Raw genomic sequence first — 222,868 nt, forward strand, 5'->3', positions numbered from 1 at the left:
CGATGGCGCGCAATTCCTTGGCGGTGTGCTGGGTGGGCTTGGTCTTGAGTTCGCCGGCGGCGGCGATCCAGGGCACGTAGCTCAGGTGCACGAAGGCCGAGTTGTTGGGGCCCATGCGCAGGCTCATCTGGCGCACCGCTTCGAGGAAGGGCAGCGATTCGATGTCGCCGACGGTGCCGCCGATCTCGACGATCGCCACGTCCACCTCGTGCGGCGTGCCGAGGCCGGCGCCGCGCTTGATGTATTCCTGGATCTCGTTGGTGATGTGCGGAATCACCTGCACCGTCTTGCCGAGATAGTCGCCGCGGCGCTCCTTCTCGAGCACCGACTTGTAGATCTGGCCGGTGGTGAAGTTGTTGGCCTTGCGCATGCGCGTGGTGACGAAGCGCTCGTAGTGGCCGAGATCGAGGTCGGTTTCGGCGCCGTCGTCGGTGACGAAGACCTCGCCGTGCTGGAAGGGCGACATCGTGCCGGGGTCGACGTTGATGTAGGGGTCCAGCTTGATGAGGGTGACTTTGAGGCCGCGCGATTCGAGGATCGCGGCGAGCGAGGCGGAGGCGATTCCCTTGCCCAGGGAAGACACCACACCACCGGTGACGAAGACGAATTTGGTCATGCCAGTTCCGAACTTGCAGGTCCGGGCAGTGGGAAATGGGGATTATAGGTGGGGCCTCTTGCCCTGGCCGCCGTAGGGCCGCCACAGATACACTGCCGGCCATGCAAGACCTCGCAGGAAAACACATCGTTCTGGGCCTGACCGGTGGCATCGCCTGCTACAAGTCGGCCGAACTTTGCAGGCTGCTCGTCAAGGCCGGCGCCACCGTGCAGGTGGTGATGACCGAGGCTGCCACGCAGTTCATCACCCCGGTGACCATGCAGGCGCTGTCCGGCCGGCCGGTCTACACCTCGCAGTGGGACGGGCGCGAGGCCAACAACATGCCGCACATCAACCTGAGCCGCGAGGCCGATGCGATCGTGCTGGCGCCTGCGAGTGCCGATTTCATTGCCCGCCTGGTGCAGGGCCGTTCCGACGAACTGCTGAGCCTGCTCTGCCTCGCGCGTCCGGCCGAGCGCGTGCCGCTCCTGATCGCGCCGGCCATGAATCGCGAGATGTGGGTTCATCCGGCCACGCAGCGCAACTTGCGCCAGGTCGACGCCGACGGCGCTCGGGTGCTGGGTGTCGGCAACGGCTGGCAGGCCTGCGGCGAGACCGGCGACGGCCGCATGCTCGAGGCCGAGCAACTCCTCGAGGAGATCGTGGCGCAGTTCCAGCCCAAGGTGCTGGCCGGCCGGCGCGTGGTCGTCACGGCCGGCCCGACCTTCGAGGCGCTCGATCCGATCCGCGGCATCACCAACCACTCGTCGGGCAAGATGGGCTTTGCCATCGCGCGCGCGGCGCGCGAGGCGGGCGCCGAAGTCACCCTGGTGGCCGGCCCGGTGCACCTGCCCACGCCGCGCGGCGTCGGCCGCGTCGACGTGATCTCGGCCAAGGAGATGCTCGACGCGACCCTGCGTGCCACGCAGGATGCGGCGGTCTTCGTCGCAACGGCCGCGGTGGCCGATTGGCGGCCGGCATCCCACAGCAAGCACAAGATCAAGAAAGACGGCAGCGGCCAGCCGCCGGCGCTCCATTTCGTCGAGAACGACGACATCCTGCTCACCGTCGCGCAAGGCGAGCGCGCCAAGGCCGGCCGGCTGTTCTGCGTGGGTTTCGCGGCCGAAAGCGAAAACCTGGCCGAGCACGCGAAGGCCAAGCGCGAACGCAAGGGTATTCCGCTCCTGGTCGGCAATATCGGCCCGCTGACCTTCGGGCAGGACCACAACAGCCTGCTGCTGGTCGACGCCAAGGGCGTGCGCGAGTTGCCGCGTGCGCCCAAGCTCGCGCTGGCGCGCGAACTGGTGGCCGAAATCGCGGCACGCCTGCCGGCAAGGAGCTAGCGATGAATCCCCAATGGAACACGCCGCCTGATGGCGACTTCGCGAGCTACGTGGAGCGGCTGACCGCGCAGGCGGCATTGCCCAGAAGCGAGAACCAGAACGGCGAGCACGGTCTGGACGTCGGCATGACGCCGTCCTCCGAGCCGCACAACGCGATCGCGGATGCAGCCTCTGCCGCGCGGCGCAGCGCCCAGTCGAATGGCGAGGTGCGCCCGGCGGCGGGCAGCGGCGACGTGGTGCGCAAGATGATCAAGGTGCTGGGCATCGTCTGGGTCCTGATCCTGCTCGTGCTGTTGTCGCTCGACGTGCCCTTGGGCGTGGTCGCGGTGGTGTTTGCGATTGGCCTCTGGCTGGCGCACAAGCTGCGGCGCTTGGCGCTCCCTCCCGGCATGGAGAACTGGAAGCAATGGGTCGAGGCAGCGGCCAGGAAACAGCAAGAACATCAGCAGCAAAAAAGGCGTGGCAAGTAAGTGAAAGTCGACCTTCGAATCCTCGATCCCCGCATGCAGGACCAGTTGCCTGCCTATGCAACCTCCGGCAGCGCCGGGCTGGACCTGCGCGCCTGCCTCGACGCGCCCATCACGCTGGAACCGAACGCCTGGCAACTGGTGGGCACCGGCATTGCGGTCCACCTGGCCGATCCCGGCTACGCCGCGCTGATCCTGCCGCGCTCGGGCCTGGGCCACAAGCATGGCATCGTGCTCGGCAATCTCGTCGGGCTGATCGACAGCGACTACCAAGGCGAGCTGAAGGTCAGCGCCTGGAACCGCAGCGACACCGCCTTCGTGCTGCAGCCGATGGAACGGCTGGCCCAACTGGTGATCGTGCCGGTGGTGCAGGCGCGGTTCCGGGTGGTGTCGGAATTCCCGCCCAGCGAGCGCGGCGAAGGCGGCTACGGCTCGACCGGCAAGCATTGAGGCGAGGGGCTGTAGGCTCGCTCCCACAGGTAAAGAATGGAACCGGCGATGCGGTTTTGGCATCGAAGGTTTCAACATGTGTGCACGGTCATCGCGCAAGAGCGCGATGCGTTAGGACACATGCGGAGCGCGCATCGCGCCAGACCTGTTTCGAGGAGCACTACACCATGAAGATTTCAATCCGCCTTGTTTCCGTCACTGCATCCGTTCTTGCGCTCGCAACCCTGACCGCCTGCGTGGCGCCGGCGCCGGTCTATCAGACCTCGCGCTATCCGTACCAGCCGGTTCAGCCGGTGGCCCAGTCGCCCTATGTGGAATATGGCCATGTGGCCAATATCGAGGTGCTGCGCAGCCAGACCGCAGGCACCGGCACCACCGGCGGCGGTGCGGTGGCCGGCGGCGTCCTCGGCGGCGTGGTCGGCAATCAGTTCGGTCATGGCAGCGGCCGCGCGGCGGCGACTGCGCTGGGCGTGGTCGGCGGTGCGCTGCTGGGCAACAGCATCGAAGCCAACCGCAACGCGCCGCGCGTCTACGAAAGCTACCGCGTCTCGATCCAGACCGACAACGGTGCCTACCGTTCCTTCGATGTGCCGAGCCCGGGCGACCTGCGCGTCGGCGACCGCGTGCGCATCGACGGCGGCCAGATCTCGCGCTTCTGAGCGCGCAGTGCACAAAAGAAAAAGCCGGGCATGCCCGGCTTTTTTTGTCCTTGTGTCCCTTGTTGTTAGTGCAGCAGGTCGTTGCCCGGCGCCATCGGCGGCACCTTGAAGAAACCTGTGCCCGCCGTGCCCCGGCCGATTTCTTCTTCGGTGGCTTCGCGCACCGACTTCACCGTGATGTCGAGCCGGATCGCGATGCCTGCGAGCGGATGGTTGCCGTCGAGCACCAGGTGCTCGGGGTAGATCTCGCTCACGGTGTAGATTGCGTTCTTGGGCATGTCGTGATTCACGCCCGCGGGCAAGGCGGCGCCGTCGAAGGTCATGCCTTCTTCCGTGCCTTCAGGAAAGAGGGCGCGCGGCTCGAGGAAGAGCAGCTGGTCGTTGAAGTCGCCGAAGGCCTGTTCAGGTTCGAGCTGGAGCAGCACCCGAGCGCCGGGCCCGTGGCCGAGCAGGGCGGCCTCGATCGCATCGAAAAGATCGTCGCCACCGACCAGGAATTCGACCGGATCGTCGAGCACGTCGAGCACCTCGCCCAGGGTGTCTTTCAGCGTCCAGGTCAGGCCGACCACGCATTGTTCAGAGATTTCCATTGCAGAATTCTCCCATGGAGATTCATCGATCCTTGCCTTTGCTCGGCGGCCTCAGCGCTTCGCAATTCATGCGCCGTCACTGGCAGAAGAAACCGCTGCTCGTGCGCCAGGCCGTGCCCGCCATGGTGCCACCGATCGAGCGCCAGGCGCTGTTCGCGCTGGCCGAACGCGAGGAGGTCGAGACGCGGCTCATTCGCCACGGCAAGGCCGGCTGGACCCTGCGGCATGGCCCCTTGCCGCGCAGGGCGCTGCCATCGCTGAAGCAGCCTGACTGGACCCTGCTGGTGCAGGGCGTCGATCTGCATCACCAGGGCGTTCATGCATTGTTGCAGCAGTTCCGTTTCGTTCCCGACGCGCGGCTCGACGACCTGATGATCAGCTATGCGAGCGACGGTGGCGGCGTCGGCGCGCATTTCGACAGCTACGACGTGTTCTTGCTGCAGGCCCAGGGACAGCGCCGCTGGTCCATCGGCAAGCAGCGCGATCTGCGCCTGCAGCCCGAGGTGCCGCTCAAGATCCTGGCGCAGTTCGAGCCCGAGCAGAGCTTCGTGCTCGAAGCCGGCGACATGCTCTATCTGCCGCCGCGCTACGCGCACGAGGGTGTCGCGGTCGGCGGCGACTGCATGACCTATTCGATCGGACTGCGCGCGCCGGCCGCCGCCCCGCTCGGCGTCGACCTGCTCGCGCGCATCGCGGAGGCGCAGGCCGAGGCGCTGGAGGATGCGCCGACGAAGACGGCGCTTCATTACCGCGATCCCGCGCAGCCTGCGGTGGAGGCGCCGGCGGCGATACCGCCCGCCCTGCAAGCCTTTGCGCGCGATGCGGTGTTAGCCGCCTTGCGCAACCCCGACGCGATCGATCGTGCGCTGGGCGAATCGATGACCGAGCCCAAGCCCACAGTCTGGTTCGACCAGGGCGAGTTGCCGTCGGCGCTCGCCGGCGTTGCGCTCGACCGCCGCACGCGTATGCTCTACGACGCGCGGCATCTCTACATCAACGGCGAAAGCTTTCGCGCCTCGGGCCGCGATGCGAAGTTGATGCGCCTTTTGGCCGATCAGCGCGCGCTCGGTCCGCGCGATCTCCGAGGCGCGAGCGAAGGTGCGCTGGCGCTCCTGGGCGACTGGTGCGAAGCGGGGTGGCTGCATGCCGAATGAAGAAGTCGACACCACGTCCTTGCCCGAGGGGCCCTTCGATGGCCGTCATGCCTTTCAGGCCTATCTGCATGCGGCGCTCGCTGCTGCCGTGCAACAGAACTGGCGCGAGATCATTCTCTCCGACCCCGGCTTCGGCGATTGGCCGCTGGGCGAGCGCGCCATCGCCGATGCGCTGCAGGCCTGGTCGGCCAACGGGCGCAGCTTCGTGCTGCTGGCGCAGCGCTTCGACGTGTTCGAGCGCGAGCATGCACGCTTCGTGCACTGGCGCCGCATGTGGAGCCACATTGTCGACTGCCGGGCCTGCGAGGGGCCGGGCCTGCCGCAGGTGCCGAGCGGCATCTGGACGCCGTCCTGGTTTCTGAACCGCATCGATGTCGAGCGCAGCCGCGGTGTCTGCGGCCGCGAGCCCGCGGGCCGGCGCGCCTTGCGCGAAAGAATCGACGAGTGCCTGCGGCATGCGCGACCGGCCTTTCCGGCTTCCACGCTGGGCTTGTAAGCCAATGCCGCGAATCGCGGCGCCAGACATCTTCCTGCGAAGGTGCAGGTCTAGAATTTTTCTTTCGAGACCTTCATCCAAAGGAGTCATGTAATGAGAAAGTCCGTCCTGCTCGCCTCGCTGATCGCCGCTGCTGCATTGACTGCTTGCGGCAAGAAGGAGGAATCCGCGCCGGCCGTCGTCACCCCGCCGCCTGCCTCCGTCACGCCGGCACCCGCACCTCCGCCTCCACCGGCAGCAGCACCTGCTGCGCCCGATACGTCGGCCACGACGCCTGCACCGTCGCCCGGCTCGCAGTCGGCACTCGATGCGGCCAATGCCGCCACCGAAGCGGCCAAGAAGAAAGAGGAAGCACCCAAGCAGTAAGGCTGCAGCACATGCTCAAAGGCCGCCTTCGGGCGGCCTTTTTCATTGCCTAGAGATCGAGCCAGGGCGAGCCCTCTACGGCGTTCGCCGTCAGCATCTCGTCCTCGCCGGCGCCGAGTGCCTCGGCCATCGCGCGCCGCACGATCTCGGGCCGGTTGTTCTGTTCGCTGAGGTGGGCTGCCAGCACGTGGCGCAGTCCGCCGTGATGCACGGCACGCGCAATGGCTGCCGCGGCGGCGTTGGACAAGTGGCCGTAGTTGCCGCCGACGCGCAGCTTCAGGAAGGGCGGATAGGCCGAGCCGGCCAGCATGTCGCTGTCGTGATTGAACTCGATCAGCAGCGCGTCGAGCCCCATCAAGCGGGCCAGCACGTGCGGTGTCGCGTGCCCGAGGTCGGTCAGCACGCCGAGGCTGCGTGCGCCATCGGTGCAGCGCAGCTGCAGCGGCTCACGGGCATCGTGCGGAACGGTGAAGGGCTGGACCACGATGTCGCCGACTTCGATGTCAGCGCCGTCGCGCGCCAGACCCAGGCGGCCTTCGAAATCGCGCCCGCCGGTGGCGAGCCAGGTGCCCTCGCTCATCCAGACCTGCAGCCGCTCGCGGCGCGACAGCGCGTGTGCGCAGCCGATGTGGTCGCCATGCTCGTGCGTGACGAAGACCGCGTCGATGTCGCAGGCCGCGAGGCCTGCGCGTGCCAGCCGCGCGTCGAGCTGCCGCAGCCCGAAGCCGCAGTCGATCAGGAGCCTCGATGTGCGGCCGCCGCTCGTCGCCTCGACCAGCGTGGCATTGCCCGTGCTGCCGCTGCCCAGACTGCGGAAGCGCAGCATTCGAGAAGACCTACTTCAGGTCGTCCGCGATGACCTGCACGATGCGTTGTGCATTCGCCGAGGTTTCGGGCGCGCCGCTTTCGTTGAGTACCGCCACCGTGCTGGCATCGCCCTGGCCCTTGACCATGATGCGGTACTTGAGCGGCGCCTCGGCCTTGCCCGAGCTGCTGAACAGCTTGCCGAAGAAGCCGGGTTCCTTCTTGTCCGGGTTGGGCGCCACGTAGCGCACGAAGTAGGTGCCGGCGCTGCGGTCGCGGTCTTCGACCGTGAAGCCGGTGCGGTCCAGCGCGAGGCCGACGCGGCGCCATGCCCGCTCGAAGTTCTCGTTGATCTGCACCACCGGCTGGCCACCGACGTTGGCGACGCTGGCGGTGCGCGCGGGTGCGCTGGTCGCGGCGAGCAGCTTCGACTGCTCCTGCGAAACGCCCAGCTTCACCATCAGGCGGCGCAGGAATTCGGTTTCGAGCTCGGGGTCGGTGGCGCGCGGCTGCCAGACCGTCTGGTCCTTGCGCGCGGTGTTGTAGACCTCTTCCATGCCGCGGTGGCTCACGAAGATCTCGGTGCCGTTGGGCGTGCGCTCGAGGCGGGTGCGGAAGCGATCGAGTTCGCCGGTGGAATAGACCGAATCGACCAGCTTGCCGAGCGTGCCGCGGATGACGTCCTGCGGCAGCTTGGCACGGTTCTCGGCCCAGTCGGTCTCCATGATGCCGAGGTTGCGCTGATCAGTGGTGAGCAGGAAGCCGTTCTCCTGCCAGAAGTCGCGCACCGGCTCCCAGAGCTGGTCGGGCGAGCGGTTGACGACGATCCAGCGCTGCGAACCCGAGCGCTCCATGCGAACGTCGCCGATGTTGCCGACGGCCGTCGGGATGCTGGGCGCGTTGGCAATGCCGGCCTGGTAGCCGCTGGCCGTCACCGCGCCGCCGGGCACCGCGTAGCGGTTTTCGCGCGAGAGCTGCGTGAGATCGGGCGGCACTTCGAGCGTGGGTGCCTTGCCGGCGCTCTTGTAATCGATCTTGTCGCTCTCGAGGACCGAGCAGGCGGCGAGGCTGGCGATCAGGGCCAGCAGTGCGAATCGCGAAATGGTTTTCAACGTCGTCTTCCTTGTGGAATGTTTAGCTCAATCGATGGGCAGCAGCGTCCCGCTGTGTCAGAGCGCCGGCTGCGCAAAAGGTTGCCGGCGTTCGCGAAGGGCGGTGCGGATGGAATCAGTCCTTGAGCAAGCCGCTGGCGCGCAGCGCGGACTCGACCACCGGACGGCTCGCTTCGGCGAGCTCGGTGAGCGGCAGGCGCAGTGCACCGCCGCACAGGCCGAGCCGGGCCATGGCCCACTTGACCGGGATCGGATTCGGTTCGACGAACAGATGGCGATGCAGCGGCATCAGCTCGAACTGGATCTGCATCGCGCGCCGGGTGTCGCCGGCGATCGCGGCCATGCAAAGCTCATGCATCTTGCGCGGCGCCACGTTGGCCGTGACGCTGATGTTGCCCTGGCCGCCGCACAGCATCAGCGCGACGGCGGTCGGATCGTCGCCCGAATAGACCGCGAAATTCTTCGGCAGATCGCGGATCAGCCACTGCGCGCGTTCGATGTTGCCGGTGGCTTCCTTGATGCCGACGATGCCGGGCACCTGCGCCAGGCGCAGCACGGTGTCGTGCGCCATATCGGCCACCGTGCGGCCGGGCACGTTGTAGAGCACGATGGGCAGATCGCCCACGGCCTCGGCGATCGCCTTGAAGTGCAGGTACTGGCCTTCCTGCGTCGGCTTGTTGTAGTAGGGCACCACCTGCAATTGCGAGTCGGCGCCCACGCCCTTGGCGAACCTGGCGAGTTCGATCGCTTCCTTGGTGGAATTGGCGCCGCAGCCGGCCATCACGGGAACGCGGCCCTTGGCCTGTTCGACCGCGATGCGGATGATCTCGCAATGCTCCTCGACGTCGACCGTCGGCGACTCGCCGGTGGTGCCGACCACGCCGAGGCAATCGGTGCCTTCGTCGATGTGCCAGTCGATCAGCCGGCGCAGGGCGGGATAGTCGACACTGCCGTCGTCATGCATCGGCGTGACGAGCGCGACGATGCTGCCTGTCAGTTGCTCCAAGGGGGTCTCTTTTGTCGGTGGACGAAAAGCAGACATTCTACTAACTGGCGGCGGGCCCTCGGAGCGGGTAGCGCGGCGGCGTTCCGGGCGAGTGGATGGCGGGCCGGACGGCCGCGATCCGCTGCATGAAGCGCTCCGGCTGTGCCAGGAAGCCATCCTCGTAAGCCACGACCCGCAGGCCCGCGCAGGCGCCGAGCAGTTCGCCCGGCTGCAGCAGGAAATCGGGCCGCGAGGGCTTGCCCACGGTCTCGTTGCTCGCGGCGAAGGTTTCGTAGAGCAGCACGCCGCCGGGCGCGACCGCGGCGACGATGTCGGGCAGGCGCGGCCGCCAGAGGTAGTTGGTGACGATCACCGCCCCGAATACCCGGCCGCCAAGGGGCCAGGGCCCGGACTCGATGTCGGCCAGCACAGCCTGCCCGAACTCGGCCGCCGAAGCGATGGCTTCCGGCGACCGGTCCACGCCCGTCACCGGATGCCCGCGCTCGGCGAACCAGCGCATGTGCCGCCCCGCACCGCAGGCCACGTCGAGCACGGCGGCGCCGGGCGCCAGCAGGTGCGACCAGCGCACGATCCAGGGGGAGGGCGGGAGGTCGTGGCTCAGAAGCAGGCCCAGATCTGGTCTACCAGCGTCACGAGGAAGCCGGGGCGCGTGTAAAGCGCGAACACGCCCAGCAGCGCCAGCACCGCCGCGCCCAGCCAGCCGGCTTGCACGAGGTGATGGAGTGTGTTGGGGCGCATGGCGAAGGATCTCAGGCCGGCTGAGGAACCGGGCGCGCGATCGCGCCTTCCTTGACCGGCAGGTTGACCAGCGCTGCGAACACGCCGAGCGCGATTGCGAGGTACCAGACGATGTCGTAGCTGCCGGTGCTGTCGTAGAGATAGCCGCCGAGCCAGACGCCGAGGAAGGAGCCGACCTGGTGGCTCAGGAACACGAAGCCGCCCAGCATCGACAGGTGCGCCACGCCGAAGATCTGGGCCACGATGCCGCTGGTCAGCGGCACGGTCGACAACCACAGGAAGCCCATCGCGCTCGCGAACACGTACACCGTGAGCGGCGTGATCGGCGTCAGCAGGAAGATCGCGATCGCCGCCGCACGGCTGAAGTAGATGGCGGCCAGCAGCTTGCGCTTGGCCAGCCGGGCCCCGAGCGAGCCTGCGACGTAGGTGCCGAAGACATTGAACAGCCCGACCAGCGCCAGCGCATAGCTCGCCACCTCGGGCGACAGCCCCTTGTCGCGCAGGTAGCTCGGCATGTGCACGCCGACGAACGCCAACTGGAAGCCGCAGACGAAATAGCCCGCCATCAGCAGCACGAAGCTCGGGTACTTGAACGCCTCGTGCACCGCCTGCAGGATGGTCTGGTCGCGGTGCGCGACGGCTGCGTGGCCGACACGCGGCTCGCGCAGGCCGAAAGCGAGCGGCACGATCAGGAGCACCATGAGCGCCAGCACCAGCAGGGCCGTGTGCCAGCCGAAGCCCGCGATCAGGTGGCCCTCGACCGGCACCATGAGGAACTGCCCGAAGGAGCCGGCCGCGGCGGCCACCCCCATGGCCCAGGAGCGCCGCTCCACCGGAATCTGGCGGCCGATCACGCCGTAGATCACGGCGTAGGTGGTGCCGGCCTGCGCGGCGCCGATCAGCACGCCGGCCGTCAGCGCGAAGAGCAGCGGCGTGGGCGAGAGCGCCATGCCCGCGAGGCCCAGGGCGTAGAACACCGCGCCCATCACCAGCACGCGAAAGGCGCCCAGCTTGTCGGCCAGCATGCCGGCGAAGACGCCGATGACGCCCCAGGACAGGTTCTGGATCGCGATCGCGAGCGAGAAGCCTTGGCGCGACCAGCCCTGTTCCTGCGTGATCGGCTGCAGCCAGAGGCCGAAGCCGTGGCGGATGCCCATGGAGAGGGTGACGATCATGGCGCCGCAAAACAGGACTTGCTTGAGCGACAGCGGCTTGAGGGTGGAATTCATTCCAGGCAATGTATCCAAAGCCGGAGCAGCCGCATGGCACGGCGGCGACGGGGATTGTTGATATTTTCGGGCCGCGCTGATGCGGCGGCGGCATCAGAGGGCTTCTGTATGTCCATACAGGGTTTTCGCCGGGCCACGCATACAATCCGCCCCCATGGCGACCCTCAGCAAGACTCCCCCGGCCTATTCGGAAGGCTCGATCCGCGTTCTCAAGGGCCTCGAGCCCGTCAAGCAGCGACCGGGCATGTACACCCGCACGGACAACCCGCTGCACATCATCCAGGAAGTGCTGGACAACGCCGCCGACGAGGCGCTCGCGGGCTACGGCAAGAAGATCAAGGTCACGCTGCACGCGGACGGCTCGGTCAGCGTCGAGGACGATGGCCGCGGCATCCCCTTCGGCCTGCATCCTGAAGAAAAGGCGCCGGTGGTCGAACTGGTGTTCACCCGGCTGCACGCGGGCGGCAAGTTCGACAAGGGCTCGGGCGGTGCCTACAGCTTCTCGGGCGGCCTGCACGGCGTGGGCGTGTCGGTGACCAATGCGCTGTCGAAGCGGCTCGAGGTCCAGTCCTTTCGCGAAGGCAAGGCAGCGCAGCTCGCGTTCTCCGGCGGCGACGTGATCGAGCCGCTGGTGGTGCGCGCCAACGACGGCGGCGACCGCAAGCAGGGCACCACGGTGCGCGCCTGGCCGGACGCCAAGTACTTCGAATCGCCCCAGCTTCCGATCCACGAGCTGACCCATCTGCTGCGCAGCAAGGCCGTGCTGATGCCGGGCGTCACCGTCACGCTGGTGGTCGAGAAGACCAAGGAAACGCAGCAGTGGCTCTACAAGGGCGGTCTGCGCGACTACCTGATGCAGGAGCTCAACGGCGACCCGGTGATCCCGCTGTTCGAAGGCGCGGGCCATGCCGACAAGAACGCCGACAACTTCGCCGAGGGCGAGGGCGCCGAGTGGTGCGTCGCCTTCACCGAGGAAGGCCAGCCGGTGCGTGAGAGCTACGTCAACCTCATTCCCACCAGCGCCGGTGGCACGCATGAGAGCGGTCTGCGCGACGGCCTGTTTAACGCGGTCAAGAGCTTCATCGAACTGCATTCGCTGCTGCCCAAGGGCGTGAAGCTGCTGCCGGAGGACGTGTTCGCGCGCGCCTCGTACGTGCTCTCGGCCAAGGTGCTCGATCCGCAGTTCCAGGGCCAGATCAAGGAGCGGCTCAATTCGCGCGACGCCGTGCGGCTGGTGTCCAGCTTCGTGCGGCCGGCGCTGGAGCTGTGGCTCAACCAGCACGTCGATTACGGCAGGAGGCTCGCCGAGCTGGCCATCAAGGCCGCGCAGACACGCCAGAAGGCCGGCCAGAAGGTCGAGAAGCGCAAGGGTTCGGGCGTGGCCGTGCTGCCCGGCAAGCTGACCGACTGCGAGAGCAAGGACATCGCCCACAACGAGGTGTTCCTGGTCGAGGGCGATTCGGCCGGCGGCAGCGCCAAGATGGGCCGCGACAAGGAAAGCCAGGCCATCCTGCCGCTGCGCGGCAAGGTGCTCAACACCTGGGAAGTGGAGCGCGACCGCCTCTTCGCCAACACCGAAATCCATGACATCTCGGTCGCGATCGGCATCGATCCGCACGGCCCCGAGGACACGCCCGACATGTCGGGCCTGCGCTACGGCAAGGTCTGCATCCTGAGCGATGCCGACGTCGACGGCTCGCACATCCAGGTGCTGCTCCTGACGCTGTTCTTCCGCCATTTCCCGAAACTGATCGAAACCGGTCACGTGTATGTCGCCAAGCCGCCGCTCTTCCGCGTCGACGCGCCGGCGCGCGGCAAGAAGCCGGCCTCGAAGGTCTACGCGCTCGACGAGGGCGAACTGGTCGCCATCCTCGACAAGCTGCGCAAGGACGGCGTGCGCGAAGGCGCCTGGAGCATCAGCCGCTTCAAGGGCCTGGGCGAAATGAGCGCCGAGCAGCTGTGGGAGACGACCCTCAACCCCGACACGCGGCGACTGCTGCAGGTGCGCCTGGGCCGCTTCGACGTCTCGGGCACGCAGGGCGAGATCACCAAGCTGATGGGCAAGGGCGAGGCCGCGGCGCGACGCGAGTTGATGGAGCTGCGGGCCGACGATGTCGAGGTCGATGTTTGAGCGCGTGACGCAGTAGGCGTTCGCGCCGAAAATGCGTCTCTGACCCCCATGCGCACCCTTGGCCGTTTCCTCCCATTGCTGCTGGCCCTGCTGCTGTCGATGACGCAGCCGCTCGCGCACGCGGCCGACATCTTTGGCTACGTCGACGAGCGGGGCGTCGCGCATTTCGCGCCCGAAAAGCTCGACGAGCGCTACCAGCTGTTCTTCCGCGGCGGACAGAGCTTCGACACGGCGGACGGCATCGGTCCGCTTTTGCGCGGACGCACCGGCAGGATCGACGGCAAGGTGCCGCGCGCCTCGCAGACCCTGCTCGCGCTGTTCGAGGCCTCGCCCAGCTACAAGCCCGCGCAGGGAGCGTTGCGCGAAGCCGCCAGGCGCCATGCGATCGACTACGAACTGCTGCAGGCCTTGATCGCCACCGAGTCGGGCTTCGATGCGCAGGCCGTGTCGCCCAAGGGCGCGCTCGGCCTCATGCAATTGATGCCGGCCACCGCGCAGCGCTACGGCGTGCAGGCCGACAAGCGCGGCTCGCTCGAGAAGAAGCTGTTCGACCCGCGCATCAACATCGCTGCCGGCTCGCGCTACCTGAGCGACCTGATCGAGATGTTCCCCGGCGACATCGAGCTCGCGCTTGCGGCCTACAACGCGGGCGAGGGCGCGGTGCAGCGCGCCGGCAACAAGATACCGAACTACCGCGAGACGCAGAACTACGTGAAGACGGTGCTGCAGCTCTACGCCTATCTCAAGCCTTCGGCGGCCGCAGGCCGCGGCGGCAAGGCGCCGGGGCGCGTGCGCATGGAACTTGCGCCGCCGCGCGGCGGTGCGCTGGGCCGCGGCAACATGCCGCCGGATTCGCGGGGCGTGCCCGCGGTGCCTTCGCTGCCCGAGCCGCCGCAGGGGCTGAGGCTCGATCCCGCCCTGTCCTGAAGCTCGATGCAGCGCCGAAACTTCGTTCTCGCCACCGCGCTGGCCGCCACGACCGGTGCGGCGCGCGCGCAGCACCATCTGCCCGTGGCCCCGTCCTCGGCCGAACCCTACGCCAGGCTGCAGGGCGGCGTGCCGCACCACATGACGCCGGAGCAGGAGGCACAGCGCGTCACCGACAGCCCGGCGCCGGCCGGCGCGCCGGGCCGCTGGGTGCCGCGCGCGGCCCTGCCGATCCCGCGCAGCGAGATGGCCTGGGCCACGGCCGCGCAAGGCCGCATGCACGTGGTCGGCGGCTACGGCGAAGGCGCGGTCAACCGCGACTACCACCACATCTACGATCCGGCCGCCGACCGCTGGCTCGACGGCGCGCCGCTGCCGCGCGGCGCCAACCACGTCGCGGTGGCGGCCGAGGGCGGGCGCGTCTATGCCCTCGGCGGCTTCGTCGAGCAGAACCGGCGCTCGGACACCAACGCCTACGTCTATGAGATCGCGGCCAACCGCTGGACCGCCATCGCGCCGCTGCCGCGCCCGCGAGGCGCCGCGGCCGCTGTGGTGCAGGGTGGCGCCATCCACCTGATCGGCGGCGCGTCCGAGCCCGCGGCCGAACGCGCCAGCGTGGGCTGGCACGAGGTCTACGACCCCCAGGCCGACCGCTGGTCCTCGCGCAAACCGCTGCCCGGCGCGCGCGACCATGTGGGCTGCATTGCGCACAACGGCCAGATTCACGTGATCGGCGGGCGCTTCAACACCTTCGAATACAACACCGAACTGCACCACGTCTACCTGCCGGCGCGCGACACCTGGGAGTTGCGCGCGCCGCTGCCCACCGCGCGCTCGGGCCATGGCCTGGTGGTCTATCGCGGCCGCCTCTATGCCATGGGCGGCGAGGGCGGCTTCCTGGCCGGCGGCGTGCCGCGCCTGGCCAAGGTCTTCGGCCAGATGGAAAGCTACGATCCGGTGGCCGACAGCTGGCAGCGCCATGCGCCCATGCCCACGCCGCGCCATGCAGTGGGCGCGGCCGTGATCGGCGACTGGATCTACGTCGCGGGCGGCGGCGCGGTGCTGGGCGGCAGCGTGCAATCGGCGGTGCACGAGGCATTCACACTGGGCTGAGCGCGCTCGCGCGCGACCGCCTGCAACTCTTTTTTTCTTCTCTCTTTTCTTCATGGACTCCCAACCCCCGCTCGATCTCCTAGGCCCTGCCGACGAAGGCGACAACGCCCTCACGCTGGCCGACTACGCGCAGACCGCCTACCTCGAATACGCGCTCAGCGTGGTCAAGGGCCGCGCGCTGCCCGACGTCAGCGACGGCCAGAAGCCGGTGCAGCGGCGCATTCTTTATTCGATGTCGCGCATGGGCCTGGGCTTCGGCGGCGCCAACGGCACTGTCGGTGCCAAGCCGGTCAAGAGCGCGCGCGTGGTCGGCGACGTGCTGGGCCGCTTCCATCCGCACAGCGACCAGGCCGCCTACGACGCGCTGGTGCGCATGGCGCAGGATTTCTCGCAGCGCTATCCGCTGGTCGACGGCCAGGGCAACTTCGGCAGCCGCGACGGCGACGGCGCCGCGGCGATGCGCTACACGGAGGCGCGGCTGGCGCGCATCACCAGCCTGCTGCTCGACGAGATCGACGAGGGCACGGTCGATTTCATCCCCAACTACGACGGCTCGACCGAGGAGCCGCGCCTGCTGCCCGCGCGGCTGCCCTTCACGCTGCTCAACGGCGCGAGCGGCATCGCGGTCGGCCTGGCCACCGAGATCCCGAGCCACAACCTGCGCGAGATCGCAGACGCCTGCGTGGCGCTGATCAAGTCGAACGGCAAGCTCAGCGAGGAAGAGCTGTTCGCGCTGGTGCCCGGCCCCGACTATCCGGGCGGCGCGCAGATCATCAGCGGTGCGGCCGACATCGCCGAGGCCTATCGCACCGGCCGCGGCTCGCTCAAGGTGCGCGCGCGCTGGAAGATCGAGGAGCTCGCACGCGGCCAGTGGCAGCTGGTGGTCAACGAGTTGCCGCCGGGCGTGAGTACGCAGAAGGTGCTGGAAGAGATCGAGGAGCTCACCAATCCCAAGATCCGTGCCGGCAAGAAGGCGCTCACGGCCGAGCAGACGCAGCTGAAGGCGGCCGTGCTCTCGGTGCTCGACGTGGTGCGCGACGAGTCGAGCAAGGATGCGGCCGTGCGCCTGGTGTTCGAGCCCAAGACCTCGCGCATCAGCCAGGAGGAGTTCATCACCACGCTGCTGGCGCAGACCTCGCTCGAAAGCTCCTCGCCGATCAATCTCACGATGGTCGGCATCGACGGCAAGCCGACGCAGAAGTCGCTGCGCCAGATGCTCAACGAGTGGATCGCCTTCCGCGAGATCACGGTCGAGAAGCGCTCGCGCCATCGCCTGGGCAAGGTGCAGGACCGCATCCACATCCTCGAAGGCCGGCAGCTGGTGCTGCTCAACATCGACGAGGTGATCGCGATCATCCGTGCGGCCGAGGATCCGAAAGCGGCGCTGATCGCGCGCTTCGATTTGAGCGAGCGGCAGGCCGAGGACATCCTCGAGATCCGCCTGCGCCAATTGGCGCGGCTGGAGGCCATCAAGATCGAGCAGGAGCTCAAGGGCCTGCGCGAGGAGCAGAAGAAGCTCGAGGACATCCTCGCGAGCCCGGCGGCGCTGCGCCGCCTGCTGGTGAAGGAGATCGAGCAGGACGCGAAGAGCTTCGAGGACCCGCGCCGCACGCTGATCCAGGCCGAGAAGCGCGCCGTCGCCGAAGTGCGCGTGGTCGACGAGCCGGTGACGGTGATCGTCTCTCAGAAGGGCTGGGTCCGCACGCAGAAGGGCTGGGCCAGCGAGCGCGCCGCGGGTGCGGCCGCACCCGAGTACAGCTTCAAGTCCGGCGATGCGCTCTACGGCGCCTTCGAGTGCCGTTCGGTCGACACCTTGCTGGTCTTCGGCACCGCCAAGGACAAGACCGTGCGCGTCTACACCGTGCCCGTGGCCTCGCTGCCGGGCGGGCGCGGCGACGGCCAGCCGGTCACGACGCTGATCGATCTCGACAGCGGCACGCACGTGGCGCACTACTTCGCGGGACCGCCCGGGGCGGCGCTGCTGCTCGCCAACACGGGCGGCTACGGCTTCATCGCCTCGGTCGAGAACATGATGTCGCGCCAGCGCGGCGGCAAGGCCTTCGTCGACGTGGGCGAGGGCGAGCAGCTCACCCGGCCCTCGCTGGTCGGCGGCGCGAGCGGTGCCGAGCCGATGCCGCCGGCGACGCACGTGGCCTGCGCCTCGACGGGCGGACGCATCCTGACCTTCGAGATCCTCGAGATGAAGGCGCTGCCCAAGGGCGGCCGCGGGCTCATGCTGATCGACCTCGACGCAAAGGACACGCTCGCCGGCGCCGCGGCCTACACGCGCAGCGTGAAGATCGAAGGTATCGGCCGCGGCGGCAAGGAACGCGAGGAGACGCTGGAGATCCGCACGCTCAACAACGCTCGCGCCAGCCGCGCGCGCAAGGGCAAGGCGGCCGATCTCGGCTTCAAGCCGACGAGCATCGTGCGGGTGCTCTGAGCATGGAATTCGGCGCCCTCGGCATCTTCGTTCTCGTCATCAGCTGCGCCTGCAGCTTCCTGCTCGCGCGCTGGCTCGGCAAGCGCCGGCGCGATGCACGCCGGGAGCGGGAGCGGCGCGCGGCGGAGGCGGGCCAGAGCCGGCAGGTGCGGCGCGCGAGAGAGCGGGCCAACAACCGTTCGGGCTGAGCTTGTCGATGCCTGGTACCGGCTTCGACCTTCGATCGGCTCAGGACAGGCCGAGCTCAGCACGAACGGTTTGGGATGGGGCCTACCTCAGGCTTTCCCACCAGCGCACGTTCGTGCGCGGCCGTCCCACCGTCAGCACCTCGCCGATCTCCGGCGTCGCAAGCTCGATCTTCTTCGCCTGCGAGAGGTCGGCAATGCGGTCCAGCGGGTCGCGCCAGGTGTGGAAGGCCAGGTCGAAGGTGCTGTTGTGCACCACGTAGAGCATCTTGCCGCGCAGGTCCTGGAAGGCCTGCACGCTCTGTTCGGGCGTCATGTGCACCGAAGGCCAGTAGCTGTCGTAGGCGCCGTTTTCCATCAAGGCCAGGTCGAAGCCGCCGAAGCGCTCGCCGATCTGCCTGAAGCCGGGGAAGTAGCCCGAGTCGCCGCTGTAGAAGATGCGCTCGCCGCCGCTCTGGATGACCCAGGAGGCCCACAGCGTCTTGTTGCGGTCGTTCAGCGTGCGGCCCGAGAAATGCTGCGCCGGCGTCGCCGTGAGGCCGACGCCGTCGTGCTCCGCGGCCTGCCACCAGTCGAACTCGGCCACGCGCTCGGCCGGCACGCCCATCTCGATCACGCGAGCGCGCACGCCCAGCGGCACGAAATAGCGCTGCACGCGCTGCGCCAGGTACTCGATGGTCGCCACGTCGAGGTGGTCGTAGTGGTCGTGCGAGAGGATCAGCCCCTCGATCGGTGGCAGCTGCTCGAGCGTGAGCGGCGGCTGGTGGAAGCGCCGGGGCCCGATCCACTGGAAGGGCGAACTGCGCTCGCTGAACACCGGGTCGATCAGCCAGTACTTGCCGCGCAGCTTGAGCAGGTGGGAGGAGTGGCCGAGGCGGATCACATGGGTGCTCTGCGGATCCAGGGCGTCGAGTTGCGCGGTGGTGACGGCGCGCACGGGAATCGGGTCGACCGGCACGGTGCCGTTCTTGGTGCCCGCGATGAAGCGCGACCAGATCTTCCACGGGCTCGCGGAGGGCAGGGCCTGCGGATTCGGCGGATTCTGAAAGCTGCAGCCATTGAACTGCGGCGATGCCGCATAGGGCGTTTCGCAGGCGCCGGTGGAGGTGCTGGCGCAAGCGGCCATGAGGCCGCAGGCCGCGGCCAGGAGAAGGCTTCTGCAGAGGGTGTCGGCTGTCATCGCCGCGAGCTTAACCAAATGACTTGCATTCCGGCATAGACCATTTGCGGCATTGATACCCCTCGCCAAGCGTGAAATATTCCACGCGGAACGACGAGGAGCCGCATGGACGACACCATCCAAGAGCTGGTGGCAACGCGCCGCAAGGCGCTGGCGGGCGTCGACGACGGCCGCAGGCCCTGGGGCCTGGCCCTGTCGGGCGGCGGCATCCGCAGCGCCACCTTCTGCCTCGGACTGATGAAGGCGCTGGCCGCGCGCCGGCAACTGCTCAAGTTCGACCTGGTCTCGACCGTCTCGGGCGGCGGCTACATCGGCGCCACCCTGGGCCGGCTCTGTACCGAAGCGAAATCGGCCGACGAGGTGCGCGACATCGAGCGCGCGCTCGGCGACGTCGATCGCGCGCGCTTCGGCTGGTGGCTGCGCAGCAACGGCCGCTACCTCATTCCGGGCGGGCTGCGCGACACGCTGTTCGCCAGCGCGCTCTACCTGCGCAACCTGCTGGGCACGCATATCGAGATCGCGATCGCCGCGGGCCTGATCGGCATGGTGCTGGCCGCCATCAACCTGCTGCTGTGGGACACGGTGTTCCGTGCCGTGGACCTCAACAGCCTGCCCTCGGACGCGCAGGCCGGCGTGACCGATCTCGCAAGCGTGCAGTCGGTGCGCCTGCTGGTGCAATGGTCGACGCAGTGGCCCACGCTGTGGTTCACGCTGGTCGGTCCCTTCATCGCATCGGTGGTGCTGGCCTGCGCCTACTGGTCGGTGCGCGACAAGCCGTCCACCTCGTCGATGCTGCTGCAGGTGGCGATGTGGTGCGCGCTCGGCGCCGGCGCCTGCTGGATCGGGCCGCGGCTGGTGCGGCACTACAGCGGGCCGCTCTGGCTCGCGCCCACCTTCGTGGCCTTCGCGCTGTGCTGGGTGGTCGCGCTGCTGTGGGTGCTGTGGCGCAGCAGCAAGCGCACGCCGGCGCAGCTGCGCAACGAGCTGACGGAGGGGCTCGCCGCGGTGATCAACTCGGCATTGCTGATCGTGATGCTGGGCCTGCTCGACCGCAGCGCCTGGTGGCTCGCGGCCGAAACCCAGCGGGAGCGTGCTTCCTACGGCGCGGCGCTGCTGATCGTGGCAGCGGCGCTGCGCGGCGTGCTGCCGATGCTGTTGTCGCAGAAGCGCCAGGCGCCCGGCATCGGCAAGACGCTGATGCTGACGCTCGCCAGCCTGTTCGGCCTGCTGCTGGCCTTCTGCCTCGCGGCCTGGTGGGTCGGCGTGGTCTATTCGGTGGTGCTGCTGCCGGTGTTCACGCCCGAGGGGCTGGACTTCTCGCGCGGCTGGGTCTGGCTCGGCACCATCGCCGTGATCGTCGGCAGCTATGCGCTGGTCACCGGACGCAACTTCGGCTTTCTCAACGTCTCCTCGCTGCACATGTTCTACAAGGCGCGCATCGTGCGCGGCTACCTCGGTGCCGCCAACGCCAAGCGCCTGGGCGCCAGCCCGACGGACGCGGTCTCGGGCCTCGAGCCGCCGCGGGTGCCGGTCGGCGAGGTCGATGCGCGCGACGACATCTCGCAGCTTCGCTATGCGCCGCACCTGCATGGCGGACCCGTGCACCTGGCCAACGTCTGCATCAACCAGACGCACGACCCCAAGCAGCGCCTGTTCAACCGCGACCGCAAGAGCCAGCCGCTCACGATCGGCCCGCTGGGCTGGATGCAGGCCGGCGGCGCCAACTGGGCGCAGGCGCATGGCGACGGCGCGCTCACGCTTGGCGCATGGACGGCGATCTCGGGCGCGGCCTTCGCGCCCGGGCTCGGCCGGCTCACCAAGCGCGGCATCGCGGCGCTGTCGGTGTTCGCGGGCCTCAGGCTCGGCTACTGGTGGAACAGCGCCGAAGCCGGCATCGTGCAGCGCGGCGCCGCCGTGCATGCCAGCCCGCTCCTGATGAAGACGCGCTTCATGCTGCTCGAATGCTTCGGTGCCTTTCCCGGCAGCAGCTCGGCCAACTGGTACCTGAGCGACGGCGGCCATTTCGAGAACACTGGCGCCTATGCGCTGCTGCGGCAGCAGGCCTCGCTGATCGTGATCGCGGATTGCGGCGCCGATCCGGAGTACCGCTTCTGCGACCTCGAGATCCTGATCCGGCGCGCCCGCATCGACCTCAACGCCGAGATCACCTTCATGAAGCCGCGGCCCGGCGCCGACTGGGCGCACCTGGGCGCCTTCGGCTCGCTCAACGATCTTGCCTCGCCCCACAGCCAGGCCTGCCTGGCGCTGGCGCAGGTGCGCTATGCGAGCGGCGCGACGGGGCAGATCGTGCTGGTCAAGCCCAACGTCTCGGCGGCGCTGCCGGTCGACCTGGTGAATTTCAAGGCTGCCAATCCGCTCTTTCCGCAGCAGCCGACCACCGACCAGTTCTTCGACGAGGCCCAATGGGAGAGCTACTTCCGGCTCGGCGCCGAGATCGGCTCGCGCCTCGAAGGCGAGATGCTCGACCAGGTGGCGATGGGCGCGCCCGGGCTCTTCGTGCCCGACGACGGCCAGGCGCAGCCGGCGGCGCGTGCGGCTGACGCCGACAGCGACGACAACCACGGCGCCGCCGCACCCACGGCCGGCGCGATGAGCCGGCTGCAGGCCCGCGTGATGAAGGCCGGCGCCGTGACCGCATCGGTCGGGCTCGGCACGGCCGCCACCTTCGGCGTCGCGGCCTGGCAGGGCATCGACAGCTGGCGCGTGCAGCGTGCCGAGACGCAGAAGGCCGAGAACAGCGCGTTCAAGGACCTCACCGAACTCTGGGCCCGCCTGCGCGCCGGCGCCGCCACGACCAGCGAAGCGCCGGCGCTGCTGGCCGCCGAGCTGCTGCGCACCGGCGATCTGCTGTGCCGCGACGGCAGCGAGAACTTCATGGCGAAGTTCCGGCTCTCGGTGCGCATCGTCGACGATGCCAAACAGGCCTGCACCAACGAAGCGCCCGAGCAGCGCACGCCGGCCTGCGCGCGTCTGCTCGACCCCGGCAACGGCATCGACTGCCTGCAGCCGACGCAGGCGCCGGCGTGCGCGCCGCGCTACTGGGCGCGCGACTACTCCGGGCAGACGGGTTCCAAGCAGAACTGCAGCGGCACCTTGCCTGAGCCCTGGCCGGTGGTGGTGTGGCTGCGCGATCGGCTCACCGGGCCGCCCGACGTGCAGGTCGCCGCCGCGCCGCCGCCAGTCGTGCAGGGGGCGCAGCCGCCCTACATGCCGCGGCCAGCCCAGAACGGCGAAGCGTCGGCGAACGGCACGCCTCCCGCGCCCGCCGCAGTCGCGCCGCCGCCGGCCGGCGTGTGCAACGACACCGTGGTCTACATCCAGACCTACGGCTCCTCGCTGCGCGACAAGGCCCGCGCGTGGCGCGGACCCTGGCGCGCGCTGGGCGCTTCGGTGCCGCCGATGGAGGACGTGCTCAGCACCTCGCGCCGGGCCGGACGCTCGCCGCCCACCGGTCATCCCGAGCCCAGCGTGATCATCCGCGACGAGACGGCGCGCGCCTGCGCGCAGGCCCTGGTCCAGACCGCCGCCTCGCCGACCGGCCAGCCCTGGGTCATCAAGCTGCTGCCGCGCTCGATCAAGGCGGCGCCCGGCGCGATCGAGGTGTGGCTGCCGCGGAGCAAGGACGCGTCGGCGGGCTGATGAAACCCGTCGTGCAGCGGAACATTCGCTCCGAGCTTAGGGCCTGTTAACAGGCCCTAGTCCGACCCCGGCCGCCAGACCCGCATCAGCACCGCCAGCTTGGTGCGGAAGGTATGGCGCTCGTCCGAGAGCGCATCCAGAAAGTCCGACAGCCGCTTCGACTTGACCATGGTGTAGACCGTGAGGCAGGTGGTCAGCACGCCCACCACGGCAAACCACACCAGCTTGCGCGCCAGCGGCGCCTCGGCCTCGGCCAGCAGGTTCATGCCGAGGAAGCCGGTGGTGATGGTGCCGATCAGGCCGAACAGCGTGACCACCGTGAGCCGCACCACCGTGTTGGCCTGGCGGCGCAGGCTGTCGGCGTCGAGATACGTGTTCATGTCGGCGATGCGCACCTTGACCTCCTCGTAGAGCGGATCGAGCCCGAGGTGCGTGGTGCACAGGTGCGACAGCGCGCGCACCTGCGCCTGTTCCGAGATCTCGTGGAACCAGTAGCGGTGCGTGAAGCGAAGAAAACCCTCGAAGCTTGTGCGGATCGCGCGCTTGAAACGCTTGACGCTGGCCACGTCGTGTATGTTGAGCATGCGCAGCGCCTCGACCAGGCGATCGGAGAACATCAGCAGCGCGGCCTTCTGGAAATGCGCGATCAGGAACAGCAGGAAGTGCTGGTGCCGGAACTGCGCCAGCACGCCGCGGTCGCGGCAGCAGAAGAATTCGGAGTGCGCGTCGCCGACCACGATGAGCGCGCGGCCGTTGCACATGTAGCGCGTGTAGGGCGCGGCGCCGGCATCGACCCAGAAGCGGTCGTAGCAGTATTTCTGCTCGAAGTCGGCCACGTGCTCTTCGGCATAAGGCAGGGGGCCGGCGCCGCCGACCGCAGGCTCGGCCGCGCCCGTGACCAGGGCCAGGCGGACGAAGTCGTTGCGCGAGAGCCGGCGCGGGTCGTCGAGCGAGAGGTAGGCCATCACCGGCATGCGGTAGTACTCGAGCTGGCGGAAGCGCAGCTCGCCCGGCTGCTCCGAATGGTCGCTCACCAGCGGCTGCATCAGCCAGGCCCAGTGCGCGGCAATGCGCGGCGCGCGGTGCTCGGCCACATGCGAGAGAAAGGCCTCGCGGTTCTGCACGTCGGAACTCGAAAGCACGCTGCCGTCGCTGCCCAGCCACTCGACGCTGTGCATGCAATGCAGCGCAGCGCCCTGGGCATCCCAGCCTCCGGGATAGGCGCGGCCGAAGCGGTAAAGGATTTCCTGCGCCAGCGGCAGGCTCAGGTGGTCGGCGCCGACCTCCATGTTGAGCAGCACCACGTCGACGTCGTAGAAGAAGTACAGGTCGACATGCACCACCTGCAGCACGACGGGCGAATCGCCGGGCCGGGCCACCACGCGCACGGCGGCGATGTCGCGCCGGCGGAAGATGCGCATCGGCGAGTCGCCGCCGTCGGGGCCCCCGGACTGGCGCCGCGCGCGGCCTTCGCCGTAGAGGAAGCGCTGCACGTAGGGCAGGAAGCTCACGAACTCGTTGTAGTGGCGCTCGTGGAAGCGCTCGCTGTCGCCCGTGTACTCGTCGATCTCCTCGCGCCAGGGAGAAGCGTCGCCGAGCTCGTGCAGCACGTCCCAGGGGCTGCGGTGCGCGTGGCGGGGCTGCGTCGTCGGCATCAGCCGCAGGGGCCACAACAGGGCCTGGCGCAGATGGCGCACGGTGGGCGCGGCGCCCGCACTTTCGCCCCGTGTCGCGGTGTCCGGCAGGGTGGTGGTCAGCATCGTGCGAGTGTAGGCAGAAGGCCGACTAGGGGAAATCCCTGATGTGGTGCTGAAACCGGTTTCATACACTTCGTTCCCTCGCATCGAAGTCTTGTCTCCAGAGCGGGATGCACCATCCCGAACTTGTCTCCCCCGTGAACTACCAATTCCAGTTCGACGCTGTCTTTGCCGCGTGGCCGCTGCTCTTGAAAGGCACCTGGATCACCATCCAGCTCTCGCTCGTCGCCACGCTGCTGGGCCTGGTGGTGGCCATCTTCTGCGCCTGGGGCAAGACCTCGGGGCCGGGCTGGCTGCGCTTCATCGTGAACGCGTACATCGAGGTGATCCGCAACACGCCCTTCCTGGTGCAGCTGTTCTTCTTTTTCTTCGCGCTGCCGGCCATCGGGCTGCGCTGGTCGCCCTACACGGCGGCGCTCACCGCGATGGTGGTGAACCTCGGCGCCTATGCGGCCGAGATCGTCCGCGCCGGCATCGAGTCGATTCCCAAGGGCCAGATCGAGGCGGGCAGGGCGCTCAACCTCAAGCCCTGGGAAATCTTCCGCTTCGTCATCATCAAGCCGGCGCTCAAGGCCATCTACCCCGCGCTCACCAGCCAGTTCATTTTGCTGATGCTGAGCTCGGCGGTGGTGTCGGTGATCTCGGCCGACGACCTGACCTCGGTCGCCGCCAACCTGCAGTCGCAGACCTTCCGCAGCTTCGAGATCTACATCGTGGTCGCCGCCATCTACCTGGCGCTGGCGCTCGCGTTCTCGGCGCTGTTCAAGCTGATTTACCGGCGCACCCTCAACTATCCGGATCGGCGCTGACCACCATGCGTACCTTCGGTTATCCAGAGTTCCTGTTCATCCTTGAAGCGGCCAAGTGGACGCTGGCGCTGTCGCTGATCGCCTTCGTAGGCGGCGCCATCCTCGGGCTCGTGATCGCGCTGGCCCGCACCTCGGACAGCAAGACCGCGCGTCTTCTTTCCACCGGCTTCATCCAGATCTTCCAGGGCACGCCGCTGTTGCTGCAGCTCTTCCTGATCTTCTTCGGCGCGCCGGTGCTCGGCTTCGATATCAACCCGTGGATCGCGGCCGGCGTGGCGCTCGTCCTCAACAGCGCGGCCTTCCTCGGCGAGATCTGGCGCGGCTGCATCGAGGCCATTCCGCGCGGCCAGTGGGAGGCAGCACAGGCGCTCAACCTCGGCTACGCGAGCCGCATGCGCGACGTGGTGCTGCCGCAGGCCTTCAAGATCGCGTTGCCGCCGACCGTGGGCTACGTGGTGCAGATCATCAAGGGCACTTCGCTGGCCGCGATCATCGGCTTCACCGAGATCACGCGCGCCGGCCAGATCATCAACAACGCGACCTTCCAGCCGCTCTACGTGTTCACGACAGTGGCGGCGATCTACTTCGTCATCTGCTGGCCGCTGTCGCTGGCGGCCGCGCGCATGGAACGCCGGCGCGCCCGGGCGCTCGCGCGCTGAGCTTGTTTCTCTTTTCGTTTCTGTCCTCAACCCAGGAGACTTCGACATGACCTTCTTCACCACCCGCCGTGCGGCCGTCGCAGCGCTCGGCCTCGGCGCCGCACTGACCGCCTTCGCACCCTTCGCATCGGCCCAGACCATGGCCGACATCAAGAAGAAGGGCGAGATCACGATCGGCATGCTGGTCGACTTCCCGCCCTACGGCACGACCAATGCCAAGAACGAACCCGACGGCTACGACGCCGACGTCGCCAAGCTGCTGGCCAAAGACTGGGGCGTGAAAGCCAACATCGTGCCGGTCACCGGCCCGAACCGCATTCCCTTCCTGCTCACCAACAAGGTCGACCTGCTGGTCGCCTCGCTGGCCGTGACGCCCGAACGTGCCAAGCAGGTGCAGTTCTCGCAGCCCTACGCGGCCGCGACCATCGTGCTCTACGGCAAGACCGGCACCAACATCAAGAGCGCGGCCGACCTGAAGGGCCAGCGTGTGGGCGTGGCCCGCGCCAGCACGCAGGACGTGGCGGTGACCAAGGCCGCGCCCGAAGGCACCGAGATCCGCCGCTTCGACGACGACGCCTCGGCCATGCAGGCGCTGATGTCGGGCCAGGTCGATGCGATCGGCTGCTCCGTCACGGTGGCGGCGCAGATCGCCAAGCGGGTGCCGCCCAAGACCTTCGAAAACAAGTTCACGCTGGTGCAGCAGGCCATGGCGGTGGCGATGCGCCCGGGCCAGGACGACCTGCTGAAGAACGTGAACGAGTTCGTGCAGAAGAACACGGCCAACGGCGAGCTCAACAAGCTTTACAACAAGTGGCTCCAGACCGATCTGCCGAAATTGAACTAAGCCCCATGACGGACGCAGTCACGACCCACGCCGGCACGGAATCGATCATCCGGCTCGAGGCGGTGAACAAGTGGTACGGCACTTTCCAGGTGCTGACCGACATCGATCTCTCGGTGCGCACCGGCGAACGCATCGTGATCTGCGGGCCCTCGGGTTCGGGCAAGTCGACGTTGATCCGCTGCATCAACCGGCTAGAGACGGTGCAGAAGGGCAAGATCGTGGTCGACGGCATCGAGCTCACCGCCGGCGGCAAGAACGTCGACGCGGTGCGCGCCGAGGTCGGCATGGTGTTCCAGCAGTTCAACCTGTTCCCGCACCTCACGATCCTGCAGAACTGCACGCTGGCGCCGATGCGCTCGCGCGGCATGAGCAAGGAAGAGGCCGAGGAGGTGGCGATGAAGTACCTCACGCGCGTGCGCATTCCCGAGCAGGCGCACAAGTACCCGAGCCAGCTGTCCGGCGGCCAGCAGCAGCGCGTGGCGATCGCGCGTGCGCTGTGCATGTCGCCCAAGATCATGCTGTTCGACGAGCCCACTTCGGCGCTGGATCCCGAGATGGTCAAGGAGGTGCTCGACACCATGATCGGCCTGGCCGAGGACGGCATGACCATGCTGTGCGTCACGCACGAGATGGGCTTTGCGCGCAGCGTGGCCGACCGCGTGATCTTCATGGCCGACGGCAAGATCGTCGAACAGGCGCCGCCGGGCGAGTTCTTCGGCAGCCCGAAGCACGAGAAGACGCGCCAATTCCTCGGCCAAATTCTCAGCTCGCATCAAGCACACTGAGCGATGCCTCAAGTACTGATCTCTCTGTCGTCCTTCGGCGCGGCCGAGGTGGGGCGGCACGGCCAGCTGTGGTGTGCGCAACTGGCCATGGCGGCCGGCGCCGACAGCGTCGAGGTGCGCGGCGAATTGCTGCGCGATCCTGCGGCCGAACTGCCTGCGCTCGCGGGCCTTGCTTCGGTCTACTCCAGTCCCGAAGGTCTCTGGGCCGAGGGTGGCTTGCTCGACAGCGCTGCACTCGCGCGCGGCCTCGCCGCCGCGACCATGCTGGGCGCGCGCCGGCTCAAGATGGCCATCGGCGACTTTCGCGCGTCCTCGCACGGCGCGCTGGCCGGCCTGCGCTCGCGGCTTGCCGAGACGCCGATCGAACTCGTGATCGAGAACGACCAGACCGTGTCGGCCGGCACGCTGCCCGCGCTGCAAAGCTTCTTCGATGCGGCCGACCATGCCGGGCTCGATCTCGGCATGACCTTCGACATGGGCAACTGGCACTGGATCGGCGAATGCCCGCTGCAGGCGGCCCAGGCGCTGGCCCCGCGCGTGCGCTACGTGCATTGCAAGGGGGTTCAGCGCCTGCCGGCCAAATGGGTCGCAGTGCCGCTGGCCGAATCCGCCGCGCCCTGGCGCGCCGTGCTGCGCGCCTTGCCGGCCGAGGTGCCGCACGCAATCGAATACCCTCTGATCGGCGACGATTTGCTCGCCATCACGCGCGACCAGGTTGCGCATATCCGAGCATTGCGAACATGACAAACCCTGCCTTCGACGCCGCGCTCTTCGGCGAGGCCATGCTCTTGCTGGTGGCCGACCAGCCTGGCCCGATCGAGAACGCCACCGCCTTCCACAAGCGCACGGCCGGTGCCGAAACCAATGTCGCGATCGGCCTCGCGCGCTTGGGCCTCAAGGTCGGCTGGGCCAGCCGGCTCGGCACCGATTCGATGGGCCGCGCGCTGCTCGCCACCATGCAGGGCGAAGGCATCGATTGCTCGCACGTGATCAGCGACCCGACGCAGCGCACCGGCTTCCAGTTCAAGGGCCGCGTGACCGACGGCAGCGACCCGCCGGTGGAATACCACCGCAAGGGTTCGGCCGCGAGCCACATGGGCCCGGCCGATGTTGACGAGGCCTGGCTGCGCTCCGCGCGGCACCTGCATGCGACCGGCGTGTTCGCGGCCATCTCCGACACCAGCCTGCAGGCCGCGATCAAGAGCATGGAGGTGATGCGCGCGGCCGGCCGCACGATCTCCTTCGATCCCAACCTGCGGCCCACGCTGTGGGCGTCGACCGAGGTGATGCGGCGTTCGATCAACGACCTCGCGGCCCGCGCCGACTGGGTGCTGCCCGGCATGGAAGAGGGCCTGCTGCTCACCGGCGAGACGACGCCCGAGGGCGTGGCGCATTTCTATCGCGGGCTCGGCGCGAAGCTGGTGGTGGTCAAGCTCGGCGCCGAGGGAGCCTACTATGACGGCGATGTGGCCGGCACCGGGCGTATCGACGGCTTCCCGGTGGCGCAGGTGATCGATACCGTGGGCGCCGGCGACGGCTTCGCGGTCGGCGTGGTCAGCGCGCTGCTGGAAGGCAGGACGGTGCCCGAGGCGGTGCGCCGCGCTGCCTGGATCGGCGCCCGCGCCGTGCAGGTGCTGGGCGATACCGAAGGCCTGCCGACGCGGGCGCAATTGAACGAAGCGAGGCTGTGATGCGCAAGAAGGTGTTGGTCTTTCGCGAACTGCCTGACGACCAGCTCGCCCGCCTGCAGGCGGTGCACGAGGTCACGGTCGCCAATCCGCGCATCGCGGCCGAGCGCGAGGCCTTCGAGGCCGTGCTGCCGCTGGCCCAGGGGCTGATCGGTTCGAGCTATCCGGTGGACGATGCGCTGCTCGAACGCGCGCCCAAGCTCGAAGTGATCTCCAGCGTTTCGGTCGGCGTCGACAACTACGCGCTGGCTGCCCTGCATGCGCGCGGCATCATGCTGTGCCACACGCCCCGCGTGCTCGACGAGACGGTGGCCGACACCGTGTTCGCTCTGCTGATGGCAACCAGCCGCCGCGTGGTCGAGCTCTCCAACCTCGTGCGCGAGGGCCGCTGGACCGGGAACATCGGCGAGGATCTGTTCGGCTTCGACGTGCACGGCAAGACGCTGGGCCTGCTGGGCTTCGGCCGCATCGGGCAGGCCATCGCGCGCCGTGCCGCTTTGGGCTTCGGCATGCCGGTGCTCTACCACGCGAGGCGCCCGGTCGATCTGGCTGCTCAGTCGCCGGAGCTGCTGGGGCGCGCGATGCACACGCCGCTCGACGATCTGCTGGCGCGCGCCGACTTCGTGGTCGCGATGCTGCCGCTGTCGGACAGCACGCGCGGCATGATCGACGAGCGCGTGTTCGCTCTCATGAAGCCGGGCGCCATCTTCATCAACGGCGGCCGCGGCGCCACCGTGCAGGAACACGCGCTGCTCGCCGCGCTCGACCAGGGCAGCTTGCGCGCCGCCGGCCTCGACGTGTTCGCGACCGAGCCGCTGCCCGTGGATTCGCCGCTCGCCACCCATCCGCGCGTGACACCGCTGCCGCACATCGGCTCCGCCACGCACGAGACGCGGCATGCGATGGCCGAACTGGCCACCACCAACCTGCTGCAAGCGCTCGCGGGCGAGCGGCCGGCGGCGGTCTACGACACGGCCTTCGCTTGAACGCGCGACCGCCCATGCAGCGCCCGGCCAAAGCAACGATTGCAGACGTCGCCAAGGCGGCGGGCGTCTCCAAGGCCACCGTCTCGCGCTTTCTCAACCACCGCGAGCGCCTGCTGAGCCCCGACATCGCGGCACGCGTCGAGGCCGCGGTCGCCCAGCTGGCTTACACGCCGAGCCCGATGGCGCAGGCCCTGAGCCACGGCCGCTCGCGCCTGATCGGCCTGATCGTGGCTGACATCACCAACCCCTACTCGGTCGCGGTGCTGCGCGGCGCCGAGAAGGCCTGCCAGGACGCCGGCTACCTGGTCATGCTGTTCAACCTCGGCAACGACATCGACCGCGAGCGCGAGGCCATCGATGCGCTCGCGGGCTACCAGGTGGACGGCTTCATCCTCAACACGCTGGGCCGCGGCGCAGGGCTGATCGATGCCGACGCGCTGCATGGCAAGCCCGCGGTGCTGGTGGATCGCCGCCATACCGGCATGCACACCGACTTCGTGTCGCTGGACAACCCCGCGGCAATGCAGGCCGCCTGCGGCCACCTCGTCGAGGGCGGGTACCGCGAGCTGCTCTACATCACCGAGCCGCTGAAGGGCGTGAGCTCGCGGCGCGAGCGCACCGCCGCTTTTGGCGACTGCATCGCGGCCCACGAGCCGCGCGTCGCGGGCCAGGTGTTCGAGAGCACCGGCGACGACGGCGATGCGCTCGATGCCGCGCTGCGCGCCCTGCACAAGCGAGCCAAGCGCGGGCGGCGTGCGGCGGTGCTGGCCGGCAATGCGGTCGTGACCTTGCGTGTGGCCTCGGCCATGGCGCGCCTGGGCTGGCGCTTCGGCGAGGAACTCGGCTTCGTGGGCTTCGACGATCCAGAATGGGCGCCCTTGATCGGACCGGGCCTCAGCGCCATCGCGCAACCCACCGACGCCATCGGCCGCGCCGCGGCGACCTGCCTGATCGAACGCCTGCGCGGCCTCGAAGGGCCACCGCGGCAGCTGCTGCTGCCTGGCGAGCTGGTTGTGCGAGGTTCGTCGGGTTCGGCCTGACGTTTTCGATTGTTGGCAAAGGGGAAACGGAGAACTTCCCCTGGGGGCCTTTGACGCCGTCGATGCGGCTTCAAACTCACCACCTCGCACTGCAACAAGCCTCGACGCACCGCGCCGCGGCTCCTTCCAAGGCTTCCCCATCCATGAATGCACCCTGCACCTCATGCGCCGATGCGCTGCCCTCCGTCTCTGAAACCACCGAAACCCCCCGTTCCGCCTGGCTCGCGGTCGGCTCCATCGCCGTCGGCACCTTCTCGATGGTCACGACGGAATTCCTGCCGATCGGCTTGCTGACGGACATCGCCGCCGGCATGAACGTCACCGACGGCACGGCCGGCCTTATGGTCACGATGCCGGGCGTGCTGGCCGCCTTCGCCGGGCCGGCGCTGATCGTCGCCTCGGGCCGTGTCGACCGGCGGACCGTGATGATCGCGCTCTCCGCGCTGCTGGTTGCATCCAACCTGCTGGCCGCCTTCGCGCCGAACTTCGCGACCATGCTGGTCGCGCGTTTCCTGCTCGGCCTTTGCATCGGCGGCTTCTGGACCTTTGCGCCGGGCGCCGCCACGCAGTTGGTGCCGGATGTTTCGAAGGCGCGCGCCATGTCGCTCGTGCTGGCAGGCGTTTCGGCGGCCACCGTGTTCGGCGTGCCGGCCGGCGCCTTCATCAGCAACTTCGCTGGCTGGCGTGCGGCCTTCGCGGTGACGGGGCTGCTCGCGGCGGTCGTGCTGGCAGCGCAGATCTGGCTGCTGCCGGCGATGCCGCCGGCGCGCGCCATTCGCCCGCGCGACCTGCTGACGCCGCTCACGCGCCGCATGGCGCAGGTCGGATTGCTGGCGGTGCTGTTCCTGATCGCCGGGCATTTCGCGGCCTACACCTACCTCACGCCGCTGCTGCAGCAGACCTTCGGGCTGGCGCCGGGCGCGGTGACGGCGCTGCTGCTGGTCTATGGCGCGACCGGCTTCATCGGCACCTTCGTCGGCGGCAGCCTGGTGGCGCGCAGCGTGCGCGGCACCACGCTGCTGGCGACGGTGCTGCTCGCCGCGGCGCTGCTGCTGTCGACGGTGGCCGGCAGCGGGATCGTGGCCGGCGCAGCCGTGGTGGTCGTCTGGGGTGTGGCCTTCGGTCTGATCCCGGTCTCGCTGACTGCCTGGATGATGGAAGCCGTGCCCGACGCGCAGGAGACCGGGCAGGCGCTGCTGGTGAGCGGATTCCAGGTCGCCATCGCGTCGGGCGCGCTGATCGGTGGCGTGACGGTCGACGGCTACGGCATCTCGAGCACCATGCTCCTGAGCGCCGCGCTGGTGCTGGTGGCCACGGCCGTGGTCGCCATGCTGGGCCGCGGGCCGCGGCCGGAGGTACGGTCAGCGGCTTGACGGCGAGGGCGCCGCCTCCCGCGGCGTCACTCGACTTCCGCGATCAGCTCGATTTCGACGCAGGCACCCATCGGGATCTGCGCCACGCCGAAGGCGCTGCGCGCATGCGCGCCTTTCTCGGGGCCGAAGACCTCGGCGAAGAATTCGCTGGCGCCATTGGTCACCAGGTGCTGCTCGGTGAAAGTGCCGACCGAGTTGACCAGGCTCATCACCTTGACGATGCGCTTGACCTTGTTCAGGTCGCCGATGGCGGCCTGCAGCGTGCCGAGCAGGTCGATCGCGATCGCGCGCGCAGCCTGCTTGCCTTCTTCGGTGCCGAGCGTCGCGCCGAGTTGGCCGACCCAGGGCTTGCCGTCCTTCTTGGCGATATGGCCGGAGAGGAACACCAGCTTGCCGGTCTGCACATAGGGCACATAGGCGGCGGCGGGGGCCGAGACCGGTGGCAGCGTGATGCCGAGGCTGGAAAGTTTGTCGTAAACACTCATGAAGGATCCTCGTCTTGTTGGGATTGCGATTGAGATTGCGATTGTGATTGCGTCTGTGTCTGCGCTTGCGACAGCGCCGCTTGCTGCGCCTCGGCCCGCAGCTCTTCGAGTGGCTGCACCGTGACGCCGACGTCGAGCGTGTGGCGCGCGCCGCCGTGCAGCACGCCGCGCATCGGCGAAACGTCGGAATAGTCGCGGCCGATGGCCAGCGCCACGTAGTCCTCGCCGGGTTGGCGGCCGTTGGTCGGATCGAATTCGGCCCAGTCGCCGGGTCCGTCGGCGCCGGGCAGGTAGACCGAGACCCAGGCATGCGAGGCATCGGCGCCGACCAGCCGCGGGCGGCCGGGCGGCGGCTGCGTCAACAGGTAGCCGCTCACGTAGCGCGCCGGCAGGCCCAGCGTGCGGAAGCAGGCGATCATGATGTGGGCGAAGTCCTGGCACACGCCATGGCGCTGCGCCAGCGCCTCGATCGCCGGCGTGCTGATCTCGGTGCTCTCGGTGTCGTAGACGAAGTCGCGGTACATGCGCAGCGTGAGGTCCATGGCCGCGTCGAACACCGGACGGCCGGGCGCGAAGCTGGGCCGCGCGTAGGCGGCGAAGTCGTCGTGCCGCGGCACGTAGCGCGAAGCGAAGACGAATTCGGAGGCCGGATCGAAGGGCAGATCCTTGGCGTAGCGGAAGCGCTCGCGCACCTCTTCCCAGGGCAGCTCGAGCGAGGCCGCCGGCGACAGCACCGGCGGGCCGGTCTCGACCACGCTCTCGGCCGTGACCACCAGTTCCTCGTGCGTCGAATCGAGCGCGAAGAAAGCGCGCGTGTTGCCGTAGACGTCGGGCGACTCGCCGCGCTGCGCGGGCTCGGGGCTGATCGCCAGCGCATGGCTCACCAGGCGCTGCGAGCCGGTGGCCAACGGCTTCAGGTGCGCGAGATGCTGCGCGGTCTCGACCGGCGGCGTGTACGCATAACGCGTTTCGTGGGTGACGTGGAGCAACATGATCAGGCACCGACCGAACGCAGCGACTCGGACGTGAGGGTGAAGTAGCGGATGCCGATGGCGTCCGACACATGGTAGGCCGCGGTCTCGCAGTTTTCGAGCACATCCTCGAGCGCGAGATGGCGTCCGTCGAGTCCGGCTTCGCAGAGATGTTCGAGTGTCCACGTGGCCGGATCGGGCAGCTCGTGCGAGAGGGCGGTGAGCTTGCCCGGCGCGCTGCCCGCCAGCCGCGCGATGCGGCCGCGCAGCGTTTGCGTGACCCAGGCCAGCGAACGCGGGTTGTCGCCGTCCTGCACCAGCAGGTCGACCAGGGTCGCGACATCGCGCCGCTGCTGATAGCGCGCGTGGAAGGTGATGGTGCTGTCGAACAGCGCAACCATGGCCTCGAAGCCGCTCATCTCGTGCACCGAACCGATCTCGAGACCGGCCGCCAGCGAACTGGAGAGAAAGGCGAGCCGCTCGATGTGGCGGCCGATCGAGAGCAGCCGCCAGGCGTCGTCGCGCGTCATGCGATCGGTCTGGGCGCCGGTCATTGCGGCGAGCGCGGCGCTGGTCGATTCGAGCATGCGCAGCGCCCCGGCGCTCGCGTAGCTGCCTTCGCCCTTTTCGCCGGCCTGCTCGGCGGAGCGGCGCAGGAATTCGGCTTCGGCGCGCACGATCTGGTTCCAGTTGTCCTGCGACAGCCGCTCGCGCACCGCGGCCGCGGCCTCGCGCACGCAGCGCAGGCTGTAGCCGACGCTGCCGCCCTTTTCGACGTCGCCCAGCTCCGCGATCAATGCGCGTTCGAACACGCGGCGCGACTTCGGGATGGTCGGCACATCGCGCGGCACCAGCGCATTGCGCAGCGCCAAGCGATGCAGCCAGGCCAGGAGCGCCGGCGAGGACTGGTCTTCGCCGCCGAGCAGGTCGAGCGTGAGCCGCGCGAGGCGCACCGCGTTCTCGGCACGCTCGGTGTAGCGGCCGAGCCAGAACATGTTCTCTGCCGCGCGGCTGGTGACCGGCGCACGGTGTCGCGCGAGCGATGCCGGCGTCGCATGCGACTGCAGCAGCGTGGTGCGGTCGACCTCACCGTGGGTCTGCACCCAGACGTCGGCGCTGCTGCCGCCGCGCTGCATCGAGGCGATCTGCGCATCGGCGCCCGCGAGCCGCGCCAGGCCGCCGGGCAGCACCCGCCACGACTTTGCGCCGTCGCTCACCGCGAACACCCGCAGCAGCACCGAGCGCGGCGCGATGTGGCCGGGGCCGAGGTCCTGGGTCCAGGTCGGCATCTGCGACAGCGGCAGGTAGCTCTGCACCGTGTGCTCGTCGCCCTGGCGCACGATGCGCCCGGCCCATTCGTCGAGCGCGCGGCGTCCCATGCGGCTGCCGAGCACGGCGTCGAAGCTGGTGTGGGAATCGTCGCCGGGGTAGGTGGACTTGATCGCGCAGCTGTCGAGCTGCGGCAGCACCGCTTCCATGGCGACGCGTTCGCCGCACCACCAGGTGGGCAGGGCCGGCAGCCGCAGCTTCTCGCCGATCAGGCGGCGCGCCAGCGCCGGCAGGAAGCCGAGCAGGGCGGGCGACTCCAGGAAAGCCGAGCCCGGCATGTTGGCCACCAGCACGTTGCCGGCGCGGATCGCCTGCAGCAGGCCCGGCACGCCGAGCGTGGAGTCGGGCCGCAGTTCGAGCGGGTCGAGGTACTGGTCGTCGAGCCGCTTGATCAGCCCGTGCACCGGCCGCAGGCCCTGCAGCGTCTTGAGGTAGAGGCGCTGGTCGCGCACCGTGAGGTCGCTGCCTTCGACCAGCGTGACGCCGAGGTAGCGCGAGAGGTAGGCGTGCTCGAAATAGGTTTCGTTGTAGGGCCCGGGCGTGAGCAGCGCGATGTGCGGCGGCTGGCCGGCGGGGCACATGTGCTGCAGGCCTTCCATCATCGCGTGGTAGGTCGCGGCCAGGCGCTGCACGTGCAGCGCTTCGAAGGCCTGCGGAAACTGGCGCGCGATCGCGAGCCGGTTCTCGAGCAGGTAGCCCAGGCCCGAGGGTGCCTGTGTGCGCTGCGACACCACCCACCAGTTGCCGTCGGGTCCGCGCGCCAGGTCGAAGGCGGCGATGTGCAGCCAGGTGTCGCGGGGCGGCTTGACGCCGTGCATCGCGCGCAGGTAGCCCGGATGGCCGTGCACCAGCGCGGGCGGCAAGAGGCCCTCGGCCAGCAGCTGCTGCGGCCCGTAGACGTCGGCCATCACGCGGTCGAGCAGGCGCGTGCGCTGCAGCACGCCGGCCTCGATCTGGGCCCAGCTCTCGGGCGAGACGATCAGCGGGAAGAGGTCGAGCGACCAAGGGCGCTGCGGGCCGTCGGCATCGGCGTACACGTTGTAGGTGACGCCGTTGTCGCGGATCTGCCGCTCGAGGCTGACCGCGCGCCGCGGCAGGTCGTTGAAGCCGGCGGCGCCCAGCTGCTCGAAGAAATCGGCCCAGGCGGGCGCCAGCGGCGGGCGCTCGCGCGCAGAGGCCTCTTCAGCATGCACCGCGGGTGGCGCGGACGAAGCCTCGTACAGCGGCGCCGGCTGGGAGGGCCCGCCAACGCGCGGGGCCGCGATCGGCGTCGCGGCCCCGCGCAGCTCGTCGAAGTGGCCCGGCGCTGCCGGCGGGGCGAGCGCCGAGGCCAGCTCGGCGGGCGCTTCCAGCGCCTGGGCGTCGAAAAGGGATTCGTTCAGTGGGTCCAAGATGTGCCGATTGTCACATCGGCGTCATCGCGATGGGGCGGTGGGCGATGATTCCAGGAACTCCGCGGAACCGGCTTTGCCGGGCCGCTGGTGTTGCCCCCTGCAAGGGGGTTGGCGAGAGCGACACGAAGTGCGCGAAGCCTGGGGGTGGGCTCATCCTCGTCTCAAATCCAACGTGAACGGGAACTCGCGGCTTGCAGCAAGTTCGATCGTCGCCGGTGGCGTGCGCAGCAGGCCGGGGGTATGGCCCATGCGCGAGAAGCGCGAATGGCGCCGGCTTTCGGCCTCGTTGGCGTTGACCGGGAAGCTCTCGTAGCTGAGCCCGCCCGGATGCGCGACGAAGTACTGGCAACCGCCGAGCGAGCGCTTCATCCAGGTGTCGACCAGGTCGAAGGTGAGCGGCGCATGGACGCCGATGCTGGGATGCAGCGCCGAGGGTGGATTCCAGGCCTTGTAGCGGATGCCGGCCACGAATTCGCCGACCGTGCCGGTGGGCTGCAGCGGCAGCACCTGGCCGTTGACGGTGACGACGTGGCGGCTTTCGTTGAGGCCGGTCACGCGCACCTCGATGCGTTCGAGCGAGGAGTCGACATAGCGCACCGTGCCGCCGGCCGAGCCTTCCTCGCCCATCACGTGCCAGGGCTCGAGGGCGTTGCGCAGCGACAGCTCCACGCCCATGGCCTGGACCTGGCCCACCAGCGGGAAGCGGAACTCGAAATGCGGCGCGAACCAGTCCGGATCGAAGGCGAAGCCGGCCTGCCGCATCTCGCTGATGACGTCCTCGAAATCCATCTTGACGAAGGTCGGCAAGAGAAAGCGGTCGTGCAGCTCGGTGCCCCAGCGCGTGGCGGGTGCCTTGTAGGGCTCGTCCCAGAAGCGGGCGATGAAGGCGCGCAGGAGCAGCTGCTGCGCGATGCTCATGCGCGCGTGCGGTGGCATCTCGAAGGCGCGCAGCTCCAGCAGGCCGAGGCGGCCGGTGGCGGAGTCGGGCGAGTAGAGCTTGTCGATGCAGAACTCGCTGCGATGCGTGTTGCCGGTGACGTCGACCAGGATGTTGCGCAGCGTGCGATCCACCATCCAGGCCGGCATGTTCTGGCCGTGGATCTCGCGGTTGCGCGCGATTTCCCTGAGCGCGATCTCGAGCTCGTAGAGCTGGTCGTTGCGCGCCTCGTCGACGCGCGGCGCCTGGCTGGTCGGGCCGATGAACATGCCCGAGAACAGATAGCTCAGCGACGGGTGGTTGTGCCAGTAGAGCAAGAGGCTCGCGAGCAGCTCGGGCCGGCGCAGGAAGGGGCTGTCGGCCGGCGTGGCGCCGCCCAGCACGAAGTGGTTGCCGCCGCCGGTGCCGGTGTGGCGGCCGTCGGTCATGAACTTCTCGGCCGACAGGCGCGTCTCGAAGGCCGCGTTGTAGAGGAACTCGGTGTGATCGACCAGCTCGCGCCAGTTGTGCGCGGGATGGATGTTGACCTCGATCACGCCGGGGTCGGGCGTGACCTGCAGCATCTTGAGGCGCGGATCGCGCGGCGGCGGGTAGCCTTCGATCACGATCTGCACGCCCAGCTGCTCGGCCGTGGCTTCGACCGCGGCGACGAGATCGAGGTAATCCTCCAGCCGCGCCAGCGGCGGCATGAACACGTAGAGCACGCCCGAGGCGCTCCCCACCTTCTCGGCCGCCGGCCCGTTGGCGCGGCGCGGGTCGCGCACCTCCACGCACAGCGCGCTGCGCGTGATCCAGTGGGCCGATTCGCCGCGCCGCGGCTCGCGGGTCGTGGTCGGATCGGAGGAGGCCGCGGCAGCGCGTGCCGCCGCCGGGTTGCCGTGCGCGGCCTGGAAGCGCAGCGCGGACGGCGCCTGCTGCGGTACGCCGAAGTCGTAGGGCACGGCGCCCAGATCGACCGGCGCGCCGGCGAGCCCGCCTTCATAGCGCGCACGGAAGAGGGTGGAGGCGGGCAGCGGCGCGCGCGGCGCGGTGGGGTCGCGCTCCACCAGGTAGGGATAGTCGCCCTTGCTGACCCAGGGTTGCGAATCGAGCGGCAGGCGGTAGCCCATCGGCGAATCGCCGGGGACCAGGTACATGCGGTCGTCGCGCAGGAACCAGGGGCCGGTCTTCCAGCCCGGCCCGGCGAGCGCGGGCGCATCGGTGTCGGCGTTCGCGGCCTCGATCGGCAGCATGTAGCCGATCACCGCATCGAGCTTCTGCGTGAACACGCGGCGCAGGCGCACGCGTTCCAGCTCGTCGTCGAGCTTCGAATCGAAGGGGTCGACGTTCACCGGCAGCCGGCGCTCGCGCCAGAGGTAGTAGTAGACGTCTTCGTAGCCGGGCTGCACGAAGCGGTCGGTGAGGCCGAGCTTGTGCGCGAGCGCGCTGGTGAAGCGGCGCGCGTCTTCGCTCGTGTAGTGGGTGGGCGTGCGTTCGTCGGCGAAGAGCTCGGGCTTGTGCCACAGCGGCTGGCCGTCGGCGCGCCAGAAGATCGACAGCGCCCAGCGCGGCAGCTGTTCGCCCGGGTACCACTTGCCCTGGCCGAAATGAAGGAAGCCGCCCTGGCCGTATTCGGCGCGCAGCTTGTGCACGAGCTCGGTCGCGTAGCCGCGCTTGGTCGGGCCGAGCGCATCGGTGTTCCATTCGGGCGCGTCGCGGTCGCTGGTGGCGACGTAGGTCGGCTCGCCGCCCATCGTGAGGCGCACGTCGCCGGCATTCAGGCGCGCGTCGACTGCCTCGCCGAGCGCCAGCACCTCGGCCCATTGATCGTCGGTATAGGGCTTGGTCACGCGCGGCGATTCGTGGATGCGCGTGACCTTCATCTCGTGGGCGAATTCGACCTCGGCCTCGTCGACCGCGCCTTCGATCGGCGCCGCACTCGAAGGTGTGGGCGTGCAGGCCAGCGGGATGTGGCCTTCGCCGGCCATCAGGCCCGAGGTGGCGTCGAGCCCGATCCAGCCGGCGCCGGGCAGATAGACCTCGCACCAGGCGTGCAGGTCGGTGAAGTCGACCGTGGTGCCGCTGGGGCCGTCGAGCGCCTTCACGTCGGGCGTGAGCTGGATCAGGTAGCCCGAAACGAAGCGCGCCGCCAGGCCGCAATGGCGCAACAGCTGCACCAGCAGCCAGCCCGAATCGCGGCAGGAACCGGAGGCATTGGCCAGCGTCTGCTCGGGCGTCTGCACGCCGGGCTCCATGCGGATCAGGTAGCCGACGTCCTTCTGCACCTGCTGGTTGAGGCCGACGAGGAAGTCGATGGTGCGCTTCGTCTTGCGGTCGATCTTCTCGAGGTAGGCCGCGACCAGCGGCGTGGCAGGGTCGGCCACGAGGTAGGGCGCGAGTTCCTGCGCCTGCGATTCGGTGTACTTGAAAGGGAAGTTCTCGGCCTGCGGCTCGAGGAAGAAGTCGAAGGGGTTGTAGACCGCCATCTCGACCACGAGGTCGACCGTGACCTTGAACCCGCGCGTCTTCTCGGGGAACACCAGCCGCGCCTGGTAGTTCGCGAACGGGTCCTGCTGCCAGTTGATGAAGTGCTGCTCGGGCTCGACGCGCAACGAATACGAGATCACGTTGCTGCGGCAATGCGGCGCGGGGCGCAGGCGGATCACCTGCGGTCCCAATTGCACCGGGCGGTCGTACTTGTAGTGGGTGACGTGGTGGAGAGCGGCGTGGATGGACATTTTTTCTCGGAACGTCGAGGTTGCCTCGGAGTGAGACGCATACTAGCCCACACGGTTAGCAATTAGCGCGCCACAGAGAGCGTGTAAGGGAGCGATTGCAGCATGTCATCAGGGATCGTTGCGTGACGCCGGGCGGGGAGCCGCGCGGCCTGGCTTTCTTTGCCGCCATGGCCGGCTTGGTGCTGGGCGCTGCGCTGCAGTTGCAGCAGGCGGCGCTGTGGCATGGTGGTGTTTACGCCGGGGTGCTGTTGGCCGCGGTCGCCGGCGGGCTGTTGCTGCGGGGATTGCGACGTTCGGCCCTGGCCATGCTGCTGCTCGGCGCGATGGCCGGCGCCGGCCTCGCGGGCTGGCGCGCGACCGCCTATACGGGTGATGCGCTGGCGCCCGCGCTCGAGGGGCGCGACCTGCAGGTGGTGGGCATCGTTTCGCAGATGCCGCAGCGCGGCGATGGCGCCGTGCGCTTTCTCTTCGACCTCGAATCGGCGCGCTGGGCCGGCGGTAACGACCGCGGCATGCCGCGCGTGCCCCCGCGAATGCCAGCGCCGGACCGCGAAACGCTACTGGCACCACGTTGTTCCCTAGAAGCACTGGCCCTGAACTTGCTAAGCTACGCCCAAGGAGATTGGTCGTCCCATGCACAAATTCGACGAGATGTACGAGCAGCTGCCCTACCATGGCGCAGCGGTCCGAAACCACTACAAGCGCTACGACCAATGGCTCGCGAAGCAGCCCGGCGAGGTGATGCGATCGCGGCGCGAGGAGGCGGAAATGATCTTCCGCCGGGTCGGCATCACCTTTGCCGTGTACGGAGCGAAGGACGAGGACGGTTCGGGCACCGAGCGCCTGATCCCCTTCGACCTGCTGCCGCGCATCATTCCCGCGCACGAGTGGGAAAGCATGGAGAAGGGGCTGGTGCAGCGCGTGACCGCGCTCAACCGCTTCATCCACGACGTCTACCACGGGCAGGAGATCGTCAAGGCCGGCGTGGTCCCCTCAGAGCAGATCTTCAACAACGCGCAGTACCGCCCCGAGATGGTGGGCGTGAAGGTGCCCAACGACATTTACTCGCACATCTCCGGCATCGACATCGTGCGCGCGCCGGACGCGGCCGGCAACGGCGAGTACTACGTGCTCGAAGACAACCTGCGGGTTCCCAGCGGCGTGAGCTACATGCTGGAGAACCGCAAGATGATGATGCGGCTCTTCCCCGAGCTGTTCAGCCAGAACCGCGTCGCGCCGGTGGCGCACTATCCCGACCTGCTGCTCGAAACCCTGCGCGCCTCCGCGCCGCCCGCGACCGCCGAGCCCACCGTGGTGGTGCTCACACCCGGCATGTACAACAGCGCCTACTTCGAGCATGCCTTCCTCGCGCAGCAGATGGGCGTGGAGCTGGTCGAAGGGCAGGACCTCTTCGTCAAGGACGACTTCGTCTACATGCGCACCACGCGCGGCCCGCGGCGCGTCGACGTGATCTACCGCCGCGTCGACGACGACTTCCTCGACCCCGAGGTGTTCCGCCCCACGTCGACGCTCGGTTGCGCCGGCCTCATGCGCGCCTACCGCGAGGGCAACGTCGTGATCTGCAATGCGGTCGGCACCGGCGTGGCGGACGACAAGTCGATCTACCCCTACGTGCCGAAGATGATCGAGTTCTACCTCGGCGAGAAGCCGATCCTCAAGAACGTGCCCACCTACATGTGCCGCAACAAGGAGGAACTCGACTACACGCTGGCCAACATGAAGGACCTGGTGGTCAAGGAAGTGCACGGCGCCGGCGGCTACGGCATGCTGATCGGCCCGGCGGCGACGCATGCCGAGATCGAGGACTTCAAGAAAGCCGTGCTCGCCAAGCCCGACGGCTACATCGCGCAGCCCACCTTGAGCCTGTCGACCTCGCCCACCTTCGTGGAGGCCGGCATCGCGCCGCGCCACATCGACCTGCGCCCCTTCGTGCTCTCGGGCAAGGAAGTGCAGATGGTGCCCGGCGGCCTCACGCGCGTCGCGCTCAAGGAGGGCTCGCTGGTCGTCAATTCGTCGCAGGGCGGCGGCACCAAGGACACCTGGATTCTCGAAGGGGACCGCCGCACCAAGTCGCGCTCGGAATCGCAGTCGCAATCGCAATCGCAAACCCAAGTGGGTTGATCAGGGGAGCACCACAGCATGTTGTCACGCACTGCCGATCACCTCTACTGGATGTCGCGCTACACCGAGCGGGCCGAAAACACCGCGCGCATGCTCGACGTCAACTACCAGACCTCGCTCTTGCCGCAATCGGCCGAGGTTGCCAAGTACGGCTGGCAGGGCCTGCTCTCCATCAGCGAGCTGCTGCCCTTGTTCAACGAAAAGCACGAGTACATCGTGCCCGACGAGGTGATGGAGTTCATGGTCAAGGACGAGTCCAATCCCTCGTCGATCCTTTCGTGCCTCCGAGCCGCGCGCGAGAACGCGCGGGCCGTGCGCGGCGCGCTCACCACCGAAGCCTGGGAGACGCAGAACACGACCTGGCTCGAGGTCAACCGCATGCTGCGCGCCGGCGAATTCGAGCGCGATCCGGGCCAGTTCTTCGAATGGGTCAAGTTCCGCTCGCACCTCTCGCGCGGCGTGACCCTGGGCACCATGCTGCAGGACGAGGCCTTCCACTTCTCGCGCCTGGGCACCTTCCTGGAGCGCGCGGACAACACGGCACGCCTGGTCGACGTGAAGTTCCATGCGCTCAACAGCGAGTTCTTCGGCACCGCCACCGAGGAAGACCAGGAGTACGACTTCTATCACTGGAGCGCGATCCTGCGCAGCGTCTCGGCCTTCGAGGTCTACCGCAAGGTGTACCGCGACGTGATCAAGCCTGAACGCGTGGCCGAGCTCCTGATCCTGCGCGCCGACATGCCGCGTTCGCTGCATGCGAGCCTGGTCGAAGTGGTGAGCAATCTTGCGAAGGTGCAGAACGACCAGAGCGCGGAGACGCAGCGGCGTGCGGGGAAGCTTCTGGCCGATTTGCAGTACGCGCGGGTCGATGAGATTCTGGCGACGGGACTGCATGCCTATCTGACGCAGTTTCTCGATCGGGTGAATGAGTTGGGGTGGCGGATCAGTCAGGACTTTTTGGTGCCTGGGCACTGAGCATTTTTCGACTGCGAGTCGGCGACTACGGCGCGCTGTGGGCGCAAGTTCATCGACCTGTAGGACCGACTCTGAACACCGATGGGCGATTCAAAGCAGACTTTCCGGTCCGCCACGGATTCGATGGTGATTCATTGTCGGGTGCATCGTGCCGTTCCCTATGAAACACATAGCGCGAGCGGAACATGATGTCCAGCGCATAGGCCGCCATGCGCCTTGACTCTACCTTCGAGCGGCCAAAGCGGCCCTGATAGTACGCGGCCATCGTCGGCTCGGCCAAACGGTACTGCTTGCGAATTTGACCGAGCAGTTCGTGGTTATAGGGTTCCTTTCGCGCCCAGTCGGCGAGCGACGCATCGGGCGAATCGTGTTCTGGTTTCGCGGGTCATTGTCGCTCACCTGCGCGATGAAATCGTCGGACTTCGTTGCTTCCGGAACCGCGAAGATCGCGTACTGATCGCCTCTCCATCCGTATGGAGTTTCATCAACGACCAGGCGATAGCCGGCTTGGCTGACTTTCTGCCAGTACACGCTTCGGTGCGAGAAGTTGCCGGTCTTCGGCTGCTTGTCGAATGCCGACGGATCCGCTGTGGTGAGCGCATCGCCGCCGGAGATGTCGAGATCCGAGGGCCCAAGGACCAGTTCACTGGTCACGCCGGTCGGGATCACGGGTGGGGAATATAGGTAGGGGATGTCCTTGCGTGGCGAGGGGTTGAGGCTCGCCCGCCAACGGGTCGAAAATGCAATCTTCGCATCGCGTGGCAATTGCAGGGATGACGGACTAGGCTGGCACCGGCCCAAGCGCCTATTTGGCCGGCGATGTGCGGGCTAGCCATGGAGGCAATGCGCGATGAAAAACGATGTCAACACGAAGGCGCGACTTGCGTTCGTGGCGTTCCTGCTTGTGTCGATTCTCGCTGGGGCAATCTGGTATTTTGTTTCCGTAAGCGATTATGTGAACTATCAGATTTCTACCGAGGAGTCCGTCTCCGGCCTCATTGCCGATGCTCCTGTCGAATTCCACGGCGTTGATGTGGGAAGGGTGAAAAGCGTCAAGCTGGTCCGGTCGAATTCAGTGAGCATTTTGTTGAGTATCGACAAGACCGCTCCGATTACCTCGGCCAGCGTCGCCACGATCACCTCGCGTGGACTCGCTTCGCGAGGATTCACCGGCTACGTTTACATTGCTATCGAAGACGCCGGCATCGATTCGCGGCCGCTGGCAGCACGGCCGGGCGAACTTTATCCGACAATACCGACGGCGCCGTCGAAATCAATGACGCTCGATGGGACGCTGACTCAGATGAACGAGAATGTCCAAGCCGTCACTGAGCTGCTGCAATCGACATTCGACGAGAAGACCATCGCATCGCTGAAGCAATCGGTCGACAGCTTGCAGCAAGTAACCAAGGTACTGGCAGAAAATACCAGGAAGCTGAACTCGATCGTTGCCAATACCGAGCGCGCGAGTCATCGTCTGGAGCCTCTGCTGGAATCGAGTCATGACACAGTGAGAGCGCTTCAGACGCAAATCCTGCCTGAGGCTCACAAGACCCTGTCCAATCTCGATGCGCTGTCCAGTTCCCTCTCCGGCGTGGCGACCAGGATCAATCGAGACCCGTCGATCTTGATTCGCGGCACCAGGCCTCCACCGCTTGGGCCCGGGGAAGAAAAATGAAGGGAAGTATGGCGAGGGCGGCGCTGGTTGCGCTATGTGCCATCCTGCTTTCGGGCTGTGCCCTGTTGTCGCCGGTCGATACTGCCGCCAAGAAACATGTGCTGAGCAGCATCCCACTCGACCTGCCCAACGAACGGACTCGCTCCGCGACCCTGTTGGTTCTGGTCCCCGAGACCCATCCGGTCTATGGCACGACGCAAATGGCCTATACCACCCAGGCCCATCAAATCGCGTATTTCAGTCGGAATGAATGGGCGGAAACACCAGCGCAGATGATGCTGCCTCTGATCGTCAAGACAATTTCGAATACGCACTATTTCAGCGAGGTCCGGTCGCCTCCTCATTTTGGTCGCCACACTTTCGCTCTTCGCACCGAAATCCTGGAGCTCAAGCAGGACTTCACTTCAGACTCGGCGATACTGCAGCTCACGATACGCTTCTATCTAAGTCGCGAGGCAATGAATCGGGTTATCGCGACAAAGGAAGTGTCGGTGCGCGAACCCTTGCGGGAGAGAAATCCCTCCGCCGGGGTCGCGGCGGCCAATGAGGCTGCGGTAAAAGTATTGCGGGAACTCGCCAGGTTCGTGGTCGAGAAAGCGGGTTAGGGCAGCATTTTGCGCAAAGTATCGTCCTTGAATACGAAATGATGCCTCAGTGCCGCGCCCACATGGACGAATATGACAAGCACGAGCACATAAGCGAGCCACTTGTGGACATCGATGAGTCGCTGAAACAGATGGTCGTCGCGAGGAAGGAAATCAGGCAGCGTGAACAAGCCAAAGAACGATACCGGGATGCCAGCGGCGGAAGACATGAGCCAACCAGTCATCGGCAAGACGAACATCAGTGCGTAAAAGGAGAGATGGACGAATCGGGCGGCGATTTTTTGCCAATCAGGCAGGTGTGCAACCAGTTGCGGGAGCACATTCGTCAAACGCCAGCCCAAGCGCACCGCGAGCAAGACGAGTACCAGCAAGCCAAGCTCCTTGTGGTAGAGAATCAGCGTGATCTTTTTTGTATTGAAGCCGACATCTGGAAGCGTGACCATGTAGATGCCCAATGCCAAAAGTCCGATGACAAGAAAAGCCATCAACCAGTGGAGCAGGATCGCAACAGCGCCATAGCGGTCCTCGGTGTTCTCGATCGGGGTCATGGCATCAAACCAGCGTCGCCCTCCGCACCGCCAGCTCCCACCGCTCCATCTTCTCCTCAGCCTTCACCCGGCTCAGGGTAGGCATGAAGCGCCGTTCGACGCGCCACTGCTTCGACAACTCACCCAGGTCGCGGTACACGCCGGTCGAGAGTCCTGCCAGGTAAGCCGCACCGAGCGCCGTGGTCTCGATGACCTCCGGCCGTACCACCGGAATCCCCAGCAGATCCGCCTGGAACTGCATCAGCAGATCGTTGACGGCCGCGCCGCCGTCGACGCGCAACTCCGCCACCGGCGTGCCGCCCGCGGCCACCGCATCGCGGCTCATGGCCTGCAGCAGCGCGGCGCTCTGATAAGCAATGCTCTCCAGCGCCGCGCGCGCGATGTGCGCGACGGTGGTGCCGCGCGTGAGGCCGGTGATGGTGCCGCGCGCGTCGGCGTTCCAGTAGGGCGCGCCGAGGCCAGTAAAGGCCGGCACCATCATCACGCCGCCCGCATCGGGCACGCTCTCGGCCAGCGCCTGCACCTGTGCGCTGCCCTGGATGGCCTTCAAGCCGTCGCGCAGCCACTGCACTACCGCGCCGCCGACGAACACGCTGCCTTCCATCGCGTACTGCGGCAGGGCGCTGGTCTGCGCCGCGCTGGTCACGAGCAGGCCGTTCTGCGAAGGCTGGAAGGCGCCGCCGGTGTGCATCAACAGGAAGCAGCCGGTGCCATAGGTGTTCTTGGCCATGCCGGCCTCGAAGCAGGCCTGGCCGAAGAGGGCGCTTTGCTGGTCGCCCGCCACGCCGCCGACGGGCAGGCTGCGCTCGAACAGGCCCGCGTCGGTGTCGGCAAAGTGCGCGCTCGAAGGCTTCGCCTCGGGCATCAGCGAGGCGGGGATGTCCAGCGCCTTCAGCAGATCGGCATCCCACTGGTTGCTGCGGACATTGAAGAGCATGGTGCGCGAGGCGTTGCTCACGTCGGTCACGTGCACCTTGCCGCCGGTCAGTTGCCAGATCAGCCAGCTGTCGACGGTGCCGAAGGCCAGTTCGCCGCGCTCGGCCGCGGCGCGTGCGCCGGGCACGTTGTCGAGCAGCCAGCGCAGCTTGGTGCCGGAGAAGTAGGCGTCGATCACGAGACCGGTCTTGTCGCGGATGGTGTCGGTCATGCCGTCTTCGCGCAGCCGTGCGCACAGCGGCTCGGCGCGCCGGTCCTGCCAAACGATGGCGTGGTGCACCGGCTGGCCGGTCTTGCGGTTCCACAGCACGGTGGTTTCGCGCTGGTTGGTGATGCCCAGCGCGTGGATGTCGCTCGCTGTGAGCTTCGCTTTAGCGAGCACCTCGCGCGCGGTCGCGAGCTGGCTGGTCCAGATCTCCACCGGGTCGTGCTCGACCCAGCCGGGCTGCGGGTAGATCTGCGTGAGCTCTTGCTGGGCGATGGCGACGATGCGGCCTTCGCGATCGAAGACGATGCTGCGGGAGCTCGACGTGCCCTGGTCGAGGGCGAGCAGGTAGGTCATCTCAATGGTCCTTTGATGCGATCTCGCAGCGCACCTGTGCGCGCTCGAGCAGCTCCGGAAAAGGCGGCGGCGGCTCGGCGTCGGTAAAAAGGCAATCGATCTGCGACAGCTTCGCCAGCTCGATCATGGCAGGGCGGTTGAACTTGCTCGCGTCGGCCGCGAGCCAGACCTCGCGCGCCTGCGCAATGATGGTCTGCGCCACCTTCACCTCGCGCAGGTCGAAGTCGCGCAGCGTGCCATCGTCCTCGATGCTGGAAACGCCGATCAGCGCGATGTCGACCTTGAACTGGCGGATGAAATCGACCGTCGCCTCGCCCACGATCGCGCGGTCGCGCAGCCGCACCGAGCCGCCCGCGACGATCACCTCGCAGTTCGGGTTGTCGCTCAGGATGGTCGCGACATTGAGGTTGTTGGTGATCACGCGCAGCCCGGTGTGGCGCAGCAGCGCCTTCGCGATCGCCTCGGTGGTGGTGCCGATGTTGAGGATCAGCGAACAGTCGTTCGGCACCCGCGCGGCCACGGCGCGCGCGATGCGCGCCTTGCCTTCGGCATTGAGCGTTTCGCGCTGCTGGTAGCCGATGTTCTCGGTGGTCGAGCTCGGCACCCGCACACCGCCATGGAAGCGCGTCAGCAGGCCTTCGTCGGCCAGTCGCTGCACGTCGCGGCGCACGGTCTGCAGCGTCACTTCGAGCATTTCGGCCAGCTGTTCGACCGTGATCGAGCCGCGGGCGCGGACGGTGTTGAGCAGCTTGAGTTGGCGGGGGTTGGAGTTCACTGACATGGAAGAGAGCGCGGGGCGCGTTACTTTAAAGCGAAAGAAAACGAATGGACTTAAGGGTTAACGCCAAGGAAAATCGCGCATTAAGGAATCAAAATGAAAGAATACGAAAACGCCTCAGGCGAAATAAGTGAACAAATTCACGGGTCCATCCCTCCGTCCGTTGTGAGCGCCATCCCCCCGTCCACCTCCGCCGCCATCACCGACTGCGACGTGCTCATCGTCGGCGGCGGCATCAATGGCTGCGGCATCGCGCGCGATCTGGCGGGCCGCGGCTTTCGCGTGCTGCTGTGCGAGAAGGACGATCTCGCGGCGCACACCTCCTCGTCGTCCACCAAGCTGATCCACGGCGGTCTGCGCTACCTCGAGTACTACGAGTTCTCGCTGGTGCGCAAGGCCTTGCAGGAACGCGAGGTGCTGCTCAAGAGCGCGCCGCACATCATGTGGCCGCTGCGTTTCGTGATGCCGCACGATCCCTCCATGCGGCCGGCCTGGATGGTGCGCATCGGCCTCTTCATGTACGACCACCTGGCCAAGCGCGAGGTGCTGCCGGGCTCGCGCGCTATCGACCTGCGCAGCCACGCGGCCGGCGAGCCGCTCAAGCCGCAGTTCAAACGCGGCTTCGTCTACTCCGACGGCTGGGTCGATGACGCGCGGCTGGTGGTGCTCAATGCGCTCGATGCGCGCGCCAAGGGGGCCGAGGTGCTGACCCGCACGCGCTGCGTGAGCGCGCGCCGCGATGTCGATGGCTGGACCGCTCTGCTCGAATCCGCGGGCGGCGCCCAGCGCACGGTGCGCGCGCGCGCCGTGGTCAATGCGGCGGGGCCCTGGGCCGAATCCTTCTTGCGCGGCGTGGCCCACGCGGCCAAGGGCGAGGCGTTGGCCACGCGGCACCTGCGGCTGGTCAAGGGCAGCCACATCGTGGTGCCACGCCTCTTCAAGCACGACCACGCCTACATCTTCCAGAACCCCGACAAGCGGATCATCTTCGCGATTCCCTACCAGGACGATTTCACGCTGATCGGCACCACCGACATCGAGCTGAACGGCGACGACCCCGGCGCGGCGCGCATCGGCGCGGACGAGATCGACTACCTCTGCACCCAGGCCAGCCGCTACTTCGAGAAGCCCATCGTGCCGGCCGACGTGGTCTGGACCTACTCGGGCGTGCGGCCGCTGCTCGACGACGACTCGGGCGACCCCTCGGCCGTCACGCGCGACTACCTGCTCGAAAGCAACACCGGTGCCGCACCGCTGCTGTCTGTGTGGGGCGGCAAGATCACGACCTTTCGCAAGCTCGCCGAAGACGCGGCCGACGAGGTGGGCCGGATGCTCGGCGATGCGCGGCCGGCATGGACCGAAGGCGCCTTTCTCGCGGGCGGCGACCTGTCGGGCTGGATCGGTACCGCCGCGCGGCCCGATGACGATTTCGAACGCTTCGTGGCAGCGGTTGGCTCGAAGTACCCGTGGCTCGATGCCGCGCTGGCGCGCCGGCTCGCGCGCGCCTACGGCGCCCGCATCTCGAACGTGATCGGCGATGCGCAATCGATGGCCGACCTCGGCGCCGCCGTGGCACCCTGCCTGCACGAGCGCGAGCTGCGCTATCTGCACAACGAGGAGTGGGCCTGCAGCGGCGACGACGTGCTCTGGCGCCGCTCCAAGCTGGGCCTGCACCTCACGCGCCAGGAGCGCGAGCAGGTCGGTACCTGGATGGAGATCAACACGAGTTCGCAAGAAGGAATTGCTGCATGCAACTGACACTCGAGCGCGTCACCAAGAAGGTGGGCGCCCAGACCTGGCTCTACCCGCAGAGCATCGCGCCGAAGCATGGTGCGGTGACCGTGCTGCTGGGCGCCACGCAGGCCGGCAAGACCAGCCTGATGCGGCTGATGGCCGGCCTCGACACGCCGACCGAAGGCAAGGTGCAGGTCGACGGCAAGGACGTGACCGGCGTGCCGGTGCGCGAGCGCAACGTGGCGATGGTCTACCAGCAGTTCATCAACTACCCCTCGCTCAAGGTGGGCGAGAACATCGGCTCGCCGCTCAAGCTGCGCGGCGAGAAGAACGTCGATGCGAAGGTGCGCGAGCTGGCCGACAAGCTGCACATCGGCATGTTCCTCGACCGCTATCCGGCCGAACTCTCGGGCGGCCAGCAGCAGCGCGTGGCGCTGGCGCGCGCGCTGGCCAAGAACGCGCCGCTGATGCTGCTCGACGAGCCGCTGGTCAACCTCGACTACAAGCTGCGCGAAGGCCTGCGCGAAGAACTCACGCAGCTCTTCGCCACCGGCGACTCGACCGTGATCTACGCCACCACCGAACCTGGGGAGGCCCTGCTGCTGGGCGGCTACACCGCGGTGATGGATGCCGGCGAGCTGCTGCAGTACGGGCCGACCGCCGAGGTGTTCCATGCGCCGCAGTCGCTGCGCGTGGCGCGCGCCTTCAGCGACCCGCCGATGAACCTGCTGGCCGGCCGCGTGGTCGCCGGCGGCGTGCAACTCGAAGGCGGGCCGCTGCTGCCGATCGCGCTGCCGGCGGGTGTCGAAGGCGCCGTGACCATCGGCCTGCGCGCGAGTGCGCTGAACGTGAACGCGGGGGAGGGCGACATCGCCCTGCCCGGCAAGGTCGAACTGGCCGAGATCTCTGGCTCCGACACCTTCGTTCACGCCGAGACGCTGGTGGGCGAACTGGTGGCGCAACTGACCGGGGTGCACCGCTTCGAACTCGGCACGGCGATCACCTTGTACTTCGCGGCCTCGCAGGCCTACGTGTTCGACGCCGGCGAGCGGCTCGCGGTGGCGCCGGCCTGGCGCCGGAAGGGAGACTGACATGGCCCGCATCGACCTCGACCTGGCCCATGCCTATCGCCCCAACCCGAGGGAGGACAGCGACTATGCGCTGCTGCCGCTCAAGATGAGCTTTCGCGACGGCGGCGCCTACGCCTTGCTCGGCCCCTCGGGCTGCGGCAAGACCACCATGCTCAACATCATCTCGGGCCTGCTCGCGCCCTCGCAGGGCAGCGTGCGCTTCAACGGCCGCGACGTGACGCTGGAGACGCCGCAGCAGCGCAACATCGCGCAGGTGTTCCAGTTCCCGGTGATCTACGACACCATGACCGTGGCCGAGAACCTCGCCTTCCCGCTGCGCAACCGGCAGCTGCCAGCCGAGCAGATCAAGAGGCGGGTGGGCGAGATCGCCGAGATGCTCGACATGAGCGGTCAGCTCAACCAGCGCGCCGCCAACCTCGCGGCCGATGCCAAGCAGAAGATCTCGCTCGGCCGCGGGCTGGTGCGCAGCGACGTGTCGGCGGTGCTCTTCGACGAGCCGCTGACCGTGATCGATCCGCACCTCAAGTGGCAGCTGCGGCGCAAGCTCAAGCAGATCCACCGCGAGCTCAAGCTCACGCTGATCTACGTCACGCACGACCAGGTCGAGGCGCTGACCTTCGCCGAAGAGGTGGTCGTCATGACGCGCGGCAAGGCGGTGCAGGTGGGCAGCGCCGAGGCGCTGTTCGAGCGGCCGGCCCACACCTTCGTCGGCCACTTCATCGGTTCGCCGGGCATGAACTTCCTGCCGGCGCAGTGCGCGGGCGGCGTGCTGGAGATCGCGGGCAACCGGCTCGCGCTGCCGCGGGCGCTGCCCGACGGCGCGCTCAAGCTCGGCATCCGGCCCGAATACCTCACGCTGGCCGAACTCCAGTCGCCCGGCGCATTGAGGGCCACGGTCACGCAGTTGCAGGACGTCGGGACGCACCAGATGCTCAGCGCGCAGATCGGCGAGAGCGTGCTCAAGGCCCGGCTGCATTCCGATGCGCAGGTGCCGTCGGTCGGCGAGCCGGTCTGGCTCAAGGTGGTGGACAAGCACACCTGCTATTACCGCGATGAGGAGCTGGTCGCATGAACGGAACCGTGAAACCCATCAACCAGAAGGCCTGGTGGCTGGTGCTGCCGGTGCTGCTGTGCGTGGCCTTCTCGGCCATCGTGCCGCTGATGACGGTGGTCAACTACTCGGTGCAGGACATCATCTCGCCCGAGCGGCGCGTGTTCGTCGGCACCGAATGGTTCGCCGCGGTGATGCGCGACGACGAGCTGCATGCAGCCCTGTGGCGCCAGCTCGGCTTCTCGCTCGCCGTGCTCGTCGTCGAGATCCCGCTGGGCATCTGCCTGGCGCTGTCGATGCCATCGACCGGCTGGAAGTCATCGGCCGTGCTGGTGGTGGTCGCGCTCTCGCTGTTGATTCCGTGGAACGTGGTCGGCACCATCTGGCAGATCTTCGGGCGTGCCGACATCGGGCTCTTCGGTTGGGCGCTGCAGAAGCTGGGCATCGACTACAGCTACACCGGCAACGCGCGCGATGCCTGGCTCACGGTGCTGGTGATGGACGTCTGGCACTGGACGCCGCTGGTCGCGCTGCTGTGCTACGCCGGGCTGCGCTCGATTCCCGATGCCTACTACCAGGCCGCGCGCATCGACGGCGCAAGCAAGTTCGCGGTGTTCCGCTACATCCAGCTGCCCAAGATGCGCGGCGTGCTGGTGATCGCGGTGCTGCTGCGCTTCATGGACAGCTTCATGATCTACACCGAACCCTTCGTGCTGACGGGCGGCGGTCCGGGCAATGCGACCACCTTCCTGAGCCAGTACCTCACGCAGAAGGCCGTCGGCCAGTTCGACCTCGGTCCGGCGGCCGCCTTCTCGCTGATCTATTTCCTGATCATTCTGCTGCTGTGTTTCGTGCTCTACAACTGGATGCAGCGGGTCGGCACGCAGGAAGTGGAGGAAACGAAATGAACGAACGCCGCTTCCGCAAGCGCAGCGTCTTCCTGCTGCTCTACATCCTGTTCGCGCTCCTGCCCATCTACTGGATGGTCAACATGAGCTTCAAGACCAACGAGGAGATTCTTTCGAGCTTCTCTTTCTTCCCCCAGCAGTTCACCTGGGCCAACTACGCGCGCATCTTCACCGACGAATCGTGGTACTCGGGCTACATCAACAGCCTGATCTACGTCGGCATCAACACGGTGATCTCGCTCACGGTCGCGTTGCCGGCGGCCTATGCCTTCTCGCGCTATTCCTTCCTCGGCGACAAGCACGTGTTCTTCTGGCTGCTCACCAACCGCATGACGCCGCCGGCCGTGTTCCTCTTGCCCTTCTTCCAGCTCTACACCACGGTCGGGCTGATGGACACGCATCTGGGCGTGGCGCTGGCGCACCTGCTCTTCAACGTGCCGCTGGCGGTGTGGATCCTGGAAGGCTTCATGAGCGGCATTCCGCGCGAGATCGACGAGACGGCCTACATCGACGGCTATTCCTTCCCGCGCTTCTTCCTCACCATCTTCCTGCCGCTGATCAAGGCCGGCGTCGGCGTCGCGGCCTTCTTCTGCTTCATGTTCAGCTGGGTCGAGCTGCTGCTGGCCCGCACGCTGACCAGCGTGAACGCCAAGCCGATCGTGGCCACGATGACGCGCACGGTGAGCGCCTCGGGCATGGACTGGGCCACCTTGGCGGCCGCGGGCGTGCTGACCATCGTGCCGGGCGCGATCGTGATCTGGTTCGTGCGCCACTACATCGCCAAGGGCTTCGCGATGGGACGCGTCTAAGGAGACTGAAAAATGTTCGAGTGGATGGTCTGGACCACGCCGGTGGCCGTTTTCTTCAGCTGCATCGCACTGATGCTGGTCGGCATGACCGTGTGGGAATTCAAGTCGCCGACCACCCTGCGCCGCGGTTGGCTGCCGATGGAAACCACGCGCGGCGACCGGCTCTTCATCGGGCTGCTCATCGCGGCCTACATCAATCTGGCCTTCATCGGCCTGGCCGGCCTGTTCCAGGAGTGGTTCAGCCTGGAGGTCGAACCGTCGATCTGGATCAGCTTCGTGCTGTCGATGCTCGCGCTGGCGCTGATCATGCGCAAGGGCTGACGGCAATCGCTTTCTTCAGCTGTCCGGCTCTTCGCTTTCCCGGGGCCGGGATCTGCACAACACCGGGAAGCACCATGAGGAGACATCCATGAAGATTCGCTACACAGCGTTGGCACTGGCAGCGGCGACTTTTGCCTTGCAGAGCGCCTGGGCCGGAGAACCGGAGGCCAAGAAATGGATCGACAGCGAATTCCAGCCGTCGACCCTGAGCAAAGACCAGCAGACCGCCGAGATGAAATGGTTCATCGACGCCGCCAAGAAGTTGCAGGCCAAGGGCGTCAGGGAGATCTCGGTGGTGTCCGAAACCATCACCACGCACGAGTACGAATCGAAGACGATGGCCAAGGCCTTCGAGGAAATCACCGGCATCAAGGTCAAGCACGACCTGATCCAGGAAGGCGACGTGGTCGAGAAACTGCAGACCTCGATGCAGTCGGGCAAGTCGATCTACGACGGCTGGGTCTCCGACTCCGACCTGATCGGTACCCATTACCGCTACGGCAAGATCATGAACCTGACCGACTACATGGCCGGCAAGGGCAAGGAATACACCAACCCGGGCCTCGACCTCAAGGACTTCATCGGCACCAAGTTCACCACCGGTCCAGACGGCAAGCTCTACCAGTTGCCCGACCAGCAGTTCGCCAACCTCTACTGGTTCCGCGCCGACCTGTTCGCGCGCCCCGACCTGAAGGACAAGTTCAAGGCCAAGTACGGCTACGACCTGGGCGTGCCGCTCAACTGGAGCGCCTACGAGGACATCGCCGAGTTCTTCAGCGTCGACGTGAAGACCATCGACGGCAAGCCGATCTACGGCCACATGGACTACGGCAAGAAAGACCCGTCGCTCGGCTGGCGCTTCACCGATGCCTGGCTCTCGATGGCCGGCACCGCCGACATCGGAACGCCCAACGGCCTGCCGATCGACGAGTGGGGCATTCGCGTCGGCGACGACAAGTGCACGCCGGTGGGCGCCAGCGTGTCGCGCGGCGGTGCGACCAATTCGCCCGCGGCCGTCTATGCGCTGACCAAGTACATCGACTGGATGAAGAAGTACGCGCCCAAGGAAGCCACCGGCATGACCTTCGGCGAAGCCGGCCCGGTGCCCGCGCAGGGCCAGATCGCGCAGCAGATCTTCTGGTACACGGCCTTCACCGCCGACATGACCAAGGCCGGCCTGCCGGTGGTCAACGCGGACGGCACGCCCAAGTGGCGCATGGCGCCCGGCCCGAACGGACCGTACTGGAAGCAGGGCATGCAGAACGGCTACCAGGACGTCGGCTCGTGGACCTTCTTCTCTGCGCACGACGAGAACCGCACGGCCGCCGCCTGGCTCTATGCGCAGTTCATCACTTCCAAGACCACCTCGCTCAAGAAGACCATCGTGGGCCTGACGCCGATCCGCGAGTCCGACATCCAGTCGAAGGCGATGACCGACATGGCGCCCAAGCTGGGCGGCCTGGTCGAGTTCTACCGCAGCCCGGCGCGCGTGGCCTGGTCGCCGACCGGCACCAACGTGCCTGACTATCCGAAGCTGGCGCAGCTCTGGTGGAAGAACGTGGCCGAGGCGGTGACGGGCGAGAAGACGCCGCAGAAGGCCATGGACAACCTGGCCGACGAGATGGACAACGTGATGGGCCGCCTGGAGCGCGCCGGCATGGCCAAGTGCGCGCCCAAGCTCAATGCCAAGGGCGATCCCAACAAGTACCTGAGCGACCAGCATGCGCCGTGGAAGAAGCTGGCGAACGAGAAGCCGAAGGGCGAGACCATCGACTACAACAAGCTGCTGAGCGCCTGGAAGGAAGGCAAGGCACGCTGAGCGCCTGAAGCGCAAGGCTTCGAGGGCTGCTGTGCGAAGGCGCAGCAGCCCTTTTTGCTTTGGGGTCGACCGCGCTTTGCTAGCCTCGCGCGATGCCTGGAAGACGCGAATTCATCCTGCTTGCAGCGGCACTTCTGGGCCGTGCCCATGCCCAGACGGGTGCCGATGCGATGGCCGAGCGCCTGCGTGCCGGCCGGTGCGCGCTGCTGTGGCGCCACGCGCAGACGACGCAGGGCGTCGGCGATCCGCCCGGCTTCAGGCTGGACCAGTGCAGCACGCAGCGCAACCTGAGCGAGGCGGGCCGTACGCAGGCCCGCGCGGCGGGCGAGTGGTTCCGTGCCCGCGGCCTCGCACCGGGCGCCGTGCGTTCCAGCGCGTGGTGCCGCTGCAAGGACACGGCGGACCTGGCCTTCGGTGCCCATTCCCTGTGGGCGCCTCTCAACTCGACCTTCGGCAGCACTGAGATCTCGGCCAACAACCGGCAACTCCTGCTCGACGGACTGGCGCGCATTCCGGCCGGTACTTTCGAGGTCTGGGTTACGCACCAGGTCAACATCACGGCCTTCACCGGCGAGTCGGTGGCGATGGGCGAAGCGGTGGTCGTCGATCGCGCGGCCAAGGTCGTGGCACGCGGCGGCTTTGGCGGCTGATCAGCCGATCGCTTGCTGCAGATTGATGCGCGCCTGGACTTCCAGCTTCGCCCGGATCGATGCGCTGAGATAGAGCGGATCGCGCGCCAGGAAGCGGCCGAGAATTTCACGCCGTCGCAGCTCGAAGACTTCGGGCGGCACATGTGCGTACTCGGCGCGGATCTGCCGCTCGTACTCGGCAAAGCGCGCGGCAGGCGCGCCGAGGATCGAGAGGTCGATGTCGACCAGCAACTGTGCATCGGCATCTTCGGGCTGTGCGTGGTGGCGCGTGGCCATCACCAGCGCATGGACGCGCCGGGCCGCATCGCCCGCGACGCCGGCGGCCAGCAGCGCGGCTTGCGCCCAGTCGGCGCTTCGCGCCTCGTTGTCGCGCCGGTGCACGTCATAGATCGCGTCGTGGAACCACAGCGCGAGCGCGATCTCGGCCGGGCGCTCTGCATGGCTGCGTTCGCGCGCGAGACCCGCCAGGCATTCGTCCAGGTGCTGCAGCGTGTGGTAGGCGCGATGCGGCTCGCTGTAGTGCGCCAGCAGCTTGGCCAGCAGCACCTCGTCGGGCGCAGCGACGCCGAGGTCGCGCCAAGCATCGATCCACGAGGCGCGCCGCACGCCGGCGTCCATGGCTACTGCCCCATCGCGGTGCGGACTTCGCGGCCGAGATCGATCACCGACATCGCGTAGTAACTGCTCCAGTTGTAGCGCGTGATCACGTAGAAGTTCTGCGTGCCGGCCACGTAGTTCGGCGCGTCGGCACCGTTCTGCAGCTCGATCAGCGCGAGCAGGCCCTTGTGCGTGAGCGCCTCGCCCTCGAGCACGGCGCCGCCGGCCACGAACGCGTCGGCGCTGAAGCTGGGCAGGATGTCGGGCGCCATCAGCACGTCCTTTTTGAGCCGCGCCTCGTCGAAGCCGACCGGGTAGATCGGCGGCATGCCCGGCTGCCAGCCGAAGGCCCTGAAATAGCTGGCCACCGAACCGATCACGTCGGCCGGGTTGTTGACCAAGTCGATGCGGCCGTCGCCGTCGAAGTCGATCGCGTACTTGGCGATGCTGCTCGGCATGAACTGCGGCATGCCCATCGCGCCCGCATAGCTGCCGACCGGCATCATCGGATCTTCCGCGGTGCGGCTTTCGGTGCTGAGAAAGCTTTCGAGCTCGCCGCGGAAGAAGGCCTGGCGCTCGGCCGCGCGCGGATGGCCTTGGGGGAAATCGAAAGCCAGCGTGGCCAGCGCATCGATGACTCGGAAGTTGCCCATGTTGCGGCCGTAGATGGTCTCGACGCCGACGATGCCGACGATGATCTCGGGCGGCACGCCGTACTCGGCTTCGGCGCGCGCCAGCGTGTCGGCATTGGCGCGCCAGAAGCGCACGCCGGCCGCGATGCGGATCGGGTCGATGAAGCGGCTGCGGTAGACGCGCCAGTTCTTCGCCGTGCCCCTGGGTGCCGGCAGCATCAGGCGCGGCACGTTGGGCAGCAGCCGTGCGTTGCCGATGGTCGCGCGCACCCATTTGCGATCGAGGTTGCGCCGTTCGGCCACGTCGTCGGCGAACTGCATCGCGTCGTCGCGCGTGGCATAGGGCGTCTCGCCGCGCACGGTTTTCTGAGCCGATGCGGGGGTCGGGGCGGTCAGCAGGAGGAGGGCCAGCGGAAGAGCGGTCGAAAGAAGGAGGCGCATGGCCTTGATTGTGCCGCCCGTGCCCGGCGCGCTCGTGCGGGACACATGTGGTTTCAGCGCGGCCAGGCCAGGCGGCGGAACTCGGCCTTGAGCGCGGCCAGCGCCGGCCCGGGCGTTCTGGCGTAGCGCTGCGCCTCGAGCTTGAGCAGCCAGTCCGCAGCCGCCTGCGCGCCGGCACCGAAGCGTTCGGCCAGCCGGGCCGCCATCTGGCGCGGCGGCATCGCGTCGGGCACCTCGATGCCTGCCTTCTTCATGCGTGCACGGGCCTGGCCGAGCAGGCGCAGCCACGGGTCGTGCTGGCTGCGTTCCCACAGCGTCCAGCCGGCGCCCGCCAGGCTGGCCACGACCAGCAGCACGAGCAGCACGGTCGCCAGGTCCTGCAGGCTCGGCGCTTCGAAGCCCAGGTTCTTGAGCAGGTCGAGCTGCCGGCTCTGCGTGTAGTTGAGCACCCACTGGTTCCAGCCGTTGTTGACCGCTTCCCAGGCGGCGCGCAGGTTCTGCGCCAGCGTGGGGCTCATCCCGTTGATCGCGCCGGCGAAGAGGCCCGGCTGCGGCGCGAGGCGCTGGAACTGGCCGACGCGGTCCGGCGAGATGGCGCCGGTCGGATCGACGCGTATCCAGCCCGCGCCTTCCTGCCACACCTCGGCCCAGGCGTGCGCATCGCTGTGGCGCAGCGTCCAGAAGTTGTCGACGCCGTTGATCTCGCCGCCCTGGTAGCCGGTGACGATGCGCGCGGGGATGTCGAGCGCGCGCATCAGCACCACGAAGGCCGAGGCGATGTGTTCGCAGAAGCCGGCTTTCCTGTCGAACCAGAACTCGTCGGCGGTGTCGTTGCCGTAGACACCGGGTTCGAGCGTGTAGCTGTAGCCCCCCGTGCGCAGCCGTTGCAGAGCGGCCTGCACGAAGGCTGGCGTGGCCGCGCCGGCGAGGGCCGGGTCGCGCTTCATCTGCGCGGCCAGTTCGGCCGTGCGCGGGTTCGAGCCCGGAGGCAGCGCCACGTAGGGTTGCAACGCGGCTGTGCGGCGCTGCGGGCCGCTCTGGAACTGCGTGAAGCTCTGGGCGCGGTAGCGCACCAGGTCGCCGATCGGCCGGTTCGCGACCCATTGCAGCTCGGGCGTGCCGAACAGTTCGTAGCCCGGCAACTCCGGCTTGGCCGGCGCGGCATCGAGCGTCAGCAGCCAGGGGCGGTTGCTGGGCTCCAGCGTGACTTCGTAGCCGATGGCGTCCCCGCGCACGCGCAGGTTCTGCGGCAGGAAGCCGCGCGAGAAGAGCGGCGGCGATGTCCATTCGCGGCCGTCGAACTGCGACAGCACCGGGCCGCGGAAGTACAGGTCGCGCTGCGCCGGGATGCGGTTGCCGTCGAACCTGATGCGCGCCGCGATGCCGTCGTCGAGCGCGAGCTGCGCGATGCTGCCCACGCGCATCGTGTTCGAGAGGCCGGTGCGGCCGGTCATCGCGTCGTTGGGCGTGCCCCAGAGCGGCGCCATGCGCGGGAATAGCAGGAACAGCACCAGCATGATCGGTGCGCCGAGCAGCGCCATCCAGCCCGCGGTGCGCGCCGCCTGCATGAGCGGCGGCTTGCCGACCGGCATGTGGGCGTTGACCAGCGCGGTCAGGAGGCCCAGCAGTGCCAGCAGCATCGCGAAGGCGGTGGGCAGCGACTGCGAGTAGAAGAAGTTCGTGAGCATCGTGAAGAAGCCCAGAAAGAAGATCACGAAGGCGTCGCGCCGGGCGCGCAGCTCCAGCGTCTTGAGCGCAAGGAGGATCACGATCAGCGTGACGCCGGCGTCGCGGCCAAGCAGCGTGCGATGCGTGGCGTAGGTGGCGACCAGCGTGACCGCGAGCAGGCCGGCGCGCCACCATCTGCTGGGCAGCGGCTTGGCCTGCACGGCCAGGACGCCGCGCCAGAACAGGACGATGGCGGTGAGGGTGCTGCACCACCAGGGCAGATTCGGGACCTGGGGCAGCAGGATGAGCGCGATCACGCCGAGCAGGAAGAGGGTGTCTCTGGCTTCCCGGGGCAGCGATTGGAGCCTGGTCAACATAAGGCCAGCACCTCCAGACACCGCCGCTTGTGCGCCTCCCCCTGAGAAGGAGCAACCACCTTGCCGCCCACCCGCAACCCGTAATCCACGCCCAACCGGTCCGCCATCAGCACCCACGCGCAAAGCCGCGACAGCCGCGCTTCCCAACCGGGCAGGCCGGCAGATTGCGCGTCCAGCCACAGCTCCTGCCGCTGCGCCTGCTGCGTGTCGCGGCTCACGAGTTCTTCCGAGCCCGTGGCCTGCGCCCGCGCCGCGCGCTTCCACACCACGAGCTTCAGCGGGTCCCCGCGCCGATATGCGCGCACCCCGTCGTACTCGCCGGCCACGTTCGCGCGCAGCATCGACGCCGCCGCCTGCCCGGCCAGGGGTTCGCCGGGCGGCAGCGGCGGCGGGTTCGGCTCGGGGGCCGGGTAGACCAGCACCTGCGAGGCCGGCCGCCACACCGTCCAGACGCGAAAGGTGCCCAGCGGAAAACGGGTTTCGGCCGTGAGCGTCGGCACCGGATGCAGACCGCGGCGTTCGGGCTTGAAGGCGACCTCGACCGTTGCGCTGCCCTCGGCCGGCACGTCGCTCCACGACCATTGCCCGCTGTGACGCACGGCCAGTCCGATGCCGTAGCGCGTGCTGCGCCGGGCGTTGTGCAGCACCACGCGGAACACGGCGGCCGCACCCGCATAGCGCGGATCGGGCGTCATCAGGCGCAGCGCGAGCCCGCGCAGGGTGGCATGGCACACATACATGCCGACCGCCACGCTGCCGGCCAGCAGGAAGGTCAGCAGATAGCCGAGGTTGAGCTGGTAGTTGATCGACGCGATCAGCAGCAGCAGCAGCGTGGCGCCCAGCATCCAGCCCGCGGGCGTCGGCACGATATAGACGTTGCGCTGCGTGAGCTCGAGCGTGTCCGAAGGCGGCCGGCGCGAGAGAAACCAGCCGTCGATGCGCGAGCGAAGCGGCGCCAGCAGTTTCACGGCAAGGGGACTGCGGCGGTCATGGCGCGCACCTGCTCGACCGCGCCGCGGCCCGCATCGCCGAGCGGCGTGAGCCGGTGCGCGATGGTTTGCGGCAGCACGGCCTGCACGTCGTCGGGCGCCACGTAGTCGCGGTTGGCCAAGAGCGCCTGCGCCTTGGCCGCGCGCAGCACGGCGATGCCGGCGCGCGGCGAGAGGCCCTGCAGGAACCAGCGGCCCGAGCGCGTCGCGGCGATCAGGTCCTGCACGTAGTTCAGGAGCGGCTCGGCCGCATGCACCTGCAGCACGCGCTGCTGCAGCGCCGTGAGTTCACCCGCTGTCAACAAGGCCGGCAGACCCGCGAGCATTTCACGCCGGTCGGCGCCGGCCAGCAGTTCGCGCTCGGCGGCGCGGTCGGGGTAACCCAGCGAGATGCGCATCAGGAAACGGTCGAGCTGCGACTCGGGCAGCGCGAAGGTGCCGAGCTGATCGTGCGGGTTCTGCGTCGCGATCACGAAGAAGGGCGTGGGAAGAGGGCGGGTTTCGCCTTCCACCGTGACCTGCTTCTCCTCCATCGCTTCCAAGAGCGCGCTCTGGGTCTTGGGGCTCGCACGGTTGATCTCGTCGGCCAAGAGCACCTGGGCAAAGATGGGTCCGGGGTGGAACACGAAAGCCTGCTGCCCGCGGTCGTAGATCGCCACGCCCGAGAGGTCGCCCGGCATCAGGTCGGCGGTGAACTGAACCCGCGAGAACTGCAGGCCGAAAGTGTGCGAAAGCGCGTGGGCGAGGGTGGTCTTGCCGACGCCCGGCACATCCTCGATCAGCAGGTGACCGCCGGCCAGGAGGCAGGCCACGCAGTCGCGCACCTGTGCCTCTTTGCCCACGATCACCGTGTTAAGCTGGCCGAGCAAACTGGCGAGCTTCGCGGCAACGTCCATTTTTGTATCCATATGCAAACAATACCGTAAAGCCCTGCGGCCCTACGCTGCATGAGGCTACGACGTGATCGATCCATGGGCAAAACCGGCTATTTCACCCACCGCGACTGCTGGAAACACGAGATGGGCGCGGGGCATCCCGAATGCCCGGAGCGGCTCGATGCGATCGAGGACCGGCTGCTTGCAACCGGCGTCGCCGACGCGCTCGAACGCGCAGAGGTGCCGCTGGCCACGCTGGAGCAGATCACGCGGGCGCACAGCGTCGAACACCTGGAACTCCTCGAGGCGCTGAGCCAGCGGCTGATCGCCGACGCCCCGGCCGGCGGCCCGCGCTACGCGCAGCTCGATCCCGACACCGCGCTCAACCGCTTCAGCGTGCTCGCTGCCCGCCGCGCCGCCGGCGCCGCCATCGCCGCGACCGACGCGGTGATCACCGGCGAGCTGGACAACGCCTTCTGCGCCGTGCGCCCGCCCGGCCACCATGCCTGCCGCGACAAGGCGATGGGCTTCTGCTTCCTCAACAACGTCGCGATCGCGGCGCGCCATGCGATCGAAGAACATGGCCTGGAACGCGTCGCGATCGTCGATTTCGACGTCCACCACGGCAACGGCACCGAAGACATCCTGAGCAACGACCCGCGCGTGCTGATGGTGGGCTTCTTCCAGCATCCCTTCTATCCGTACAGCGGCACCGACCATCCGGCGCCGAACATGCTCAACCTGCCGGTGCCGGCCTATACCAAGGGCATGGACGTGCGCGAGCTGATCGAGGCCTGCTGGATGCCGCGGCTCGACGAATTCAAGCCGCAGATGATCTTCGTGAGCGCGGGTTTCGACGCCCATCGCGACGACGACCTGGGCCAGCTCCGGCTCAACGAGAACGACTTCGCATGGATCACCGAGCGTGTCCGCGACGTGGCGCGACGCCATTCCCAGGGCCGCATCGTGTCGATGCTGGAAGGCGGCTACAACCTCGATGCGCTCGCGCGCAGCGTCGAAACGCACCTGCGCGTGCTGGCTGATCTCTAGGGCAGCCCCTAGGATGGATCTCAGCGCCTTCACCTTCACTCAGCGCCTCGGCCAGATCGACGCGCGCAGCCTGTGGATCGAACTTGCGGCTCTGGTCGGCTGCGTGGCGCTGGCCTGGGCGGTCTGCCGCTGGTTCGGCCGCGACCAGCCCAAGGATTCGATCTGGTTCGGCGAGCGCACCTTCGACGGCCTGCTGTTCCCGCTGCTCGCACTGCTCTTGACCGATCTGGCGCGCCGCTTCGTGCTCGAGTTCCAGCCGGTGCTGGTGCTGCGCATGGCAGTGCCGGTGTTCCTTTCGCTCGCGGCCATCCGCCTGTTCGCGCGGGTGCTCAGGGCGGTGTTCCCGACCTCGGCGCTGATCCGCCTGGTCGAGCGCACGATCTCGTGGATCGCATGGATTGCGGCGGTGCTCTGGATCGTCGGCCTGCTGCCCGCGGTGCTGGCCGAGCTCGAGAACATCACACTGGCCTTCGGCAAGACCCGCGTCAGCCTGCGCACCATCCTGGAAGGCATCCTGTCGGCCGGCCTCGTGCTCGTGATCGCGCTGTGGATCGCCTCGACGATCGAGAAGCGCATCTTGCGCACCTCGGTGACCGACCTGTCGATGCGCAAGGTGGCGTCGAACGCGATCCGCGCCTTCCTGCTCCTGATCGGCCTGCTGTTCGCCTTGTCGGCGGTGGGGGTCGACCTGACGGCGCTCTCGGTGCTGGGCGGCGCGCTGGGCGTGGGCCTCGGCTTCGGCCTGCAGAAGCTGGCCGCCAATTACGTGAGCGGTTTCGTGATCCTGCTGGAGCGCTCGATCCGCATCGGCGACAACGTCAAGGTCGACGGCTTCGAGGGCCGCATCACCGACATCAAGACACGCTACACGCTGGTGCGGCAGGGCAACGGGCGCGAGTCGATCGTGCCGAACGAATCGCTGATCACGAGCCGGGTCGAGAACCTTTCCGTGTCCGACCTCAAGTTCAACATCACGACCAGCATCGTGGTCGGCTACGACAGCGACGTGGCGCAGGTGCAGGCCATCTTGTGCGATGCGGCCGCCGCGCAGGCGCGCGTGCTGAGCGATCCCGCGCCGGTCGCATTCCTCGTCAACTTCGCGCCCGACGGGCTGGAGTTCAGCCTCAACTTCTGGATCGCCGATCCCGACAAGGGCAAGGACAACGTCCGCTCGCCCATCAACATCGCGATCCTCGAGGGCCTTCGTGCCGCCGGCATCGACATTCCGTACCCCCAGCGCGTGCTGCGCGTCGAGTCGCTGCCGCCCGGCGTTTCGGCGCCCGAGGCGGCTCGCCTATAATCGCAAAAAAGCACGATCGTTCTTTTTCTTCGCGCCCCGCGCCAGGTGATTGAAATGAACAGCTCGCGCAGAGGCCGGCGCCTAAAATCTCCGGTTCCCCTGCACCCCCGGTTTCGCAATTCAATGGAGTCAAGCCAATGAAGGTCCTGGTCCCCGTCAAGCGGGTCGTCGATTTCAACGTGAAGGTGCGCGTCAAGTCCGACGGCACCGGTGTGGACATCGCCAACGTCAAGATGAGCATGAACCCCTTCGACGAGATCGCCGTCGAAGAGGCGGTCCGCCTGAAGGAAAAGGGCGTGGTCACCGAAGTCATCGCCGTCTCCTGCGGCGATGCCAAGTGCCAGGAAACCCTGCGCACCGCCATGGCCATCGGCGCCGACCGCGGCATCCTGGTCGAGACCTCCGAAGAACTGCAGCCGCTCGCCGTGGCCAAGCTGCTCAAGGCCCTGGTCGACAAGGAACAGCCCCAACTGGTCATCCTCGGCAAGCAGGCGATCGACGACGACGCCAACCAGACCGGCCAGATGCTGGCGGCCTTGGCTGATCTTCCGCAAGCTACTTTCGCTTCGAAGGTCGAGGTCGAGGGCGACAAGGTCAAGGTCACGCGCGAAGTCGACGGCGGCCTGGAAACCATCCAGCTCACGCTGCCCGCGGTCATCACCACCGACCTGCGCCTGAACGAGCCGCGCTACGTCACCTTGCCCAACATCATGAAGGCCAAGAAGAAGCAGCTCGACACCTTCAAGCCCGAAGACCTGGGCGTGGACGTCAAGCCGCGCCTGAAGACCCTGAAGGTCAGCGAGCCGCCCAAGCGCGGCGCCGGCATCAAGGTGCCCGATGTCGCCACGCTGGTGGACAAGCTCAAGAACGAAGCCAAGGTGATCTGAGGAAGACCGACATGACCGTACTCGTTATCGCAGAACACGACCACGCCACCGTCAAGCCGGCGACCCTCAACACCGTGACCGCGGGCCTCGCCTGCCAGAGCGGCGATGTGCATGTGCTGGTGGCCGGTGCCAATGCCGCCGAAGCCGCTGCCGCCGCCGCCAAGATCGCCGGCGTCGCCAAGGTCATCGCCGCCGACAGCCCGTCTCTCGCCGAGAACCTGGCCGAGAACGTCGCCGCGCAAGTCCTGGCCATCGCCAAGAACTACAGCCACATCCTGTTCCCGGCCACGGCCAACGGCAAGAACGTGGCGCCGCGCGTCGCAGCCAAGCTCGACGTGGCGCAGATCAGCGACGTCACCAAGGTCGACAGCCCCGACACCTTCGAGCGCCCGATCTATGCGGGCAATGCGATTGCCATCGTGCAGAGCAGCGATGCGATCAAGGTGATCACGGTGCGCACCACCGGCTTCGACCCGGCGGCCGCCACCGGTGGCAGCGCCGCGGTCGAGAGCGCCGAGGGCGTGGCCGACAGCGGCAAGTCGAGCTTCGTCGGACGCGAAATCACCAAGAGCGAGCGTCCCGAACTCACGGCCGCCAAGATCATCGTCTCGGGCGGCCGGGCACTCGGCAGCGCCGAGAAGTTCACCGAAGTGATGGCGCCGCTGGCCGACAAGCTCAACGCCGGCCTGGGCGCCAGCCGCGCCGCAGTGGACGCGGGCTACGCGCCCAACGACTGGCAGGTCGGACAGACCGGCAAGATCGTGGCGCCGCAGCTCTACATCGCCTGCGGCATCTCGGGCGCGATCCAGCATCTGGCGGGCATGAAGGATTCGAAGGTGATCGTGGCGATCAACAAGGACCCGGAAGCGCCGATCTTCTCGGTGGCCGACTATGGGCTGGAAGCCGACCTGTTCACGGCCGTGCCGGAACTGGTGAAAGCGCTCTGATCCGCTTTCATCGAACAGAGAAAGACAGGTGAAGGGCATCGTTCGCGATGCCCTTTTCGTATCTGCTGCATTGGAGACAACCATGAGCTACACCGCCCCCATCAAGGACATGCTGTTCGACATCGAGCACCTCGCGAACATCGCGCAGGTCTCGCAGATGCCGGGCCTCGAAGACGCCGGGCTCGAAACCGCCCAGGCCGTGCTCGAGGAATGCGCGCGCTTCAACCGCGACGTGGTCGCGCCGCTGAACGTCGCGGGAGACCGGCATCCGTCCTCGTTCAAGGACGGCCGGGTCGCGACCACGCCGGGCTTCAAGGAAGCTTTTGCGCAGTACGTGGCGGGCGGCTGGCAGGGCCTGCAGCATCCGGCCGAGTTCGGCGGCCAGGGCCTGCCCAAGACCATCGGCGCGGCCTGCGGCGAGATGCTCAACTCGGCCAACATGAGCTTCGCGCTGTGTCCGCTCCTGAGCGACGGCGCCATCGAAGCGCTGCTCACGGCCGGCTCCGACGAGCTCAAGGCCACCTACCTCGAGAAGCTGGTGAGCGGGCAATGGACCGGCACCATGAACCTGACCGAGCCGCAGGCCGGCAGCGATCTCGCAATGGTGCGCAGCCGCGCCGAGCCGCAACCCGACGGCAGCTACAAGATCTTCGGCACCAAGATCTTCATCACCTACGGCGAGCACGACATGGCCGAGAACATCGTGCACCTCGTGCTCGCGCGCGTGGCCGGCGCGCCCGAAGGCGTGAAGGGCATCAGCCTGTTCGTTTGCCCCAAGTTCCTCGTGAACAAGGATGGTTCGCTGGGCGTTCGCAACGACGTGCACTGCGTGAGCATCGAGCACAAGCTGGGCATCAAGGCCAGTCCGACCGCCGTGCTGCAGTACGGCGACCACGGTGGTGCCGTGGGGTACCTCGTGGGCCAGGAAAACCGCGGCCTCGAATACATGTTCATCATGATGAACGCAGCCCGCTACGCCGTCGGCATGCAGGGCATCGCGATCGCCGAGCGCGCCTACCAGCAGGCGGTGGCCTATGCCAGGGACCGCGTGCAGAGCCGTCCGGTCGACGGCTCGATCAACGCCAGCGCGCCGATCATCCATCACCCCGACGTGAAGCGCATGCTGATGACGATGCGTGCCTACACCGAGGGCTGCCGCGCCATGGCCGCGGTGGCCGCGGCCGCCTACGACGCGGCGCATCACCACGCGGACGCAGACACGCGCCGGCAGAACCAGGCCTTCTACGAATTCATGGTGCCGCTGGTCAAGGGCTATAGCACCGAGATGAGCCTGGAGGTCGCCTCGCTCGGCGTGCAGGTGCACGGCGGCATGGGCTTCATCGAGGAGACCGGCGCGGCGCAGTACCTGCGCGATGCCAAGATCCTCACCATCTACGAAGGCACGACGGCGATCCAGGCCAACGACCTGGTGGGCCGCAAGACCGCGCGCGACGGCGGCCAGACCGCGAAGGCCATTGCCGCGCAGATCGAGCAGACCGAGGCCGAACTCGCGAAGCAGGGCAGCGACGCCGCGCGTGCCGTGGGCAAGCGCCTCACGGCAGCGCGCCAGGCCTTCGTCGACGTGGTCGACTTCGTCGCCGGCCAGACCAAGGCCGGACCGAAATCAGCCAATGCCGTGTTCGCGGGCAGCGTGCCCTACCTGATGCTGGCGGGCAACCTGGTGGCCGGCTGGCAGCTCGCGCGCTCGCTGCTGGTGGCCGAAGCGCTCGCCAACGCCGGCACCGACACCGCCTTCATGAACGCCAAGATCGCCACCGCGCGCTTCTATGCCGAGCACATCCTCAACAAGGCGCCCGGCCTGCGCGACAGCATCGTCGATGGCGCCGAGAGCGTGACGGCGCTGGCGCTCGACGCTTTCTGAATCCAGTCAGTCAACATCCGGAGACCCCATGTCCAAGCTGCCTTCCGTACTCGCCAATCTCCCGCTGCCGATCATCGGCTCGCCGCTGTTCATCATCAGCAACCCCAAGCTCGTGATCGCGCAGTGCAAGGCCGGCGTCGTCGGCGCGATGCCTGCGCTCAACGCGCGGCCCGCGTCGCAGCTCGAAGACTGGCTGGCTGAGATCACCGAAGAGCTCGCGGCGTACAACAAGGCGAATCCGGACAAGCCGGCCGCGCCCTTCGCCATCAACCAGATCGTGCACAAGAGCAACGACCGCCTCGAGCATGACATGGCGATGGTCGTGAAGTACAAGGTGCCGATCGTCATCACCTCGCTCGGCGCGCGCACCGACGTCAACGATGCGGTCCACAGCTACGGCGGCGTGACGCTGCACGACATCATCAACAACGCCTTCGCGAGGAAGGCGATCGAGAAGGGCGCCGACGGCATCATCGCCGTGGCGGCCGGCGCCGGCGGCCATGCGGGCATCAAGAGCCCCTTCGCCCTGGTGCAGGAAATCCGCCAGTGGTTCGATGGCCCGATCGCCTTGTCGGGCTCGATCGCGACGGGCGGCGCGGTGCTCGCGGCGCAGGCCATGGGAGCCGACTTCGCCTACATCGGCACCGCCTTCATCGCCACCGAGGAGGCGCGCGCCAGCGCCGAGTACAAGCAGGCCATCGTCGACGGCACCTCCGACGACATCGTCTATTCGAACCTGTTCACCGGCGTGCACGGCAACTACCTCGCGCCCAGCATCGTGGCCGCCGGCATGGACCCGGCCAACCTGCCGCAGGGCGAGCTCAAGACCATGAATTTCGGCGGCGGCGACGGCAGCAAGGCCAAGGCCTGGAAGGACATCTGGGGTTCGGGCCAGGGCATCGGCGCCGTGACCGAGGTCGCGAGCGCCGCCGCTTTCATCGACAAGCTCAAGCGCGAGTACGACGAAGCGCGTCGCCGCCTTGCGCTCTGACACCGCGGCCACCGCGGCGCGCCTGCCGCTGCTCGATGCGGCGAAAGGCCTGGCCTGCGCCGTGATCGTCGGGCACCACCTCGCGCGCTACGGGCCCTTGCCGGCAGGCGCGTCCTCCCTCGCGCCGGGGCTGTTCGAATGGCTGGCGCAGGATGGCCGGCTGGCGGTGCAGGTGTTCCTGGTGCTGGCCGGTTTTCTGGCGGCGGGCAGCCTGGCGCCCGACGGCGTGCTGCGGGTCGACCGGCCGCTGGTCCGCGTGTTCCAGCGCTACGGCCGGCTTGCGATGCCCTACCTGGCGGCACTGAGCTTCAGCGTGCTGGTCGCCGCGCTGGTGCGGCCCTGGCTCGACGACGAGGCGGTGCCCGCGGCGCCGGGCATTGCGCAGCTGCTGGCGCACGGGCTGCTGCTGCAGGATCTGCTCGGCTACGACGCCTTGTCCACCGGCGTCTGGTACGTGGCGATCGACTTCCAGCTCTTCGTGCTGGCGCTCGCGGCGATCAGCTTTTCCGAACTGCTGCAGCGGCGCTGGTCCCTGCGGCCGGAGCGGTCGCGCTGGCTCGCCGTGGCGCTGGTGCTGGTGCTGGCCGTCGCCTCTCTCGCGGTGTTCAACCGCAACGAAGAGCTCGACGACACGGCGCTCTATTTCTTCGGCGCCTATGGCCTGGGCATGGGCGTGTTCTGGATCGGCCGCGCGACGCGGCTACGCACCTGGCAGTTCGGCATCGCGCTGCTGCTCCTGGTCGGCGCCGCGGCCCTGGCGCTCGACTGGCGCAGCCGCATCGCCACGGCGCTGGTCACGGCGCTGCTGCTGGCTGTGGTCCAGCGCCGCGCCGGGCCCGAGCCGGCCGCATGGCCGCTGCTCGCGCAGCCGCTGCTGCGGCTAGGGCGCATCTCGTACTCACTGTTCCTGATCCACTTTCCGGTGCTGCTGCTGGTGAGCGCGGCGTTCGACCGGCTCGCGCCCGACGGGCCCTGGGTCGACCTGATCGGCCTCCTGGCCACCTTCGCGCTGTCGATCGTCGCGGCGATGCTGCTCTACCGGTGGGTGGAGTCGCGACCCGCCACCTGGCGCGCGGTGCTGGCCTTGTTTGCGGGCCTGCTGGTCTGCGGCGCGGTGGCCTCTTCGTAGCTTCCTGGCTTCTTAGCGGCCTGCCGCGAGCGCCTCTGCGTAATGCGCCGAGAAGGTCTCGGCGACGACCTCCCAGTCGTAGCGCTTGGCCCGCTGCTGCGCGGCCATCGACATCGCGGTGCAGCGCTCGCCGTCGAGGCCCGCGACCTCGCGCACCACGGCCAGATCCTTGGCGCCGATGTCGAAATCGAGGAAGAGCCCGTTGACTGCGCGCTCGACGAAGCCGTTGATCGGCGCCATGTCGCGGCACAGCACGATCTTGCCGGCGGCCATCGCCTCCAGGATGCCGATGCCGAAGCCCTCATACTCGCTGCCCGTGACGAAGACCGTGCGCTGCTGCAGCTCCTGCAGCAGGGCGGCGTCTTCGATGTAAGGATGCAGCCTGACCGAGTCATCGAGCTGGAGGGCGCCGATCTGCGCCTGCAGCGATTCGCCCAGGTTGTCGAAATCGGGCCCGGCGATCAGCAGGTCGATCTTGATCCCCTGGTGCCTTGCCATGGCGACGGTGTCGATGACCGCGTCGATGCGCTTGTTGCGCGACCAGCGACCCCAGTAGATCCACTTGGTGGGGTCGGGCGCGCCGGTGAGGCGCCCGCCCTGGAACTTCGAGTACGCGATGCCGTTCTCGCATTTCTCGACCCTGTTCGAGAAATGGCTGAAGTAGGCCTTGTCGGATTCGCTGCTCGCGAGGATCTTCCGGTAGCGGCGCAGCAGGCGGCGCATCAGCACGCGCTCGTGCAGCCACTTGATCGCGCCGTGTTTGGCCGTGTGGCGAAAGCCGCCGTGCGTACTCAGGACGGCGGGGATGTCGCGGCATTGAAGCAGCACGTTGCCGGTGAGCATCATCAGTTGCGGATCGTGCACGTGCAGCAGGTCGTAGCCGGCGGCAAGCCGGCCGAGCTCGCGCGCATAGCCGGCCAGGCGGTTGCCCAGCACCGGCACCCGGAACACCTTGATGCCGTCCAGCTCGCCGACCGAAAACCCCGTGTGCTTGGCGGACACGTGCGCGATGTCGACCTGGCTGCCCTGGCTCGAGTTGCGCACCGCGAGTTCCCGCACGACGGACTCGATGCCTCCGATCTCGGGGAAATAGGTCGGCGTGATGGAAAGAATCTTCATGGCGTCGTAGCTTAGCGGGTGCACCATGCCGCTTCGGGCGATTGCCCGTGCCGTGTCACATCCGCTATCATTGTGGAACGTTCAGTAAATACTGAAATTACACGAATTCAACAAAATGCAGCCTCACGCACCCTCGCTCGCCGGCTTGCGATCCCTGGACCCGCCAAGGCTCGCCGCCTTCGTTCAGGGTGCTGCCGCGCTGCTGTGGCTGCCGCAGGCGGCCTTGCTGGCCTGGGCCGTCGAGGGCCTGGCGGCGGGCACGGGCTTGGCGGCGGTGCTGTGGCCCGCAGGCGGGATCGTGCTGCTCGGGCTGCTGCGCGTTGTCTGCGAGGCCTGGGGGGCGCGCCGCGTCTTTACCGGCGCGCGAGCGGCGCTGTCGGAACTGCGCGCACGGGTCGCTGTCGCACTGGCGGCACGTTCGCCGCTGGACCGTGCGCGTCCGGCCTCGGGGCTCGCGGCCAGCGTGATCGCGGAGCAGGCGGAGGCGGTGGTGCCGTACCTGGTGCGCTACGGCCCGGCGCGCTGGCGCGCGATGGTCGTGCCGCTCGCGATCCTGCCGGTGGTGGCCGGCTTCTCGTGGGTGGCGGCATTGGTGCTGCTGGTCGCGGCGCCGCTGATCCCATTCTTCATGGCCATCGTGGGCTGGCGCGCGCGGGCCGCGAGCGAGGCGCAGCTGGTGGAAACGGGAGGCATGAATGCCTTCCTGCTCGACCGGCTGCGCGGCCTTCCCACCTTGCGTGCGCTCGGTGCGATAGCCGCCACTGCGCTCAGGCTCGGCGAAGCGGCCGAGGCGCTGCGACGGCGCACCATGGCGGTGTTGCGCATCGCCTTCCTGTCGTCGGCCGTGCTGGAGCTGTTCTCGGCGCTGGGCGTGGCGATGGTCGCGGCCTATGTCGGTTTCCATCTGCTCGGCACCTTCGAGTTCGGCACCTGGGGCCGGCGCCTGAGCCTGGGCGAGGGTATGTTTGTGCTGCTGCTGGCGCCGGCTTTCTTCGAGCCGCTGCGCGAGCTGTCGGCGGTCTGGCACGACCGCGCAGCCGGCGAGGCGGCGCTCGATGCGCTCGACCGGCTCGCGCGCACCGATGTGGCGCTGCCCGGCGCGCAGAGCGAATTGTCGGCCGGCGACGAGGCCACGGCCGGCGCGCCCTCGGTGCATGCGCATGGCCTGCATTTCTCCCATGCCGGCGAAGACGCCTTCTTCGAGGACTATGACCTGCGCATCGTCGCCGGCGAGCATGTCGCGCTGATGGGGCCCAGCGGCTCGGGCAAGACGGCCTTGCTCTGCCTGATCGCCGGGCTGGTGCCGGCGCGGCAGGGCGAGATCGCGATCGGCGGCGTCCCGCTCTCGGACCGGACCGTGGCCGCACTGCGCCGGCGCATGGCCTGGATGGGCCAGAAGCCCCACGTGTTCGCGGGCTCGGTGCAGGCTAACGTGACGCTGGGGCGCGCCGGCGCGGACTCGGAACAGGTCGAGGCCGCGATGCATTTCGCGCAGTTGGACCGCGTGGCCCAGGCCCACCCGAGCGTGGCGCTGGGCGAGGGCGGCAGCGGGTTGTCGGGCGGCGAGGCGGCGCGCCTCGCGCTGGCGCGGTTGGCCGTGCACCCCGAGGCCGACCTGCTGCTGGTCGACGAGCCCACGGCGCACCTCGACACCGAGACCGCGGAGCGCGTGGCCGATGCGCTGATCGAACTCGCGCGCGGCAAGACCCTGATCGCCGCGACGCACGATCCCGTGCTGGCCGCGCGCTTGCACCGCGTGATCCGGCTCGACGCCGTGCCCGCGAAGGAAGCGGCATGAAGCTGTGGCGCGATCTTCGTCCAGTCGCGGGACTCTTTGTCGCCGCGGAGCCGCGCAGGCTCGTGCTCGGCGCAGCCCTCGCGGCGCTCACCGTCCTGATGGGCATGGCGCTGCTCGGCCTCTCGGGCTGGTTCATCACCGCCACCGCGCTCGCAGGCCTGCATGCCGCGACCGCGATCGTCTTCGACGTCTTCATGCCCTCGGCCGGCATCCGCCTGCTGGCACTGGGCCGCACCGCATCGCGCTATGGCGAGCGGTTGATCACGCACGACGCGAGCTTTGCCGTTCTGGCCGCGCTGCGCGTGCGCCTGTTCCGCGGCTGGGCCCGGCCCGATGCCGCACGCCAGTTGCTGGCGCGGCCGGCACGGCTCTTGTTCCGATTGACCGCGGACATCGATGCGCTCGAATCCTTCTACCTGCGCCTCCTGGTGCCCGCCGCTGCGGCGCTCGGCGCGGCGCTGCTGGCGGGCCTGGTGCTCGGCGTCATGAATCCCTGGATGGGCGGGTTGCTCGCGCTCTGGTTGCTGGCCGCGGGCTGGGGCATCGCGCTGGTGGTGGCGCAGCGTGCGCGGCCGGCCGCAGTGCGGCGGGCCCAGGCGATGGAAAGCCTGCGCGCACGCGCCGTGGACCTGGTCGCCGGCCAGACCGAACTGGTCATGGCGGGCCGCATCGACGCGCAGCGCGAGGCGCTGGCCGCGGCCGACCGCCACCTGGCCAAGGCCGACCTGGTGCTGAACCGGCTCGAAGCCGGCGCCGGCATGGCCTATGGCATGGCCGGCGCGCTGACCCTGGCGGCGGTGCTGCTGGCGGTGGGCCTGCTGGCGGACGAGGGCGCGATCGGCGCGCCGGCCGCGGCACTGGCGCTGCTGGTGGCACTGACGGCCATTGAACCCTTCGCTGCCTTGCGCCGCGGCGCGCTCGATGCCGGGCGCAGCTGGCTCGCGGCGCGGCGGCTGGCACCGCGCATGGCGGCCGAGCCGAAGGCCCTGCATGGCCCCGCCGCGCCCGATGAGGGCCTGGCGCTGCAACTGAAGGATGTCGTCGTGGCGCACCCCGGCAGCCGCGTGCCTGCGCTGCAGCTCGGCGCGCTGGCACTGGCCGCGGGCGAGCGTGTCGCGCTGATCGGTGCGAGCGGTGCAGGCAAGTCGACGCTGCTCGCGGCGATCGCGGGCGAACTGAAGCCGCAGCAGGGTGAACTCCGCGCGCAAGACCATTGCCTGTTGACGCAGCGCACCGAACTCTTCCACGACAGCCTGCGCGACAACCTGCGGCTCGCCGACCCGGCGGCCGACGAGGCGCGGCTATGGGCGGTGCTGCGCGCCGCAGGGCTGGCCGACGAAGTCCGCGCCATGGCCCGGGGCCTCGATACCCTGCTCGGCGAAGGCGGCCTGGGCCTTTCCGGCGGCCAGTCGCGACGCCTCGCGTTGGCGCGCCTGCTGCTGCGGAACGTACCATTTTGGCTGCTCGACGAGCCCACTGAAGCGCTGGACACTGCGACCGCACACGATGTGCTGCAGCGCCTGCGCGTTCAGGCCGCGGGACGAAGCCTGTTGATCGCGACCCATCTGCGGCGCGAGGCCGCGCTGGCGGACCGGCTGCTGTGCATGCGGGCCGGCCGCATCACGGCCGACCTGCGGCGCGGCACGGCGGCCTTCGATGCTGCCTTGAGCGAACTGCGGCCCGACTGAGATCGCACGCCGACCACAAGAAAACGAAAGGAACCCCATGGACCTCGACATCGTTGCACTTTCACGCTTGCAGTTCGCGCTCACGGCGCTCTACCACTTCCTGTTCGTGCCGCTGACCATCGGCCTCGCGGTGATCGTCGCGATCATGGAGACGGTCTACGTCATGACCGGCCGCACCATCTGGCGCGACATGACGAAGTTCTGGGGCCTCTTGTTCGGCATCAACTTCGCGATGGGCGTGGCCACCGGCATCGTGATGGAGTTCCAGTTCGGCATGAACTGGAGCTACTACAGCCATTACGTGGGCGACGTCTTCGGCGCGCCGCTGGCCATCGAGGGGCTGATGGCCTTCTTCCTCGAGGCGACTTTCGTCGGCCTGTTCTTCTTCGGCTGGGACAAGCTCTCCAAGGTCGGCCACCTGGTCACCACCTGGGCGGTGGCCATCGGCTCCAACTTCTCGGCGCTGTGGATCCTGATCGCCAACGGCTGGATGCAGAACCCGGTGGGCGCGGCCTTCAACCCGCAGACCATGCGCATGGAAGTGACCGATTTCTTCGCCGTGCTGACCAACCCGGTGGCGCAGGCCAAGTTCGTGCACACGGTGTCGGCAGGCTACACGGTCGCTTCCATCTTCGTGCTCGGCGTGTCGGCCTGGTACCTGCTGCGCGGGCGGCACCTGCAGCTGGCCAAGCGCTCGATGACGGTGGCCGCCTCCTTCGGCCTCGCGGCCTCGCTCTCGGTCGTGGTGCTGGGCGACGAGAGCGGCTACCTCTCGACCGAGCACCAGAAGATGAAGCTCGCCGCCATCGAAGCGATGTGGAAGACCGAGCCGGCGCCGGCCGCCTTCACCGCCTTCGGCTTCCCCGACCAGGAAACGCGCGAGACGCACTACGCGATCCACATCCCCGCGGTGATGGGGCTGATCGGCACGCGCTCGCTCACCACCGAGATCCCGGGCATCGACGACCTCGTGCACCGCGCCGAGCTCAACATCCGCGTCGGCATCTCGGCCTACGATGCCTTGCAGAAGATCCGCGCGGCCGGCAGCGAGACCGAAGTTCCGGAGTCGGCGCGCAAGATCTTCGAGGCCAACGGCCATGCGATGGGCTATGCGCTGCTGCTCAAGCGCTACGTCGACGACCCGCGGCAAGCCACGCCGGAGCAGATCGCCAAGGCCGCGCTGGACACCGTGCCGGCCGTGGCGCCCCTGTACTGGTCCTTCCGCATCATGGTCGGGCTCGGCATGTTCTTCATCCTGCTGACCGCCATCTTCTTCGTGCTCTCGGCGCGGCGCAGGCTCGACGCGCATCCGTGGCTGCTCAAGCTCGCGGTGTTCGCGATCCCGCTGCCGTGGATCGCCGCCGAGTGCGGCTGGATCGTGGCCGAGGTCGGCCGCCAGCCCTGGGTGATCGAGGGCGTGCTGCCGACCGCGGTGGCGGTGTCGAACCTCGGCGTCACCACGCTGCTGATCACCATCGCGGGCTTCGCGCTGATCTACACCGTGCTGTTCCTGATCGAGATGAAGCTGATGCTGAAGGCGATCCGCACGGGGCCGGAGGAACATCCGGTGCCGCCGCCCGCGGCCTATCGCGCCGAGGCCGACCCCGAGCTGGCCGCCACGCTGCCCCGCACACCTCTCGCCGCCGCAGATTGACCTCACGGAGCACGACATGATCCTGCACGAACTCATTTCCTACGAAACCCTGCGCCTGGTCTGGTGGCTGCTGCTCGGCGTGCTCCTGATCGGCTTTGCCGTGACCGACGGCTTCGACCTCGGCGCCAACATGCTGCTGCCCTTCGCCGGCCGCAACGATCTCGAACGCCGCGTCATCATCAACAGCGTCGGCCCGGTCTGGGAAGGCAACCAGGTGTGGCTGATCCTCGGCGGCGGCGCGATCTTCGCGGCCTGGCCGCAGCTCTACGCGGTGTCCTTCTCTGGCTTCTACCTCGCGATGTTCGCGATCCTCGTGCCATTGATCTTGCGGCCCGTGGCATTCAAGTTCCGCAGCAAGAATGACGATGCGCGCTGGCGCACGCGCTGGGACTGGACGCTGTTCGTCACCGGCCTGGTGCCCGCGCTGATCTTCGGCGTGGCCATGGGCAACGTGCTGCAGGGCGTGCCCTTCCGGCTGGCGCCCGACATGCGCATCTTCTACGAGGGTTCTTTCTTCGGCCTGTTGAATCCCTTCGCCTTGCTGTGCGGCCTAGTGTCGGTCGCGATGCTGGTGATGCACGGCAGCGCGTGGCTGCAGTTGAAGACCCAGGGACCGATCGCCGATCGTGCGCGCGCCTTCGGCAGCGTCGCGGCGCTGCTCACGCTGGTGCTCTATGCGCTGGCCGGCTATGTGCTGTGGAGCTGGGTCGACGGCTACCGGGTAACGAGCGCGCTGCCGACGGACGGGCCGTCCAACCCGCTGCTCAAGATGGTCGAAGTGCAGCCGGGCGCATGGTTCGCCAACTATGCGGCGCGGCCGTGGATGTGGGCGGCACCGGGCCTGGGATTGGCCGGCGCGCTGCTGGCCTTCGTGGGGCTGCGCCTGCGGCGCGAAGTGTTCACGCTGCTCGCCAGCGCGCTCGGCATCGTGGGCATCATCCTCAGCGTCGGCGCCTCGATGTTCCCCTTCATCCTGCCGTCGTCGATCGACCCGCGCGCCAGTCTCACGGTGTGGGATTCGTCATCGAGCCACCTGACGCTGTTCATCATGCTGGTGGTCACCGCCATCTTCATCCCGCTCATCGTGGCCTACACCAGCTGGGTCTACAAGGTGCTGTGGGGCAAGGTCGATGCGGACGCGATCAAGAACGAACGCGGTCACGCCTACTGAATCAAGAAAAGGAATCGAACCATGTGGTACTTCGCCTGGCTGCTGGGCCTCCCTCTCGCCGCGACCTTCGCGGTGCTCAATGCGATGTGGTACGAGCTGATGGACGACGAGGCGATCCGGCGCGACAAGCTCGAGAAGCCCTAGCTTGCTGACTGGCTCGCCCGTTTGGGCGCACGCCCGGCCGCAAGCCATTGTTCGACGAGCCGGCCTGAACCCTAGGCCCCCGCCTTCTTGCCCTTTGCCCCGGTGATGCGGTCCTTGAGCGTGAGCACCTTGCTCACCGTCGCGCCCATGCCCATCAGCTGCATTGCGGTCTCGGGCGCCAGGCGCTGCACATCGTCGAACCATTTCATGAGCCGGTCGATCAGGTCGTGCATCTCGCGCATGCGCTGCTGGGCGTGGCGCTCCTCGTCGCTCGTGGGTTCTTCGAGCAGTGCCATGCGCAGCATCGAGAGCGTCGGCTCGACCTCGCGGCGGCGCCGTTCCTCGGCCAGCACGCGGAAGATCTCCCAGACGTCGGCCGGCGCCTCGAAGTACTCGCGACGGTCGCCCGGCTGGTGGCGCAGCTGCACCAGCCGCCAGGCCTGCAGCTCCTTCAGGCCCATGCTCACGTTCGAACGCGAGAACTCCAGCATCTCGGCGATCTCGTCCGCGTTGAGCGCGCGCTGCGAGATGAAGATCAGCGCATAGATCTGGCCGACGGTGCGGTTGATGCCCCACTTGCTGCCCATCTCTCCGAAGTGGGCGACGAACTGGCGGTTGAGCGGGGGCAGGGGGTGAGAAGGCATCGGCGCATTTTCGCGCCGAATTGCTGTAGCTTCAAGAAAGACTGAAAACTCGTGCCGCTACTTCCATGGCGTCGGCGCGGGAACCTCGCAGGCCGGCTCGACATCGATGCTCTTGAAATCGGCCGGCGAGACGATCTCGAGGTACTCCATGTCGGGCGAGTAGTCGAAGAGGTAGTGCCGGATGCCGGGGCGCTGGTGCACCACGTCGCCGGCCTCGACCAGCGTCTCCTGGTCTTCGTACATGAACCTGGCCCAGCCCTTCACCATGATGACGATCTGGAACTCCGCCTCGTGCCGGTGCCAGCCGGTGCCCGCTTCCGGTGCCATGTTGGCCTTGACGAGGTGCGCAATGACCTTGCCGTGCGTGGCCTCGGCGATGCCCAGGTCGCGGTACAGGAAGAAGTCGCGCAATCCGCCCGAGACGTACTCGGTGTCGCCGGGCTTCACGTGGGAGAACTTCGTGTCGGTGCGGTCCAGCATGGGAACTCCTTGTGGCGGTGGGATGCTGCGTCGCAATATGCATAAAGCGTTCCCGCGTCGGGCTTGACAGCGGTGCCGCTCGCTTCGAAACTCAACCACATGGTTCACTCTGATGCAGACACCCTCGATGCCGTCTTCGCGGCGCTGTCCGATTCGACGCGCCGCGCGGTGCTCGAAACGCTGGGGGAGGGCGGCGGCCTCACCGTCACGGAACTCGCGCAGCCGCACGGCATGTCGCTCACCGGCTTCATGAAGCATCTGCGCGTGCTCGAGAACGCAGGGCTCGTCTCCCGCACGAAGGAGGGCCGCATCGTGCGCTGCGAGCTCTCGCCTCAGCCCATGCAGGAGGCCGCCGTGTGGTTGTCCCGCTATGAAAAATTCTGGGCCGAGCGCCTCGACGCCCTGGCCCGCTTCCTGTACCACCAAGAGGAGACCGCATGGCGAGCCCTGCCACCCGAGACGAAGAACGCCCCTCGCTCACCCTCCGCCGGCACTACGAAGTCGCGCCCGACAAAGTCTGGCGGGCGTGGACCGACCCGCAAGCGCTAAAGCTGTGGTTCGGCCCGGCCGAGATCGTCTCGGTGCCGGTCTCCGAGATCGACCTGCGCGTGGGCGGCCGCTTCCGCGTGGTGATGCTGGAAGCGAACGGCGAGCGGCACGAGGTCGGCGGCGTCTACCGCGAGATCGTTCCGAATCGCAAGCTGGTCTTCAGCTGGGCCTGGCACAGCACGCCCGAGCGCGAGTCGCGCGTGACGGTGCTGATCGAGCCCTCGGGCCGCGGCGCCGATCTCGAATTGCGCCACGACCAGTTCTTCGACGAGGCCGCGCGCGAAGGCCACGAACACGGCTGGACCGGCTCGCTGGTGAAGCTGGAGGCCTTGCTCGGCAGCGCGGAAGCGCCCTGATGGCGACAGCGCCGGCCGCAGTGCGCGAGGCGGTGGATGCGGTCTACCGCAGCGAGTCCCGCCGCATCTTCGCGACGCTGGTGCGCCTCCTGGGCGACTTCGACCTGGCCGAGGAGGCGCTGCACGACGGCTTTCGCGCGGCGCTCGAGCAATGGCCTGCGAGCGGCATCCCGGCCAGCCCGCGCGCCTGGCTGGTGTCGGCCGGGCGCTTCAAGGCCATCGACGGCCTCCGCCGCCGCGCACGCTTCGATGCCTGGGACGACGCAGGCGATGCGGCCGAGGCCATCGCCGACCCTGCGCTGGCCTGGGATGAGCGCGACGCCGATGCCGAGACGCTGGAGGACGACCGCCTGCGCCTCGTCTTCACCTGCTGCCACCCGGCGCTGGCGCCCGACGCGCAGGTCGCGCTGACGCTGCGCGAGGTCTGCGGCCTCGCGACCGAAGACATCGCCAATGCCTTCCTGGTGCCCGCGCCGACGATTGCGCAACGCATCGTGCGCGCGAAGGCCAGGATCCGCGAGGCCCGCATCCCCTACCAGGTGCCGCCCGTGGCCGAGCTGGCCGAACGGCTCGATGCCGTGCTGCGCGTGGTCTACCTGGTGTTCAACGAGGGCTATGCGGCCTCGTCCGGCGAGACGCTGACGCGTCCCGACCTGTCGGCCGAGGCGATCCGGCTCGGCCGGCTGCTGGTCAACCTGCTGCCAGAGCCCGAGGCCGTGGGCCTCTTGGCGCTGATGCTGCTGCACGAGTCGCGGCGTGCCGCACGAACCTCGGCATCGGGCGAGATGGTGCTGCTCGACGAGCAGGATCGCAGCCTGTGGAATCGGGCATCGATCGAGGAGGGCGCTGCCCTCGCGATGCGCGCGCTCTCGTCGCGCCGCTTCGGGCCCTACACGCTGCAGGCCGCCATCGCGGCGGTGCATGCCGAAGCCGCGGATGCGCAATCCACCGACTGGGCCCAGATCGCCGGGCTCTACGAGGTGCTGCTGCGCGCCGAGCCTTCGCCGGTGGTGGCGCTCAACCGCGCGGTCGCGATCGCGATGCGCGACGGGCCGGCGGCCGGCTTGGCGCTCATCGATGAAATCCTCGTGCGCGGCGAGCTCGCGGACTACCACCTGGCCCACGCGGCGCGCGCCGATCTGTGCCGGCGGCTCGGCCGCACGGCGGAAGCGAAGGCATCGTACGAGCGTGCGCTGGCGCTCGCGCGGCAGGCCCCCGAGCGGCAGTTTCTCGAGCGGCGGCTGGCTGAGCTTGCATCCTGAAACAAATTCGAGCGGGCGCGAATGTCGATCGGCGGCCTTTGCGTTCGACCAGTGGGTGTCAGTCACCCAATCCTTTTCTGGAGATGCACATGAAATACCTCTGCATGGTCTATTTCGACCCCAAGCTGCTCGCGACGATGACGCCGAGCGAGCGCGCCACGCTGGACGCCGATTCGATGGACTACGACAAGGAGCTCGATGCGCGCGGCCAACTGGTCGTCGCGGAAGCCCTGCAGTCGGTGAAGACGGCCAAGGTCGTGCAGGTGCGCAAGGGCACGATGTCGCGGACCGACGGCCCCTTCGCCGAAACCAAGGAGCAGCTCGGCGGCTTCATCCTGATCGACGTCCAGGACCTCAACGCCGCGATCCAGGTGGCCGCCAGGATCCCGCTCGCGAAGTACGGCAGCATCGAGGTGCGCCCCATCGCGAAGGTCGAGAGGATTGCGTCATGAGATACCTCTGCATGATCTTCGCCACCGACGAGCAGATGAGCGTGCTCTCGCCCGGCGAGATGCGCGACTTCGTCAACGCGCACCTGGACTACGACGACCAGTTGCGCGCGAGCGGGCATTTCGTCGAATCGGAAGGCCTGGAGGCGGCCCGCACTGCCGCCGTCGTGCGCGTGCGCAACGGCAAGCTGTCGGTGACCGACGGCCCCTTCGTCGAAACCAACGAACAGCTCGGCGGCTTCTACCTGGTCGAGGCCGCGAGCGACGAAGAGGCGGTGCGCATCGCCGCCGGCATTCCGTCCTCGCGCGTGGGCAGCATCGAGGTGCGCCCCGTGGTGGTCTGGGAGCACACGCCATGAGCCGCCGGGCCGTTCCCAAGGCGAATACCGCAGCGCGCAGCGCGGAGGTGATTCAATGAACGCCCCGGCCGCCGGCGCCAGGGCCAGCGCGCGCGAATGGATCGGCCTGGCCGTCATCGCGCTGCCCTGCATGATCTATTCGATGGACCTCACGGTCCTCAACCTGGCGGTGCCGCACCTGAGCGCCGCGCTGCATCCCAGCAGCGCCCAGATGCTGTGGATCGTCGACATTTATGGCTTCATGCTCGCGGGTTCGCTGATCACCATGGGCACGCTGGGCGACCGCATCGGCCGGCGCCGGCTGCTGCTGATCGGCGCGGCCTGCTTCGGCATCGCCTCGGTGCTGGCCGCCTTCTCGAGCAGCGCCGCGATGCTGATCGCCACGCGCGCGCTGCTTGGCATCGCAGGCGCAACGCTCGCGCCCTCGACGCTCTCGCTGATCCGCAACATGTTCCTCGACGCCCACGAGCGCAGCGTGGCCATCGGCATCTGGGTGGCGAGCTTCTCGGTCGGCGGCACCATCGGCCCGCTGATCGGCGGGGCGCTGCTCGAGCACTTCTGGTGGGGCTCGGTGTTCCTGATCGGCGTGCCGGTCATGGTGCTGCTGCTCGCGCTCGGGCCCTGGTTGCTGCCCGAGTACCGCGACACGCAGGCCGGGCGGCTCGACCTGCTGAGTGCGGCGCAGTCGCTGTTGTCCGTGCTCGCCGTCATCTATGGCCTCAAGCGCATCGCCGAAGCAGGCATGGGCGTGCTGCCGCTGGCGGCCATTGTGGTGGGCGTGGCGATCGGCATCGCCTTCATCCGCCGGCAGGGGCGGCTGGCCGATCCGCTGATCGAGCTGCGGCTGTTCCGCGTGCCGGCCTTCAACGCCGCGCTCGCGATCAACACGCTGGCTTTCTTCATCGCCTTCGGCGGGTTCCTCTTCATCGCGCAGTACCTGCAGCTCGTGCTCGGCCTGTCGGCCTTGCAGGCGGGCCTGTGGAGCGTGCCTTCGGGCGTGGCCTTTGCGCTTGGCTCCACGATCGCGCCGCGGCTGGTACGGCTGGTGCGTCCCGGCTTCGTGGTGGCCGGCGGCCTGCTCGTGGCCGCGGCCGGCTTCGCCTTGCTGAGCACGGTGGACCGCATCGACGGCCTGGTCAGGCTGGTCGTCGCCTACGGGGTTCTGTCGCTGGGGCTTTCGTTCGCCTTCACGCTGGCGGTCGATTTGATGGTCGGCACGGCGCCGCCCGAGCGTGCCGGTGCGGCATCGGCGATCTCGGAAACGAGCTCGGAGTTCGGCGGCGCGCTGGGCATTGCGGTGCTCGGCAGCGTGATCGTCGCCATCTACCGCCACGCCATGGGCGAGGCCCGGATCGACGGCGTACCAAAGGCCGCGCTCGAAGCCGCACGCGCCAATCTGGGTGTTGCTGCGGACACCGCGGCCGCGCTCCCGGGGCCTGCAGGCGCGGCCCTGTTCGATGCCGGGCGCGAGGCGTTCGCGCAGGCCTTCGAGACGACGGCCACCATCAGCGCAGCGGTGGCGCTGGCGGCCGCGGTGCTGGCCGCCATCATGCTGCGGCGTGTGGGATCGCCACCGGGCCAGCCGTCCGGCAATGTCGAAGTGACTTTGTTGGGATAATCCGCCGCATGAGCGGCAATACCTTCGGCACCCTTTTCGCGGTCACCAACTTCGGCGAGTCCCATGGTCCCGCGATCGGGTGCGTCATCGACGGCTGCCCGCCCGGCATGGCGCTCAGCGAGGCCGACATCCAGGGCGACCTCGACCGCCGCCGCCCCGGCACCAGCCGCCACGTGACCCAGCGCAACGAACCCGATGCGGTGCGGATCCTCTCCGGCGTGTACGAGGGCAAGACCACCGGCACGCCGATCGCGCTGCTGATCCAGAACACCGACCAGCGCAGCAAGGACTACGGCCAGATCGCGCAGCAGTTCCGCCCCGGCCATGCCGACTTCGCCTACTGGAAGAAATACGGCATCCGCGATCCGCGCGGCGGTGGCCGCTCCTCGGCACGGCTCACGGCGCCGATGGTCGCGGCCGGCGCGGTGGCCAAGAAGTGGCTCAACGAGAAGTACGGCACGGTGTTCCGCGGCTGCATGGCGCAGATCGGCGACATCGCGATCCCCTTCGAGAGCTGGGAGCACGTGCCGAACAATCCCTTCTTCGCGCCCATTGCCGACGTTTCCAAGCTCGAGGCCTACATGGACGCTTTGCGCAAGGCCGGCGACTCCTGCGGCGCGCGCATTCGCGTGACCGCATCGAAGGTGCCGGTAGGCCTCGGCGAGCCGCTGTTCGACAAGATGGATGCCGACATCGCCTGGGCCATGATGGGCATCAACGCCGTCAAGGGCGTGGAGATCGGCGCCGGCTTCGCGAGCGTCACGCAGCGCGGCACCGTGCACGGCGACTCGATCACGCCCGAGGGCTTCGAGAGCAACAACGCGGGCGGCACGCTCGGCGGCATCACCACCGGGCAGGATCTTGAGGTCAGCATCGCGATCAAGCCGACCAGCTCGATCATCAGCCCACGCCGGTCGGTCGATGTCAACAACCAGCCGGTCGAGGTTGTCACCAAGGGCCGGCACGACCCCTGCGTCGGCATCCGCGCGACGCCGATCGCCGAGGCGATGCTGGCGCTGGTCGTGATGGAGCATGCGCTTCGCAACCGCGCGCAATGCGGCGACGTGCAGGGAGAGCAGGAACAGGGGCAAGCCGACGCCGACGCGCGGCCGTCGCCACAGGCGTCTTTCCTCTAGTGCCGGCCCCGGCCCCGGCCCCTGCTGCGGGCGGCCGCGGCCACCTGCTGGCCTTCGCGGCACTCTCGGCCAGCTACTTCGCGCACATCGGCTTCTTCAATCCCTACCTGCCGCTGTGGCTGAAGGATCTGGGGCTGCCGATCTTCACCATCAGCCTCTTGACCTCGGTGCAGTCGATCACGCGGGTCTTCGCGCCTTATGCATGGGGCGCGCTGAGCGACCACACGGGGCATCGCGTGCTGCTGCTGCGCATCAGCGCGGCCGTGGCGCTGGTGTCCTCGTTCGGGCTGTGGTGGCACGGCGGCGCCTGGTGGCTGGGCCTGGTGCTGCTGGTGATGTTCACGCACACCAGTTCGATGATGTCGCTCACCGAAGCGGCCATGGCGCACCTGGTGGCCGGCGACTGGGGGCGCTACGGCCGCATCCGGCTCTGGGGCTCGGCGGGATTCCTGGTCACGGTCTTCTTTGCCGGCGAATGGTTCGAGCATTTCGGCATGGGGCACTTTCCAGCCTGGGCGGGCGGCACGCTCGCCATCGTGCTGATCGCGACCTTGCGCCTGCCCGACGTGCGCGAACCGGCGGCGGCCCACTCGATGGTGAAGGATCCGGTCGGGCCGGTGCTGCGCATTCCGGCGGTGCGCTGGTTCTTCATGTCGCTGTTCTTCCACGTGATGGCGCACTTCGCGGTCTACGGCTTTCTCTCGCTGTACCTCGATTCGCTCGGCTACGGCAAGGGGACCATCGGCTTGCTGTGGGCGCTGTCGGTGGTGGCCGAGATCGCCTGGTTCTACCTGCAGGGCCGGCTGCTGGGCTTGTTCGCGATGCCGCGCTGGCTCCTGATCTGCGGCGTCGCCGCCGTGCTGCGCATGGGGATCACCGCGGGATGCGGCCCCTGGGTCTGGGCGCTGGTGGCGGCGCAGGCCCTGCATGCGCTCTCGTTCGCAGCGCATCACACGGCCTGCATCGCGATGGTGTCGCGCCATTTCCCGGGGCGGCTGCGCGGACGCGGGCAGGCGCTCTTCACCGTGATCGGCTATGGCTTCGGCGGCGTGTTCGGCGTGCTGGCCGGTGGCGCGATCGCGCAGCAATTCGGCTATGTCGCGATGTTCGGCGTGGCGACCCTGCTTGCCGTGGTGGGCAGCATTTGCGCGTGGCGGGCGCAGCGGCTGGAAGCGGGCGGTTGACCTCCCGGCGACAGCTGGCTAAAGTAAGGATTCCTTACTTTAGGAATATTCCATGCTTGCCAAGATGACCTCCAAGAACCAGCTCACGCTGCCGCGCAGCGTGACGGACCAGGTCGGCGCCACGGAGTACTTCGACGTCGCGGTGCACGACGGCCAGATCGTGCTGACGCCGGTGCGCATCCAGCGCGGCGATGCGGTGCGCGCCAAGCTCGCGGCGCTGGGTCTGACCGATGCGGATGTTCGCAATGCCGTCGATTGGGCACGGCAGGGGGCCGAACCGGCTGCGCTGATGGCTGCCGAGCCGCCGCCTGCCTATCGCGTCAAGCGTGCGCGCTCGGCTGGCAGCGCTCCCACCAAGACCGGGCGCAAGGCCTGAGCGCGTGGCCGCCCGGCGGGTGGTGTTCGACACCAATGTGGTTCTTTCGGCCTTGCTGTTCGGCGGACCGGCGACACGGCGGCTGCGCGAGCTGTGGCAGCAGGGCGCGTGCACGCCGCTGGTCAGCACGGCGACCGCAGGCGAACTGGTGCGCGTGCTGGGCTATCCGAAGTTCAGGCTTTCACCACAGGAGCGCGAGGAGCTGTTGGCCGACTATCTTCCCTTTGCGCAGGTCGTGACGCTGCCCGATCCGCCGCCCGTCGTACCAGCGTGCCGTGACCCCTTCGACGTGCCCTTCCTGCAACTCGCGGTCACGGGCAAGGCGACGCTGGTGACGGGCGACCGCGATCTCCTGGTGCTGTCAGGGGCAACCAAGTTCCCCATCCTCGCCATCGAGCCGTTCATCGAGGGATTCGCTTCCCTCTGAAGGCCTCAGTTCAGCTTGTCGCGCCGCGGCATGTCGGCGCCGCGCCGCGAACAGGTGATCGCGGCGGCCCGGGCGGCAAAGCGCAGCAGATCGACGAGCGATGCATGGCCGAGCGCCGACAGCGCCTCGGGTGTGAGTGCATCGTGCTCGTCCAGCCAGGTCAGGAGGGCCGCCTGGAAGGTATCGCCCGCGCCCACCGTGTCCACCACCTCGGTCTCCGGCGCCGGCACGTCGGCCTGCGCCGCCCCGGTCCACGCGCTCGCCCCATGGCGGCCGCGAGTCACCGCGACCAGGTTCACGCCCCGCTCGAGCCAGCGTGCCGCCACGTGCTCCGGCTTTTCGGCCGGATAGAGCAGGCCCAGGTCTTCGTCGCTGACCTTGACCAAGTGCGCGATCGACACCATCTGCTCGACCACCGCGCGCCAGTGCGCGAGGTCGGGCTCGACGTTGAGGCGCACGTTGGGGTCGTAGGCGATCAGGCGCCGTTCGCGCTCGCGCGCCGCCAGGGCGCGCAGCGCGCTTCCGACCGGCTCCACCGCGAGCGCGTAGGAGCCGAACTGCAGCACGCGCGCCGCTGTAGGCAGCGCCGGCAGCGTGTCGTGCGTGATCTGCCGGTCCGCCGCGCCCGTGCCGTGGAAGGCGTAGCGCGGCACGCCTACAGCGTCGACGCTGATCACACTGAGCGTGCTCGGTGCGTCGCTGCGCAGCACCAGCGAGGTGTCGACGCCTTCGGCGCGCAGCGAGGCCAGCAGGCGCTCGCCGCAGGCATCGGTCGACAGTCCCGCCAGGAAGGCCACCGGCCGTTCTAGCCGGGCCAGCCCCTGCGCCACGTTGAGCGGCGAGCCGCCGATGCGCGCATCGAGCGTCATGCCGGTGGCCGTCCATTCGCCCGTGTAGACATCCATCAGGGCTTCGCCGCAGACGACAAACATCTCATCCTCCAGAAAGTGCCAGGTTAGATAGCGACAAACATTCGTGAAACACCGCGGAACCGGCTTTGCCGGGCCGCTGGTGTTGCCCCCGGAAGGGGGTTGGCGGACCACACGAAGTGGGGGAGCCTGGGGGAGAGCTTTATCTCGGCGCCTGCCAGCCCTTGTAGTCCTTGACGTTCGTGCGCGTGATCAAGGTCGAGGGCAGCAGTGTCATCGGATTGGCGGGCTTCTTGCCGTTCATGATGTCCTGCCCGATCTCGACCGCCTTCTGCGCAATCATGTACGGGTCCTGGCTGGCCGAGGCCTGTACCTGCGTGTCGCTCTTGAGCGCCGTCTCGATGTCGGGCGCGCCGTCGACCGAGGTGATGACGATGTTCTTGCGGTTGAGCTGCCTGGCCGCGAGATCGGTGCCGATGGCCTGCGGATCGTTGATCGCGAACACGGCGTCGATCTTCGGGAAGCGCGTCAGGTGGTTCTGCATCACGTTGAGGCCGCCTTCGCGCGAGCCCTTGGCGTCCTGGTCGTCCGACAGGATCTTGATGTCGGGGCTCTTCTTCAGCACCGTCTTGCAGCCGTTGACGCGGTCGATCACGGCCGATACCTGCGGGCCGTTCTGGATGATCACATTGCCCTTGCCGCCGAGCTTCTCGACGATGTACTGGCAGGCGAGCTCGCCGGCCTGCACGTTGTTGGTCTGCACGGTCGCATCGGCGCCGTTGGCCGCCACGTCGACGCCCACCACGACGATGCCGGCCTTCTTCGCCTTCTGCAGCGCGGGCTCGATGGCCTTGGCGTCGACCGCGTTGACGAGGATCATGTCCGCGCCCGAGGCGATGAAGCCGTCGATCTGCGAGAACTGCTTGTTGAGGTCGTAGTCGGCCGACAGTGCATTGACCTTGGCATTCGGGCTGTACTGCTTGACCTTGGCTTCGGCGCCCTTGGCGAGCGAGACGAAGAAGGGGTTGCCGAGCGAGCCGAGCGTGATGCCGACGCTCTTGATCTGCTTGTTCTGGGCCTGCGCCGCCGGGGCAGCGAGGGCCGCGGCGATCACGGCGAGTGCGAACAATGACTTGCGCATGGAATAGTCTCCTGGTCGTGGTTGGGGAAATGAAAGGGGTTCAGGTACGAGCCGAGTCCTTGCGGCGGTAGCGGTCCAATGCGACGGCGCCGATGATCACCAGGCCCTTGACGATGTACTGCCAGATGTCCGAGACACCCATCAGGATCAGGCCGTTGGTCAGCACCGCGATGATCAGCGCGCCGATCAGCGTGCCGAGGATCGAGCCGGTGCCGCCGACGAAGCTGGTGCCGCCGAGGATCACCGCCGCGATGGCGTCGAGTTCGTACGAGGCGCCGAGCTGCAGGCCATTGGCCGCATAGAGCCGTGCCGAGGCCATGACCCCGCCCAGGCCCGAGAGCAGCCCCGAGGTGCAGTAGACGAACAGCAGCACCGCCCAGACCTTGATGCCCGCCAGGCGCGCGGCTTCGGGATTGCCGCCGACCGAGTAGATGTTCAGGCCCAGCACGGTGCGGCGCAGGATGAACCACGACAGCGCCACCACTGCGAAGGCGATGATCACCAGCCAGGGCACGCCCAGCACCTCGCCGTTGCCGATGAAGGCGAAGGGCAGCTGCGGGTTGAACACGGTGGTGTCGTTGCCGAGCAGCCGCGCGATGCCGCGCACCGCGGTCAGCGAGCCCAGCGTCACGATGAAGGGCGGCAGTTTGACGAAGGCGATCAGCACCCCGTTGATCAGGCCGAACAGCAGCCCGCAGGCCAGGCCGGCGGCAATGCCGAGCATGCCGAACTCCGGCACGTTCGACACCAGCATTGCCACCACTGCGGAGGCCGCGAGGATCGAGCCCACCGACAGATCGATGCCGCCGGTGAGGATCACGAAGGTCATGCCGGCGGCCAGCACGATATTGATCGAGGCCTGCTGCGTCATGATCGACAGGTTCTGCAGGCTGAAGAAGTTGTCGCTCGCGAAGCTGAAGCCGATGCACAGAAGCACCAGCACCGGCAGCATGCCGAGCGCACGCATGATTTCGCGGCCGGAAGCGCCGCTAAGCGCGCGGGGCAGGGCGGGGTTGGCCGGCGCCGGGAAGGCGGGGGAGGTCTGCTTGCTCATGGGGATGTCTCCTGTTGCGCCGTCTGTCTCAGTGCAGCACGGGCGCGTGGGTGGCGGCCGCGCCGGTGGCGAGCGCGACGATGTTTTCCTGGGTGATGGGCAGGCCGCTCGCGCCGCCCACCTCGCCGACGAGATGGCCTTCGCGCATCACGATCACGCGGTCGCAGATACCCACCACCTCGGCCAGTTCGCTCGAGATGACGAGCACCGCGACGCCGCGCCGCGCCAGCTCGTCGATCAGGCGGTAGATCTCGCTCTTGGCGCCGATGTCGACGCCGCGCGTCGGCTCGTCGAGGATCAGCACCTTCGGCGCGAGTTCGAGCAATCGGGCGAGCAGCACCTTCTGTTGGTTGCCGCCGGACAGCGAGCCGACGTTGACCCGCGCCGAGGGCACGCGGATCGACAGCTGCGCGATCGCGTCGCGCGCGCGCTGGGCGGCGCGCTTGCCGTCCATCACGCCGCCGGCGTTCGCGTCGCGCGGGCACACCATCACGTTGATGTTGTCGCGCACCGATTGGTCGAGAAACAGGCCCTGGCCCTTGCGGTCCTCGGTCAGGTAGAGGATGCCGGAGCGGATCGCGTCGATGGGCCTGGCGATCTTCAGCAGCGCGCCGCTGCCGTTGAGGGAGACTTCGCCGCCGGTGCTCGGATCGGCGCCGAAGATCAGGCGTGCCAGCTCGGTGCGGCCGGCGCCGACCAGGCCGGCCAGGCCGAGCACTTCTCCCGCATGCAGCTCGAAGCTGCAGTCGTGCACGCGCCGGCCGTCGCTGAGGCCGCGCACCGTGAGCGCCTTGTCGCCGGTGTGCTGGCCGTGGTGTTCCTTGCGGTAGAAGCCCGAGAGATCGCGGCCCACCATCATCTTCACCAGCTTGTCGCGCGAGAGCTCGGCGCGGGTCAGCGTGCCGACGTAGGCGCCGTCGCGCAGCACGGTGACCTCGTCGGCGAGCTCGTCGATCTCGTCCATGCGGTGGCTGATGTAGAGGATCGCCAGGCCTTCGTCGCGCAGGCGCTTGATCAGCGCGAACAGGCGGTCGGTCTCGTGGGTCGATAGCGGTGTGGTCGGTTCGTCCATCACCAGGATGCGGCAGTCGAAGTGCACCGCGCGCGCGATCTCGACCAGCTGCCGCTGCGCGATCGAGAGCGTCGCGACGCGGGTCGCCGGGCCGAAGTCGGCGCCCAGGCGCTGCAGCGTCGCCTCGCAAGCGCTGGCCATGCCGGCGCGGTCGACCAGGCCGCCGCGTCGCAGCGCCCGACCCATGTAGATATTCTCGGCCACGCTGAGGTTGGCCGCGAGGCTCAGTTCCTGGTAGATCACCGACACGCCGAGGTGCTTGGCCGCGAGCGGGCCGTCGATGTGGACCTGCTTGCCGTCGATCAGGATCTCGGCGCCGGGGTCGGGCATGTAGGCGCCCGACAGCACCTTCATCAGCGTCGACTTGCCGGCGCCGTTCTCGCCCATCAGCGCATGCACGTGGCCGGCGCTGGCGCGCAGCCGCACGTCCTGCAGCGCCTTGACGCCGGGGAAGGTCTTGGAAATCTTGCGCAGCTCCAGCAGCGCGGGGGGTGCTTCATGCATTCGCTGTCTCCGGGTGGCGGGGGCGTGAACGTCCGCGCAGCACGTCCGCGCGCGGCGAGAAGTTGAAGAACATCGGCAGGCTGGCCGCGCCGATCGCGCCGGCGTCGGCGCGGAAGCTGCCGCGCAGGATCCGCGGGGTCTGGCGCGCCTCGGGCGCGATCGCGCGCAGGCCTTCGTCGAGGCGCTTCATGAGCTCGTCGATCAGGCCGCTGTCGATGTCGCAGTCGATCACCACCACCGGCAGGTCCAGCACGGCCAGCGATGCGCGCGTCGAAGGCACCAGCGCATCGACGCAGTCGTCGAGCCATTCGCGCACCTCGGGCCGGCCGGACTTGACGCAGGCCTCGAGCTCGGCATGGCCGCGCACCGCGATGCCGTGGTGGCGCAGGTGGCGCGCCAGCGCGTTGAGCGAGGCGCGCGAGAGCAGGATGTCCCAGCGCCGGTCCGACACCGGGGCCGAGGCCAGGCGGCTGGGCGGCACCGGCATCAGGCCGAGGTCGGCCGCGTTGCCGGTGGGGCCGCGCAGGCTTTCGCCGCCGATCACCGCACCTGCGCCGAGTGCCGCGCCGATGAAGATGTAGAGGAAGTCGTTCTCCTCGCGGCCGATGCCGAAGAACAGCTCCGCGATCGCGGCCGCGTTGCCGTCGTTTTCCTTGAAGACGGGCTGGTCCACGGCGCGCGCGAGCATCGCGCCGAAGTCGACCTCGTCCCAGATGCGGAAGTCCGCCTTCAGGTCGAGTTCGCGCAGCCAGCTGCCGAGGTTGTAGGGCTGGGCCAGGCCGACGCCCATGAGCCGGCGGTGCTGCGCCGCGTCGAGCGTGGCCATCATGCGGCTCACGTCCTTGTGCACCAGCGCCAGCGCACGGTCGGGGTGGGGCAGCAGCAGGTCGTGCGCCGCACGGGCCAGGATCTTGCCGCCGAGGTCGATCATCACCGTCTCGATGCTGGTGCGGTCCAGCCGCACGCCGATGCCGTAGGCGCCTTCGGGATTGACGCGGTAGAGCCCGGCGGGCTGGCCGCGCTGGCCTTCCTGCCGGCGGCCCGCGGGTTCGATCAGCCGCGATTCCTCGAGCGACTGCACGATGCTGCCGACCGCCGTGTTCGTGAGCTGGGCCCAACGTGCCAGATCCGCCTTCGACGCCTCGCCGGCCCGGCGCAGCCGCTGCAGCAGGCTGCGCTCGTTGTAGAGGCGCAGGTTGACCGAGTTGGTGCCCCGACCGGGACCGGCTGTCGTCACTGGCTGTCTCCTGGCCCCGATGCCGAGGCGCAATTAATTAATTCAAGTTGAATAAATAGTAGAAGCAAGCGCCGGCGAGCCATCCAGGGTTAACCCGGAAAAATGCAAGAAAGTATGTGTTGGGGCCCGTTGCGCACGTCGTGAAGGGGTGCGAAAGCAAGACCGTATCGGTCAGGGCATCCTGTCCCGTGAACCCGGGGACAAACCCCGATTCCGCGCGAAAGTCGCACGAGATTGATCGATGATCGATCGAACCCCCTGTCCGCGACATTGCCGGCGCTCCGGGGGCGCACCTACAGTCGCCTCGCCCCTTCCCAACGGAGACACACATGAGCAAACCCCAGGAGCACGAGCCGCAAGGCCGGCACCAGTCGAAGAAGGCCGCCGCCAGCGGCTGGATCGGCTCGGCCCTCGAGTACTACGACTTCTTCATTTACGCCACCGCAGCAGCGCTGATCTTTCCGCAGATCTTCTTTCCCAAGGGCGATCCGAATATCGCCATCGTCGCCTCGCTCGCGACCTATGGCGTCGGCTACGTGGCGCGGCCGATCGGCGCCTTCTTCCTGGGCCACTGGGGCGACACCCACGGCCGCAAGCAGGTGCTGATCCTGTGCATGTTCCTGATGGGCTTCTCGACCATCGCCGTCGGCCTCTTGCCCACCTACGACCAGGTCGGCCTGCTGGCGCCGGTGCTGCTCGTGATCTGCCGCCTGGTCCAGGGCTTCGCGGTGGCCGGGGAAATCTCGGGCGCCAGCTCGATGATCCTGGAGCACGCGCCCTTCGGGCGCCGCGGCTTCTTCGCCAGCTTCACGCTGCAGGGCGTGCAGGCCGGCCAGATCCTGGCCGCGGCGGTGTTCCTGCCGCTCGCGCACTACATGCCGGAGGATGCCTTCAACAGCTGGGGCTGGCGCATTCCCTTCCTCTTGAGCTTCATCGTCATCGTCGCCGGCTACATCATCCGCCGCGAGGTCGACGAGACGCCCGCCTTCGCCGAGGAAGGCAGCAAGCAGCAGCGCCCGCGCTCGCCGATCGTCGACGCCTTCAAGTACAGCTGGAGGGACATGCTGCGCGTCGTGCTGATGGCGCTGATGAATGTGATCCCCGTGGTCGCCACCATCTTCGGCGCGGCCTACGCGGTGCAGTCCGCCTACGGCATCGGCTTCGCGAAGGACATCTACCTGTGGATTCCCGTGCTCGGCAACATCCTCGCGGTGCTGGTCATTCCATACGTCGGCAACCTCTCGGACCGCATCGGCCGCAAGCCGCCCATCGTCTTCGGCGCGCTGGCCTCGGGCCTCCTGGCCTTCGGCTACCTCTACGCGATCAGCATCAAGAACGTGCCGCTCGCGATCTGCATGTCGCTTTTGATGTGGGGCGTGGTCTACCAGGGCTACAACGCGGTGTTCCCGAGCTTCTACCCCGAGCTGTTTCCGACCCGCACCCGCGTCTCGGCGATGGCGATCTCGCAGAACATCGGCACCGCCGCCACCGCCATGCTGCCGGCGCTGTTCGCCACGGTGGCGCCTCCCGGCGCGGCCAACATCCCGCTGATCGTGGGCTCGCTGGCCTTCGGCATCACGGTCATCTCGGCACTCGCCGCGCTGAGCGCCCGCGAGACCTATCGCATCCACATGAACGACCTCGGCAATCCCGACGCGGCGCCCGTGCCGAAGCCGGAATACGAGCGCCTGCGCGAACAGACGCTGGCCGACGCGAGGATGGCGAAGGTCGCGGTCTGAAGGAAACCCCGTTCGCCCTGAGCTTGTCGAAGGGCTGCGCGTGGCTTCGACCCTTCGTCGAGCTCAGGGCAGGCCAGGCTCAGCCCGAACGGTAGTTGGCAGCGCGATCAGATCAGGTTGCGCATCGCCTGCGCCGTTTCGCGCAATACCGGGAGGACGCGGGCGACCGCGTCCTCGCTGCTTTCATGGCCCATGGGCATCGTGATGTTGAGCGCGCCCACCAGGTCGCCGTGCCGGTCGCGCAGCGGCACGGCGATGCCGCGCGAATTGAGGTCCAGCTGCTGCTCTGAGAGCGCCCACCCCTGCGCGCGGATGCGCGCGAGTTCGAGCTTCATGCGCTCCTTGCTCGCGATGGTGTGCGAGGTGAAGACGGTGAGCTCGTGCGTGGCCAGCCAGTGGCCGAGTTCCTCGTCGCCGCGCATCGCCAGCATCAGCATGCCCGAGGCCGTGACCTGCGCCGGCACCCGCGCGCCCAGTACGTAGCCGGTGCTCATGCTGCGGTTGGGGCCGTTGCGCGCGATGTAGACCACCTCGTCGCCGTCCATCACGCTCAGATACGCGATCTCGTGCGTGCCGGCGGCCACCCGCTGCAGAAAGGGCTGCACGATGCGCGGCAGGCGTGCCGATTCGAGGTAGGACTGGCCCAGGCGCAGCACCCGCGGCGTCAGCCAGAACAGCTTGCCGTCGCCCGCTACGTAGCCCATGTGCTGCAGCGTAAGCAGGTAGCGGCGCGCGGCGGTGCGCGTCATGCCGGTGCGCTGGCCGGCTTCGCTCGCCGTCATGCGCGGGTGGGCGTCGTCGAAGGCCTCGATGATGGACACGCCGCGCTCCAGGCCGGCGATCCAGTCGCGCTTGTCGAGTTCGGGTGGGGCGGGGCGAGTGTCGAGGTTCATTGAGGACAAACCCTGGAATCGTTCGATGATCGATCACTATAGAACGATCAACGCGCTATTCTCGCGCCACCGACTTGGATCGTGCAAGTGGGAACCCTACATTAGCGACCATTCCTGCCAAATTGCGCGATAGCCGAACAACTCCGAGCGAGACGCCATCATGTTCCCCTCCATTGCAGGCAGCACCGACCTTTACCTGCTCCCCGGCGATCCGGTGACCAACGTGCGCCTGCCGCGCATGTTCAACAGCGTCTTCGAGCGCTTCGGCATCGACGCGGTGATGGCGCCGGTGCAGGTGGCGACGCGCGACTTCGCCGTCTTCGTCAAGGCCGCCTTCCTCGCCAGGAACGTGCGCGGCATGGTGATCGCGCCGCCGCACAAGCCGCTGGTGGTGGACCTGCTCGACGGCGCCGGCCTGTTCGGCCGCGTCGCCGGCTCCGTCAACGTGGTGCGGCGCATCGCCAACGGCGAGCTCGAGGGCGATCTCTTCGACGGCGAGGGTCTCCTGGGCGCGCTGGACCACTACAACATCCCGTTCCGCGGCAAGCGCGTGCTGATCCTCGGTGCCGGCGTCAGCGCCGCGGCCATCGGCGTCGCGCTGGCCGAGGGCGGCACGGTCCACGGCGCCGAGCACATCGCCTTCCACGACACCTCGGCCGGCAAGGCAGCAGGGGTCGCGGCCAAGCTCGATGCCTTCTTCGACGCGACCACGGTCGCGGTCGACAGCAGCGATCCCGAAGGCTACGACCTGGTCATCAACGCCACGCCGATGGGCCTGAAGGAGGGCGACACCTTGCCGGTGGACGTGGAGCGCATGGACGCCCACGCGGCGCTGTTCGACATCCTGCTGCGCAACCAGCCCACGCCGCTGGTGCGCGCCGCCCGCGCGCGCGGGCTCAACGCGCAGGCCGGCTTCGAGATGCTGATCCAGCAGATGCCGTACTACCTCGACTTCTTCGGCCAGACGGCCGCGGCGCATGGTGTGCGCGACGACGCGCGTTTCCTGCGCGAGCTGATCTACCCAGCCGCAATGGCGGCCGAGATCGACGCCCCGCTGCGCTACCACTCCGACAGCGTGGCCTGAAAGGGCGCGCGCAAAGCATCATGGCCATCTCCCTCGACCGTTTCGGCTTCAACACCGTCACCATGGGCGGCGACCTCGGGCACAAGCTCGAATGCATGAAAGCCGCGGGTTTTTCCGGCGTTGAGCTGTGGGCGCGCGACCTGATCGCGCACCCCGCCGGCGTCGAGAAAGCGGCCGAACTGGTGAAGGCCAGCGGCCTCAAGGTCACCGACTTCCAGCCGCTGCGCGATTTCGAATGCGCGCCCGACGCCATGCGGCCGCACCGGCTCGAGATGGCGCGCGAACAGCTGCGCCAGATGGCGCTGGTCGGCGCCGACCTGCTGCTGGTGTGCTCCACCACCTCGCCGCTGGCCATCGACGATCCGGAGCGCGCGGCCGAAGACTTGCGCACGCTCGCGACGCTGGCCACGCCGCTCGGCATCCGCATCTGCTACGAGGCCCTGTCCTGGGGCCGCCACGTCAACCGCTGGCACCAGGCCTGGGACATCGTGAAGCGCTGCAACCGCCAGAACGTGGGCCTCAATCTCGATTCCTTCCACATGTCGGTGCACGGCGACGACACGCCCGAGACGCTCGCGCAGCTGGCCCAGGTGCCGGTCGAGAAGATCTTCCTGGTGCAGCTGGCCGACTACTTCTTCGAGTACAGCGACCGCCAGGCCGACATGATCGAGCTCGCGCGCCACCAGCGCCTGTTTCCGGGCGAAGGCCTGCACGACGTGCGCGACCTGGTGCAGCTGCTCGAGGACAAGGGCTACCGCGGCCACTACACCTTCGAGGTGTTCAACGACGACTATGTGAATTCCGACCCCATGGTGGTCGGCCAGCGCGCCATGAAGAGCGCGCGCTGGATTAGCGAGAGCCACGTGAGTACCAGCAATTCAACCCCAAGGAGACAAGCATGACCATCGTTCAGTCGCGTCGATTCGCGATCCAACTCATCGCCGCCTGTGCCGTGGCCGCGGGCGCTTCAGGCGCCTTCGCGCAGAACACGATCAAGATCGTCAACATCGTGGAGCTCTCGGGCGGCGGTGCGACCGCCGGCACCAACTTCAAGAACGGCGTCGAGCTGGCGGTGAAGGAGATCAACGCCTCGGGCGGCATCCTCGGCAAGAAGATCGAGTCGAGCACCAGCGACACGCAGAGCAATCCCGGCGTCGCCAAGGGCCTGACGCAGAAGGCGGTGGACAACGAGGTCTTCGCCATCTTCGGCCCCGTGTTCTCGGGCTCGATCATGGTCAGCATGGCCGAGAGCCGCCGCGCCGAGATTCCCAATTTCACCGGCGGCGAGGCGGCCAGCATCACGCAGCAGGGCAACAAGTACATCTTCCGCACCAGCTTCACGCAGACCACCGCGATGCCGAAGGTCGCGCGCTACATCGACCAGCAACTGAAGGCGAAGACGCTGGCCATGATCTACGTGAACAACGACTTCGGCAAGGGCGGCCTCGATTCGATGAAGAAGGCGCTGGCCGCCACGCCGGTGAAGATCGCGGCCGAGATCTCGACCGAGCCGGGCCAGATCGACTTTTCCGCCGCGGTGCTGCGCGCCAAGCAGAGCAATGCCGATGCGCTCTTCGCCTACAGCAACGAGGAAGAGTCGGCGCGCCTGCTGCGCGAGCTGCGCAAGCAGGGCTGGACCAAGCCGATCATCGGCGAGACCACGCTCACCGGTCAGAAGGTGATCGACCTCGCGGGCGAGGCCGCCAACGGCGCGATCGCGCACGTGGGGCTCACGGTCGACGCGCCGAACCCGGCCATCCGCGCCTTCCGCGCCAAGTTCGAGAAGGAGTACAAGTACGTCTCGGACCACAACGGCATGAAGGGCTACTCGGGCATCTACCTGTTGAAGGCTGGGATCGAGAAGGCCGGCAAGCTCGACCGCAAGGCCGTGGCCGCCGCGCTGCACGGCCTAAAGGTAAGCACTGCGCAGCAGCCCGGCGTGCTGATGGACGTCAGCGTCGACGCCAACGGCGACCTCGACCGCGAAAGCTTCATGGTGGAGGTGAAGAACGGCAAGCAGGAAGTGATCGCCACGCTGCCGGCCCTGGGCGCAGCCGCCAAGTAGCCCCACCATGACGGACTTCATCCAGCTCTTCTTGAGCGGGCTGGCCACCGGCAGCATCTATGCGCTGGCTGCGCTGGGCTTCACGTTGCTGTGGCAGGCCAGCGGCACCATCAACTTCGCGCAGGGCGAGTTCGTGATGCTGCCGGCCTTCGCGATGCTCGCCTTCATGTCCTTCGGCGCACCACTCTCGCTGAGTTTCGTGCTGACGATCGTGGTGGCGGTGTTCGTGCTGGGCTGGCTCTTCAAGCGCGGCCTGGTCGATCCGCTGTTCAAGTTCGGGATGATGCCGATCGTGGTGGCCACCATCGGCCTGTCGATCGCGCTGCGCAACGGCGTGCGCGCCGGCTACAGCGCCGAGGCCCATCCGTTCCCCAGCCTCTTCGCCGACAAGCTCTTCAACGTGGCGGGGGTCACCGTCACGATGGCCGACCTCGGCACCTTCGGGCTGGCGGTGGCGATCGTGCTGGCCACGCAGGCCTTCATCTCGAAGACCGTGACCGGCCGCGCGATGCAGGCCGTGGCGCAGAACACCGAGAGCGCGAGCGTGCTGGGCATCAACGTGCCGCGCATGATCTTCTACACCTTCGCCATCAATGCGGCGCTGGCGGTGGCGGCGGCGCTCTTGGTCACACCCACCTACCTCGCCAAGTTCGACATGGGCGAGGGCCTGGGCACCAAGGCCTTCTTCGCGGCCATCATCGGCGGCTTCAACAACTCGCGCGGCGCGCTGCTCGGCGGCCTGATCGTCGGCGTGGCGGAGAACCTGGCCTCGGCCTACATCTCGCCGGCCTACAAGGACGCGGTGGCGCTGGTCATCTTCATGGTCGTGATCCTGTTCAAGCCGCAAGGCCTGCTGGGCAAGAAAGAGGAGCGCAAGGTATGAAGAAGATGCACCTCGCGCTGATCGCCGTGGCTGCGGCCGCGCTGCTGATCGCGCCCAACTTCCTCAAGAACTACGGCATCTACCTGCTGAGCTACTGGCTGGTGTTCATCATCGCCACCATGGGGCTCAACCTGACGGTGGGCTATGCGGGCCAGAAGTCGCTGGGCCATGCGGCCTTCTTCGGCATCGGCGCCTACACGGTGGCGATCCTCATGAAGGCCGGCATCAGCTTCTGGCTGGGCCTGCCTGCGGCGGCGCTGCTGTGCTTCGCGGTCGGCCTGGTGCTGGGCTTTCCGGCGCTGCGCGTGCAGGCGATCTACCTCGCCTTCGCCACGCTGGGCTTCAACACCGCGATCTGGCTCTTGATGCGCAACGAGGAGTGGCTGACCGGCGGCACCTTCGGCATCAACAACATCCCGCGGCCCGAGCTGGCCGGGCTGTCGCTGGAGGGCAACCTGGCCTACTACTACTTCGTGCTCGCCGTCGCCGTGCTGCTCGCGCTCCTGCTGTGGGGCCTCCTGCGCTCGCCCTGGGGCAAGGCCTTCACCGCGCTGCGCGACAACCCGATCCGCGCCGAGAGCCTGGGGATCAGCGTGCGCAGCTACACCTTGCTGAGCTTTGCCATCGGCGCCGCCTATGCGGGCATCGCCGGCGCGCTGTTCGCCTCGCTGGTGCAGTTCATCGAGCCGGCGCCCTTCACCGTGGCGGCCTCGATCATGATGTACCTGATGGTGGTGGTCGGCGGCCCCGGCTACTTCTGGGGGCCGGTGCTGGGCGCGGCCGTCGGCGTGATCGTGCCCGAGTGGCTGCGCGACGTGCCGGGCGTGGCCGACTGGTACCTGCCGCTGTTCGGCGCCGCCGTGGTGGTGCTGATGGTCTGGCTGCCGGACGGCCTGCTCTCGATCCCCGATCGGATCCGGGCACGCCGCGAAGCGCGCGAGGCCTCGGCCGCGCGCTCCGCTGCTGCCGCGAGCATGGGAGCTGCCACATGAACGCCGTGCTTGCGGAAGCTATCGTGCCGGAGCAGCAAGTGGTGCCGGTTCTTCGCGTGACCGATCTCAGCAAGGCCTACGGCGCCATCCAGGCCGTCGGCGGCGTGAGCTTCGAGGTGCGCCCCGGCGAGATCTTCGGCGTGATCGGTCCCAACGGCTCGGGCAAGACCACGCTGTTCAACAGCATGCTGGGCCAGATCGCACCCGATGCCGGCCGCATCGAACTCAAGGGCGAGGACGTCACAAAGCTGGGTCCGCTCGAGCTCAACCGGCGCGGCGTCGGCCGCACCTTCCAGACGCTGCAGGTGTTCGGCAAGATGACGGTGCGCGAGAACCTGATCGTCGCGGCGCAGGAACACCAGGGCAGCATGTTCAGCCGCATGTTCGCGCCCGGCGACTCGGGCCTGGGGCCGAAGGCCGACGCGCTGATCGACCAGTTCCGCATCCGCCACGTCGCGAACAAGAAGGCCGGCACGCTCTCCTACGGCCAGCAGAAGCTGGTGGACATCGGCATGGCCTTCATGAGCGAGCCCGACCTGGTGCTGCTCGACGAGCCGTGCGCAGGCGTCAATCCCAGCCTGGTCGGCGGACTCTCGACCCTGCTGAAGGACCTGAATCGCACGCGCCGCGGCAGCTTCGTCGTGATCGAGCACAACATGGACTTCGTGATGGACCTGTGCCACCGCATCATGGTGATGGTCGAGGGCAAGGTCATGGCGATCGGCACGCCGGCCGAGATCCGCGCCAACAAGCAGGTGCTCGACGCCTATCTCGGGAATTGATCATGACCACCACCGACACCTGCATCGAATTCGACAACGTGCTGGCGGGCTACAAGGATTTCATGATCCTCAACAACCTGTCCTTCAAGGCCAGGCGCGGCAAGATCACGCTGCTGCTCGGGCCCAACGGCGCGGGCAAGTCGACCGTGCTCAAGACGCTGTTCGGCCTGCTCAAGGTGCGCAACGGGCGGGTCCTGCTCGATGGCGAAGACATCACCGGCGCCAGTCCCAAAGACCTGCTGGTGAAGCACGGCATTGCCTTCGTGCCGCAGGGGCGCAATCTGTTCGGCCAGTTGACGGCCTATGAGAACCTCGAGCTCGGCGGCATCACGCTGGGCATGAAGACCACGCACGAGCGCATTCCCGAAGTGCTCGAGCTCTTCCCGCGCGTGAAGGAGCGCATGAACAGCGCGGCTTCTTCGCTCTCCGGTGGCGAGCAGAAGCAGCTCGAGGTCGGCCGTGCGCTGCTGCTGCGGCCCAAGGTGCTCTTGATCGACGAACCCTCGATCGGCCTGTCGCCGATGGTGGTGCAGGACGTGTTCAGGCTGTTGCGCAAGCTTGCCGACCAGGGCACCACGGTGCTGATGGTCGAGCAGAACGTGAAGAGCGCGCTGAAGATGGCCGACGAGGCCATCGCGCTCGAATCGGGCCGGCTGGTGCTGCACAAGCCGGCCTCCGAACTGCTGGCCGATCCGAACATCGAACGCCTGTTCCTCGGCGGCGCGCATGCCGCCGCGGCGCCGGCCGCCACGGTCTGAGGAGAGGGAGCGATGGACAGGAAGCTGCGCCTCGCGATCGCCGGCGCCGGCCTGATCGGCCGGGCGCATTGGATGCGCATGGTCGCGAACAGCGCCTGCGAATTGATCGGCTTTGCCGACCCGTTCCCGAGCGCGACTGCGCTGGCGGCCGAGGCCGGCGTGCCGCTGTACCCGGACCTGGAAGCGCTGCTGGCCGCGGCGCGGCCCGACGGCGTGGTCCTGGCCACGCCGAACGCGCTGCATGTGCCCGGTGCACTGGCCTGCGTAGCGGCCGGCGTGCCGGCGCTGGTCGAGAAGCCGGTGGCCGATTCCGTGGCGGAAGCCGAGCGGCTGGCCGCGGCGGTGGAAGCCTCCAACGTGCCGGTGCTGGTGGGCCATCACCGGCGCCACAGCGCCGTTCTCGAAGCCGCGCGCGAGACCATCGCCGGCGGCCGCCTCGGCAAGCTGGTGGCCGTGACGGCCAGCGCCACCTTCCACAAGCCCGACGACTACTTCGAGACCGCCTGGCGCCGGCAGAAAGGCGGCGGGCCGATCCTGATCAACCTGGTGCACGAGATCGACAACCTGCGCGCGCTGGTGGGCGAGATCGTCGAGGTGCAGGCCTTCGCTTCCCATGCGGCGCGCGGCTTCGAGGTGGAGGACACGGTCGCTATCAACCTGCGCTTCGCCAACGGCGCGCTCGGGACCTTCATGCTGTCGGATGCTGCGGCCAGTCCGCGCAGCTGGGAGCAGACCTCGGGCGAGAACAAGGCCTACGACCGCCATGCGGACCAGGACTGCTACATCATCGCCGGCACGCACGGCTCGCTGCAGGTGCCCACCCTGCGCGTGCTCGAGTACACGGGCGCGGCCTCGTGGTTCAGCCCGATGGTACGCAGCAGGGTCGACATGCAAGAGACCGATCCGCTCGCGCGCCAGCTCGCTCATTTCTGCGCCGTGGTGCGGCGCGAAGTGCCGCCCCGTGTCACCGTGCGCGATGCCATGCGCACGCTGGCTGTCACCCTTGCGGTCGCCGAGGCCGCGCATACCGGCCTTCGGGTCGCAATCCCATCATGACGATTTCCGGAAAGACCACCCTCATCGCCCACCTCGGTTATCCGACCGAGAGCTTCAAGGCGCCGATGATCTACAACCCCTGGTTCGAACAGCAGGGCATCGACGCGGTGGTGGTGCCGATGGGCATCAAGGCCGAGGACTATGCGGCCGCCTTCGCGTCGCTGTTCCGGCTCACCAACATCCGCGGCGCGCTCGTCACCATGCCGCACAAGATCACGACCATGGACCTGGTTGACGAACTGACGCCGGCCGCCAGGATCGCAGGCGCCTGCAACGCGGTGCTGAAGCGCGCCGACGGCACGCTCGTGGGCGACCAGTTCGACGGCGCCGGCTTCGTGCGCGGCGTGCTGCGCAAGGGCCGCGCGCTCGAAGGCGCGCGCGTGCTGGTGTCGGGCTGCGGCGGCGTGGGCTCGGCGATCGCCGCCTCGCTGGCCGCGGCCGGCGTCGCGCAGCTTTCGCTCTTCGACGCCAACGCGGCGTCGGCAAAGGCCCTCGCGGGCCGGCTCACCACGCACTACTCGAAACTGGGCGTCGCCACCGGCTCCAGCGACCCCGCCGGCTACGACGTGGTGGTCAATGCCACGCCGCTCGGCATGAAGGAGAGCGATCCGCTACCCTTCGACGTCGATCGCATCGCGCCGTCCACCTTCGTCGGCGAGGTCGTGATGAAATCCGAGTACACCCCGCTGCTGCGGGCCGCACGCGACAAGGGCTGCGCGGTCCAGGTCGGCACCGACATGCTGTTCGAAATGATCCCTGCGTACCTCGAATTCTTCGGCTTCGGCACCGCGACGCCGGAAGACCTGCGGGCCGTGGCGCAGATCGCCTATTGAGCGCCTATCTGCCATGAGCATCTTCGAAGGCTTCCTCTCCACATCCGAAACCCTGGCCGCATTCAGCGACCACAACTTCGTCGGCGCGATGCTGCGCTTCGAGGCCGCGCTCGCGCGCGCGCAGGCAGCCGAGGGCCTCATTCCCGAATCGGCAGCGCATTCGATCGCCGGCAGCTGCAAGGTCGAGCTGTTCGATGTCGCCAAGATCGTGCGCGACAGCGGCCGCGCCGGCAGTGTGGCGATCCCGCTGGTCAAGAGCCTCAAGGAGGCGGTGGGTTTGTTCAATGCCGAGGCAGTGCCCTTCGTGCATTTCGGCAGCACCAGCCAGGACGTGATCGACAGCGCGATGGCGCTGGTCACGCGCGAGGCGGTGGCGTTGGTCGAGGCCGACCTGGTCAAGGCGGCCCAGGCGCTGCTTGCGCATGCCAAGCGGCATGCCGCGACGCCGATCCTCGCGCGCACGCTGATGCAGCCGGCCTCGGTCACGAGCTTCGGGCTCAAGTGCGCCGGCTGGGCCGCGCCGCTGGTGCGCAGCCGCGCGCGGCTGGCCGAGGCGGCGCGCCGCGCGCTGCAGCTGCAGCTCGGCGGGGCCGTGGGCACGCTGGCGCAGATGAAGGGGCACGGGCCGGCGGTGCGGCAGCGCATGGCCGAGGAGCTGGGCCTGGGCGACCCGGGCGCGACCTGGCACACCCAGCGCGACGAATGGATCGCGCTCGGCTGCGAGCTGGGCCTCATGGTCGGCAGCCTCGGCAAGATCGCGAAGGACATCGCGCTCATGGGCCAGTACGAAGTCGGCGAACTGGCCGAGCCCAGCGAGCCCGGACGCGGCGGCTCCTCGGCGATGCCGCACAAGCGCAACCCGGTGGCTTCGATGGTGGCGCTGGCGGCCGCGCAGCGCGCGCCGCAGCGCGTGGCCGCCTTGCTGGCCGCGATGCCGCAGGAGCACGAGCGCGCGCTCGGCGCCTGGCAGGCCGAGCTGGGCGAATGGCCCCAGTTGCTGATGTCCGCCCACGGCAGCGTGCGCGCGCTGGCCGGCGCCTTGCCCGGCCTGCAGATCGATGCCGCGCGCATGCGTGCCAACATCGACCGCTTGCGCGCGGAACTTCCGCGCGAAGCCGCAGACGAATGGTTTGATCCGGCGCTCGCCGAGCCGGCCGGCACGATCGCGCTGGCGCAGGTCAAGGCCTTGCAAACTCAACTCGACACACGAAACACCGCACGATGACTTCACCCGACTACGAAGCCGGTCTTCTCAACCGCCGCCGCATCCTCGGCGATGCCTGGGTCGACAAGTCGCTGGCCAACCGCAATGCCTTCAACAGCGAGTTCCAGGAACTGATCACGCGACATGCGTGGAACGACATCTGGGGCCGCCCGGCATTGGGCGACAAGACGCGCCGCTTCATGGTGCTGTCGATGATGCTGGGCATCCACGCGTACGAAGAATTTGCGATGCACGTGCGCGCCGCGCTCGACGGCCCGCCCGAATCGCGGCTTTCGCCCGAGGAGATCAAGGAAGTGATCATGATGGCCGCCATCTATTGCGGCGTGCCGGTGGCCAACCACGCCTTCGGCATCGCCACCGGCATCCTGCGCGAGAAAGGCCTGCTCGAAGAGCCCAAAGGAAATCCATGACCCGTTTGAATGTCATTCGCGAGGGCGAAGGCCCGATCGTCGTGCTGAGCCATGCGCTGGGTTGCGACCTGCACATGTGGGACGAGGCGGCCGCGGTGCTGGCCCGTGCCCACACCGTGCTGCGCTACGACCACCGCAACCATGGCGGCTCGGAAGTGGTGCCCGGTGCGTTCAGCCTGCAGGCGCTGGCCGATGACGCGGCGGCCCTGATCGAGCGCGAAGCCGAGGGCGAGCCGGTGCACTTCGTCGGCCTCTCGATGGGCGGCATGACCGCGCAGGCGCTGGCGCCGAAATATCCGCAGCTGCTGAAGAGCATCGTGATCGCCAATTCGTCGGCGCACTACCCCGACCAGGCGCCCTGGCGCACGCGCGTCGAGACCGTGCAGGCCCAGGGCGTGGCCGCAATCGCGCCCGGCGCCCTGGCGCGCTGGCTCACGCCGGCGTACGTGGCCACGCCGGAAGGCACCGAGGCCGCGCGCCGCCTGAACGACACGCTGGTCGGCACCGACGCCGCCGGCTACATCGCGAGCTGCGACGCGGTGAGCGCGATCGATTTCCGCGAGAGCAACCGTGCGTTCACCACGCCCACGCTGGTGATCGCCGGCCTGCGCGACGAGGCGACGCCGCTCGCGATGTCCGAGGCGATGGTTGCCGCCATTCCCGGCGCGCGCCTCGCCACCATCGACGCCGCGCACCTGAGCGCGGTCGAGCGGCCGGTGGAATTCAGCCAGTTGCTGATCGATTTCTGGCGCAGCCTCTGACAGAAAAGGAACATCCATGACCGCCCGCCTCAAGATCGATTTCGTCTCCGACGTGTCCTGCCCCTGGTGCGCCGTCGGCCTCGGTGCCCTCGAAGCCGCGCTCGAACGTGTGGCGCCCGAGATCAGCGCCGAACTGCACTTCCAGCCCTTCGAACTCAATCCGCACATGCCGCGCGAAGGCCAGGACGCCTTCGAGCACCTGAACCAGAAATACGGCTCTTCGCGCGAGCAGCAGGCGCAGGCGCGCGAAGCGATCCGTGCCCGCGGCGCGGCGGTGGGCTTCAAGTTCCGCGAAGAAGGCCGCTCGCGCGTCTACAACACCTTCGACGCGCACCGCCTGCTGCACTGGGCCGAGCTCGAGGACGGGGCCAAGCAGGTGGCGCTCAAGAAGGCGCTGCTCAAGGCCTGCCACACCGACGGCGAGAACCCCTCCGACCCCGAGCTGCTGGTGCGCCTGGCCGCCGAAGCCGGCCTCGACCCGCAACGGGCGCGTGCCATTCTCGGGAGCGACGAATACGCAGCGGAAACCCGCGAGCGCGAGCGCCTCTACACCGATGCCGGCATCCACTCGGTGCCCGCCATCATCATCAACAACAGGCACCTCATCTCGGGCGGCCAGCCGGTGGAAGTGTTCGAGCGCGCACTGCGGCAGATCGCCGGTGCCGAGCCGGCCGCCACCGCCCTGGCCTGAGCGCCGCGCGGCCGATTCGCTCGCGGAAAAGGAAAGGTGATGGATGGCGAACAGCAGTTTTTTCCAAGTTCGCAGCGCGTGTCGTCTCTAAGCTCGCCCTCATGCAATCCATCGAAGCCCGGAAGCGGGCAGAAACTTTTTATCGACTGCACGCCGGCCCGGGCGCGCTGACCCTGGTGAATGCGTGGGACGCCGTCAGCGCCCATGTTGTCGAGCGTGCCGGCGCGCGGGCCATCGGCACCACGAGCGCCGGCATGGCCTGGTCGCTCGGCCATGCGGATGGCGAGCAGATGCCTGCCGGCGAACTGATCGCCGCTTGCGCACGCATCTGCCGCGTGGCCAGCGTTCCGGTCAGCGTCGACATCGAGCGCGGCTTCGGTCGCAGCACCGAAGAAGTATGTGCCGTGGTTCGCGCATTGATCGACATGGGCGTCGTCGGCGTGAACATCGAGGACGGCGTGCTTCCCGGGACGCAACGCCTGGCGCCCCCGGAAATCCTGTGCGAACGCATCGACGCGCTGCGCAAGACGGCCGCGCAGATGGAAGCGCAGTTGTTCATCAATGCGCGCACCGACACCTACTTTGTCGCCAATGACGATGCGGCGGCGCGCTACGAAGACACCGTGCGTCGGGCGCAGCGGTACGCCGCGGCGGGTGCCGACGGCATCTTCGTGCCCGGGATGGATCGCGCCGAGGAAGTGGCGCGCTTCGTGCGCGCTGTTTCCTTGCCGGTGAATGTCTACGCGGGCTACGCCGGGGCGCTTCCCGTGGACGCGGCCACGCGCGCCGGTGCGCGGCGCGTCAGCCTGGGCTGCGGTCCCTTGCAGGCTGCGCTCGCCTTGCTTCGCCGCGTTGCCGCCGAGGCATTCGACGAAGGGCGTCATGACGCGATGAGCGCAGACATGCTCTCGGCGCGCGAAGTCAACGGACTCTTTTCATAGGCTTTTCTGCAGCATGCCGATCAGCCGCGCCAGCGCCATGGACGGCGTGCCGCGCCAGACCAGGTGGGTGCGGCTGGTCCGGATGCGTTCGGGCAGCGCGTGCTGGCGCACGTCGGCCGTCGCGCGCAGGGCCTTGAGCACCGAGACCGGCACGATGGCGAAACCCGTGCCCGCGGCCACGCAGGCGATCATGGCCTGGTAGGAGGAGAACTCCAGCGAACGGACCGGCGTGACGCCGCCCTTGCCCAGCCACTGCTCGAGCAGGCGGCGGTACGAGCAGCCTTGCGCGAACGCGATCAGCGTGGCGCCGGCGAGGTCGCCCGGTCGCGTGACGGAGGCCACGCTGCGCGCGGTGACCAGCACCAGTTCTTCCTCGAATACCGACATCGTCTCGAACCCCGGCGCGGAGAAAGGCTCGGACACGAAGGCCGCTTCGACCTCGAAGGCGTTCACCCGTTTCAGCAGCGCGCCCGTGGTACCGGTGACCAGCTCGACCACCACGCCCGGGTAGAGCTTGTGGAAGCGCGAGAGCACCGGCGCGAGCCGGCTGCCGGCCGTGCTTTCGAGCGAACCCAGCTTGAAGGTGCCCAAGGGCAGGTCGCTGCGCAGCTCGCTCTCCGCCTCGTCGGCCAGGCGCAGCAGGCGGTCGGCATAGGGCAGCAGCTTGTGGCCGGCGGGCGCCAGCGCGAGCGAGCGGCCCTGGCGCAGGAACAGCTTGTGGCCCAGCCGCTCTTCGAGCTGCTGGATGCGGGTCGTGATGTTGGACTGCACGCGGTTGAGCTTGCCCGCCGCGCGGATCACGCCGCCCTCGGCCACCACGGTGCGAAAAATCTCCAGGGAGTCCAGGTCGATCGTTCTCATATGAAGAATGATTGTTCTCGATAATTCATTTGTGGAGCATCCGCATTCTGCGTCTAATAGCGACCCATGTCGAACCCTTTGATCACCGCACCGCAACCGTCTTTCATCGCGGTCTGCACCGCGGGCCTGCTCGCGCTGGCGATGGCGATGGGCATCGGGCGCTTCGCCTTCACGCCCATGCTGCCGCTGATGATCCGCGCCGGCAGCGCCGACGTGGCAGCCGGCGGCTGGCTCGCCGCGGCCAACTACGCGGGCTACCTGCTGGGTGCGCTCACCACTGCGCGCGTCCCGCTGTCGCCGCAGCGCGTTGGACTGCTGGCGCTGGCCGCGATTGCGCTGTCGACCGCGGCCATGGGCTGGACCGGCTCGCTCGCGCTCTGGCTGTTGCTGCGCTTCATCGCCGGCGTGGCGAGTGCCTGGGCGCTGGTGAGCACCAGCGTCTGGTGCCTGGTCTGGCTGGCGCGTTTCGATCGGCCCGCAGGTCCCGGCCTGCTGTATGCCGGGGTCGGCGCCGGCATCGCAGCGGCCGGTCTCTATTGCTGGCGTGCGGGTACGGCCGGCCTGGCACCCGATGCGCTGTGGCTGCAGCTCGGCGCGCTGGCGCTGGTGGGCCTGCTCGCGGTGGCAGCGCTGATGCCGCGCGGCGCGATCGTATCGGCAGCGCCCGCGAATGCTGCCGCAACGGCACCGGCCGGCGGCGTCTCATGGGGCCTGGTGATCTGCTACGGCATCCTCGGTTTCGGCTACATCCTGCCGGCCACCTTTCTGCCGGTGCTGGCGCGCGCGGTGGTCGACGATCCGGCCGTCTTTGGCGCCGCCTGGCCGGTGTTCGGCGCGGCGGCCGCAGTGTCGACGCTGCTCGCCAGCGTGGTGCTGGCGCAGGTTGCGCGCCGCCACGTGCTGGCCGGGAGCCACGCATTGATGGCGCTGGGCTGCCTGCTGCCGGTGCTGCACCTGTCGGCCTTCACGGTGCTGCTGGCCGCGCTGCTGGTGGGCGGCACCTTCATGGTCGCGACCATGGCCGGGATGCAGGAGGCGAGGGCGCGCACCGTGGGCGATCCGACGCGCGCGCTGGGCCGCATGACAGCGGCCTTCGCCATCGGCCAGATGGCCGGGCCGGTGCTCTCGTCCGCACTGAGCGGCAGCGCGCAAGGCTTCGGCGGCCTCTTCAGCGCGCTGGCCGTGGGTGCCGTGGCGCTGCTCGGAAGCGCATGGTGGCTGCTTCGCGCGCGCATGATCCCCGTCTCTCTCCATTGAAGAAAGGAATCCCTCCATGTTCGAACAAGGCCATACCCGTCCCTGGGCCGAGCGCCTGCCGATGCCGGCGGCCGACGCGATGTCGCAGGCGCAGCGCGCCGCCGCCCAGGCGCTGATCGATGGTCCGCGCAAGGCGGTCTTCGGTCCCTTCATCCCCTTGCTGCAAAGCCCGGTGCTGATGGAGCGCATCGGCAGCCTCGGGGAGTACCTGCGCTTCGACAGCCAACTCGATGCGCGCGTGCGCGAGCTCGTGACCTGCGCGGTCGCGCGCCACGTGGGCAACCAGTTCGAGTGGGTGCTGCATGCGACGGCGGCGGTCAAGGCCGGTGTCAGTGCCGAGGCCATCGAAGCGCTGCGCCTCGGCCGGCGCGCGGCACCGTTGGCGCAGGACGAGCAGCTCGCGCTCGATCTCGCGCTGGAGCTGCTGCACCACCACGGCGTGAGCGAGCCGACCTACGCCGCGGCCGAGGCCCGCTTCGGCAAGCAGGCGGTGGTCGAACTCAGCGCGCTGGTGGGCTATTTCACGATGGTCTGCTGGGTGATGAACGTGGCGCACACGCCGGTCAAGGGGGCCGAGGGGCAGCCGGGGCTGGAGGCCTTTCCGCTCTAGTCCTTGCCGCCATTGATCACTTTATGGCCTTCAAGTCGATGAAAATAAATCGCTTTTAGAAACGGGTGCTCGCTTCGAGAATTTGCGCCAACGCAACCTTCCCGAAAGCTCCCGATGAAATTTCGACTCTCATTGACCTTGGGCCTGAGCGCCGCGCTGCTGTGTTCCACCGCGCTGGCTCAAAGCGACACGCTGAGCAAGATCAAGGCGAATGGAAGCATTTCGATCGGTGGCCGCGACAGCCAGATCCCGTTCTCTTACAAGCCCGCCGGCGGCGGCGATCCGGTCGGCTTCACCAACGACATCTGCCTGAAGATCGTGGATGCGGTCAAGGCCAGGCTCGGCATGCCCAACCTGGAGGTGCGCTACACGATCCTGACCTCGACCAACCGCATCCCGCTCTTGACCAACGGCACCGTCGACCTCGACTGCGCGACCACCACGAACACGGTCCAGCGCCAGCAGCAGGTGGCCTTCGCCCCGAGTCATTTCGTCACCAGCATCACGGCCGCGGTGAAGAAGGACTCCGGCATCAATTCGCTGGCCGAGCTGAATGGCAAGACGGTCTCGACAGTCGCAGGCAGCACCGGCGTCCAGCTTCTGCGCGCCTATCGCAAGTCCGGGAACATCGAGGTCCAGGAAGTGGCCGCGAAGGACACGGCGGATGGATTCCTGCTCCTCGCATCCGACCGCGCGGCCGCCTACATCCTCGACGACGTGCAACTGGCAGGCCTGATCGCCACGTCGCCGAAGCCGGGCGACTTCAAGATCCTCACGGCGGAGTCGCTGCGCCAGGAACCCTACGGCATCATGTACCGCAAGGACGACCCGCAGTTCAAGGAACTGGTGGACAAGACGGTGACCGACCTGATGAAGTCGGGCGCCATCGAGCAGATCTATGCCAAGTGGTTCATGAAGCCGATCCCTCCGACCAATGCGAACCTGAATTTCCCGATGACCGAGGCGGTGAAAGAGGTCTACAAGAACCCCAACAACAAGGGCGTGTGAGACGACGGCTCGTGCGTGGCCGGTGTCATCCCTTGACGGCCTGAAACATCCGGGTGAAGTCGCAGCACGACTGGGCCAGCATGATGATCGATGCCAGCAGCGAACTCCGGTGCTCGCCCTTGTACATCGCGACGTAGGTGACGGGCGGCAGGGCGGGCGTCACCTTGATCAGCGCAAGCGACCCTTCTTCCAGCATCTGGCTGACCGCTTCCTTCGGCAGGTAGCTCACGCCCAGGCCGGATATCGTCAATCCGATCAAGGCCACCAGGTTGTGGATGACGATGGGGTTCGAAGGCTGGACGCCCAGATCCTTCATCCAGCTGTCGTAGAGCAGACCCGTCCCGGATTTCACGCCCTGGATCAGCATGCGGTGGCTCGCCAGTTCGTGCAGGCGGATCGCCTTGCTGCTCTTGACGAGGCCCGGCTTGCACATCCAGGCACTCTCGACCTTGCCGATCGCCTTCTTGGGAATCCGCGTATCGACGAATGCATCGGGCACGACGATCAGGTCCAGTTCGTCTGCCAGCACCTTCTCGCGCAGGTTGACGCTGCTGTCCACGTCCGGCTCGAGGGTGACCTTGGGGTAGTGCTCCTGGATCAGCTCGACCCAGCGCGGCAGCCAGGTCATCGCCGTGAGTTCGGTGACGCCGATGCGAACGCGGCGTTCGATCACGTCGACCCGGCTGAACTGCTCGACCGCGGCATCGCGCTGATCGAGCAGCTTCTTGGCCAGCACGAACATCTCCTCGCCCTTGTCGGTGAGACGCGCGGAACGCTGGCTGCGATCGAACAGCTCGGTGTCGAACACCATCTCGAGTTCGTGGACCCGCTTGGACACCGCCGACTGCGAGGTGTGCAGCTTGTGGGCGGCCAGCGCGAAGCTGCCCAGTTCGCCGATCCAGTACAGAGCCTCAAGCTGCTTGAAAGTCATCATCATCGAGGCCTCTTTTTCTCATCGAATCGTATCGAAAAATATCGCTTTTGGAAATCTTTGGCCGCTTCGAAAATCAACTCTTGCCGAACCATGGAACACCAGAATGAACATCGCTGAAGGCGAACTCTTTTCCGACGCATTGATGAAGGAGGTGAAGAGCCGCTTCCACTACGTCGACCACGACATGAATGGCCGCGAACGTCTCTTCTTCGACAACGCAGGAGGGTCGTTCCGATTGAAGGCCGCCGTCGATCAGTTCGCCCGCATCGACGCCCTGCCGGATTGCCCGGAGCGCATCCACGAACTCGCGATCTTTCTGCAGGAGGTCCAGGTCAGGGGAACGGAAGACCTTCGCACGATCCTGAATGCCAAGAGCGGCAGCGTCTACGCCTCCCTCACGGCCTCGAGCGGGATGTTCGACATGGTCCGCGCGGTCGCCGAGAACATTCCCGGCACGAACATGGTGACGACCGTGCTCGAGCATCCGTCCTCCTTCGACGCCATGTCCCTCTACGCCGAGCGTACGGGCAAGGAGCTGCGGGTCGCGAAGTCCAACCCTGCCACCGGCGGGATCGATGTGGAAGAGATCGTCGGCCTGGTCGACGAGAACACCTCCTTGCTGAGCGTGATCTATGCGTCCAACATCTCCGGCGCCAAGCTCGACATCCACGAGATCGTGAAGCAGGCGCGCGCCGTCAAGCCGGACCTGTACATCGTCGTGGATGCCGTGCAGCACGCGCCGCACGGCCTGATCGATCTGCAGAAGACGCCGGTGGACGGCCTCAACATCGCGCCCTACAAGTTCTTCGGCTGCAGGGGATCGGGCATGTCGTGGCTGTCGGAACGCGCCTCGGTCCTGCCGCACCACAAGCTGGCCGGCAAGAAGAAGGACTTCTGGGATCTGGGCAGCGCCGCGCCCTGGCAGTTCGCCGTCGTGACCGAGATCGTGAACTACGTGTGCTGGCTCGGCGGCCGGTTCATTGCGAGCGACGACCGGCGCACCCTTTTCGCCAGCGGCATTCAGAGCATCGAGCTGCACGAACGTGCCCTGCTCGCGCGCATGCTCAACGGCAGCGAGGGCATCGCCGGCCTGCGCCGGATGGACGGCGTGAAGGTATTCCTCGACCACGAAGACCTGACGAAGCGCGACCTGATCCTGGCCATCGGCATCGAGAATCTCGAGCACGCCCAGGCCGTGCGCGAGTACGAGAAGCGCGGGGTCATCGTCTATGAACGCGTCGCGACGAGCCTGTACTCGAAGCGGATGCTGCATTCCTTCGGCCTCGAAGGGGCCGTGCGCGTGTCGCCGCTGCATTGCAATTCGGCCACGGACATCGACCGTTTCCTGAAGGTCACGCGCGAGATCAGCGAGGCATTTGGTCAGGTTCGCGCACGGGTTGCATAGGCACAATGGCGGCCCGCCGCGGGCCAGGGTCTGCGAACATCGGCCCCCCGCGTCCGCCGCCTCATGCTCGACAAACGCTTTTTCCCGCGCCAGACGGTCGCTTCCGGCGGCAACCGCTGGGACTGGGCCTTGCTGCCGCTGGTGCTGGCGCTGCTGTTCGCGCTGGCCTGGGGCGGCTCGCAGATGGTGCGGCCCTACGAGCTGGGGGAGGCGCTGCCGATCAGCCTCGACCCGTGGATGCTGCCGTACTACCTGCTGCGCACGACGCTGCGCATGTTCCTGGCCCTCTGCGCATCGCTGATCTTCAGCTGCATCTTTGCCGCGCTGGCTGCCAAGTACCGCGCGGCGGAGCGGGTGCTGGTGCCGGTGCTCGACATCCTGCAGTCCATTCCGATCCTCGGCTTCCTGTCGATCACCGTCACCGGCTTCATCGCGCTCTTCCCGGGCAATCTGCTCGGCGTGGAGTGTGCGGCGATCTTCGCCATCTTCACCTCGCAGGCCTGGAACATGGCCTTCAGCCTGTACCAGTCGCTGCGCACCGTGCCGGCGGAACTGCGCGAGGCGGCGGCGGTGTTCCAGCTCTCGGGCTGGCAGCGCTTCTGGCGCCTCGAGCTGCCGTTCGCGATGCCGGGATTGCTGTGGAACATGATGATGTCGATGTCCGGCGGCTGGTTCTTCGTCGTCGCCTCCGAGGCCATCTCGGTGTCAAACCAGAGCATCAAGCTGCCGGGCGTGGGCTCCTACATCGCGACGGCGATCGAGGCGCGCGACCTGGGCGCCATCGGCTGGGCGATCGGCGGCATGCTGGTCGGCATCGTGCTCTACGACCAGCTGTTCTTCAGGCCGCTGATCGCCTGGGCCGACAAGTTCCGCTTCGAGGAGGGCGGCGGCGAGGATGCGCCGCGCTCCTGGCTCCTGACCTGGCTGCGCCGCACCGACAGGCTGAAGCACATCGCGCTGCGTTTCGTGCGGCTGCTCGAACGCTCGCTGATGTTCTTTCGGCGCGACCATGACGGCACCTCGATCAAGGCCCGCCCGCGGCCGCTCAACCCTGCCGTGGCGCGCGTGTGGGACGCGACGCTGGCCGCGGCCGTGCTGCTGGCGGCCGCCTGGCTCGTGCGCTTCATCCATACCGAGGTCGGCTGGTCCGAGGTCGTGCACGTGTTCGTGCTGGGGCTCTACACGCTGGCGCGCGTGCTGGTGCTGATCGCGCTGGCGGCGCTGGTGTGGGTGCCGGTCGGCATCTGGGTCGGCATGAATCCGCGCTGGGCCGAGCGGCTGCAGGGCGTGGCGCAGTTCCTGGCCGCGTTTCCGGCCAACCTCATGTTCCCGGTGGCGGTGCTGTTCATCGTGCGCTGGCACCTGAATCCGAACATCTGGCTGGCGCCGCTGATGGTGCTGGGCACGCAGTGGTACCTGCTCTTCAACGTGATCGCCGGCGCGTCGAGCGTGCCGACCGAGCTGCGCTATGCAGCCCGGAATCTGGGCCTCGGCGGCTGGCTGCGCTGGCGGCGCTACCTGCTGCCGGCCGTGTTCCCGAGCTTCGTCACCGGCGCCATCACGGCCAGCGGCGGCTCCTGGAACGCCAGCATCGTGGCCGAGTACGTGACCTGGGGCGACACCACGCTGCAGGCTGCGGGCCTGGGCAGCTACATCGCCCACATGACGGCCATCGGCGATTTCCCGCGCATCGCTTTGGGCATCGGCGTGATGTGCGTGTTCGTGATGGGCATGAACCATTTCGTCTGGCGCCGGCTCTACGAACTGGCCGAAAACCGGATGCATTTCTGATCTGCAAGGAGGAACAAGCATGGCCGAAGCCATCGTTGAACTGAAGGGCGTTCGCAAGTCCTTCCGCTCCGCCGACGGTGCCGCGCGTCCGGTGCTCGAGGGCGTGGACTTCCGGCTCGCCGAAGGCGAGATCGTCGCGCTGCTGGGCCAGTCGGGCTCGGGCAAATCGACGCTGCTGCGCATCCTGGCCGGCCTCATCGGCGTGGACGGCGGCGGCGTGCGCTACCGCGGCCAGCCGCTGTACGGTCCGGCGCGCGGCATCGCGATGGTGTTCCAGTCCTTCGCGCTGTTCCCGTGGCTCACGGTGCAGCAAAACGTGGAGCTGGGGCTGGAGGCGCGCGGCGTCGAGCCGGCCGAGCGTGCGCGGCGTGCTGCTGCGGCCATCGCGCTGATCGGCCTCGCGGGCTTCGAGGGCGCCTTGCCGCGCGAGCTCTCGGGCGGCATGCGCCAGCGCGTGGGCATCGCGCGCGCGCTCGTGGTCGAGCCCGAGGTGCTGCTGATGGACGAGGCCTTCTCCGCGCTCGACGTGCTGACCGGCGAACGCCTGCGCGACGACATCCTGCAGCTGTGGGACGGCGGCGCCATGCCGACCAAGGCGATGCTGGTCGTTTCGCACAACATCGAGGAAGCGGTGCTCATGGCCGACCGCGTGCTGATCTTCGCCAGCGACCCGGGCCGCGTGCGCGCCGAGCTGCCGATTGCGCTGCCGCGTCCGCGCGACGGGGAAAGCCTGGAAGTGCGCGCGCTGATCGACGAGGTCTACATGCTCATGACCGGCGCCGACGCTGCCGAGCGCGCGCGCGAGGAGCCGCTGCACATGCACCTGGGCGACCGGCTACCCGATGCCGACGTCGGGCGCATGGAGGCCCTGCTCGAGATGCTGGTCGAAGACGACCGGCAAGGCCGCGCCGACCTGCCGCAACTGGCGGAAGAAGCCGAACTCACCGACCAGGAACTGCTGCCGCTGGCCCAGGCGCTGGCGCTGCTCGGCTTCGCGCAGCTGGCCGATGCCGACCTGCACCTCACGCCGCTGGGACAGCGCTATGTGGAGGGTGCGCACACGCTGCGCCGGCAGCTCTTCGGCCAGCAGCTGCTGGCCCACGTGCCGCTGGCGGCGCACATTCGCCACAGCCTGGAGCAGGCCCCATCCGGGGAACTGCCCGAAGAGCCGTTCCTGCATTTGCTGAGCGAGAGCCTGGACGCCGTGGAAGCCGAACGCGTGCTGCGCACCGCGATCGAATGGGGCCGTTACGGCGAGGTGTTCGAGTACGACTTCCACACCGGCCTGATCCACCTGCCGGAGGGCGGCGAGCCCTAGACCTCGGCGTTCACAGGACGTTACCAGTGTGGTGCCTGCCGCTGGGCGCGAAATGGCGTCCAATGACGGGGCTCATGAAAGGAGATGCTTCCATGCCCGAACGCGAGAGCGCAGATTTCAGGCCCGCACGCGAAACCTCGCTGTGGATCGTCGTCGTCCTCGTCGTGCTGGCGCTGGCCGCCGGCGCAGTCTGGTGGCGCTGGTCGAAGCAGCAGGCCGCGCCGGCCGAAGCGCCGCCGGTTGCCACGGCGCCGCAGCCGGATGCGCCGGCACTGGCCGCTCCACCGCCGGCCGCATCCACCGAGCCGCAGCATCCGGTCGACGCCACCGCCGACGCGGACCTGCCCAAGCTCGACGATGCCGATGCGAAGGTGCGTTCGGCGCTCACCGAGCTGCTCGGCGGCAAGGCCGTCGCGTCCTTCCTGCAGGCCGACGGTTTCGTGCGCCGCTTCGTCGCCACGGTCGACAACCTGCCGCGCGACCAGGCGGCCGCGCGCATGTGGCCGGTGCAGCGCACGCCGAAGCGTTTCGAGGTCAGCGGCAGCGGGGAGGCGCGGACCATCAGCCTCGACAACGGCGCGCGCTACACGCCCTTGGTGCTGTTCGTCGAATCGGTGAACACGCAGCGCGCGGCGGCGCTCTACGCGAAGCTCTACCCGCTGTTCCAGCAGGCGTACGAAGAACAGGGCTATCCGGGCCGCCACTTCAACGACCGGCTGGTGGCGGTGATCGACCATCTGCTGCAGGCGCCCGAACCCGCCGGGCCGCTGGCAGTGAAGCTGGTCGAGATCAAGGGCGACGGGCCTTCCGATCGGCCTTCGACGCACTACGAGTTCGCCGACCCGAGGCTCGAGAACCTCTCGGCCGGCCAGAAGGCGCTGATCCGCACCGGCCTGGTCAACGAACGCCGGCTCAAGGCGAAGCTGCGCGAACTGCGCGGCCAGGTCGCCGGCGGCGCGCTGGCGAAGAAGAACTAGTGTCAACCTAGGGTGGGCTGCCCGAGCAGGCCAGCGCCCGCATCAGGAGCAGCTTGCGCTCGCGCGCGTTGCGCGTGAGCGATGCCGCGTGCTTGAACTCCGCGCAGGCCTCGGCCTTGCGGCCCAGCTTGGCGAGCAGGTCGCCGCGCACGCTCGGCAGCAGGTGGTAGCCCTTGAGTTGCGGCTCGGCGCGCAGCGCATCGACCAGCTCCAGGCCCACGGCCGGGCCGAAAGCCATCGAGAGCGCGACCGCGCGATTGAGCTCCACGATGGGCGAGGGCGCGAGCTGCGACAGCGCTTCGTAGAGCGCTGCGATGCGCGTCCAGTCGGTTTCCTGTGCGGTGCGCGCGCGCGCATGGCAGGCGGCGATCGCGGCCTGCAGCGCATAGGGTCCGAGCGCGCCGCCCAGGGCCTCGGCCCGCGCCAGCGCCGCGAAGCCGCGCCGGATCAGCAGCTGGTCCCAGCGCGCGCGGTTCTGGTCGAGCAGCAGCACCGGTTCGCCCTCGGCATCGACGCGCGCGGCCGAGCGCGAGGCCTGGATCTCCATCAGCGCGACCAGGCCGTGCACTTCCGGTTCGTCCGGCACGAGCTCGGCCAGGATGCGGCCCAGGCGCAGCGCTTCCTCGCACAGGGCGGGGCGCATCCAGTCGTCGCCGGCGGTGGCCGAGTAGCCCTCGTTGAACACCAGGTAGACCACCTCCAGCACCGAGGCGAGGCGCGCCGCGAGTTCGTCCGCACGCGGTGCCTCGAAGGGCACGCGCGCGGCGGCCAGCGTGCGCTTGGCGCGCACGATGCGCTGCGCGATGGTGGGTTCGGGCACGAGGAAGGAGCGCGCGATCTCGTCGGTGGTGAGGCCGCCCAGCATGCGCAGGGTCAGCGCCACGCGCGCCTCGGGCGAGAGCACGGGGTGGCAGGCCGTGAACACCAGGCGCAGCAGGTCGTCGCCGACGTCGTCGTCGAGTGCGGCATCGACCGCCTCGGCGAAGTCCGCCGCCGCCATCTCGTGCTGCGCATCGAGCTCGCGGCCGATCTCGCCTTCCTTGCTCGCATGCAGCTTGTGCCGGCGCAGCAGGTCCAGCGCGCGGTGCTTGGAGGCCTGCATGAGCCACGCGGCGGGGTTGTCCGGCACGCCCTCGCGCGGCCATTGCTCGAGCGCGGCCACCAGCGCGTCCTGCGCCAGCTCCTCGGCCACGCCGACATCGCGCACCATGCGCGCGAGCGCACCGATGATCCGGGCGGACTCGATGCGCCAGACGGCGCTGATGGTGCGGTGAATGTCCGGCGTGGTCATCGCTTCAGCGCTTCTGCAACTGGTCGAAGCCCTCGGCCGCCTTCTGCACGTCGGGCGGGAAGTCTTCCATTTCCTGCACCCGGCGGATCTCGATGACCTCGTTCTCTGACGCCGGGCAGCGCGAGGCCCAGGCGATCGCCTCTTCCTGCGACTTCACATCGATCATCCAGTAGCCACCCAGCACTTCCTTGGCCTCGGCGAAGGGGCCGTCGGTCACCTTGGGCTTGCCGCCGGGGAAGCTGACGCGCGCGCCCTCGGAGGGCGGGCGCAGGCCGTCGAGCGTGATCAGCACGCCCGCGTCCTTCAGTGCCTTGTTGTATTTCATCATCGCCTCGACCGCCTTCGCGTCGGGCATGGTGCCGGGGGGCGCGCTCTCGTAGCCCTTGGGGATCATCAGCATCATGAATCGCATGTCAGTCACTCCTTGCGGTTGGGTTGAAGAGCCGGATGGCGTGGCTCTCTCTTGAACGTCGAAGCAGGGACGCCGGAATCGACAAGACCTTCAGGAATTTTTCTTCAGCACGGCCGCTTCGAGGCTTGCGAGGTACACAGGCGGCACGGGCTGCTCGAAATAGTCCATCGTCAGCTCGTCGCCCGGCGCGATCGGCCTGCAGGCGCGCATCGTGCGGCCGTCGGCGTCGATGCGGGTGTTGGGCCGGCCGCTGTGGTTGATGAAGCCGTAGCTGGTGCGCAGCGCGCGCACCAGCAGCCGCTGCGGGCTCAGCGCGTTCCATTCGAGCGCGTCGATCACGGCCGGGTGGCGCGTGACGTCGACCACCTGGCCGTCGAGGACGCAGAGCAGCTCGCCAGTGGCCCAGGCACGCCGGGCGAACATGCCGCGGCCCTGGATGGTGCTCGACGCGAGCTCGGCACCGGCGATGGTTTCGATGAAGGGTGCGCCGCCCAGCATGCGGTCGGCGAAGAGGTCGATGTCGCGAAAGTTCATTGGAGTACCTTCGCGCTTCGCGCTGCGGTGCGAGCGCCTTCGGGCGGCCGGGCGGTGTTCATGGCCATACGACCGGGCGAATCTCGACTTCGGGCCGCTCCTGGGCGTAGGGATAGCGACGGACCCAGGCGATCGCCTCGTCCAGCGAATCGGCCTGGATCAGCCAGTAGCCCGCGACCAGTTCCTTCGCTTCCGCGAAAGGCCCGTCCATCACGCTGGTCCTGCAGCCTGCGAGCTTCACGCGCGTGCTCCTGGCGGTCGATCGGAGTCCGTCGCCCGAGAGCAGCAGGCCGGCCTTCACGCCTTCGTCGTTGCGCCGCGCCATGGCCGCCAGCCGCGCCGGGTCGCTGGGCGCTTCGGCTTCGGTGGCCGCATCGGCCTTCACCAGGATCAGGAAGCGCGGCTTGGTCGCGGCGGCCGACGGGTCGATGCCGGGCAGGCCGCCTGCGCAGCCGGTTTCACGGATCTCGAATTCGGCTTCGGCATCGCCGACCGGCGCGTCTCGCAACCAGTCGATCGCCGTTTGCTGCGAGTCGGCCTCGACGATGCTGAGGCCGGCGACCACTTGCTTCGATTCGGTGAACGGCCCCGGGGTCTGTTGCGGCCCCTTATCCGAGAAGCTGATGCGCACGCCCGCGGCGCTGGGCTGCAGCTCGGCGCTTTCATGCAGCACGATACCGGGCACCGGGGAAAGAGGCGGAAAAAGGCCGGCCTCGCCATGCGGGCCGGCTTTGCGCAGGATCACGTATCTCATCCGAGCAGTCCTTTTCGAGGAGCCGCAAGGATATACGTCGAGGGCCCTCAGTGGCCGGACGAGGCGCGTTTCTCGGCCGCTTCACGCAGCCACTCTTCGTGCTTGCGCATCTCGGGCGTGAACTCGGCGCCGAAGTCCTCGGCCTCGTACACCTGCCGGATCTCGATCTCGACGTTGCCGCCGCCGTCGATCGGCGGCCAGCGCTTGACCCACTCGATCGCTTCTTCGCGCGACTTCACCTGGATCAGGCTGAAGCCGGCGATCAGCTCCTTGGCCTCGGTGAAGGGGCCGTCGATCACCGCCGGCTTGCCGTTGCTGAACTTGACGCGCGCGCCCTTGACGCTGGGCTGCAGCCCCATGCCGTCGAGCATCACGCCGGCCTTGATCATCTCCTCGTTGTACTTGAGCATGTCGGTGACCAGCTGCTCGGTCGGCATCACGCCGGCCTCGGTGTCCGGGTCGGCCTTGCGAATGACCATGAATTTCATCTTGGGATCTCCGTTGACTTGATGGGTGGCTTCACTTCTTTTTCTTGATCTCGTCCATCAAGCGCTTTTCCTGCTCGCGCAGTTCGGGCGTGAACTCGGCACCGAAGTCCTCCATCTCGAAGACCTGGCGCAGTTCGACCTCTTCGTTGTCGGTGAAGGGCGCGCGCTTGAGCCATTCGATCGCTTCGTCCTTCGAGCGCACCTGCCACAGCCAGTAGCCGGCGACCAGCTCCTTGGTTTCGCTGAAGGGCCCGTCGATCACGGTGCGCTGCTTGCCTTCGAACCGCACCCGCGCGCCCTTCGAGCTCGGCTGCAGTCCCTCGCCGGCCAGCATCACGCCGGCCTTCACGAGCTCTTCGTTGTATTTGCCCATCTCGGTGAGCAGCTGCTCGGTGGGCATCACGCCGGCTTCCGAATCCTTGCTCGCTTTCACAATCACCATGAATCGCATGTCGTTTCTCCTGGGGTTGGGAGCCCGCTGGAATCGGGGCTCTACCTGGACGTCGAAGCAGCGACGGCGGGATCGACAGGCGCGACCCTGCTCTTTGTAAAAATTTGTTGCGCGGGGCCGGCTTCGACAAGCTCAGCCCGAACGGGTGCAATCAGGCGTATTCGCCTACCGGCACGCAGCTGCAGAACAGGTTGCGGTCGCCGTAGACGTTGTCGATGCGGCCGACCGGCGGCCAGTACTTGGCCCCCTTGAGCGTGGCGAGCGGAAAGGCGCCGAGCTCGCGCGAGTAGGGATGCGTCCATTCGCTCACGAGCAGGCTGGCCGCGGTGTGCGGCGCATGCTTGAGCGGGTTGTCGTCCTTGGGCCAGACGCCTTCCTCGACGCGGCGGATCTCGCCGCGGATCGCGATCATCGCGTCGATGAAGCGGTCGAGCTCGGCCAGCGGTTCGCTCTCGGTCGGCTCCACCATCAGCGTGCCCGGCACCGGGAAGCTCAGCGTCGGCGCGTGGAAGCCGTAGTCGATCAGCCGCTTGGCCACGTCCTCGGCCGTCACGCCGCTCGAGTCCTTGAGCGGTCGCAGGTCGAGAATGCATTCGTGCGCCACGTGGCCGTTGGGGCTCGCATAGAGCGTGGGGTAGTGCTCCTTGAGGCGGGAGCTGATGTAGTTGGCGCTCAGGATCGCGATCTCCGTGGCGGCCTGCAGGCCCACGGCACCCATCATGCGGCAGTACATCCAGCTGATCGGCAGCACCGCGGCATTGCCCAGCGGCGCGGCCGACACGGCGCCGACGCCGTTGGACGCGACGCCTGCCGTCGCATGCCCCGGCAGATAAGGCACGAGATCTTCGACCACGCACACCGGCCCGACGCCCGGGCCGCCGCCGCCGTGCGGAATGCAGAAGGTCTTGTGCAGGTTCAGGTGGCTCACGTCGCCGCCGAACTCGCCGGGCGCCGCCACGCCGACCAGCGCGTTCATGTTGGCGCCGTCCACGTAGACGCGGCCGCCGTGCGCATGCACGATCTCGCAGAGTTCCTTGACGCGGGTTTCGAACACGCCGTGCGTGCTGGGGTAGGTGATCATCACCGCGGCCAGCTTGTCGCCGTGCTTCTCGCAGGCGCGCTTCAGGTCGTCCATGTCGACGTTGCCCTGCGCGTCGCAGGCCGTCACCACCACCTGCATGCCGACCATCTGCGCGCTCGCCGGGTTGGTGCCGTGCGCGGAGGAGGGGATCAGGCAGATGTTGCGGTGCCCTTCGCCCTTGGCTTCATGGAAGGCCTTGATCGCCAGCAGGCCGGCGTACTCGCCCTGCGAGCCGGCATTGGGCTGCAGGCTGATGCCGGCATAGCCGGTGGCCTCGCAGAGCCAGGCGCGCAGCTGGGCGTCGAGCTGCGCATAGCCCTGCAATTGCTCGGCCGGCGCGAAGGGATGGATGTTGGCGAACTCGGGCCAGGTGATCGGGATCATCTCGCTGGTCGCGTTGAGCTTCATGGTGCAGCTGCCGAGCGGGATCATGCTGCGGTCGAGCGCCAGGTCCTTGTCGGAGAGGCTGCGGATGTAGCGCAGCATCGCGGTCTCGCTCTTGTGGGTGTTGAACACCGGGTGCGTGAGGAAGGCGCTGGTGCGGCGCAGGTCCTCGGGGATGCGCGGCGCGATGCTGCCGGCCAGCTCGTCGAAGCGCGGCATCGGCGTGCCGGCAGGCACGAACAGGGCCCACAGCGTCTCGATGTCGGCGCGGGTGGTGGTCTCGTCGAGCGAAATGCCCAGGTGGTTCTGCAGACGCTGGCGCAGATTGATGCTTGCCGCCTGCGCGCGCTCCTGGATTTTCGGCGTGTCCTCGCCGGTCTTGACGGTGAGCGAGTCGAAGGAGGTCTCATTGGCCAGCTCGCGGCCCATCTGTTCGAGGCCCTGCGCCAGCACCGCGGTGAGCGCAGCCACGCGCTGCGCGATGCGCGTCAGGCCTTCGGGCCCGTGGTAGACCGCGTACATGCTCGCGACCACCGCCGGCAGCACCTGCGCCGTGCAGATGTTGGAAGTGGCCTTCTCGCGCCGGATGTGCTGCTCGCGCGTCTGCAGCGCGAGCCGGTAGGCCGGCTGGCCTTGCGTGTCCACACTCACGCCCACCAGGCGGCCGGGCAGCGAGCGCTTGAACTCGTCGCGGCAGGCCAGATAGGCCGCGTGCGGGCCGCCGTTGCACATCGGCATGCCGAAGCGCTGCGTGGTGCCGCACACGATGTCGGCATCCCATTCGCCGGGCGGCGCCAGCAGCGTGAGCGCCAGCAGGTCGGCCGCCACGCAGAAGGCGGCGTCGCACGCATGGGCGTGGCCGGCGAGCGGGCGCAGGTCGTGCACGTGGCCGGTGGTCGAGGGGTACTGCGCGAGTGCGCCGAAGAAATCGCCGCTGGCCATCAGGTGCGGCAGGGTCTCCGACACGGTGCTGACCTTGACCTCGATGCCGAGCGGCGCCGCGCGCGTTCTGATGACCTCGATGGTCTGCGGATGGCAGTCGCCCGAGACCAGGAACACGTTGCTCTTGCTCTTGGCGCTGCGCTTGGCGAGCGTCATCGCCTCGGCCGCCGCCGTGGCCTCGTCGAGCATCGAGGCATTGGCGATGGCCATGCCGGTGAGGTCGCACACCATGGTCTGGAAGTTGACCAGTGCCTCCATGCGGCCCTGCGAAATCTCGGCCTGGTAGGGCGTGTAGGCGGTGTACCAGGCCGGGTTCTCGAGCACGTTGCGCAGGATCACGCCGGGCGTGTGGGTGCCGTAGTAGCCCTGGCCTATGAAGTTCTTCGCCACCTTGTTCTTCGCCGCAATGGCCTTCAGCTCGGCCAGCGCGTCGGCCTCCGTCACCGAGGCGGGCAGGCGCATCGGCTTCGTGCGGCGGATGGCCGGCGGCACGATGCCGTCGATCAGCTCGGCGCGGGTGGTCGAGCCGACGGCGGCGAGCATGCGCGCTTCGTCATCGGCCTCGATGCCGATATGGCGGGCGATGAATTCCTCGGCGTTCTCGAGTTCGCTGAGGGAGGGCAGGGAAGACTTCGGCATTGGCGTGTTCGGTTCAGTTTTCGTCGGCGAACTTTTGATAGGTGGTGGCGTCGAGCAGTGCATCGAGCTGCGAGGCGTCGCTGATCTTCATCTTGAAGAACCAGCCGCCCGCTTCGGGCGCGCTGTTGGCCAGCGAAGGGTCGGCGCGCAGCGCCTCGTTGACTTCGGTGATCTCGCCCGTGATGGGCATGAACACGTCGGCCGCCGCCTTGACCGACTCGACCACGCCGGCGACATCGCCCTGGCTGTAGCTCTTGCCGACTTCCGGCAGGTCGACGAAGACCACGTCGCCCAGCGCATCCTGCGCATGAACGGTGATGCCGACGGTGGCGACGCCGTCGCCGACCGCCTGGACCCACTCGTGGTCCCTGGTGTACTTGATGCTCATGAAAGGCTCCTTGAAGAAAAGAATTCAACCGCGGTAGTAGTGCTGCGGCACGAAAGGCATGGTGCTCACCTCCATCGGCACCGGCTTGCCGCGCACGATGGCCTGGATGCGGGTGCCGGGCTCGGCATAGGCGAGCGCGACGTAGGCCATCGCGACCGGCCGGTCGACCGTGGGGCCGAGCAGGCCGCTGGTCACCTGGCCGATGGGCGCGCCCTCGAAGGATTCGAGCAGCGTGCCATCGCGCACCGGCACGCGCTCCAGCGCCACCAGGCCGACGCGCTTGCGCTTGAGCGTGTGGTGGTCCAGGTGGCCTGCGACGCCATTGGCCGCCGTGAGTTGCGCCAGCACCTTGGCCGCGCCCGGAAAGCCGCCTTCGCGCGCACCGCCGGTGCGCCGCACCTTCTGGATCGCCCAATTGAGCGAGGCTTCGACCGGCGTGGTGGTCTCGTCGATGTCGTTGCCGTAGAGGCACAGGCCCGCTTCGAGCCGCAGCGAATTGCGCGCACCCAGGCCGACGGGCTTGACCTCGGGCTGGGCGAGCAGCAGCCGTGCGAGCGCTTCGGCATCCTTGGCGGCCACCGAGATCTCGAAACCGTCCTCGCCCGTGTAGCCGCTGCGCGTGGCAAAGGCCGCGATGCCGCCGATCTGCACCGCGCCGCCGGTCATGAAGACGAAGCGCTCGATGCCGGGCGCGAGCCGGGCCAGCGCGGTCACGGCCTGCGGGCCCTGCAGCGCCAGCAGGGCGTGGTCGGGCATCGGCAGCACCTGGCAGCGCGCGCCGATCCTGGCCTGGATGTGCGCGATGTCGGCCACCTTGCAGGCGCCATTGACGATCACGAACAGCGAGTCGTGGCCTTCGTTGAAGAACATCAGGTCGTCGAGGATGCCGCCTTCGTCGTTCAAGAGCAGGCCGTAGCGCTGCTTGCCCGGCGCCAGGCCGATCACGTCGACCGGCATCAGGCTCTCGAACGCGGCGGCGGCATCGGGGCCAGCCAGGCGCAGCTGGCCCATGTGGGAGATGTCGAACAGGCCGGCGGCCTCGCGCGTGTGCTTGTGCTCGGCCATCAGGCCGGCGGGGTACTGCACCGGCATCACATAGCCCGCGAAGGGCACCATGCGGGCGCCGAGCTCCAGGTGCAGGTCGTAGAGCGGGGTCTTTTGCAGATCGTCGGATGCGGAGGCCAAGGCACTCTCCAAAGGGGCAGTCCAGATCCATGACATTCTTGCCATGGGCCACCCCTGCTGTCCGCTTTACCTGAGAGATTCGCCCCACGATCGGGGTTTGCTCCTTCGGTGGGCGGCACTGCGAACAAAAAACGCGATGCGCCGCCTCTCTCCAGCAAGGAAACGCCCGGAAAATGGGGCGCTTCGTCAGTCCTTTTGCCTGAGCGTTCGGGCCCGTTTTTCGAGGGGACCTGCGCCTTCGGCGGCCCCGCGCTGCGAGGCTCTCTCCTGACCTGCCCGAGTGTAAGGGATGAGCCCGGTCCTGGCCGCTCAGGAGCGCTCCAGGCGCAGCCGCCTGAGCAGAAACTTCTCCCACAGCTTGTCGGCGACGAGCTGCAGGGAGCTGCGAATGTGCGCTCTGGCATTGCGCGCGTCGTAGGGCGAGCGGATGTCGGCGCCCAGCTGCCGGGCGCGCACGCTGAGCATGCTCTCCGAGAGAACGCAACGCGCCTTCATGCGCAGGTCGTCGAAGTTCTCCGGCGAGAACGCACTGGCCTTGTGCCATTCGTGGGACCACTTGAATCTGCGCTGCCTGGACGGATCGCTCTCGTCCTTGATCAGCCAGGCTGACACGAAATCGACATAGGCCTCGTCGACGCTGTCGCGAAACAGACGGTGCTCGGGTTCGAAGCGGTCGTAGACCAGCGAATCCAGGAATTCGTTGCCCGGCGAAAGCGCACCGAGCTGGCGGCGCAGGTTGCCGTTCATCGCGAAGCAGTAGGTCGAAACCCATTCGAGCAGGGGACCGAGCGGCGTCATCGTCGAGCGCGGAAAATCGTTGATCTCGCCGAAGAGCCACGGGCCCGGGTGCAGCCCCAGCCTCTTGATTTCACCGCCGAAGCCGGCCACCCTGCGTTCGCTCCATCCGTGGTTTCGCGCGACGGTGTCGTTCGAAAAGATCCACACGTCGGGCTCGCCGCTGCGGGCAAGAATGGCTGCGACTCCTTGGTCCCACCCAGTGAATTCGCGGTTGGAGTTGTCGCCTGCGATGACGAAGCCGTCCTCGCATTCCGCATTGCGCAATGCTTCGCCTCCGGTGGACCTGGCGTTGTCGACGATCGCGAGAACGACACGATCGCTCTCGCCGGCCAACTGCCTTCGCAGCTTGGTCAGCACCTGGACCGAATGATCACGATGCTGACTCCCGTACTCCAGATGAACAAAACCGTAGTTCGTCATGCCTGTTGACAGAAAAAAGAAGGGAGGGTTGGGGCGCCGGATGGGCGCGACGCGACGAGTATCCCACCTCGTCTTGTCAGCGGAGACGCCGAGTTTGTCCGGATGCGGCCATGGCGGCCGTCGGGGCCGATTTCAATGCACGAGCTGGGGCGGCAGCAGCTTGTCGATGCGTTCGCGGATCGACGTGGCGCGCTCGGCACCCGCGAGCTTCTCGATCTCGCCGAGCATGGCGGATGCGGCGGCCAGCATCGACTCCCGGTCGCGCGCTTCACGCAGCAGCTCGCGGAACTGCCCGGCCAGGATCGGATCGCGCCTGACGAACATGCGCTCGCACAGGTCGAACAGGAACATCCGCGTGGTGGCGAGCGAACGCTTGCCGTCGAAGACATCCGCCGCGACCGGCGGCTCGGGGCTCGCGTCCGGCGCCGGAGCTGCCTGCACCGGCGGCGCCACGGCGGGCGTAGCGGGTTGCGAACGATGCAGATAGCCCTCCTGCACCAGGTGCAGCGCCACGCGGCCGGCCTCGTCGCGGCTGCCGAAGAGCTGGCCGAAGTCGGTGACCGAGCGCTGGCCGTCGGCCATCAGCAGCAGGGCGCGCTCGCGCTGGCCCAGCGTGCGGCGGCCCGGCTGGAGTTCTTGGCGCGCTTTCTCGGTCTTGATGAGGAACATCTGATGCTCGGGCGTTCGGGGTCGAGCGCCGCAGCATCGGGGATCCGCATGACATCCTCGTGAATGACCGGGCCGCTGCCGCTATTTGAAGCCCCACAAACGCGGCAGCCAGGTGCTGAGCGCCGGAACGAAGGTCAGCACCAGCAGCACGGCCGCGTGCGCCCACAGGAAGGGCACGAGCTCGCGCACCAGCTGCGACATCGGCACCTTCGAGACGTTGCAGGTCACGAACAGCAGGCCGCCTACCGGCGGCGTGATCATGCCGAGCGTGAGGTTGTAGATCACGATCATCGCGAAGTGGACCGGGTCGATGCCGAGCTTGATGGCCACCGGCGCGAGGATGGGTGCCAGCACCATCACGCCGGGCAAGGGCTCGATGAAGATGCCGAAGAGCAGCAGGAAGACGTTCACGATGATCAGGAACATCCACGGCGAGAGCTGCATGCTGACCAGCCATTCGGCCAGGGACTGGGGAACGCCTTCGATGGTCAGGATCCAGGCGAAGGAGGCCGACAGCCCGATGATGATTAGCACCGAGGCCGACAGCAGCGCCGAGCGCGCGAGGATGTCCGGCAGCGCCTTCCATTCGAGCGTGCGGTAGACGAACTTGCCGCACACCAGCGCATAGAACACCGCCACCACCGAGGCCTCGGTGGGCGTGAACCAGCCGGCGCGCATGCCGCCGAGGATCACCACCGGCAGCAGGATGGCGGGGATGGCTTTCCAGGTGGTCAGCAGCACTTCGCGCCAGGGCGGCATGCCGCCGTCGCCGCGGTAGTTGCGCTGCTTGGAAACGTGGAAGTTCACCACGCACATCGCGACCGCGATCAGCAGGCCGGGAACGAGGCCGGCCACGAACAGGCTGCCGACCGACACGCTGTCGTCCTGCAGCGCGTAGATGATCATGATGATCGAGGGCGGAATGATCGGGCCGACGATCGCGGTCGAGGCCGTCAGCGCCGCCGCGTAGGAGCGGTGGTAGCCGGCCTTCTCCATCATCCTGATGAGCATCGAGCCCGGCCCCGCGGCATCGGCCAGCGCCGAGCCCGAGATGCCCGAGAAGAAGGTGAGCGAGACCACGTTGGTGTAGCCGAGCCCGCCGCGCCGGTGGCCGACGAACTGGCCCGCGAAGCGCAGCAGCACCTCGGTCAGCGAGCCGCCGCTCATGAGTTCGGCCGCCAGGATGAAGAAGGGCACCGCCATCAGCGGGAAGCTGTCGATGCCGGTGAAGGTTTCCTTCAGCAGCACCATCAGCGGATAGGACTCGGCGAGGATCAGCGTCGCGGCCGTGGCCAGGCCCAGCGCGAAGGCCACGGGCACGCCGATCGCGAGGAACAGGCAGGCCGACAGGATCAGGATGATGCTGGCGTTCATAGCGAGGCGCTCGCGGTCGCATCGAAGTGCGCGTCGGACGCGAACTCGCGCTTTTGCACGTAGCCGCGCACGATCAAAAGCCAGTGGACGATGAGCAGTACGCCGCCGATCGGCATCGCGCTGTAGATGTAGGCAAAGGGAATCTGCGTGACGGCGGTCAGCTGGAACATGGTGCGCTCCATGTAGAGCCAGCCGTACCAGACCATGAAACCGAAGAAGGCGAAGAGCAGCGCCGCGACCACGGCGCGGACCGCGACCGCGCCCCTGGGCGGCAGCGCGTCCTGCAGGTTCTCGACCGCGATGTGGCCGCCGTAGCGCAGCACCGGGCCGGCGCCGAGGAAGGTGAGCCAGATCATCATGTGGCGCGAAACCTCTTCGGCCCATTCGAGCGAATTGCTCGTGAGGTAACGCATCCCCACGTTGATGAAGATGATGACCGACATTGATGCGAGCAGCAGAATCAGCGCCCAGCGGTTCGCGGCCAGAAAGTAGTGTTCGAAGGTTTTCATATCAAAACAAAACCGCCCGGTGCCACTGCGGGTTCACCGGGCGGGAGTGCCGCAACGCGGCACGCGCGTTGCCGCGCTACTTGACGTCGCTGATCTTCTTGATGTTGTCGGCGCCGAATTCCTTGGCATAGCCGGTGTAGGCCGGCTTCAGCGCTTCGCGGAAGGCGGCACCGTCGACGGTGCGCACGACCTTCATGCCGTCCTTCTCGAGCTGGGCGATGCCGCTGTTCTCGTCGTCGTTGACCTTCTTGCGCTGCGCCGCGCCGGCCTTCCTGGCGGCTTCGACGAAGACCTTCTTGTCGGCATCCGACAGCTTGTTCCAGACCTTGGGCGACAGCAGCAGCAGTGCCGGCGAGTAGACATGGCCGGTCAGCGAGAGATGCTTCTGCACCTGCGCGAACTTGGAGGACAGGATCACGGGAATCGGGTTCTCCTGGCCGTCGACCGTGCCCTGCTGCAGCGCGCCGAACAGTTCGGGGAAGGCCATCGGCGTCGGCAGGATGCCGAAGGTGCGGTAGCCGTCCATGTGCACCTTGTTCTCCATCGTGCGCATCTTGAGGCCCGCGGCGTCCTGCGGCTTCACGATGTCGCGCTTGCTGTTGGTCATGTGGCGGAAGCCGTTCTCGGTCCAGGCCAGCGCGATGATGCCCTTGCTCGGGAACTTGGCCAGGATGTCCTGGCCGATCGGGCCGTCCATCACCTTGCGCGCGTGCTCGTAGTCGCGGAACAGGAAGGGGATGTCGACGATCTTGACCTCAGGCACGAAGTTGCCGACCGGGCCGGTGGAGGTGTTGACCAGGTCCTGCGTGCCCAGCTGCACGGCCTCGATCTGCTCGCGTTCGCCGCCGAGTGCCGAGTTGGGGAACTGCTGGCACTTGTAGCGGCCTTGCGTGCCTTTCTCGACCTCGTCGCAGAAAGTGGTGGAGCCGACGCCGTAGTGCGATTCCTTGGTGGTCGCGTAGCCGATCTTGAGCGTGGTGGTCTGCGCAAATGCGGCGCAAGCCATACCGAGGCCGACGACGAGGCCGGCGGCCAGTCGGTTCAACTTCATGGGGGGAGTCTCCTGTGAGCGTGGACGTGTTGCAAACGTATGACTATGCATCAATGGGAGGCTTCATCACGTCGGGAGTTTCACGGACGCAGTTGCGTGCCGGCGATGACTGTTGCACCCTCTCCCTCCGGGAGAGGGTGGGGGTGAGGGCACTGGGCCTTTGAGGGTCCGGCTCCGGCCTTAGATCAAGCGCAACGCACAAATCAAAGAACCTCACCACAGCTTGGCGCAGTTCCCACTCAAAACAACCGCAGCGCTGGGCATCGCAGGCGCCGAAGCGGTCTCCCGCGTCACGATCAAGCGCGACACCTTGGAAAGAAGCTTCTCCGAGGTATCGGGCAGCAGGGACACCGCCGTCCCGCTCGCCGGCACCACCCCCATTGCAAACGCGGGCCCTTCCGCCGGCACAGCCCACAGCACCAGGCGCTCTCCCTCGGCCAGGGAAGCGATCGGCCCCAGCACCTTGAGGGTCAGCGTCCTGCCATGGCGCAGCGAGCTCACCAGCAGCCTGCCGTTGCCTGCCGCATCGGTGAGCACGCCCACATAGCTTTGCGGCAGCCTCTCGCCCGAGCGCATGGCCAGCTGGTCGCTCGTCACGAAAAGCCCCGGCGCTGCGAAGAACAAGGTGCTCGCAGCGATGACGCCCGCAACGACGCCGCCCAGCCCGAAGCCGGCCGGCCTGAGCCAGGACGAAACCGAGCCCGAGCGCGCCGGTGCAGGCTGCGTGCGCGCCGCGATCGCGCGCCAGAGTCCGGCCGACGGCTGCTGCGACGGCACTGACTGGGCCAGCCGCCCCAGCCGCTCTTCCCATTGCGCCACCAGGCCGCGCACGTCGCTGCGGTCGCGCTGCAGGCGTTCGAAGCGCCGCCGCGCACCGCCCGCCAGGGTGCCCAGCACATAGGCGGCCGCGAGCTCGTCGAGCAATCGGGTGTCGGTGTATCTCACGGCGCCACCCCCTGTGTCGCGAGGCAGGCGCGCAGCTTGTCCAGGCCGCGCCGTATCCAGGCCTTCACCGTGCCCAGCGGCGCGTTCATCTGCGCGGCCACCTCGCTGTGCGACAGGCCCTGGTAGTAGGCGAGTGCGAGGCTCTGGCGGAAGCTGCCGTCCAGCGCGGACATGCAGCCTTCGATGTGCAGGGCCTGCAGCGCCTGTTCGAGCAGCTGCATGGCGCTTGGCGCCGGGTCGGGCGCGTGCGCGTTCTCCTGCTGCTGCTCGTGTTCGTCCTGTTCCGTCCATGCATGTTCGTTGCGCCGCGTGCGCACGCGCAGCGCGTCCAGCGCCTTGTTGCGGACGATCGCGATCAGCCAGGTGATCGGCTGGATCTCCTGCCCGTCGATGTTGGAGCGGTAGCTGGCGGCGTTCTTCCAGATGCTCACATAAGCCTCCTGCAGCACGTCCTCGGCCACCTGCCGTTGACCCAGCATGCGAAGCGCGATGCCGAACAGATGCACGTGCGTGCGTTCGTACATCTCGGCGAAGGCGGCGTGGTCGCCGCGCGCCGCCTGGGCGATCAGCTGCTGAAGGTTCAGAATATTTCTATTCATGCGGCCGAGTATTCCATCGACCCAGGAGATGCCATGAAATCGAATCCGCGAATCCCTCGTCTTGCCGCGACCCTGCTCGGTGCCGCCGCGCTCGGCGCCTGTTCTTCCATGTCGGAGCCGGGCCATCCCAGCGCTCGCACTGCGGCCTTGCCCGCCGCCATCCAGGCGCCCGCCGGCGAGCGCGCGGCTTTCACCTGGCATGCCACCGGCTCGCAGATCTACGAGTGCCGTGCCGCCGAGAAGGGCGGCTGGGCCTGGCAGTTCGTGGCGCCCGAAGCGGACCTGTTCGGTCCGGGCGGCGAGAAGGTGGGCACGCATGGCGCCGGGCCGCACTGGACCGCGCTCGACGGCAGCAAGACGCTGGGGGCGGTGAAGGCGCGTGCCGATGCGCCGCGCGCGTCCGACATTCCATGGCTGCTGCTGTCCGCGAAATCGGCCGGCACCGCGGGCCGCATGGCGAGCGTCACCGGCGTGCAGCGCATCAACACCGTGGGCGGCAGCGCCCCGGCCAGGGGCTGCGAAACGCAGGCCGATGCCGGCAAGCGCAGCAAGGAGCGCTACAGCGCGGACTACGTGTTCCTGGTAGCCCGCTAGGTGCACCGCACTCAGTTCTTCTTGCCGTTGGCCTTGTAGCTCTCGATCGAGCTCTTGAGATCGCCATACTCCGGGCAGGACATGCCACAGGCCCGGCCCAGCGCCGCCAGGCGCTGTTCGGCCTTGGGCAGATCGTTCATCGAGAGGTACAGCTCGCCCGAGTATTCCAGCGCGCCGCGGTGGCCGGGGTCGATGCGCAGGGCGGCGTCGTAGTACTTCTCGGAGGCGACCCATTTGGCCGTGCCGGACTTGCGCAGGCTGAAACCCATGAGGTTGTTCCAGTCGGCGCTGGCGCTGTCGTTGACTCTTTCGAGCTCGCTGACGGCGGCGGCCCATTTGCTGTCGGCAATGAGGGCCCGGGCCTGCGCGAGCTTGTTGCCGGCCGGCGCGGCCTTGGCGGCCGGCGCCGGGGCGGGCAGCGAGTCGGCGGCAAAACCCTGGCTGGCGGCGAGCGCCAGGCTGACGGCGGCGAGGATGCGATGGAGTGTGATGTTCATGACGTCGAGGTCCTTGGGGTGAGGTTGGCGGACAGCGCAATTGCTGTCCTGCACCTACTTACGTCACCGCTCGCGAATCGGACGCACCGGCGCCCGAAAAAAATCGCCGGCTGCTACATGCCGACGTAGTTCGGCCCGCCGCCGCCCTCGGGCGTGACCCAGACGATGTTCTGCGTCGGGTCCTTGATGTCGCAGGTCTTGCAGTGCACGCAGTTCTGCGCGTTGATCTGCAGGCGCGGCTTGCCGTTCTCGCCCTCCACGAACTCGTAGACGCCGGCCGGGCAATAGCGGCTTTCGGGACCGTCGTACTCGGGCAGGTTGATCTCGGTCGGCACTGCGGCGTTCTTCAGCGTCAGGTGGGCGGGCTGGTTCTCCTCGTGGTTGGTGTTGCTGATGAACACCGACGAGAGCCGGTCGAAGGTGAGCTTGCCGTCCGGCTTGGGATAGGCGATCTTCTTGCAGGCCGAGGCCTTCTTGAGGCGCTCGTGGTCGGCCTGGTGGCGGTGGATGGTCCACGGGATGTGGCCGCGCAGCACGTACTGCTCGATGCCGGTCATCAACGTGCCCACGGTCAGGCCCTTCTTGAACCACTGCTTGAAGTTGCGCGCCTTGTGGAGCTCCTTGTGCAGCCAGCTCTTCTCGAAGGCGGCCGGGTAGGCCGTGAGCTCGTCGTGCTGGCGGCCGGCCACCACGGCGTTGTAGGCGGCCTCGGCCGCGAGCATGCCGGTCTTGATCGCGGCATGGCTGCCCTTGATGCGGCTCGCGTTGAGGTAGCCGGCGTCGCAGCCCACCAGCACGCCGCCCGGGAACACCGTCTTGGGCAGCGAGAGCAGGCCGCCCGCGGTGATGGCGCGCGCGCCGTAGCTCAAACGCTTGGGCGCCTTCAGGCCCTTGTCCTGGCCTTCGAAGTACCAGCGGATGTTGGGATGCGTCTTGAAGCGCTGGAACTCCTCGAAGGGGCTCAGGTGCGGGTTCTGGTAGTCGAGGCCGACCACGTAGCCGATGATCAGCTGGTTGTTCTCGGCGTGGTAGACGAAGGAGCCGCCGTAGGTGTCCGGCGGCAGCGGCCAGCCCGCGGTGTGCACGGCCAGGCCGGGCTCGTGGCGCGCGGGGTCGATCTCCCACAGCTCCTTGATGCCGATGCCGTAGCTCTGCGGATCCTTGCCGGCATCGAGCTTGTACTTGGCGATCAACTGGCGGCCCAGGTGGCCGCGCGCGCCTTCGGCGAACACCGTGTACTTGGCATGCAGCTCCATGCCGAGCTGGAAATTCTCGGTCGGCTCGCCATCTTTGCCGATCCCCATGTTGCCGGTGGCCACGCCGCGCACCTTGCCGTCTTCGGTGTAGAGCACCTCGGCCGCCGGAAAGCCGGCGAAGATCTCGACGCCCAGGCCCTCGGCCTGCTGCGCGAGCCAGCGCACCACGTTGCCCAGGCTCACGATGTAGTTGCCTTCGTTGTGGAAGACCTTGGGCAAGAGGAAGTCGGGCGTGCGCGTGGCGCCGGTTTCGGAGAGCATCAGGAAGGTGTCCCGCGTGACTGGCTGGTTGAGCGGCGCGCCGAGCTCCTCCCAGTCGGGCAGCAGTTCGTAGAGCGCGCGCGGATCCATGATCGCGCCCGACAGGATGTGGGCGCCGGGCTCCGAGCCCTTCTCGAGCACCACGACCGAGATCTCCTTGTGGTGCGAGGCGGCCAGCTGCTTCAGGTGGATGGCGGTGGCGAGGCCGGCAGGACCGGCGCCGACCACGACCACGTCGTATTCCATCGCTTCGCGGGGGCCGAACCGGGCAAGTATTTCGTCATGCGTCATGTGGGGTCTCGTCGATAATGATTTGAAGGTGCGAGGCACCGCGAAGGGGCCGGGCCATTTTATGCGGCGCCCGGAGCGGCTTTAGGCCCGTCGCATCGGCGACTCCAACAGGACTTTCCCCATGGCTTACAGCATCGATCTTTCGGGCCGCGTGGCCTTCGTCACGGGTGCGTCGAGCGGTCTCGGCGCGCAGTTCGCCAAGACGCTGGCGCGCGCGGGCGCCGCAGTGGTATTGGCCAGCCGTCACACCGACAAGCTCAAGGAACTGCGCGCGCGCATCGAGGGCGAGGGCGGCGACGCCCACGTGGTCGAGCTCGACGTGACAAGCATCGACAGCATCAAGGCCGCGGTGGCACGCGCCGAGACGGAGGTCGGGCCGATCGACATCCTGGTCAACAACTCGGGCGTGAGCACCACGCAGCGCCTCGAAGAGGTGAAGGCCGAGGACTACGACTTCATCTTCGACGCCAACGTCAAGGGCTCTTTCTTCGTTGCCCAGGAAGTCGGCAAACGCATGCTGGCGCGCGCCAAGGGTGCGGCGCCCGGCACCTACATCGGCGGGCGCATCATCAACATCGCTTCGGTAGCTGCTTTGAAGGTGCTGCCGAAGATCGGTGTCTATTGCATGAGCAAGGCGGCGGTGGTGCAGATGACCAAGGCGATGGCGCTCGAGTGGGGCCGCTTCGGCATCAACGTCAACGCGCTGTGCCCGGGCTACATCACGACCGACCTCAACGAAGAGCACTTCGCCTCCGACGACGGCCAGAAGCTGGTGGGCATGCTGCCGCGCAAGCGCGTGGGCAAGCCCGAAGACCTGGACGGACTGATCGTGCTGCTGGCCAGCGGCCAGAGCCATTTCGTCAATGGCGCGGTGATCGCGGCCGACGACGGATTCGCGCTCTGAGTCCGCGCGCGCTCATCGGCATCGCGGCCGGTCTGGCCGCGGGTGCGCTCTGGGGGCTGGTGTTCGTGGCGCCGCGCATGGTGGGGCATTTCGGCATGGTGGACATCACGGCCGCGCGCTTCATCGTCTTCGGCGCGGTCGCGGGGCTGGCGGTCTGGTGGCGGCCGGCCGAGCGGCGCTGGCCCCGCGCGCGCCAGGCGCTCACCGTGCTCGGCCTCAGCGGACTCGGCTTCACCGGCTACTACCTGCTGCTGGCCTTCTCGATCGTGGCCGCGGGCACCGAGGTGTCGAGCCTGATCATCGGCACCATCCCGGTCTGGATGATGTTGCTGGGCCGTCCGGCCGGCTTGGCGCTGCAGGCCCTGGTGCCGGGACTGGCTCTCACGGCCGCGGGCATCGCGCTGATGGTCGCGAGTGCCTGGCCGGAAGGCAGCGCGAGCGGTGCGCACTTCGGCTGGGGCCTGGTGCTGGCGCTGCTCGCGATGGCGAGCTGGACGGCTTTCGGCCTCCTGAACGCGGCCTGGCTCAAGCGGCATCCCGAGGTGCACGCGGCCGACTGGGCCAACTGGCTCGGCATCGCGACCGGCCTTGGTGCCTTCGTGCTGTGGCTGGTCGCGGGCTCCGACATGGCCACGTTGCGCACACAGCCCGAGGGCAAGCTGTTCGTGCTGCTTGCGCTGGCCGGCGGCCTCGGGTCTTCGTGGCTGGCGACGGTGCTCTGGAACGTCGCGAGCCAGCGGCTTTCCGCGAGCTTGTGTGGTCAGCTGATCGTGAGCGAGACCTTGTTCGCCTTGCTTTATTCTTTTTTGTGGGACGGGCGCTGGCCGCATGCCATCGAGCTCACGGCCGCGTTGCTGTTCGTCCTCGGCATCCTCGCATCCATCAAGGCACACCGATGAGAATCGAAATTCCCGAAATCAAGAAGCTCGTCTACGAAATGACGATCCCGATCCGCTGGGGCGACATGGACGCGATGGGCCATCTCAATAATGCCAGCTACTTCCGCTACCTCGAGACGGCGCGCATCGACTGGTTCCACTCGCTGGGCGCCGAGCCCGCACCGGACGGGCAGGGGATGGTGATCGTCAATGCCTTCTGCAACTTCTACAAGCAGCTCGAATACCCGGGCGACGTGCTGGTCAAGATGTACGTGAGCGACCCGGGCCGCACCACCTTCGAGAGCTGGGCCACCATGGCCCGGACCGATGCGCCCGAGGTGATCTGCGCGGCCGGCGGCGCGACCACGATGTGGGTCGACTTTCCGAAGCAGAAGGCGCTGCCGCTGCCGGACTGGCTGCGCTCGATCGTCAGCTAGGGAGCAACAAAAGGCCCTCCGCCAACTTTCGTTCGCGCAGGAGGGCCTTTCGCAGTCTCGGAGTGCCGCGATGGGTGTTGCCGAGTCCGTGAACATATTCTGCATGCGCGTGCTCGCTGCGCAATTCAGCCATGCGCCATAGAGCAAGCGGGAGGTGTCCTACTCGTCGTCAGCCCTGGCTCCTTCAGCCCTTCATGCCGGACTCAACACGATGCGCGCCTCGAAGCCTGTCGCCGCCCCCGGCGGCGGCGACATCAGTTCGAGCCGTGCCCCATGCTTCTCGACGATGGTGCCGACGATCGACAGCCCCAGCCCGTAGCCCGCACGATTGGAGCTGTGGCGTACGTGGCGCTGCTGCAGCGTGCGCAGCTCGACCTCGCCGACGCCCGGGCCGAAGTCGCGCACGGCCAGCGTGCAGGGCTGCATCACCTCGATCACGACGCGGCCGCGGCCGTAGCGCAGCGCGTTCTCCACCAGGTTGCGCAGCGCGATCGCCAGCGCGTCGACGTCGCCGAGCGCGACCGGCGGCTCGGTGTCCGGCACCTTGAGCGACAGGCGCTCGTTCACGCGCGGGTCCTGCCAGAACTCCTGCGCCACCGTGCCGGCCAGCTGGACCAGGTCGGTCTTCGTGCGCGTCAGCGAGGCGGCCGATTCGGCCCTGGAAAGTTGCAGCAGCTTCTCGGTGCGGTGGCCGAGCATCTGCAGCGCATCGAGCGCGGCCTCGACATCGTCGCGCCGCAGTTCGTGCTCGAGCGCGGTCTGCAGCCGCAGCCGCGCCGCCGCGAGCGGCGTGCGCAGCTCGTGCGCCGCATTCGCGGCCAGCGCGCGCTCGACATCGAGCGCCTGCGAGAGGCGCTCGAGCAGGCGGTTGACATGGTCGCCGACCGTGCGCAGCTCCTGCGGCAGGCCGGGGAGCCCGATCGGGCGCAGGTCGGTGCCGCTGCGCTGCGCGATCTCGCCGGCGAGCTGCTGCAGCGCGCGCAGCTCGGTGCGCGCCACGTTGCGCAGCACCAGCGCCAGGAGCGGCAGCACGGCGAACAGCGGCACGATCAGGCCGAACAGGGTGCGGTTGAGCGCGGTGCGGCGCTCGTCCAGCGGGTCGGCGACCTGGAAGAAGAGATCGCGCGAGGGATGCCGCACGGTGTAGATCCGCCAGGCCTCGGCATTGGCAAAGCCGGCCGCCAGCGGAACGTCGAAGGCGTTGGGCGGCGACTCGGCGGAGCGCAGCAGTACGCGCTCGTGCAGGTCGACCACCTGGTACAGCACCGCATCGGTCGGAAACAGCTGCGGCGGCGCGATCAGCGGCGTGCGCGTCTCGCCGCGCTCGCTTCGGAGCTTGTCGAGCTCGTGCACCGCCATGTCGAACATGCGGTGCGAGACTTCCACCAGTTCGCTGTCGAAGTTGTGGTTGATCTCGCGGTCCACATACCAGACCACGCCCAGCACGCACAGAAGCCAGACGCCGCCGACCCAGACGATGAGGGTGCGGGTCAGCCGGCCGGCGAGCGAATCGCGCGTGCCGAGCTCCGCGCCCGCCTGCTGCAGGAAGTTCAGCTTCATTCGTCGTCGTCTTCGGGCGAGAAGGAAAGCCGGTAGCCCAGGCCGCGTAGGGTCTGGATGTGGCTGCGGCCGAGCTTGCGCCGGAGGCGGCTGATGAACACTTCCAGCGTATTGCTGTCGGCCTCGTCCCCGAAGCCGTAGAGCGCGTCGGCCAGGTTCTCGCGCGTGTGGATGCGTTCGGGCCGCGTCGCCATCACGCGCAGCAGCGCCCACTCTTTTTGCGTCAGCGTGATCGGAAGACCGTTCTTGCGCACCAGGTCGCGCGCCAGGTCGATCTCGAGCGTGCCGAGCTTCAGCACGGGCGAGCTGGTGGTGCTGCGCCGCCGCTCGACGGCCCGCAAGCGCGCCAGCAACTCCGCGGGGTCGTAGGGCTTGATAAGGTAGTCGTCGGCACCGGCGTCGAGGCCGCGGATGCGGTCGGTCACCTGGTCGCGGGCGGTGAGCACGATCACGATCGGGCGCTCGCGCAGCGCCCGCACGTCCGGCAGCAGCGAGAGCCCGTCGCCGTCGCTCAGGTGCAGGTCGAGCAACACGGCCGCGTACTGCACAGCCGCCAGCGCGGCGCGCGCGTCCGCGAGGCCGGGCGCCACGTCGACCACGAAGGCCTTGGCCATCAGGTAGCTGCAGACCGCGCCCGCCAGGGCGGCATCGTCTTCGACCAGCAATATGCGCACGTCGCCTCGCTCTTATCTCAAAAGAGGGGAGTCTAGTGCGGCCGTCGCTTCAGATTCAGTTCAGGCGCGGACCCTAAGCTTGGCCGCGCATGTTCCGTTCCCTTGCCGCTCGTCCGCTCGCCTGGATTCTTCTGACACTGGCTCTTCTCCTGCTCTGGGATGCCACCGGCCTCGACCTGAAGCTCGCGGCGATGGCGGGCACGCCGATGGGTTTTCCGTGGCGCAGCGACTGGTTCCTGGTCCAGGTCGTGCACGAGGGCGCGCGGTCCCTGAGCTGGCTGATGGTGCTCGCGCTGTTTGCCGGCATCCGCCGGCCCATCGGCATCCTGCGCCTGCTGCGCATGCGCGAAAGAGCACAGCTCGCATTCACCGTGCTGGCCTCCGTTCTGGCCGTCTCGCTGGTCAAGACTACGAGCCATACCAGCTGTCCCTGGGACCTCCAGCTCTTCGGCGGGGTCGCGCACTACGTCTCCCACTGGTCGTGGGGCGTGCAAGACGGCGGCCCGGGCGGCTGCTTTCCGGCCGGCCACGCGTCTGCGGCCTTTGCCTATGCGGGCGGCTGGTTCGCATGGCGCCGCGCCGCGCCCGCGGTGGCGCGAAGATGGCTCTTCGGCGCGCTCGCTGCCGGGCTGCTGCTGGGGCTGGTGCAGCAGCTGCGCGGCGCCCACTACATGAGCCACACGCTCTGGACCGCGTGGATCTGCTGGACGGTAGGCTTCGCGATCGATGCCTTCGTGCACCGGGGCCCGGCCGGGGTTGCGCGGCTGGCCGGCCTTCCGAAGCTGAACGAATCCTGAGCTGCGCATTCAGTGAGTTTTCAGTCCAGCTTTCCAGACTCGCTGGATGCCTGTTTCGAATGCTCGCCCCTTCCCCCATTCCGCTCATGACCCGACTGCCGCCCGGCCGGCGCAAGGGACCGCGGCAGATGCGTCCACGTCGCTCTGGCAGCACATCGATGCCTGGCTCGCGCGGCCGCGCTCGGCGCGCAGCGTGGTCCTCTGGCTGAGCCTCTACCTGGCGCTGGCCACCAATTGGCCGCTGTGGAACGAGCTGGCGCGCATCGGCGGTGCGCCGAGCATGTACTTGCCGTCGATCGCGGCGATGGCGCTGCTCATCGTCTGCGGCAGCGTGGCGCTCTTGTCCTTCACCGCCTGGTCGCGCTGGATGAAGCCGCTCTGGTTCGCCGTCGTCGTGGTCGCCGCCGTGGCCCAGCACTACATGCAGAGCTACCGGGTGGTGATGGACCCCAGCATGCTGGCCAACGCGATGCAGACCGATGCCCACGAGGTGAACGACCTGCTGAGCTGGCGCCTGCTGTTCCACGTGCTGCTGGTCGCCGCCTTGCCTGCCTGGGCGCTGTGGCGCGTGCAGGTCGTCCCGATGCGCTTCGTCTCGCAAGCCTGGCGCAATGCGCTGCTGCTCGTCGCAGCGGTGGCCGTGGCGGTGGGCGGTGCGCTGGCGATGGGCCGGGAGCTCGCGCCGCTGATGCGCAACAACGTCCACCTGCGCTACATGATGAATCCGCTGGCCAGCATCTATTCGGCCAGCGCGGTCGCCATCAGGCCGATGTTCAAGCACAGCCGCAAGCTGATCCCGGTGTCCGGCGGCGCGGCACTGGGCGCCAGTTATGCGGCGCAGGCCCGGCCGCCGCTCTTCGTGCTGATGGTGGGCGAGACGGCGCGGGCCGACCACTTTGCGCTGAACGGCTATGCGCGCGACACCACGCCGGAGCTCGCGGCGCGCAAGGTGCTGAGCTGGCGTGACGTTCATTCCTGCGGCACCAACACGCTGGCCTCTGTGCCCTGCATGTTCTCGCCGCTGGGCAAGACCGCCTTCGAGGCGCGCAAGGACGAGTACGAGAACCTGATGGACGTGCTGCAGGCCGCCGGCCTTGCGGTGTTCTGGCTCGACAACCAGGCCGGCGGCTGCAAGGGCGTCTGCGACCGCGTGCCGCACGCGTCGGCCTTCGACACCGTCGACCCGAGCGTGAAGAGCGCGCTTTGCGAAGGCGACGAATGCCTCGACGACGTCATGCTCCATGGCCTGGATGCGCGCCTGGCCGCCTTGCCGGCCGAGCGCCGCGGCAAGGGCGTGGTGCTGGTCATGCACCAGATGGGCAGCCATGGCCCGGCCTACTACAAGCGCTCTTCGCCCGATGCCAAGCGCTTCCTGCCCGAGTGCAAGAGCAACGCGCTGGCCGAATGCAGCCACGCCGAGCTGATCAACGGCTTTGACAATTCCATCGCCTACACCGACCGCTTTCTCGGCAAGACCATCGACTGGCTGAAGGCACAGTCCAAGAGCTACGACCCCGCATTGCTCTATCTCAGCGATCATGGCGAATCGCTGGGCGAGTACGGGCTGTTCCTGCATGGCGTGCCCTACAGCTTTGCGCCCGAGGTGCAGAAGCACATACCGATGATCGCGTGGTTCGGCGAGGGCATGAGCGCGCGCGACAAGCTCTCGCGTTCATGCATGGAGGCGGGGCTCGACACGCCGCTCACGCACGACAACCTCTATCACACGGTGCTGGGCCTGATGGACGTGAAGACGCCGAGCTACAAGCCCGCGCTCGATGCGCTGGCCTCTTGCCGCGGCGCGCCGGCCTGAATAGGCCCTACTTCTTCTCGCGCGGCAGCCGCCCCATCAGGAAGAACTCCGGGTTCGGCTGCATGCCGCTGAAGCTGGCCATGCGGTTGGAAAGGCCGAAAAAGGCGGTGATGGCGGCGATGTCCCAGATGTCCTCGTCGCTGAAGCCGTGCGCGTGCAGCGGCGGGAAGTCGGCGTCGTCGATCTCGTGCGAGCGCTCGCAGACCTTCATCGCGAACTCGAGCATCGCGTACTGGCGCGGCGTGATGTCGGCCTTGCGCCAGTTGACTGCCACCTGGTCGGCCACCAGCGGCTTCTTCTCGTAGATGCGCAACAGCGCGCCGTGCGCCACCACGCAGTAGAGGCACTGGTTGGCGGCGCTGGTGGCGGTGACGATCATCTCGCGGTCGCCCTTGGTGAGAGAGCCTTCCTCCTTCAGCATCAGCGCATCGTGGTAGGCGAAGAAGGCGCGCCACTCGGCCGGCCGGCGCGCGAGCGCCAGGAACACGTTGGGCACGAAGCCGGCTTTCTCCTGCACTTCGAGCACCTTGATGCGGATGTCTTCGGGCAGGTCCTCGAGCTCGGCGAGGGGATAGCGTTCGGCCATGGTCGTCTCCTGGTGTCCGGCACGGCAGCCGGTGCGCTTCGAGACGAGTCTACTTGAGCGTCTTGCCCTGCGTGGCGCCCAGTGGCGTGTGCAGTTGCGACGGCACGAACAGGCCCGTGTTGTCGTCGCGGCCCTGCAGCAGGTAGCGCGTATCGGCCTTGCCGTAGCCCTGCGCGGCGAGCACCGAGAACTTGCCGATGTCCGTCTTGCCGTCGCGCAGCCGATTGACGATCAGCACCTTCTTGGTGTCCGCGAAGTCGGCCATCATGTTCTGGTCGCCTTCGCTGTCGCCGGCGATGAAGCTGGGCCCATAGCCGTATTTGCTGACCAGGAAGCGCTGGATGTTCTTGGTCTTGCCCCGTCCCTGGGTCTGGTCGTAGCCGCGACGGTATTCGGGCTGGATCACGCCCTTGGCATCGCGTTCGAGTTCCATCGCCAGCACGCGCTCTGCCGGGTTGTCGTAGCCGAAGGCCGGGTTCGAGGAGATCTCCTTGATTACGTCGACGAAGGAGGCCGAGCAGACCCAGACATCGAAGCCCGCGTTGCGGAACCTGGCGTACAGCTCCTGCATCTCGGGAACCAGGCGCAGGCCGTTCTTCCAGCTCACCGAGACGACGCCGGCTTGGCCGGGCAGGGCGGCCGGCGTGCTCCACTTGACCTTTTCCACCGGCTGCTTGAGTTGCCAGGCCACCGTATCGGCCGTGAGCTTGCGCACCTGCGCCTCGTTGAGCCCGACGAAGAGATAGGTGACCCAGGGGTAGGCCGTGTCGTGGTCGAAGGTGTCGCCGATGGCTTCGTACAAGTAGCGGACCTTGGTCACGAAGGCCGTGTAGTTCGGGTTCTGCTTGACGGCCGCGAGCGGCATGCTGCCCTGGAGGCCGCTGTAGTTCCGGTAGAGCCAGGTGTAGCTGGCAACGATGTCCGGCACGATGCTGTCGATGTTGACCGGCTGCCCCGCCGCGTTGTTGTGGGCCGGCGCAAAGTTGGTTTTCGGAATGTTCTTGCGCAACGCCGTTTCGAGCTGTGCCGGCGTGGCGCCGAAGGCGAGGTTCTCCAGCTGGTAGATCAGCGATGCCTCTTCGATATCGAGAAAGATGCTGGTGTTGTCCCAGTCGAAGACCACGTACGGCGGCTTCGATGCGTTGTAGGCCGGGCTGCCTCTGCCGAGGCCGGCGATCAACGCATCGATCTGCTGCCGGTTGAAAGGGTCCCAACGGCCCGCGGCAAGCGGCTGAATGCTGGCGCTGGGCGCTGCCGGCCCGAATGGCCCGCCGGCACAGCCGGCCGCCAAGGCAGCGGCCAGGACCATCGGCAAGACACGGGCAAAGTTCCTCTTCATGGAGTTTTCTTCCTTCAAGTGACAGGGGGATGGGAAACGAGACGAAACGGGTTGCGGCGGGCGGCTCAGGGCGCCGGAAGCGTGGGCGGCGTCGTGCCGCCTTCGAGCACCGCCGCATCGCTTTCATCCTTCAGCGCCACGCCGGTCAGGCCCAGGCGCAGGGCCTGCCGCATCAGCCAGGCCAGCTTGAAGGCGGCGGCGTCGTAGGACAGGCCTTGCGGCCGCACGTTGGAGATGCAGTTGCGCTCCGCATCGTGGCGGCCGCGGCGTGGCGTGTGCGTGAGATAGATGCCGAGGCTGTCCGGCGAGCTGAGGCCGGGCCGCTCGCCGATCAGCATCACCGAGAGTTGGGCCGCGAACAGCTCGCCGATCTCGTCGGCCAGCGCGACGCGCGCCTGCGTGGCGATGACGACCGGCGCGAAGCGCGTGCCTGGCGGCAGTTGCGAACGCAATGCCGTGAGCAGCGGCACGGCATGACGCTCCACCGCGAGCGAGGACAGGCCGTCGCCGACGACGATGCAGACATCCGTTGCGGCGCCTGCCGATTCGCGCAGTCGCATCGCATCGTCGGCGTGCAACTGGCGGCCGAGGTCGGGGCGCCGCAGATAGGTGGTGCGATCCTCGGCCCGGCTGCGGGCGTGCGCGACTGTCCATCCCGCGGCCTTCAACGCCTGCTCGAGTGCGCCGGCATCCAGGGCGGCATGGATCGCGTCGCGCGCCATCGCATGGGCCCAGCCGAAGCGCAGCACCTCGTCGGTCGGCATGCCGGCGCCGGCGCGGCCCAGCGCCAGGCGAGCCGGCGTCGCGTTGCGCCACTCGCCCCAGGGACTGCGTGTGACCGCCTCGTCCGTCATGAGGCCAGCGCCTTCAGCGCGCCCATGTCGGCCAGCAGCCGGTTGGAAGAGGGCGGCTGCAGCCGGCCGTCGCTGCCGGTGATCTGCATGCGCTGCAGCCAGGCCTCGAACTCGGGCGCGCGCTGCAGGCCCATGGTTTCGCGCAGGAACAGCGCGTCGTGGAAGGAGGTGCTCTGGTAGTTGAGCATCACGTCGTCCGCGCCCGGCACGCCCATGATGAAGTTGATGCCGGCGGTGCCGAGCAGCACCAGCAGCGTGTCCATGTCGTCCTGGTCGGCTTCGGCATGGTTGGTGTAGCAGACGTCGCAGCCCAGCGGCAGGCCCAGCAGCTTGCCGCAGAAGTGGTCTTCGAGGCCGGCGCGGATGATCTGCTTGCCGTCGTAGAGGTACTCGGGCCCGATGAAGCCGACCACGGTGTTGATCAGGAGCGGCTTGTAGCGCCGCGCCAGCGCATAGGCGCGCGCTTCGCAGGTCTGCTGGTCGAGGCCGGCGTTGGCGTTGGCCGAGAGCGCGCTGCCCTGGCCGGTTTCGAAGTACATGACGTTGTCGCCGACCGTGCCGCGTTTCAGCGCCAGCGCGGCGGCGTAGGCTTCGTCGAGCAGCTCGGGCGTGACGCCGAAGGAACGGTTGGTCTTCTCGGTGCCGCCGATCGACTGGAACACCAGGTCGACCGGCGCGCCGGCCTCGGCCAGCTTCAGCGTGTTGGTGACGTGGGTCAGCACGCAGCTCTGCGTCGGGATCTCGAAGCGCTGGATCACCTCGTCGAGCATGCGCAGCAGATCGCCGAGCACCTGCATGCTGTCGGAGGCCGGGTTGAGCCCGATCACCGCGTCGCCGGCGCCCATGAGCAGGCCGTCCAGCGTGGAGGCCGCCACGCCGCGCAGGTCGTCGGTCGGATGGTTGGGCTGCAGCCGCACCGAGAGATGGCCGGGCAGGCCGATGGTGTTGCGAAAGCGCGTGACCACGCTGCACTTGCGCGCCACCGCGACGAGGTCCTGGTTGCGCATGAGCTTGGATACCGCGGCCACCATCTCCGGCGTGAGCCCGGGGGCCAGCGCGGTCAGCGCCGCGGTGTCGGCCTGTTCGGACAGCAGCCAGTTGCGGAAGTCGCCGACGCTCAGGTGCGCCACCGGCGCGAACGCCCGCGCGTCGTGCCCATCGATGATGAGCCGCGTGATGTTGTCTTCTTCATAGGGAACGAGTGCCTCGGTCAGGAACTGCTTGAGCGGCGTCTCGGCCAGCACATGGCGCGCCGCCATGCGCTGCTGCGCGGTGGCCGCGCCCACGCCGGCGAGGTAGTCGCCCGAGCGCGCCGGGCTCGCGACGGCCATGACCTGCTTGAGGTCTTCGAAGGAGAAGGCCTGCGAATCGATCGTGGTGCGGTAGCGCATCGAAAGCTCAGACGGTGGTGGACAACATCTCGTCCGGCGCTGCCGCCTTGCGTTGATCGGCCGTCAGCCGGAAGTAGCCGTAGGCCAGCGCCATCAACACCAGGAACAGCAGCGTCAGCATGCCGTTGAACCAGATCATCGCGCCAAGGCAAACCACGCCGAGCCCCAGGGCGATGGCCGGAAACACCGGGTAGAAGGGCGCGCGGTAGGTGCGTTCCAGGCCGGGTTCGGTGCGCCTGAGCTTGAACAGCGCGGCCATCGAGATCAGGTACATGACGATGGCGCCCAGCACCGCCATCGTGACGATGTTGGCCGTCAGCGTCTGGCCGCCGAACTGCACCCATTCGTCGCTGAAGATCGCGGCCACGCCGATGACGCCGCCGGCCACCAGCGCGCGGTGCGGCGTGTTGAAGCGCGGGCTGAGCGCCGCGAAGGTGGCGGGCAGGTAGCCGGCGCGCGCCAGCGCGAAGATCTGGCGCGAGTAGCCCATGATGATCCCGTGGAAGGAGGCGATCAGCCCGAACAGGCCGATCCACACCAGCATGTGCAGCCAGCCGCTGTTCTCGCCGACCACCACTTTCATCGCCTGCGGCAGCGGGTCGTTGATGTTGGCGAGCTTGCGCCAGTCGCCCACGCCGCCGGCGAAGATCATCACGCCGAAGGCCAGCACCACCAGCGTCACGATGCCGGTCGTGTAGGCCAGCGGAATGGTGCGGTGCGGATCGCGCGCCTCTTCGGCCGCCATCGCCGCGCCCTCGATCGCCAGGAAGAACCAGATCGCGAACGGGATCGAGGCGAAGATGCCCGAGATCGCCGCGCCGTTGAGCACCTCGCCGCCGGCCCAGCCGTGGGCCGTGAAGTTGGCCATCGACCAGCCGGGCGCGACGACGCCCATGAACACCAGCAGCTCGAAGATGGCCAGCACCGTGACGAAGAGCTCGAAGGCCGCGGCGATGCCGATGCCGATCCAGTTGAGGCCGATGAAGATCACATAGGCACCGAGCGCGAACCACTTCGGGTTGATGCCAGGGAACTGCACGTTGAGATAGGCGCCGATCGCCAGCGCGATGGCCGGCGGCGCGAACACGAACTCCACCAGCGTCGCGAAGCCGGCGACGAAGCCGCCGTTGGGCCCGAAGGCGCGCCGCGCATAGGCGAAGGGTCCGCCCGCATGCGGGATCGCCGTGGAGAGCTCGGTGAAGCTGAAGATGAAGGTCGTGTACATCGTGGCCACGAGCACCGTCGCGACCAGGAAGCCCAGCGTGCCGGCGGTGTTCCAGCCGTAGCTCCAGCCGAAATACTCGCCCGAGATCACCAGGCCGACGGCAATGCCCCACAGCTGCATGGGTCCGAGCACCTTCTTGAGATGGCCCGACGCGGGGCCGGGTACGGGCGGTGCTTCCAATGAACTCATGGTGTTTTCCCTCTTGGATGGCAATGAGCGGATTCGACCAAATCAGGGGCCGCGGCGCTATCCGGAATCGGAAAAAGCACGGCGGCAAGCCTCGCGGCATCTGGCATCTGTCTTGCTTTCGACAGGAGACCTACCCTTCGTTCACTGGATCCGGCCTTGCCCATCGACGCGTCCGCACCCTTGCCGAACCCGCCGGCGCTCCCGGCAGGCGGCCATCGCCTGCGATACGCCGAGCGCGTGAGCTGCGATGTGGACGAACACGCGACGCACATCTCCGCCTGGCGCCAGGAGTACGACCAGCTGTCCTGCGGGCGCTTCGAGGGCGCCGTGCGCGAGCTGTGGATCGATGGGCCGCGCCTGCAGATATTCCACGAACACACCGGCCAGCAGACCAGCCAGCAATGCCTGCCCTGGCGCGGGTCGATCTGGTTCGGCGTGCCTGACGGCCACAGCCACGAGCCATTGCATTTCTCGGGGCGCCTGCAGCGTGCCGATCGCATGCGCTTGGTGATGTCGGCCCGGGCGAACGACGGTTTCGTGCTGCGCACGCCCCGGAACTTCGGGATCTACGGCGTCGTCGTCGACGAGGAGTGGCTGGGCACGCAGATACAGCGCCTGGGCCTTCGCCCACCGCTCATCGGCCAGGGTGCGCTGGTGCATGCGGCCGCGGTTGCGCCCCACGTGCATGTCGCTTTGTGCCAGACCATCGAGTCGCTGCTGGGCCTCGGTGCCAGCGGCGAAGCCGAGCAGAGCTGGGGCCGTGCCGCCCTGCAGACCCTGCTCGACCAGTTGCTGGGTCTGCTGGCGGGCACGACGCAAGCCGACGGCTTCATCGCCCAGCTGCAAGCCAGCCAGCGCCGCCTGGCGGCCGTCATGGCGGCGCGCTCGCTCGTCGTGCATCCGCTCAACCACGCCATGTCCGTGGACGACCTGTGCCTGCAGCTGCACCTCACGCCGCGCACCCTGCGCAATCACTTCCGCAGCGTGGTCGGCGAGTCGCCGGTGGAGTTCCTGCGGGCCGTGCGCCTCAATGCCTGCCGGCGCAAGCTGCGCCTGCCGCAGGCCGCAAGCACGGTGCAGGATGTCGCCGCGCAATGGGGCTTCTTCCACATGGGCCGCTTCTCGCAGGAGTACAAGGCCATGTTCGGCGAGCTGCCCTCGGAGACGCTTCGGCAGGCCAGGCTGACGCACTGAGGCGCCCGGGTGCCGGTTGGCAATAATGAGTGGTCATCCACTCACCGAAGGCCTGCCCCGTGCGATCACTTTTCTGCGCTGCCCTTGTTTCCGCGTTCGTCTTGCCGACTGCCTGGGCGCAGTCGGGCCCCGTCACCACCCCGAGCGGGCTGATCTACCAGTCCTTGGTCGAAGGCAAGGGCGCCTCGCCCGCCGCCACCGACGCGGTCAAGGTGCACTACCGCGGCACCTTCCCCGACAGCGGCAAGGAGTTCGACAGCTCCTACAAGCGCAACGAGCCTACCGAGTTCCCGTTGAACGGTGTGATCCCGTGCTGGACCGAGGGCGTGCAGAAGATGAAGCCGGGCGGCAAGGCCAAGCTGACCTGCCCGCCGTCGATCGCCTACGGCACCCGCGGTGCGGGCGGCGTGATTCCGCCCAATGCCACGCTCAACTTCGAGATCGAGCTGATCTCGGTCACCAAGCGCTGAGGCCGGCCGCTCGCATCCGGTTCATGAATCTTCGCTCGATCGATCTCAATCTGCTGGTGGTGCTCGAAGCGCTCATCGAAGAGCGCGGGGTGCGCCGGGCCGGAGAGCGCATCGGCCTGAGCCAGTCGGCGACCAGTCATGCGCTCGATCGCCTGCGCAAACTGCTCGGCGACGAGATCCTGGTTCGGACCACGACCGGCATGGAGCCCACGGCGAGGGCGCTGAGCCTGGCCGGGCCGTTGCGGATCGCGCTGCAGAGCATACAGACGGCGTTGACGCCGGAGCGCTTCGTTCCGGAGGAAGCGCAGGGCGAGATTCAGATCGCCGTCGAAACCCACGAGACCATCATCATCCTGCCGCAACTGGTCGACGAGATGCGGACCGAGGCACCGCTGCTGTCCCTGACCGTTCGCCCGGGCTCGGTCGACGATATCCTGGTTGGAATCGATCAGGGACGCACCGACATCGGTATCGGCTTCTTTCGCGGGCTGCCCGATCGGTTCATGACCTGCCGTCTGCTGGGCGACAGCCACGTTTGCGTGATGCGTGCGGACCATCCGCTCGCCGCTGCGCCGCTGACGCTGGAGAGCTACCTGCAGGCGCCGCACCTGCTGGTCAGCATGAGCGGCGCGTCGGACGATCTGGTCGACTCGGCGCTGGCCGATCGGAATCTGCGCAGAAGCATCGCGATGCGCCTGCCCCATGGGCTGGCCGCGGTCATCGCCCTGACCCGCTCCGACATGGTCACAACCGTGACGCGAGGCGCGGCGCGCGTCTTCGCGCAGTCGGGGCGGCTGGTTGCGATGGAACTGCCCTTCGCCGTGCCGCGCGTCGAGTTCCGCCTGATCTGGAACCGCCGCCTGCAGCAAAGTCCGCAGCACCGCTGGCTCAGGCAGAAGCTGGTGGCCATCGGCGCCGCCGCGGAAGCGAGCAGCGCCTCGGAGCAGGCCGCCTAGACGGGCGCCCGTCTGTGCTCTGCACGCGGCGGCCGAGCTCATCGACGGCGTGCACTTTGCATGTGCAACCTTTGCATTGGCCAGTTTCCATCCCGCCGCATACAGTTTCTTCAGAGGTCGACACGCTTCGTTCATGGAGTCGACCCGAGGAGACAAAGATGAATACTGTGACGGTAGATCCGCAGCAGGTCGACACCGCATTCCGCGCCGCGATGCGCCGGTTCGCCTCGACGGTGACGATCATCACTGCAGCCGACCACGAGCGTCGTCACGGCATGACGGCCACAGCAGTGACCTCGCTCTCGATGAGCCCGCCATCGCTCCTCATCTGTCTTAACCAGAAGACCCTGCTGCACGACATCATGTTCCGTGCGCGACGCTTCTGCGTGAACGTGCTGCACTGCGAGCAGGTCGAGTTGTCGGCCGCCTTCAGCGGCGCGGTTGCGGCCGAGGAGCGTTTCGCGCTGGGCACCTGGTCGCGCACCGAGGATGGCATTCCCTATCTTGCGGACGCCCAGGCCAACCTGTTCTGCAGGAAGGCGGCCGCCATTCCGTACGGCACGCACACCATCCTGGTCGGCCAGGTCGAGCATGTCGGCCTGCGCGATGCCATCGCTCCCCTGGTCTACCAGGACGCTTCGTACTGCGTGACGAGTCCAGCGGCCTGACCGGCCGTGCCGCGCGGGGCGTGCCGCGCCACTTCTTCCTTTCTCTACTTCTTTCTCAACAGGTGGTCCCATGTCCTGCGTCATTTCGCGCGAAAAACCTCAGTCGATTCCTTCGTTCGCACAACGGCCGACGCCTGCCGAACTCCATTCGAGGATGAAGGCCTTGCTGCCCGCCATCAAGGCCAGGGCCGGCGACACCGAGCGGCTCGGACGCATCCCCGCCGACAGTCTTGATGCCTTGCGCGAAGCAGGCCTGTACCGCGTCGTCCAGCCGACGCGCTTCGGAGGCCACGAATACGACTTCGACGTGCTGGTCGAACTCGTGATGGAACTCGCCCGCGCATGCGCATCGACTGCATGGGTCTATGGTCTCTATGCCGCCCATCAGTGGCTGGTCGCCAGTTTCGATGCCCAGGCGCAGCGCGATGTCTGGGATGACGACGCGGACGCGGCCATCTGCGGCTCCTACGCCCCGGCAGGAAAAGCCGTCGCGGTGGCTGATGGCTACCGGCTCACCGGACGCTGGGCTTTCGCCAGCGGCTGCGACGGCGCCCAGTGGGCGGTCTGCGCATCGGTTCTGCCTGCCCAGGAAGCCGGACCTGCGCCGGGGCCTGCCTTCTTCCTGGTGCCCGCGACCGACTACCTCATCGACGGCACCTGGGATGTGGTCGGCCTTGCAGGCACCGGCAGCAAGACTCTGGTGCTGGACGACGTGTTCGTGCCGAAGCACCGGATCCTCACCTTCCGCGAGACCACCAGCGGCCGCACGCCGGGCAGTCGGGTGCACGACAACCCGGGCTTCGGCATCCCGATGCTGTCGAACATCCCGTCATGCCTTGCAGCGGCGGGTGTGGGTGCTGCGGCCGGCGCGCTGGACGACTACCTCGAGGCGACCGGCCAGCGCGTGACCCGCGGGGCCGTGGCCGGAGGCAACAACCGGATGGCGGAATTCCCGACCATCCAGCTGCGTGTGGCGGAAGCGGGGGCGGGCACCGATGCGGCCCGCGAGATCCTGCTGCGCGACCTCCGAGCCCGGGCACTGACGGCCCGGTCCGGCGAGGAGATCACGGTGGAAGACCGGATCTCCAGCCGGCGCGGGCAGGCCTTCGCGGTCTCGCTTGCGATCCGCAGCGCAGAGGCATTGAATGCTTCCACCGGCGGGCAAGGACTCGCGATGTCCAACCCGGTCCAGCGCGCCTGGCGCGACGCCAACGCCGTGGGTCGCCACATCAGCCTGAACTGGGATGCAGTGGGAACCATGGCCGGCCAGATGGCGCTCGGTCTCGAGCCCAAGGGCCAATACTAAGGATCGGACATGCAAGGAAAGATTGGACTCGAAGAGCACTTCGCTCTCGAAGAAACCCTGATGGACTCCGCGGGCTTCGTTCCGCAGACGCACTGGCCGGAGTTGCGCTCCCGCCTGCTCGACATCCACGACCGGCGCCTGCGCGAGATGGACGCCAACGGCATGCAGATGATGCTGCTGTCGCTCAACGCGCCGGCCGTTCAGGCGATCCTGGACACGGCGCGTGCCAACGACGTCGCTCGCCGCGCGAACGACTTCCTCGCCGAGCAGGTCGCCAGGCGGCCGGACCGTTTCCAGGCGTTCGCGGCACTGCCGATGCAGGACCCGGAGCTGGCGGCCCGCGAGCTCGAGCGCTGCGTCAAGGAACTTGGCTTCAAGGGCGCGCTGGTCAATGGCTTCTCCCAGACCGCTGATCCCAACTCGGTCCTCTACTACGACCATGCCCGGTACTGGCCCTTCTGGGACGTCGTGCAGAAGCTCGACGTGCCCTTCTATCTGCATCCGCGCAACCCGCTGCCGGCCGACGCACGCATCTACGACGGTCATCCCTGGCTGCTGGGGCCGACCTGGGGCTTCGGCCAGGAGACGGCCGTTCACGCCTTGCGTCTGATGTGCAGCGGCCTGTTCGACGAGTATCCGAAGCTCACCCTGATCCTCGGACACATGGGCGAGGGGCTGCCGTACAGCATGTGGCGCATCGACAACCGCAATGCGTGGCTCGAGACGCCGCCCGCCTATCCCGCGCGCCGGAAGATCGCCGAGTACTTCCGCGAGAACTTCTACCTCACGACCTCGGGCAACTTCCGCACGCAGACGCTCATCGACGCGATCCTGGAGATCGGCGCCGACCGGATCCTGTTCTCGACCGACTGGCCGTTCGAGAACGTCGACCATGCCGCCCGCTGGTTCGATTCGGCCAGCATCAGCGAGCGCGATCGCGAAAAGATAGGGCGCACCAACGCGATCGAACTGTTCGGGCTGGACACATTACAAAGGAGACAGACATGACCGATCACGTCAACATCGACGTCAACGAGGAGCTGGCCGAAGCGAAGGTCGGCCGCTTGCACAAGTGGCTGGGCGTCATGATGGCGACGCTCACATTGTTCGACGGCTACGACACATTCAATCCGGCCTACGTCATCCATTACGTGGCGGGACCCTGGGGCCTCGCGCCGGGACAGGCGGGCTTTCTGGTCTCTAGCGGGCTGGTGGGCTTCCTGATCGGCGCCGGAGTACATGGCATCGTGGCCGACCGCGTGGGGCGGCGGGCGACCTTGCTCGGCGGCCTTTGGATCACCAGTGTCTTCACCTTGGCGACGCCCCTGTTCGGCGACTCGTTCGTGATGTTCTGTACGCTTCGCGTCCTGACCGGCCTCGGCCTCGGCGTGCTGCTGCCTCTCGCGACGACCTATATCAACGAGCTCGCGCCGCGCCGCGTGGCCAACACCTTCTCGCTGTGGGGCGTTGCGTTCGGCTGGGCCCTGGGCGGCACGATGGCCGGCCTGGTGGGCGTGTTCCTCACGCCGCTGTTCGGCTGGAAGGTGCTGTACTGGATCGGCTCGCTGTCGATCCCGCTGACCATCGCGCTGCATTTCTGCCTGCCGGAGTCCGTCAAGTTCCTGGCGCTGAAGGGCCGCATCGAAGACATCCGGGCGCTGCTGACGCGCCTGCGTCCCGAACGCGCCGAGGTGTACCGCAATGCGCGCCTGGTGGTGACGGGAGCGGTCACTCAACGCAATCCGGTCGCCGCGCTCCTCAGGCCGCAGACGCGCCGCACGACGCTCACGATCTGGCTGGCCGCCTTCCTGAGCCTCTTCTGCATCTTCGGCCTCACGGGCTGGATTCCGACCGTGATGATGAAGCGGGGCGAGACCTTCGCGGCGAGCTTCGGATTCGGAGCGCTGATGCAGATCATGTCATTCGCCGGCGGCCTGGCCTGCGGCTACCTGGCCGACCGCCGGGGCTCGAGCCGCAGCGTGCTGGCGACCTGGTGGGCGCTGGGCGGGCTCTCGGTGCTCTCGCTGGTCTTCTTCGACGGGCATGTCGTCAACATCGTGTGCACGGCAGCGGCCGGTTTCTTCGTGATCGGTGCGCAGTACGTGCTGAACAACTTCACGGCCCGCTCCTTCGACACCAACGTCCGTGCAACGGCGGTTGGCATGATGCTCAGCGTCGGCCGCTTCGGCGCGATCCTCGGGCCGTTCGTCGTCGGTACGCTGCAGCAGGTTTCTGCAGGGCCCATGCCCATGTTCGTTCTGATCGGCTGCGCCTCGATCGTCGCCGCTATTGCAATCGCTTCGCTGGCAGCGCGGCCGGCGCCGACGCGCGAGGCCGCGGTACTGCATGTGCATGGATAGGAAGCATGCCTGGCGCGCGATCTTCTGGATGTCGCCCAGGCAGATTCAGCGGCGGCGGCCGCGCAGCCATTCGAGCGCCAGCAGCAGGCTGGTTGTGAACACGATCAGCAGCGTCGCGACGGCGGCGATGGTGGGCGAGATGTTCTCGCGGATGCCGGTGAACATCTGGCGCGGCAGCGTGACCTGGTCGGGCCCGGCCAGGAACAGGGTGACGACCACCTCGTCGAAGGAGGTGGCAAAGGCGAACAGCGCGCCCGAGATCACGCCCGGCGCGATCACCGGTAGCGTGATGCGCATGAAGGTGTTGAAAGGCGTTTCGCCCAGGCTCAGCGAGGCGCGCACCAGGTTGTGGTTGAAGCCGGCCAGCGTCGCCAGCACGGTGGTCAGCACGAAGGGCGCGCCCAGCGCGGCATGCACCACGATCAGGCCGAGGTAGCTGTCGGCCAGGCCGATGGGCGCGAAGTAGAGGTACGTCGCCACGCCCACCACCACGATCGGCACCACCATCGGCGAGATCAGCACGCTCATGAGCAGGCCCTTGAACGCGAAGTCCGTGCGCGACAGGCCCACCGCGGCCAGCGTGCCCAGCACGGTGGCGAGCACCGTCGCGGCGGGCGCGACGATGAAGCTGTTGCGCGCGGCCCGGGCCCATTCCGGCGACTCGAACAGGTTGCGGTACCACTTGAGCGACCAGCCGGGGATCGGGTAGGCCAGGAAGGAGCTGTCGGAAAAGGACAGCGGGATCACGACCAGGATCGGCGCCAGCAGGAAGGCCAGCACCGCCACGCAGCCGGCGCGCACCGCCCACCAGCCGAGCTTGTCGGCGAAGGTGGCGTAGGCGGGAAATTCGGGAAGAAGCTTCGGCATGCTTGTCTTTCGTGCCTTCAGCCCAGGCTCAGGTCGGCCTTGCCGACGCGGCGGTACACGGCATAGAGCACCAGAGTGGCGGCCAGCAGCAGCGCGCCGAGCGCACAGGCCATGCCCCAGTTGATTTCGACGTTGGTGTAGCGCGCGACGTAGTAGCTCAGCATCTGGTCGTCGGCCCCGCCCAGGAGCGCCGGCGTCACGTAGTAGCCGATCGCCAGGATGAACACCAGCAGCGCGCCGGCGCCGATGCCGGGGTAGGTCTGAGGCACGTAGACGCGGAAGAAGGCTGCCAGCGGCGGACTGCCGAGCGAGACGGCCGCGCGCAGGTAGGTCGGCGGCACGCTTTTCATGACGCTGTACAGCGGCAGGATCATGAATGGCAGCAGGATGTGGACCATCGAGATGATCACGCCGGTGCGGTTGAACAGCAGCGCCAGCGGGTGGTCGATCAGCCCGATGCCCATGAGGCCGCGGTTGACCAGCCCTTCGGACTGCAGCAGCACGATCCACGCCGCCACGCGCACCAGGATGGAGGTCCAGAAGGGCACCAGCACCAGGATCATCAGCACGTTGGCCTTGCGCGCCGGCAGCGTCGACAACCACCATGCGAGCGGGTAGGCCAGCAGCAGGCAGAAGAAGGTGACCACGGCGCTGATCTCGAAGGTGCGCAAGAGGATGCCGCCGAAGGCGCGCTGGTCCAGCGGCATGCGCTCGACGCTGCCCGCGGCGTCGCGCCGCAGGTCGACCGAGGCCAGCAGGTAGTCGGGCGTCCAGCGCGAGCCGTTCTTGGCGATCGCCTGCCAGTAGGGCACCTCGCCCCAGCGCGCGTCGATCTCCAGCAGGCGCGCCTTGATTTCCTCCGGCGTGCCGGCGATCGGCAGCGCGCGGTAGGTGCTCATCACGAGCGAGCGGGCGCCGGCGATTTCGGTATTGAGCCGGCGCGCCAGCGCGCCCGCATCGGCGCTGTCGGGCAGTTGGCCGAGGTCGGCCGCGATCGCCGCGTAGGCCTGCGGCGCGGGCGCCTCCTGGCGATTCCAGCCGTCGAGCGCGCGCACCGTGCGGGGCAGGGCGTTGGCCACCTCCGGGTTCTCGACCGCGCGCTGCAGCAGCGCCACGATCGGCACCAGCAGCGTGAGCAGCAGGAACAGCAGCAGCGGCAGCGTGAGCGCGAACGCGCGCCACTTGCGGCGCGCCTCGGCGCGCGCCAGGGCGCGTCGAAGCTCTCCCGGCGGGGCCTCCGCCGGGAGGTGGGAGGCGAGCGTTGCCGCGTGCATGGCCGCTTACTGCGTGGCCCACGAGGCGAAGCGCTTCTCGAGCGCCTCGCCCTGGTCGGCCCAGAAGGCGACGCTGAACTGGATGGCTTCCTTGGCATTGGCGGCCGAGGTCGGCAGGTCGTCCAGCACCTTCTTGTCGAGCGAAGCCAAGGCCTTGGTGTTGGTCGGGCCGTAGGCGATGTTCTGCGCATAGACCGCCTGCGCCGCCGGCTGCATGGCGAACTGGATGAACTTGAGCGATGCCTCCTTGTTGGGCGCGCCCTTCGGAATGACCCAGTAGTCGAGGTCGTAGATGCCGCCCGGCCAGAAGATCTTCAGCTTGCGGCCTTCGCGGTTGGCGGCGTCGATGCGGCCGTTGTAGACCGTGGTCAGCACCACATCGCCGGCCACCAGGAACTGCGGCGGCTGCGCGCCGGCTTCCCACCACTGGATGTTGGGCTTGAGCTCGGTGAGCTTCTTGAAGGCGCGGTCGGCGCCTTCCTTGGTGGCCAGCACCTTGTAGACGTCGGCCGGCTTCACACCGTCGGCCATCAGCGCGAATTCGAGGTTGTAGCGCGCGCCCTTGCGCATGCCGCGCTTGCCCGGGATCTTCTTCACGTCCCAGAAATCGGCCCAGGAGGTGGGGGCGGTCTTGAGCTTCTCGCCGTTGTAGGCCATGACGGTGGACCACACGAACACGCCGACGCCGCATTCGGTGACAGCGGCCGGCAGGAAGTCCGCCTTGTTGCCGATCTTCGAGTAGTCGAGCTTCTCGAACAGGCCTTCGTCGCATCCGCGCGCAGCGTCGGGCGATTCGACCTCGACCACGTCCCAGGTGACCTTCTTGGTCTCGACCATGGCCTTGATCTTGGCCTGCTCGCCGTTGTATTCGACCGGGATGACCTTGATGCCGGTTTTCTCGAAGGGCTCGTAGTAGGCCTTCTTCTGGGCATTGGCGTTGGCGCCGCCGAAGTTGACGACGGTGATCTGCTGCTGCGCAAATGCCGGCAGCGCGAGCGCGGCGGCGACGATGAGGGCGAGGCGGGTCTTTTTCATAGAAAGATTCCTTGTGGGTTGGCGGTGACGAGAAATGGGATGCGAAGGCGCTCAAGCCGCATAGATGCGCACGTGGTCGACCGGGAATCTGAGCGAGACCCGCTCGCCGCCTTGCGGTGGCGCGGCGCCCTGCAGGCCGCTGAGCGGCAGCTTGACCGTGGCGTCCGCCTGGCCGCCGCCGATGCTGCACAGCAGCCGCAGGTGGTCGCCGAAGTAGATGACGCGTGCCACCTCGGCCGCGAGCACGTCGGGGCCCGATGCCTCGCTCTGCCGCTGCAGCACCACGCGCTCGGGGCGGATGCAGGCCTCGACCTTGGCACCCGCGGCCGCGCCACTCACGTTCAGGCCGGTCAGCACGCGGCCGTCGGGCAGCGCCATTTCGGCGCAGTCGCCGGCGCTGCGCAGCACGCCCTTGAGCACCGTGTTGTCGCCGACGAAGCCGGCCACGAAGCGGTTGGCGGGCGCCTCGTAGAGCTGCTCCACCGAGTCGAGCTGCTGGATCACGCCCTCGTTGAACACCGCGACGCGGTCGCTCATGGTGAGGGCTTCGCCCTGGTCGTGCGTCACGTAGACGAAGGTCACGCCGAGCTGGCGATGCAGTTCCTTCAACTCGATCTGCATGTGTTCGCGCAGCTGCTTGTCGAGTGCGCCGAGCGGCTCGTCCATCAGCACCAGCTGCGGCTCGAACACCAGGGCGCGCGCCAGCGCCACGCGCTGCTGCTGGCCGCCGGAAAGCTGGCCGGGCAGGCGGTCGTTCATGCCGCGCAGCTGGACCATCTCGAGCGCGCGCTGCACGCGGCGCTGCTGCTCGTCCTTCGGCACCTTGCGCACCGTGAGCGGGTAGGCCACGTTCTGGCCCACGCTGAGATGCGGGAACAAGGCGTAGTTCTGGAACACCATGCCGAAGTGCCGCTTGTGCGGCGGCGTGCCGGTGATCTGCTGGCCATCGAGCAGGATGTCGCCGGAGGTCGGCGACTCGAAGCCGGCCAGCATCATCAGCGTGGTGGTCTTGCCCGAACCCGAAGGCCCGAGCAGGCTCAGGAACTCGCCCCGGTGGATGTCCAGGTCGAGCTGGCGCACCACCAGGTGCTCGCCGTCGTAGGTTTTCTGGACGCGCTGGAAGCGCACCAGAGGTTCTTGGGTCATGGAGGTGTTCAAGTATGGACCGATCAGCGCAGCGCGGCGAAGCTGTCCGCCAGAATCGCCAGGCCTTCGTCCACTAGCAAGTCGGATGCCGTCAGCGGCACCAGCACGCGAATCACGTTGCCGTAGCTGCCGCAGGACAGCAGGATCAGCCCACGCCGTGCCGCCTCCGCGACCACCTTGCGGGTGAGGGCGGCGTCGGGGCGGGTGGTATCGCCCTCCTCGAACAGCTCGATGGCCACCATCGCCCCGAGCCCGCGCACATCGCCGATCGCCGGCACCTCGGCCGCGATGCGGCGCAGGCCGGTCTTCAGGCGCTCGCCCAGGGCCTTGCTGCGCGCCAGCAGCTGCTCGTCGTCGAACACCTTGAGCACCGCGAGCGCCGCGGCGCAGCCGATCGGGCTGCCGGCGTAGGTGCCGCCCAGCCCGCCTGGCGCGGGCGCATCCATGACCTCGGCGCGGCCCACCACGCCGGAGATCGGGAAGCCGCCCGCCATCGACTTGGCGGTGGTGATCAGGTCGGGCGCCACCGGCCACTGCTCGCTGGCGAACCAGGTGCCGGTGCGGCCGGCGCCGGTCTGCACCTCGTCCGCGATGAGCAGGATGCCGTGGCGGTCGGCCAGCGCGCGCAGGCCTTCGACGAAATCGTTGGGCGCCACGTAGAAGCCGCCTTCGCCCTGCACCGGCTCGAGGATGAAGGCCGCCACGCGCCCGGGCTCGATGTCGTTCTTGAACAGCAGTTCGACCGAGTGCAGCGCGTCGTCGACGCTCACGCCGTGCAGTGCGTTCGGATACAGGGCATGGAACACCTCGCCCGGGAACGGTCCGAAGCCGAGCTTGTAGGGCGCCACCTTGCCGGTCAGGCCGAGCGTCATCATCGTGCGGCCGTGGTAGCCGCCGGTGAAGGCGATGACGCCGGGCCGCCGGGTGAACGAGCGCGCGATCTTGACCGCGTTCTCCACCGCCTCGGCGCCGGTACTCAGGAAGATCGATTTCTTCGCGAAGTCGCCGGGCGCCAGCGTGTTGAGGCGTTCGGCCAGCTCGACGTAGGGCTCGTAGGCCAGCACCTGGAAGCAGGTGTGCGAATAGAGATCGAGCTGCGCCTTGACCGCCGCACTGATCTCGGGGTGGCAGTGCCCGGTGTTGAGCACGGCAATGCCGCCGGCGAAATCGATATAGCGGCGGCCCTCGACGTCCCAGATCTCGGCGTTGCTGCCGCGGCTGACGAATATGTCATGGGCCTGGCCGACCCCGCGGGCGACGGCCGCGGTGCGGCGTGCCATGAGGGCGGCGTTGCTGAGATGGGGTTCGCGCTGCATGGATACGACCTGTGCCTGAATGGGAATGGCGGCACTTTAGGTTTCGCAAGCCGGCGCGGCCATGTACAGCCGGAGCGCTCGTTCGGCGGACTGTACTGGTCTTGTATCCTGTACATACTTTCCTCCATATGGTGCAGATCGGTCTGCCGAGGCACACCCGATGCTCATTCTTCGCCCCGAACTTCCGACACCTCTGGTCAGCCAGATCGTGGAGGGGCTGCGCGGGCTGATCGGCACCCAGAAACTCAAGGCCGACAGCAAGCTGCCGTCTATCCGGGCCTTTGCCGCCGCCCACGGCGTCAGCGTCTTCACCGTGGTCGAGGCCTACGACCGGCTGGTGGCGCAGGGCCTGCTGGTGTCGCGCGCCAACGCGGGCTTCTTCGTCAAGCGACGCAGCGAGGAGGGCGCCGCCGGTGCGGCCGGCACGCCGCGCGCCGACCCGCGCTTCGACGCCCGGTGGTACCTGCAGCAGATCTTCGAGAACCGCAACCTGCAGCTCAAGCCGGGCTGCGGCTGGCTGCCGCACGACTGGCTGTTCGAGGACGGCATGCGCCGCAGCCTGCGCCACCTGTCTGCCGGCGGCACCGACATCGGCGGCTACGGCCTGCCCTTCGGGCACATGGCGCTGCGCATGGCGGTGGCCGAATCGCTTTCGGAGCGCCAGATCGTGGTCGACGCCGCGCAGGTGCTGCTGACCCAGGGCTCCAGCCAGGCGCTGGACCTGGTGGCTCGCCGGCTGCTGAAGCCGGGCGAAGCGGTGCTGGTGGACGACCCCGGCTATCCCAACCTGATGTTCATGCTGCGCTTCCTGGGCGTCCATCTCATCGGCGTGCCGCGCACGCCGACCGGCTACGACCTCCCGGCGCTGGAGGCGCTGCTGGCGGCGCACCGGCCCAAGGCCTTCTTCACGCAGCCGCGGCTGCAAAGCCCGACCTGCTCGACGGCTTCCCTGCCGCAACTCGTGCGGCTGCTGGAACTTGCCCAGGCGCACGATTTCATGCTGGTCGAGAACGACATCTACGCCGACATGGACGCCTCGATGCGCCCGTCGCTGGCCAGCCTGGGCCAGTTGCGCCAGGTCGTCTACGTGAGCAGCTTCTCGAAAACCATCTCGCCGAACATCCGCGTCGGCTACGTCGTCGCCAGGCCCGAACTGCTCGAAGACCTGGCGCAGCTCAAGATGGTCTCCGGCCTGACCTCCTCGGACATCACCGAGCGGCTGGCCTTCGGCACCGTGACCGACGGCCGCTGGCGCAAGCACCTCAAGTCGCTGCGCGACCGGCTGGCCCAGGCGCAGGCCGGCGTGGCGCGCAGGCTGGACGCGCTCGGCTTCGAGCTGTTCCACGAGGCATCGGCGGGGATGTACCTGTGGGCCAGGCACCCGGACATCGTCGACAGCGCCGAACTCTCCACGCGCGCGGCCGCCGAGGGCATCATGCTCGGCCCGGGCCAGCTGTTCCTGGTCAACCCGCACCCGACCGGCTGGCTGCGCTTCAATGTCGCATTCAGCGAGGACGAGCGGCTCTGGAGCTTTCTGAGCCGCAGCATCGAACAGCTGCAGAGCGGCGAGCTGACGCAGCAGGTCGAAGGATGAACGCGGGCGGTGTGAGGCGCCAACAGCCGTTCGCCCTGAGCTTGTCGAAGGGCTCGCCCCGCCTTCGACAAGCTCAGGCCGAACGGTTGGTTGGGCAATTGCACTACTTGGCCCTCAGCAGCTCCCCCACCTCCAGCAGCACCAGCTCGTTGTCGTCCGCCTTGTTCGGCTCGCGGCTGCTGGAGAAGGGCAGGTTGTTGTCGTTGCCCACCACGATGTGCGTGGCATCGACCACCTCGACGTTCTCGATCGTGAAGAAGGGAAACTTGAGCACGCCGTCGTTGAGCGGCTTGCGCGCCAGCTTGTTGGGATCGGCGATCGAGAGCAGGTCGATGTAGCCGATCTTGCGCACCGCCTGGCCGGCGTTGGCGTCGTTCAGCTCGATCTTGTAGACGCGCTTGAACTTCGCGAGGTCGTGGAAGCAGTCGCTGCGCTTCTGGCCTTCGGGGCAGGCCTTGTCGGCCGTGCCTTCGCCGTTGTCGCGCTCGATGATGAGGCCGGTCGTCGCATCGATCATGTTGAAGTCGCCGATCGCGTGGCCGTTGGCCTCCAGCGGGTACTTCCAGTGGCGGCCGGTCCACTTCTCGCTCGCGACGTCGAACTCGAGCACGCGCAGCGCCTCCTTGCCGTCGATGCGCTCGTAGTCCTTGGCCTCGGCGTTCCACACCGGACCTTCGAGCAGGGCGTAGAGCTTGCTGCCGTCCTTCGATGCAGCCATGCCTTCGAAGCCCTTGGAGCGCCGGATCTGGAAATCGACCGCGCCGCCGGGGGCGCCCGGCGTCGTCACGGCGGGATGATCGGGCGAGCGCACCGTCTTGCCGTCGACCTGGGTCTCGAACACCGCGAGCACCTTGCCCTTCAGATCAGCCTTGACCAGGTAGGGGCCGAACTCCTCGCCGATCCACAGCGCGCCGCCCGCGAACTGGAAGCTCTCGGGGTCGAAGTCGGAGCCGGTCAGCAAGCGCTGCTTGCTGCCTTCATGGACGATGCGGAAGGGCACCTTCTTGTCCGGGTCGTGCAGGAACACCGTGCCCGTGCGCTCGAACTTGCCGCTCTTGAAGTCCACCTTGTAGTGGTTGAGGTAGAGCATGAAGTCGGGCGAGTTGGCCTTGGCGCCGGCGCCGTTGTCGGTGAGGATCCAGAAGCTGCCGTCGTCCATCTTCTTGATGCCCGAATGGCCCTGTACCGGCTGCCCCTTGAAGGGCAGCGAAACGCCCGTGCCGCGCCCGGCCGACAGGCCTTCGATGCTGCCCAACGCCTCGACGCGCTTGCCGCTGGTGAACTTGCCGCTCACTTGCAGGTCGGCCGGCGCGTCTTTCGGCGCGGCAATGAAGCTTTGCGCCGGCAGCAGCGCATGGCCGGCGAGCGTGGTGGGGTAGGCGGTCTGTGCCATGGCACTGCCGCAGGCAAGGGCGGCGGCCAGGGCGGTGAAGGAGAGGGAGGCGATGCGCATCATGTTCCGGGTGGCTTGAGATAAAGCCTTGCACCATGCCGGCGCCGGGTGACGACGCCGTGACAAGTTAACAGGCCCTACTTCGCGTCGCTGTACACCGTCGCTCGCGACACGCCCATGTGTGCGGCGGCGATCTCCATGCCGCGGCGGATGTCGAGGAAGCCGGCTTTCTTCAGGTCCTGCACAAGCTGCCTGCGGTCCGCCGGCTTGAGCGATCGTGCGCTGGTGGCGCGCGTGGCGGCGAACTCGTCGACCCGCTCGCAGATGCGGTCGGCATGCCGCGCGTCCAGCGTTTCACTGATCTCGCTCGATTCGATGCGGGTGAACTGCGCGAGCGCAGCCTGGAAGCCCTGGAACAGCGTGAGGTCCACGTTCAGGCACAGCGCGGCGACGTACTCGCCGCTCTCGTCCTTGATGCCGATCGAGGTGCTCTTGACCTTGCGGCCGTCGGCGAACTGGTTGGCGTAGTTGGTGATGACGGCCGGGTAGTCCGGGTCGCCGATGCGCGCCAGGCCCAGCTCCGTCACCGGTTGGCCCACGCGGCGCCCGCTCAGGTTGTTCTCGATCGCGAAGATCGCGTTCTTCGGATGGGTGAGGTCGTGGACGACCACCTCGCAGAAAGGAGCGAAGGTTTTCCCGAGGCCCTGCGCGATGGTCTGCAGCTCCCGCAGCAGGAGCTTGTTCGGCTTTTTCTTCATCGGCCGAATGTATCCAACATTGGACGAAGCGTCCAAGTCGGTCGTGGGGATCAGCCCGGCTGGTACTGGTACAGCCAGGTCTCGGTCAGCGTCTGGTCGCCGTTCTTCAGGTACAAGCGCATGTCGGCCGGCTCGCTGCCATCCACGGTGAAGTCGAACTGCGCGCGCCAGTGGCCCGGCACGCCGTTGGGCACCGCTTCCGAGAAGATGTAGGAGAACTTGCCGCGCGAAGCCGTGAGCACGAGCTCGGGCTTGACGCCGAAGGGGATCGTCTCCAGCGGCTTGCCGATGAACTCGACCATGAACTTGCGCACGCCCTGCGGCCGCTGCGTGCCCGGCTGCCCGCCGCGCCCGAGGCGCGTCGCCACGCAGCGCGCGAGCGGGGAGGGAAAGGGCTCCTGGTCGGTCCAGTGCAGCCGGTACTTGAGGTTGTAGCTGGAGCCCGCGGCGGCCGGCGCCTTGGGCACCCAGCAGGCGAGGATGTTGTCGTGGATCTCGTCGTCGGTCGGTATCTCGACCAGTTGCACCGAACCTTCACCCCAGTCGCCCAGCGGTTCGACCCAGAGGCTGGGGCGCTTCTCGTAGAACACGCCGTCCTGGTAGTGGTCGAAGGCGCGGTCGCGCTGCAGGAGGCCGAAGCCGCGCGGGCGCGTGTCGCTGAAGGACGAGGCGCGGGTCTGCGTGGGATTGTTCAGCGGTCGCCAGATGCGCTCGCCGGCGCCGTTCCAGATCGCGAGGCCGTCGGAGTCGTGCACCTCGGGCCGCCAGTCGATGCCGGTGGGCCTGCTTTCCGAGTACCAGTACATCGAGGTCAGCGGCACCAGCCCGAGGCGGCCGATGTCGCGGCGCAGGAAGAGGCGCGACTCGATGTCCATCAGCACCGCCTTGCCGCGCTGCATCATGAACTTGTAGGCGCCGGTGATGCTCGGTCCCTCGAGCAGCGCATAGACCGTCATCGTGTTCGCATCCGGCGCAGCCGGCGGCTCGAAGTAGAAGCGCGTGAAGTTCGGGAACTCCTCGGGCCGGTCGGGCATGGCCGCATCGAGCGCGATGCCGCGGGCCGACAAGCCGTACTGGTAGAGCTCGCCGATGGCGCGGAAGTAGGAGGCGCCGAGGAAGGCGACCCAGTCGTTGGTCTGCCAGGGCAGCTTCTTCTGATCGCCGTTGCGGCTTTCCTGCAGGCGGAAGCCCGCGAAACCGGCGCCGTCCGGCAGCTTGCGCGCGGGGCTGTCGTCCGGCATCGAGAAATATGCGCTGTCGTAGAGGATCTCGCGCGCAAAACCGTCGCCGCTCGCGGCCTCGGTCACATACATGTGGACCGGCGTCTGGAAGTAGCGCCCGAGGTGGAAGAAGGTGACCGGGAAGGGGCCGGGGCCGTCGCGGAACAGCGCGTTGTCGGGGTTGTACTTGATCTTGCCGTGCGCGTCGTAGTCGATGCGCTGGAGCACGTCGGCCGGCAGCGTGTTGTCGGCCACATAGGGTTTGGCGGCCTGCGATTTCGCGAAGGTAACAAGACGTTCGAAAGAGAAGGGCCGGGGTTGTGCGAGCTTGATTCCGCCGGCTGCGAGGGCATCTGGAGGGAATCCGAGAGCGGCGAGCGCCATGGAGGCGCCGCTGGCGGTGAGGAGTGAGCGGCGATCGATCATTGGCCGAAATGGTAACGAGGCCCGACGCGCTGGCCCGTAGGCCAAGGCCGGAAATGTCCGAATTCGAAAGCAAGAGCCGGAGTGCGCATGCAACCCCTGATCCCTAGAGTGGATGCATCGATCAACGACACTGCTAGAGGATCCACATGAACATGAGCAACCCCAACGAAATCCGCGCCCTCGCGACCGTGAGCGATCCGCGCTGGGAGGCGGTGGCCGCGCGCGATCCGGCGGCCGACGGCAAGTTCTTCTATTCGGTCAGGACCACGGGGGTGTATTGCCGGCCCTCCTGCGGCGCGCGCCCGGCCCGGCCCGAGAACGTGGACTTCCACGCCACGGCCGCCGACGCAGAGCGTGCGGGCTTCAGGCCCTGCAAGCGCTGCAAGCCCGACCAGCCCGCGCTGGCCGAACAGCATGCGGCGCAGGTGGCCGAGCTGTGCCGCTTCATCGAGCGCGCCGAAGAGGCGCCCACGCTAGCCCAGCTCGCCGAGCGTGCCGGACTCAGCAGCTACCACCTGCATCGCATCTTCAAGGAGGTCACGGGCCTCACGCCCAAGGCTTACGCGGCCGCGCACCGCGCGAAGCGCGTGCGCCTGGAGCTCGCGCGCAGCGACACGGTGACGGATGCGATCTACGACGCCGGCTACAACTCCAACGGCCGTTTCTACGAGAGCTCGAACAAGATGCTCGGCATGACGCCGACCGCGTGGCGCGCCGGCGGCGCCAACACCGATATCCGCTTCGCGATCGGCGAATGCGCACTCGGCGCGATCCTGGTCGCGCAGAGCGAGCGCGGCGTCTGCGCGATCGCGCTGGGCGACGATCCGGATGCGCTGGTGCGCGCGCTGCAGGACCAGTTCCCGCAGGCACGGTTGATCGGCGGCGATGCGGCCTTCGAGGAACTGGTGGCCAAGGTGGTGGGCTTCGTCGAGGCACCGGGCCTGGGCCTGGACCTGCCCTTGGACGTGCGCGGCACCGCCTTCCAGCAGCGCGTGTGGCAGGCGCTGCGCGAGATCCCGGCCGGCACGACCGCGAGCTATGCCGAGATCGCCCGGCGCATCGGCAGCCCGAAGTCGGTGCGTGCCGTGGCCCAGGCCTGCGGCGCCAATGCGATTGCCGTGGCGATCCCGTGTCACCGTGTGGTGCGCAGCGACGGCAGCCTGTCGGGCTATCGCTGGGGTGTGGAGCGCAAGAGTGCCTTGCTCGAGCGGGAGGCGAGCGCCGCATGATCGATTGGGACCAAGTGGCGCTGGACCTCGATGCCGAGGGCAGCGCCTTGATCGAGCGGTTGTTGACACGCGAGGAGTGCGAGTCGCTGTCGGCGTTGTACCCGCTCGATCCGCTGTTTCGCAGCCGCGTGGTGATGGAAAGGCACGGCTTCGGGCGCGGCGAGTACAAGTACTTCGACTATCCCTTGCCGGAGCGCCTGGCGGGCTTGCGCGAAGCGGTCTACGCGCAGCTCGCGCCCATCGCCAACCGGTGGAACCAAGTCATGGGCATCGAGGTGCGCTATCCGCCACGGCATGCCGACTTCATCGCGCGCTGCCATGCGGCGGGCCAGACGCGGCCCACGCCGTTGTTGCTGCAGTACGGCGCCGACGACTACAACTGCCTGCACCAGGACCTGTACGGCGAGCACGTGTTCCCGCTGCAGCTCGTGATCCTGCTGTCGGAGCCCGGCCGCGATTTCACCGGCGGCGAGTTCGTGATGACCGAGCAGCGGCCGCGCATGCAGTCGCGGCCGATGGTGCTGCCGCTGCGCCAGGGCGACGCGGCCGTCATCGCGGTGCACCACCGGCCGGTGCAGGGCACGCGCGGCGTCTACCGCGCCAATCTGCGGCATGGTGTGAGCCGCGTGCGTTCGGGCCAGCGCCACACGGCCGGCATCATCTTCCACGACGCGACATGAAGCTCACCCCCAGGCTTCGCGCACTTCGTGTCGCTACGCCAACCCCCTCACCGGGGGCAACACCAGCGGCCCGGCAAAGCCGGTTCCGCGGTGTTCCCCGAAGGAGCCGCGCGTGACAGAGGATCTGTTTGAATCGTCTGTCGAATCGCTGGGCCCGGGCGCGGTGTGGCTGCGTGCTTTTGCGACGCCGCATGAAGCCGCGCTGCTGGCCGGCGTGAACGAAGTGACGGCGCAGGCGCCGCTGCGCCACATGGTCACGCCGGGCGGCTTTCGCATGTCGGTCGCGATGAGCAACTGCGGCGCGCTGGGCTGGGTCACGGATCGCACGGGCTACCGCTACGACACCATCGATCCGGACACCGGCCGGCCCTGGCCATGTATACCGGAGGCCTTCTCGCAGCTCGCGACCGAGGCCGCGGCGGCCGCCGGCTTCGAGGGCTTTGTGCCGGATGCCTGCCTGCTCAACCGCTATGAAGCAGGCACGCGCCTTTCGTTGCACCAGGACCGCAACGAGCGCGACATGCGCTGGCCCATCGTCTCGGTGTCGCTCGGCATGCCGGCGGTCTTCCTCTTCGGCGGCGCGAAGCGTGCGGACAAGGCGCGCCGCGTGCCGCTCGCGCATGGCGACGTGGTCGTGTGGGGCGGGCCGGCGCGGCTGCACTACCACGGCGTGCTGCCGCTGAAGGAAGAGGCGCATCCCTTCATGGGCGCCTGCCGCGTCAACCTGACCTTTCGCAAAGCCGGTTAGCGGGGGCGCGAGGAAGGCTCCCACGAATCGGGCGTGGTCGCGACGAGCGACCTGAGATCGGACCACGGCTTCGCACCCGGCACGCGCGTGCCGCCCGTCACCGCCACCTTTGCGAAGGCCACCATGCGCTCCCGCAGGTAGCGCAGGTCGGCCGGCGCCCAGGTCTCCATCGAATGCGGCCCGCGGGCCACCACGATCTCCTTCGCGCCGCGGATGCGGTCGTAGGCCGCGATCGTTCCTTCCACGCTCTCGGCGCGGTCCCACAGTCCCTTGCCGAAGAAGGCTGCTGGCCATTTGTCCATGCCCGCGAGCGTGGCCGAGCTCGGATAGAAGACGATGTGATGGTCGGCCGCCATGCCGGCCGCGAAGAGGTTGCGGTCGGCCAGGTCGGGCGATGCCGGCACGTAGCCCGCGCCGCTCGCAAAGGACGCGAGCAGGATCGCGCCCTTGATGTTCTTCAGGCCCTTGGGCGGCGTGCAAGTCACGCTCGGCATGTCGTAGCTGCACGATTCGACGAAGTTCTTCGTCATGGCCCAGGCGGTCGACATCGAGCCGCGCGAATAGCCGGCGAGGATGATCGGAATCCGGTCGGCCTTCATGCCCGCGAGCAGCCGGCCGCCGGCCGCGCTGCCTTCGAGCAGTTGGCCCGAAGGCGTCAGCATGCGCATGCCGCGCCCGCTCTCGAGTTGCTCGAGCACGCGGAACACGTCCTCGCCCTGTTCGAGCGTGTGGGTGTCGCTGAAGCCGCCCGAGAGGCCTTCGCCGCGGCGGTCGTAGCCCAGCACGTCGAAGCCGGCCATGTTCAGCGCATGCAGGTTCTCGCGCCACCAGCGCTGGCCCATGGTCTCGGTGGTGGCGTTGGGGAAGGCGATGTCCACCGTCTTGCCGGTGGCCAGATCGATGCGGTAGGACTTCTCGTCAGGATGCTGGATCGCCGTGAGCTGGCCACCACCACCGCTGGCCATGATGACCAGCGCACGCAGCTTGCCGCCCTTGCCGTCGTCCACGCCGCTGCCCTCGATGTACCAGCCGCGCAGCTTGATGGTGTCGTGCATCTTCAGGTCGATGCGCTCGAAGCTGTCGCGCGGTGCGCTGAATTCGACCGTGTAGCTGCGCGGCTCGGCCTCGGCGATCGATTCGTTGTAGGGCGCTTTGGCGAAGAAGGCCGGGCGCCGGATCTGCCGCAGGTCGACCTGGCCGTCGGGATCGATCCGGCCCGAGGGATCGACCACGCCGGTCGAGCGCGTCGCGCGCTCCTTGTTGGGCGGCAGCCAGCGCTGCATCTGCGCATCGATGCGGCGAAAGCAGGCGGCATCGGCCTTGCAAGCGTTCCAGCGCGCCTTGAGCTTGGCGTCGGTGAATTCATCGACGTGGAAGTCGCGGCCTGCGTAGTCCTTCGGCTGGCGGTTTGCGGTCAACAGCAAGGGAACGCAGACCGTGCCGCCGGCCGCGGTCGGCAGGAGGTAGCCGGGAAGTTCGGCATTGCGGTCGGTGCCGACGCGCGCCGTGCAGTCGGTGGATGGCGGCGCGGCGCGGGCCTCGCGAGGCGGCGCGTTGCTGCAGCCGGCCAGCAAGGCCATGGCTGCCAGGATGCAGCTGGCGGCGCGCGGCATGTTCGTCATGGTTCAAGTTCTCTTCGTTGCGGCAACCCGGGGAGCGAGTTTGCGCGTCTCGCCGATCGCCATCACGAAGAATTCGTCCTCCGGCATGCCGCGCGCCACGCGCAATTCGGCCAGCTTCCGCGGCGGCTCGTCCAGCGACTCGTCCGTCAGTTCGAAGGTGCCCCAGTGCACGCCGAGCGAGCGCTTGGCGCCGAGGTCGTCGTGGATCTGCAGCGCCTCCTCGACGTTCACATGCTGCGCGCTCATGAACCAGCGCGGCGCGTAGGCGCCGATGGGCAGCAGTGCGATGTCGAAGCCGCCGCCTTGTGCGGCTGTCTGCCTGTTCTCGAAATGCCGGCGGATGTCGCTGAAGTCGCGCGAGTAGCCGGTGTCGCCGGCAAAGAGCAGATGGCAGTCCGGCGCGAACACCGCAAAGCCGCCCCACAAGGTGGCGAGCGCATCGCGCGGTCCGCGCGAGGACCAGTGCTGTGCCGGCACCAGCACGACCTCGGCCTCGCCCTGCGGCGTCGCGATGCGATGGCTGTCCCACCAATCCAGCTCCACGGCATGCCGGATGCCCTGCGCCCTGAACCATGGCTGGAGGCCCAGCGGCACGACGAAGAGCGGCGGGCCGCCGGGCTGCCGGTTCAGCGCCGTCACCGACGCGGCATCGAGATGGTCGTAGTGGTTGTGCGAGACCAGCACCAGGTCCACATGCGGCAGCTCGGGCAGCGCGATGCCGGGCGGCACATGGCGCCGCGGCCCCGCGAACTGCACGGGCGAGGCGCGCTCGGAGAACATCGGGTCGGTCAGCAGCGTGAGGCCGCCGAGCTGGGCCAGCACGGTCGAGTGGCCGATCCACGTGACGGCGGGCGCCATCCGTGCGCCAGCCTTTGCGTTGGCGTGCAGCCACGGCAGATCGGGCGCCGCCTGGGGGATGGGCGCGAGCGGCGAGCGGGGCAGGCCGGCGCGCGCGGCCTCGCGGCGCCATCGCAGCAGCTCGGCGAGGCTCTTGGGCTGGAACTCGATGTAGTTGTTCTGGAAGCCGCGCGCGCGATGGTGCGGCGGCTTGGTGGGGCCGGGGGACGAAGACATGGTGTCGGATCGTGCCGTAGCCGGCTTAGCCGGCGATGAGCTTCTGCACCAGCTCGGCCGTGGTCGCCGCCGCGTACTTGCGCATCAGCCGCGCGCGGTGGATCTCGACCGTGCGGTGGCTGATGCCGAGCACCTTGCCGATTTCCTTCGAGGTCAGGCCCTGCATCACCTGGGCCGCCACCTCGCGCTCGCGCGGCGTGAGTTCGGCCTTGGCCGCCCTGCGCGAGCCGAGGTCCTCGAAGGTCCAGATGCCGGCTTCGTGCGGTGCGGCGCGGTTGAGCGCCTGGCCGCTCACGTGGCACCAGAAGGTCTCGCCCGCGAAGGCGCCATGCAGGCTGCCGACCCTTCTCATCATGCGGTTGTCGGCATAGCGGCCGCTCGCGTTGAGAATCGGCTCCATGCGCTTGCCGATGCGCTCGAATTCGGCGACGCTCGGGTAGAGCACGCGAAACGATTCACCGACGAGGTCATGAGGCGTGGTGCCGAACATCTCGCACAGGCGCGCATTGCAGTCGACGATGATGCGGTGGCGCGACAGCACCATGCCAACCGGTGCCTGCTCGAAGGCGAGCCGGTAGTCGATCGCGTGCAAAAGAGTGTCGGGTGTCTCCATTACGAAATACTACGTATGCCTGTACGTAGTATCGTCTCAGGCGCTTCATCAACCATTTCCGAACGAGGAACCATGGCCAACAAGATCTATCCCTCCGCCGACGCAGCGCTCAAGGGCGTCGTCGCCGACGGCCAGACACTCGCGGTCGGCGGCTTCGGCCTCTGCGGCATTCCCGAGGCGCTGATCGATGCGCTGCACGACTCGGGCGTCAAGAACCTGACCTGCATCTCCAACAACGCCGGCGTCGACGGCTTCGGCCTGGGCAAGCTGCTCGGCACGCGCCAGATCAAGAAGATGATCGCAAGCTACGTGGGCGAGAACAAGGAGTTCGAGCGCCAGTACCTGGCCGGCGAGCTCGAGCTCGAGTTCACGCCGCAGGGCACGCTGGCCGAGAAGCTGCGCGCCGGCGGCGCCGGCATCCCGGCCTTCTTCACCAAGACCGGCGTGGGCACGATGGTCGCGGAGGGCAAGGAGCTGCGCGAGTTCGATGGCGAGACCTATGTGATGGAACGCTCGCTGGTGCCCGATGTGGCGCTGGTCAAGGCCGACGTGGCCGACAAGTCGGGCAACCTGCGCTTCCGCCTCACGGCGCGCAACTTCAATCCGGCCGCTGCCATGGCCGGCAAGATCTGCATCGTCGAGGTCGAGAAGATCGTCGAGATCGGCGAGCTCGCGCCGGACGACATCCACCTGCCGGGCATCTACGTGCACCGCATCGTGCTCAACAACAAGCCCGAAAAGCGCATCGAGAAGCGCACCGTGAGCGCCGCGGTCGATGTCGCTGCCGCCAAGGTCGAGGCGCAGGCCGCCATCGCGCAGGCTGCCGTGAACACGGGCAGTCCCGCCACCATCAAGAACAAAGGAGCCTGACATGCCCTGGACCCAAGACCAGATGGCGGCACGCGCCGCGCAAGAACTCGAAGACGGTTTCTACGTCAACCTCGGCATCGGCATCCCCACGCTGGTGGCCAACTTCGTCGGCGACAAGGAAGTCTGGCTGCAGAGCGAGAACGGCATGCTCGGCATTGGCCCCTTTCCCACCGAGGACCAGGTCGACGCCGACCTGATCAACGCCGGCAAGCAGACCGTAACCACCATTCCCGGCTCGGCCATCTTCGGCAGCCACGAAAGCTTCGCGATGATCCGCGGCGGCAAGATCAACCTTTCGATCCTCGGTGCCATGCAGGTCAGCGCCAAGGGCGACCTCGCCAACTGGATGATCCCCGGCAAGATGGTCAAGGGCATGGGTGGCGCCATGGACCTGGTGGCCGGCGTCAAGCGCGTGATCGTGCTGATGGAACACGTCGCGAAGAAGAAGGACGGCACCGAGGACCTCAAGATCCTCGAGCAGTGCACCTTGCCGCTCACCGGCGTGGGCGTGGTCGACCGCGTCATCACCGACCTGGCCGTGATGGACGTCACGCCCGAGGGTCTCAAGGTGATCGAGCTCGCCGACGGCGTGACTTTCGAGGCGCTACAGGCCAAGACGGGTGTGAAGCTGCTTCACTGAAGATGAAGGTCATCGGCGCGTTGCAGGGGCTCTGGCAGCAGGCCGGCCTGCCCGCCGATGCGCTGGACTTCGTGCAACTGAGCGGCGCCGATCCGGTGCTGCCCTCGTCATTCGCCGTCGGCGCGGCGGCGCAGAGCACCATCGCGGCTGCCGCGCTCGCGGCCTGCGAGCTGGGCCACCTGCGCGGCGTGCCGCGCCAGCAGGTCGTGGTCGACATGCTGCATGCCGCGCTCGATTGCACGGCCTGGTTCAGCATCGATGGCCACGTGCCGCCGCAATGGGATCCATTCTCCGGCCTCTACCGTTGCGCAGACGGCTGGGTGCGCGTGCATGCCAACTTTGCCCACCATCGCGACGGCGCGCTGCGCTTGATGGGGCTGGCGCCGGCGACCGCGCAGCGCGCCGACGCCGAGGCGGCCATGGCGGCGTGGAGGGCCAACGACTTCGAACAGGCGGCGGCCGAAGCCGGCCTCGTGGCCACTGCCTTGCGCCGCTTCGACGAATGGGACGCGACGCCGCAGGGCCGGGCCGTGGCGGTACAGCCGCTCTTCACCATCGAGCGCATCGGCGACGCGCCGCCGCTGGGTTTGCCGCCGCTGCACGTCCACGAACGGCCCCTGGCCGGGTTGCGTGTGCTCGATCTCACGCGTGTGCTCGCGGGGCCGGTCGGCTGCCGCGCGCTCGCGGCCTACGGTGCCGACGTGATGCTGGTCAATTCGCCGCAACTGCCCAACATCGAAGCCATCGCCGACACCAGCCGCGGCAAGCTCTCGGCCCACGCGGATCTGCGCAGCGAGGCGGGACGCGACGCGCTCGCGCGCCTGCTGGCCGATGCCCACGTGTTCGTGCAGGGCTACCGGCCCGGCGGCCTGGCGGCGCTCGGGTTCGGGGCCCAGGACGCGGCAGTCCGGCGTCCGGGCATCGTCTACGTTTCGCTCTCGGCCTATGGGACCGAGGGGCCCTGGTCGCAGCGCCGCGGCTTCGATTCCCTGGTGCAGACCGCCATGGGCTTCAACCACGCCGAGGGCGAGGCGGCCGGCGACGGCAAGCCCAGGCCCTTGCCGATGCAGATCATCGACGAGGCGACCGGCTACCTGATCGCGATGGGCGCAGCCGCTGCGCTGTGGCGCCAGCAGCAGGAGGGCGGCAGCTGGCATGTGCAGGTCTCGCTGGCGCAGACCGGGCATTGGCTGCGCGGGCTCGGGCGGGTGCGTGGCGGCCTGGCGCTGGTCAAGCCCGACAGGGAGCCCTGGCTCGAGAGCGCGTCATCGGGTTTCGGCGAACTCCGCGCCATGCGCCACAGCGCGCGGCTGGCGCGAACGCCGGCCGGCTGGGCGCGTCCCTCGATGCCACCCGGCAGCCACCCGCCGATCTGGCCGTAAGTCCTAAAGCGCGCCAAGAAAAGCGACCACCATCGACAAGCCAAAGCTCGACGCAGTCATGAGGAGCGCGGCGCACAGGAGCCTGGCTCTGTGCGAGAGCCTGTGCCAGACCCGGCGCGCCCGGGCAGCAAGGCCCAGCGGCGCCAACCGTTTCAGCAACTCCGGGATGCCGGCCTTCGCCGTCGCCTTTTGAATCTCAGTCCCCATACCGTCAAGCGACACCTGGCGCGCATCCTCGAGCGGCTGGAGTTGGCCTCGCGCGGAGAAGCGGCGGACTGGTACCGCAGGCGCCAGGGCTCGCAGCATCGCAACTAGCCGGCGGCGGCATCCGCCGGCAGCAGCACCTCGCGCTGCGCCTCCACCGTCTCACGCAGGAAGTTCCAGGTGGCCTGCATGCGCGCCAGGTGCCGCGTCTCGGCCGCAACCGACATCCAGAAAGTGCGCGTGAAGTTCGCCTCGCCCGGCAGCACGCGGCGCAGCGAGGCGTCGCGCTCGGCGATGAAGGCCGGCAGCACCGCGATGCCGGCACCCGCCGCGGCGGCCTGGTGCTGCGCGAGGATGCTGGTGCTGCGCAGCGCGAACGAATCGGGCCGGTACAGCTCGTCGAGGTACTGCAGCTCCTTGCTGAAGAGCAGGTCGTCCACGTAGCTGATGAAGCTGTGGCCGCGCAGGTCCTCGCGCGCAGCGATCGGCTTGTGCGATGCCAGGTAGTGCTCCGACGCGTAGAGACGCAGCACGTAGTCCGTCAGCTTGGTCACCACCACCGGCCCGCGCGCCGGGCGTTCGAGCGAGATCACGATGTCGGCCTCGCGGCGCGACAGGTGCACCAGCCGCGGCATCGCCAGCAGGTCGATCACGAGCTTGGGGTGCTGCTGCGCGAAGAGCGCGAGCCTCGGCGCCAGCACGATGGTGCCGAAGCCCTCGGTGGCGCCGATGCGCACCAGGCCCGACAGGCCCTCGCGCGAAGCGGGCGCCGCGCTCTCGACCGCGAGAAAGGCGCTCTCCATCGCCTCCACCTGCGGTTGCAGCCGGCGGCCCGCTTCGGTGAGGCGATGGCCGCCGGCCTCGCGCGAGAAGAGGGCGCTGCCGACTTCCTTCTCGAGCGCCTGGATGCGGCGCGCCACCGTCGTGTGGTCGACCGCGAGCCGGCGTGCAGCGCTCACCAACGTGCCGGTGCGCGCGAGCTCCAGAAAGAAGCGCAGGTTGTCCCAGTCCATGCTTTGCAATTATGCAGATCGTGGGTGCGTATTTGTCTATTGCCATGGCAAAAGTGCAAAGCTAGCATTGGTTGCTGCACCCCATCAGGAGACAAAGTTCATGGACGCCACCACCACACCCGCGACCCAGGTCGCGACCGTCAAGCTGCTGATCGGCGGCAAGTTCGTCGAGTCGAAAACCACCGAGTGGCGCGACATCGTCAACCCGGCCACGCAGCAAGTGCTGGCCCGCGTGCCCTTCGCCACGCAAGCCGAAGTCGATGCCGCCGTGGCCTCGGCCAAGGAAGCCTTCAAGACCTGGCGCAAGACGCCGATCGGCGCGCGCGCGCGCATCTTCTTGAAGTACCAGCAACTCATCCGCGAGAACATGGCCGAGCTGGCCGCGACCCTCACGGCCGAGCAGGGCAAGACCCTGCCCGATGCCGAAGGCGACGTGTTCCGAGGCCTCGAAGTGGTCGAGCACGCATCGAACATCGGCAACCTGCAGCTCGGCGAGCTGGCCAACAACGTCGCCAACGGCGTCGACACCTACACGCTGCTGCAGCCGCTGGGCGTGTGCGCGGGCATCACGCCCTTCAACTTCCCGGCCATGATCCCGCTGTGGATGTTCCCGATGGCCATCGTCACCGGCAACACCTTCGTGCTGAAGCCCTCCGAGCAGGACCCGATGGTCACGATGCGCCTGGCCGAGCTCGCGCTCGAAGCCGGCATCCCGGCCGGCGTGCTCAACGTCGTGCATGGCGGCGAGGCGGTGGTCAACGCGATCTGCGATCACAAGGACATCAAGGCGATCTCCTTCGTCGGCTCGACCAAGGTCGGCACCCACGTCTACAACCGCGCCACGCTCGCCGGCAAGCGCGTGCAATGCATGATGGGCGCCAAGAACCACGCCATCGTGATGCCCGATGCCAACAAGGAGCAGACGCTCAATGCGCTGGCCGGCGCGAGCTTCGGTGCGGCCGGGCAGCGCTGCATGGCGGTGTCGGTCGCGGTGCTGGTGGGCGAGGCGCAGAAGTGGGTGCCCGAACTGGTCGAGAAGGCCAAGACGCTGAAGATCGGCGCCGGCACCGAGAAGGGCGTGGACGTCGGTCCGCTGGTGTCGTGCGCGGCCTACGAGCGCGTCAACGGCTTGATCGAACGCGGCGTGGCCGACGGTGCCACGCTGGCGCTGGACGGCCGCAACCCCACGGTGCCCGGCTACGAAAAGGGCAACTTCGTCGGCCCAACGGTCTTCGCCGACGTCAAGCCCGGCATGACCATCTACGATCAGGAGATCTTCGGCCCGGTGCTTTGCCTGGCCAATGCCGAGAGCATCGACGAAGCCATTGAGCTCATCAACGCCAACCCGAACGGCAACGGCACCGCGATCTTCACGCAGTCGGGCGCCGCGGCGCGCCGCTTCCAGGAAGACATCGACGTCGGGCAGGTCGGCATCAACGTGCCGATCCCGGTTCCGGTGCCGATGTTCTCCTTCACCGGTTCGCGCGGCTCGAAGCTCGGCGACCTCGGCCCCTATGGCAAGCAGGTCATCATGTTCTACACGCAGACCAAGACGGTGACGGAGCGCTGGTTCGACGACGACACGGCGCACGGGCTCAACACGACCATCAGCCTGAAGTAATCTCAGGGCGCATGGACTTCGAACTCTCCGAAGAGCAGCGGGCCTTTGCGCAGACCGCGCGCGAATTCGCATCGGCCGAATTCGCGCCGCATGCCGCGCGCTGGGACGCCGAAGGCATCTTCCCGAAAGAGGCGATCGCGAAGGCGGGCGAGCTCGGCTTCTGCGGCCTCTATGCGCCCGAAAGCATCGAGGGCCTGGCGCTGCCGCGCCTTGACGCCACGCTGGTGTTCGAGGAGATGGCCGCGGTCGATCCGTCGACCACGGCCTTCATCACGATCCACAACATGGCGACCTGGATGCTCGGCACCTGGGGCGGGCCCGCCGTGCGCGAGCAATGGGGCGCCGATCTCACGAGCGGGCGCAAGCTGGCCTCGTACTGCCTGACCGAACCGGGCGCCGGCTCGGACGCCGGCTCGCTGAAGACGCGCGCCGAGTTGCAAGGCGCCGAGTACGTCGTCAACGGCGGCAAGGCCTTCATTTCGGGCGCCGGCTCGACCGACGTGCTGGTGCTGATGGCGCGCACCGGTGGCGGCGGTGCGGGCGGCATCTCGGCCTTCGCGGTGCCTGCCGATGCGCCCGGCATCAGCTACGGCAAAAAAGAGCACAAGATGGGCTGGAACAGCCAGCCCACGCGCACCATCAACTTCGACAACGTGCGCGTGCCCGCCGCCCACCTGCTCGGCAGCGAAGGCGAGGGCTTTCGCATCGCGATGAAGGGGCTGGACGGCGGCCGCATCAACATCGCGACCTGCTCGGTCGGCGCGGCGCAGGGCGCGCTCGACGCGTCGCGCCGCTACCTGCACGAACGCAGCCAGTTCGGAAAGCCGCTCGCGAGCTTCCAGGCGCTGCAGTTCAAGCTGGCCGACATGGCGACCGAACTGGTGGCCGCGCGCCAGATGGTGAGGCTGGCCGCGAGCAGGCTCGACGCCGGGCATGCCGATGCGAGCACCTATTGCGCGATGGCCAAGCGCTTTGCGACCGACGTCGGCTTCAACGTCTGCAACGACGCGCTGCAGCTGCACGGCGGCTACGGCTATTTGAGCGAGTTCCCGCTGGAGCGGCTGGTGCGCGACACGCGCGTGCACCAGATCCTCGAAGGCACCAACGAAATCATGCGCGTGATCATCGCGCGCAAATTGCTGGAAGGCGAGAGTGATATCCGATGAGCGATGAAGTGGTCCTGTTCGACGAGATCCAAACGACCGGCGGCCGGCGCTTCGGCATGGCGACGCTCAACACGCCGGCGGCGCTCAACGCGCTTTCGGTCGCGATGGTGCGGCTGCTCACGCCGAAGCTGCGCGAGTGGGCGCAGGATGCGGGCGTTGCCGGCGTGCTGCTGCAGGCCGCGGGCGAGAAGGCCTTCTGCGCCGGCGGCGACCTGCGCCAGCTCTACCAGACGCTGCTGGAATGCGGACCCGAACGCAACCCCTACGCCGAGCGTTTCTTCGCCGAGGAGTACGAGCTCGACTACCTGATCCACACCTTTCCCAAGCCCGTCCTGTGCTGGGGACACGGCATCGTGATGGGCGGCGGCATCGGGCTCATGGCGGGTGCCTCGCACCGCGTGGCCACGGCCCAGAGCCGCCTCGCGATGCCCGAGATCAGCATCGGCCTCTACCCCGACGTGGGCGGGAGCTGGTTCCTGCGCCGCATGCCGGGGCGCGTGGGCTTGTTCCTCGCGCTCTCCGGGGCCCACCTCAATGCAGCCGATGCCATCTTCTGCGGCCTGGCCGACCTGCTGGTGCCGCACGAGCGCAAGGCGCAGGTGCTGGACGAGATCGCCGCAGGCACATGGACCGGCGAGGCCAAGGCCGATCGCGCCGCGCTCTCGCGCATCCTGCTGCGTGCGGGCGAAGGCACCGAACTGCCGCCTTCCAAGGTGCGCGAGCATTTCGACACCATCAACGCCTTGATGGCCGGCGACGACCTGGGCGACATCGCCAAGCGGCTGCGCGCGTTGCAAAGCGACGACCCTTGGCTGCAGACCGCGGCAAAGACCTTCGCCAAGGGCGCGCCGAGCTCGGCGGCGCTCAGCTTCGAACTCTGGCAGCGCGTGCACCGCATGTCGCTGGCCGAAGTCTTCCGGCTCGAGTACTGGTCCTCGCTGGGCTTCTGCGCGCACAAGGACTTTGCCGAGGGCATCCGCGCCGTGCTGATCGACAAGGACCGCAATCCGAAGTGGAACCCGGCCACGCTGGACGACATCACGCCAGCCTTCATTGAAGATCACCTGAAGGTCCGCGGCGAGATGGCGCCGGAACTCGCCGGGCTCGTGTGAGCGAATGACAACAACCCCCGACTCCGTTCACCCTGAGCCCTTCGACAAGCTCAGCCCGAACGGGTGGGAAGAGCACAAAACGGAGACACACATGAAGATCGCATTCATCGGCCTGGGCAACATGGGCGGCCCGATGGCCCTCAACCTGCACAAGGCCGGCCACGCACTCAGCGCTTTCGACCTTTCGGCCGAGGCCTGCAAGAAGCTCGGCGCCGAGGGACTGCCGATCGCCAAGTCGGCGGTGGACGCGCTCGCCGGCGCCGAGGTGGTGATCAGCATGCTGCCTGCAAGCCAGCATGTGGAGTCGCTCTACCTCGGCAGCGACGGCCAGCCCGGCCTGATGGAGAAGATCGCGGCCGGCACGCTGGTGATCGACAGCAGCACCATCGCCGCGGCAACTTCGCGCAAGGTGGCGGAAGCGGGCGCGAAGCGCGGCGTGGCCGTGATCGATGCGCCCGTGTCCGGCGGCACCGGCGGCGCGATCGCGGGCACGCTGACCTTCATGGTCGGTGGTTCGTCGGCGGACCTCGAACGCGCGCGCCCGGTGTTGGAGAAGATGGGCGCCAACATCTTCCACGCCGGCGAGGCGGGCGCGGGCCAGACGGCCAAGATCTGCAACAACATGCTGCTCGGCATCCTGATGATCGGCACCTCCGAGGCGATCGCGCTCGGCGTGGCCAACGGGCTCGATCCCAAGGTGCTGTCGGAGATCATGCGGCGCAGCTCGGGCGGCAACTGGGCGCTCGAAAAATACAACCCGCTGCCCGGCGTGATGGAAAACGCGCCGGCCTCCAAGGGCTATGCCGGCGGCTTCGGCACTGACCTGATGCTCAAGGACCTGGGCCTCGCGCAGGAGAACGCCGACGCGGTGCGCGCCGCCACGCCGCTCGGCGGGCTGGCGCGCAATCTGTATGCCGCGCACAGCCTGGCTGGGAATGGAGCGCTCGATTTTTCGAGTGTGATCAAGCTGGTGCAGAAGAAATAGGGTGCTGCGCCGCCCGCGCTGACGCGAGCGCGCAACGCCGGTGCCGGGCCGGCCGCGAAGTACTCCACGCAAGCGGTGTTTAAGCTGCGCCGCCGCCGCTGTGGCGGTGTCGATTGCTGCCGGGCTGCCTACCATCGTCGGATGCCGCGCCCCGTCCGCCGTCCATGAAGCAGCTCCACAGACTTGTTCGATCGGGCGTGGCTCGATTTGCTTTCGCCGCCTTCCTAGGCGCCTTGGCCATCGCCGCCCTGTACCTGGCGCTGCGCGAAACGCCGCAGCTTCATCAGCTCGGCGGCGCCGCGCAGCAGATGCGCACGTCGCCGGCCGACTGGACCGCCACCGAGAAGGACGGCTCCGAACTGATGCGCGACCTGCGCGCCGGCGCGGTCCGCACTGTCGGCATCGCGGCCAATGCCATCCTCGTGTCCACGACCGTCGGAGAGCGCTACTTCGTGGTCGACGGCCGAGGCTCCTTCGCCGCACTGGTCGTCGGCGAGGCGGCGAAGGCCGGCGATTCGAAATCGTTCCAGCTGGTCGTGCTGCCGGACACCACGGTCGGCGCACCTGCCGCAGACGACCGCACGCTGAGTGCGGCGCGCGATCTGGTGGGGGTGTTCCTCCCCATCCTGCTCGTCGCGGTCCTTGTCTACATGATGCGCGACAGCATCGGCGCAAGCGCCAAGCTGGTCGAGAAGCCGACCGGCCTGCGCTTCGACGACGTCATCGGCGCCGGTGAGGCCAAGAACGCGCTGCAGGACATCGTCGACTACCTGAAGAACCCGAAGCGCTTCAGCGCGCTCGGCGCGCGACCGCCCTGCGGCGTGCTCATGCTCGGCGGACCCGGTGTCGGCAAGACGCTGCTCGCCAAGGCGCTTGCCGGCGAGTGCGGCGCCCGCTTCATCGCCACCAACGGCAGCGAGTTCACTTCCAAGTTCTATGGCGTCGGCGTGCAGAAGGTCAAGAAGCTCTTCGAGACCGCACGCAAGAACGCGCCCTGCATCCTCTTCATCGACGAGATCGACGGCATCTCGAGGCGCAGCGCCGGCGGCTCGGGACCGGCGGAATCGGAGGGCAACCGCATCATCAACCAGTTGCTGGTCGAGATGGACGGCTTCGAGGCCAACGAGGGCGTCATCGTCGTCGGTGCCACCAACCTGGTCGACAACCTCGACGAGGCGCTGCTGCGCGAAGGGCGCTTCGATCGCCGCGTGAACGTCAAGCTGCCGGACGTGCGCGACCGTGCCGCCATCTTCCGGCTCTATGCCGCCAAGCTGCGCCTCGCCGGCGAGGTGGACTACGAGCAGCTGGCCCGCCTGACCACCGGGCTGTCGCCGGCGACCATCGCGCACGTCGTCAACCATGCGGCCCTCGTGGCGGCGCGCGCGAACGCGGAGGCGGTGTCGATGGGCCACCTGATGGAAGCCATCGAGACCACCCGCATCGGCGAGCTCAACGGCGCGCAGCGTGCGCTCGGCGAGCGCGAGCGTCGCTACATCGCGGTGCACGAGGCCGGCCACGCGCTCGTCTCCGTCGTGCTGGGCTACGGCAAGGTCGAGAAGGTCACCATCCTGCCGCGCGGCGGGTCGCTGGGCGCCACGCTCGTGACGCAGGAAGAAGACATGACGCTGGTGTTGAAGAGCGACATGGAAAAGCACATCCAGATGCTGCTGGGTGGCCGCAATGCCGAGCTGGCCGTGTTCGAGGAAGCATCGAGCGGCGCCGGCCACGACCTGCAGCAAGCCTCGAAGCTGGCGCTCGACATGGTCGGGCGCTACGGCTTCGGCGAAGACGGCGCGCTGTTCAGCCTGGGCGCGCTGCCGGCGCAGCACGCATCGCGGCAGGTCTCGGCCGCGGTGCGCCAGGCCAGCCTGCTGCTCGAAGGACTCAACGTGAAATGCCAGCAGATCATGCGCACGCACCGCCGCGCGCTCGACGAACTCACGGACGAACTGCTCGCCCACGAGACCGTGTCGGGCGAGCGCGTGCTCGAACTGGTCGGGCACCGCGGGCCGATGACGCTGGTCGCCTGAGCATCCTCAGAGCAGCTCGATCCCCGGCAGGCTCTTGAAGCAGCTCTCGCGCGTGATGCGAACAAAATCCTCCAGCCAGGGCCGAGCCGAGGTCGATGCGGTGCAGGCCATGTGCAGCTCGCCGGTCAATCCCTTGCGGCCCACGGGCCGGGCGGTGACGTAGCCGCGGTCCAGGTAGCCCTGCACCGCCCACAGCGGCAGCGCCGCGATCCCGCGGCCGCTGGCCACCAGCTGCAGCATCGCGACCGTGAGCTCGGTGGTGCGGCGCTGCGCCGGCTCGACGCCGGCCGGCGCCAGCACCTGACGCACGATGTCGAGCATGTCGTCGGGCACCGGGTAGGTGATCAGCGTCTGGTCGGCGAAGTGGCGGGCCGTGAGATGCGTCTTTGCCGTGAGCGGATGCTCGTTGGCCAGCAGGGCCATGATCTCGAAGCGGAAGAGGGGGTGGTAGTCGACGGTTTCGTCCGGGTCCTGCTCGGAAACGATGGCCACCTCGGCGCGTTTCTGCAGCACCAGCGCGATCGGGTCGGGATGGAAGCCCGAGACGATGTCGAGCTCGATCTCGGGCCAGCGGTTGCGAAACGCGTCCATCGCCGGCATCAGCCAGTCGAAGCAGGTGTGGCACTCGACCACGATGCGAAGCTGGCCGGCGCCGCCCTGCGCCAGGCGCGACACGTCGCGCTCCGCCTCCTCGACCAGCGGCAACGCGGCATCGGCAAGCTGCAGCAGGCGCAGGCCGGCGCCGCTGAACTGCGGCGGCACCGACTTGCGCTCGAACAAGGCCGCGCCGTAACGGTCTTCGAGCAGCTTGACCTGATGGGACAGCGCCGACTGCGTGAGGTTGAGCAGCTGGGCGGCGCGCACCAGGCTGCCGGTGTCGCGCAGCGCCACCAGGGTGCGCAGGTGGCGGATCTCGAGGATGGATTGGGCCATGAATGAAATTCAAGTTGACTGGCAAAAGCTTTCGTTTGAATCATAGGCGAGGAACGCCGACCATCGTGGGATGACACGTATCCATACTCTCGGCCTTCCGCGCATGGGCGCACAACGCGAACTCAAGCTCGCTCTCGAACAACACTGGCGCGGCGAGATCGACCGCGATGCGCTCGAAGCCGTCGGCCGCGAGCTGCGTGCGCGCCACTGGCAGGCCCAGCGCGACGCCGGCCTCGACTTCGTGACGGTGGGCGACTTCGCCTTCTACGATCACGTGGCCAACCACATCCAGCTGCTGGGCTGCGAGCCGGCGCGTTTCGACTTCCGGGGCGACGAGCCCGAGCTCTCGCGCTATTTCTCCATGGCGCGCGGCGTGGCCGACGAGGTGCACGATCACGGCTGCGCGCACGCCGAGCACGGCACTTTCGCGCTCGAGATGACCAAGTGGTTCGACACCAACTACCACTACCTCGTGCCCGAGTTCTCGCCGGCGACGCGCTTCAGCCTGCAATCGGTCCGCCTGTTCGACGAGGTGGCCGAGGCGCAGAAGGCCGGCCATGCAGTCAAGGCGGTGCTGCTCGGGCCGCTGAGCTTTCTCTGGCTCGGCAAGGAGAAGGAGGCCGGCTTCGACCGCTTCACGCTGCTCGAATCGCTGTTGCCAGTGTACGAACAGGTGCTCGCGCGCCTCAAGGCGCAGGGCGTCGAATGGGTGCAGATCGACGAGCCCATCCTCGGCCTGGACCTGCCCGACGCCTGGCGCCATGCCTTCGAGCGCAGCTACTGGCAGCTCGCGCGCCGAGCGCCGAAGCTGCTGCTTGCCACCTACTTCTCGCCGCTCTCGGACAACTTGCGCCTGGCCTGCCAACTGCCGGTGGCCGGCCTGCACGTCGATGCGGTGCGCGCGCCCGACGAGCTCACCGGCGTGGCCGACTGGCTGCCGGCGCACAAGGTGCTGTCGATCGGCATCGTCGACGGCCGCAACATCTGGCGCGCCGATCCCGATGCCGCGCTCGCGCGCCTGCGGCCCGTGGCGGACAAGCACCAGGGCGAGTTGTGGATCGCGCCTTCGTGCTCGCTGCTGCACGTGCCTTTCAGCCTCGCGGCGGAGAACAAGCTCGATGTCGAACTGAAGAGCTGGCTCGCCTTCGCGGTGGAGAAGCTGGACGAGCTGCGCATGCTGCGCGCCGTGCTCGACGGCAAGGAGGCCGAAGTGCAGGACGCGCTTTCGGCAGCCCGCGCCGCCGTGGCTGCCCGCCGCGCCAGCCCGCGCGTGCACCGCGCCGACGTCGCATTGCGCCTCGCGCGCCGCGTGGCGGGCGACGACAGCCGTGCCTCGCCCTTCGCCGTGCGCCAGGCCGTACAGCGCGTGCGCTTCACGCTGCCGTCGCTGCCGACCACCACCATCGGCTCCTTTCCGCAGACGGTCGAGATCCGCACCGCGCGCGCCGCCTTCAAGCGCGGCGCGCTCGATGCCGCAGGCTACCGCGAGAAGATGCGCGCCGAGATCGCGCTCGCGGTGCGCAAGCAGGAAGAACTGGACATCGACGTGCTGGTGCACGGCGAGGCCGAGCGCAACGACATGGTCGAGTACTTCGGCGAGCAGCTCGACGGCTTCGCCTTCACCGCCAACGGCTGGGTGCAGTCCTACGGTTCGCGCTGCGTCAAGCCGCCCGTCATCTACGGCGACGTCGCGCGCCCGGCGCCGATGACGATCGAATGGACCGTCTATGCGCAAAGCCTCACGGCGCGGCCCATGAAGGGCATGCTGACCGGGCCGGTCACCATCCTGCAATGGTCCTTCGTGCGCGACGACCAGCCGCGCAGCGTGACCACCGAGCAGATCGCCTGGGCGATCCGCGACGAGGTGGTCGACCTGGAGCGCGCCGACATCGGCATCATTCAGATCGACGAGCCGGCCATCCGCGAAGGCCTGCCGCTGCGCCGCGCCGGCTGGAAGGCCTACCTCGAGAGCGCAACGCGCGCCTTCCGCATCAGCGCCTCGGGCGTGGCCGACCGCACGCAGATCCACACCCACATGTGCTACTCGGAATTCAACGACATCCTGCCCGAGATCGCGGCGATGGATGCCGACGTCATCACCATCGAGACCAGCCGCTCCGACATGGAGCTGCTGCGCGGTTTCGGCGAGTTCAAGTACCCGAACGAGATCGGCCCGGGCGTCTACGACATCCATTCGCCGCGCGTGCCGGCCGTCGACGAAATGCTGCGCCTGATGCGCAAGGCCGCTGCGGTGGTGCCGCCGGGCAACCTGTGGGTCAACCCCGATTGCGGCCTGAAGACCCGCGGTTGGCCGGAGACCGAGGCGGCGCTGGTGAACATGGTGGCGGCAGCGAAGGTGCTGCGCCAGGAACTGGCGCTTGAACCTTGAGTCAGTCGAGCAGTGTCATGCCCGCCGTGCGAACAGCTCCTCGGTCGAAGCTGACGATCGAGCTGCAGCCTTCGTCCAAAGCAATCTGTGCGATGAGCAGATCCGCGAAACCAGCCTTTCCCGCCTTCTTGTCTTGAAAGCGGCGAACGGCTTGTTGGACGACTTCGCGCTGCTGCAGGTGGAACCGTGGCGTCTCCAGAAGGTCGCTGATGGTTTCGCCGATTTCTCTAGGCGTCGCGCTGTAGATTCGCTCCAGCACCCAGCAAAGTTCGACCAGCACAACCAGACTGATGAAGCCGGACGAACGTTCGCTAAGGCGCGTTTCGATGAAGCGTGTGGCGCTCGCGGATTGCCTGGGATCGTCTTGCGCGAGGTAACGCACCAGCACATTGGTGTCGAGGCCGATCATGTAAGGCTACCGGCCGGGTTTGCGTTGCCGAGCCGATGCTGCTTCGCCGATGGCGTCGTTCATTGCCTTGATGCTGACGGGTTTTGCGACGCGTCCAGCAAAGCGGCCCTTGAGAGCAGAGACATCGGTCTTGAGCGGGACCAGTCTGAAGCCGTCACCCTCGGCGACAAAATCCACCTTGGCACCAGGACGCAGGCCGAGTGCAGTGCGCACGGCCTGCGGCATGGTGATCTGTCCTTTGCTGGTCATTGTGGCGACGGCCATTTCTTGAGCTCCTTACGAAGGGTAAGGAATTATATGGCTTTGCTGCGGCCAGCACCCTGTCTCGTCCCGATTGCGCCCGCTGGCCGCAGCTCCGCCACCGCATAAGGCGCGAACCGGCTCTGGTTCTCGTCGACATCGAGCGGCCGCCCGAGGAAGGGGAAGGCGCGCTGCGGGCAGGCGGCGCGTTCGCAGACTTTGCAGCCCATGCCGATGGGCGTCGGCACCTCGGGGTCGCGCAGGTCCAGGCCCTTGGAGTACACCAGCCGCGGCGCGTGGCTGATGTCGCAGCCCAGGCCGATCGAGAAGGTCTTGGTCGGCGCGCCCCAGCCGCCGTGCCCGCGCGAGACGGTGCGCGCGATCCACAGGTAAACGCGGCCGTCGGGCATGCGCGCGAGCTGCGGCAGGATGCGGCCGGGCTGCGCGAAGGCTTCGTACACGTTCCATAGCGGGCAGGTGCCGCCGGTCTTCGAGAAGTGGAAATGCGTGGCCGACTGGCGCTTGGAGATGTTGCCGGCCCGGTCGACTCGCACGAAGAAGAAGGGCACGCCGCGCGCATCGGGCCGCTGCAGCGTGCTGAGCCGGTGGCAGATGGTCTCGAAGCCGACACCGAAGCGGCGCGCAAGCAAGTCGATGTCGTAGCGCAGCGCCTCGGCCTCCGCGAGGAAGGTGCCGTAGGGCAGCAGCAGGGCGCCTGCGAAGTAGTTGGCCAGGCCGATGCGCGCCAGCTCACGCGCGGTGTCGCCGGTGAAGGCCGCCGCCTCGACGAGCTGACGCAGAACGTCGTCCATCTCCAGAAAGGCGAGCTGCGTGGCCATCTGGAAGGCGTACTGCCCGGGCTCGAGATCGGGTGAGAGCCGCAGCACGCGCGTCGCGGGGTCGTAGCGCCGCTGGTCCTCGGGCCCGAAGCTTTCCATCGGCACCACGCGCACGTCGTGTTGTTCCAGCAGGCGCCGGGCCAGACGGTCGCCGGGATTGCCTTCGCGCAGCCGCCACGCTGCGGCCAGCGTCTCGGCCGCATCGTCGAGCGGTGCGATGTGGTTCTGGTGGGCGAAGAAGAAGTCGCGCACCTCCTCGAAAGGCATGGGCCGCAACTGCGCGAGTTCGTCGCGGCCGTCGCCCAGAACGCCGGCGATCGCCTCGATGCGCTCCAGCGCCTCGCGCTGGCGGCGGTGCAGCGCGACCAGGCTGCGGCCGACCGCCGGCATCTGCGTGGCGAGTTCGCGCAGCTCGGCGAGCGACACGGCCTCGCCACCGGGGTTGTCGGCCAGCGCTTCGCGCATGCCCGCAATGAGCCGCGCTTCCTCGTCGTCCGAGAAGGCCTGCACGTCCACGCCCAGCGTGGCGCTGATGCGCAGCAGCACCGCCACCGTGAGCGGCCGCTGGTTCTGCTCGATCTGGTTCAGGTAGCTGGGCGAGAGGCCCAACTGCTGCGCCAGCGCCACCTGGCTCAGGTTGCGCTCTTCGCGCAGGCGGCGCAGGCGTACGCCCATGAAGGTCTTTTTCATCGTCCGTGGATTCGCAAACTTCGCAACTCGAGGCTGCTGCATTCGCAATCATTCGCTAATTCAGTCCTTCATTATGGGACGGATGTTGCGTAAATTGCGAAGCATGACGACCCGCAAGCGCCACGCGCAGCTCACCGAGGTGGTGTTTCCCGAACATGCCAACCACTACGGCACGCTGTTCGGCGGCAACGCGCTGCACCTGATGGCGAAGGCCGCCTTCCTGGCCGCGCGCGGCTTCGCGCGGCGCGACGTGGTTATGGCGCGCTGCAGCGATGCGCAGTTCCATGTGCCGGTGCGGCTGGGCAGCGTGCTGACGCTCAATGCGCAGGTGCTGCGCGTTGGCCGCAGCTCGCTCACGGTCCATGTCACGGGTTTCGCCGACGACCTGGCCGCAGACCAGCCCGGGGTGGCGCTCGAGGCGGTGTTCGAGATGGTGGCGGTCGACGCGGCAGGCCGGCCGTCGCCGATCGCCGAGGCCGCGCACGACCCGCTCAACGAAATGAAAGTACCCGCATGACGCAAGAAACCCTGCAGCCTGGCTTCAAGCCCAAGAAGTCCGTGGCGCTCTCGGGCGTGACCGCCGGCAACACGGCGCTGTGCACGGTGGGTCGCACCGGCAACGACCTGCACTACCGCGGCTACGACATCCTCGACATCGCCGAGGTCTGCGAATTCGAGGAGATCGCGCACCTGCTGGTGCACGGCAAGCTGCCCGCCGCCGCCGAGCTGCGCGCCTACAAGGCCAGGCTCAAGGCGCTGCGCGGCCTGCCGGCCAGCGTGAAGGAAGCGCTGGAGCACCTGCCGGCGAGCGCGCATCCGATGGACGTGATGCGCACCGGCGTCTCGGCGCTCGGCTGCGTGCTGCCCGAGAAGGACGAGCATGGCGCGCCCGGCGCGCGCGACATCGCGGATCGTCTGATGGCCTCGCTCGGCTCCGTGCTGCTCTACTGGTACCACTGGTCGACGCAGGGGCGTCGCATCGAGGTCGAGACCGACGACGACTCGATCGGCGCGCACTTCCTGCACCTGCTGCACGGCAGGGCGCCGACGGCGAGTTGGGAGCGCGCGATGCACACTTCGCTCAACCTGTATGCCGAGCACGAGTTCAACGCCTCCACCTTCACCGCGCGCGTGGTGGCCGGCACCGGCTCCGACGTGTACTCGGCCATCACCGGCGCCATCGGCGCATTGCGCGGGCCCAAGCACGGCGGCGCCAACGAAGTGGCCTTCGAAGTCCAGAAGCGCTACGACTCGCCCGACGAGGCCGAGGCCGACATCCGCCGCCGCGTCGAGGCGAAGGAGGTGGTGATCGGCTTCGGCCACCCGGTCTACACGGTGGCCGATCCGCGCAGCGAGGTCATCAAGCGGGTCGCGAAGAAGCTGTCGCAGGAGGCTGGGTCAACCAAGATGTTCGACATCGCCGAGCGGCTCGAAACGGTGATGTGGGATGCCAAGAAAATGTTCCCCAACCTCGACTGGTTCAGCGCTGTGAGCTACCACATGATGGGCGTGCCCACCGCGATGTTCACGCCGCTGTTCGTGATCGCCCGCACCAGCGGCTGGGCCGCGCACATCATCGAGCAGCGTATCGACAACAAGATCATCCGGCCGAGCGCCAACTACACCGGGCCCGAAGACCTGCGCTTCGTGCCGATCGAAGAACGCGTTTGAAGAAGGAACCATGTCCGCCCCCATCAGCAACATCCGCCCCGAACCCGACCGCGTGCTCGTCGACATCGTCGACTACGTGCTCGACTACGAAATCACCAGCGCGCTGGCTTACCAGACCGCGCGCAACTGCCTGATCGACACGCTGGGCTGCGGCCTCGAGGCGCTCGAGTACCCGGCCTGCACCAAGCTGCTCGGCCCCGTCGTGCCCGGCACGGTGGTGCCGCACGGCGCCCGGGTGCCGGGCACGCAGCATCAGCTCGATCCGGTGCAGGCGGCCTTCAACATCGGCGCCATGATCCGCTGGCTCGACTTCAACGACACTTGGCTCGCGGCTGAATGGGGCCATCCGAGTGACAACCTGGGCGGCATCCTCGCCACGGCCGACTGGCTCAGCCGCAACGCGGTGGCCGCCGGCAAGAAGCCCTTGACGATGAAGGACGTGCTCACCGCCATGATCAAGGCGCACGAGATCCAGGGCTGCATCGCGCTGGAGAACAGCTTCAACCAGGTCGGGCTCGACCACGTGGTGCTGGTCAAGGTGGCCTCGACCGCGGTGGTGGCGCAGATGCTCGGCCTTTCGCGCGACGAGATCGTCAATGCGGTGTCGCTGGCCTGGGTCGACGGCCAGTCGCTGCGCACCTACCGCCACGCGCCCAACACCGGCAGCCGCAAGAGCTGGGCCGCCGGCGACGCCACCAGCCGCGCGGTGCGCCTGGCGCTGATCGCGAAGACCGGCGAGATGGGCTACCCGAGCGTGCTGACGGCCAAGGGCTGGGGCTTCTACGACGTGCTGTTCAAGGGCCAGCCCTTCAAGTTCCAGCGGCCCTACGGCTCTTACGTGATGGAGCACGTGCTGTTCAAGATCAGCTTTCCGGCCGAGTTCCACAGCCAGACGGCGGTAGAGGCCGCGATGACCCTGCAGGCGCAGCTGAAGAAGGCCGGCAGGACGGTGGAGGAGATCGAGCGCCTGACGATCCGCACGCACGAGGCCTGCATCCGCATCATCGACAAGAAGGGACCGCTCGACAACCCGGCCGATCGCGATCACTGCATCCAGTACATGGTGGCGGTGCCGCTGATCTTCGGCCGGCTCACTGCCGGCGACTACGAAGACGCGGTGGCGGCCGATCCGCGCATCGATGCGCTGCGCGACAGGATCGCCTGCGTGGAGGACCCGCAGTTCACCCGCGACTACCACGACCCCGAGAAGCGCAGCATCGCGAACGCGCTCACGATCGAGTTCAAGGACGGCAAGACGCTGGAGGAAGTGGTGGTCGAGTACCCGATCGGCCACAAGCGCCGCCGCGCGGACGGCATCCCGTTGCTGGAAGCCAAGTTCCGTACCAACCTCGCGCGGCGCTTCCCGAAGAAGCAGCAGGACGCGATCCTCGCCGTCTCGCTGGACCAGCAGGCGCTCGAAGCGCTGCCGGTGCACGAGTACGTCGATCTCTACGTGATGTGAACGCGCTGGAGGAACAGGAATCCCGCCAGCGAGGCGGTGCCCACCGCGAACGCCAGCAGGCCGAGGCGCGTTCGCAACCCCGTGGTCTTCTGGCCGGGCTGCCTGTCAGCAAGCAGCGGCGCCCTGTTCGATATCGGCCAGCCGTTCAGGCGCGGCCCCTTGCTCCATTCCATCGCGGAGAAGCCGGTGGGCGCGAGGCCTCGCAGCGCGCTGGCGCAGCCGTCGCAGAACATCGCGCTGTTGGGGTTGGAGGTTCTGCAGACGTCGCAGACCACGGACATGGGGGAACTCCTTGAATTGAACCAAGGTTCCCCACTTTCCATAGAGACTGCCGCATGTCTGTCGGCAGCTTCCTACGCGCTGCGCAGGAATCCGGCGTTCTAGAGTTTCGACTTGACTGGCACGCGCTGCGCCGGGTCGTAGAAGAAGGTCTCCTCGGCGATGCGTTCGCCCTCCCAGCGCTGGTAGGCGAGTTCCTCCATGTGCGTGGCCGTGCCGTCCTTCCACTCGAAGTGGAAGATCCAGCGGATGACGACGCGGTCGCCGTTCACGAACACCGGGCGCACGCAGGTCGAGGAGATCGACGAGGCCTTGGCCAGCATGGCGCGTTCGCGTGCCACGGCCGCGTCGCGGCCGACGCGCGGCGCTTCCTGGTTCTCCTGCAACGAGGCATTCGGGGCGTAGAACTCCTCGACGGCTTCGGCATGTGCGTTCTCTTCGACGCGGGCGATGAAGCGTTCCAGTGTTTCGGCGCTGGGCATGTGTTTCTTCCTTTTCTGTGGCGGGTTCGATAGGACCTTCCGGCAGCGATCACCAACTCACGCGCGAACCTGCATCTGTTGCGCAGTATGACGAGATCACATTGCCCGCGGTGTCGATGATCTGACCGGCCACTGTGCCTGTGTAGCTGTTGCCATCTGCTGACAGGGTACGAACTACCTTTGCCTTTTGCGTGCCGGCGAGCGTGCCGTCGGGATTGAAGCGCATGAACACCAGTGTCAAGCTGTAGTTGTCGCCGGCCTCGCGCTTCCATGTTCCGAACGCAGAGCCCTGAGAGGTAGGAGGGCGGGAATTGTCGAACGACGCCGTGCCTGCGCTATTGAACACGGCCAATCCCTTGAAGCCGGCAAGCACCGCGCCGGTGTTGCAGTCCTTGCCGGTGGCCGTTGACTCCCACACTCCGACGATGGGGTCCGGTGCGCTGTTCGGACTGCTTTCACCGGCAGCGAAGGCGTTTCCGAAACCGCCTTCCCCACCGCCGCAGGCTTGGATCATCAACATGGTTGCAGCGACCGATACGCTCACGAGGGTGACTGTATAGAGAGCTTGAGGCTTGATCATGACTGACTCCAGGAGTTGGGGGTACTCTGATCAGCAAGGCGCTGATCAGAGGTTTTCACCATCGCGGCTTGCAGTCCGCTCGTCACGAAGCGGGCCTTGAAAGAATCCTGAAAAAGGATGAAATTCGGCCATGATTGACGAGGAGGACTACGAATTCGGCGGGTTCCTGCTGCAGCCGTCCCAGCGGCGGGTGCTGCGCAGCGACGGCACGTCCGTCGACCTCACGCCGCGCCTGTTCAGTGCACTCCTGTTCTTTGTCCAGCATCCGGGCGAGTTGCTCCACAAGGAGGCGCTGTTGCAGGCCCTCTGGCCTGGCCTGGTCGTAGAGGAGAACAACCTGAGCCAGGTAGTAGCGGGCTTGAGGCGGGCGATGGGCGACGACGCTCAAGGCGGCCGCTTCATCCAGACCGTGCCGCGACACGGATTCCGTTTTGTTGCGCCCGTTGCGAGGCGGTCCACCACACGATCCACGGCGAATGTTTCGAGTCCGGCCCCTGAGGAGGCTCCTGATTTGCCGAATGCGGCTCCCGGCCGACGTCGCCAGATCCTTCTGGCATTGGGAGCGGCTGCGGCCGCAGCATTGGGAGCTGCGGGCTGGTGGATCCGGAGTCGCCCGCCGGCTGGGCAATCAACGGCCACCCTTGCTGTACTGCCCTTCAAGCCACTGGCGACAGAAAGCCGGGACGAGCTGCTTGAAGTCGGAATGGCAGACAGTTTGATCGCCAGGCTATCCACGGTACCCGGGCTGGTTGTGCGCTCGACCGGCTCGGTGCAGCGCTACGCCGGTCCCATGCAAGACCCGGTGCGTGCCGCAAGGGAACTCGAAGTGACTTGGATCGTCGATGGATCGCTGCAGCGACGCGGCGATCTGGTGCGCGCCACGGCCCGCCTGCTGCATGCCGCCGATGGTGTCGCCGCCTGGAGCGGCGGGTTCGACGAGAAGTTCACGAGCGTATTCGACGTGCAGGATCAGATCTCGAATCTGGTGACGCAGGCATTGCTGCCCGTGCTGCGCGTGGGGCTGGGTACCCCTGCGCGGCTTGCGGACATCGGTGGCACGCGCGACATGGACGCCTACCAGCTCTATCTGGCCGCGCGATGGCGGGCGCAGGGAGGCCGGGCCGATGAAGTCGACAAGGGCGTGGCGTTGCTCAATCAGGCGCTCAGCGTCGATCCTGCATATGCGATGGCGTGGGTGGAACTGGCCCAGGTCCATCGGCGCAAGCTGTGGAATTCCGATGGTTTGGCTGCCGAGGTGTTCGAGCCGGCGAACGCTGCCTTGAAGCATGCGCTCGCGCTGGTCCCCAGTCTGGCGGAGGCTCACGCGGGTCTCGGCTTCAGCCGCTTCTGGTTCGACTTCGACTGGGTGGGCGCCGAGCATGCATTTCGTCGCGGGTTGACCATCAACCCGAACACGGCCACTGCGCACTGGGGCCTGGCACTGCTGCTCCTGAGCCAAGGCCGCCTCGCCGACGGGTTCGTCCATTTGCGGACAGCGCGATCACTCGACCCGATGTCCCCGGTCTACAACACCGTGGAAGCAAGCCTTCTGCTGGCAAACGGTCAACGAGAAGAAGCCCGAATTCGGCTGAACCGCTCGCTCGATATTTCTCCGGATCTCTGGCTTACCCATCTCGCAGCGGGCTTGATGCACATGTCCGATGCGCGACCGGAACAAGGCATTGCCTCGATCCGGCGCGCGGTGGCGCTGTCCGATGCCACCACCCGGTCCTGGTCGGTGCTGGGCGTGCAATTGGCGCGCCTTGGAGAAACCGAAGAGGCTCGATCGATCCTGAACCAGCTCTTGACCGCATCGAAGTCGCGCTACGTCACCCCGACTTCAATTGCATCGTTGCATGCGGCGCTGGGTGAAGTCGGGTCGGCTCTCACTGCACTGGAACAGGGGTTGGTGCTGCGAGACACTCGAATGGTGTTTCTGAAAGGCGATGCCCACTGGACGGGCCTGCGTTCGGAGCCACGCTTTGTGGCGCTCATGCAAGCCCTCAAGCTGGATCGCTACGGACCTGGTCTGTCGCCGATCTGACATCGACAACTACGCGCCGGGCGGCCGGTAGCCGACCGCCTGCGCACGGCCGAGGGCGTCCAGGGTCTCCTCGACGGTGAGCAGCGGCGTCGTCTCGACTTTCGACAGCGCGCCGCCTGCACCTAAGGCAATCGCGACTGCGGCCATCGAGACGTTGTCAGGCGCCTCCCAGAGGTTGTAGCCGTCGTAGGTGCCGAACGCGTACCAGAAGCCGTGCAGCTTCCCGCCGACCGACTCGATGTACTTGCGTGCAGCTTCGCGACGGTCTTCGGGTTTCTTCGTCAATCGAGCCCAGGTTTCCGGCGTGTAGCTGAAGCGCGTCAGATAGAAAGCCATGGCCACAACCCTCCTTCCAGCGTTCCGTGCCGCTCGCGATGCGCGAGCATGGAAAGTCTAGTCCCGTCGACTGGGTGACGGATAGACATTTCATTCATGTGAACCCGAGTATTCGGAGTCCGGCCGGGCGCCGACAACCACCATCCTGCGCAAAGCCTTCTGCATGGAGATGTGTTGACCACGCGGGCGGACTGCGCTTTGTAGACTCGCCGCTCCCAAGCGAATTTCCCTCCCCGGGAGTCACCCATGAAGCATCTCTCCTTGTCCATCCTGTCCCTGGGCCTGGCCCTCGCGCTCGGCCTGCCGGCGCAAGCAGACACTCTCAAGAAACCCGAGCTCGACCAGCTGGCCGCAGCCCAGCAGGCCAAGTCGTCGCCGAGCTTCCGCGCCTTCCTCGCGCAGGCCGCCAAGACCCAGCCGAAGCTCAAGGCCAGCGTCGCGGCCTACGAGAAGAAGGCGCCGCTGGCCGGCGACGACCTGGTCAACATCGCCCGCCTGCTCGGTCTCTACAACCGCCTGCACAACCAGAAGGCCGTGATCGCGAGCATGGAGACCATGGTGGCGATTCCCACCGTGCGCATCGACCGCGTGCCGCCGCACGAGAACAAGGCGATCATCGAGTTCGGCCGGCTGGTCGAGAAGATGGCGGGTGACTTCGGCCTGCAATACCGCAACGTCGACAACCGGATCTTCGAGGTCGAGCTGCCGGGCCGCGGCAAGGAGGAGTTTGGCATCCTCACCCATGCCGACGTGGTGCCCGCGGTGCTCGCGGAATGGGTGCTGGACGACGGCACCCGGCTCGACCCCTTCAAGCTCACGCGCGTGGGCGACTACCTCTACGGCCGCGGCACCATCGACGACAAGGGCTCGATCGCGGCCGTGCTCTATGCAATGAAAACGGTGAAGGAGAGCGGCCTGCCGCTGGACCGCACGATCCGCCTCATGATCGAGACCACCGAGGAAACCGGCGGCGACGCCATGAAGTACTACCGCGAGAAAACGTCGCTGCCCGAGTACAACATCGTGCTCGACAGCAAGTACCCGGCGGTGGTGGCGGAGAAGGGATCGGGCGCCCTCAAGGTGTTCTTTCCGGTCGAAGCATCGGACGGCAAGCGCACCGCCATCACCGCGATGGCCGGCGCAGCGGCCGCCAACGCGGTGCCGCAGAACGCCACCGCCACGCTCAAGGCTGGCGATCTCGCGCGGGCCGCGTCGCAGTTGGAAGGCGCGAAGGCCGCCTTCATCCAGAAGTACGAAGGCCAGGGCGGCAAGTTCGGCATCGACATCGCGAAAAGTGCCGACAGCATCGAGATCAAGGTCGTCGGCGTCTCGGCCCATGGCTCGCGGCCGGAGGAGGGCGTCAATCCCCTCCCGCGCCTTGCGCTCTTCCTGCAGGAGTCCGGCGTGGCGCTGGACGACAACCACCATGCGAAGGCCGTCAAGTACCTGAACGCGCTCTACGGCACCGACTATCTCGGCGAGAAGATGGGCGTGGGCTACAAGGACGATTTCATGGGACCGCTCACCATGTCGCCCAACCTGATCCGCGAGAAGGACGGCAAGCTCGAAGTCACGGCCAACGTGCGCATGCCGCGCGGCAACACGCCCGAGAAGCTGACTCAGGCCATCACGGCCAGGGTCAAGGGCTGGGCGGCCGAGAGCCAGGCCAAGGTCGAGATCGACTACCAGCAGGGCGACTGGATGGCGCGCGACCCCAAGGGCGCGTGGCTGTCCACGCTGCTCAACATCTTCGGCGACACCACCGGCCTCGAAGCCAAGCCGGTGTCCACGGCCGGCAGCACCACCGCCAAGCTGATGCCCAACGCGATCAACTTCGGCCCGGCCATGCCCGGCAAGAAGTACACCGCGCACAACGCCAAGGAGTTCAAGGAAGTCGCCGACCTCGACGCCGACATGCAGATGTTCACCGAGATGCTGGTGCGCATCGGCAACCTGGGGCAGATGCAGTAGGGCTCAGAAGCTCGGGTTGCGCCGTGCGATGTCGCGCCGCGTCTGCTCTCGCACCGCATTGCAATGCGGGTGGTGGTTGAACGGACTCTTGGCGCATTGCGCCGCCTCGCAACGGGCCGCGGCGATGAAGTTGAGGTGCGCGCAGCCGGGCCGCGGATCGGCGGCGCCGTTGCCGCCGTTGCCGTCGTTGCGGGCCACGATCTTTCGGGGCGGAACCGTCCGCTCGACCGGGACGGTGGGCTGGTAGGAGGCGATGGGGCGTTCCGGCTCCGAGCGCACGGGGCCCGGCTCCACGATCGTCTCGGCCGGGCCGAGCGTTTCCACGGTCCGCACCGGCACGGACGGCACCATGGGCACGCGATCGAGCGGCGCCGCCGGAGGCGCCGATGCGCGCACCGGTGCCGCGCGTGACGCTGGAGCGGCCGCCACGGCAGCGGGCGCGGGTGCCGGCGGCTTGCGCGTCACATAGGCCACCCAGCTGCCGAAGCAGGCGGTGATCACGATCGACAACACCGCAAAGCGGATCCAGAAGGCGCGCGTCTCGATCGGCAGCATGCCGGGCGTCGGGCCCGCGGCCTGCGCCGGTGCGGGCGCCGTCCGCACCGGCTTCATGCCTTCGAGCGCGGACGGCCCGGTGGCGGCAAAGCCGGGCAGCTTGGCCGCGCAGCCGCGGCAGAACATGGCATTGGCGCGGTTCTCGGTCTTGCAGGCGGCGCAGACCACGGACATGGGGAACTCCTTCGAAGCCGGAATGCTAGCGTTAACAGGCCCTAGGAGTCTGCACGACCGGCGGCCGCTGTCTGCCAGCCGCCTCCTACTTCGAAATCAGCTTGTCGACCGAGATGACGGTCAGCATGCGCTGATCCGAGGGATTGCCCCCGCGCACGACCGCGGTCGCGAGCGGATCATGCGCCGCCAGCGCGGCTGGCAGATCCTGCAGGGCCGATCGCTGCGCGTCGAACACCGTGCCGACTTCGTCGACCCGCAGCGCGAATCGCTGGCCCGAAGCCGTCTTGCACACCACGAGCAGGCGGTCGGCGCCCGAAGCCGTCGAGGGTTGGCCGCGCCGCCGTTGCAGATCGACCACGGCAAGCGCCTGGCCATCGTGCATCGCGATGCCTGTCGTGCCGGCGGCAACGCCGCTCACCGATGCGACCTGCGGCACCACCACGGCCTCGATCACCTGTGAGGCCGGAAGCCCCAGCCATTGGTCGCCGACGAGCGCGCTGGCGATGGCGACGCGGTCCGTGCCGGGGAGTGAACCCGCCGGCGGATCGAAGGGTTCCAACGCTGCCGCGCCATCCTGGGCCGCACGTTCGCAGAGGGCAATGAGGATCACGCAAGCCACGTCGTCCGGTCCGCAGGTGCCCCCACTCTCGTATTCGCGGTAGCCGCAGGACATGGTGATGCCGGCGGCATACAGCATGCCATCGATCTCGAGCACCGTGCCGCTGGAGGCGCCGCGCGCAAGTTGCGCGAGGCGGTCCGCGAAGGGGGCCGTGGTGCCGGTTTTCCAGGCTCCGCCGGTGCTGGCCACCACGGCTCCGCCGCGTGCGACGAAGAGGCCCAGTGCCTGCGGCATCGGCCGGCCTTCGGCGTCCACCGGCAGGGCGTCGCGCAGCATGGCCTGCATCTGCGGCTCGCTGTCGAACACGATGGCGACGCAGCCGGCGTTGCCGCCGGCGCCCTGCACCGGCGCCGCGAACACGTAGGTGTGCCGGTCGCCGTAGAGCGGCGAGGCGGCGAAGCTCGAGCGCACGAAGGCCTGTTCGTCGCGCAAGGCCAGCGCGGCCGGAAGCCATGCGGCCACGAGCGGCGCAGTGGCGGGCGTGCCGTTGGAGGCCGCCAGCACATGCCCTTGCGGGTCAAGCAGCAGCAACTGGGAATAGACCGTGTACAAGCCGTTGATGCGGCCCAGCACCGCCGTCGCTTCGCTGCAGGCCCGCGCGTCGCGCTCGCGGGCGGCGCGCTGCAAGTTGCTGTCCAGGGCCCACCAGCGGCAGTCGTTGGCCCGCTCGTAGAAGCTGCGGTCCATGATGTCGATGCCGAGCGCCGAGCAGGCACGCACCTCTTCGAGCACCGAGGCCACGGCCGACTGCTGCAGGTCGCCGATCGCGTGCTCGAACACCGCGCTGATGCGCTGGCCGGTGCGCGTCACGCGCTCCAGCAGCGCGCCAGCGAAGTGCGCATTGGGGGCATGGCCGTCCTGCTCGTGGCGGATTCGCACCTGGCCGTTCCACACCAGGCGTTCGAGCCCGCGCTGGATGCTCTTGGCGTGCGCCGGAATGGCCTGCAGCTCCTCGCCGAACAGGCGGCTGGCCGCCACGACGCGGCTCGACAGCGCCGCATCGCTCGTGCTGCCTGCGATGTCGGCGCGAAAGGCCAGATCCACGGGCACCAGGACGCAGCCATCCCAGCCGGGGCCCCGATAACCCTGGTAGCCCGCTGCCGGCGTTTGCGCCGCCAGGTAATCGCGGCCCCCGAAGCGCAGGCCATGGCCCAGCGCATTGGCACGGGGAAGGACGGCGCCGACCGGGACCTGTTGCGGGTCGGAGCTGGCGATCACCGTGCGGCCAGCGTCCAGCAGAAGCACGACCGAGGCGTCGTCGCGCGAGGCCAGCGCGGCGAAGATCGCGCGCATCTCGTCGTCGAAGCGGAACGACAGGCACAGGGCGCCGATCACGGCGCCGGCATCGCTCTCCCGTACCGGCGCACCGTAGAGCAGGCCGCGCCGGCCGCCGAGCAGTTCGAAGCGTCCGAACGATTCGACGAAGGGGGCGCCCGAGTGCAGCACGGCCTGCATGAGCTCGCCGTCGGCAGCCGTAGCGGCAACGCTCTCGTCCAGGCGAGCGAGCACCGCGCCATCCGTGCCTAGAAGGATCACGTCGTCATAGACGCTGTACTTGGTCGCGTAGGCGCGCAGCCGTTGGCGCACCTGGGCGCCTCCGGCGATGGCATCGCGCAGCGCCGAGTCGGTTGCGAGGAAGCCGATGTCGGCCGTGCGCTCATAGAGGTTGCGCACCAGGATGTCGATGCCGGTCTGGGCCTTGGCCCGCGCGGTGCGCAGCGCGTCCTGCAGCAGCCTGCGCGCCAGCGAATCGAGCAGCACGCCGGTGAGTTCGTGGAAGCGGGCGCCCGTGGATGCGATGTCGGTGCCGCTGTCGCTCATCTGCCCGAGCAGCGCCAGCTGGTCCCAGATGTCCGCAAGGCGCTGCAGGGACTCGCGATGGTCGTTCACCAGCTCCATGCGCGACACCAGTGGCGCCACGGCAGCGTCGAAGCGCACTCCTTTGACAACGGATGTCTTTTGCATGGTGTGATGTTTCGAACCGCGCGGCAACGCGGGCGAATGGTATGTGAAATAACGATTTTGCGGCGACATGCGCCGCCCTGCAAAACGCTCAGGCTTCGCGTTCGAGTCCCCGGGCGCGCAGCACCGCCTTCAGCCGGCGCACCTCGTGCTCCAGGTCGAGGATCAGCGCCGCGGCGTCGAGCCCGACACCGAAGTCGCGCTCGAGCCGGCGCGCGGCCAGCGCGCATTGCAGGTCGGCGCTGTGGAAGCACCAGTCCTCCGGGCGCTCGGCCGGCGTGCGCACCTCGACGATGCCGACCTCGACCAGTTGAACGACCCACTCGATCTCGGCGCCGCAGGCATGCGCCAGTTCGTGCGCGGGGAGCGGGTGCGAACTGCTCAGTATCGTGGCAGTGAAGGAATGGGTAGCCATGTTCGTCACACTCCGAGATGGCGGCGCGGGTCGAAGGGCGCGGCCTGCGCCAGTTGCTCGTAAGCCTTGCGCGCGGCCTCGGTGTCGGCCGGCGGCAGCGCGATCTCCAGCAGCAGGTAGAGGTGGCCCGGCGGCTTGCCCGGCAGGCCGCGTTCCTTGAGCCGCAGCTTGAGGCCGTTGCGCGCGCCGCGCGGCACGGTCACCTCGACCACGCCGCCGGCGGGCGTCGGCACTTTCACCTGGGCGCCGAGCGCGGCTTCGGTCGGCGTCACGGGCAGCGTCATGTAGAGGTCGCGGTCCTCGATGCGGTAGAGCTTGTGGGGCGCGATGCGCACCTCGAAGTAGAGGTCGCCGGCCGGCTCGCCGCCATGGCCCGGCATGCCCTGGCCGGCGAGCCGGATGTACTGGCCCGGATGAACGCCGGCGGGAATCTTCACGCTGAGCGTGCGCGTCTTCCATTCGGGCCGGCCCCGGGCGTCGATCTCCTGCGAGCGCAGCGTGATCTCGCGCTCGGCGCCGTGCAGCGCGTCTTCGAGCGAGATCTCGATGGCCGCGTGGTGGTCCTCGCCGCGTGCGCGGTAGTGGCGGCGCTCGGCGCTGCGCCGTTCGGCCGCACCGAAGAGCGAAGAGAAGAACTCGCTGAACTCGGCATGGTCGGCCGGGCCCTGGCCCGGGCCGCGATGGAATTCGAAACCCTCGTCCCAGCCCGGCGGCGGCTGGAAGCCCTCGCCGGGGCGGCCGCCGGCGTAGCGGCCCTGCGCGACCTGGTCGGCCAGCGCGTCGTAGGCGGCGCGCTTTTCCTTGTCGCGCAGCACGTCGTTGGCCTCGTTGATCTCGCGCATGCGCCGCTCGGTGTCGGGTTCCTTGCTGACGTCGGGGTGGTACTTGCGCGCGAGCTTGCGGTAGGCCTTGCGGACCTCGTCGTCCGACGCGCCGCGTTCGATGCCCAGTGCCTGGTAGTAGTCCTTGAATTCCATGGTGGTGGGTGGAGGATGCGTGGTGCGGCCTTCAGGCCACCGCCGCTCCGCCATCCACATGTTGCAGGAGCGGCTTCACCCGCCATGTAGGACCGTTTCGCTCGAAACGCAAGGGTTGGGCATTGCCCATCACGCCGAGGTCGATAGCCACGCCGAGCAGCGCCGCCAGCACGTGCAGCGAGCCGCCATGCGCCACCACCAGCACCGGTGCCGGATGGGCCAGCGCGACTTCGAGCGCGGCCCGTTTGCGGGCGATGAACTGGGCCAGCGTCTCGCCGCCCTCGGGTTCGCAGGCCCAGTCCAGGTTGGCGGAGGAGGTGCCGATCAGTGCGCCGAAATTGCGCTCGCGCAGGCTTTCGAGCACCAGCGGCGCGATGCGCAGGCCGGCCGCGACCGTGTGGGCGGTGTCGAAGGCGCGCTTCGCATCGCTGCACACCACGCTCCTGATCGGTTCGCCGGCCAGCAGTTCGGCCGCGCGCGTGGCCTGCTGCAGGCCGAGCACGCTCAGCGGCGTGTTGACCGCCTGGAAGATCCGCCGCGCGTTGCCTTCGGTCTGCCCGTGACGCAGGAAGTAGAAGTGATCGCAGGCCGGCGCCAGCGGCACTGCGGCGGCCAGTTGCACCAGTTGATCCAGACCGTCGTTCATCGAGTTTCTTTCAATAGGCGAGTCGGAGGGGGGCGCCCACGCGCTGCGCCTCGATGTCGGCGCGGTGGAAGGGCAGCGGATGCCATTGCTTGGCGGCGAACAGCGGCAACTGGTCGTAGGCGCGCGACGATGCGGGGTCGCTGCTCTGGCCGTAGGTCAGTATGGCCTGTGCCACCGGCCCGCGCTGGTCGAAGCCCACCACCTGCATGTAGCTGCTGCCGTAGTTGATGTTGTAGCCCTTGGGATCGATCAGCGACTGGCCCTGGCTCTCCACCTTGTTGAGCACGCCCTCGAACTCGTCGCCGCCGTGGATCGCGACCTTCTGGCCGCGCACCGTGCGGGTCTGCACTTCGGCCAGCGGCACGTCGGCCGCGAAGCCGGCGGTGCGCACGATGGCGACCGCGTCGCCCAGCGCCTTGAAGACGGCCTCGCGCGTGGCCGGCGTGGCCATGTCGAGGCCGGCCGGTGTCGCGACTGGACGGGTCGGGTCGAAGGGCACGCGCCAGACCTTCGGCACGTCCTTGGCCTTGCGCCAGAACTCGCGGAACAGCGGCGCGCCCTTCGATGCGCCGTTGCTGGTGCGGTCCCAGGCTGCGAGCACGCGGCAGCCGAGCGCCTGGTCCGGCGTGAGCGCCGAGGCGCCGGCGTTGCAGGCCGCCACCAGGTCATCGGCGACCAGCATGCCGGCCAGGTTGCGGTCGCGGAAGATCACGCTCCGCAGCTCGGCCGCGCCCATCTTGTCGCCCCGCAGGCCGTCGTTGCCGGCCAGCCGGGCTTCGATTTCCATGATCCCGCTGCGCGTGCGCAGCCGCTGCGGCGTGCCGGTGAAGCCAACCAGCGGCGAGATGCCGGCGGGCGCTTCGATGTGCGGGTTGCTGAGCCAGAAGCTGTCGTTGCTGTTCTGCACCCAGTCCGGCGTCACGACGACCGGCATGCGCGCCGGAGCGGTCACGCCGGGCATCGCGGCTGCGGCGTCGCGGTTCCAGGCGCAGGCCGAGCGCGAGCCGTCGAGCACCGGCAGGCCGGCGGCGTTGAGCAGCGCGGCGGCACGGGGTGAGGGCGCGCAGGCCTTCAGCATTTCGGCCGACACGTCGGGCACCACCGAGAGATCGGCGTACATCGCATTGCCCTCGCGGTCGGCCGCGATGGTGTTGATCCACGGCATGCCCTGGTTGCCCATCGCGGCGCGCAGTTCGCCGACGTTGCGCGCCAGCGCCATCTGCATCCAGCTCTGGGCCGAGCGCACGTTCTGCGTGTTGGCGTCGCGGATCGCGTAGGCGGTGGTGGCGGTCCAGCCGAGGCCGGCGCGCGGCAGCGAGACGACCGGGCCCCATTCGGTGCCGTAGAAAGTCTTCGGCGGTGCCGGGCCGCCCACGGCGGGCAGGCTGACGTTCCTGGTCGTCATCTTCTTGCGCTGGCCGTCGACGATGTAGACCGTGGGGTCGGCCGGGTCGAGCTTGAGTTCATACAGCGTGAAGCGCTTGCCGGTGGAGACCGTGTGCGTCCAGGCCACGTCCTTGTTGAAGCCGATCGCGACCACCGGGCTCAGTCCGCCGGTGGCGCCCATCACGTCGAGCTGGCCGGGGATGGTGAGGTGCATCTCCCAGAAGCGGTTGGTGCCGGCCCACGGGAAATGCGGATTGCCCAGCACCAGGCCGCGGCCGTCGGGCGTGGCGTTGCGGCCGAAGGCCCAGCCGTTGGAGCCGAGCTCGCCGCCCTCGGGGTTCGCATTGAAGCTGTGGCGGCCGATCTCCGCGACCGCCTGCTGCAGCGCGACCGGCTCTGCGGCGTTCCGCGTTCCCGGCGCGGGCGGCGCTGCCGCGAGCACCGCGCCGGCCAGCGCGCCGATGCCGCCCTGGATCATCGACATCTCGGTGGTGCGCGACAGGTCGGCCAGCGACATCGGCCGTACCCAGGGCTTGTTGCGGCAGGCTTCGGGCAGGCCGTTCGGGCCCGCATCCTGCAGGTAGCGGTTGTAGCCGGCCACGTAGCCGCGCAGCGAGGCCTTGACGTCCTCGTTGTTGGCGGCGGCGGCACGCGCCAGCGCGGCGTCGTCCATGTGGGCGCGCACGAACAGGTCGATCTGCGTGTTCGGCAGCCGGCCCAGGCCGAGTTCGCCGGTGGCCTGCGCGCCCAGGAACTGCGCGCGCTCGCCGCGCACGGTGAGCAGATGCTCGGCGGTCTGGCACACGTTGTCCTGCGCATGCGCGTAGGCCACGCCGTAGGCGATGCCTTCGTAGTCCGGCGCAGTGATGTGCGCGATGCCGTAGGTGGTGCGTTCGATCGTCACGCTGCGCGAGCCCGGCGCAGGGTTGCTCGAGCAAGCCGCGAGCAAGGCGGCGAAGGCCAGGGCGATCGCGCTCGGTGCAAACCGGGAAGATGTCGTGATTGTCATGGTCGAGGCCTTGCAGTGAAAACGAAGCTGTCGATTACAGGTTGCCGCTTGCAGGTGACGATTGCGTGATAACCCGGGTGAGCTGTCGCCGACGAGCCAGCGCTACAGCAGCCACTCGATCGGCAGGATCGAGAGGAAGTCGATCCACAGGCGCCGCATGGCGCCGGCGCCCGGCTCCGTCGTGTAGCGGGTTTCGCCCGCCGGGCCGCGGTCGATCCACTCCATGCCGCGTCCGTCGGCCGGCAGGCGCACCTCGTAGGCGAGCGTCGGAACGACATTGTCGATCTCAACGGCCAGCCGCTCGGCGAGCACGGGGCTGTCGATCACGACGCCCATCTCGGTATTGAGGTGCACCGAGCGCGGATCCAGATTGAGCGAGCCGACGAAGATGCGGCTGCGGTCCACCGCGAATGTCTTGGCATGCAGGCTCGCGGCCGAACTTCCGCCTGGGTTCTGGCGCTTCTCCTCCTCCGGACGCGGCGGCGCAGCGGCGCTCGGCTTGAGCTCGTAGAGCACGGCACCGCCGACGAGCAGCTCTTTGCGGTAGCGGGCGTAGCCTGCATGGACCGCGCCCACGTCGGTCGCGGCCAACGAGTTGGTCAGGATGCGCACCTTCACGCCCCGTGCGGCGAGCGCGGCCAGCTCGCGCGTGCCGCCGGCGCCGGGCACGAAGTAGGGCGACACCAGGTCGAGCTCGCGCTTCGGCTCACCCATGGCCTCCTTGAGCAGGGGGAACATGAGCTGCTCTTCCTGCCCCGCCGCCGACTGCACCTTGGCGGGCACATCGCTCACCACGCGCGCATCGGCCCACTCGAAGGGCAGGCGGCGCTCGGCCACCTCGCGCATCAGCGGCGTCTGGCGCACGGCTTCGAGGTAACGCTGCGTCTCGGCTTGCTGCCGCAGCTGCGCCCACTGCTCGCGCAGCCGCGCTGCGGCATCCGCAGGCGCCGACGGCAGCAGGCTCGCGACCGGATAAGCAGCCTCGCTGTTCCAGTACAGGTCGAACTCGCGCGAGACCTCGCGCACCACCGGCCCGATCGCGATCACGTCCAGGTCCTGAAAGCCGAGCTGCAGATCGGCGCCGTAGTACTCGTCGCCCACGTTGCGCCCGCCGACGATCGCGACCTGGTTGTCCGCCGTGAAGGACTTGTTGTGCATGCGGCGGTTGACGCGCGAGAAGTCAAGCGCGAAGTCGCCGACCCGGAAGCCGCGATTCGCGAAGGGATTGAAGAGCCGGACCTCGATGTTCGGATGCGCATCGAGCGCGGCGAGGGTGGCGTCGAGTCCGCTGGTGTTGTTGTCGTCGAGCAAGAGGCGCACGCGAACGCCGCGCTCGGCCGCCTTGCACGCGGCCTCGAACAGCAGCTGGCCGGTGGTGTCGCCGCGCCAGATGTAGTACTGCAGATCGAGGCTGCGCTCCGCGGCCTGGGCCAGCACCACGCGGGCCGCGAAAGCTTCCTGCGCGGCGACCAGCGGCAGGATGCCCGACTTGCCCGCATGCGTCGCCAGCTCCGGCGCGAGCGCCTGGCCGAGGCGGGTGCCGGCGGTGTCGGCGAGTGCCACCGACTCGCTGCGCTCGACACGGTCGGGCAGGCTGGCGCAGCCCGAGAGAGCCAGTCCCAGCGCGACGCAAGCGACAACGCGGGCGGCGCGCATCACAGCTTGGGAATGCGCAGCGTCTTGCTGATCATCAACGTGCCCGAGAGCGCGAACAGCAGCGTCAGCGGATGCAGGGCCCAGGGGCCGAGCATCCACACGCCGCCCCAGACCGCGTCGCCGATGCGGCCCTGCCAGGCGGCCCAGGCGAGCACGCCCACCAGCACCACGCTGGTCGGGATCGGCGTGCCCTCGAAGTACTTGACCTTGTCGGCGCCGGCCGAGAGCGCTTCGGCCGTGACGTTGTAGCGCGCCAGGCGGCTCACGCCGCAGCCGACGAAATAGATCAGGATCACGCAATCCCAGCCGCCGTCGAGCCCGGCGGCGAAGGCCAGCGCGGCGGGCGCCACGCCGAAGGAGATCACGTCGGCCAGCGAGTCGAGCTCGCGGCCGAGCGCCGATTGGGTTTGCCGCCAGCGCGCGATGCGGCCGTCGAAGACGTCGAACACGAAGGCGGCGGGCGCCAGCGCCGCGGCCCAGAGGAACTGCGCGAGCGACTGGCTCGCCACATAGGCCATCGAAAGGAACACGACGCCGACGCCGCAGGCCGCGTTGCCGAGCGTGAACGCGTCGGCGAGGTGGAAGCCGCGGATCATCGAGAAATGCTTGCGGGCCCGTGCGACGACGGGTGGGGTGGTGGCCATGGCTGTTCTTTCGAAGGGAAAGCTGCGCTGCACCTTAGCGCAACTGCGGGGGGCTTTCTGTAGTCGCAATCCGATGCCGGGCCCCGCGTTCAGCCGGGCCGGGCGTGCGCACTCCGGCGTCATGTTCTTCCGCGATGTGGGCGAAGCGGCCGAGCAGTTGCGCCGCCGTCGCGGTGCCGGCGACGCGCTCGCGCAGCGCGGCCGGGTCGATGCCATTTGCCTGCAGCTCGCCGGCCATGCAGTCGATGTAGCCGCGCATGACCTCGGCATCGAATTCGGGATGGAACTGCACGCCCCAGGCGCGCAGCCTGACGCGGAAGGCCTGGTGAGGTTCGAAGGCGTTGCCTGCGAGCAGCACGGCGCCTTCGGGCAGCCGCAGCGCGCGTTGCCAATGCACCTCCTGCGCGTCGAAGCGCGCGGGCAGCCCCTGCAGCAACGGGTCGTCCTTTGCCGTGTCGGCCAGCGCGATCTCGACGGTGCCGATTTCCAGGCCGCCCGGGTGATTGCCGGCCTCGCCGCCCAGCGCATGCGCCAGCAACTGGTGGCCGAAACAGATGCCCAGGACCGGCGTGCCGTGAGCGACCAGTTGCGCCATCCAGGCGCCGGTGGCTTCGCTCCAGGGCTCGCGGTGCGAGACCATCGCATGCGAGCCGGTCACGATCGCGCCCGAGATCTGTTCGGGCGGCGGCAGCGTGTCGCCGCGGCGCGGATCGAGCACCATGATCGGCAGCCGGGTGGCGCCGAGGCCGGCCGCCACCCAGTGCTCGAAGTCGCCACGGGCTTCGCGCAGCGCGTCGAAGGTCTCGCCGAGCTTGATGATCGCGAGGGGTCGGGGGCAGGTGTCTTCCATCTCCCGGATCATGCCGCAGTCTCGAGCGCTTCGATGGCGGCCGCGGCGTGCTCGGCCACCCGCGCCACCACGTCCTGGCGTTGCGGCGCCTCGCGCCAGCGCAGGCGGGCGCTGCTTTCCCAGTCGGGGTGGCTGCGTGCCGGCTGCGCGGCGCGCACGAGCTCGGCCAGGGGGCGCTGGGCGGCTTCGGTACTGCTCGCGGCCGCGCCGGCGGCGATGCGGTCGACGGCCGCATGGCCGCGCTGCTCCAACGCGCGCAAAAGCTTGAGCTGCCAGCTTGCGATCACGAACAGCACGCGGTCTTCCACCGTGAGCTCGTGCACGTCGCGCAGCTTGTTGGCGAGCTTGCGGCCCAGCGGCCCCAGGCCTTGCGAGACCGCGCCGCCGATGGCGCCGCCGAGCGCTGCGCCCGCACCCAGCGAGAGGCCATGGAGCGCCAGGTCGGCCACCACGCCGACGGCGGCACCAACGGCCACGCCTTTGCCGAGCAGGACGCTGGCGTCCTTCAGCGCCTCGGGGTGGAAGAAGTCCATGGTCCAGCGGCCTTCGACCATCGGCAGCGGCGCCTCGTCGGCATCGCCCTCGCGGAAACCGTAGAGCGCGAGCAGGTCGTCCGCACATCGCTGCGCCTTGTCGAACACGTCTTTCTGCAGCGCGGCGATCAGGCGCTGGCGGCTGCTTTCGACGGCGAATTCGACGGCCGATACGCTGCGGCGCATCGCGGCCGCATCGACCAGCAGCTCGGCGACGCGCATCGTCGCCGCCCGACGCCGCTGGGCGAACTCGGCTTCGAGATAAGCGGCCACGCCGTCGAGCTGTGCGCGCCGGTCGCGCAAGAGCGTCGCGAGGTCGCGGTAGAGCTCGCGCTCGGCGCCGACGAAGGGCGCGGCTGCATCGAAGCGCACTACCACGTGCAGGCCGTAGGCCGAGAGCAGTTCTTTCCAGGCGGCCTCGCGAGTCGCCGCATCGCGCACGAAGTTGAGCACCGGCAGCACCGGCCGCGCGCAAGCGTTGAGGAGCTCGATCTCGGCGCGGAACTTGGGCAGCACCGGCTCGCGCGCATCGATCACCAGGAAGGCGGCATCGACCTCCAGCAGTGCCCGCAGCACCTTGGCCTCCTGCTCGAAGACGCCGTGCGCCTCGGGACCCTGGAGGAAGCGGCGCACGCGCTCGGGCGGCGTGAGGTCCTTGTCGTCGAAGGCGGCCAGATGTTCGCGCAGCGCGACCGCGTCTTCCAGGCCCGGCGTGTCGAGAAAGCGCACCGCGGCGCGGCCGCTCACCTGAAGCTCGACGGCTTCGACATGGCGCGTGGTGCCGGGCTGCTGCGACACCTCGCCGAAATTCACGCGCCGCGTCAGCGTGCGTAGCAGCGAGGTCTTGCCTGCGTTGGTATGGCCGACGACGGCGATGCGGATGGGCTCCGTCGTCGTCATGCCCATCCGCGCAACGCGGCCTCCGGTGCGTCGCTGGCGACGATGCCTTCCAGGCCGGCATCGGCCAGCCAGGCATGCCAGCGCTGACGCGTCGCTTGCGCATCGCCGCCGAGCAGCCACAGCCGGCACTCGCTGCTGAGCGAGGCCACCTCGCGCAGGAAGCGCTCGGTGCCGCGGTCCGGGCTGGAAGCCGCGTTGCAGCCGACCAGCACGCGCCGCGGCCGCAGCCGGGCCAGTGTGTCGAGCAGTTCGCGCCGCGCGCTCGCGCTGCCGTCGATGCGCAACACTTGCGCGCCCGCCGCAGCGAGCGCGGCCGGCGGCCAGGGCAGCTCGTCCGGCAGTTCGAAGCCGATGGCCATCAGCGTGTCGGCGGTCTCGCCCGCGACCAGTCCGGTAGCAGCGCCATGCGGCAGGCGGCCAGGATCAGCATCCACGATCTGCCGCGGCGCCATCGCTTCGAAGCGCGCCAGCAGCCGGCGGTAGTAGGGCTGCGAAAGATCCGGCGCAAGCGCCTTCTTGCGCGCCTGCCAGACCAGCGCGCAGAGCAGCGCGAAGAAAAGGCGCGGTAGCAGCCCGTAGACCACGATGCAGCCGGTGAGCCACAGCGCCCAGGCGCGCTGGCCGGCCGCGGCGGCGAGCGGCGAAAGCACGGTCTGCGCGTCCGGCACCGGAAAGCCCAGCCAGGCCGGCGCCGCCCCGAGCAGCTGCACGCCGCGCACGAAGAAGGCCGGGTCGAGGATGGTCGTCTCCCAACTCAGCGTGTAGTTGCGGAAGGCCAGCGCGAAGAGCAGGACGGCGAGCATCACCGCGAAGGAGAGCGACCAGATCGCGTGGCTCGCGAAGCCCAGCGCCCAGGGCAGGAGGCGCGCGCGCGCCAGGAGGCGCGTGGCCGCGCGCAGCAGGATCGGCGTTTGGCCGCGCTTGCCGCCGGCAACGCGGGCCGTGAGCGCCAGCCACAGCCAGCCGAAGGAGGCGTTGAAAGAGCCCAGCGGCACCAACAATCCGAAGAGCCACAGCAGCAGGGTCAAGAGGTGCAGGCCCAGCAGGCTGGCGAGCGCCACCACCACGTTGATGCTGCGCGCGCTGCCGCCGACCACGCTGCCGGCGAGCGTGAGGCCGCCCGCGACGATCAGCGCCACCAGCGCCAGCAGCACCCAGGGAGCCCAGGCGCGGGCGCGTTCCAGTTCGTTCAGCAGGCCGATGCGCTGCCCGAGGAGGCGTGCGCGTTCGATGATCCGGCCACAGCCGTCGGAGCGTAGCGCCATGGCCTCGCGCACTGCCTGCGCGTCGTCGAGCGGGCCCGCCTCTTCGACCAGTTGCAAGGCCTCGGCGATCGTCGCATCCTGGAAATCAAAGCGCTGCGCTGCGGGGTTCAACGGCTTCCTTCAAAGAGAGCGCGAAATTATGCCCGGCGCCCCCCGGCCGCTCGCTCATGAAAAACGGGGCCGCGATGGCCCCGGATCCGCGCCGAAAGGACGCGGAAAAAGCAACGGTGTGTTTATCTCAGCGAAGGCCGAAGAAGGAGAGCACGGCGACCACGACCACGACCAGCCCAACGATGTAGATGATGGAATTCACGGCGAGGACTCCTCTTGTTGAAGACGATTCCAGGGTGACAGGCACAGGATTTCAAGCTGTAGTCGGCTGTCTTCGCGCACTGTAGGACTCGCCGGAAAGCCTTTGGCCTTCTTTTACTCGTCGTCACCATCTCCCAGGAAGCCGCCGCTCTGATGCGCCCACAGCCGCGCATAGAGCCCGCCCTGCGCCAGCAGCGTGCGGTGGTCGCCCTGTTCGACCACGCGGCCCTCGTCGAGCACGATCAGCCGGTCCATGGCCGCGATGGTCGAGAGCCGGTGCGCGATCGCGATCACGGTCTTGCCTTCCATCAGGCGGTACAGGCTGGCCTGGATCGCGGCCTCGACCTCGGAGTCGAGCGCGCTGGTGGCTTCGTCGAGCAGCAGGATCGGCGCGTCCTTCAGCATCACGCGCGCAATCGCGACGCGCTGGCGCTGGCCGCCCGACAGCTTGACGCCGCGCTCGCCCACGTGCGCCTCGTAGCCGCGGCGGCCGTTCGGGTCGCCCAGCGTCTGGATGAAGTCGTGCGCCTCGGCGCGTTCGGCCGCCGCGCGGATCGCCTCCGCGCTCGCGTCGGGCCGGCCGTAGGCAATGTTGTCGGCCACCGAGCGGTGCATCAGCGAGGTGTCCTGCGTGACCATGCCGATGTGCGTGCGCAGCGAATCCTGCGTCACGTGCGCGATGTCCTGGCCGTCGATCAGGATGCGGCCGCTTTCGAGATCGTGGAAGCGCAGCAGCAGGTTCACCAGCGTCGACTTGCCGGCGCCCGAACGGCCGACCAGGCCGATCTTCTCGCCGGGCGCGACGGTGAGCGTGAGGTCGTCGATCACGCGGCGGCCGCCGTCGGCGTAGCGGAAGCTCGCATGATCGAAGCGCACTTCGCCACGTGGCACGGCAAGCACGGCGGCATCGGGCGCATCGAGCACGGTGCGCGGGCGCGACAGCGTCTTCATGCCGTCCTGCACCGTGCCGATGTTCTCGAACAGGCTGGTCATCTCCCACATGATCCAGTGCGACATGCCTTGCAGCCGCAGCGCCATCGCGGTCGCCGCGGCCACCGCGCCGACGCCGACCGCGCCCTGCGACCACAGCCAGAGGCCCGTGCCTGCCATGCCGGCAGTCAGGCCCATGCTGAGCGTGTGGTTGGCGATCTCGAAGGCGCTCACCAGCCGCATCTGGCCGTAGCCGGTGATCATGAATTCCTTCATCGCCGCGCGCGCGAAGCCGGCCTCGCGCTGGGTGTGCGAGAACAGCTTGACGGTGGCGATGTTGGTGTAGGCATCGGTCACGCGCCCGGTCATCATGGCGCGCGCATCGGCCTGCGCCTTGCCGATCTCGCCGAGCCGAGGCACGAAGAAGACGAGCGTGGCGATGTAGAGCAGGAGCCAGATCACGAAGGGCAGCATCAGCTGCGGGTCGAGCACGGCCGCGAGCACGATCATGGTCGCGACGTAGACGCCCATGGCCACCAGCACGTCGGCCAGCACGAACACGGTCTCGCGCACCGCCAGCGCGGTCTGCATCACCTTGGCCGTGATGCGGCCCGCGAACTCGTCCTGGTAGAAGGCCATGCTCTGGCCCAGCATCAGGCGGTGGAAGTTCCAGCGCAGCCGCATCGGCAGGTTGACTGCCAGCGTCTGGTGCTTGACCACGGTCTGCAGCGCCACCACCGCGATGCTGGCGACCAGGGCCGCGCCCAGCCACATCAGCGTGTCGCCGCGCTCTTCCCACAGCCGGGCCGGCACCTGGCCGCCGAGCCAGTCGACGATGCGCCCGAGCATCGCGAACAGCAGCGCCTCGAAGGCCGACATCGCGGCCGTGAACAGCGCCATGGCGAGGATCTTGCCGCGCAGGCCTTCGGTGCAGGCCCAGAGAAAGGCGAAGAAGCCGAGTGGCGGCAGCGCGGGTTCGGCGGGGGGATAGGGATGGAGCAGTTTTTCGAAGTAGCGGAACAAGGCGGGCTGTCTCCAGTGAGGCGCCACTGTAACGGCGGGCAGGTGCTTGTGCATGCGCAAGGCCTATGGGAGTGCCATGGGTGCGGAGGCGGGCGGTGTGCCCTGCGCCGGCCGACGTCACCCGGCCCTTCGGGCTTCCCTGAGCTGCTCGCGCCAGGCCAGAGCGAACGCCTATCGCCCCGACAAGCGCTCTCCCAGAAAGTCGATGAAGCTGCGCATCTTGGGCGCCATGTACTGGCGGCTGGTGTAGACGGCGAACAGCGTCACCGCCGGCGCGGTGTAGTCGGGCACCAGGCGCACCAGCCGTCCGGCAGCCAGGTCGTCATCGATGAGCCACTCGGGCAGAAAGGACATGCCCATCCCCGCGCGCACCGCATGCAGTGTGAGCGTGGTGTCGTCGGACTTCATCACCGGTTGCAGCCTGAGCGGCACCTGCCGCCCGCCCGGCCCCTTGAGCGCGAGCCCTTCGATATTGACGTAGCTCGGCACGATGGCGCCGAGCTTCGCCAGGTCGGCCGGCACGGCAGGTACGCCGGCGCGCGCGAGGTAGTCGGCCGCGGCGACCAGGTGGAACTGCAGGCGGCACAGCGGTCGCGCGATGAGCGCCGGCGAGGGCTCCTGCGTCGCGCGCAGCGCGAGGTCGTAGCCGTCGGCCGCGAGATCGACCTTGCGGTTTTCCAGGTGCATGTCGACCAGCACTTCCGCAAAGCGCTCGCGGTAATCGGCCAGCACGCGGGCAATGCGCGGCGTGGCGCACCACACGGGCGCGCTGACCTTGAGCTGGCCGCGCGGCGCCTCGTTCTTCTGGCCGATCGCGGCCTCGGCCGCATCGAGCAGGTCGAGCGCGCGCCGGCTCTGCTCGTACCAGGCCTGGCCCGCTTCGGTCAGGCTCAGATGCCGGCTCGAGCGATGCAGCAGGCGCGCGCCGAGCGACTTCTCGAGCTGCGCCACGTGCTTGCTGGCCATCGGCGCCGAGACGCCCAGGCGCTCGGCCGCGGCGACGAAGCTGCCCGATTCGACGACGTCGCGAAACACGCGCAGGCTGGTCAGCCGGTCCATGGTTGATTTCCTGCAGAGAAACGATTCGATGAATCCTAGCCTATCGATTTCTCGAAGGGAAATCTCTAGACTGGCACTCATGACCACGCAAACCCTTCCCACCTATTTCATCTCCCACGGCGGCGGCCCCTGGCCGTGGATGAAGAAGGAAATGGGCGATGCCTATGCCCAGCTCGAAGCCGCGCTGGCCGACATGCCGCGCCAGATCGGCCGCCGGCCCGACGCCATCCTGATGATCTCGGCGCACTGGGAAGCGCCGGCGTTCACCGTGATGGGCAACCCCAAGCCGCCCATGATCTACGACTACGGCGGCTTCCCCGAGCACACCTACCACGTGCATTACGACGCGCCCGGTTCGCCCGAGCTCGCGCGCCGCGTGCAGGGGCTGATCGAGGCCGCCGGGCTGCCCGCGAGCCTGGATCCGGAACGCGGCTTCGACCACGGCATGTTCTCGCCGATGGCCGCGATCTATCCGAAGGCAGACGTGCCGGTGGTGCAGCTGTCGCTCAAGCGCGGCCTCGATCCGGCCGAGCACCTGGCGCTGGGCCGGGCGCTCGCGCCGCTGCGCAACGAGAACGTGCTGATCGTCGGCAGCGGCCTGAGCTATCACAACCTGCGCAACTTCGGTCCGCAGGCGCATGAGCCGTCGAAGGCCTTCGACGACTGGCTGGCCGCGACCGTGGATGCGGCGCCGGCGCAGCGGGCCGAGCGCCTGCTCGACTGGTCGCAGGCGCCCGCGGCCCGCATTGCGCATCCGCGCGAAGAGCACCTGATCCCGCTGATGGTCGCGGTCGGCGCCGCCGAGCAGGACACCGGCAAGCGCATCTACCACGAGGACGCCTTCATGGGCGGCATCGCGGTGTCGAGCTACCGCTTCGGTGCGGCGGCCGGCGACGCGGCTTGATCGACGCCGGCACAATGTGCCGGTGCCAGATCTCCACACTTTCGACCCCGTGGCCGATGCCCAGGCGCATCGGCTGATTGCGCGCACCGACGCGCTGTCCGTTCATCACGATGCCTTGCACGACGGCCTGCGCGTGCGCTGGCGCCGCTTCGGCGACGGCCCGCCGCTGGTGCTGCTGCATGGCGGTCATGGCAGCTGGATGCACTGGCTGCGCAATATCGAGGCGCTGTCGGCCGCGCACACGCTGTGGCTGCCCGACATGCCGGGCTTCAACGACTCTGACACGCCGCCGCGGCCCGCGCCGGGCCAGGAGGCCTTGGGGCCCTCGCTCGATGCAATGGTCGCCACGCTCGACAGCCTGATCGGCGCGCAGACCGAGATCGACCTCGGTGGCTTCTCCTTCGGCGGCCTGGTGGCGGCGAAGTTCGCACTCCGGCGCGGCGGCATCCGGCGCCTGGCCCTGATGGGCAGCGGCGGGCACGGAACGATGCGTCGCATGACGGTCGACATGATCAACTGGCGCGCCGCCAAGGACCGCGAGGAAGAGCGCGCTGCGCTGTTGCACAACCTCGGCGCGCTGATGCTGCACGAGCCCTCGGCCATCGATGCGCTGGCCTTCGCCATCCATGACGTGTCCTGCCACGGCACGCGCTTTCGCAGCAAGGAAGTCTCGATGGCGGGCGGGCTGCAGGCCGCGCTCGACGCGCTCGGCGGGCCGCAATTGCTGGTCTGGGGCGAACACGACGTGACGGCCGATTCGCGGCCGCTGGTTGTGCAGCTCACGGCCGGCCATCCTCAGCGCGAGGGCGCGGTGGTCGACGGCGCGGGCCATTGGGTGCAGTACGAGCGCGCGGCCGAGGTGAATGCGCTGCTGCTGCGCTTCTTTGCCTGAGTTACTGCTTCGTCAGCCCCAGCCTGCGAATGATGTCGCCCCACTGGTCGTAAGTCGTGCGCGTGAGTTCGGCCAGCTGCTGCGGGCTCGAGGCCTCGGCTTCGTAGGCCCCCTGGCGGAAGAACTCGCGCGTGGCGGGCATGGCCAGCACCTGCGTCAATGCCGCGTTGAGGCGGGCCACGACCGGCCCGGGCATGCGCGCCGGGCCGTAGAAGCCGAGCCAGCTCGCCATGTCCAGGCCGCGCACGCCCTGTTCCGTCATGGTAGGTACGTCGGGCAGCATCGGGCTGCGGCGCGGTGCGGCCACGGCCAGCATCCGGACCTTGCCCGTTGCCGCGTTCTGGATGGCATTGGGCGCGGCGTCGAAGTAGTACTGCACGCGACCCGCCAGGAAATCCTTCGCCGCATCGGCGCCGCCCTTGTAGGGCACGTGCACCACGTCCAGTCCGGCCTGGCGCGCGAAGGCCTCGCCGTAGATGTGCGAGGAGGTGCCGGTGCCGAAGGAGGCATAGCCCAGCTTGCCGGGATTGGCCTTGATGTAGGCGACGAGTTCCTGCACGTTCTTCGCCGGCACGCTGGCATGCACGGTCAGCACCAGCGGTCCGCGCGCGCCGAGCGAGATCGGCGTCAGGTCCATGAAGGGGTCGTAGCGAACCTGCGCCAGCGTCTGCGGGTTCTGCGCCACCACGGAAGAGGGCGCGTACATCAGCGTGTAGCCGTCGGGCGCGGCGCGGATCACTTCCTCGGTGGCCAGGATGAAGCTGGCGCCGGGCCGGTTCTCCACGATCACCGGCGTCTGCAGTACCTCGGTGAGCTTGCTGGCGACGAAGCGCGCCTGTGCGTCCGATGCGCCGCCCGCGGCCAGGCCGAGCACGATGCGGATGGTTCTTCCTTTTTCCGGGAACGCCGGTGTCTGGGCCAGCGCGGCGAAGGCGCCCGCGCCCGCCAGCCATGCGAGGACCCGGCGGCGCGCGATGCCGGCGCATTGGAGCCCCCTTGGCGCTGCGCGCCTTCCCGCCAAGCGGGAGCGAGCTTGCTTGGGGCGGCCCGGCGCGGCGCTCATTGCTTCGCGAGCCCCACCTGCCGGACCATGTCGCCCCAGCGCTCGTAGGTGGCGCGCGTGATGCTGGCGAACTCGGCGGGCGTGGTGGCGCCGGCCTCGTAGCCGCCGGTGCGGTAGAAGTCACGCACCTGCGGCATGGCCAGCACCTGCGTCAGCGCCGCGTTGAGCCTAGCGACCACCGGCGCCGGCATCTGCGCCGGTCCGTAGAAGCCGAGCCAGCTCGGCAGGTCGAGCCCGGCCACGCCCTGCTCGGCCAGGGTCGGGACATCCGGCAAGGCCGCGATGCGCGCTGCCGCTGCGACGGCGAGGATCTTCACCTTGCCGGTGCCGGAAGTGATGACCGCCGACGAGGCCGAGTCGAACATGTACTGCACGCGGCCGCCGATCAGGTCCTTCGCCGCGTCCGAGCCGCCCTTGTAGGGAATGTGCACCGCGTCCAGCCCGGTCTTCTGGACGAAGGCCTCGCCATAGATGTGCGAGGAGGTGCCGGCGCCGAAGGAGGCATAGCTCACCGTGCCCGGACGCGCCTTGACGTAGGCCACCAGCTCGCGCACGTTGTTCACCGGCACGCTGCTGCTCACCGAGAGCACCAGCGGGCCGCGGCCGCCCATCGAGATCGGCGTGAAGTCCTTGAAGGGGTCGTAGGGCACCTGCGACAGCGTGTGCGGGTTCTGCGCCATGGTCGACGAGGGCGCGTAGAGCAGGGTGTGGCCGTCGGGCAGGGCGCGCGCGACTTCGCTGGCGGCCAACATGGTGCTGGCGCCGGGCTTGTTGTCGACGATCACGCTGGTGCCCAGCAGCTCGCCGAGCTTCTGCGCCACGATGCGCGCCTGCGCATCGGTGCCGCCGCCGGCGGTGAAGCCGACCACGATGCGGATCGGCTTGCCCTTGGCCGGGAAGTCCTGCGCCATGGCCAGCGGCGCCAGGCCCAGCAGCGCGATGCCGGCCAGCACGATCCCGGCACGGCGGGCGCTGAGGAACGCGTCCATGCTTGTCTCCTTGTTCAATTAATCCGTTAAACGGACTATCGACTCATTAATATTGAATCATCGACGGGGTATACCCGTATTCACGATCTTTAATGTTTGTTAAATGATCTGTATGTCCAAAATACGACGCGCCATCCAAGCATCTGAATCCATGAAAACTGTGGTCCGCACCGACGAGCGCATCTTGAGCTCCGACATCTTCGATCGCGACAAGCGCATCCAGCGGCCCGACCACGGCATGTGGGCGGAGCCCGGCAAGAACATTCCGATCTACCACCGCTGCGGCGTGCTGGTCGTCGGCGGCGGACCTTCGGGCACGGCGGCGGCGGCCGCAGCGGCCAAACAGGGCGCCGATGTCGCGCTGCTCGAGCGCTACAACCACCTGGGCGGTCTTTCCACCGGCGGCCTCGTGATCTGGATCGACCGCATGACCGACTGGGAAGGCCAACTCGTGATCCGCGGCTTCGCGGAAGAGCTGTTTGACCGCCTGCCGGCCGACGCGGTCGCCGGCCCCTCGCGCGGCGACTGGGGCTCGCAGGACACCGCGAAGGCCGCGCACTGGTCGCAGCGCACGGCCGCCTACCACGGCGTCGTCACCTGGTCGCCGACCATCGATCCCGAGCGGCTCAAGCTCTTGTCGCAGGAGATCGTGCTGGAGCGCAAGGTCAAGCTCATCTACCACTCGTGGGCGGCGGTGCCGATCGTGCAGGACGGCGCGGTCAAGGGCGTGGTGTTCGAGAGCAAGGAAGGGCGCATGGCCATCATGGCCGACGTGGTGGTCGACGCCACCGGCGACGGCGACCTGTTCGCGCGCGCCGGCGCGGCCTACGTCAACGACATCGAGGAGGCCGATGTCCACCATTGCATGAACACCTCGTGGCTGTTCGGCGGCGTCGACATGGACCGCTGGATCGAATTCAAGGCCGGCCAGCCCGAGCAGTTCACCGCCTTCATGGCGCGCGGGCGCGAGCAGCTCGGCCTGTTCGAGAGGCCCTTCGTCTCGTGGCGCAACGACATCGCGCTCTTCATGGGGCCGCGCCAGTCGGGCTACTCGGCGCTCGACGTCGACGACCTGACGGCCGTGGAGGTGCGCTCGCACCGCGCGATGGCCGCGCACCTCGACTACTTCCGCGCCCATGCGCCGGGCTTCGAGGGTGCCTACATGATGCTGAGCGCGCCGCAGATCGGCGTGCGCCATGCGCGGCGCCTGAGCGGCGCGGGTTCGGTGCTGCGCAGCCAGTGGCCCGAGGGCCGGGCGCTGGCCGACGAGGTGGGCGTGTCGCCGGCCGTGTCGCCCAAGTTCCCCAACATCTCGATCCCCTACGGCGCCCTGGTGCCGCAACAGCTCGACGGCCTGCTCGCCTGTGGCCGCCACATCTCCTGCGACCGCAACTCGCACGGCTTCATGCGCGAGATTCCGCAGTGCTGGATCACGGGCCAGGCCGCGGGCGTGGCGGCCGCGCTCGCATCGCGGGCCGGCATCGCGCCGCGGGCCGTGCCTGTCGATGCGCTGCAAGCGGCCTTGCTGAACCAGGGCGTCTACCTGCGCGGTGCCGCGGCCGAGAGCGCAGCGGCGTCGTCGCCGCAAGCGGCCGTCGCCTGAGTCCGCCGGCCATGAACCCGAGCGCATCTACATTGGAGACTCTTACCAAGGGTTCTTCCATGCCAGCAGCAGACCGCAACGACAACTCCCTCAACGCCTCCGAGCGCGCCGACCGCTCGGACACCGTCAGCGCACTGGAGCGCGGCATCTCGGTGCTGCGCTGCTTCAGCGAAGAGCGGCCGGTGCTGGGCTATGCCGAAGTCGCACGCATCACCGGCATCCCGCGGCCGACCGTCAACCGCCTGGTCGCGACGCTGCTCGCGATGGGCATGCTCAAGGTGGCGCAGCCGGCCGATCGCTTCATGCTCGGGCCGGGCGTGGTGTCGCTGGCGCGCGTGTTCCTCGGCAGTCTCGACGTTCGCGCCGCCGCGCGGCCCAGCATGCAGGCGCTGGCCGAAGAGGTGGGCGCATCGGTCTACCTGGCGGTGCGCGACGGCATGGAGATGGTGTTGATCGAGGCCTGCCGGCCCCGCTCGTCGATGCTCTCGGCCCGGCTCGACGTCGGTTCGCGCGCGCCGCTGCCCAATTCGGCGCTGGGCCGGGCCTACCTGTCGGCGCTGCCCGAGGCGCAGCGCACGCAGCTGCTGGATTCGATGCGCTTGCTGCGCGGCCCGGAGTGGGACAGCATGGCGCCCAACATGATGCGCGCGATCGACGAGGCCAAGCGGCTCGGCTACTGCCTGTCGCTCGGCGAGTTCCACCGCGAGATCAACTCGGTCTCGGTGCCTCTCACCGGGCCGGGCGACGAGATCATGGCGCTCAACGCCGGCGGCGCGGCCTTCGTCTTCAGCGAAGACCGGCTGCGCAACGAGATCGCGCCGCGCCTGCACGACATTGCGCTGTCCATCGCGCGCGACATCGGCGGCCACGTGCCGGTGCCCAAACCCTAGGAGACACAGGCCATGCACCTGAGCGATGAAGAGAAAGCCATGCGGGACGGCCGCGACGGCCCCGCCGTGCAGAAGGCGATGGACCTCTTGATGCGCTACGGCGAAGCGCTCGGCGCCGAGCGCCTGGTCGAAACGCACAACGTCTGCGCCACCATCACCTCGACCACGCCCTTCCAGCGCGACTTCGCGCTGGAGCGAGGCGGCGGCATGGACGCGGTGTTCTCCGAGTTCAGCCTCGATAGCCAGGAGGTGGTGGCGATCCCGAAGTTCAAGACCTTCACCAGCCACCTGCAGCTCGGCTTCGATCCGGGGCAGCCCGAGCGCATGGGCGTGAGCGAGGCGATCGTCGAGTTCTACGCCAAGAGCGAACGCCACGCCGCCGGCCTCGGCGCGCAGATCATGAACACCTGCACGCCCTACCAGGTCGGCAACATCCCGACGCGCGGCGAGCATTGCGCGTGGATGGAGTCGTCGGCGGTGGTGTATTGCAACTCCGTGCTGGGCGCACGCACCAACACCGAAGGCCGCGAAAGCACCGGCGCCGCGATGCTGACCGGCCGCATTCCCTACTGGGGCTACCACCTCGACGAGCACCGCCGCGCCACGCACGTGGTGGAGCTCGACATCGAGGTCGAGTCGGTCGAGGACTGGGGCCTGCTCGGCTACTACATGGGTGACCTCGTGCAGGAGCGCGTGCCGGTGGTCCACAGCCGGCGCGGCATCGGCCGGGTGCCGAACCTGCCGCGGCTCAAGCATTTCGGTGCGGCGGCCTCGTCCTCGGGCGGCGTCGAGATGTACCACATCGTCGGCATCACGCCCGAGGCGCTGACGCTGGAGCAGGCGCTCGGCGGCAAGGCGCCGGTCGAGGTGCTGCGCTACGGCGAGGCCGAGCGCCGCGCCACCTACGAGAAGATCAACGCCACCGGCCGCGATGCCGAGGTCCAGTACGTGATGCTGGGCTGCCCGCACTACACGATCGAGCAGATCTGGGAGGCCGCGCAGCTGATCGAGGGCCGCAAGGTGCACGGGAACTGCGAACTCTGGATCTTCACGCCGCGCGCCATCAAGTCGCTGGCCGACCGCAACGGCTACACCAAGATCATCGAGGACGCGGGCGGCATCCTCATGTCCGACAGCTGCTCGGCCATGAGCCGCGCCGTGCCCAAGGGCACGAAGACCGTGGCACTCGACTCGGCCAAGCAGGCCCACTATCTGCCCGCCATCCTCGGCGTCGAGGCCTGGTTCGGCAGCACGGCGCAGTGCATCGACGCCGCCTGCACCGGGCGCTGGAACGGGAGCCACGCATGAACGCGGTCGTTGCCGAAGAGACTTTGTTGACCTTGCGTGGCCGCAAGGTTGTGGGCGGCGTCGCGGAGGGCGAGGCCCTGGTCACGCGCGAGCGCATCTCGGGCTGGGGCGGCATCGATCCGCGCACCGGCACCGTCATCGAGACGCGGCACGAACTGCGCGGCCGGTCCTTCGCCGGCAAGGTACTG

210 protein-coding genes and 2 riboswitches (2 of these 212 cut by a window edge) are annotated in these 222,868 nt (G+C 68.0%); of the genes, 116 read left to right on the plus strand and 94 right to left on the minus strand.

The features are described 5' to 3' along the window. Positions 1 to 616 carry the beginning of a CTP synthase gene (locus ACSQ86_RS10470; protein WP_093102558.1) on the minus strand. 1,055 nt of this gene lie to the left of the window's left edge, so 616 of the gene's 1,671 nt are visible here — the first part of the coding sequence; its start codon is at positions 614 to 616; its stop codon lies off the left edge, out of view. 101 nt (positions 617 to 717) lie between these two features. On the opposite strand from ACSQ86_RS10470, the gene coaBC reads away from it, so the two are divergent. The 4 genes from coaBC to ACSQ86_RS10490 all read left to right on the plus strand — a co-directional run bounded on the left by coaBC (position 718) and on the right by ACSQ86_RS10490 (position 3,514). Then, positions 718 to 1,938 carry a bifunctional phosphopantothenoylcysteine decarboxylase/phosphopantothenate--cysteine ligase CoaBC gene (gene coaBC, locus ACSQ86_RS10475; protein ID WP_436303573.1) on the plus strand — a complete coding sequence of 407 codons (1,221 nt, stop codon included), beginning with the start codon at positions 718 to 720 and terminating at the stop codon, positions 1,936 to 1,938. A gap of 2 nt (positions 1,939 to 1,940) precedes the next feature. Next, positions 1,941 to 2,408: a hypothetical protein gene (locus tag ACSQ86_RS10480; protein WP_093102562.1), complete on the plus strand. Its 468-nt coding sequence runs from the start codon at positions 1,941 to 1,943 to the stop codon at positions 2,406 to 2,408. Next, on the plus strand, positions 2,409 to 2,855 hold the full coding sequence (gene dut, locus ACSQ86_RS10485; protein ID WP_436303574.1) for a dUTP diphosphatase: 447 nt from the start codon (positions 2,409 to 2,411) through the stop codon (positions 2,853 to 2,855). It begins immediately after the preceding gene. A 167-nt stretch (positions 2,856 to 3,022) separates the two neighbouring features. Beyond that, positions 3,023 to 3,514, plus strand: coding sequence for a glycine zipper 2TM domain-containing protein (locus ACSQ86_RS10490; protein ID WP_093102566.1), 492 nt, complete (start codon positions 3,023 to 3,025; stop codon positions 3,512 to 3,514). A 65-nt stretch (positions 3,515 to 3,579) separates the two neighbouring features. Here the strand turns inward: ACSQ86_RS10490 and ACSQ86_RS10495 are convergent, their stop codons facing one another. Next, complete coding sequence (locus tag ACSQ86_RS10495; protein ID WP_093102567.1) at positions 3,580 to 4,104, minus strand: FKBP-type peptidyl-prolyl cis-trans isomerase; 525 nt, start codon at positions 4,102 to 4,104, stop codon at positions 3,580 to 3,582. A gap of 14 nt (positions 4,105 to 4,118) precedes the next feature. Between ACSQ86_RS10495 and ACSQ86_RS10500 the strand changes: the two genes are divergently transcribed. The 3 genes from ACSQ86_RS10500 (at position 4,119) to ACSQ86_RS10510 (ending at position 6,120) form a co-directional block, all read left to right on the plus strand. Continuing rightward, complete coding sequence (locus ACSQ86_RS10500; RefSeq protein WP_436308839.1) at positions 4,119 to 5,258, plus strand: JmjC domain-containing protein; 1,140 nt, start codon at positions 4,119 to 4,121, stop codon at positions 5,256 to 5,258. After that, entirely contained in the window at positions 5,248 to 5,754 is a 507-nt protein-coding gene (locus ACSQ86_RS10505) for a hypothetical protein (RefSeq protein ID WP_436303576.1), read from the plus strand. The genes ACSQ86_RS10500 and ACSQ86_RS10505 overlap by 11 nt, the downstream gene beginning before the upstream one ends. A 93-nt stretch (positions 5,755 to 5,847) precedes the next feature. Further along, complete coding sequence (locus ACSQ86_RS10510; protein ID WP_436303577.1) at positions 5,848 to 6,120, plus strand: hypothetical protein; 273 nt, start codon at positions 5,848 to 5,850, stop codon at positions 6,118 to 6,120. Between the two features lie 49 nt (positions 6,121 to 6,169). On the opposite strand, the gene ACSQ86_RS10515 is transcribed toward ACSQ86_RS10510, so the two are convergent. The 6 genes from ACSQ86_RS10515 to ACSQ86_RS10540 all read right to left on the minus strand — a co-directional run bounded on the left by ACSQ86_RS10515 (position 6,170) and on the right by ACSQ86_RS10540 (position 11,009). Next, positions 6,170 to 6,946 carry an MBL fold metallo-hydrolase gene (locus tag ACSQ86_RS10515; RefSeq protein WP_436303578.1) on the minus strand — a complete coding sequence of 259 codons (777 nt, stop codon included), beginning with the start codon at positions 6,944 to 6,946 and terminating at the stop codon, positions 6,170 to 6,172. A 10-nt stretch (positions 6,947 to 6,956) separates the two neighbouring features. Next, complete coding sequence (bamC, locus tag ACSQ86_RS10520; RefSeq protein WP_093102577.1) at positions 6,957 to 8,036, minus strand: outer membrane protein assembly factor BamC; 1,080 nt, start codon at positions 8,034 to 8,036, stop codon at positions 6,957 to 6,959. A 115-nt stretch (positions 8,037 to 8,151) separates the two neighbouring features. After that, on the minus strand, positions 8,152 to 9,078 hold the full coding sequence (gene dapA / locus ACSQ86_RS10525; protein ID WP_436303579.1) for a 4-hydroxy-tetrahydrodipicolinate synthase: 927 nt from the start codon (positions 9,076 to 9,078) through the stop codon (positions 8,152 to 8,154). Between the two features lie 4 nt (positions 9,079 to 9,082). Next, positions 9,083 to 9,610 carry a class I SAM-dependent methyltransferase gene (locus ACSQ86_RS10530; protein ID WP_436303580.1) on the minus strand — a complete coding sequence of 176 codons (528 nt, stop codon included), beginning with the start codon at positions 9,608 to 9,610 and terminating at the stop codon, positions 9,083 to 9,085. A gap of 29 nt (positions 9,611 to 9,639) precedes the next feature. Beyond that, positions 9,640 to 9,780, minus strand: a complete 141-nt coding sequence (locus tag ACSQ86_RS10535; RefSeq protein WP_436308840.1) for a hypothetical protein — start codon at positions 9,778 to 9,780, stop codon at positions 9,640 to 9,642. An 11-nt stretch (positions 9,781 to 9,791) separates the two neighbouring features. Then, entirely contained in the window at positions 9,792 to 11,009 is a 1,218-nt protein-coding gene (locus tag ACSQ86_RS10540) for an MFS transporter (protein ID WP_436303582.1), read from the minus strand. A 154-nt stretch (positions 11,010 to 11,163) separates the two neighbouring features. Between ACSQ86_RS10540 and ACSQ86_RS10545 the strand changes: the two genes are divergently transcribed. The 5 genes from ACSQ86_RS10545 to ACSQ86_RS10565 are packed head-to-tail and all read left to right on the plus strand — an operon-like array spanning position 11,164 to position 17,811. Next, positions 11,164 to 13,140 carry a DNA topoisomerase IV subunit B gene (locus tag ACSQ86_RS10545; RefSeq protein ID WP_436303583.1) on the plus strand — a complete coding sequence of 659 codons (1,977 nt, stop codon included), beginning with the start codon at positions 11,164 to 11,166 and terminating at the stop codon, positions 13,138 to 13,140. A 48-nt stretch (positions 13,141 to 13,188) separates the two neighbouring features. After that, entirely contained in the window at positions 13,189 to 14,067 is an 879-nt protein-coding gene (locus ACSQ86_RS10550) for a lytic transglycosylase domain-containing protein (protein ID WP_436303584.1), read from the plus strand. 6 nt (positions 14,068 to 14,073) lie between these two features. After that, on the plus strand, positions 14,074 to 15,180 hold the full coding sequence (locus ACSQ86_RS10555; protein WP_436303585.1) for a Kelch repeat-containing protein: 1,107 nt from the start codon (positions 14,074 to 14,076) through the stop codon (positions 15,178 to 15,180). Between the two features lie 52 nt (positions 15,181 to 15,232). Continuing rightward, the gene (gene parC / locus ACSQ86_RS10560; RefSeq protein WP_093102589.1) at positions 15,233 to 17,623 is read left to right on the plus strand and encodes a DNA topoisomerase IV subunit A; all 2,391 of its coding nucleotides are present in this window, start codon (positions 15,233 to 15,235) and stop codon (positions 17,621 to 17,623) included. A gap of 2 nt (positions 17,624 to 17,625) precedes the next feature. Beyond that, entirely contained in the window at positions 17,626 to 17,811 is a 186-nt protein-coding gene (locus tag ACSQ86_RS10565; protein ID WP_093102591.1) for a hypothetical protein, read from the plus strand. Between the two features lie 82 nt (positions 17,812 to 17,893). On the opposite strand, the gene ACSQ86_RS10570 is transcribed toward ACSQ86_RS10565, so the two are convergent. After that, positions 17,894 to 18,988 (minus strand): MBL fold metallo-hydrolase, encoded by a 1,095-nt coding sequence (locus ACSQ86_RS10570; protein ID WP_436303586.1) that lies wholly within the window; start codon positions 18,986 to 18,988, stop codon positions 17,894 to 17,896. Between the two features lie 105 nt (positions 18,989 to 19,093). On the opposite strand from ACSQ86_RS10570, the gene ACSQ86_RS10575 reads away from it, so the two are divergent. Further along, entirely contained in the window at positions 19,094 to 22,648 is a 3,555-nt protein-coding gene (locus ACSQ86_RS10575; protein ID WP_436308841.1) for a patatin-like phospholipase family protein, read from the plus strand. 56 nt (positions 22,649 to 22,704) lie between these two features. On the opposite strand, the gene ACSQ86_RS10580 is transcribed toward ACSQ86_RS10575, so the two are convergent. Continuing rightward, positions 22,705 to 24,408, minus strand: coding sequence for a hypothetical protein (locus ACSQ86_RS10580; protein ID WP_436303588.1), 1,704 nt, complete (start codon positions 24,406 to 24,408; stop codon positions 22,705 to 22,707). Positions 24,409 to 24,542: 134 nt separating this feature from the next. On the opposite strand from ACSQ86_RS10580, the gene ACSQ86_RS10585 reads away from it, so the two are divergent. The 9 genes from ACSQ86_RS10585 (at position 24,543) to ACSQ86_RS10625 (ending at position 32,589) form a co-directional block, all read left to right on the plus strand. Beyond that, the gene (locus tag ACSQ86_RS10585; protein WP_093102689.1) at positions 24,543 to 25,214 is read left to right on the plus strand and encodes an amino acid ABC transporter permease; all 672 of its coding nucleotides are present in this window, start codon (positions 24,543 to 24,545) and stop codon (positions 25,212 to 25,214) included. A gap of 5 nt (positions 25,215 to 25,219) precedes the next feature. Then, positions 25,220 to 25,873: an amino acid ABC transporter permease gene (locus ACSQ86_RS10590; RefSeq protein ID WP_093102599.1), complete on the plus strand. Its 654-nt coding sequence runs from the start codon at positions 25,220 to 25,222 to the stop codon at positions 25,871 to 25,873. 46 nt (positions 25,874 to 25,919) lie between these two features. Beyond that, positions 25,920 to 26,717 (plus strand): transporter substrate-binding domain-containing protein, encoded by a 798-nt coding sequence (locus ACSQ86_RS10595; protein ID WP_436303589.1) that lies wholly within the window; start codon positions 25,920 to 25,922, stop codon positions 26,715 to 26,717. A gap of 5 nt (positions 26,718 to 26,722) precedes the next feature. Next, positions 26,723 to 27,502, plus strand: coding sequence for an amino acid ABC transporter ATP-binding protein (locus tag ACSQ86_RS10600; RefSeq protein ID WP_436303590.1), 780 nt, complete (start codon positions 26,723 to 26,725; stop codon positions 27,500 to 27,502). A gap of 3 nt (positions 27,503 to 27,505) precedes the next feature. Beyond that, positions 27,506 to 28,246, plus strand: a complete 741-nt coding sequence (locus ACSQ86_RS10605; protein ID WP_436303591.1) for a sugar phosphate isomerase/epimerase family protein — start codon at positions 27,506 to 27,508, stop codon at positions 28,244 to 28,246. Then, positions 28,243 to 29,193 carry a sugar kinase gene (locus tag ACSQ86_RS10610; protein WP_436303593.1) on the plus strand — a complete coding sequence of 317 codons (951 nt, stop codon included), beginning with the start codon at positions 28,243 to 28,245 and terminating at the stop codon, positions 29,191 to 29,193. Before ACSQ86_RS10605 ends, ACSQ86_RS10610 begins: the two co-directional genes overlap by 4 nt. After that, a complete protein-coding gene (locus tag ACSQ86_RS10615) occupies positions 29,193 to 30,176 on the plus strand; it encodes a 2-hydroxyacid dehydrogenase (RefSeq protein WP_436303594.1) in 984 nt (327 codons plus the stop codon). The genes ACSQ86_RS10610 and ACSQ86_RS10615 overlap by 1 nt, the downstream gene beginning before the upstream one ends. A gap of 14 nt (positions 30,177 to 30,190) precedes the next feature. Continuing rightward, positions 30,191 to 31,216 (plus strand): LacI family DNA-binding transcriptional regulator, encoded by a 1,026-nt coding sequence (locus tag ACSQ86_RS10620; RefSeq protein ID WP_436303595.1) that lies wholly within the window; start codon positions 30,191 to 30,193, stop codon positions 31,214 to 31,216. A gap of 143 nt (positions 31,217 to 31,359) precedes the next feature. Beyond that, entirely contained in the window at positions 31,360 to 32,589 is a 1,230-nt protein-coding gene (locus tag ACSQ86_RS10625; RefSeq protein WP_436308842.1) for an MFS transporter, read from the plus strand. A gap of 26 nt (positions 32,590 to 32,615) precedes the next feature. Here the strand turns inward: ACSQ86_RS10625 and ACSQ86_RS10630 are convergent, their stop codons facing one another. The 4 genes from ACSQ86_RS10630 to ACSQ86_RS10645 form a co-directional block, all read right to left on the minus strand. Then, the gene (locus ACSQ86_RS10630; RefSeq protein ID WP_436290574.1) at positions 32,616 to 33,074 is read right to left on the minus strand and encodes a RidA family protein; all 459 of its coding nucleotides are present in this window, start codon (positions 33,072 to 33,074) and stop codon (positions 32,616 to 32,618) included. Continuing rightward, complete coding sequence (locus tag ACSQ86_RS10635) at positions 33,071 to 34,066, minus strand: transglutaminase family protein (protein WP_436303597.1); 996 nt, start codon at positions 34,064 to 34,066, stop codon at positions 33,071 to 33,073. The genes ACSQ86_RS10630 and ACSQ86_RS10635 overlap by 4 nt, the downstream gene beginning before the upstream one ends. Before the next feature lie 2 nt (positions 34,067 to 34,068). Beyond that, on the minus strand, positions 34,069 to 36,765 hold the full coding sequence (locus tag ACSQ86_RS10640) for a circularly permuted type 2 ATP-grasp protein (RefSeq protein ID WP_436303598.1): 2,697 nt from the start codon (positions 36,763 to 36,765) through the stop codon (positions 34,069 to 34,071). A 153-nt stretch (positions 36,766 to 36,918) separates the two neighbouring features. Continuing rightward, a complete protein-coding gene (locus tag ACSQ86_RS10645) occupies positions 36,919 to 40,422 on the minus strand; it encodes a DUF2126 domain-containing protein (RefSeq protein WP_436303599.1) in 3,504 nt (1,167 codons plus the stop codon). 633 nt (positions 40,423 to 41,055) lie between these two features. Between ACSQ86_RS10645 and ACSQ86_RS10650 the strand changes: the two genes are divergently transcribed. Both ACSQ86_RS10650 and ACSQ86_RS10655 read left to right on the plus strand, forming a co-directional pair. Continuing rightward, entirely contained in the window at positions 41,056 to 42,564 is a 1,509-nt protein-coding gene (locus ACSQ86_RS10650; RefSeq protein WP_436303601.1) for a circularly permuted type 2 ATP-grasp protein, read from the plus strand. Positions 42,565 to 42,582: 18 nt separating this feature from the next. Beyond that, positions 42,583 to 43,539 (plus strand): alpha-E domain-containing protein, encoded by a 957-nt coding sequence (locus tag ACSQ86_RS10655; protein ID WP_436303602.1) that lies wholly within the window; start codon positions 42,583 to 42,585, stop codon positions 43,537 to 43,539. Between the two features lie 222 nt (positions 43,540 to 43,761). Here ACSQ86_RS10655 and ACSQ86_RS10660 read toward each other — a convergent pair whose 3' ends face one another. Continuing rightward, entirely contained in the window at positions 43,762 to 44,208 is a 447-nt protein-coding gene (locus tag ACSQ86_RS10660; RefSeq protein WP_436308843.1) for a hypothetical protein, read from the minus strand. Between the two features lie 181 nt (positions 44,209 to 44,389). On the opposite strand from ACSQ86_RS10660, the gene ACSQ86_RS10665 reads away from it, so the two are divergent. Beyond that, on the plus strand, positions 44,390 to 45,217 hold the full coding sequence (locus ACSQ86_RS10665; RefSeq protein ID WP_436303605.1) for an MlaD family protein: 828 nt from the start codon (positions 44,390 to 44,392) through the stop codon (positions 45,215 to 45,217). Then, positions 45,214 to 45,822 (plus strand): ABC-type transport auxiliary lipoprotein family protein, encoded by a 609-nt coding sequence (locus tag ACSQ86_RS10670; RefSeq protein WP_436303606.1) that lies wholly within the window; start codon positions 45,214 to 45,216, stop codon positions 45,820 to 45,822. The genes ACSQ86_RS10665 and ACSQ86_RS10670 overlap by 4 nt, the downstream gene beginning before the upstream one ends. On the opposite strand, the gene ACSQ86_RS10675 is transcribed toward ACSQ86_RS10670, so the two are convergent. From ACSQ86_RS10675 to ACSQ86_RS10685, 3 genes are read right to left on the minus strand one after another with little or no spacing between them, the layout of a single operon-like run. Beyond that, complete coding sequence (locus tag ACSQ86_RS10675) at positions 45,819 to 46,370, minus strand: cytochrome b (RefSeq protein WP_436290568.1); 552 nt, start codon at positions 46,368 to 46,370, stop codon at positions 45,819 to 45,821. The genes ACSQ86_RS10670 and ACSQ86_RS10675 overlap by 4 nt on opposite strands. 4 nt (positions 46,371 to 46,374) lie before the next feature. Next, positions 46,375 to 47,868 (minus strand): glycerol kinase GlpK, encoded by a 1,494-nt coding sequence (gene glpK, locus ACSQ86_RS10680; protein ID WP_436303607.1) that lies wholly within the window; start codon positions 47,866 to 47,868, stop codon positions 46,375 to 46,377. Position 47,869: 1 nt separating this feature from the next. Beyond that, complete coding sequence (locus tag ACSQ86_RS10685; protein WP_093102690.1) at positions 47,870 to 48,643, minus strand: DeoR/GlpR family DNA-binding transcription regulator; 774 nt, start codon at positions 48,641 to 48,643, stop codon at positions 47,870 to 47,872. Positions 48,644 to 48,742: 99 nt separating this feature from the next. Between ACSQ86_RS10685 and glpD the strand changes: the two genes are divergently transcribed. From glpD to ACSQ86_RS10725, 8 genes are all read left to right on the plus strand, one after another. Then, positions 48,743 to 50,404 carry a glycerol-3-phosphate dehydrogenase gene (gene glpD, locus ACSQ86_RS10690; protein WP_436303608.1) on the plus strand — a complete coding sequence of 554 codons (1,662 nt, stop codon included), beginning with the start codon at positions 48,743 to 48,745 and terminating at the stop codon, positions 50,402 to 50,404. After that, on the plus strand, positions 50,395 to 51,471 hold the full coding sequence (locus ACSQ86_RS10695; protein ID WP_436290565.1) for an ABC transporter ATP-binding protein: 1,077 nt from the start codon (positions 50,395 to 50,397) through the stop codon (positions 51,469 to 51,471). The genes glpD and ACSQ86_RS10695 overlap by 10 nt, the downstream gene beginning before the upstream one ends. A gap of 1 nt (position 51,472) precedes the next feature. Beyond that, a complete protein-coding gene (locus ACSQ86_RS10700; protein WP_436308844.1) occupies positions 51,473 to 52,543 on the plus strand; it encodes an ABC transporter ATP-binding protein in 1,071 nt (356 codons plus the stop codon). Further along, on the plus strand, positions 52,540 to 53,430 hold the full coding sequence (locus tag ACSQ86_RS10705) for a carbohydrate ABC transporter permease (protein ID WP_436290564.1): 891 nt from the start codon (positions 52,540 to 52,542) through the stop codon (positions 53,428 to 53,430). The genes ACSQ86_RS10700 and ACSQ86_RS10705 overlap by 4 nt, the downstream gene beginning before the upstream one ends. Then, complete coding sequence (locus ACSQ86_RS10710) at positions 53,427 to 54,239, plus strand: carbohydrate ABC transporter permease (RefSeq protein ID WP_093102633.1); 813 nt, start codon at positions 53,427 to 53,429, stop codon at positions 54,237 to 54,239. Before ACSQ86_RS10705 ends, ACSQ86_RS10710 begins: the two co-directional genes overlap by 4 nt. Positions 54,240 to 54,251: 12 nt before the next feature. Continuing rightward, positions 54,252 to 54,560: a DUF2160 domain-containing protein gene (locus tag ACSQ86_RS10715; RefSeq protein ID WP_093102634.1), complete on the plus strand. Its 309-nt coding sequence runs from the start codon at positions 54,252 to 54,254 to the stop codon at positions 54,558 to 54,560. Between the two features lie 88 nt (positions 54,561 to 54,648). Next, positions 54,649 to 56,379, plus strand: a complete 1,731-nt coding sequence (locus tag ACSQ86_RS10720; protein WP_093102636.1) for an ABC transporter substrate-binding protein — start codon at positions 54,649 to 54,651, stop codon at positions 56,377 to 56,379. A 92-nt stretch (positions 56,380 to 56,471) separates the two neighbouring features. Next, positions 56,472 to 57,029, plus strand: a complete 558-nt coding sequence (locus ACSQ86_RS10725) for a histidine phosphatase family protein (protein ID WP_436290563.1) — start codon at positions 56,472 to 56,474, stop codon at positions 57,027 to 57,029. On the opposite strand, the gene ACSQ86_RS10730 is transcribed toward ACSQ86_RS10725, so the two are convergent. From ACSQ86_RS10730 to ACSQ86_RS10750, 5 genes are read right to left on the minus strand one after another with little or no spacing between them, the layout of a single operon-like run. Then, on the minus strand, positions 57,030 to 57,647 hold the full coding sequence (locus ACSQ86_RS10730; RefSeq protein ID WP_436303611.1) for an HD domain-containing protein: 618 nt from the start codon (positions 57,645 to 57,647) through the stop codon (positions 57,030 to 57,032). A 2-nt stretch (positions 57,648 to 57,649) separates the two neighbouring features. Further along, positions 57,650 to 58,699 carry a lytic murein transglycosylase B gene (mltB, locus tag ACSQ86_RS10735; protein ID WP_436303612.1) on the minus strand — a complete coding sequence of 350 codons (1,050 nt, stop codon included), beginning with the start codon at positions 58,697 to 58,699 and terminating at the stop codon, positions 57,650 to 57,652. 53 nt (positions 58,700 to 58,752) lie between these two features. Continuing rightward, positions 58,753 to 60,744 carry a transglutaminaseTgpA domain-containing protein gene (locus tag ACSQ86_RS10740; protein ID WP_436303613.1) on the minus strand — a complete coding sequence of 664 codons (1,992 nt, stop codon included), beginning with the start codon at positions 60,742 to 60,744 and terminating at the stop codon, positions 58,753 to 58,755. Continuing rightward, entirely contained in the window at positions 60,738 to 61,706 is a 969-nt protein-coding gene (locus ACSQ86_RS10745; protein WP_436290821.1) for a DUF58 domain-containing protein, read from the minus strand. The genes ACSQ86_RS10740 and ACSQ86_RS10745 overlap by 7 nt, the downstream gene beginning before the upstream one ends. A gap of 2 nt (positions 61,707 to 61,708) precedes the next feature. Next, positions 61,709 to 62,629: an AAA family ATPase gene (locus ACSQ86_RS10750; protein ID WP_093102643.1), complete on the minus strand. Its 921-nt coding sequence runs from the start codon at positions 62,627 to 62,629 to the stop codon at positions 61,709 to 61,711. A gap of 75 nt (positions 62,630 to 62,704) precedes the next feature. Between ACSQ86_RS10750 and ACSQ86_RS10755 the strand changes: the two genes are divergently transcribed. The 7 genes from ACSQ86_RS10755 (at position 62,705) to ACSQ86_RS10785 (ending at position 70,794) form a co-directional block, all read left to right on the plus strand. Continuing rightward, positions 62,705 to 63,658: a histone deacetylase family protein gene (locus tag ACSQ86_RS10755; protein ID WP_436303614.1), complete on the plus strand. Its 954-nt coding sequence runs from the start codon at positions 62,705 to 62,707 to the stop codon at positions 63,656 to 63,658. A 13-nt stretch (positions 63,659 to 63,671) separates the two neighbouring features. Continuing rightward, positions 63,672 to 64,958 (plus strand): mechanosensitive ion channel family protein, encoded by a 1,287-nt coding sequence (locus tag ACSQ86_RS10760; protein WP_436303615.1) that lies wholly within the window; start codon positions 63,672 to 63,674, stop codon positions 64,956 to 64,958. Positions 64,959 to 65,095: 137 nt separating this feature from the next. Then, a complete protein-coding gene (locus ACSQ86_RS10765; protein ID WP_093112348.1) occupies positions 65,096 to 65,845 on the plus strand; it encodes an electron transfer flavoprotein subunit beta/FixA family protein in 750 nt (249 codons plus the stop codon). Between the two features lie 11 nt (positions 65,846 to 65,856). Continuing rightward, on the plus strand, positions 65,857 to 66,792 hold the full coding sequence (locus tag ACSQ86_RS10770; protein ID WP_436303616.1) for an electron transfer flavoprotein subunit alpha/FixB family protein: 936 nt from the start codon (positions 65,857 to 65,859) through the stop codon (positions 66,790 to 66,792). Positions 66,793 to 66,874: 82 nt separating this feature from the next. Next, the gene (locus tag ACSQ86_RS10775; RefSeq protein ID WP_436303617.1) at positions 66,875 to 68,674 is read left to right on the plus strand and encodes an acyl-CoA dehydrogenase; all 1,800 of its coding nucleotides are present in this window, start codon (positions 66,875 to 66,877) and stop codon (positions 68,672 to 68,674) included. 28 nt (positions 68,675 to 68,702) lie between these two features. Then, positions 68,703 to 69,665, plus strand: a complete 963-nt coding sequence (locus tag ACSQ86_RS10780; protein ID WP_093109431.1) for an NAD(P)H-dependent flavin oxidoreductase — start codon at positions 68,703 to 68,705, stop codon at positions 69,663 to 69,665. A 22-nt stretch (positions 69,666 to 69,687) separates the two neighbouring features. Beyond that, entirely contained in the window at positions 69,688 to 70,794 is a 1,107-nt protein-coding gene (locus tag ACSQ86_RS10785) for an acyltransferase family protein (RefSeq protein ID WP_436306281.1), read from the plus strand. 12 nt (positions 70,795 to 70,806) lie between these two features. Here ACSQ86_RS10785 and ACSQ86_RS10790 read toward each other — a convergent pair whose 3' ends face one another. Beyond that, positions 70,807 to 71,913, minus strand: coding sequence for a glycosyltransferase family 4 protein (locus ACSQ86_RS10790; RefSeq protein ID WP_436303618.1), 1,107 nt, complete (start codon positions 71,911 to 71,913; stop codon positions 70,807 to 70,809). Between the two features lie 115 nt (positions 71,914 to 72,028). Here ACSQ86_RS10790 and cydD point away from each other — a divergent pair, with 115 nt between their 5' ends. Genes cydD through cydX form a run of 5 tightly spaced genes read left to right on the plus strand, consistent with a single transcriptional unit; the run spans position 72,029 to position 78,368 of the window. Next, positions 72,029 to 73,711, plus strand: coding sequence for a thiol reductant ABC exporter subunit CydD (gene cydD, locus ACSQ86_RS10795; protein WP_436303619.1), 1,683 nt, complete (start codon positions 72,029 to 72,031; stop codon positions 73,709 to 73,711). Further along, positions 73,708 to 75,399, plus strand: a complete 1,692-nt coding sequence (locus tag ACSQ86_RS10800) for an ATP-binding cassette domain-containing protein (protein ID WP_436303620.1) — start codon at positions 73,708 to 73,710, stop codon at positions 75,397 to 75,399. Before cydD ends, ACSQ86_RS10800 begins: the two co-directional genes overlap by 4 nt. Before the next feature lie 37 nt (positions 75,400 to 75,436). Next, positions 75,437 to 77,053 carry a cytochrome ubiquinol oxidase subunit I gene (locus tag ACSQ86_RS10805; protein WP_436303621.1) on the plus strand — a complete coding sequence of 539 codons (1,617 nt, stop codon included), beginning with the start codon at positions 75,437 to 75,439 and terminating at the stop codon, positions 77,051 to 77,053. 16 nt (positions 77,054 to 77,069) lie between these two features. Continuing rightward, the gene (cydB, locus tag ACSQ86_RS10810) at positions 77,070 to 78,224 is read left to right on the plus strand and encodes a cytochrome d ubiquinol oxidase subunit II (protein WP_436303622.1); all 1,155 of its coding nucleotides are present in this window, start codon (positions 77,070 to 77,072) and stop codon (positions 78,222 to 78,224) included. A gap of 21 nt (positions 78,225 to 78,245) precedes the next feature. Then, a complete protein-coding gene (gene cydX / locus ACSQ86_RS10815; RefSeq protein ID WP_086924947.1) occupies positions 78,246 to 78,368 on the plus strand; it encodes a cytochrome bd-I oxidase subunit CydX in 123 nt (40 codons plus the stop codon). Positions 78,369 to 78,439: 71 nt separating this feature from the next. Here cydX and ACSQ86_RS10820 read toward each other — a convergent pair whose 3' ends face one another. After that, positions 78,440 to 79,012, minus strand: coding sequence for a GbsR/MarR family transcriptional regulator (locus ACSQ86_RS10820; RefSeq protein WP_436303623.1), 573 nt, complete (start codon positions 79,010 to 79,012; stop codon positions 78,440 to 78,442). A 57-nt stretch (positions 79,013 to 79,069) separates the two neighbouring features. Beyond that, a complete protein-coding gene (locus tag ACSQ86_RS10825) occupies positions 79,070 to 79,492 on the minus strand; it encodes a cupin domain-containing protein (protein ID WP_093109424.1) in 423 nt (140 codons plus the stop codon). 99 nt (positions 79,493 to 79,591) lie between these two features. Between ACSQ86_RS10825 and ACSQ86_RS10830 the strand changes: the two genes are divergently transcribed. The 10 genes from ACSQ86_RS10830 to ACSQ86_RS10875 all read left to right on the plus strand — a co-directional run bounded on the left by ACSQ86_RS10830 (position 79,592) and on the right by ACSQ86_RS10875 (position 87,208). Then, positions 79,592 to 80,041, plus strand: coding sequence for an ArsR/SmtB family transcription factor (locus ACSQ86_RS10830; protein WP_436306282.1), 450 nt, complete (start codon positions 79,592 to 79,594; stop codon positions 80,039 to 80,041). Further along, positions 79,930 to 80,397, plus strand: coding sequence for an SRPBCC family protein (locus tag ACSQ86_RS10835; RefSeq protein WP_436303624.1), 468 nt, complete (start codon positions 79,930 to 79,932; stop codon positions 80,395 to 80,397). The genes ACSQ86_RS10830 and ACSQ86_RS10835 overlap by 112 nt, the downstream gene beginning before the upstream one ends. Further along, the gene (locus ACSQ86_RS10840; protein WP_436303625.1) at positions 80,397 to 81,659 is read left to right on the plus strand and encodes an RNA polymerase sigma factor; all 1,263 of its coding nucleotides are present in this window, start codon (positions 80,397 to 80,399) and stop codon (positions 81,657 to 81,659) included. The genes ACSQ86_RS10835 and ACSQ86_RS10840 overlap by 1 nt, the downstream gene beginning before the upstream one ends. 89 nt (positions 81,660 to 81,748) lie before the next feature. Beyond that, positions 81,749 to 82,111 carry a YciI family protein gene (locus tag ACSQ86_RS10845; protein ID WP_436303627.1) on the plus strand — a complete coding sequence of 121 codons (363 nt, stop codon included), beginning with the start codon at positions 81,749 to 81,751 and terminating at the stop codon, positions 82,109 to 82,111. Then, complete coding sequence (locus ACSQ86_RS10850) at positions 82,108 to 82,467, plus strand: YciI family protein (RefSeq protein WP_093109419.1); 360 nt, start codon at positions 82,108 to 82,110, stop codon at positions 82,465 to 82,467. Before ACSQ86_RS10845 ends, ACSQ86_RS10850 begins: the two co-directional genes overlap by 4 nt. Positions 82,468 to 82,522: 55 nt before the next feature. Next, complete coding sequence (locus ACSQ86_RS10855) at positions 82,523 to 84,085, plus strand: MFS transporter (RefSeq protein WP_436303628.1); 1,563 nt, start codon at positions 82,523 to 82,525, stop codon at positions 84,083 to 84,085. 8 nt (positions 84,086 to 84,093) lie between these two features. Beyond that, positions 84,094 to 85,221, plus strand: a complete 1,128-nt coding sequence (gene aroC / locus ACSQ86_RS10860; protein WP_436303629.1) for a chorismate synthase — start codon at positions 84,094 to 84,096, stop codon at positions 85,219 to 85,221. Then, positions 85,221 to 86,405: an MFS transporter gene (locus ACSQ86_RS10865; RefSeq protein ID WP_436303630.1), complete on the plus strand. Its 1,185-nt coding sequence runs from the start codon at positions 85,221 to 85,223 to the stop codon at positions 86,403 to 86,405. Before aroC ends, ACSQ86_RS10865 begins: the two co-directional genes overlap by 1 nt. A gap of 52 nt (positions 86,406 to 86,457) precedes the next feature. Beyond that, the gene (locus ACSQ86_RS10870) at positions 86,458 to 86,781 is read left to right on the plus strand and encodes an AbrB/MazE/SpoVT family DNA-binding domain-containing protein (protein WP_436303631.1); all 324 of its coding nucleotides are present in this window, start codon (positions 86,458 to 86,460) and stop codon (positions 86,779 to 86,781) included. A 4-nt stretch (positions 86,782 to 86,785) separates the two neighbouring features. Further along, positions 86,786 to 87,208 (plus strand): putative toxin-antitoxin system toxin component, PIN family, encoded by a 423-nt coding sequence (locus ACSQ86_RS10875; RefSeq protein WP_436303632.1) that lies wholly within the window; start codon positions 86,786 to 86,788, stop codon positions 87,206 to 87,208. A 5-nt stretch (positions 87,209 to 87,213) separates the two neighbouring features. Here ACSQ86_RS10875 and ACSQ86_RS10880 read toward each other — a convergent pair whose 3' ends face one another. From ACSQ86_RS10880 to ACSQ86_RS10900, 5 genes are all read right to left on the minus strand, one after another. Next, a complete protein-coding gene (locus ACSQ86_RS10880; RefSeq protein ID WP_436303633.1) occupies positions 87,214 to 88,140 on the minus strand; it encodes a carbohydrate kinase family protein in 927 nt (308 codons plus the stop codon). Positions 88,141 to 88,279: 139 nt separating this feature from the next. Further along, entirely contained in the window at positions 88,280 to 89,218 is a 939-nt protein-coding gene (locus tag ACSQ86_RS10885; protein WP_436303634.1) for an ABC transporter substrate-binding protein, read from the minus strand. A 40-nt stretch (positions 89,219 to 89,258) separates the two neighbouring features. After that, positions 89,259 to 90,272, minus strand: coding sequence for an ABC transporter permease subunit (locus tag ACSQ86_RS10890; RefSeq protein ID WP_436295199.1), 1,014 nt, complete (start codon positions 90,270 to 90,272; stop codon positions 89,259 to 89,261). Between the two features lie 28 nt (positions 90,273 to 90,300). Then, a complete protein-coding gene (locus ACSQ86_RS10895; RefSeq protein WP_436295198.1) occupies positions 90,301 to 91,848 on the minus strand; it encodes a sugar ABC transporter ATP-binding protein in 1,548 nt (515 codons plus the stop codon). Beyond that, a complete protein-coding gene (locus tag ACSQ86_RS10900; protein ID WP_093109410.1) occupies positions 91,841 to 93,085 on the minus strand; it encodes an ROK family protein in 1,245 nt (414 codons plus the stop codon). Before ACSQ86_RS10900 ends, ACSQ86_RS10895 begins: the two co-directional genes overlap by 8 nt. Positions 93,086 to 93,414: 329 nt before the next feature. Here ACSQ86_RS10900 and ACSQ86_RS10905 point away from each other — a divergent pair, with 329 nt between their 5' ends. Beyond that, complete coding sequence (locus ACSQ86_RS10905; protein ID WP_436308845.1) at positions 93,415 to 94,824, plus strand: MFS transporter; 1,410 nt, start codon at positions 93,415 to 93,417, stop codon at positions 94,822 to 94,824. Between the two features lie 107 nt (positions 94,825 to 94,931). On the opposite strand, the gene ACSQ86_RS10910 is transcribed toward ACSQ86_RS10905, so the two are convergent. Continuing rightward, positions 94,932 to 95,717 carry an IclR family transcriptional regulator domain-containing protein gene (locus tag ACSQ86_RS10910; RefSeq protein ID WP_093109408.1) on the minus strand — a complete coding sequence of 262 codons (786 nt, stop codon included), beginning with the start codon at positions 95,715 to 95,717 and terminating at the stop codon, positions 94,932 to 94,934. A gap of 160 nt (positions 95,718 to 95,877) precedes the next feature. On the opposite strand from ACSQ86_RS10910, the gene ACSQ86_RS10915 reads away from it, so the two are divergent. From ACSQ86_RS10915 to ACSQ86_RS10980, 14 genes are all read left to right on the plus strand, one after another. After that, positions 95,878 to 96,801, plus strand: a complete 924-nt coding sequence (locus ACSQ86_RS10915; RefSeq protein ID WP_436303636.1) for a shikimate dehydrogenase family protein — start codon at positions 95,878 to 95,880, stop codon at positions 96,799 to 96,801. 20 nt (positions 96,802 to 96,821) lie between these two features. Continuing rightward, positions 96,822 to 97,703, plus strand: coding sequence for a sugar phosphate isomerase/epimerase family protein (locus ACSQ86_RS10920; protein WP_093109406.1), 882 nt, complete (start codon positions 96,822 to 96,824; stop codon positions 97,701 to 97,703). Further along, on the plus strand, positions 97,700 to 98,866 hold the full coding sequence (locus ACSQ86_RS10925; RefSeq protein ID WP_093109405.1) for an ABC transporter substrate-binding protein: 1,167 nt from the start codon (positions 97,700 to 97,702) through the stop codon (positions 98,864 to 98,866). Before ACSQ86_RS10920 ends, ACSQ86_RS10925 begins: the two co-directional genes overlap by 4 nt. Positions 98,867 to 98,873: 7 nt before the next feature. Next, on the plus strand, positions 98,874 to 99,749 hold the full coding sequence (locus ACSQ86_RS10930; protein WP_214695567.1) for a branched-chain amino acid ABC transporter permease: 876 nt from the start codon (positions 98,874 to 98,876) through the stop codon (positions 99,747 to 99,749). Continuing rightward, positions 99,746 to 100,741 carry a branched-chain amino acid ABC transporter permease gene (locus ACSQ86_RS10935; protein WP_436303637.1) on the plus strand — a complete coding sequence of 332 codons (996 nt, stop codon included), beginning with the start codon at positions 99,746 to 99,748 and terminating at the stop codon, positions 100,739 to 100,741. Before ACSQ86_RS10930 ends, ACSQ86_RS10935 begins: the two co-directional genes overlap by 4 nt. Continuing rightward, positions 100,738 to 101,523 (plus strand): ABC transporter ATP-binding protein, encoded by a 786-nt coding sequence (locus ACSQ86_RS10940; protein ID WP_436303638.1) that lies wholly within the window; start codon positions 100,738 to 100,740, stop codon positions 101,521 to 101,523. The genes ACSQ86_RS10935 and ACSQ86_RS10940 overlap by 4 nt, the downstream gene beginning before the upstream one ends. Positions 101,524 to 101,525: 2 nt before the next feature. Beyond that, on the plus strand, positions 101,526 to 102,281 hold the full coding sequence (locus ACSQ86_RS10945; RefSeq protein WP_214695574.1) for an ABC transporter ATP-binding protein: 756 nt from the start codon (positions 101,526 to 101,528) through the stop codon (positions 102,279 to 102,281). Positions 102,282 to 102,293: 12 nt separating this feature from the next. Then, the gene (locus tag ACSQ86_RS10950; RefSeq protein WP_436303639.1) at positions 102,294 to 103,337 is read left to right on the plus strand and encodes a Gfo/Idh/MocA family protein; all 1,044 of its coding nucleotides are present in this window, start codon (positions 102,294 to 102,296) and stop codon (positions 103,335 to 103,337) included. Next, complete coding sequence (locus tag ACSQ86_RS10955) at positions 103,334 to 104,170, plus strand: shikimate dehydrogenase family protein (RefSeq protein WP_093109400.1); 837 nt, start codon at positions 103,334 to 103,336, stop codon at positions 104,168 to 104,170. Before ACSQ86_RS10950 ends, ACSQ86_RS10955 begins: the two co-directional genes overlap by 4 nt. 13 nt (positions 104,171 to 104,183) lie before the next feature. Further along, on the plus strand, positions 104,184 to 105,395 hold the full coding sequence (gene pcaB, locus ACSQ86_RS10960) for a 3-carboxy-cis,cis-muconate cycloisomerase (RefSeq protein WP_436308846.1): 1,212 nt from the start codon (positions 104,184 to 104,186) through the stop codon (positions 105,393 to 105,395). Further along, a complete protein-coding gene (locus ACSQ86_RS10965; RefSeq protein ID WP_093109398.1) occupies positions 105,392 to 105,805 on the plus strand; it encodes a carboxymuconolactone decarboxylase family protein in 414 nt (137 codons plus the stop codon). The genes pcaB and ACSQ86_RS10965 overlap by 4 nt, the downstream gene beginning before the upstream one ends. Then, entirely contained in the window at positions 105,802 to 106,566 is a 765-nt protein-coding gene (locus ACSQ86_RS10970) for an alpha/beta fold hydrolase (protein ID WP_436303641.1), read from the plus strand. Before ACSQ86_RS10965 ends, ACSQ86_RS10970 begins: the two co-directional genes overlap by 4 nt. 16 nt (positions 106,567 to 106,582) lie before the next feature. Next, positions 106,583 to 107,257 (plus strand): DsbA family oxidoreductase, encoded by a 675-nt coding sequence (locus ACSQ86_RS10975; RefSeq protein ID WP_093109396.1) that lies wholly within the window; start codon positions 106,583 to 106,585, stop codon positions 107,255 to 107,257. Between the two features lie 101 nt (positions 107,258 to 107,358). Next, a complete protein-coding gene (locus ACSQ86_RS10980) occupies positions 107,359 to 108,198 on the plus strand; it encodes an isocitrate lyase/PEP mutase family protein (RefSeq protein WP_436303642.1) in 840 nt (279 codons plus the stop codon). Here the strand turns inward: ACSQ86_RS10980 and ACSQ86_RS10985 are convergent. After that, entirely contained in the window at positions 108,193 to 109,059 is an 867-nt protein-coding gene (locus tag ACSQ86_RS10985; RefSeq protein WP_436303643.1) for a LysR substrate-binding domain-containing protein, read from the minus strand. The two genes, ACSQ86_RS10980 and ACSQ86_RS10985, sit on opposite strands and share 6 nt — an antisense overlap. 66 nt (positions 109,060 to 109,125) lie before the next feature. Here ACSQ86_RS10985 and ACSQ86_RS10990 point away from each other — a divergent pair, with 66 nt between their 5' ends. From ACSQ86_RS10990 to ACSQ86_RS11000, 3 genes are all read left to right on the plus strand, one after another. Further along, positions 109,126 to 110,316, plus strand: coding sequence for a YbfB/YjiJ family MFS transporter (locus tag ACSQ86_RS10990; RefSeq protein WP_436303645.1), 1,191 nt, complete (start codon positions 109,126 to 109,128; stop codon positions 110,314 to 110,316). A 16-nt stretch (positions 110,317 to 110,332) separates the two neighbouring features. Further along, positions 110,333 to 110,926 carry a carboxymuconolactone decarboxylase family protein gene (locus ACSQ86_RS10995; protein WP_436303646.1) on the plus strand — a complete coding sequence of 198 codons (594 nt, stop codon included), beginning with the start codon at positions 110,333 to 110,335 and terminating at the stop codon, positions 110,924 to 110,926. A gap of 114 nt (positions 110,927 to 111,040) precedes the next feature. Further along, entirely contained in the window at positions 111,041 to 111,934 is an 894-nt protein-coding gene (locus tag ACSQ86_RS11000; protein WP_436295186.1) for an amino acid ABC transporter substrate-binding protein, read from the plus strand. Between the two features lie 25 nt (positions 111,935 to 111,959). Here ACSQ86_RS11000 and ACSQ86_RS11005 read toward each other — a convergent pair whose 3' ends face one another. Next, on the minus strand, positions 111,960 to 112,865 hold the full coding sequence (locus tag ACSQ86_RS11005; RefSeq protein ID WP_436306283.1) for a LysR family transcriptional regulator: 906 nt from the start codon (positions 112,863 to 112,865) through the stop codon (positions 111,960 to 111,962). Positions 112,866 to 112,971: 106 nt separating this feature from the next. Between ACSQ86_RS11005 and ACSQ86_RS11010 the strand changes: the two genes are divergently transcribed. The 4 genes from ACSQ86_RS11010 (at position 112,972) to ACSQ86_RS11025 (ending at position 118,359) form a co-directional block, all read left to right on the plus strand. Next, positions 112,972 to 114,273, plus strand: coding sequence for an aminotransferase class V-fold PLP-dependent enzyme (locus tag ACSQ86_RS11010; protein ID WP_436308847.1), 1,302 nt, complete (start codon positions 112,972 to 112,974; stop codon positions 114,271 to 114,273). 63 nt (positions 114,274 to 114,336) lie between these two features. Continuing rightward, positions 114,337 to 116,064, plus strand: a complete 1,728-nt coding sequence (locus tag ACSQ86_RS11015) for an ABC transporter permease (RefSeq protein WP_093109389.1) — start codon at positions 114,337 to 114,339, stop codon at positions 116,062 to 116,064. A 19-nt stretch (positions 116,065 to 116,083) separates the two neighbouring features. Next, on the plus strand, positions 116,084 to 117,382 hold the full coding sequence (locus ACSQ86_RS11020) for an ABC transporter ATP-binding protein (RefSeq protein WP_436303649.1): 1,299 nt from the start codon (positions 116,084 to 116,086) through the stop codon (positions 117,380 to 117,382). Positions 117,383 to 117,474: 92 nt separating this feature from the next. Further along, on the plus strand, positions 117,475 to 118,359 hold the full coding sequence (locus ACSQ86_RS11025) for a DUF3014 domain-containing protein (protein WP_436308848.1): 885 nt from the start codon (positions 117,475 to 117,477) through the stop codon (positions 118,357 to 118,359). Between the two features lie 7 nt (positions 118,360 to 118,366). Here the strand turns inward: ACSQ86_RS11025 and ACSQ86_RS11030 are convergent, their stop codons facing one another. From ACSQ86_RS11030 to ACSQ86_RS11105, 16 genes are all read right to left on the minus strand, one after another. Then, complete coding sequence (locus ACSQ86_RS11030; RefSeq protein ID WP_436308849.1) at positions 118,367 to 119,650, minus strand: RNA polymerase sigma factor; 1,284 nt, start codon at positions 119,648 to 119,650, stop codon at positions 118,367 to 118,369. Positions 119,651 to 119,654: 4 nt separating this feature from the next. Continuing rightward, entirely contained in the window at positions 119,655 to 120,062 is a 408-nt protein-coding gene (locus ACSQ86_RS11035) for a YciI family protein (protein ID WP_093109385.1), read from the minus strand. Between the two features lie 90 nt (positions 120,063 to 120,152). Next, positions 120,153 to 120,596: an SET domain-containing protein-lysine N-methyltransferase gene (locus ACSQ86_RS11040; protein ID WP_436295181.1), complete on the minus strand. Its 444-nt coding sequence runs from the start codon at positions 120,594 to 120,596 to the stop codon at positions 120,153 to 120,155. A gap of 58 nt (positions 120,597 to 120,654) precedes the next feature. Beyond that, positions 120,655 to 121,350 carry a YciI family protein gene (locus tag ACSQ86_RS11045; RefSeq protein ID WP_436303654.1) on the minus strand — a complete coding sequence of 232 codons (696 nt, stop codon included), beginning with the start codon at positions 121,348 to 121,350 and terminating at the stop codon, positions 120,655 to 120,657. 47 nt (positions 121,351 to 121,397) lie between these two features. Continuing rightward, positions 121,398 to 121,838 carry a YciI family protein gene (locus ACSQ86_RS11050; protein WP_093109382.1) on the minus strand — a complete coding sequence of 147 codons (441 nt, stop codon included), beginning with the start codon at positions 121,836 to 121,838 and terminating at the stop codon, positions 121,398 to 121,400. A 31-nt stretch (positions 121,839 to 121,869) separates the two neighbouring features. Further along, entirely contained in the window at positions 121,870 to 122,289 is a 420-nt protein-coding gene (locus ACSQ86_RS11055; protein WP_436295179.1) for a YciI family protein, read from the minus strand. Between the two features lie 151 nt (positions 122,290 to 122,440). Beyond that, a complete protein-coding gene (gcvP, locus tag ACSQ86_RS11060) occupies positions 122,441 to 125,335 on the minus strand; it encodes an aminomethyl-transferring glycine dehydrogenase (protein WP_436308850.1) in 2,895 nt (964 codons plus the stop codon). Between the two features lie 13 nt (positions 125,336 to 125,348). Continuing rightward, entirely contained in the window at positions 125,349 to 125,723 is a 375-nt protein-coding gene (gene gcvH / locus ACSQ86_RS11065; RefSeq protein ID WP_436303657.1) for a glycine cleavage system protein GcvH, read from the minus strand. 24 nt (positions 125,724 to 125,747) lie between these two features. Beyond that, entirely contained in the window at positions 125,748 to 126,944 is a 1,197-nt protein-coding gene (gene gcvT / locus ACSQ86_RS11070) for a glycine cleavage system aminomethyltransferase GcvT (protein WP_436306284.1), read from the minus strand. Positions 126,945 to 126,955: 11 nt separating this feature from the next. Further along, positions 126,956 to 127,073, minus strand: a riboswitch (glycine riboswitch). A 20-nt stretch (positions 127,074 to 127,093) separates the two neighbouring features. Beyond that, positions 127,094 to 127,180, minus strand: a riboswitch (glycine riboswitch). Between the two features lie 37 nt (positions 127,181 to 127,217). After that, positions 127,218 to 128,126 carry a hypothetical protein gene (locus tag ACSQ86_RS11075; protein ID WP_436308851.1) on the minus strand — a complete coding sequence of 303 codons (909 nt, stop codon included), beginning with the start codon at positions 128,124 to 128,126 and terminating at the stop codon, positions 127,218 to 127,220. 132 nt (positions 128,127 to 128,258) lie between these two features. Beyond that, on the minus strand, positions 128,259 to 128,795 hold the full coding sequence (locus ACSQ86_RS11080; protein WP_436295177.1) for a hypothetical protein: 537 nt from the start codon (positions 128,793 to 128,795) through the stop codon (positions 128,259 to 128,261). An 81-nt stretch (positions 128,796 to 128,876) separates the two neighbouring features. Then, the gene (locus ACSQ86_RS11085; RefSeq protein WP_093109375.1) at positions 128,877 to 130,169 is read right to left on the minus strand and encodes a TRAP transporter large permease; all 1,293 of its coding nucleotides are present in this window, start codon (positions 130,167 to 130,169) and stop codon (positions 128,877 to 128,879) included. After that, on the minus strand, positions 130,166 to 130,678 hold the full coding sequence (locus ACSQ86_RS11090) for a TRAP transporter small permease (protein WP_436303662.1): 513 nt from the start codon (positions 130,676 to 130,678) through the stop codon (positions 130,166 to 130,168). The genes ACSQ86_RS11085 and ACSQ86_RS11090 overlap by 4 nt, the downstream gene beginning before the upstream one ends. 76 nt (positions 130,679 to 130,754) lie before the next feature. Then, positions 130,755 to 131,729 (minus strand): TRAP transporter substrate-binding protein, encoded by a 975-nt coding sequence (locus tag ACSQ86_RS11095; RefSeq protein WP_093109373.1) that lies wholly within the window; start codon positions 131,727 to 131,729, stop codon positions 130,755 to 130,757. A 213-nt stretch (positions 131,730 to 131,942) separates the two neighbouring features. Further along, positions 131,943 to 132,674 carry an anti-sigma factor gene (locus ACSQ86_RS11100; RefSeq protein WP_436308852.1) on the minus strand — a complete coding sequence of 244 codons (732 nt, stop codon included), beginning with the start codon at positions 132,672 to 132,674 and terminating at the stop codon, positions 131,943 to 131,945. Next, on the minus strand, positions 132,671 to 133,273 hold the full coding sequence (locus tag ACSQ86_RS11105) for an RNA polymerase sigma factor (RefSeq protein WP_436295174.1): 603 nt from the start codon (positions 133,271 to 133,273) through the stop codon (positions 132,671 to 132,673). The genes ACSQ86_RS11100 and ACSQ86_RS11105 overlap by 4 nt, the downstream gene beginning before the upstream one ends. 33 nt (positions 133,274 to 133,306) lie before the next feature. Between ACSQ86_RS11105 and ACSQ86_RS11110 the strand changes: the two genes are divergently transcribed. Continuing rightward, positions 133,307 to 133,867 (plus strand): DUF3455 domain-containing protein, encoded by a 561-nt coding sequence (locus ACSQ86_RS11110; RefSeq protein WP_093109370.1) that lies wholly within the window; start codon positions 133,307 to 133,309, stop codon positions 133,865 to 133,867. A gap of 11 nt (positions 133,868 to 133,878) precedes the next feature. Here ACSQ86_RS11110 and ACSQ86_RS11115 read toward each other — a convergent pair whose 3' ends face one another. Both ACSQ86_RS11115 and ACSQ86_RS11120 read right to left on the minus strand, forming a co-directional pair. Beyond that, positions 133,879 to 134,364 (minus strand): tetratricopeptide repeat protein, encoded by a 486-nt coding sequence (locus tag ACSQ86_RS11115; protein ID WP_436308853.1) that lies wholly within the window; start codon positions 134,362 to 134,364, stop codon positions 133,879 to 133,881. Positions 134,365 to 134,477: 113 nt separating this feature from the next. Further along, complete coding sequence (locus ACSQ86_RS11120) at positions 134,478 to 136,172, minus strand: electron transfer flavoprotein-ubiquinone oxidoreductase (protein ID WP_093109368.1); 1,695 nt, start codon at positions 136,170 to 136,172, stop codon at positions 134,478 to 134,480. 121 nt (positions 136,173 to 136,293) lie between these two features. On the opposite strand from ACSQ86_RS11120, the gene ACSQ86_RS11125 reads away from it, so the two are divergent. Genes ACSQ86_RS11125 through ACSQ86_RS11135 form a run of 3 tightly spaced genes read left to right on the plus strand, consistent with a single transcriptional unit; the run spans position 136,294 to position 138,391 of the window. Continuing rightward, positions 136,294 to 137,076 carry an SDR family oxidoreductase gene (locus ACSQ86_RS11125; protein ID WP_093109367.1) on the plus strand — a complete coding sequence of 261 codons (783 nt, stop codon included), beginning with the start codon at positions 136,294 to 136,296 and terminating at the stop codon, positions 137,074 to 137,076. Positions 137,077 to 137,096: 20 nt separating this feature from the next. Then, positions 137,097 to 137,975: a DMT family transporter gene (locus ACSQ86_RS11130; protein ID WP_436306285.1), complete on the plus strand. Its 879-nt coding sequence runs from the start codon at positions 137,097 to 137,099 to the stop codon at positions 137,973 to 137,975. Next, positions 137,972 to 138,391: an acyl-CoA thioesterase gene (locus ACSQ86_RS11135; protein WP_093109366.1), complete on the plus strand. Its 420-nt coding sequence runs from the start codon at positions 137,972 to 137,974 to the stop codon at positions 138,389 to 138,391. Before ACSQ86_RS11130 ends, ACSQ86_RS11135 begins: the two co-directional genes overlap by 4 nt. 192 nt (positions 138,392 to 138,583) lie before the next feature. Here the strand turns inward: ACSQ86_RS11135 and ACSQ86_RS11140 are convergent, their stop codons facing one another. Beyond that, complete coding sequence (locus ACSQ86_RS11140) at positions 138,584 to 139,951, minus strand: ATP-binding protein (RefSeq protein WP_436303668.1); 1,368 nt, start codon at positions 139,949 to 139,951, stop codon at positions 138,584 to 138,586. Continuing rightward, the gene (locus ACSQ86_RS11145; protein ID WP_093109364.1) at positions 139,948 to 140,625 is read right to left on the minus strand and encodes a winged helix-turn-helix domain-containing protein; all 678 of its coding nucleotides are present in this window, start codon (positions 140,623 to 140,625) and stop codon (positions 139,948 to 139,950) included. The genes ACSQ86_RS11140 and ACSQ86_RS11145 overlap by 4 nt, the downstream gene beginning before the upstream one ends. An 89-nt stretch (positions 140,626 to 140,714) precedes the next feature. Here ACSQ86_RS11145 and ACSQ86_RS11150 point away from each other — a divergent pair, with 89 nt between their 5' ends. Together ACSQ86_RS11150 and ACSQ86_RS11155 are read left to right on the plus strand one after the other, a co-directional pair. Beyond that, the gene (locus ACSQ86_RS11150) at positions 140,715 to 141,422 is read left to right on the plus strand and encodes a phosphatase PAP2 family protein (protein ID WP_436303669.1); all 708 of its coding nucleotides are present in this window, start codon (positions 140,715 to 140,717) and stop codon (positions 141,420 to 141,422) included. A 46-nt stretch (positions 141,423 to 141,468) separates the two neighbouring features. After that, entirely contained in the window at positions 141,469 to 143,235 is a 1,767-nt protein-coding gene (locus tag ACSQ86_RS11155; protein WP_436308854.1) for a phosphoethanolamine transferase, read from the plus strand. Between the two features lie 7 nt (positions 143,236 to 143,242). Here ACSQ86_RS11155 and ACSQ86_RS11160 read toward each other — a convergent pair whose 3' ends face one another. The 5 genes from ACSQ86_RS11160 to eat all read right to left on the minus strand — a co-directional run bounded on the left by ACSQ86_RS11160 (position 143,243) and on the right by eat (position 148,819). Beyond that, the gene (locus ACSQ86_RS11160; RefSeq protein ID WP_436303671.1) at positions 143,243 to 143,821 is read right to left on the minus strand and encodes a peroxidase-related enzyme; all 579 of its coding nucleotides are present in this window, start codon (positions 143,819 to 143,821) and stop codon (positions 143,243 to 143,245) included. Between the two features lie 49 nt (positions 143,822 to 143,870). Beyond that, entirely contained in the window at positions 143,871 to 145,160 is a 1,290-nt protein-coding gene (locus ACSQ86_RS11165) for a haloacid dehalogenase-like hydrolase (protein ID WP_436303672.1), read from the minus strand. A gap of 65 nt (positions 145,161 to 145,225) precedes the next feature. Beyond that, positions 145,226 to 146,014, minus strand: a complete 789-nt coding sequence (gene eutC / locus ACSQ86_RS11170; RefSeq protein WP_436295165.1) for an ethanolamine ammonia-lyase subunit EutC — start codon at positions 146,012 to 146,014, stop codon at positions 145,226 to 145,228. Beyond that, entirely contained in the window at positions 146,011 to 147,405 is a 1,395-nt protein-coding gene (locus ACSQ86_RS11175) for an ethanolamine ammonia-lyase subunit EutB (RefSeq protein WP_436303673.1), read from the minus strand. The genes eutC and ACSQ86_RS11175 overlap by 4 nt, the downstream gene beginning before the upstream one ends. A 7-nt stretch (positions 147,406 to 147,412) precedes the next feature. Then, positions 147,413 to 148,819 (minus strand): ethanolamine permease, encoded by a 1,407-nt coding sequence (gene eat, locus ACSQ86_RS11180; RefSeq protein WP_093109357.1) that lies wholly within the window; start codon positions 148,817 to 148,819, stop codon positions 147,413 to 147,415. A gap of 156 nt (positions 148,820 to 148,975) precedes the next feature. Between eat and ACSQ86_RS11185 the strand changes: the two genes are divergently transcribed. The 7 genes from ACSQ86_RS11185 to ACSQ86_RS11215 all read left to right on the plus strand — a co-directional run bounded on the left by ACSQ86_RS11185 (position 148,976) and on the right by ACSQ86_RS11215 (position 155,773). Then, entirely contained in the window at positions 148,976 to 150,013 is a 1,038-nt protein-coding gene (locus ACSQ86_RS11185) for a helix-turn-helix domain-containing protein (protein WP_436308855.1), read from the plus strand. Positions 150,014 to 150,072: 59 nt separating this feature from the next. After that, positions 150,073 to 150,483 (plus strand): FKBP-type peptidyl-prolyl cis-trans isomerase, encoded by a 411-nt coding sequence (locus ACSQ86_RS11190; RefSeq protein ID WP_093109440.1) that lies wholly within the window; start codon positions 150,073 to 150,075, stop codon positions 150,481 to 150,483. A gap of 23 nt (positions 150,484 to 150,506) precedes the next feature. Next, on the plus strand, positions 150,507 to 151,439 hold the full coding sequence (locus ACSQ86_RS11195; protein WP_436308856.1) for a LysR family transcriptional regulator: 933 nt from the start codon (positions 150,507 to 150,509) through the stop codon (positions 151,437 to 151,439). A 158-nt stretch (positions 151,440 to 151,597) separates the two neighbouring features. Continuing rightward, positions 151,598 to 152,107, plus strand: a complete 510-nt coding sequence (locus ACSQ86_RS11200) for a flavin reductase family protein (protein WP_436303677.1) — start codon at positions 151,598 to 151,600, stop codon at positions 152,105 to 152,107. Between the two features lie 154 nt (positions 152,108 to 152,261). Next, complete coding sequence (locus ACSQ86_RS11205) at positions 152,262 to 153,413, plus strand: acyl-CoA dehydrogenase family protein (RefSeq protein ID WP_436306286.1); 1,152 nt, start codon at positions 152,262 to 152,264, stop codon at positions 153,411 to 153,413. A gap of 9 nt (positions 153,414 to 153,422) precedes the next feature. Beyond that, entirely contained in the window at positions 153,423 to 154,421 is a 999-nt protein-coding gene (locus ACSQ86_RS11210; RefSeq protein WP_436303678.1) for an amidohydrolase family protein, read from the plus strand. After that, on the plus strand, positions 154,418 to 155,773 hold the full coding sequence (locus tag ACSQ86_RS11215) for an MFS transporter (RefSeq protein ID WP_436303679.1): 1,356 nt from the start codon (positions 154,418 to 154,420) through the stop codon (positions 155,771 to 155,773). The genes ACSQ86_RS11210 and ACSQ86_RS11215 overlap by 4 nt, the downstream gene beginning before the upstream one ends. 45 nt (positions 155,774 to 155,818) lie before the next feature. On the opposite strand, the gene ACSQ86_RS11220 is transcribed toward ACSQ86_RS11215, so the two are convergent. The 5 genes from ACSQ86_RS11220 to gabT are packed head-to-tail and all read right to left on the minus strand — an operon-like array spanning position 155,819 to position 161,411. Continuing rightward, positions 155,819 to 156,640, minus strand: a complete 822-nt coding sequence (locus tag ACSQ86_RS11220; RefSeq protein WP_093109351.1) for an ABC transporter permease — start codon at positions 156,638 to 156,640, stop codon at positions 155,819 to 155,821. Positions 156,641 to 156,657: 17 nt separating this feature from the next. Then, complete coding sequence (locus ACSQ86_RS11225; protein ID WP_436308857.1) at positions 156,658 to 157,914, minus strand: ABC transporter permease; 1,257 nt, start codon at positions 157,912 to 157,914, stop codon at positions 156,658 to 156,660. A 6-nt stretch (positions 157,915 to 157,920) separates the two neighbouring features. Beyond that, a complete protein-coding gene (locus ACSQ86_RS11230) occupies positions 157,921 to 158,949 on the minus strand; it encodes a polyamine ABC transporter substrate-binding protein (protein ID WP_436303680.1) in 1,029 nt (342 codons plus the stop codon). 51 nt (positions 158,950 to 159,000) lie between these two features. Next, a complete protein-coding gene (locus ACSQ86_RS11235) occupies positions 159,001 to 160,095 on the minus strand; it encodes an ABC transporter ATP-binding protein (RefSeq protein ID WP_436303681.1) in 1,095 nt (364 codons plus the stop codon). 23 nt (positions 160,096 to 160,118) lie between these two features. Then, the gene (gabT, locus tag ACSQ86_RS11240) at positions 160,119 to 161,411 is read right to left on the minus strand and encodes a 4-aminobutyrate--2-oxoglutarate transaminase (protein ID WP_436303682.1); all 1,293 of its coding nucleotides are present in this window, start codon (positions 161,409 to 161,411) and stop codon (positions 160,119 to 160,121) included. A 160-nt stretch (positions 161,412 to 161,571) separates the two neighbouring features. Here gabT and ACSQ86_RS11245 point away from each other — a divergent pair, with 160 nt between their 5' ends. Continuing rightward, positions 161,572 to 163,005 (plus strand): PLP-dependent aminotransferase family protein, encoded by a 1,434-nt coding sequence (locus ACSQ86_RS11245; RefSeq protein ID WP_436303683.1) that lies wholly within the window; start codon positions 161,572 to 161,574, stop codon positions 163,003 to 163,005. Positions 163,006 to 163,108: 103 nt separating this feature from the next. Here ACSQ86_RS11245 and ACSQ86_RS11250 read toward each other — a convergent pair whose 3' ends face one another. The 3 genes from ACSQ86_RS11250 to ACSQ86_RS11260 all read right to left on the minus strand — a co-directional run bounded on the left by ACSQ86_RS11250 (position 163,109) and on the right by ACSQ86_RS11260 (position 166,802). Further along, entirely contained in the window at positions 163,109 to 164,461 is a 1,353-nt protein-coding gene (locus tag ACSQ86_RS11250) for an esterase-like activity of phytase family protein (protein ID WP_436303684.1), read from the minus strand. A gap of 74 nt (positions 164,462 to 164,535) precedes the next feature. Continuing rightward, a complete protein-coding gene (locus ACSQ86_RS11255) occupies positions 164,536 to 165,156 on the minus strand; it encodes a helix-turn-helix transcriptional regulator (protein WP_436303685.1) in 621 nt (206 codons plus the stop codon). A 50-nt stretch (positions 165,157 to 165,206) separates the two neighbouring features. Then, entirely contained in the window at positions 165,207 to 166,802 is a 1,596-nt protein-coding gene (locus tag ACSQ86_RS11260; protein ID WP_093109343.1) for a glucan biosynthesis protein, read from the minus strand. Positions 166,803 to 166,948: 146 nt separating this feature from the next. Between ACSQ86_RS11260 and ada the strand changes: the two genes are divergently transcribed. The 3 genes from ada to alkB all read left to right on the plus strand — a co-directional run bounded on the left by ada (position 166,949) and on the right by alkB (position 169,459). Then, a complete protein-coding gene (ada, locus tag ACSQ86_RS11265) occupies positions 166,949 to 168,031 on the plus strand; it encodes a bifunctional DNA-binding transcriptional regulator/O6-methylguanine-DNA methyltransferase Ada (RefSeq protein ID WP_436308858.1) in 1,083 nt (360 codons plus the stop codon). After that, positions 168,028 to 168,711 carry a 2OG-Fe(II) oxygenase gene (locus ACSQ86_RS11270; RefSeq protein WP_436308859.1) on the plus strand — a complete coding sequence of 228 codons (684 nt, stop codon included), beginning with the start codon at positions 168,028 to 168,030 and terminating at the stop codon, positions 168,709 to 168,711. Before ada ends, ACSQ86_RS11270 begins: the two co-directional genes overlap by 4 nt. A gap of 112 nt (positions 168,712 to 168,823) precedes the next feature. Further along, complete coding sequence (gene alkB / locus ACSQ86_RS11275) at positions 168,824 to 169,459, plus strand: DNA oxidative demethylase AlkB (protein ID WP_436308860.1); 636 nt, start codon at positions 168,824 to 168,826, stop codon at positions 169,457 to 169,459. Here alkB and ACSQ86_RS11280 read toward each other — a convergent pair. Genes ACSQ86_RS11280 through ACSQ86_RS11290 form a run of 3 tightly spaced genes read right to left on the minus strand, consistent with a single transcriptional unit; the run spans position 169,456 to position 172,747 of the window. Further along, entirely contained in the window at positions 169,456 to 171,081 is a 1,626-nt protein-coding gene (locus ACSQ86_RS11280; protein WP_436303690.1) for a hypothetical protein, read from the minus strand. The genes alkB and ACSQ86_RS11280 overlap by 4 nt on opposite strands. 3 nt (positions 171,082 to 171,084) lie before the next feature. Then, positions 171,085 to 172,155, minus strand: a complete 1,071-nt coding sequence (locus tag ACSQ86_RS11285) for an MBL fold metallo-hydrolase (RefSeq protein ID WP_436303691.1) — start codon at positions 172,153 to 172,155, stop codon at positions 171,085 to 171,087. A gap of 25 nt (positions 172,156 to 172,180) precedes the next feature. Next, positions 172,181 to 172,747 carry a LuxR C-terminal-related transcriptional regulator gene (locus tag ACSQ86_RS11290; RefSeq protein WP_093109338.1) on the minus strand — a complete coding sequence of 189 codons (567 nt, stop codon included), beginning with the start codon at positions 172,745 to 172,747 and terminating at the stop codon, positions 172,181 to 172,183. Positions 172,748 to 172,840: 93 nt separating this feature from the next. Here ACSQ86_RS11290 and ACSQ86_RS11295 point away from each other — a divergent pair, with 93 nt between their 5' ends. The 4 genes from ACSQ86_RS11295 (at position 172,841) to ACSQ86_RS11310 (ending at position 175,975) form a co-directional block, all read left to right on the plus strand. Further along, positions 172,841 to 173,638 carry a CoA transferase subunit A gene (locus ACSQ86_RS11295; RefSeq protein WP_436303692.1) on the plus strand — a complete coding sequence of 266 codons (798 nt, stop codon included), beginning with the start codon at positions 172,841 to 172,843 and terminating at the stop codon, positions 173,636 to 173,638. 1 nt (position 173,639) lies between these two features. Beyond that, positions 173,640 to 174,278 (plus strand): 3-oxoacid CoA-transferase subunit B, encoded by a 639-nt coding sequence (locus ACSQ86_RS11300; RefSeq protein ID WP_093109336.1) that lies wholly within the window; start codon positions 173,640 to 173,642, stop codon positions 174,276 to 174,278. Between the two features lie 2 nt (positions 174,279 to 174,280). Then, a complete protein-coding gene (locus tag ACSQ86_RS11305) occupies positions 174,281 to 175,660 on the plus strand; it encodes a CoA transferase (RefSeq protein ID WP_436303693.1) in 1,380 nt (459 codons plus the stop codon). 102 nt (positions 175,661 to 175,762) lie between these two features. Further along, a complete protein-coding gene (locus ACSQ86_RS11310) occupies positions 175,763 to 175,975 on the plus strand; it encodes a LuxR C-terminal-related transcriptional regulator (RefSeq protein ID WP_436306287.1) in 213 nt (70 codons plus the stop codon). Here the strand turns inward: ACSQ86_RS11310 and ACSQ86_RS11315 are convergent. After that, on the minus strand, positions 175,972 to 176,877 hold the full coding sequence (locus tag ACSQ86_RS11315; RefSeq protein ID WP_093109333.1) for a LysR family transcriptional regulator: 906 nt from the start codon (positions 176,875 to 176,877) through the stop codon (positions 175,972 to 175,974). The genes ACSQ86_RS11310 and ACSQ86_RS11315 overlap by 4 nt on opposite strands. 100 nt (positions 176,878 to 176,977) lie before the next feature. Here ACSQ86_RS11315 and ACSQ86_RS11320 point away from each other — a divergent pair, with 100 nt between their 5' ends. The 5 genes from ACSQ86_RS11320 (at position 176,978) to ACSQ86_RS11340 (ending at position 183,791) form a co-directional block, all read left to right on the plus strand. Next, positions 176,978 to 178,498: a CoA-acylating methylmalonate-semialdehyde dehydrogenase gene (locus ACSQ86_RS11320; RefSeq protein WP_436303694.1), complete on the plus strand. Its 1,521-nt coding sequence runs from the start codon at positions 176,978 to 176,980 to the stop codon at positions 178,496 to 178,498. 11 nt (positions 178,499 to 178,509) lie between these two features. Continuing rightward, complete coding sequence (locus tag ACSQ86_RS11325) at positions 178,510 to 179,664, plus strand: acyl-CoA dehydrogenase family protein (RefSeq protein ID WP_436303695.1); 1,155 nt, start codon at positions 178,510 to 178,512, stop codon at positions 179,662 to 179,664. After that, entirely contained in the window at positions 179,661 to 180,776 is a 1,116-nt protein-coding gene (locus ACSQ86_RS11330) for an enoyl-CoA hydratase/isomerase family protein (protein ID WP_436303696.1), read from the plus strand. The genes ACSQ86_RS11325 and ACSQ86_RS11330 overlap by 4 nt, the downstream gene beginning before the upstream one ends. Positions 180,777 to 180,867: 91 nt before the next feature. Then, on the plus strand, positions 180,868 to 181,761 hold the full coding sequence (mmsB, locus tag ACSQ86_RS11335) for a 3-hydroxyisobutyrate dehydrogenase (protein WP_436308861.1): 894 nt from the start codon (positions 180,868 to 180,870) through the stop codon (positions 181,759 to 181,761). 164 nt (positions 181,762 to 181,925) lie between these two features. Beyond that, on the plus strand, positions 181,926 to 183,791 hold the full coding sequence (locus ACSQ86_RS11340) for an ATP-dependent metallopeptidase FtsH/Yme1/Tma family protein (protein ID WP_436308862.1): 1,866 nt from the start codon (positions 181,926 to 181,928) through the stop codon (positions 183,789 to 183,791). 6 nt (positions 183,792 to 183,797) lie between these two features. On the opposite strand, the gene ACSQ86_RS11345 is transcribed toward ACSQ86_RS11340, so the two are convergent. Next, the gene (locus ACSQ86_RS11345) at positions 183,798 to 184,724 is read right to left on the minus strand and encodes a LysR family transcriptional regulator (RefSeq protein ID WP_093109327.1); all 927 of its coding nucleotides are present in this window, start codon (positions 184,722 to 184,724) and stop codon (positions 183,798 to 183,800) included. A gap of 70 nt (positions 184,725 to 184,794) precedes the next feature. On the opposite strand from ACSQ86_RS11345, the gene metE reads away from it, so the two are divergent. After that, a complete protein-coding gene (gene metE, locus ACSQ86_RS11350) occupies positions 184,795 to 187,113 on the plus strand; it encodes a 5-methyltetrahydropteroyltriglutamate--homocysteine S-methyltransferase (RefSeq protein WP_436303699.1) in 2,319 nt (772 codons plus the stop codon). 1 nt (position 187,114) lies between these two features. Here the strand turns inward: metE and ACSQ86_RS11355 are convergent, their stop codons facing one another. The 3 genes from ACSQ86_RS11355 to ACSQ86_RS11365 are packed head-to-tail and all read right to left on the minus strand — an operon-like array spanning position 187,115 to position 189,291. Beyond that, positions 187,115 to 187,522 (minus strand): PIN domain-containing protein, encoded by a 408-nt coding sequence (locus ACSQ86_RS11355; RefSeq protein ID WP_436303700.1) that lies wholly within the window; start codon positions 187,520 to 187,522, stop codon positions 187,115 to 187,117. A gap of 6 nt (positions 187,523 to 187,528) precedes the next feature. Beyond that, positions 187,529 to 187,786, minus strand: a complete 258-nt coding sequence (locus ACSQ86_RS11360) for an AbrB/MazE/SpoVT family DNA-binding domain-containing protein (protein WP_093109324.1) — start codon at positions 187,784 to 187,786, stop codon at positions 187,529 to 187,531. A gap of 29 nt (positions 187,787 to 187,815) precedes the next feature. Continuing rightward, positions 187,816 to 189,291 carry a short-chain fatty acyl-CoA regulator family protein gene (locus tag ACSQ86_RS11365; RefSeq protein ID WP_436303701.1) on the minus strand — a complete coding sequence of 492 codons (1,476 nt, stop codon included), beginning with the start codon at positions 189,289 to 189,291 and terminating at the stop codon, positions 187,816 to 187,818. Positions 189,292 to 189,394: 103 nt separating this feature from the next. Between ACSQ86_RS11365 and ACSQ86_RS11370 the strand changes: the two genes are divergently transcribed. The 3 genes from ACSQ86_RS11370 to ACSQ86_RS11380 are packed head-to-tail and all read left to right on the plus strand — an operon-like array spanning position 189,395 to position 192,424. Next, positions 189,395 to 189,808, plus strand: coding sequence for an acyl-CoA thioesterase (locus tag ACSQ86_RS11370; RefSeq protein WP_436303702.1), 414 nt, complete (start codon positions 189,395 to 189,397; stop codon positions 189,806 to 189,808). Next, entirely contained in the window at positions 189,805 to 190,962 is a 1,158-nt protein-coding gene (gene prpC, locus ACSQ86_RS11375; RefSeq protein ID WP_436303703.1) for a bifunctional 2-methylcitrate synthase/citrate synthase, read from the plus strand. Before ACSQ86_RS11370 ends, prpC begins: the two co-directional genes overlap by 4 nt. 10 nt (positions 190,963 to 190,972) lie before the next feature. Continuing rightward, entirely contained in the window at positions 190,973 to 192,424 is a 1,452-nt protein-coding gene (locus tag ACSQ86_RS11380) for a bifunctional 2-methylcitrate dehydratase/aconitate hydratase (RefSeq protein ID WP_436303704.1), read from the plus strand. Here ACSQ86_RS11380 and ACSQ86_RS11385 read toward each other — a convergent pair. From ACSQ86_RS11385 to ACSQ86_RS11395, 3 genes are all read right to left on the minus strand, one after another. Further along, complete coding sequence (locus tag ACSQ86_RS11385; protein WP_436292430.1) at positions 192,412 to 192,705, minus strand: hypothetical protein; 294 nt, start codon at positions 192,703 to 192,705, stop codon at positions 192,412 to 192,414. The genes ACSQ86_RS11380 and ACSQ86_RS11385 overlap by 13 nt on opposite strands. Before the next feature lie 99 nt (positions 192,706 to 192,804). Beyond that, a complete protein-coding gene (locus tag ACSQ86_RS11390; RefSeq protein ID WP_436303705.1) occupies positions 192,805 to 193,185 on the minus strand; it encodes a nuclear transport factor 2 family protein in 381 nt (126 codons plus the stop codon). 49 nt (positions 193,186 to 193,234) lie between these two features. Further along, entirely contained in the window at positions 193,235 to 193,765 is a 531-nt protein-coding gene (locus ACSQ86_RS11395; RefSeq protein ID WP_436303706.1) for a hypothetical protein, read from the minus strand. A gap of 130 nt (positions 193,766 to 193,895) precedes the next feature. Here ACSQ86_RS11395 and ACSQ86_RS11400 point away from each other — a divergent pair, with 130 nt between their 5' ends. Next, positions 193,896 to 195,809 carry a winged helix-turn-helix domain-containing protein gene (locus tag ACSQ86_RS11400; RefSeq protein WP_436303707.1) on the plus strand — a complete coding sequence of 638 codons (1,914 nt, stop codon included), beginning with the start codon at positions 193,896 to 193,898 and terminating at the stop codon, positions 195,807 to 195,809. Positions 195,810 to 195,818: 9 nt separating this feature from the next. Here ACSQ86_RS11400 and ACSQ86_RS11405 read toward each other — a convergent pair whose 3' ends face one another. Beyond that, complete coding sequence (locus tag ACSQ86_RS11405) at positions 195,819 to 196,145, minus strand: GYD domain-containing protein (RefSeq protein ID WP_093109315.1); 327 nt, start codon at positions 196,143 to 196,145, stop codon at positions 195,819 to 195,821. A 246-nt stretch (positions 196,146 to 196,391) separates the two neighbouring features. On the opposite strand from ACSQ86_RS11405, the gene ACSQ86_RS11410 reads away from it, so the two are divergent. Beyond that, positions 196,392 to 198,116 (plus strand): dipeptidase, encoded by a 1,725-nt coding sequence (locus tag ACSQ86_RS11410; RefSeq protein ID WP_436303708.1) that lies wholly within the window; start codon positions 196,392 to 196,394, stop codon positions 198,114 to 198,116. A gap of 3 nt (positions 198,117 to 198,119) precedes the next feature. Here the strand turns inward: ACSQ86_RS11410 and ACSQ86_RS11415 are convergent, their stop codons facing one another. From ACSQ86_RS11415 to ACSQ86_RS11475, 13 genes are all read right to left on the minus strand, one after another. Then, entirely contained in the window at positions 198,120 to 198,845 is a 726-nt protein-coding gene (locus tag ACSQ86_RS11415) for a hypothetical protein (RefSeq protein ID WP_436303709.1), read from the minus strand. Between the two features lie 85 nt (positions 198,846 to 198,930). After that, the gene (locus ACSQ86_RS11420) at positions 198,931 to 201,429 is read right to left on the minus strand and encodes a chemotaxis protein CheW (RefSeq protein WP_436303710.1); all 2,499 of its coding nucleotides are present in this window, start codon (positions 201,427 to 201,429) and stop codon (positions 198,931 to 198,933) included. A gap of 88 nt (positions 201,430 to 201,517) precedes the next feature. Beyond that, positions 201,518 to 201,841 carry a chaperone modulator CbpM gene (locus tag ACSQ86_RS11425; RefSeq protein ID WP_093109311.1) on the minus strand — a complete coding sequence of 108 codons (324 nt, stop codon included), beginning with the start codon at positions 201,839 to 201,841 and terminating at the stop codon, positions 201,518 to 201,520. Between the two features lie 5 nt (positions 201,842 to 201,846). Further along, the gene (locus ACSQ86_RS11430; RefSeq protein ID WP_093109310.1) at positions 201,847 to 202,818 is read right to left on the minus strand and encodes a DnaJ C-terminal domain-containing protein; all 972 of its coding nucleotides are present in this window, start codon (positions 202,816 to 202,818) and stop codon (positions 201,847 to 201,849) included. A 31-nt stretch (positions 202,819 to 202,849) separates the two neighbouring features. Next, the gene (locus tag ACSQ86_RS11435) at positions 202,850 to 203,464 is read right to left on the minus strand and encodes a histidine phosphatase family protein (RefSeq protein ID WP_436292436.1); all 615 of its coding nucleotides are present in this window, start codon (positions 203,462 to 203,464) and stop codon (positions 202,850 to 202,852) included. Positions 203,465 to 203,474: 10 nt separating this feature from the next. Beyond that, a complete protein-coding gene (locus tag ACSQ86_RS11440; protein ID WP_436308863.1) occupies positions 203,475 to 205,859 on the minus strand; it encodes a penicillin acylase family protein in 2,385 nt (794 codons plus the stop codon). Between the two features lie 102 nt (positions 205,860 to 205,961). After that, positions 205,962 to 207,515 (minus strand): phospholipase D family protein, encoded by a 1,554-nt coding sequence (locus ACSQ86_RS11445; protein WP_436303712.1) that lies wholly within the window; start codon positions 207,513 to 207,515, stop codon positions 205,962 to 205,964. After that, positions 207,515 to 208,159, minus strand: a complete 645-nt coding sequence (locus ACSQ86_RS11450) for a CDP-alcohol phosphatidyltransferase family protein (RefSeq protein WP_436308864.1) — start codon at positions 208,157 to 208,159, stop codon at positions 207,515 to 207,517. The genes ACSQ86_RS11445 and ACSQ86_RS11450 overlap by 1 nt, the downstream gene beginning before the upstream one ends. Positions 208,160 to 208,193: 34 nt before the next feature. After that, positions 208,194 to 209,009: a glutamine amidotransferase gene (locus ACSQ86_RS11455; protein ID WP_093109305.1), complete on the minus strand. Its 816-nt coding sequence runs from the start codon at positions 209,007 to 209,009 to the stop codon at positions 208,194 to 208,196. Positions 209,010 to 209,017: 8 nt separating this feature from the next. Further along, positions 209,018 to 210,442 carry a GTPase/DUF3482 domain-containing protein gene (locus ACSQ86_RS11460; RefSeq protein WP_436308865.1) on the minus strand — a complete coding sequence of 475 codons (1,425 nt, stop codon included), beginning with the start codon at positions 210,440 to 210,442 and terminating at the stop codon, positions 209,018 to 209,020. Then, the gene (locus ACSQ86_RS11465; RefSeq protein WP_436308866.1) at positions 210,439 to 211,818 is read right to left on the minus strand and encodes a DUF2868 domain-containing protein; all 1,380 of its coding nucleotides are present in this window, start codon (positions 211,816 to 211,818) and stop codon (positions 210,439 to 210,441) included. The genes ACSQ86_RS11460 and ACSQ86_RS11465 overlap by 4 nt, the downstream gene beginning before the upstream one ends. Before the next feature lie 315 nt (positions 211,819 to 212,133). Then, complete coding sequence (locus ACSQ86_RS11470; RefSeq protein ID WP_436308867.1) at positions 212,134 to 214,026, minus strand: ABC transporter ATP-binding protein; 1,893 nt, start codon at positions 214,024 to 214,026, stop codon at positions 212,134 to 212,136. 117 nt (positions 214,027 to 214,143) lie between these two features. Continuing rightward, a complete protein-coding gene (locus ACSQ86_RS11475; protein WP_436303718.1) occupies positions 214,144 to 215,031 on the minus strand; it encodes a LysR family transcriptional regulator in 888 nt (295 codons plus the stop codon). A 79-nt stretch (positions 215,032 to 215,110) separates the two neighbouring features. Between ACSQ86_RS11475 and ACSQ86_RS11480 the strand changes: the two genes are divergently transcribed. Together ACSQ86_RS11480 and ACSQ86_RS11485 are read left to right on the plus strand one after the other, a co-directional pair. Next, positions 215,111 to 215,935 (plus strand): DODA-type extradiol aromatic ring-opening family dioxygenase, encoded by an 825-nt coding sequence (locus ACSQ86_RS11480; RefSeq protein ID WP_093109302.1) that lies wholly within the window; start codon positions 215,111 to 215,113, stop codon positions 215,933 to 215,935. 22 nt (positions 215,936 to 215,957) lie between these two features. Beyond that, on the plus strand, positions 215,958 to 216,827 hold the full coding sequence (locus ACSQ86_RS11485; RefSeq protein WP_436308868.1) for an alpha/beta fold hydrolase: 870 nt from the start codon (positions 215,958 to 215,960) through the stop codon (positions 216,825 to 216,827). 1 nt (position 216,828) lies between these two features. Here the strand turns inward: ACSQ86_RS11485 and ACSQ86_RS11490 are convergent, their stop codons facing one another. Together ACSQ86_RS11490 and ACSQ86_RS11495 are read right to left on the minus strand one after the other, a co-directional pair. Beyond that, positions 216,829 to 217,848, minus strand: coding sequence for a Bug family tripartite tricarboxylate transporter substrate binding protein (locus ACSQ86_RS11490; protein ID WP_436303721.1), 1,020 nt, complete (start codon positions 217,846 to 217,848; stop codon positions 216,829 to 216,831). A 38-nt stretch (positions 217,849 to 217,886) separates the two neighbouring features. Continuing rightward, the gene (locus ACSQ86_RS11495) at positions 217,887 to 218,879 is read right to left on the minus strand and encodes a Bug family tripartite tricarboxylate transporter substrate binding protein (RefSeq protein WP_436303722.1); all 993 of its coding nucleotides are present in this window, start codon (positions 218,877 to 218,879) and stop codon (positions 217,887 to 217,889) included. 151 nt (positions 218,880 to 219,030) lie between these two features. Here ACSQ86_RS11495 and ACSQ86_RS11500 point away from each other — a divergent pair, with 151 nt between their 5' ends. The 4 genes in view from ACSQ86_RS11500 to ACSQ86_RS11515 are tightly spaced (at most 59 nt apart) and all read left to right on the plus strand, a layout consistent with a single transcriptional unit that may run on beyond the window. Continuing rightward, positions 219,031 to 220,482, plus strand: coding sequence for an FAD-dependent oxidoreductase (locus ACSQ86_RS11500; protein ID WP_436308869.1), 1,452 nt, complete (start codon positions 219,031 to 219,033; stop codon positions 220,480 to 220,482). A 59-nt stretch (positions 220,483 to 220,541) separates the two neighbouring features. Continuing rightward, positions 220,542 to 221,372, plus strand: a complete 831-nt coding sequence (locus tag ACSQ86_RS11505) for an IclR family transcriptional regulator (RefSeq protein WP_436308870.1) — start codon at positions 220,542 to 220,544, stop codon at positions 221,370 to 221,372. A gap of 12 nt (positions 221,373 to 221,384) precedes the next feature. Next, on the plus strand, positions 221,385 to 222,680 hold the full coding sequence (locus ACSQ86_RS11510) for an aconitase X (protein ID WP_436303724.1): 1,296 nt from the start codon (positions 221,385 to 221,387) through the stop codon (positions 222,678 to 222,680). After that, positions 222,677 to 222,868, plus strand: partial view of an aconitase X swivel domain-containing protein gene (locus tag ACSQ86_RS11515; RefSeq protein WP_093109296.1) — the start only. Its footprint extends 264 nt past the window's final position; only the first 192 of its 456 coding nucleotides appear in the window; its start codon is at positions 222,677 to 222,679; its stop codon lies beyond the right edge, outside the window. Before ACSQ86_RS11510 ends, ACSQ86_RS11515 begins: the two co-directional genes overlap by 4 nt.

The organism is Variovorax sp. LjRoot130 (genome assembly GCF_964253755.1).
Classification (GTDB): Bacteria; Pseudomonadota; Gammaproteobacteria; order Burkholderiales; family Burkholderiaceae_C; genus Variovorax.

Bases quoted from the DNA above. Each gene is read 5' to 3' on its own strand.
- ACSQ86_RS11140 (WP_436303668.1), bottom strand. From the start codon at position 139,951: ATGAAGCTGAACTTCCTGCAGCAGGCGGGCGCGGAGCTCGGCACGCGC.
- ACSQ86_RS11300 (WP_093109336.1), top strand. From the start codon at position 173,640: ATGCCCTGGACCCAAGACCAGATGGCGGCACGCGCCGCGCAAGAACTC.
- ACSQ86_RS11150 (WP_436303669.1), top strand. From the start codon at position 140,715: ATGTTCCGTTCCCTTGCCGCTCGTCCGCTCGCCTGGATTCTTCTGACA.
- ACSQ86_RS10720 (WP_093102636.1), top strand. From the start codon at position 54,649: ATGAAGATTCGCTACACAGCGTTGGCACTGGCAGCGGCGACTTTTGCC.
- ACSQ86_RS10590 (WP_093102599.1), top strand. From the start codon at position 25,220: ATGCGTACCTTCGGTTATCCAGAGTTCCTGTTCATCCTTGAAGCGGCC.
- ACSQ86_RS10965 (WP_093109398.1), top strand. From the start codon at position 105,392: ATGACTTCACCCGACTACGAAGCCGGTCTTCTCAACCGCCGCCGCATC.
- ACSQ86_RS10910 (WP_093109408.1), bottom strand. From the start codon at position 95,717: ATGAACCTCGACACTCGCCCCGCCCCACCCGAACTCGACAAGCGCGAC.
- ACSQ86_RS11475 (WP_436303718.1), bottom strand. From the start codon at position 215,031: ATGGACCGGCTGACCAGCCTGCGCGTGTTTCGCGACGTCGTCGAATCG.
- ACSQ86_RS10495 (WP_093102567.1), bottom strand. From the start codon at position 4,104: ATGGAAATCTCTGAACAATGCGTGGTCGGCCTGACCTGGACGCTGAAA.
- ACSQ86_RS11010 (WP_436308847.1), top strand. From the start codon at position 112,972: ATGAACATCGCTGAAGGCGAACTCTTTTCCGACGCATTGATGAAGGAG.
- ACSQ86_RS11055 (WP_436295179.1), bottom strand. From the start codon at position 122,289: ATGCGATTCATGGTGATTGTGAAAGCGAGCAAGGATTCGGAAGCCGGC.
- ACSQ86_RS10825 (WP_093109424.1), bottom strand. From the start codon at position 79,492: ATGCTGGACCGCACCGACACGAAGTTCTCCCACGTGAAGCCCGGCGAC.
- ACSQ86_RS10985 (WP_436303643.1), bottom strand. From the start codon at position 109,059: ATGAGAACGATCGACCTGGACTCCCTGGAGATTTTTCGCACCGTGGTG.
- ACSQ86_RS11410 (WP_436303708.1), top strand. From the start codon at position 196,392: ATGAAGCATCTCTCCTTGTCCATCCTGTCCCTGGGCCTGGCCCTCGCG.
- ACSQ86_RS10580 (WP_436303588.1), bottom strand. From the start codon at position 24,408: ATGCTGACCACCACCCTGCCGGACACCGCGACACGGGGCGAAAGTGCG.
- parC (WP_093102589.1), top strand. From the start codon at position 15,233: ATGGACTCCCAACCCCCGCTCGATCTCCTAGGCCCTGCCGACGAAGGC.
- ACSQ86_RS11355 (WP_436303700.1), bottom strand. From the start codon at position 187,522: ATGATCGGCCTCGACACCAATGTGCTGGTGCGTTACCTCGCGCAAGAC.
- metE (WP_436303699.1), top strand. From the start codon at position 184,795: ATGACACGTATCCATACTCTCGGCCTTCCGCGCATGGGCGCACAACGC.
- ACSQ86_RS11085 (WP_093109375.1), bottom strand. From the start codon at position 130,169: ATGAACGCCAGCATCATCCTGATCCTGTCGGCCTGCCTGTTCCTCGCG.
- ACSQ86_RS10550 (WP_436303584.1), top strand. From the start codon at position 13,189: ATGCGCACCCTTGGCCGTTTCCTCCCATTGCTGCTGGCCCTGCTGCTG.
- ACSQ86_RS10880 (WP_436303633.1), bottom strand. From the start codon at position 88,140: ATGTTTGTCGTCTGCGGCGAAGCCCTGATGGATGTCTACACGGGCGAA.
- ACSQ86_RS11270 (WP_436308859.1), top strand. From the start codon at position 168,028: ATGATCGATTGGGACCAAGTGGCGCTGGACCTCGATGCCGAGGGCAGC.
- ACSQ86_RS11120 (WP_093109368.1), bottom strand. From the start codon at position 136,172: ATGACGCATGACGAAATACTTGCCCGGTTCGGCCCCCGCGAAGCGATG.
- ACSQ86_RS10635 (WP_436303597.1), bottom strand. From the start codon at position 34,066: ATGTTGCTCCACGTCACCCACGAAACGCGTTATGCGTACACGCCGCCG.
- gcvP (WP_436308850.1), bottom strand. From the start codon at position 125,335: ATGCCGAAGTCTTCCCTGCCCTCCCTCAGCGAACTCGAGAACGCCGAG.
- ACSQ86_RS10725 (WP_436290563.1), top strand. From the start codon at position 56,472: ATGCCTGGAAGACGCGAATTCATCCTGCTTGCAGCGGCACTTCTGGGC.
- ACSQ86_RS10820 (WP_436303623.1), bottom strand. From the start codon at position 79,012: ATGCCTTCTCACCCCCTGCCCCCGCTCAACCGCCAGTTCGTCGCCCAC.
- ACSQ86_RS10665 (WP_436303605.1), top strand. From the start codon at position 44,390: ATGAAAAACGATGTCAACACGAAGGCGCGACTTGCGTTCGTGGCGTTC.
- ACSQ86_RS10940 (WP_436303638.1), top strand. From the start codon at position 100,738: ATGAACGCCGTGCTTGCGGAAGCTATCGTGCCGGAGCAGCAAGTGGTG.
- gcvT (WP_436306284.1), bottom strand. From the start codon at position 126,944: ATGTCATGGATCTGGACTGCCCCTTTGGAGAGTGCCTTGGCCTCCGCA.
- ACSQ86_RS10505 (WP_436303576.1), top strand. From the start codon at position 5,248: ATGCCGAATGAAGAAGTCGACACCACGTCCTTGCCCGAGGGGCCCTTC.
- ACSQ86_RS11105 (WP_436295174.1), bottom strand. From the start codon at position 133,273: ATGAATAGAAATATTCTGAACCTTCAGCAGCTGATCGCCCAGGCGGCG.
- ACSQ86_RS11295 (WP_436303692.1), top strand. From the start codon at position 172,841: ATGGCCAACAAGATCTATCCCTCCGCCGACGCAGCGCTCAAGGGCGTC.
- ACSQ86_RS10610 (WP_436303593.1), top strand. From the start codon at position 28,243: ATGACAAACCCTGCCTTCGACGCCGCGCTCTTCGGCGAGGCCATGCTC.
- ACSQ86_RS10885 (WP_436303634.1), bottom strand. From the start codon at position 89,218: ATGCGCAAGTCATTGTTCGCACTCGCCGTGATCGCCGCGGCCCTCGCT.
- ACSQ86_RS11390 (WP_436303705.1), bottom strand. From the start codon at position 193,185: ATGCCCAGCGCCGAAACACTGGAACGCTTCATCGCCCGCGTCGAAGAG.
- ACSQ86_RS10730 (WP_436303611.1), bottom strand. From the start codon at position 57,647: ATGGACGCCGGCGTGCGGCGCGCCTCGTGGATCGATGCTTGGCGCGAC.
- ACSQ86_RS11200 (WP_436303677.1), top strand. From the start codon at position 151,598: ATGAATACTGTGACGGTAGATCCGCAGCAGGTCGACACCGCATTCCGC.
- glpD (WP_436303608.1), top strand. From the start codon at position 48,743: ATGAAAGAATACGAAAACGCCTCAGGCGAAATAAGTGAACAAATTCAC.
- ACSQ86_RS11285 (WP_436303691.1), bottom strand. From the start codon at position 172,155: ATGTCTTCGTCCCCCGGCCCCACCAAGCCGCCGCACCATCGCGCGCGC.
- ACSQ86_RS10490 (WP_093102566.1), top strand. From the start codon at position 3,023: ATGAAGATTTCAATCCGCCTTGTTTCCGTCACTGCATCCGTTCTTGCG.
- eat (WP_093109357.1), bottom strand. From the start codon at position 148,819: ATGAGTTCATTGGAAGCACCGCCCGTACCCGGCCCCGCGTCGGGCCAT.
- ACSQ86_RS10675 (WP_436290568.1), bottom strand. From the start codon at position 46,370: ATGACCCCGATCGAGAACACCGAGGACCGCTATGGCGCTGTTGCGATC.
- ACSQ86_RS10935 (WP_436303637.1), top strand. From the start codon at position 99,746: ATGAAGAAGATGCACCTCGCGCTGATCGCCGTGGCTGCGGCCGCGCTG.
- dapA (WP_436303579.1), bottom strand. From the start codon at position 9,078: ATGTCTGCTTTTCGTCCACCGACAAAAGAGACCCCCTTGGAGCAACTG.
- ACSQ86_RS11345 (WP_093109327.1), bottom strand. From the start codon at position 184,724: ATGGCCCAATCCATCCTCGAGATCCGCCACCTGCGCACCCTGGTGGCG.
- ACSQ86_RS10715 (WP_093102634.1), top strand. From the start codon at position 54,252: ATGTTCGAGTGGATGGTCTGGACCACGCCGGTGGCCGTTTTCTTCAGC.
- glpK (WP_436303607.1), bottom strand. From the start codon at position 47,868: ATGACCTACCTGCTCGCCCTCGACCAGGGCACGTCGAGCTCCCGCAGC.
- ACSQ86_RS10570 (WP_436303586.1), bottom strand. From the start codon at position 18,988: ATGACAGCCGACACCCTCTGCAGAAGCCTTCTCCTGGCCGCGGCCTGC.
- ACSQ86_RS11505 (WP_436308870.1), top strand. From the start codon at position 220,542: ATGCCAGCAGCAGACCGCAACGACAACTCCCTCAACGCCTCCGAGCGC.
- ACSQ86_RS10600 (WP_436303590.1), top strand. From the start codon at position 26,723: ATGACGGACGCAGTCACGACCCACGCCGGCACGGAATCGATCATCCGG.
- ACSQ86_RS11510 (WP_436303724.1), top strand. From the start codon at position 221,385: ATGCACCTGAGCGATGAAGAGAAAGCCATGCGGGACGGCCGCGACGGC.
- ACSQ86_RS11210 (WP_436303678.1), top strand. From the start codon at position 153,423: ATGCAAGGAAAGATTGGACTCGAAGAGCACTTCGCTCTCGAAGAAACC.
- ACSQ86_RS10645 (WP_436303599.1), bottom strand. From the start codon at position 40,422: ATGTCCATCCACGCCGCTCTCCACCACGTCACCCACTACAAGTACGAC.
- ACSQ86_RS10480 (WP_093102562.1), top strand. From the start codon at position 1,941: ATGAATCCCCAATGGAACACGCCGCCTGATGGCGACTTCGCGAGCTAC.
- ACSQ86_RS10780 (WP_093109431.1), top strand. From the start codon at position 68,703: ATGTCCAAGCTGCCTTCCGTACTCGCCAATCTCCCGCTGCCGATCATC.
- ACSQ86_RS11495 (WP_436303722.1), bottom strand. From the start codon at position 218,879: ATGGACGCGTTCCTCAGCGCCCGCCGTGCCGGGATCGTGCTGGCCGGC.
- ACSQ86_RS11395 (WP_436303706.1), bottom strand. From the start codon at position 193,765: ATGATCAAGCCTCAAGCTCTCTATACAGTCACCCTCGTGAGCGTATCG.
- ACSQ86_RS10990 (WP_436303645.1), top strand. From the start codon at position 109,126: ATGTCGAACCCTTTGATCACCGCACCGCAACCGTCTTTCATCGCGGTC.
- ACSQ86_RS11095 (WP_093109373.1), bottom strand. From the start codon at position 131,729: ATGAAGTTGAACCGACTGGCCGCCGGCCTCGTCGTCGGCCTCGGTATG.
- ACSQ86_RS11340 (WP_436308862.1), top strand. From the start codon at position 181,926: ATGAAGCAGCTCCACAGACTTGTTCGATCGGGCGTGGCTCGATTTGCT.
- ACSQ86_RS11445 (WP_436303712.1), bottom strand. From the start codon at position 207,515: ATGCGCGCCGCCCGCGTTGTCGCTTGCGTCGCGCTGGGACTGGCTCTC.
- ACSQ86_RS11235 (WP_436303681.1), bottom strand. From the start codon at position 160,095: ATGACCCAAGAACCTCTGGTGCGCTTCCAGCGCGTCCAGAAAACCTAC.
- ACSQ86_RS11225 (WP_436308857.1), bottom strand. From the start codon at position 157,914: ATGCACGCGGCAACGCTCGCCTCCCACCTCCCGGCGGAGGCCCCGCCG.
- ACSQ86_RS10945 (WP_214695574.1), top strand. From the start codon at position 101,526: ATGACCACCACCGACACCTGCATCGAATTCGACAACGTGCTGGCGGGC.
- ACSQ86_RS10905 (WP_436308845.1), top strand. From the start codon at position 93,415: ATGAGCAAACCCCAGGAGCACGAGCCGCAAGGCCGGCACCAGTCGAAG.
- ACSQ86_RS11400 (WP_436303707.1), top strand. From the start codon at position 193,896: ATGATTGACGAGGAGGACTACGAATTCGGCGGGTTCCTGCTGCAGCCG.
- ACSQ86_RS10760 (WP_436303615.1), top strand. From the start codon at position 63,672: ATGGATCTCAGCGCCTTCACCTTCACTCAGCGCCTCGGCCAGATCGAC.
- ACSQ86_RS10710 (WP_093102633.1), top strand. From the start codon at position 53,427: ATGAACGAACGCCGCTTCCGCAAGCGCAGCGTCTTCCTGCTGCTCTAC.
- ACSQ86_RS11385 (WP_436292430.1), bottom strand. From the start codon at position 192,705: ATGTCCGTGGTCTGCGACGTCTGCAGAACCTCCAACCCCAACAGCGCG.
- ACSQ86_RS10895 (WP_436295198.1), bottom strand. From the start codon at position 91,848: ATGCATGAAGCACCCCCCGCGCTGCTGGAGCTGCGCAAGATTTCCAAG.
- ACSQ86_RS10770 (WP_436303616.1), top strand. From the start codon at position 65,857: ATGACCGTACTCGTTATCGCAGAACACGACCACGCCACCGTCAAGCCG.
- ACSQ86_RS10955 (WP_093109400.1), top strand. From the start codon at position 103,334: ATGACGATTTCCGGAAAGACCACCCTCATCGCCCACCTCGGTTATCCG.
- ACSQ86_RS11320 (WP_436303694.1), top strand. From the start codon at position 176,978: ATGGACGCCACCACCACACCCGCGACCCAGGTCGCGACCGTCAAGCTG.
- cydD (WP_436303619.1), top strand. From the start codon at position 72,029: ATGCAGCCTCACGCACCCTCGCTCGCCGGCTTGCGATCCCTGGACCCG.
- ACSQ86_RS11005 (WP_436306283.1), bottom strand. From the start codon at position 112,865: ATGACTTTCAAGCAGCTTGAGGCTCTGTACTGGATCGGCGAACTGGGC.
- ACSQ86_RS11015 (WP_093109389.1), top strand. From the start codon at position 114,337: ATGCTCGACAAACGCTTTTTCCCGCGCCAGACGGTCGCTTCCGGCGGC.
- ACSQ86_RS10615 (WP_436303594.1), top strand. From the start codon at position 29,193: ATGCGCAAGAAGGTGTTGGTCTTTCGCGAACTGCCTGACGACCAGCTC.
- ACSQ86_RS11050 (WP_093109382.1), bottom strand. From the start codon at position 121,838: ATGAAATTCATGGTCATTCGCAAGGCCGACCCGGACACCGAGGCCGGC.
- ACSQ86_RS10855 (WP_436303628.1), top strand. From the start codon at position 82,523: ATGAACGCCCCGGCCGCCGGCGCCAGGGCCAGCGCGCGCGAATGGATC.
- ACSQ86_RS10980 (WP_436303642.1), top strand. From the start codon at position 107,359: ATGCAATCCATCGAAGCCCGGAAGCGGGCAGAAACTTTTTATCGACTG.
- ACSQ86_RS11305 (WP_436303693.1), top strand. From the start codon at position 174,281: ATGAAGGTCATCGGCGCGTTGCAGGGGCTCTGGCAGCAGGCCGGCCTG.
- ACSQ86_RS10705 (WP_436290564.1), top strand. From the start codon at position 52,540: ATGAACGGAACCGTGAAACCCATCAACCAGAAGGCCTGGTGGCTGGTG.
- ACSQ86_RS10805 (WP_436303621.1), top strand. From the start codon at position 75,437: ATGGACCTCGACATCGTTGCACTTTCACGCTTGCAGTTCGCGCTCACG.
- ACSQ86_RS11230 (WP_436303680.1), bottom strand. From the start codon at position 158,949: ATGAAAAAGACCCGCCTCGCCCTCATCGTCGCCGCCGCGCTCGCGCTG.
- ACSQ86_RS10620 (WP_436303595.1), top strand. From the start codon at position 30,191: ATGCAGCGCCCGGCCAAAGCAACGATTGCAGACGTCGCCAAGGCGGCG.
- ACSQ86_RS11260 (WP_093109343.1), bottom strand. From the start codon at position 166,802: ATGATCGATCGCCGCTCACTCCTCACCGCCAGCGGCGCCTCCATGGCG.
- ACSQ86_RS10540 (WP_436303582.1), bottom strand. From the start codon at position 11,009: ATGAATTCCACCCTCAAGCCGCTGTCGCTCAAGCAAGTCCTGTTTTGC.
- ACSQ86_RS11000 (WP_436295186.1), top strand. From the start codon at position 111,041: ATGAAATTTCGACTCTCATTGACCTTGGGCCTGAGCGCCGCGCTGCTG.
- ACSQ86_RS11160 (WP_436303671.1), bottom strand. From the start codon at position 143,821: ATGGCCGAACGCTATCCCCTCGCCGAGCTCGAGGACCTGCCCGAAGAC.
- ACSQ86_RS11030 (WP_436308849.1), bottom strand. From the start codon at position 119,650: ATGACCACGCCGGACATTCACCGCACCATCAGCGCCGTCTGGCGCATC.
- ACSQ86_RS10925 (WP_093109405.1), top strand. From the start codon at position 97,700: ATGACCATCGTTCAGTCGCGTCGATTCGCGATCCAACTCATCGCCGCC.
- ACSQ86_RS11255 (WP_436303685.1), bottom strand. From the start codon at position 165,156: ATGAAGAAAAAGCCGAACAAGCTCCTGCTGCGGGAGCTGCAGACCATC.
- mltB (WP_436303612.1), bottom strand. From the start codon at position 58,699: ATGCGCCTCCTTCTTTCGACCGCTCTTCCGCTGGCCCTCCTCCTGCTG.
- ACSQ86_RS10845 (WP_436303627.1), top strand. From the start codon at position 81,749: ATGAAATACCTCTGCATGGTCTATTTCGACCCCAAGCTGCTCGCGACG.
- ACSQ86_RS11020 (WP_436303649.1), top strand. From the start codon at position 116,084: ATGGCCGAAGCCATCGTTGAACTGAAGGGCGTTCGCAAGTCCTTCCGC.
- gabT (WP_436303682.1), bottom strand. From the start codon at position 161,411: ATGCAGCGCGAACCCCATCTCAGCAACGCCGCCCTCATGGCACGCCGC.
- ACSQ86_RS10765 (WP_093112348.1), top strand. From the start codon at position 65,096: ATGAAGGTCCTGGTCCCCGTCAAGCGGGTCGTCGATTTCAACGTGAAG.
- ACSQ86_RS10740 (WP_436303613.1), bottom strand. From the start codon at position 60,744: ATGTTGACCAGGCTCCAATCGCTGCCCCGGGAAGCCAGAGACACCCTC.
- eutC (WP_436295165.1), bottom strand. From the start codon at position 146,014: ATGACGGACGAGGCGGTCACACGCAGTCCCTGGGGCGAGTGGCGCAAC.
- ACSQ86_RS10510 (WP_436303577.1), top strand. From the start codon at position 5,848: ATGAGAAAGTCCGTCCTGCTCGCCTCGCTGATCGCCGCTGCTGCATTG.
- gcvH (WP_436303657.1), bottom strand. From the start codon at position 125,723: ATGAGCATCAAGTACACCAGGGACCACGAGTGGGTCCAGGCGGTCGGC.
- ACSQ86_RS10915 (WP_436303636.1), top strand. From the start codon at position 95,878: ATGTTCCCCTCCATTGCAGGCAGCACCGACCTTTACCTGCTCCCCGGC.
- ACSQ86_RS11245 (WP_436303683.1), top strand. From the start codon at position 161,572: ATGCTCATTCTTCGCCCCGAACTTCCGACACCTCTGGTCAGCCAGATC.
- ACSQ86_RS10870 (WP_436303631.1), top strand. From the start codon at position 86,458: ATGCTTGCCAAGATGACCTCCAAGAACCAGCTCACGCTGCCGCGCAGC.
- ACSQ86_RS11110 (WP_093109370.1), top strand. From the start codon at position 133,307: ATGAAATCGAATCCGCGAATCCCTCGTCTTGCCGCGACCCTGCTCGGT.
- ACSQ86_RS10800 (WP_436303620.1), top strand. From the start codon at position 73,708: ATGAAGCTGTGGCGCGATCTTCGTCCAGTCGCGGGACTCTTTGTCGCC.
- ACSQ86_RS11365 (WP_436303701.1), bottom strand. From the start codon at position 189,291: ATGAAAAAGACCTTCATGGGCGTACGCCTGCGCCGCCTGCGCGAAGAG.
- ACSQ86_RS11500 (WP_436308869.1), top strand. From the start codon at position 219,031: ATGAAAACTGTGGTCCGCACCGACGAGCGCATCTTGAGCTCCGACATC.
- ACSQ86_RS11330 (WP_436303696.1), top strand. From the start codon at position 179,661: ATGAGCGATGAAGTGGTCCTGTTCGACGAGATCCAAACGACCGGCGGC.
- ACSQ86_RS10655 (WP_436303602.1), top strand. From the start codon at position 42,583: ATGTTGTCACGCACTGCCGATCACCTCTACTGGATGTCGCGCTACACC.
- ACSQ86_RS11155 (WP_436308854.1), top strand. From the start codon at position 141,469: ATGCCTGTTTCGAATGCTCGCCCCTTCCCCCATTCCGCTCATGACCCG.
- ACSQ86_RS10850 (WP_093109419.1), top strand. From the start codon at position 82,108: ATGAGATACCTCTGCATGATCTTCGCCACCGACGAGCAGATGAGCGTG.
- ACSQ86_RS11125 (WP_093109367.1), top strand. From the start codon at position 136,294: ATGGCTTACAGCATCGATCTTTCGGGCCGCGTGGCCTTCGTCACGGGT.
- ACSQ86_RS10790 (WP_436303618.1), bottom strand. From the start codon at position 71,913: ATGAAGATTCTTTCCATCACGCCGACCTATTTCCCCGAGATCGGAGGC.
- prpC (WP_436303703.1), top strand. From the start codon at position 189,805: ATGACGCAAGAAACCCTGCAGCCTGGCTTCAAGCCCAAGAAGTCCGTG.
- ACSQ86_RS11280 (WP_436303690.1), bottom strand. From the start codon at position 171,081: ATGACGAACATGCCGCGCGCCGCCAGCTGCATCCTGGCAGCCATGGCC.
- ACSQ86_RS11420 (WP_436303710.1), bottom strand. From the start codon at position 201,429: ATGCAAAAGACATCCGTTGTCAAAGGAGTGCGCTTCGACGCTGCCGTG.
- ACSQ86_RS10975 (WP_093109396.1), top strand. From the start codon at position 106,583: ATGACCGCCCGCCTCAAGATCGATTTCGTCTCCGACGTGTCCTGCCCC.
- ACSQ86_RS11250 (WP_436303684.1), bottom strand. From the start codon at position 164,461: ATGATGCGCATCGCCTCCCTCTCCTTCACCGCCCTGGCCGCCGCCCTT.
- ACSQ86_RS11220 (WP_093109351.1), bottom strand. From the start codon at position 156,640: ATGCCGAAGCTTCTTCCCGAATTTCCCGCCTACGCCACCTTCGCCGAC.
- cydB (WP_436303622.1), top strand. From the start codon at position 77,070: ATGATCCTGCACGAACTCATTTCCTACGAAACCCTGCGCCTGGTCTGG.
- ACSQ86_RS11425 (WP_093109311.1), bottom strand. From the start codon at position 201,841: ATGGCTACCCATTCCTTCACTGCCACGATACTGAGCAGTTCGCACCCG.
- ACSQ86_RS11470 (WP_436308867.1), bottom strand. From the start codon at position 214,026: ATGCACAAGCACCTGCCCGCCGTTACAGTGGCGCCTCACTGGAGACAG.
- ACSQ86_RS11205 (WP_436306286.1), top strand. From the start codon at position 152,262: ATGAAGGCCTTGCTGCCCGCCATCAAGGCCAGGGCCGGCGACACCGAG.
- ACSQ86_RS10545 (WP_436303583.1), top strand. From the start codon at position 11,164: ATGGCGACCCTCAGCAAGACTCCCCCGGCCTATTCGGAAGGCTCGATC.
- ACSQ86_RS11460 (WP_436308865.1), bottom strand. From the start codon at position 210,442: ATGACGACGACGGAGCCCATCCGCATCGCCGTCGTCGGCCATACCAAC.
- ada (WP_436308858.1), top strand. From the start codon at position 166,949: ATGAACATGAGCAACCCCAACGAAATCCGCGCCCTCGCGACCGTGAGC.
- ACSQ86_RS11035 (WP_093109385.1), bottom strand. From the start codon at position 120,062: ATGCGATTCATGATGCTGATGATCCCCAAGGGCTACGAGAGCGCGCCC.
- ACSQ86_RS11380 (WP_436303704.1), top strand. From the start codon at position 190,973: ATGTCCGCCCCCATCAGCAACATCCGCCCCGAACCCGACCGCGTGCTC.
- ACSQ86_RS10930 (WP_214695567.1), top strand. From the start codon at position 98,874: ATGACGGACTTCATCCAGCTCTTCTTGAGCGGGCTGGCCACCGGCAGC.
- ACSQ86_RS10515 (WP_436303578.1), bottom strand. From the start codon at position 6,946: ATGCTGCGCTTCCGCAGTCTGGGCAGCGGCAGCACGGGCAATGCCACG.
- ACSQ86_RS10555 (WP_436303585.1), top strand. From the start codon at position 14,074: ATGCAGCGCCGAAACTTCGTTCTCGCCACCGCGCTGGCCGCCACGACC.
- ACSQ86_RS11025 (WP_436308848.1), top strand. From the start codon at position 117,475: ATGCCCGAACGCGAGAGCGCAGATTTCAGGCCCGCACGCGAAACCTCG.
- ACSQ86_RS11455 (WP_093109305.1), bottom strand. From the start codon at position 209,009: ATGGAAGACACCTGCCCCCGACCCCTCGCGATCATCAAGCTCGGCGAG.
- ACSQ86_RS11165 (WP_436303672.1), bottom strand. From the start codon at position 145,160: ATGAAGAGGAACTTTGCCCGTGTCTTGCCGATGGTCCTGGCCGCTGCC.
- ACSQ86_RS11215 (WP_436303679.1), top strand. From the start codon at position 154,418: ATGACCGATCACGTCAACATCGACGTCAACGAGGAGCTGGCCGAAGCG.
- ACSQ86_RS11325 (WP_436303695.1), top strand. From the start codon at position 178,510: ATGGACTTCGAACTCTCCGAAGAGCAGCGGGCCTTTGCGCAGACCGCG.
- ACSQ86_RS10890 (WP_436295199.1), bottom strand. From the start codon at position 90,272: ATGAGCAAGCAGACCTCCCCCGCCTTCCCGGCGCCGGCCAACCCCGCC.
- ACSQ86_RS10840 (WP_436303625.1), top strand. From the start codon at position 80,397: ATGGCGACAGCGCCGGCCGCAGTGCGCGAGGCGGTGGATGCGGTCTAC.
- ACSQ86_RS11450 (WP_436308864.1), bottom strand. From the start codon at position 208,159: ATGGCCACCACCCCACCCGTCGTCGCACGGGCCCGCAAGCATTTCTCG.
- ACSQ86_RS10535 (WP_436308840.1), bottom strand. From the start codon at position 9,780: ATGCGCCCCAACACACTCCATCACCTCGTGCAAGCCGGCTGGCTGGGC.
- cydX (WP_086924947.1), top strand. From the start codon at position 78,246: ATGTGGTACTTCGCCTGGCTGCTGGGCCTCCCTCTCGCCGCGACCTTC.
- ACSQ86_RS10500 (WP_436308839.1), top strand. From the start codon at position 4,119: ATGGAGATTCATCGATCCTTGCCTTTGCTCGGCGGCCTCAGCGCTTCG.
- aroC (WP_436303629.1), top strand. From the start codon at position 84,094: ATGAGCGGCAATACCTTCGGCACCCTTTTCGCGGTCACCAACTTCGGC.
- ACSQ86_RS10650 (WP_436303601.1), top strand. From the start codon at position 41,056: ATGCACAAATTCGACGAGATGTACGAGCAGCTGCCCTACCATGGCGCA.
- ACSQ86_RS10950 (WP_436303639.1), top strand. From the start codon at position 102,294: ATGGACAGGAAGCTGCGCCTCGCGATCGCCGGCGCCGGCCTGATCGGC.
- ACSQ86_RS10775 (WP_436303617.1), top strand. From the start codon at position 66,875: ATGAGCTACACCGCCCCCATCAAGGACATGCTGTTCGACATCGAGCAC.
- ACSQ86_RS11415 (WP_436303709.1), bottom strand. From the start codon at position 198,845: ATGTCCGTGGTCTGCGCCGCCTGCAAGACCGAGAACCGCGCCAATGCC.
- ACSQ86_RS10920 (WP_093109406.1), top strand. From the start codon at position 96,822: ATGGCCATCTCCCTCGACCGTTTCGGCTTCAACACCGTCACCATGGGC.
- ACSQ86_RS10595 (WP_436303589.1), top strand. From the start codon at position 25,920: ATGACCTTCTTCACCACCCGCCGTGCGGCCGTCGCAGCGCTCGGCCTC.
- ACSQ86_RS10970 (WP_436303641.1), top strand. From the start codon at position 105,802: ATGACCCGTTTGAATGTCATTCGCGAGGGCGAAGGCCCGATCGTCGTG.
- ACSQ86_RS11075 (WP_436308851.1), bottom strand. From the start codon at position 128,126: ATGACGAACTACGGTTTTGTTCATCTGGAGTACGGGAGTCAGCATCGT.
- ACSQ86_RS10630 (WP_436290574.1), bottom strand. From the start codon at position 33,074: ATGAGTGTTTACGACAAACTTTCCAGCCTCGGCATCACGCTGCCACCG.
- ACSQ86_RS10750 (WP_093102643.1), bottom strand. From the start codon at position 62,629: ATGGACGTTGCCGCGAAGCTCGCCAGTTTGCTCGGCCAGCTTAACACG.
- ACSQ86_RS11435 (WP_436292436.1), bottom strand. From the start codon at position 203,464: ATGAACGACGGTCTGGATCAACTGGTGCAACTGGCCGCCGCAGTGCCG.
- ACSQ86_RS11370 (WP_436303702.1), top strand. From the start codon at position 189,395: ATGACGACCCGCAAGCGCCACGCGCAGCTCACCGAGGTGGTGTTTCCC.
- ACSQ86_RS10605 (WP_436303591.1), top strand. From the start codon at position 27,506: ATGCCTCAAGTACTGATCTCTCTGTCGTCCTTCGGCGCGGCCGAGGTG.
- ACSQ86_RS10670 (WP_436303606.1), top strand. From the start codon at position 45,214: ATGAAGGGAAGTATGGCGAGGGCGGCGCTGGTTGCGCTATGTGCCATC.
- ACSQ86_RS11040 (WP_436295181.1), bottom strand. From the start codon at position 120,596: ATGAACTTTCGCGACATCGACCTCTTCGCCGACCGCATGCTGGGCGGC.
- ACSQ86_RS10755 (WP_436303614.1), top strand. From the start codon at position 62,705: ATGGGCAAAACCGGCTATTTCACCCACCGCGACTGCTGGAAACACGAG.
- pcaB (WP_436308846.1), top strand. From the start codon at position 104,184: ATGAGCATCTTCGAAGGCTTCCTCTCCACATCCGAAACCCTGGCCGCA.
- ACSQ86_RS11115 (WP_436308853.1), bottom strand. From the start codon at position 134,364: ATGAACATCACACTCCATCGCATCCTCGCCGCCGTCAGCCTGGCGCTC.
- ACSQ86_RS11430 (WP_093109310.1), bottom strand. From the start codon at position 202,818: ATGGAATTCAAGGACTACTACCAGGCACTGGGCATCGAACGCGGCGCG.
- ACSQ86_RS10830 (WP_436306282.1), top strand. From the start codon at position 79,592: ATGGTTCACTCTGATGCAGACACCCTCGATGCCGTCTTCGCGGCGCTG.
- ACSQ86_RS10995 (WP_436303646.1), top strand. From the start codon at position 110,333: ATGTTCGAACAAGGCCATACCCGTCCCTGGGCCGAGCGCCTGCCGATG.
- ACSQ86_RS10700 (WP_436308844.1), top strand. From the start codon at position 51,473: ATGGCCCGCATCGACCTCGACCTGGCCCATGCCTATCGCCCCAACCCG.
- ACSQ86_RS11045 (WP_436303654.1), bottom strand. From the start codon at position 121,350: ATGAGATACGTGATCCTGCGCAAAGCCGGCCCGCATGGCGAGGCCGGC.
- ACSQ86_RS11405 (WP_093109315.1), bottom strand. From the start codon at position 196,145: ATGGCTTTCTATCTGACGCGCTTCAGCTACACGCCGGAAACCTGGGCT.
- mmsB (WP_436308861.1), top strand. From the start codon at position 180,868: ATGAAGATCGCATTCATCGGCCTGGGCAACATGGGCGGCCCGATGGCC.
- ACSQ86_RS11360 (WP_093109324.1), bottom strand. From the start codon at position 187,786: ATGGCCGTCGCCACAATGACCAGCAAAGGACAGATCACCATGCCGCAG.
- ACSQ86_RS11315 (WP_093109333.1), bottom strand. From the start codon at position 176,877: ATGGACTGGGACAACCTGCGCTTCTTTCTGGAGCTCGCGCGCACCGGC.
- ACSQ86_RS11175 (WP_436303673.1), bottom strand. From the start codon at position 147,405: ATGCGCTACCGCACCACGATCGATTCGCAGGCCTTCTCCTTCGAAGAC.
- coaBC (WP_436303573.1), top strand. From the start codon at position 718: ATGCAAGACCTCGCAGGAAAACACATCGTTCTGGGCCTGACCGGTGGC.
- ACSQ86_RS11080 (WP_436295177.1), bottom strand. From the start codon at position 128,795: ATGTTCCTCATCAAGACCGAGAAAGCGCGCCAAGAACTCCAGCCGGGC.
- ACSQ86_RS10625 (WP_436308842.1), top strand. From the start codon at position 31,360: ATGAATGCACCCTGCACCTCATGCGCCGATGCGCTGCCCTCCGTCTCT.
- ACSQ86_RS11135 (WP_093109366.1), top strand. From the start codon at position 137,972: ATGAGAATCGAAATTCCCGAAATCAAGAAGCTCGTCTACGAAATGACG.
- ACSQ86_RS11195 (WP_436308856.1), top strand. From the start codon at position 150,507: ATGAATCTTCGCTCGATCGATCTCAATCTGCTGGTGGTGCTCGAAGCG.
- ACSQ86_RS10575 (WP_436308841.1), top strand. From the start codon at position 19,094: ATGGACGACACCATCCAAGAGCTGGTGGCAACGCGCCGCAAGGCGCTG.
- ACSQ86_RS11440 (WP_436308863.1), bottom strand. From the start codon at position 205,859: ATGACAATCACGACATCTTCCCGGTTTGCACCGAGCGCGATCGCCCTG.
- ACSQ86_RS10835 (WP_436303624.1), top strand. From the start codon at position 79,930: ATGGCGAGCCCTGCCACCCGAGACGAAGAACGCCCCTCGCTCACCCTC.
- ACSQ86_RS10695 (WP_436290565.1), top strand. From the start codon at position 50,395: ATGCAACTGACACTCGAGCGCGTCACCAAGAAGGTGGGCGCCCAGACC.
- ACSQ86_RS10565 (WP_093102591.1), top strand. From the start codon at position 17,626: ATGGAATTCGGCGCCCTCGGCATCTTCGTTCTCGTCATCAGCTGCGCC.
- ACSQ86_RS11480 (WP_093109302.1), top strand. From the start codon at position 215,111: ATGACCACGCAAACCCTTCCCACCTATTTCATCTCCCACGGCGGCGGC.
- ACSQ86_RS11090 (WP_436303662.1), bottom strand. From the start codon at position 130,678: ATGAAAACCTTCGAACACTACTTTCTGGCCGCGAACCGCTGGGCGCTG.